This window comes from Azospira sp. APE16 (assembly GCF_047901315.1).
Classification (GTDB): Bacteria; Pseudomonadota; Gammaproteobacteria; order Burkholderiales; family Rhodocyclaceae; genus Azospira; species Azospira oryzae.
Window position 1 is genome coordinate 3,357,251 of the sequence record NZ_CP179682.1, and the last position, 225,852, is coordinate 3,583,102.

210 protein-coding genes, 2 tRNA genes and 3 pseudogenes (2 of these 215 only partly in view) are annotated in these 225,852 nt (G+C 64.3%); 72 read left to right on the top strand and 143 right to left on the bottom strand.

The annotated features are described in order from the left end of the window. On the top strand, positions 1–2,669 hold the 3' portion of the coding sequence (locus ACLSSQ_RS15975) for a M10 family metallopeptidase C-terminal domain-containing protein (RefSeq protein ID WP_416243224.1). 7,678 nt of this gene lie to the left of the window's left edge; 2,669 of the gene's 10,347 nt are visible here — the last part of the coding sequence; its start codon lies off the left edge, out of view; its stop codon occupies positions 2,667–2,669. Between the two features lie 51 nt (positions 2,670–2,720). On the opposite strand, the gene ACLSSQ_RS15980 is transcribed toward ACLSSQ_RS15975, so the two are convergent. From ACLSSQ_RS15980 to ACLSSQ_RS16045, 14 genes are all read right to left on the bottom strand, one after another. Beyond that, entirely contained in the window at positions 2,721–3,329 is a 609-nt protein-coding gene (locus tag ACLSSQ_RS15980) for a hypothetical protein (protein ID WP_416243225.1), read from the bottom strand. 7 nt (positions 3,330–3,336) lie between these two features. After that, on the bottom strand, positions 3,337–3,699 hold the full coding sequence (locus ACLSSQ_RS15985; RefSeq protein ID WP_130459397.1) for a response regulator: 363 nt from the start codon (positions 3,697–3,699) through the stop codon (positions 3,337–3,339). A 136-nt stretch (positions 3,700–3,835) separates the two neighbouring features. Further along, positions 3,836–4,222 carry a lactoylglutathione lyase gene (gene gloA, locus ACLSSQ_RS15990; RefSeq protein ID WP_416243226.1) on the bottom strand — a complete coding sequence of 129 codons (387 nt, stop codon included), beginning with the start codon at positions 4,220–4,222 and terminating at the stop codon, positions 3,836–3,838. 23 nt (positions 4,223–4,245) lie between these two features. Continuing rightward, on the bottom strand, positions 4,246–5,022 hold the full coding sequence (locus ACLSSQ_RS15995; protein ID WP_416243227.1) for a M48 family metallopeptidase: 777 nt from the start codon (positions 5,020–5,022) through the stop codon (positions 4,246–4,248). Next, a complete protein-coding gene (locus tag ACLSSQ_RS16000; RefSeq protein ID WP_416243228.1) occupies positions 5,000–5,743 on the bottom strand; it encodes a lysophospholipid acyltransferase family protein in 744 nt (247 codons plus the stop codon). The genes ACLSSQ_RS15995 and ACLSSQ_RS16000 overlap by 23 nt, the downstream gene beginning before the upstream one ends. Positions 5,744–5,747: 4 nt before the next feature. Beyond that, the gene (gmhB, locus tag ACLSSQ_RS16005) at positions 5,748–6,296 is read right to left on the bottom strand and encodes a D-glycero-beta-D-manno-heptose 1,7-bisphosphate 7-phosphatase (protein WP_014236303.1); all 549 of its coding nucleotides are present in this window, start codon (positions 6,294–6,296) and stop codon (positions 5,748–5,750) included. A 22-nt stretch (positions 6,297–6,318) separates the two neighbouring features. Then, positions 6,319–8,433 (bottom strand): glycine--tRNA ligase subunit beta, encoded by a 2,115-nt coding sequence (glyS, locus tag ACLSSQ_RS16010; protein ID WP_416243229.1) that lies wholly within the window; start codon positions 8,431–8,433, stop codon positions 6,319–6,321. A 2-nt stretch (positions 8,434–8,435) separates the two neighbouring features. After that, complete coding sequence (gene glyQ, locus ACLSSQ_RS16015) at positions 8,436–9,365, bottom strand: glycine--tRNA ligase subunit alpha (protein ID WP_152090430.1); 930 nt, start codon at positions 9,363–9,365, stop codon at positions 8,436–8,438. A 51-nt stretch (positions 9,366–9,416) separates the two neighbouring features. Beyond that, entirely contained in the window at positions 9,417–10,934 is a 1,518-nt protein-coding gene (gene lnt / locus ACLSSQ_RS16020; RefSeq protein ID WP_416243230.1) for an apolipoprotein N-acyltransferase, read from the bottom strand. 1 nt (position 10,935) lies between these two features. After that, positions 10,936–11,781 carry an HlyC/CorC family transporter gene (locus tag ACLSSQ_RS16025; protein ID WP_014236299.1) on the bottom strand — a complete coding sequence of 282 codons (846 nt, stop codon included), beginning with the start codon at positions 11,779–11,781 and terminating at the stop codon, positions 10,936–10,938. 59 nt (positions 11,782–11,840) lie between these two features. Beyond that, positions 11,841–12,299 carry an rRNA maturation RNase YbeY gene (gene ybeY, locus ACLSSQ_RS16030; protein WP_416243231.1) on the bottom strand — a complete coding sequence of 153 codons (459 nt, stop codon included), beginning with the start codon at positions 12,297–12,299 and terminating at the stop codon, positions 11,841–11,843. After that, entirely contained in the window at positions 12,296–13,270 is a 975-nt protein-coding gene (locus ACLSSQ_RS16035) for a PhoH family protein (protein ID WP_014236297.1), read from the bottom strand. Before ACLSSQ_RS16035 ends, ybeY begins: the two co-directional genes overlap by 4 nt. Beyond that, the gene (gene miaB / locus ACLSSQ_RS16040; protein ID WP_416244301.1) at positions 13,270–14,571 is read right to left on the bottom strand and encodes a tRNA (N6-isopentenyl adenosine(37)-C2)-methylthiotransferase MiaB; all 1,302 of its coding nucleotides are present in this window, start codon (positions 14,569–14,571) and stop codon (positions 13,270–13,272) included. Before miaB ends, ACLSSQ_RS16035 begins: the two co-directional genes overlap by 1 nt. Positions 14,572–14,657: 86 nt before the next feature. Further along, positions 14,658–15,116 (bottom strand): hypothetical protein, encoded by a 459-nt coding sequence (locus ACLSSQ_RS16045; RefSeq protein ID WP_416243232.1) that lies wholly within the window; start codon positions 15,114–15,116, stop codon positions 14,658–14,660. 103 nt (positions 15,117–15,219) lie between these two features. Between ACLSSQ_RS16045 and ACLSSQ_RS16050 the strand changes: the two genes are divergently transcribed. After that, positions 15,220–15,296: transfer RNA gene (locus ACLSSQ_RS16050), tRNA-Met, on the top strand. Positions 15,297–15,428: 132 nt separating this feature from the next. Here ACLSSQ_RS16050 and pilQ read toward each other — a convergent pair. The 5 genes from pilQ to ACLSSQ_RS16075 are packed head-to-tail and all read right to left on the bottom strand — an operon-like array spanning position 15,429 to position 20,452. After that, a complete protein-coding gene (gene pilQ / locus ACLSSQ_RS16055) occupies positions 15,429–17,603 on the bottom strand; it encodes a type IV pilus secretin PilQ (RefSeq protein WP_416243233.1) in 2,175 nt (724 codons plus the stop codon). Continuing rightward, positions 17,600–18,130, bottom strand: a complete 531-nt coding sequence (locus tag ACLSSQ_RS16060; RefSeq protein WP_130459407.1) for a pilus assembly protein PilP — start codon at positions 18,128–18,130, stop codon at positions 17,600–17,602. Before ACLSSQ_RS16060 ends, pilQ begins: the two co-directional genes overlap by 4 nt. Next, positions 18,127–18,810 (bottom strand): type 4a pilus biogenesis protein PilO, encoded by a 684-nt coding sequence (locus ACLSSQ_RS16065; RefSeq protein WP_014236292.1) that lies wholly within the window; start codon positions 18,808–18,810, stop codon positions 18,127–18,129. Before ACLSSQ_RS16065 ends, ACLSSQ_RS16060 begins: the two co-directional genes overlap by 4 nt. Beyond that, complete coding sequence (locus tag ACLSSQ_RS16070) at positions 18,807–19,376, bottom strand: PilN domain-containing protein (protein WP_014236291.1); 570 nt, start codon at positions 19,374–19,376, stop codon at positions 18,807–18,809. The genes ACLSSQ_RS16065 and ACLSSQ_RS16070 overlap by 4 nt, the downstream gene beginning before the upstream one ends. Further along, entirely contained in the window at positions 19,373–20,452 is a 1,080-nt protein-coding gene (locus ACLSSQ_RS16075) for a pilus assembly protein PilM (protein WP_014236290.1), read from the bottom strand. Before ACLSSQ_RS16075 ends, ACLSSQ_RS16070 begins: the two co-directional genes overlap by 4 nt. A gap of 162 nt (positions 20,453–20,614) precedes the next feature. Between ACLSSQ_RS16075 and ACLSSQ_RS16080 the strand changes: the two genes are divergently transcribed. Next, positions 20,615–22,930 (top strand): penicillin-binding protein 1A, encoded by a 2,316-nt coding sequence (locus ACLSSQ_RS16080; RefSeq protein ID WP_416243234.1) that lies wholly within the window; start codon positions 20,615–20,617, stop codon positions 22,928–22,930. Between the two features lie 12 nt (positions 22,931–22,942). Beyond that, complete coding sequence (locus ACLSSQ_RS16085) at positions 22,943–23,299, top strand: DsrE/DsrF/TusD sulfur relay family protein (RefSeq protein WP_416243235.1); 357 nt, start codon at positions 22,943–22,945, stop codon at positions 23,297–23,299. Between the two features lie 39 nt (positions 23,300–23,338). Here ACLSSQ_RS16085 and cyaY read toward each other — a convergent pair whose 3' ends face one another. Further along, complete coding sequence (cyaY, locus tag ACLSSQ_RS16090) at positions 23,339–23,656, bottom strand: iron donor protein CyaY (protein ID WP_416243236.1); 318 nt, start codon at positions 23,654–23,656, stop codon at positions 23,339–23,341. 120 nt (positions 23,657–23,776) lie between these two features. Between cyaY and lptM the strand changes: the two genes are divergently transcribed. The 5 genes from lptM (at position 23,777) to ACLSSQ_RS16115 (ending at position 27,979) form a co-directional block, all read left to right on the top strand. Then, positions 23,777–23,950 (top strand): LPS translocon maturation chaperone LptM, encoded by a 174-nt coding sequence (gene lptM, locus ACLSSQ_RS16095; protein WP_205230173.1) that lies wholly within the window; start codon positions 23,777–23,779, stop codon positions 23,948–23,950. Next, complete coding sequence (lysA, locus tag ACLSSQ_RS16100; RefSeq protein WP_416243237.1) at positions 23,947–25,203, top strand: diaminopimelate decarboxylase; 1,257 nt, start codon at positions 23,947–23,949, stop codon at positions 25,201–25,203. Before lptM ends, lysA begins: the two co-directional genes overlap by 4 nt. A gap of 81 nt (positions 25,204–25,284) precedes the next feature. Further along, positions 25,285–26,676: an ATP-binding protein gene (locus ACLSSQ_RS16105; RefSeq protein ID WP_416243238.1), complete on the top strand. Its 1,392-nt coding sequence runs from the start codon at positions 25,285–25,287 to the stop codon at positions 26,674–26,676. Beyond that, positions 26,673–27,254 carry a response regulator transcription factor gene (locus tag ACLSSQ_RS16110; protein WP_014236283.1) on the top strand — a complete coding sequence of 194 codons (582 nt, stop codon included), beginning with the start codon at positions 26,673–26,675 and terminating at the stop codon, positions 27,252–27,254. The genes ACLSSQ_RS16105 and ACLSSQ_RS16110 overlap by 4 nt, the downstream gene beginning before the upstream one ends. A 305-nt stretch (positions 27,255–27,559) precedes the next feature. Continuing rightward, positions 27,560–27,979 carry an RNA-binding S4 domain-containing protein gene (locus ACLSSQ_RS16115; RefSeq protein ID WP_416243239.1) on the top strand — a complete coding sequence of 140 codons (420 nt, stop codon included), beginning with the start codon at positions 27,560–27,562 and terminating at the stop codon, positions 27,977–27,979. Here ACLSSQ_RS16115 and napF read toward each other — a convergent pair. The 13 genes and pseudogenes from napF to ACLSSQ_RS16180 all read right to left on the bottom strand — a co-directional run bounded on the left by napF (position 27,976) and on the right by ACLSSQ_RS16180 (position 38,364). Continuing rightward, positions 27,976–28,476: a ferredoxin-type protein NapF gene (gene napF / locus ACLSSQ_RS16120; protein WP_416243240.1), complete on the bottom strand. Its 501-nt coding sequence runs from the start codon at positions 28,474–28,476 to the stop codon at positions 27,976–27,978. The two genes, ACLSSQ_RS16115 and napF, sit on opposite strands and share 4 nt — an antisense overlap. Positions 28,477–28,578: 102 nt before the next feature. Continuing rightward, entirely contained in the window at positions 28,579–29,448 is an 870-nt protein-coding gene (locus ACLSSQ_RS16125; RefSeq protein WP_014236280.1) for an ethylbenzene dehydrogenase-related protein, read from the bottom strand. Between the two features lie 109 nt (positions 29,449–29,557). Continuing rightward, the gene (locus ACLSSQ_RS16130; RefSeq protein WP_014236279.1) at positions 29,558–30,148 is read right to left on the bottom strand and encodes a NapC/NirT family cytochrome c; all 591 of its coding nucleotides are present in this window, start codon (positions 30,146–30,148) and stop codon (positions 29,558–29,560) included. A 283-nt stretch (positions 30,149–30,431) separates the two neighbouring features. Next, a complete protein-coding gene (ccmI, locus tag ACLSSQ_RS16135) occupies positions 30,432–31,295 on the bottom strand; it encodes a c-type cytochrome biogenesis protein CcmI (protein WP_416243241.1) in 864 nt (287 codons plus the stop codon). Beyond that, complete coding sequence (locus ACLSSQ_RS16140; RefSeq protein WP_130459416.1) at positions 31,292–31,807, bottom strand: cytochrome c-type biogenesis protein; 516 nt, start codon at positions 31,805–31,807, stop codon at positions 31,292–31,294. Before ACLSSQ_RS16140 ends, ccmI (ACLSSQ_RS16135) begins: the two co-directional genes overlap by 4 nt. Next, positions 31,804–32,388 (bottom strand): DsbE family thiol:disulfide interchange protein, encoded by a 585-nt coding sequence (locus ACLSSQ_RS16145; RefSeq protein ID WP_130459417.1) that lies wholly within the window; start codon positions 32,386–32,388, stop codon positions 31,804–31,806. Before ACLSSQ_RS16145 ends, ACLSSQ_RS16140 begins: the two co-directional genes overlap by 4 nt. Positions 32,389–32,405: 17 nt before the next feature. Beyond that, positions 32,406–34,397 carry a heme lyase CcmF/NrfE family subunit gene (locus ACLSSQ_RS16150; protein WP_416243242.1) on the bottom strand — a complete coding sequence of 664 codons (1,992 nt, stop codon included), beginning with the start codon at positions 34,395–34,397 and terminating at the stop codon, positions 32,406–32,408. A 100-nt stretch (positions 34,398–34,497) separates the two neighbouring features. Next, positions 34,498–34,926: pseudogene (gene ccmE / locus ACLSSQ_RS16155) on the bottom strand (cytochrome c maturation protein CcmE); the annotation flags it as partial. Next, positions 34,923–35,117 (bottom strand): heme exporter protein CcmD, encoded by a 195-nt coding sequence (gene ccmD, locus ACLSSQ_RS16160; protein WP_014236273.1) that lies wholly within the window; start codon positions 35,115–35,117, stop codon positions 34,923–34,925. The gene ccmD and the pseudogene ccmE, both read right to left, overlap by 4 nt. A gap of 1 nt (position 35,118) precedes the next feature. Beyond that, positions 35,119–35,871 carry a heme ABC transporter permease CcmC gene (gene ccmC / locus ACLSSQ_RS16165; protein ID WP_014236272.1) on the bottom strand — a complete coding sequence of 251 codons (753 nt, stop codon included), beginning with the start codon at positions 35,869–35,871 and terminating at the stop codon, positions 35,119–35,121. Next, positions 35,868–36,536 (bottom strand): heme exporter protein CcmB, encoded by a 669-nt coding sequence (ccmB, locus tag ACLSSQ_RS16170; protein ID WP_014236271.1) that lies wholly within the window; start codon positions 36,534–36,536, stop codon positions 35,868–35,870. Before ccmB ends, ccmC begins: the two co-directional genes overlap by 4 nt. Beyond that, positions 36,536–37,153: a cytochrome c biogenesis heme-transporting ATPase CcmA gene (ccmA, locus tag ACLSSQ_RS16175; protein WP_152090403.1), complete on the bottom strand. Its 618-nt coding sequence runs from the start codon at positions 37,151–37,153 to the stop codon at positions 36,536–36,538. The genes ccmB and ccmA overlap by 1 nt, the downstream gene beginning before the upstream one ends. A gap of 200 nt (positions 37,154–37,353) precedes the next feature. Further along, on the bottom strand, positions 37,354–38,364 hold the full coding sequence (locus ACLSSQ_RS16180) for a cytochrome-c peroxidase (RefSeq protein WP_014236269.1): 1,011 nt from the start codon (positions 38,362–38,364) through the stop codon (positions 37,354–37,356). 369 nt (positions 38,365–38,733) lie between these two features. On the opposite strand from ACLSSQ_RS16180, the gene ACLSSQ_RS16185 reads away from it, so the two are divergent. The 8 genes from ACLSSQ_RS16185 (at position 38,734) to hypE (ending at position 46,856) form a co-directional block, all read left to right on the top strand. Further along, positions 38,734–39,723 (top strand): nickel-dependent hydrogenase large subunit, encoded by a 990-nt coding sequence (locus ACLSSQ_RS16185; RefSeq protein ID WP_416243243.1) that lies wholly within the window; start codon positions 38,734–38,736, stop codon positions 39,721–39,723. Beyond that, the gene (gene hypA / locus ACLSSQ_RS16190) at positions 39,716–40,060 is read left to right on the top strand and encodes a hydrogenase maturation nickel metallochaperone HypA (protein WP_014236267.1); all 345 of its coding nucleotides are present in this window, start codon (positions 39,716–39,718) and stop codon (positions 40,058–40,060) included. Before ACLSSQ_RS16185 ends, hypA begins: the two co-directional genes overlap by 8 nt. 47 nt (positions 40,061–40,107) lie before the next feature. Beyond that, a complete protein-coding gene (gene hypB, locus ACLSSQ_RS16195) occupies positions 40,108–41,304 on the top strand; it encodes a hydrogenase nickel incorporation protein HypB (RefSeq protein ID WP_416243244.1) in 1,197 nt (398 codons plus the stop codon). A 39-nt stretch (positions 41,305–41,343) separates the two neighbouring features. Next, positions 41,344–43,683 carry a carbamoyltransferase HypF gene (gene hypF / locus ACLSSQ_RS16200; protein ID WP_416243245.1) on the top strand — a complete coding sequence of 780 codons (2,340 nt, stop codon included), beginning with the start codon at positions 41,344–41,346 and terminating at the stop codon, positions 43,681–43,683. 9 nt (positions 43,684–43,692) lie between these two features. Further along, a complete protein-coding gene (locus ACLSSQ_RS16205) occupies positions 43,693–44,337 on the top strand; it encodes a transglutaminase-like domain-containing protein (RefSeq protein ID WP_416243246.1) in 645 nt (214 codons plus the stop codon). Positions 44,338–44,339: 2 nt separating this feature from the next. After that, positions 44,340–44,585 carry a HypC/HybG/HupF family hydrogenase formation chaperone gene (locus ACLSSQ_RS16210; RefSeq protein WP_014236263.1) on the top strand — a complete coding sequence of 82 codons (246 nt, stop codon included), beginning with the start codon at positions 44,340–44,342 and terminating at the stop codon, positions 44,583–44,585. A 79-nt stretch (positions 44,586–44,664) separates the two neighbouring features. Then, the gene (hypD, locus tag ACLSSQ_RS16215) at positions 44,665–45,795 is read left to right on the top strand and encodes a hydrogenase formation protein HypD (protein ID WP_416243247.1); all 1,131 of its coding nucleotides are present in this window, start codon (positions 44,665–44,667) and stop codon (positions 45,793–45,795) included. A 14-nt stretch (positions 45,796–45,809) separates the two neighbouring features. Further along, positions 45,810–46,856: a hydrogenase expression/formation protein HypE gene (gene hypE, locus ACLSSQ_RS16220; protein WP_416243248.1), complete on the top strand. Its 1,047-nt coding sequence runs from the start codon at positions 45,810–45,812 to the stop codon at positions 46,854–46,856. A gap of 90 nt (positions 46,857–46,946) precedes the next feature. Here the strand turns inward: hypE and ACLSSQ_RS16225 are convergent, their stop codons facing one another. Then, positions 46,947–47,075 carry a hypothetical protein gene (locus tag ACLSSQ_RS16225; RefSeq protein ID WP_268907597.1) on the bottom strand — a complete coding sequence of 43 codons (129 nt, stop codon included), beginning with the start codon at positions 47,073–47,075 and terminating at the stop codon, positions 46,947–46,949. Positions 47,076–47,519: 444 nt separating this feature from the next. Here ACLSSQ_RS16225 and ACLSSQ_RS16230 point away from each other — a divergent pair, with 444 nt between their 5' ends. The 5 genes from ACLSSQ_RS16230 to ACLSSQ_RS16250 all read left to right on the top strand — a co-directional run bounded on the left by ACLSSQ_RS16230 (position 47,520) and on the right by ACLSSQ_RS16250 (position 54,293). Then, on the top strand, positions 47,520–48,425 hold the full coding sequence (locus tag ACLSSQ_RS16230; RefSeq protein WP_014236259.1) for a ZIP family metal transporter: 906 nt from the start codon (positions 47,520–47,522) through the stop codon (positions 48,423–48,425). Positions 48,426–48,476: 51 nt separating this feature from the next. Then, the gene (locus tag ACLSSQ_RS16235; protein WP_416243249.1) at positions 48,477–50,210 is read left to right on the top strand and encodes an enoyl-CoA hydratase-related protein; all 1,734 of its coding nucleotides are present in this window, start codon (positions 48,477–48,479) and stop codon (positions 50,208–50,210) included. 6 nt (positions 50,211–50,216) lie between these two features. Continuing rightward, positions 50,217–51,692: a sigma-54-dependent transcriptional regulator gene (locus ACLSSQ_RS16240; protein WP_416243250.1), complete on the top strand. Its 1,476-nt coding sequence runs from the start codon at positions 50,217–50,219 to the stop codon at positions 51,690–51,692. Positions 51,693–51,840: 148 nt separating this feature from the next. Beyond that, entirely contained in the window at positions 51,841–52,836 is a 996-nt protein-coding gene (locus ACLSSQ_RS16245) for a HupU protein (RefSeq protein WP_416243251.1), read from the top strand. After that, positions 52,833–54,293 (top strand): nickel-dependent hydrogenase large subunit, encoded by a 1,461-nt coding sequence (locus ACLSSQ_RS16250; protein WP_416243252.1) that lies wholly within the window; start codon positions 52,833–52,835, stop codon positions 54,291–54,293. The genes ACLSSQ_RS16245 and ACLSSQ_RS16250 overlap by 4 nt, the downstream gene beginning before the upstream one ends. Positions 54,294–54,372: 79 nt before the next feature. Here ACLSSQ_RS16250 and nhaR read toward each other — a convergent pair whose 3' ends face one another. Beyond that, complete coding sequence (nhaR, locus tag ACLSSQ_RS16255) at positions 54,373–55,293, bottom strand: transcriptional activator NhaR (RefSeq protein WP_416243253.1); 921 nt, start codon at positions 55,291–55,293, stop codon at positions 54,373–54,375. A 104-nt stretch (positions 55,294–55,397) separates the two neighbouring features. Between nhaR and ACLSSQ_RS16260 the strand changes: the two genes are divergently transcribed. The 6 genes from ACLSSQ_RS16260 to ACLSSQ_RS16285 all read left to right on the top strand — a co-directional run bounded on the left by ACLSSQ_RS16260 (position 55,398) and on the right by ACLSSQ_RS16285 (position 61,910). Continuing rightward, entirely contained in the window at positions 55,398–55,781 is a 384-nt protein-coding gene (locus ACLSSQ_RS16260) for an HPF/RaiA family ribosome-associated protein (RefSeq protein WP_014236253.1), read from the top strand. Positions 55,782–55,805: 24 nt separating this feature from the next. Continuing rightward, positions 55,806–56,687 (top strand): protease HtpX, encoded by an 882-nt coding sequence (gene htpX, locus ACLSSQ_RS16265; RefSeq protein ID WP_416243254.1) that lies wholly within the window; start codon positions 55,806–55,808, stop codon positions 56,685–56,687. A gap of 178 nt (positions 56,688–56,865) precedes the next feature. Next, the gene (gene nikR / locus ACLSSQ_RS16270; RefSeq protein ID WP_014236251.1) at positions 56,866–57,354 is read left to right on the top strand and encodes a nickel-responsive transcriptional regulator NikR; all 489 of its coding nucleotides are present in this window, start codon (positions 56,866–56,868) and stop codon (positions 57,352–57,354) included. Between the two features lie 10 nt (positions 57,355–57,364). After that, positions 57,365–58,738 carry a sensor histidine kinase gene (locus ACLSSQ_RS16275; protein WP_416243255.1) on the top strand — a complete coding sequence of 458 codons (1,374 nt, stop codon included), beginning with the start codon at positions 57,365–57,367 and terminating at the stop codon, positions 58,736–58,738. A 191-nt stretch (positions 58,739–58,929) separates the two neighbouring features. Then, a complete protein-coding gene (locus ACLSSQ_RS16280; protein WP_130459435.1) occupies positions 58,930–59,739 on the top strand; it encodes a nickel transporter in 810 nt (269 codons plus the stop codon). Between the two features lie 188 nt (positions 59,740–59,927). Beyond that, a complete protein-coding gene (locus ACLSSQ_RS16285) occupies positions 59,928–61,910 on the top strand; it encodes a TonB-dependent receptor (RefSeq protein ID WP_416243256.1) in 1,983 nt (660 codons plus the stop codon). Between the two features lie 277 nt (positions 61,911–62,187). On the opposite strand, the gene ACLSSQ_RS16290 is transcribed toward ACLSSQ_RS16285, so the two are convergent. The 4 genes from ACLSSQ_RS16290 to ACLSSQ_RS16305 form a co-directional block, all read right to left on the bottom strand. After that, entirely contained in the window at positions 62,188–62,430 is a 243-nt protein-coding gene (locus ACLSSQ_RS16290) for a hypothetical protein (RefSeq protein ID WP_416243257.1), read from the bottom strand. A 232-nt stretch (positions 62,431–62,662) separates the two neighbouring features. After that, on the bottom strand, positions 62,663–63,991 hold the full coding sequence (locus ACLSSQ_RS16295; RefSeq protein ID WP_416243258.1) for a malonyl-CoA decarboxylase: 1,329 nt from the start codon (positions 63,989–63,991) through the stop codon (positions 62,663–62,665). 61 nt (positions 63,992–64,052) lie between these two features. Beyond that, positions 64,053–64,838, bottom strand: coding sequence for a prolipoprotein diacylglyceryl transferase (lgt, locus tag ACLSSQ_RS16300; RefSeq protein ID WP_014236227.1), 786 nt, complete (start codon positions 64,836–64,838; stop codon positions 64,053–64,055). A 49-nt stretch (positions 64,839–64,887) separates the two neighbouring features. Continuing rightward, the gene (locus ACLSSQ_RS16305) at positions 64,888–66,501 is read right to left on the bottom strand and encodes a methyl-accepting chemotaxis protein (RefSeq protein ID WP_014236226.1); all 1,614 of its coding nucleotides are present in this window, start codon (positions 66,499–66,501) and stop codon (positions 64,888–64,890) included. Between the two features lie 150 nt (positions 66,502–66,651). Between ACLSSQ_RS16305 and ilvD the strand changes: the two genes are divergently transcribed. Together ilvD and rpoH are read left to right on the top strand one after the other, a co-directional pair. Then, the gene (gene ilvD / locus ACLSSQ_RS16310) at positions 66,652–68,511 is read left to right on the top strand and encodes a dihydroxy-acid dehydratase (protein ID WP_416243259.1); all 1,860 of its coding nucleotides are present in this window, start codon (positions 66,652–66,654) and stop codon (positions 68,509–68,511) included. 195 nt (positions 68,512–68,706) lie between these two features. After that, a complete protein-coding gene (rpoH, locus tag ACLSSQ_RS16315) occupies positions 68,707–69,564 on the top strand; it encodes an RNA polymerase sigma factor RpoH (RefSeq protein ID WP_416243260.1) in 858 nt (285 codons plus the stop codon). Positions 69,565–69,652: 88 nt separating this feature from the next. On the opposite strand, the gene ACLSSQ_RS16320 is transcribed toward rpoH, so the two are convergent. The 3 genes from ACLSSQ_RS16320 to ACLSSQ_RS16330 are packed head-to-tail and all read right to left on the bottom strand — an operon-like array spanning position 69,653 to position 71,666. Then, on the bottom strand, positions 69,653–70,237 hold the full coding sequence (locus ACLSSQ_RS16320; protein WP_416243261.1) for an SCO family protein: 585 nt from the start codon (positions 70,235–70,237) through the stop codon (positions 69,653–69,655). Continuing rightward, the gene (locus ACLSSQ_RS16325) at positions 70,234–70,722 is read right to left on the bottom strand and encodes a glutathione peroxidase (protein WP_152090006.1); all 489 of its coding nucleotides are present in this window, start codon (positions 70,720–70,722) and stop codon (positions 70,234–70,236) included. Before ACLSSQ_RS16325 ends, ACLSSQ_RS16320 begins: the two co-directional genes overlap by 4 nt. Before the next feature lie 47 nt (positions 70,723–70,769). After that, positions 70,770–71,666, bottom strand: coding sequence for an AEC family transporter (locus tag ACLSSQ_RS16330; protein ID WP_205231273.1), 897 nt, complete (start codon positions 71,664–71,666; stop codon positions 70,770–70,772). A 123-nt stretch (positions 71,667–71,789) separates the two neighbouring features. Here ACLSSQ_RS16330 and ACLSSQ_RS16335 point away from each other — a divergent pair, with 123 nt between their 5' ends. Then, complete coding sequence (locus ACLSSQ_RS16335) at positions 71,790–72,206, top strand: bacteriohemerythrin (RefSeq protein ID WP_014236220.1); 417 nt, start codon at positions 71,790–71,792, stop codon at positions 72,204–72,206. Between the two features lie 78 nt (positions 72,207–72,284). Here ACLSSQ_RS16335 and ACLSSQ_RS16340 read toward each other — a convergent pair whose 3' ends face one another. From ACLSSQ_RS16340 to ACLSSQ_RS16380, 9 genes are all read right to left on the bottom strand, one after another. Beyond that, on the bottom strand, positions 72,285–73,892 hold the full coding sequence (locus tag ACLSSQ_RS16340; protein WP_416243262.1) for a methyl-accepting chemotaxis protein: 1,608 nt from the start codon (positions 73,890–73,892) through the stop codon (positions 72,285–72,287). Between the two features lie 131 nt (positions 73,893–74,023). Continuing rightward, positions 74,024–75,190 carry a CaiB/BaiF CoA transferase family protein gene (locus tag ACLSSQ_RS16345; RefSeq protein ID WP_416243263.1) on the bottom strand — a complete coding sequence of 389 codons (1,167 nt, stop codon included), beginning with the start codon at positions 75,188–75,190 and terminating at the stop codon, positions 74,024–74,026. Between the two features lie 92 nt (positions 75,191–75,282). Beyond that, positions 75,283–76,515, bottom strand: a complete 1,233-nt coding sequence (locus tag ACLSSQ_RS16350; protein ID WP_014236217.1) for a phenylacetate--CoA ligase family protein — start codon at positions 76,513–76,515, stop codon at positions 75,283–75,285. A 162-nt stretch (positions 76,516–76,677) separates the two neighbouring features. Next, positions 76,678–77,514 carry an ABC transporter ATP-binding protein gene (locus ACLSSQ_RS16355; RefSeq protein WP_014236216.1) on the bottom strand — a complete coding sequence of 279 codons (837 nt, stop codon included), beginning with the start codon at positions 77,512–77,514 and terminating at the stop codon, positions 76,678–76,680. A 77-nt stretch (positions 77,515–77,591) separates the two neighbouring features. Continuing rightward, on the bottom strand, positions 77,592–78,920 hold the full coding sequence (locus ACLSSQ_RS16360) for an ABC transporter substrate-binding protein (RefSeq protein ID WP_130459445.1): 1,329 nt from the start codon (positions 78,918–78,920) through the stop codon (positions 77,592–77,594). Between the two features lie 55 nt (positions 78,921–78,975). After that, positions 78,976–80,043 (bottom strand): branched-chain amino acid ABC transporter permease, encoded by a 1,068-nt coding sequence (locus tag ACLSSQ_RS16365; RefSeq protein WP_416243264.1) that lies wholly within the window; start codon positions 80,041–80,043, stop codon positions 78,976–78,978. A gap of 15 nt (positions 80,044–80,058) precedes the next feature. Then, on the bottom strand, positions 80,059–80,952 hold the full coding sequence (locus ACLSSQ_RS16370) for a branched-chain amino acid ABC transporter permease (protein WP_014236213.1): 894 nt from the start codon (positions 80,950–80,952) through the stop codon (positions 80,059–80,061). A 15-nt stretch (positions 80,953–80,967) separates the two neighbouring features. Beyond that, entirely contained in the window at positions 80,968–81,768 is an 801-nt protein-coding gene (locus tag ACLSSQ_RS16375; RefSeq protein ID WP_416243265.1) for an ABC transporter ATP-binding protein, read from the bottom strand. A gap of 18 nt (positions 81,769–81,786) precedes the next feature. Further along, on the bottom strand, positions 81,787–83,766 hold the full coding sequence (locus ACLSSQ_RS16380; RefSeq protein ID WP_416243266.1) for an AMP-dependent synthetase/ligase: 1,980 nt from the start codon (positions 83,764–83,766) through the stop codon (positions 81,787–81,789). 254 nt (positions 83,767–84,020) lie between these two features. Between ACLSSQ_RS16380 and ACLSSQ_RS16385 the strand changes: the two genes are divergently transcribed. Beyond that, positions 84,021–84,695 carry a Crp/Fnr family transcriptional regulator gene (locus ACLSSQ_RS16385; RefSeq protein ID WP_014236210.1) on the top strand — a complete coding sequence of 225 codons (675 nt, stop codon included), beginning with the start codon at positions 84,021–84,023 and terminating at the stop codon, positions 84,693–84,695. A 38-nt stretch (positions 84,696–84,733) separates the two neighbouring features. Next, positions 84,734–85,426 carry a nitroreductase gene (locus ACLSSQ_RS16390; protein ID WP_416243267.1) on the top strand — a complete coding sequence of 231 codons (693 nt, stop codon included), beginning with the start codon at positions 84,734–84,736 and terminating at the stop codon, positions 85,424–85,426. Positions 85,427–85,783: 357 nt separating this feature from the next. Here ACLSSQ_RS16390 and icmF read toward each other — a convergent pair whose 3' ends face one another. Together icmF and ACLSSQ_RS16400 are read right to left on the bottom strand one after the other, a co-directional pair. After that, the gene (icmF, locus tag ACLSSQ_RS16395) at positions 85,784–89,065 is read right to left on the bottom strand and encodes a fused isobutyryl-CoA mutase/GTPase IcmF (RefSeq protein WP_205231264.1); all 3,282 of its coding nucleotides are present in this window, start codon (positions 89,063–89,065) and stop codon (positions 85,784–85,786) included. A 64-nt stretch (positions 89,066–89,129) separates the two neighbouring features. Beyond that, positions 89,130–89,591 (bottom strand): PaaI family thioesterase, encoded by a 462-nt coding sequence (locus tag ACLSSQ_RS16400; RefSeq protein ID WP_014236207.1) that lies wholly within the window; start codon positions 89,589–89,591, stop codon positions 89,130–89,132. Between the two features lie 146 nt (positions 89,592–89,737). Between ACLSSQ_RS16400 and ACLSSQ_RS16405 the strand changes: the two genes are divergently transcribed. Beyond that, a complete protein-coding gene (locus ACLSSQ_RS16405; protein ID WP_416243268.1) occupies positions 89,738–90,823 on the top strand; it encodes an AraC family transcriptional regulator in 1,086 nt (361 codons plus the stop codon). Here the strand turns inward: ACLSSQ_RS16405 and ACLSSQ_RS16410 are convergent. The 10 genes from ACLSSQ_RS16410 to ACLSSQ_RS16455 all read right to left on the bottom strand — a co-directional run bounded on the left by ACLSSQ_RS16410 (position 90,814) and on the right by ACLSSQ_RS16455 (position 104,712). Next, on the bottom strand, positions 90,814–91,815 hold the full coding sequence (locus tag ACLSSQ_RS16410) for a hypothetical protein (RefSeq protein WP_416243269.1): 1,002 nt from the start codon (positions 91,813–91,815) through the stop codon (positions 90,814–90,816). The two genes, ACLSSQ_RS16405 and ACLSSQ_RS16410, sit on opposite strands and share 10 nt — an antisense overlap. A gap of 81 nt (positions 91,816–91,896) precedes the next feature. Continuing rightward, complete coding sequence (gene glmS / locus ACLSSQ_RS16415) at positions 91,897–93,723, bottom strand: glutamine--fructose-6-phosphate transaminase (isomerizing) (RefSeq protein ID WP_416243270.1); 1,827 nt, start codon at positions 93,721–93,723, stop codon at positions 91,897–91,899. 3 nt (positions 93,724–93,726) lie between these two features. Beyond that, complete coding sequence (locus ACLSSQ_RS16420) at positions 93,727–94,035, bottom strand: hypothetical protein (protein WP_014236203.1); 309 nt, start codon at positions 94,033–94,035, stop codon at positions 93,727–93,729. A 9-nt stretch (positions 94,036–94,044) separates the two neighbouring features. Beyond that, positions 94,045–95,403 carry a bifunctional UDP-N-acetylglucosamine diphosphorylase/glucosamine-1-phosphate N-acetyltransferase GlmU gene (glmU, locus tag ACLSSQ_RS16425; RefSeq protein WP_416243271.1) on the bottom strand — a complete coding sequence of 453 codons (1,359 nt, stop codon included), beginning with the start codon at positions 95,401–95,403 and terminating at the stop codon, positions 94,045–94,047. A gap of 53 nt (positions 95,404–95,456) precedes the next feature. After that, positions 95,457–96,146 (bottom strand): YEATS-associated helix-containing protein, encoded by a 690-nt coding sequence (locus tag ACLSSQ_RS16430; RefSeq protein WP_416243272.1) that lies wholly within the window; start codon positions 96,144–96,146, stop codon positions 95,457–95,459. Between the two features lie 131 nt (positions 96,147–96,277). Then, positions 96,278–97,744, bottom strand: coding sequence for a glutamate synthase subunit beta (locus ACLSSQ_RS16435; protein ID WP_014236200.1), 1,467 nt, complete (start codon positions 97,742–97,744; stop codon positions 96,278–96,280). After that, positions 97,745–102,442 (bottom strand): glutamate synthase-related protein, encoded by a 4,698-nt coding sequence (locus tag ACLSSQ_RS16440; protein WP_130459456.1) that lies wholly within the window; start codon positions 102,440–102,442, stop codon positions 97,745–97,747. A gap of 265 nt (positions 102,443–102,707) precedes the next feature. Then, on the bottom strand, positions 102,708–103,802 hold the full coding sequence (gene aroB, locus ACLSSQ_RS16445; protein ID WP_416243273.1) for a 3-dehydroquinate synthase: 1,095 nt from the start codon (positions 103,800–103,802) through the stop codon (positions 102,708–102,710). Beyond that, positions 103,799–104,332, bottom strand: a complete 534-nt coding sequence (locus ACLSSQ_RS16450) for a shikimate kinase (RefSeq protein WP_050804348.1) — start codon at positions 104,330–104,332, stop codon at positions 103,799–103,801. The genes aroB and ACLSSQ_RS16450 overlap by 4 nt, the downstream gene beginning before the upstream one ends. Positions 104,333–104,367: 35 nt before the next feature. Next, complete coding sequence (locus ACLSSQ_RS16455; RefSeq protein WP_130459459.1) at positions 104,368–104,712, bottom strand: hypothetical protein; 345 nt, start codon at positions 104,710–104,712, stop codon at positions 104,368–104,370. A 115-nt stretch (positions 104,713–104,827) separates the two neighbouring features. Here ACLSSQ_RS16455 and ACLSSQ_RS16460 point away from each other — a divergent pair, with 115 nt between their 5' ends. Both ACLSSQ_RS16460 and ACLSSQ_RS16465 read left to right on the top strand, forming a co-directional pair. Continuing rightward, the gene (locus ACLSSQ_RS16460) at positions 104,828–105,985 is read left to right on the top strand and encodes a UbiH/UbiF family hydroxylase (RefSeq protein ID WP_416243274.1); all 1,158 of its coding nucleotides are present in this window, start codon (positions 104,828–104,830) and stop codon (positions 105,983–105,985) included. 22 nt (positions 105,986–106,007) lie between these two features. Continuing rightward, positions 106,008–106,721, top strand: coding sequence for a DsbC family protein (locus tag ACLSSQ_RS16465; protein ID WP_416243275.1), 714 nt, complete (start codon positions 106,008–106,010; stop codon positions 106,719–106,721). A gap of 67 nt (positions 106,722–106,788) precedes the next feature. Here the strand turns inward: ACLSSQ_RS16465 and ACLSSQ_RS16470 are convergent, their stop codons facing one another. The 7 genes and pseudogenes from ACLSSQ_RS16470 to ACLSSQ_RS16500 form a co-directional block, all read right to left on the bottom strand. Beyond that, complete coding sequence (locus tag ACLSSQ_RS16470) at positions 106,789–108,930, bottom strand: methyl-accepting chemotaxis protein (RefSeq protein WP_416243276.1); 2,142 nt, start codon at positions 108,928–108,930, stop codon at positions 106,789–106,791. Between the two features lie 353 nt (positions 108,931–109,283). Beyond that, the gene (locus ACLSSQ_RS16475) at positions 109,284–110,765 is read right to left on the bottom strand and encodes a TnsD family Tn7-like transposition protein (RefSeq protein ID WP_014236192.1); all 1,482 of its coding nucleotides are present in this window, start codon (positions 110,763–110,765) and stop codon (positions 109,284–109,286) included. Between the two features lie 24 nt (positions 110,766–110,789). Next, entirely contained in the window at positions 110,790–111,869 is a 1,080-nt protein-coding gene (locus ACLSSQ_RS16480; RefSeq protein ID WP_416244311.1) for a hypothetical protein, read from the bottom strand. A 252-nt stretch (positions 111,870–112,121) separates the two neighbouring features. Further along, positions 112,122–112,562 (bottom strand): annotated as a pseudogene (locus ACLSSQ_RS16485) (TniQ family protein); the annotation flags it as partial. 25 nt (positions 112,563–112,587) lie between these two features. Then, positions 112,588–114,087 carry an ATP-binding protein gene (locus ACLSSQ_RS16490; RefSeq protein ID WP_014236190.1) on the bottom strand — a complete coding sequence of 500 codons (1,500 nt, stop codon included), beginning with the start codon at positions 114,085–114,087 and terminating at the stop codon, positions 112,588–112,590. A gap of 3 nt (positions 114,088–114,090) precedes the next feature. After that, positions 114,091–116,130: a hypothetical protein gene (locus ACLSSQ_RS16495; RefSeq protein ID WP_157870588.1), complete on the bottom strand. Its 2,040-nt coding sequence runs from the start codon at positions 116,128–116,130 to the stop codon at positions 114,091–114,093. A gap of 329 nt (positions 116,131–116,459) precedes the next feature. Beyond that, complete coding sequence (locus tag ACLSSQ_RS16500; RefSeq protein ID WP_014236188.1) at positions 116,460–117,509, bottom strand: TnsA endonuclease N-terminal domain-containing protein; 1,050 nt, start codon at positions 117,507–117,509, stop codon at positions 116,460–116,462. Between the two features lie 268 nt (positions 117,510–117,777). Here ACLSSQ_RS16500 and ACLSSQ_RS16505 point away from each other — a divergent pair, with 268 nt between their 5' ends. Next, the gene (locus tag ACLSSQ_RS16505) at positions 117,778–118,071 is read left to right on the top strand and encodes a helix-turn-helix domain-containing protein (protein WP_043797791.1); all 294 of its coding nucleotides are present in this window, start codon (positions 117,778–117,780) and stop codon (positions 118,069–118,071) included. A gap of 50 nt (positions 118,072–118,121) precedes the next feature. Continuing rightward, complete coding sequence (locus tag ACLSSQ_RS16510; protein WP_014236187.1) at positions 118,122–118,871, top strand: phage Gp37/Gp68 family protein; 750 nt, start codon at positions 118,122–118,124, stop codon at positions 118,869–118,871. Here ACLSSQ_RS16510 and ACLSSQ_RS16515 read toward each other — a convergent pair. Further along, positions 118,868–119,689 carry a three-Cys-motif partner protein TcmP gene (locus ACLSSQ_RS16515; RefSeq protein ID WP_014236186.1) on the bottom strand — a complete coding sequence of 274 codons (822 nt, stop codon included), beginning with the start codon at positions 119,687–119,689 and terminating at the stop codon, positions 118,868–118,870. The genes ACLSSQ_RS16510 and ACLSSQ_RS16515 overlap by 4 nt on opposite strands. Positions 119,690–119,973: 284 nt before the next feature. Between ACLSSQ_RS16515 and ACLSSQ_RS16520 the strand changes: the two genes are divergently transcribed. After that, the gene (locus ACLSSQ_RS16520; protein ID WP_014236185.1) at positions 119,974–120,366 is read left to right on the top strand and encodes a CzcE family metal-binding protein; all 393 of its coding nucleotides are present in this window, start codon (positions 119,974–119,976) and stop codon (positions 120,364–120,366) included. A 104-nt stretch (positions 120,367–120,470) separates the two neighbouring features. After that, the gene (gene copK, locus ACLSSQ_RS16525) at positions 120,471–120,749 is read left to right on the top strand and encodes a periplasmic Cu(I)/Cu(II)-binding protein CopK (protein ID WP_014236184.1); all 279 of its coding nucleotides are present in this window, start codon (positions 120,471–120,473) and stop codon (positions 120,747–120,749) included. Positions 120,750–120,896: 147 nt separating this feature from the next. Here the strand turns inward: copK and flgB are convergent, their stop codons facing one another. The 13 genes from flgB to ACLSSQ_RS16590 all read right to left on the bottom strand — a co-directional run bounded on the left by flgB (position 120,897) and on the right by ACLSSQ_RS16590 (position 134,371). Further along, the gene (gene flgB / locus ACLSSQ_RS16530) at positions 120,897–121,412 is read right to left on the bottom strand and encodes a flagellar basal body rod protein FlgB (protein ID WP_232058775.1); all 516 of its coding nucleotides are present in this window, start codon (positions 121,410–121,412) and stop codon (positions 120,897–120,899) included. Between the two features lie 189 nt (positions 121,413–121,601). Further along, entirely contained in the window at positions 121,602–121,919 is a 318-nt protein-coding gene (locus tag ACLSSQ_RS16535; RefSeq protein WP_133247277.1) for a hypothetical protein, read from the bottom strand. Positions 121,920–122,065: 146 nt separating this feature from the next. Further along, complete coding sequence (locus ACLSSQ_RS16540) at positions 122,066–122,722, bottom strand: methyltransferase family protein (RefSeq protein WP_109040440.1); 657 nt, start codon at positions 122,720–122,722, stop codon at positions 122,066–122,068. After that, positions 122,719–122,985 (bottom strand): DUF2933 domain-containing protein, encoded by a 267-nt coding sequence (locus ACLSSQ_RS16545; protein WP_109040441.1) that lies wholly within the window; start codon positions 122,983–122,985, stop codon positions 122,719–122,721. The genes ACLSSQ_RS16540 and ACLSSQ_RS16545 overlap by 4 nt, the downstream gene beginning before the upstream one ends. A gap of 742 nt (positions 122,986–123,727) precedes the next feature. Further along, complete coding sequence (locus ACLSSQ_RS16550) at positions 123,728–123,982, bottom strand: hypothetical protein (protein ID WP_014236180.1); 255 nt, start codon at positions 123,980–123,982, stop codon at positions 123,728–123,730. A gap of 104 nt (positions 123,983–124,086) precedes the next feature. Then, positions 124,087–126,369 carry a heavy metal translocating P-type ATPase gene (locus ACLSSQ_RS16555; protein ID WP_109040442.1) on the bottom strand — a complete coding sequence of 761 codons (2,283 nt, stop codon included), beginning with the start codon at positions 126,367–126,369 and terminating at the stop codon, positions 124,087–124,089. 66 nt (positions 126,370–126,435) lie between these two features. Then, positions 126,436–126,837: a hypothetical protein gene (locus ACLSSQ_RS16560; protein WP_109040443.1), complete on the bottom strand. Its 402-nt coding sequence runs from the start codon at positions 126,835–126,837 to the stop codon at positions 126,436–126,438. 19 nt (positions 126,838–126,856) lie between these two features. Continuing rightward, entirely contained in the window at positions 126,857–129,991 is a 3,135-nt protein-coding gene (locus ACLSSQ_RS16565; RefSeq protein WP_014236177.1) for an efflux RND transporter permease subunit, read from the bottom strand. A 24-nt stretch (positions 129,992–130,015) separates the two neighbouring features. Then, positions 130,016–131,602: an efflux RND transporter periplasmic adaptor subunit gene (locus ACLSSQ_RS16570; protein ID WP_014236176.1), complete on the bottom strand. Its 1,587-nt coding sequence runs from the start codon at positions 131,600–131,602 to the stop codon at positions 130,016–130,018. Next, positions 131,599–132,870, bottom strand: a complete 1,272-nt coding sequence (locus ACLSSQ_RS16575) for a TolC family protein (RefSeq protein ID WP_014236175.1) — start codon at positions 132,868–132,870, stop codon at positions 131,599–131,601. Before ACLSSQ_RS16575 ends, ACLSSQ_RS16570 begins: the two co-directional genes overlap by 4 nt. Positions 132,871–132,922: 52 nt before the next feature. Then, positions 132,923–133,264, bottom strand: a complete 342-nt coding sequence (locus ACLSSQ_RS16580) for a copper-binding protein (protein ID WP_014236174.1) — start codon at positions 133,262–133,264, stop codon at positions 132,923–132,925. A 21-nt stretch (positions 133,265–133,285) separates the two neighbouring features. Beyond that, positions 133,286–133,732, bottom strand: coding sequence for a DUF411 domain-containing protein (locus ACLSSQ_RS16585; RefSeq protein WP_109040444.1), 447 nt, complete (start codon positions 133,730–133,732; stop codon positions 133,286–133,288). 84 nt (positions 133,733–133,816) lie between these two features. Continuing rightward, positions 133,817–134,371: a c-type cytochrome gene (locus ACLSSQ_RS16590; protein ID WP_235609702.1), complete on the bottom strand. Its 555-nt coding sequence runs from the start codon at positions 134,369–134,371 to the stop codon at positions 133,817–133,819. A gap of 218 nt (positions 134,372–134,589) precedes the next feature. Between ACLSSQ_RS16590 and ACLSSQ_RS16595 the strand changes: the two genes are divergently transcribed. Further along, on the top strand, positions 134,590–135,267 hold the full coding sequence (locus tag ACLSSQ_RS16595; RefSeq protein ID WP_014236171.1) for a heavy metal response regulator transcription factor: 678 nt from the start codon (positions 134,590–134,592) through the stop codon (positions 135,265–135,267). Continuing rightward, positions 135,264–136,631 (top strand): heavy metal sensor histidine kinase, encoded by a 1,368-nt coding sequence (locus ACLSSQ_RS16600; RefSeq protein WP_014236170.1) that lies wholly within the window; start codon positions 135,264–135,266, stop codon positions 136,629–136,631. Before ACLSSQ_RS16595 ends, ACLSSQ_RS16600 begins: the two co-directional genes overlap by 4 nt. Before the next feature lie 15 nt (positions 136,632–136,646). On the opposite strand, the gene ACLSSQ_RS16605 is transcribed toward ACLSSQ_RS16600, so the two are convergent. Then, positions 136,647–136,856: a heavy-metal-associated domain-containing protein gene (locus ACLSSQ_RS16605; protein ID WP_014236169.1), complete on the bottom strand. Its 210-nt coding sequence runs from the start codon at positions 136,854–136,856 to the stop codon at positions 136,647–136,649. A gap of 177 nt (positions 136,857–137,033) precedes the next feature. On the opposite strand from ACLSSQ_RS16605, the gene ACLSSQ_RS16610 reads away from it, so the two are divergent. Both ACLSSQ_RS16610 and cueR read left to right on the top strand, forming a co-directional pair. After that, the gene (locus ACLSSQ_RS16610) at positions 137,034–139,253 is read left to right on the top strand and encodes a heavy metal translocating P-type ATPase (protein WP_416243277.1); all 2,220 of its coding nucleotides are present in this window, start codon (positions 137,034–137,036) and stop codon (positions 139,251–139,253) included. Positions 139,254–139,272: 19 nt separating this feature from the next. After that, positions 139,273–139,701 (top strand): Cu(I)-responsive transcriptional regulator, encoded by a 429-nt coding sequence (cueR, locus tag ACLSSQ_RS16615; RefSeq protein ID WP_014236167.1) that lies wholly within the window; start codon positions 139,273–139,275, stop codon positions 139,699–139,701. A 282-nt stretch (positions 139,702–139,983) separates the two neighbouring features. Here cueR and istB read toward each other — a convergent pair whose 3' ends face one another. From istB to ACLSSQ_RS16630, 3 genes are all read right to left on the bottom strand, one after another. Next, positions 139,984–140,736: an IS21-like element helper ATPase IstB gene (istB, locus tag ACLSSQ_RS16620; RefSeq protein ID WP_416243278.1), complete on the bottom strand. Its 753-nt coding sequence runs from the start codon at positions 140,734–140,736 to the stop codon at positions 139,984–139,986. Further along, positions 140,733–142,274: an IS21 family transposase gene (istA, locus tag ACLSSQ_RS16625; protein WP_416243279.1), complete on the bottom strand. Its 1,542-nt coding sequence runs from the start codon at positions 142,272–142,274 to the stop codon at positions 140,733–140,735. Before istA ends, istB begins: the two co-directional genes overlap by 4 nt. Positions 142,275–142,485: 211 nt before the next feature. Beyond that, entirely contained in the window at positions 142,486–142,878 is a 393-nt protein-coding gene (locus ACLSSQ_RS16630; RefSeq protein ID WP_416243280.1) for a hypothetical protein, read from the bottom strand. Here ACLSSQ_RS16630 and ACLSSQ_RS16635 point away from each other — a divergent pair. Next, entirely contained in the window at positions 142,877–143,662 is a 786-nt protein-coding gene (locus tag ACLSSQ_RS16635; protein WP_416243281.1) for a hypothetical protein, read from the top strand. The two genes, ACLSSQ_RS16630 and ACLSSQ_RS16635, sit on opposite strands and share 2 nt — an antisense overlap. A gap of 287 nt (positions 143,663–143,949) precedes the next feature. Here the strand turns inward: ACLSSQ_RS16635 and ACLSSQ_RS16640 are convergent, their stop codons facing one another. The 4 genes from ACLSSQ_RS16640 to ACLSSQ_RS16655 all read right to left on the bottom strand — a co-directional run bounded on the left by ACLSSQ_RS16640 (position 143,950) and on the right by ACLSSQ_RS16655 (position 147,725). Next, on the bottom strand, positions 143,950–144,405 hold the full coding sequence (locus ACLSSQ_RS16640; RefSeq protein WP_416243282.1) for a protein-disulfide reductase DsbD N-terminal domain-containing protein: 456 nt from the start codon (positions 144,403–144,405) through the stop codon (positions 143,950–143,952). Between the two features lie 67 nt (positions 144,406–144,472). Then, the gene (gene lspA / locus ACLSSQ_RS16645) at positions 144,473–144,994 is read right to left on the bottom strand and encodes a signal peptidase II (protein WP_416243283.1); all 522 of its coding nucleotides are present in this window, start codon (positions 144,992–144,994) and stop codon (positions 144,473–144,475) included. Continuing rightward, entirely contained in the window at positions 144,991–145,605 is a 615-nt protein-coding gene (locus tag ACLSSQ_RS16650; protein WP_416243284.1) for a phosphatase PAP2 family protein, read from the bottom strand. The genes lspA and ACLSSQ_RS16650 overlap by 4 nt, the downstream gene beginning before the upstream one ends. Continuing rightward, entirely contained in the window at positions 145,602–147,725 is a 2,124-nt protein-coding gene (locus tag ACLSSQ_RS16655; RefSeq protein WP_416244302.1) for a heavy metal translocating P-type ATPase, read from the bottom strand. Before ACLSSQ_RS16655 ends, ACLSSQ_RS16650 begins: the two co-directional genes overlap by 4 nt. A 131-nt stretch (positions 147,726–147,856) precedes the next feature. Between ACLSSQ_RS16655 and cadR the strand changes: the two genes are divergently transcribed. Beyond that, positions 147,857–148,294, top strand: a complete 438-nt coding sequence (gene cadR, locus ACLSSQ_RS16660) for a Cd(II)/Pb(II)-responsive transcriptional regulator (RefSeq protein ID WP_416243285.1) — start codon at positions 147,857–147,859, stop codon at positions 148,292–148,294. A gap of 63 nt (positions 148,295–148,357) precedes the next feature. On the opposite strand, the gene ACLSSQ_RS16665 is transcribed toward cadR, so the two are convergent. The 6 genes and pseudogenes from ACLSSQ_RS16665 to merT form a co-directional block, all read right to left on the bottom strand. Then, positions 148,358–148,792 (bottom strand): DUF411 domain-containing protein, encoded by a 435-nt coding sequence (locus tag ACLSSQ_RS16665; RefSeq protein WP_416243286.1) that lies wholly within the window; start codon positions 148,790–148,792, stop codon positions 148,358–148,360. A 120-nt stretch (positions 148,793–148,912) separates the two neighbouring features. Beyond that, on the bottom strand, positions 148,913–149,107 hold the full coding sequence (locus tag ACLSSQ_RS16670) for a DUF302 domain-containing protein (protein WP_416243287.1): 195 nt from the start codon (positions 149,105–149,107) through the stop codon (positions 148,913–148,915). Positions 149,108–149,133: 26 nt separating this feature from the next. Beyond that, positions 149,134–149,280, bottom strand: a pseudogene (locus tag ACLSSQ_RS16675) (MerR family transcriptional regulator); the annotation flags it as partial. Positions 149,281–149,312: 32 nt separating this feature from the next. Continuing rightward, on the bottom strand, positions 149,313–151,004 hold the full coding sequence (merA, locus tag ACLSSQ_RS16680; protein ID WP_416244303.1) for a mercury(II) reductase: 1,692 nt from the start codon (positions 151,002–151,004) through the stop codon (positions 149,313–149,315). A 10-nt stretch (positions 151,005–151,014) separates the two neighbouring features. Then, on the bottom strand, positions 151,015–151,293 hold the full coding sequence (gene merP, locus ACLSSQ_RS16685; protein WP_416243288.1) for a mercury resistance system periplasmic binding protein MerP: 279 nt from the start codon (positions 151,291–151,293) through the stop codon (positions 151,015–151,017). A 12-nt stretch (positions 151,294–151,305) separates the two neighbouring features. Continuing rightward, positions 151,306–151,656: a mercuric ion transporter MerT gene (gene merT / locus ACLSSQ_RS16690; protein ID WP_416243289.1), complete on the bottom strand. Its 351-nt coding sequence runs from the start codon at positions 151,654–151,656 to the stop codon at positions 151,306–151,308. Between the two features lie 68 nt (positions 151,657–151,724). Here merT and merR point away from each other — a divergent pair, with 68 nt between their 5' ends. The 9 genes from merR to ACLSSQ_RS16735 all read left to right on the top strand — a co-directional run bounded on the left by merR (position 151,725) and on the right by ACLSSQ_RS16735 (position 160,997). Continuing rightward, positions 151,725–152,135, top strand: a complete 411-nt coding sequence (gene merR, locus ACLSSQ_RS16695; RefSeq protein ID WP_416243290.1) for an Hg(II)-responsive transcriptional regulator — start codon at positions 151,725–151,727, stop codon at positions 152,133–152,135. Between the two features lie 478 nt (positions 152,136–152,613). Then, positions 152,614–154,596: a heme lyase CcmF/NrfE family subunit gene (locus ACLSSQ_RS16700; RefSeq protein ID WP_416243291.1), complete on the top strand. Its 1,983-nt coding sequence runs from the start codon at positions 152,614–152,616 to the stop codon at positions 154,594–154,596. A gap of 27 nt (positions 154,597–154,623) precedes the next feature. Then, positions 154,624–155,151: a DsbE family thiol:disulfide interchange protein gene (locus ACLSSQ_RS16705; protein ID WP_416243292.1), complete on the top strand. Its 528-nt coding sequence runs from the start codon at positions 154,624–154,626 to the stop codon at positions 155,149–155,151. Between the two features lie 3 nt (positions 155,152–155,154). After that, on the top strand, positions 155,155–155,640 hold the full coding sequence (locus ACLSSQ_RS16710; protein ID WP_416243293.1) for a cytochrome c-type biogenesis protein CcmH: 486 nt from the start codon (positions 155,155–155,157) through the stop codon (positions 155,638–155,640). Further along, positions 155,637–156,542 (top strand): c-type cytochrome biogenesis protein CcmI, encoded by a 906-nt coding sequence (gene ccmI / locus ACLSSQ_RS16715; protein WP_416243294.1) that lies wholly within the window; start codon positions 155,637–155,639, stop codon positions 156,540–156,542. The genes ACLSSQ_RS16710 and ccmI (ACLSSQ_RS16715) overlap by 4 nt, the downstream gene beginning before the upstream one ends. A 126-nt stretch (positions 156,543–156,668) precedes the next feature. Further along, complete coding sequence (locus tag ACLSSQ_RS16720) at positions 156,669–157,118, top strand: disulfide bond formation protein B (protein WP_416243295.1); 450 nt, start codon at positions 156,669–156,671, stop codon at positions 157,116–157,118. Beyond that, positions 157,115–157,768 carry a DsbA family protein gene (locus tag ACLSSQ_RS16725; RefSeq protein ID WP_416243296.1) on the top strand — a complete coding sequence of 218 codons (654 nt, stop codon included), beginning with the start codon at positions 157,115–157,117 and terminating at the stop codon, positions 157,766–157,768. The genes ACLSSQ_RS16720 and ACLSSQ_RS16725 overlap by 4 nt, the downstream gene beginning before the upstream one ends. A gap of 132 nt (positions 157,769–157,900) precedes the next feature. Beyond that, on the top strand, positions 157,901–159,439 hold the full coding sequence (lnt, locus tag ACLSSQ_RS16730) for an apolipoprotein N-acyltransferase (RefSeq protein WP_416243297.1): 1,539 nt from the start codon (positions 157,901–157,903) through the stop codon (positions 159,437–159,439). A gap of 301 nt (positions 159,440–159,740) precedes the next feature. Continuing rightward, positions 159,741–160,997, top strand: coding sequence for a hypothetical protein (locus ACLSSQ_RS16735; RefSeq protein ID WP_014236166.1), 1,257 nt, complete (start codon positions 159,741–159,743; stop codon positions 160,995–160,997). 443 nt (positions 160,998–161,440) lie between these two features. Here the strand turns inward: ACLSSQ_RS16735 and ACLSSQ_RS16740 are convergent, their stop codons facing one another. Then, complete coding sequence (locus ACLSSQ_RS16740) at positions 161,441–162,646, bottom strand: ammonium transporter (protein WP_130459462.1); 1,206 nt, start codon at positions 162,644–162,646, stop codon at positions 161,441–161,443. Positions 162,647–162,828: 182 nt separating this feature from the next. Further along, complete coding sequence (locus ACLSSQ_RS16745) at positions 162,829–164,082, bottom strand: murein transglycosylase A (RefSeq protein WP_416243298.1); 1,254 nt, start codon at positions 164,080–164,082, stop codon at positions 162,829–162,831. 45 nt (positions 164,083–164,127) lie between these two features. Between ACLSSQ_RS16745 and ACLSSQ_RS16750 the strand changes: the two genes are divergently transcribed. Together ACLSSQ_RS16750 and ACLSSQ_RS16755 are read left to right on the top strand one after the other, a co-directional pair. Then, positions 164,128–165,051, top strand: coding sequence for an ATP-binding protein (locus tag ACLSSQ_RS16750; RefSeq protein WP_232058785.1), 924 nt, complete (start codon positions 164,128–164,130; stop codon positions 165,049–165,051). Beyond that, on the top strand, positions 165,048–165,995 hold the full coding sequence (locus tag ACLSSQ_RS16755) for a Nudix family hydrolase (RefSeq protein ID WP_416243299.1): 948 nt from the start codon (positions 165,048–165,050) through the stop codon (positions 165,993–165,995). Before ACLSSQ_RS16750 ends, ACLSSQ_RS16755 begins: the two co-directional genes overlap by 4 nt. A gap of 3 nt (positions 165,996–165,998) precedes the next feature. Here the strand turns inward: ACLSSQ_RS16755 and ACLSSQ_RS16760 are convergent, their stop codons facing one another. From ACLSSQ_RS16760 to glnA, 11 genes are all read right to left on the bottom strand, one after another. Beyond that, positions 165,999–166,208 (bottom strand): DNA gyrase inhibitor YacG, encoded by a 210-nt coding sequence (locus tag ACLSSQ_RS16760; RefSeq protein WP_416243300.1) that lies wholly within the window; start codon positions 166,206–166,208, stop codon positions 165,999–166,001. A gap of 214 nt (positions 166,209–166,422) precedes the next feature. Next, a complete protein-coding gene (gene zapD / locus ACLSSQ_RS16765) occupies positions 166,423–167,175 on the bottom strand; it encodes a cell division protein ZapD (RefSeq protein WP_014236160.1) in 753 nt (250 codons plus the stop codon). Positions 167,176–167,321: 146 nt separating this feature from the next. Continuing rightward, entirely contained in the window at positions 167,322–167,939 is a 618-nt protein-coding gene (coaE, locus tag ACLSSQ_RS16770; protein WP_416243301.1) for a dephospho-CoA kinase, read from the bottom strand. 1 nt (position 167,940) lies between these two features. Then, entirely contained in the window at positions 167,941–168,801 is an 861-nt protein-coding gene (locus tag ACLSSQ_RS16775; protein WP_416243302.1) for an SPOR domain-containing protein, read from the bottom strand. Positions 168,802–168,832: 31 nt separating this feature from the next. Further along, positions 168,833–170,197 carry a TrpB-like pyridoxal phosphate-dependent enzyme gene (locus tag ACLSSQ_RS16780; RefSeq protein ID WP_416243303.1) on the bottom strand — a complete coding sequence of 455 codons (1,365 nt, stop codon included), beginning with the start codon at positions 170,195–170,197 and terminating at the stop codon, positions 168,833–168,835. Between the two features lie 109 nt (positions 170,198–170,306). Next, entirely contained in the window at positions 170,307–171,065 is a 759-nt protein-coding gene (locus tag ACLSSQ_RS16785) for a type III pantothenate kinase (RefSeq protein WP_130459469.1), read from the bottom strand. Next, positions 171,062–171,865 carry a biotin--[acetyl-CoA-carboxylase] ligase gene (locus tag ACLSSQ_RS16790; RefSeq protein ID WP_416243304.1) on the bottom strand — a complete coding sequence of 268 codons (804 nt, stop codon included), beginning with the start codon at positions 171,863–171,865 and terminating at the stop codon, positions 171,062–171,064. The genes ACLSSQ_RS16785 and ACLSSQ_RS16790 overlap by 4 nt, the downstream gene beginning before the upstream one ends. Before the next feature lie 132 nt (positions 171,866–171,997). Next, positions 171,998–173,434, bottom strand: a complete 1,437-nt coding sequence (gene ntrC, locus ACLSSQ_RS16795) for a nitrogen regulation protein NR(I) (protein WP_416243305.1) — start codon at positions 173,432–173,434, stop codon at positions 171,998–172,000. An 80-nt stretch (positions 173,435–173,514) separates the two neighbouring features. Continuing rightward, positions 173,515–174,570 carry a nitrogen regulation protein NR(II) gene (gene glnL, locus ACLSSQ_RS16800; protein ID WP_416243306.1) on the bottom strand — a complete coding sequence of 352 codons (1,056 nt, stop codon included), beginning with the start codon at positions 174,568–174,570 and terminating at the stop codon, positions 173,515–173,517. Positions 174,571–174,608: 38 nt separating this feature from the next. Next, positions 174,609–175,109, bottom strand: a complete 501-nt coding sequence (locus tag ACLSSQ_RS16805; RefSeq protein ID WP_152090033.1) for a DUF4124 domain-containing protein — start codon at positions 175,107–175,109, stop codon at positions 174,609–174,611. 170 nt (positions 175,110–175,279) lie between these two features. Next, the gene (gene glnA, locus ACLSSQ_RS16810; RefSeq protein ID WP_014236151.1) at positions 175,280–176,692 is read right to left on the bottom strand and encodes a glutamate--ammonia ligase; all 1,413 of its coding nucleotides are present in this window, start codon (positions 176,690–176,692) and stop codon (positions 175,280–175,282) included. A 328-nt stretch (positions 176,693–177,020) separates the two neighbouring features. Here glnA and ACLSSQ_RS16815 point away from each other — a divergent pair, with 328 nt between their 5' ends. Continuing rightward, on the top strand, positions 177,021–177,473 hold the full coding sequence (locus ACLSSQ_RS16815) for a rhodanese-like domain-containing protein (protein WP_014236150.1): 453 nt from the start codon (positions 177,021–177,023) through the stop codon (positions 177,471–177,473). Positions 177,474–177,476: 3 nt separating this feature from the next. Here ACLSSQ_RS16815 and ACLSSQ_RS16820 read toward each other — a convergent pair whose 3' ends face one another. The 3 genes from ACLSSQ_RS16820 to ACLSSQ_RS16830 are packed head-to-tail and all read right to left on the bottom strand — an operon-like array spanning position 177,477 to position 181,849. Next, complete coding sequence (locus ACLSSQ_RS16820; protein WP_416243307.1) at positions 177,477–178,295, bottom strand: hypothetical protein; 819 nt, start codon at positions 178,293–178,295, stop codon at positions 177,477–177,479. Between the two features lie 4 nt (positions 178,296–178,299). Then, positions 178,300–178,737, bottom strand: coding sequence for a hypothetical protein (locus ACLSSQ_RS16825; protein WP_416243308.1), 438 nt, complete (start codon positions 178,735–178,737; stop codon positions 178,300–178,302). Positions 178,738–178,759: 22 nt separating this feature from the next. Next, complete coding sequence (locus tag ACLSSQ_RS16830) at positions 178,760–181,849, bottom strand: CHAT domain-containing protein (protein WP_416243309.1); 3,090 nt, start codon at positions 181,847–181,849, stop codon at positions 178,760–178,762. Positions 181,850–181,953: 104 nt separating this feature from the next. On the opposite strand from ACLSSQ_RS16830, the gene nadA reads away from it, so the two are divergent. Beyond that, a complete protein-coding gene (gene nadA, locus ACLSSQ_RS16835) occupies positions 181,954–183,051 on the top strand; it encodes a quinolinate synthase NadA (RefSeq protein WP_416243310.1) in 1,098 nt (365 codons plus the stop codon). A gap of 56 nt (positions 183,052–183,107) precedes the next feature. On the opposite strand, the gene ACLSSQ_RS16840 is transcribed toward nadA, so the two are convergent. Next, positions 183,108–184,535, bottom strand: a complete 1,428-nt coding sequence (locus ACLSSQ_RS16840; protein WP_416243311.1) for a methyl-accepting chemotaxis protein — start codon at positions 184,533–184,535, stop codon at positions 183,108–183,110. Next, positions 184,484–184,750 carry a hypothetical protein gene (locus tag ACLSSQ_RS16845; protein ID WP_416243312.1) on the bottom strand — a complete coding sequence of 89 codons (267 nt, stop codon included), beginning with the start codon at positions 184,748–184,750 and terminating at the stop codon, positions 184,484–184,486. Before ACLSSQ_RS16845 ends, ACLSSQ_RS16840 begins: the two co-directional genes overlap by 52 nt. A 132-nt stretch (positions 184,751–184,882) precedes the next feature. On the opposite strand from ACLSSQ_RS16845, the gene ACLSSQ_RS16850 reads away from it, so the two are divergent. Both ACLSSQ_RS16850 and clsB read left to right on the top strand, forming a co-directional pair. Then, positions 184,883–185,638, top strand: a complete 756-nt coding sequence (locus tag ACLSSQ_RS16850; protein ID WP_130459477.1) for an endonuclease/exonuclease/phosphatase family protein — start codon at positions 184,883–184,885, stop codon at positions 185,636–185,638. Between the two features lie 5 nt (positions 185,639–185,643). Further along, the gene (clsB, locus tag ACLSSQ_RS16855) at positions 185,644–186,804 is read left to right on the top strand and encodes a cardiolipin synthase ClsB (RefSeq protein ID WP_014236144.1); all 1,161 of its coding nucleotides are present in this window, start codon (positions 185,644–185,646) and stop codon (positions 186,802–186,804) included. 25 nt (positions 186,805–186,829) lie between these two features. Here clsB and gluQRS read toward each other — a convergent pair whose 3' ends face one another. The 9 genes from gluQRS to ACLSSQ_RS16900 all read right to left on the bottom strand — a co-directional run bounded on the left by gluQRS (position 186,830) and on the right by ACLSSQ_RS16900 (position 194,669). Next, positions 186,830–187,741, bottom strand: coding sequence for a tRNA glutamyl-Q(34) synthetase GluQRS (gene gluQRS, locus ACLSSQ_RS16860; RefSeq protein WP_416243313.1), 912 nt, complete (start codon positions 187,739–187,741; stop codon positions 186,830–186,832). 82 nt (positions 187,742–187,823) lie between these two features. Then, positions 187,824–188,915, bottom strand: coding sequence for a redox-regulated ATPase YchF (gene ychF / locus ACLSSQ_RS16865; protein WP_014236142.1), 1,092 nt, complete (start codon positions 188,913–188,915; stop codon positions 187,824–187,826). A gap of 13 nt (positions 188,916–188,928) precedes the next feature. After that, entirely contained in the window at positions 188,929–189,507 is a 579-nt protein-coding gene (gene pth / locus ACLSSQ_RS16870) for an aminoacyl-tRNA hydrolase (protein ID WP_014236141.1), read from the bottom strand. A gap of 75 nt (positions 189,508–189,582) precedes the next feature. After that, complete coding sequence (locus tag ACLSSQ_RS16875) at positions 189,583–190,185, bottom strand: 50S ribosomal protein L25/general stress protein Ctc (RefSeq protein WP_014236140.1); 603 nt, start codon at positions 190,183–190,185, stop codon at positions 189,583–189,585. A gap of 53 nt (positions 190,186–190,238) precedes the next feature. Further along, positions 190,239–191,192 (bottom strand): ribose-phosphate pyrophosphokinase, encoded by a 954-nt coding sequence (locus ACLSSQ_RS16880; protein ID WP_014236139.1) that lies wholly within the window; start codon positions 191,190–191,192, stop codon positions 190,239–190,241. Positions 191,193–191,253: 61 nt separating this feature from the next. Next, a tRNA-Gln gene (locus ACLSSQ_RS16885) sits at positions 191,254–191,330 on the bottom strand. 172 nt (positions 191,331–191,502) lie between these two features. Then, positions 191,503–192,354 carry a 4-(cytidine 5'-diphospho)-2-C-methyl-D-erythritol kinase gene (ispE, locus tag ACLSSQ_RS16890; RefSeq protein WP_416243314.1) on the bottom strand — a complete coding sequence of 284 codons (852 nt, stop codon included), beginning with the start codon at positions 192,352–192,354 and terminating at the stop codon, positions 191,503–191,505. After that, positions 192,351–192,926 carry a lipoprotein insertase outer membrane protein LolB gene (gene lolB, locus ACLSSQ_RS16895; protein ID WP_416243315.1) on the bottom strand — a complete coding sequence of 192 codons (576 nt, stop codon included), beginning with the start codon at positions 192,924–192,926 and terminating at the stop codon, positions 192,351–192,353. Before lolB ends, ispE begins: the two co-directional genes overlap by 4 nt. A 3-nt stretch (positions 192,927–192,929) precedes the next feature. Beyond that, entirely contained in the window at positions 192,930–194,669 is a 1,740-nt protein-coding gene (locus ACLSSQ_RS16900; RefSeq protein WP_416243316.1) for a tetratricopeptide repeat protein, read from the bottom strand. A 167-nt stretch (positions 194,670–194,836) separates the two neighbouring features. Between ACLSSQ_RS16900 and mutM the strand changes: the two genes are divergently transcribed. Next, a complete protein-coding gene (gene mutM, locus ACLSSQ_RS16905; protein ID WP_416243317.1) occupies positions 194,837–195,664 on the top strand; it encodes a bifunctional DNA-formamidopyrimidine glycosylase/DNA-(apurinic or apyrimidinic site) lyase in 828 nt (275 codons plus the stop codon). A 122-nt stretch (positions 195,665–195,786) separates the two neighbouring features. Continuing rightward, positions 195,787–197,742: a dynamin family protein gene (locus ACLSSQ_RS16910; protein ID WP_014236134.1), complete on the top strand. Its 1,956-nt coding sequence runs from the start codon at positions 195,787–195,789 to the stop codon at positions 197,740–197,742. A gap of 78 nt (positions 197,743–197,820) precedes the next feature. On the opposite strand, the gene ACLSSQ_RS16915 is transcribed toward ACLSSQ_RS16910, so the two are convergent. From ACLSSQ_RS16915 to ACLSSQ_RS16935, 5 genes are read right to left on the bottom strand one after another with little or no spacing between them, the layout of a single operon-like run. Then, a complete protein-coding gene (locus ACLSSQ_RS16915) occupies positions 197,821–198,078 on the bottom strand; it encodes a YfhL family 4Fe-4S dicluster ferredoxin (protein ID WP_014236133.1) in 258 nt (85 codons plus the stop codon). 16 nt (positions 198,079–198,094) lie between these two features. After that, positions 198,095–198,592, bottom strand: a complete 498-nt coding sequence (coaD, locus tag ACLSSQ_RS16920; protein WP_014236132.1) for a pantetheine-phosphate adenylyltransferase — start codon at positions 198,590–198,592, stop codon at positions 198,095–198,097. Next, complete coding sequence (gene rsmD, locus ACLSSQ_RS16925; RefSeq protein WP_416243318.1) at positions 198,582–199,190, bottom strand: 16S rRNA (guanine(966)-N(2))-methyltransferase RsmD; 609 nt, start codon at positions 199,188–199,190, stop codon at positions 198,582–198,584. Before rsmD ends, coaD begins: the two co-directional genes overlap by 11 nt. Further along, positions 199,190–200,485, bottom strand: a complete 1,296-nt coding sequence (locus ACLSSQ_RS16930) for a M16 family metallopeptidase (protein WP_416243319.1) — start codon at positions 200,483–200,485, stop codon at positions 199,190–199,192. Before ACLSSQ_RS16930 ends, rsmD begins: the two co-directional genes overlap by 1 nt. 11 nt (positions 200,486–200,496) lie before the next feature. Further along, positions 200,497–201,864 (bottom strand): M16 family metallopeptidase, encoded by a 1,368-nt coding sequence (locus tag ACLSSQ_RS16935; protein ID WP_416243320.1) that lies wholly within the window; start codon positions 201,862–201,864, stop codon positions 200,497–200,499. Positions 201,865–202,034: 170 nt separating this feature from the next. Between ACLSSQ_RS16935 and ftsY the strand changes: the two genes are divergently transcribed. The 4 genes from ftsY to ACLSSQ_RS16955 all read left to right on the top strand — a co-directional run bounded on the left by ftsY (position 202,035) and on the right by ACLSSQ_RS16955 (position 206,177). Continuing rightward, positions 202,035–203,039 carry a signal recognition particle-docking protein FtsY gene (gene ftsY, locus ACLSSQ_RS16940; protein ID WP_416243321.1) on the top strand — a complete coding sequence of 335 codons (1,005 nt, stop codon included), beginning with the start codon at positions 202,035–202,037 and terminating at the stop codon, positions 203,037–203,039. 12 nt (positions 203,040–203,051) lie between these two features. Further along, positions 203,052–203,732, top strand: coding sequence for a cell division ATP-binding protein FtsE (locus ACLSSQ_RS16945; protein ID WP_014236127.1), 681 nt, complete (start codon positions 203,052–203,054; stop codon positions 203,730–203,732). Beyond that, on the top strand, positions 203,729–204,634 hold the full coding sequence (gene ftsX / locus ACLSSQ_RS16950) for a permease-like cell division protein FtsX (RefSeq protein WP_014236126.1): 906 nt from the start codon (positions 203,729–203,731) through the stop codon (positions 204,632–204,634). Before ACLSSQ_RS16945 ends, ftsX begins: the two co-directional genes overlap by 4 nt. A gap of 208 nt (positions 204,635–204,842) precedes the next feature. Then, entirely contained in the window at positions 204,843–206,177 is a 1,335-nt protein-coding gene (locus ACLSSQ_RS16955) for an FAD-dependent oxidoreductase (RefSeq protein WP_416243322.1), read from the top strand. A gap of 86 nt (positions 206,178–206,263) precedes the next feature. On the opposite strand, the gene ACLSSQ_RS16960 is transcribed toward ACLSSQ_RS16955, so the two are convergent. The 11 genes from ACLSSQ_RS16960 to thiS form a co-directional block, all read right to left on the bottom strand. Beyond that, positions 206,264–206,776, bottom strand: a complete 513-nt coding sequence (locus ACLSSQ_RS16960; protein WP_416243323.1) for a hypothetical protein — start codon at positions 206,774–206,776, stop codon at positions 206,264–206,266. 70 nt (positions 206,777–206,846) lie between these two features. Then, positions 206,847–207,311 carry a hypothetical protein gene (locus ACLSSQ_RS16965; RefSeq protein WP_416243324.1) on the bottom strand — a complete coding sequence of 155 codons (465 nt, stop codon included), beginning with the start codon at positions 207,309–207,311 and terminating at the stop codon, positions 206,847–206,849. 192 nt (positions 207,312–207,503) lie between these two features. Continuing rightward, positions 207,504–207,848 (bottom strand): hypothetical protein, encoded by a 345-nt coding sequence (locus ACLSSQ_RS16970; protein WP_416243325.1) that lies wholly within the window; start codon positions 207,846–207,848, stop codon positions 207,504–207,506. A 120-nt stretch (positions 207,849–207,968) separates the two neighbouring features. Beyond that, the gene (locus ACLSSQ_RS16975; protein WP_416243326.1) at positions 207,969–208,280 is read right to left on the bottom strand and encodes a hypothetical protein; all 312 of its coding nucleotides are present in this window, start codon (positions 208,278–208,280) and stop codon (positions 207,969–207,971) included. 79 nt (positions 208,281–208,359) lie between these two features. Beyond that, positions 208,360–208,797, bottom strand: a complete 438-nt coding sequence (locus ACLSSQ_RS16980; protein ID WP_416243327.1) for a hypothetical protein — start codon at positions 208,795–208,797, stop codon at positions 208,360–208,362. A gap of 139 nt (positions 208,798–208,936) precedes the next feature. Continuing rightward, positions 208,937–209,374, bottom strand: coding sequence for a hypothetical protein (locus ACLSSQ_RS16985; RefSeq protein WP_416243328.1), 438 nt, complete (start codon positions 209,372–209,374; stop codon positions 208,937–208,939). 78 nt (positions 209,375–209,452) lie between these two features. Next, positions 209,453–209,719 (bottom strand): hypothetical protein, encoded by a 267-nt coding sequence (locus tag ACLSSQ_RS16990; RefSeq protein WP_416243329.1) that lies wholly within the window; start codon positions 209,717–209,719, stop codon positions 209,453–209,455. A 485-nt stretch (positions 209,720–210,204) separates the two neighbouring features. Then, positions 210,205–210,960, bottom strand: coding sequence for a tRNA (guanosine(46)-N7)-methyltransferase TrmB (gene trmB / locus ACLSSQ_RS16995; RefSeq protein WP_232058795.1), 756 nt, complete (start codon positions 210,958–210,960; stop codon positions 210,205–210,207). A 17-nt stretch (positions 210,961–210,977) separates the two neighbouring features. Continuing rightward, positions 210,978–212,237: a hypothetical protein gene (locus ACLSSQ_RS17000; RefSeq protein WP_416243330.1), complete on the bottom strand. Its 1,260-nt coding sequence runs from the start codon at positions 212,235–212,237 to the stop codon at positions 210,978–210,980. A gap of 2 nt (positions 212,238–212,239) precedes the next feature. Then, a complete protein-coding gene (locus ACLSSQ_RS17005; RefSeq protein WP_014236119.1) occupies positions 212,240–213,025 on the bottom strand; it encodes a thiazole synthase in 786 nt (261 codons plus the stop codon). Positions 213,026–213,094: 69 nt separating this feature from the next. Next, entirely contained in the window at positions 213,095–213,304 is a 210-nt protein-coding gene (gene thiS / locus ACLSSQ_RS17010; protein ID WP_014236118.1) for a sulfur carrier protein ThiS, read from the bottom strand. An 87-nt stretch (positions 213,305–213,391) separates the two neighbouring features. On the opposite strand from thiS, the gene ACLSSQ_RS17015 reads away from it, so the two are divergent. Further along, positions 213,392–214,561: an ABC transporter substrate-binding protein gene (locus ACLSSQ_RS17015; protein WP_416243331.1), complete on the top strand. Its 1,170-nt coding sequence runs from the start codon at positions 213,392–213,394 to the stop codon at positions 214,559–214,561. Positions 214,562–214,696: 135 nt separating this feature from the next. Next, complete coding sequence (locus ACLSSQ_RS17020) at positions 214,697–218,077, top strand: EAL domain-containing protein (protein WP_416243332.1); 3,381 nt, start codon at positions 214,697–214,699, stop codon at positions 218,075–218,077. Positions 218,078–218,083: 6 nt separating this feature from the next. Here the strand turns inward: ACLSSQ_RS17020 and ACLSSQ_RS17025 are convergent, their stop codons facing one another. Continuing rightward, the gene (locus tag ACLSSQ_RS17025) at positions 218,084–219,187 is read right to left on the bottom strand and encodes an ABC transporter substrate-binding protein (protein ID WP_416243333.1); all 1,104 of its coding nucleotides are present in this window, start codon (positions 219,185–219,187) and stop codon (positions 218,084–218,086) included. 141 nt (positions 219,188–219,328) lie between these two features. Here ACLSSQ_RS17025 and ACLSSQ_RS17030 point away from each other — a divergent pair, with 141 nt between their 5' ends. After that, positions 219,329–223,186: a PAS domain S-box protein gene (locus ACLSSQ_RS17030; protein ID WP_416243334.1), complete on the top strand. Its 3,858-nt coding sequence runs from the start codon at positions 219,329–219,331 to the stop codon at positions 223,184–223,186. A gap of 121 nt (positions 223,187–223,307) precedes the next feature. Beyond that, positions 223,308–223,835: a DUF2242 domain-containing protein gene (locus ACLSSQ_RS17035; protein WP_014236113.1), complete on the top strand. Its 528-nt coding sequence runs from the start codon at positions 223,308–223,310 to the stop codon at positions 223,833–223,835. A 63-nt stretch (positions 223,836–223,898) separates the two neighbouring features. On the opposite strand, the gene ACLSSQ_RS17040 is transcribed toward ACLSSQ_RS17035, so the two are convergent. Beyond that, positions 223,899–225,113, bottom strand: a complete 1,215-nt coding sequence (locus ACLSSQ_RS17040) for an MFS transporter (protein WP_416243335.1) — start codon at positions 225,111–225,113, stop codon at positions 223,899–223,901. A 113-nt stretch (positions 225,114–225,226) separates the two neighbouring features. On the opposite strand from ACLSSQ_RS17040, the gene ACLSSQ_RS17045 reads away from it, so the two are divergent. After that, positions 225,227–225,852 carry the 5' portion of a LysR family transcriptional regulator gene (locus ACLSSQ_RS17045; protein WP_416243336.1) on the top strand. It continues 295 nt past the right edge of the window, so only the first 626 of its 921 coding nucleotides appear in the window; its start codon is at positions 225,227–225,229; its stop codon lies beyond the right edge, outside the window.

Below are 225,852 nucleotides of genomic sequence, written 5' to 3' on the forward strand. Positions count from 1 at the left end.
ACGATATCTATGTGGTGGATGATCACGGGGATACCGTCACGGAAATCCTCAATGGCGGCATCGATACGGTGGAGTCCAGCGTCACCTTCTCGCTCGGCAGCCATCTGGAGAATCTCACCCTTACCGGCGCTGCCGACATCAACGGTACCGGCAATGAACTGGCCAATACCCTCATCGGCAACAGCGGGGCCAACACCCTGACCGGCGGCGCCGGCAACGACATCCTCGACGGCGGGGCCGGTGTGGACACCCTCGTCGGCGGCAACGGCAACGACACCTACTATGTCGATGAATCCCTGGATGTGATCGACGAACAGGGACCGGCAACCGACATCGATTCCGTCATCGCCACGGCCTCCTATACCCTCGGCGCCAACCTGGAGAACCTCACCCTCTCCGGCTCCGCCCACATCAATGGCACCGGTAACGCACTTAACAACACCATTATCGGCAACGACGGCAACAATGCCATCGACGGCGGGGCTGGTGTCGATATCCTCAAGGGCGGCAAGGGTGACGACACCTACACCGTGGACATCGTCAAGGTCGGCACCGGCAGCACTGCCACCGCCGCGTTCCAGGACAGCGTCACCGAAGTTGCCGGACAGGGTAACGACAGCCTTGTGCTACGGGGTGTGGTAGGCGATCTCAGCAATGCGACCACGATCAACCTGGATGTGAATATCGAGAATCTGGATGTCAGCGCTACAGGAATCACGAAGCTCAACCTGACCGGTAACGTGAGCGACAACATTCTTACCGGCAATAGCGGTGACAACATCATTAATGGGGGCGCCGGCAACGACCAGATGAGTGGCGGCGCCGGGAACGACACCTACGTCGTTGACAGCGCAGGCGATAGCGTCAGCGAATCTGCCGGACAAGGCACCGACACCGTACAGATCAACATTTCCACTGCCGGCGGTTCCTACACCCTCAGCGAAAATGTGGAGAACGGCACCCTGGGTAACAGCGTTGCCTTCGACCTCACCGGCAACGCACTGGACAACGTTCTGACCGGCAACGACAAGGCCAATCTGCTTACCGGCGGTGCCGGCGCCGACACCCTCAACGGCGGTGCCGGCAACGACACCCTCAACGGCGGCATCGGCAACGACACCCTCAACGGTGGCGCCGGGGCCGGAGATATTGCCGTGTTCAGCGGCAATCATGGCGACTACACCGTCAGCTACAACAACGGGATATTTACGGTTGCCGGTGCCGATGGCACCGATACCCTGCAAGGAGTTGAATTCCTCAAGTTTGACGACAGTATCGACGTCATCCCGATCCAGACCATGCTGGGTTCCGTTGCCACGGAGATCGACAGCACACCTCCCCAGCACGCCATCGATGCCCTCGATTCAGGTTACACCTGGCAACCGACCACCATCGGTCAACCTCTGGTCATCAGCTACAGTTTCATGACTGCCGTTCCGAGCTATTACCCCACCACTGGCCCGGATCAGATTTATTCATTCCAGGCGCTGGATGCCGCCCACCAGGCCGCCATCGAAAAGGCACTGGGTATCTACGCCAGCCTGCTCAACGTCACATTCCAGGAGGTGGCCAGCGGCGGCACCCTGCAGTTCGGCTCCAATTATCAAGGCTTCTACAATTCGGCCGGCTACGCCTACCTGCCCCACGGAACCGGTACCAACAACGGCACCGACATCGGTGGCGACGTCTGGCTGGCCAATGACCAAAGCACCTTCAACCAGCTTGCCGATGGGGAATACGGTCTGGCCACCATCATTCATGAAATCGGCCATGCCCTGGGCCTCAAGCATCCGGGCGACTACGGTGCCGGCGAACCGGGCCCCTTCCTGCCGACGGCGGAGGACAATTACCTTTACAGCATCATGTCCTACAACGCGGACAGCTATACCGTCTCCTACGATGGCACCTACATCTATCTGAATCCCCTGTCGCCGAGCACGCCCCAGGTATTCGACGTTGCTGCCCTGCAGGACATGTACGGCGCCAACACGGCGACCAACAACGGCAATACGACGTACACCTTCAGCAACGACCCGTTCATCAAGACGTTGTGGGATGGCGGAGGCAACGACACCATCAGCCTGGCCGGCCTGAGCCACGGCAGCGTGCTGGACCTGCATGCAGGCAGTTTCTCCGACATCAACTACGATGCGACGGGTGCGTCCGCCTTGCCAGACGGCTTCATCAAGTCCGACATCCCTGTCGGCTGGTGGAACTACCTTTACACCGGCGATGACAACTTCAACATCGCCTACGGCGTCACCATCGAGAATGCCATCGGCAGCTCCAACGCCGACACCATCATCGGCAACGAAACGGCCAACGTTCTCACTGGCGGCCTGGGTGCAGACAAGTTCGTGTTTGAGGACAATCCGGTCATGGGCGTCATCGACACCATTACGGACTTCGTCTCCGGCACGGACAAGCTGGTTTTCGAGAACAGCGTATTCACTGCCCTGGGCACGGCGACCGGCACGCTGGCGGCAACCATGTTCGCCAGCGGCGACAATCTGGCCGGAGGACTGGACGCAAGCGACCGCTTTGTCTTCGACTCCAGCGACGGCAGTCTCTACTACGACGTGGACGGTTCCGGTGGTGCCGATGCAATCCTCATTGCCCAGCTCACCGGCGTCACCAACCTGAAGGCCAGCGACATCCAGATCATCTGAGGCCTGGACAAAAAAAGGGGGCGCAGCCTTGCGGTTGCGCCCCCTTTGTATTCAGGCGGAGCGGATGTGCACCAGCGCCGGATCATCCCAGTGTTCCAGCAGGATGCGGCGCACCCGGTCCTGCCAGAGGTGGCGGAAATCACGGCCGTCCGCCTCGCTGGCTTCGCCGCTGAGCAGGGCCTGGAGCAGGCCGCCCATACGGGGATCGGGAGGGACGGAGGACAGGTCGAGACTCAGGGTGACGGCGCTGCCGTCGTCCAGGCGCCGGAAGGTGAACGTGCCGCCACCGCCCTGGCCGAAGGCCAGCAGGTTGCGGCGCGAGTGCTGGCCGGCCAAGCCCTTGAAACCGCCGCTGCCGGCGGCGCCGGTGAGCAGGGAAAGTACGCTGGCGATGACGCCGGTGACACCCTCGTCCAGGGAGTCGCCGCAACTGACGTGGAAATTGCCCCGCCGGGGCACTTCGCTTCCGTACAAGCGGCCCAGGGCGCGGCTGGCGAGCATGTAGGCGCCGGCCACCGTGGGGCAGGAATGGCCGGCCAGGCGCACGGCATCGGCGTAGCGATATTCGATGAGGCCACCTTCCGCCGCCCCCAGGAATTCGGCCAGGGAATCCCGCAGCAGGATCGGCGGCACCTGGGCGAAGAAGGCGGGGAAGGTCATGCTCCGCTCAGCCGCCGACGAGGGCCATGGCTTCGGCGACGGAAACCGGCGTCACCGGCTTGCGCACGAACTGCACCGCAAGGGCGGCCGCCTTGTCGCGAATGGCATCCTGGATATTGGCGGTCAGCAGGGCCAGCTGGGCCGTGCTGCCCTGGGCCCGGACCCGGGAGGCGAACTCCAGGCCGTCCATGCCGGGCATGTTGTAGTCGATGGTCATCAGGTCGAAAGCCTGCCCGTCGCACTTGGCCAGGGCCTCGTCGCCGGTGCCGGCCTCTTCCACCGTCCAGTCCGGATGCTTGTCCAGCATGATGGCGCGGATCATCATCCGGCTCACCCGGCTGTCGTCCACCACCAGAACGCGCTTGCTCATTTCCGTTGTCTCCACTGTCAGGGGCAGTCTAGCGGGGCACCTGGCCCTGCCGCCTTGATCCAAATCGGCTTTGAGGATCGCCCATAACCCCCGCCGTCGCCAAGGAGGAAAATCACACCCTCCCTGCCGCCCAGGGTTAGCTGTGCTTCTGGATCAGTTCGATCTTGTAGCCGTCCGGGTCTTCGACGAAGGCGATGACGGTGGTGCCGTGCTTCATCGGGCCGGCTTCCCGCACCACCTTGCCGCCCCGGGTCTTGATGGCGGCGCAGGCGGCGTAGGCATCGTCCACTTCTAGGGCGATGTGGCCGAAGCCGTTGCCCAGCTCGTAGGCGGGGGTGTCCCAGTTGTGGGTCAGTTCGATCACGGCGCCCTCGCTTTCCGGGCCGTAGCCGACAAAGGCCAGGGTGAAGCGGCCATCGGGGTAATCCTGGCGGCGCAGCTGCTGCATGCCGAGGACCTCGGTGTAGAAAGCCAGGGAACGGTCCAGGTCGCCGACCCGGAGCATGGTGTGCAATAGACGCATGAAAAACTCCTGCTGTTTAAGGATCACCAGCGCGGCAGGGTCTGGGCCAGACGCTTGAGCTCGGCCCGGGCCTGCTGGTAATCGGGATAAAGTCGCTCCACCACGGACCAGAAACGGGGCGAGTGGTTCATTTCCCGCAGGTGGGCCAGCTCGTGGGCCACCACGTAATCGACCACCGCCAGGGGAAAGTGGATGAGGCGCCAGTTGAGACGGATGCCGCTGACGCGGCTGCAGCTGCCCCAGCGGGTGCGGGCCGAACTGAGGGCCAGGGGCGGTGCGGCGACACCGAGCAGAGGGGCGTAATGATCCAGGCGCTCGGCGAACAGGGTACGGGCCCGCGCCTTCAGGGCCTTCTCCAGCAAGGGGCGCGGATCCTTGGCTTCAGGCAGGCATAGCTGGAGATGCCCGTCGATCCAGGAGATGCGGGCAGGGCCGGCCGTGATGCGCACCGATATTGCCTCTCCGAGCAGGGGCAGGGACATGCCGTCGCTCACGCTGACCGCCGTCTGGATCTGGCGCTGGCGCCATTCCTCCAGCTTGCCCAGGACCCAGTCCTGATGCTGGTGGATCAGCTTCTCCACCTCCCGCACGGAAGCGCGCAGGGGCGCACCGACCCGCAGGCCCCGGTGGTCGATGGTGAGGCCGATGGTGCGCCGGCGGCTGCGCCGCAACTCGTAGGGAATCAGTCGTTCGCCGAGCAGCACGGCGGCGCCCCGGGCGTCCGCCGGCGGCCGCTCTGCCGGATCGCGAAAGAGGGCCAGTTCGAGCTGGGGGGAATCAGGCTTGCTGGGACGACCCATCGCAATAACGGTGCGGGGAGATGCGGTGCATCTCGCCTTCGATCCAGGCTTCCACCTGGCGGTTCACTTCTTCCACCGTCAGGCCGCTGGCGTCGATAGCCGGACCGAAGCTGATGGTGACGGTGCCCGGCTGCTTGATGAAGGCATTGCGCCGCCACACCTCGCCGGCGTTGTGGGCCACCGGCACCACCTTGGCCTTGGCCTGCACCGCTAGGTGGGCGCCACCGGGCTTGTAGCGCTTCTTCTGGCCCGGAGCGACGCGGGTGCCCTCGGGGAAGATGATGACGCTGATGCCACGCCGCAGCAGGGCCGTGCCCTGTTCGGAAACCTGGGCCAGGGCATCCATGCCGGCCTTGCGGTCGATGGCGATCATGCCGATGGCCTTGAAGGCCCAGCCGAGAAAGGGCAGCAGCAGCAGTTCCTTCTTCAGCACGAAGACCATGCGCGGGAACCACTGCTGCAGGGCCACGGTTTCCCAGGCGGACTGGTGTTTGGAAAGCACCACCACGGCCTCGTCGGGAATGTTCTCGATGCCGACGACCCGGGTACGGATGCCCAGCACCCCGCGCACCAGAAGGCCGAGGAAGATGGAACGCCAGATGTCGATCAGGACGTAGGCGGTGTTCACATGGAACGGCGCGACGACACAGACCAGAGCGCCGAAGAAGGCAATCAGGGGGACCGACAACAGGGTGAACAACAGGGAGCGGATCAGGGCCATAGGGTCAGTTCTTGCCGTTGCCGAGCAGATGATCGACGGCGGCGGAGAGATCGGGGAAGACTTCGGTGGCGTAGGGCAGGTCGCCCTCTTCCTGGGTTTTCTCGCCCTTGCCGGTGAGCACCAGGATGGGGGAAGCGCCGGCCCGGGCGGCGGCCTGCAGGTCGCGCAGGGAATCGCCGATGGCCGGCACGCCCTTCAGTTCGGCGTTGTACACCGCGGCGATGCGCTGGAACATGCCGGGCTTGGGCTTGCGGCAGTCGCAGCCCGCATCGGCGGCGTGGGGGCAGTAGAAGATGGCGTCGATGCGCCCGCCCGCCGCCGCCACGGTCTTGTGCATCTTTTCGTGGATGGCGTTGAGGGTATCCATGTCGAACAGGCCGCGCCCGACGCCGGACTGGTTGGTCGCCACCACCACCCGGTAGCCCGCCTGGTTCAGCTTGGCGATGGCTTCCGGGCTGCCGGGAATGGGCTTCCACTCGGCCGGGCTCTTGATGAACTGGGCAGAGTCGAAGTTGATGACGCCGTCCCGGTCGAGGATGACAAGTTTCTTCATGGTTGCGTTCGCTCCGCGAAACTCAGGCCGACAGCTTGGAAATGTCCGCCACCTGGTTCATGGCCAGGTGCAGGGTGGCCAGCAGGCCGAGGCGGTTGGCCCGCAGGGCGGGATCTTCCGCATTGACCATGACGTCGTTGAAGAAGGTATCCACCGGCGCCTTGAGAGCCGCCAGGGACTGCAGGGAGGCGGCGTAGTCGCCCTTGGCGAAGGCCGCATCGGCAGCCGGCTTCACCTCGGCCAGGGCCTGGGCCAGGGCCACTTCGGCGGCTTCCTGGAGCAGGGCGCTGTCGATCTTGGCGGCGACGCCACCTTCCACCTTCTTCAGGATGTTGCCCACCCGCTTGTTGGCGGCGGCCAAGGCTTCGGCTTCCGGCAGGGCGGCAAAGGCGCGCACGGCGGCCAGGCGCTTGGGGATGTCGCCCAGACGCTGGGGCCGCTGGGAGACCACGGCATCCACTTCCTGGGCGCTGTAGCCCTGCTCCCGCAGGCTGCCGGCGAGGCGGTCGTAGATGAAATCGGCCAGGGCCTCGTTGGCGGCCTTGAAGCCTTCCACCTGGGCGAAGGTGGCGGCGGCACCGGCCAGCAAATCGGAGAGCGGCAGGGCAAGGTCGCCCTCGGCCAGCATGCGGATCACGCCCAGGGCGTGGCGGCGCAGGGCAAAGGGGTCCTTGTCGCCGGTGGGAATCTGGCCGATACCGAAGAGGCCCACCAGGGTTTCCAGCTTGTCGGCCAGGGCCACCACGGTGCCCACATTGCCCCGGGGCAGGCTGTCGCCGGCGAAGCGGGGCTTGTAGTGGTCCTCGATGGCGTCGGCGATATCGGCGGAGAGGCCGTCATGCAGCGCGTAGTAGCGGCCCATGATGCCCTGCAGTTCGGGGAACTCGCCCACCATGTCGGTGAGCAGGTCGGCCTTGGCCAGCAGGGCAGCCTGTTCGGCCTGCAGCGCCAGGGCGTCGCCGCCGAGCTGCTGGCCGATGGCCTTGGCGATGGCGCAGACCCGCTGCACCCGCTCGCCCTGGGTGCCCAGCTTGTTGTGATAGACCACCTTGGCCAGGCCGAGGACGCGGGATTCCAGGGTCTTCTTGCGGTCCTGGTCGAAGAAGAACTTGGCGTCGGCCAGACGGGGGCGCACCACCCGCTCGTTGCCGCCGATGACGGCGGAAGGATCGGCCGGGGCGATGTTGCTCACCACCAGGAACTGGTTGGTCAGCTTGCCGCTGGCGTCCAGCAGGGGGAAGTACTTCTGGTTGGCCTTCATGGTGAGGATCAGGCATTCCTGGGGCACGGCCAGGAATTCGGCTTCGAACTTGCCGATCAGCACATTGGGGCGCTCCACCAGGGCGGTGACCTCGTCCAGCAGGGCCTCGTCCTCGATGGGCTTCAGGTTGGGGCCGGCCTTGGCCGCCGCGGCTTCGAGCTGGCGCACGATCTCGGCGCGGCGCTCGGCAAAGCTGGCGATGACGGCGCCGTCCCGCTTCAGGGTATCGGCATAGCTGTCGGCGTCGGCGAAGGTCACCACTTCCTTGGCCGCTTCAAAACGGTGGCCCAGGGTGGTGTTGCCGGAGGTCAGGCCGAGGATGGCAAGGGGCACCACCTCGCTGCCGTGCAGGGCCACCAGGCGGTGGGCGGGACGCACGAAATTGACGCTGGTCCAGCCGTCCTGCAGCTGGTAGCTCATCACCTTGGGAATGGGCAGGGCGGCCAGGGCCGCTTCCAGGGCCTTCTGCAGGCCTTCGGCCAGGGCGGCACCCTTGGCCAGGCTGTCGTAGAACAGCACTTCGGCCTTGCCGTCGTTCTCGCGGCGCAGGCTGGGGACGACGGAGGCGTCAGCACCCAGGGCGGCAAGCTTCTTCAGCAGGGCCGGGGTGGCATTGCCGGCGGCGTCCAGGCCCACGGCCACGGGCATCAGCTTCTGCACCACGGGCTTGTCGGCGGCCACGGCCAGCACGTCGGTCATATGGGCGGCCAGACGGCGGGGCGAGGCGTAGGCGATGACGGCGGCGGCTTCGGGCGCCAGGCCCTGGGTCTTGAGGGACTGGGCCAGGGTCTGGGCGAAGACTTCGCCCAGCTTCTTCAGGGCCTTGGGCGGCAGTTCCTCGACGAACAGTTCAACGAGCAGATTCTTGGCGGACATGATCAGGCGACTTTCTTGGCGTTCTGTTCTTCAAGCTTGGCCAGCACTTCGGCGGACCATTCCTTGGGCGCCATGGGGAAGCCCAGGCGGGCGCGGGAATCCAGGTAGGACTGGGCGACGCTGCGGGCCAGGTTGCGGATGCGGCCGATGTAGGCGGCCCGCTCGGTGACGGAAATGGCGCCCCGGGCATCCAGCAGATTGAAGGTGTGGGCGGCCTTGAGCACCTGCTCGTAGGCCGGCAGGGCCAGCTGGGCCTGCATCAGGTGCTGGGCCTGCTTCTCGTGGGCACCGAAGGCGGTGAACAGGAAGTCGGCGTCGCTGTGCTCGAAGTTGTAGGTGGATTGCTCCACCTCGTTCTGGTGGTACACGTCGCCGTAGGTGAGGCCTTCGGTCCACTTCAGGTCATAGACGTTTTCCACGCCCTGCAGGTACATGGCCAGGCGCTCCAGGCCGTAGGTGATCTCGCCGGTGATGGGCTTGCAGTCGATGCCGCCGACCTGCTGGAAGTAGGTGAACTGGGTCACTTCCATGCCGTTCATCCACACTTCCCAGCCCAGGCCCCAGGCGCCCAGGGTGGGGTTTTCCCAGTCGTCCTCGACGAAGCGCACGTCGTTCTTCTTCAGGTCGAAGCCGAGGGCTTCCAGGGAGCCCAGGTACAGCTCCAGGATGTTGTCGGGAGCGGGCTTGAGCACCACCTGGAACTGGTAGTAGTGCTGCATGCGGTTGGGGTTTTCGCCGTAGCGGCCGTCCTTGGGCCGGCGGGAGGGCTGCACGTAGGCGGCCTTCCAGGGCTCGGGGCCGATGGCCCGCAGGAAGGTGGCGGTGTGGCTGGTGCCGGCGCCGACTTCCATGTCGTAGGGTTGCAGGAGGGCACAGCCCTGTTTGCTCCAGTAGTCCTGCAGACGCAGGATCACTTCCTGAAAGGTAGGCATGGGTATGGGGTTCGCCAAAAAGCGTTGGAAATTTGTCGGAAACGTTGGATTTTACTGGGTTTCCCGCCGCCGTGCCAAAGCACCTGCAGCCAGGAGAAGGGTCGCCAGAAACAGGGCCACCGTATTGCCGGTGCGGGCAAAGGGCGTCAGCCCCTGGTAACCCCGCACCTCGGCCACCAGGGCGCCTCGGGTGAAGGGCGGCAGCACGGCCTGGACCCGCCCATCCGGGGCCACCACGGCGGTCATGCCCGTGTTGGTGGCGCGCAGCATGGGTCGACCGGTCTCCAGGGCCCGCAGCTGGGCGATCTGCAGATGCTGGGGCTGGGCCAGGGAATGGCCGAACCAGGCGGTGTTGGAGAGATTGACCAGCAGGGTGGCCCGGGGCAGGGCATGGATGATCTCGCCGCCGAAGACGTCTTCGTAGCAGATGTTGGGAGCGATCTGCTGGCCGGCCAGGGCCAGGGTCGGCTGTTGGCCGCCGCCGGAGGAAAAGTCCGACATGGGCATGTGCATGAGATCGAGGAACCAGCGGAAGCCTGGCGGCACGAATTCGCCGAAGGGCACCAGGTGGGCCTTGCTGTAGGACTGCTGGGGACTGGCGCCGAAGCCGATGGCGCTGTTGTAGTAGCGCCGCTCACCGCTGCTCTCGTCGGCCACCGGCACCCCCAGCAACAGGTCGCCGCCGCGGCGGGCGGCCAGGGCCTTGAGGTCGGCGATGAACTCGGGGGGCAGCTGGTCGTAGAGGGCCGGCACGGCGGTTTCCGGCAGCACCGTCAGGTCCGCCGGATTGTCCCGGGCCAGGCCGACGTAGGTGGTGAGGGAATCGAGAAAGCGCTCCGGCTGCCATTTCAGATCCTGGGGAATGTTGCCCTGGAGCAGGGCCACCCGCAGCGGCTCGCCCACCGGCGCAGTCCATTGCACCAGCCCCAGCCCGGCGCCGAGGCCGAGCAGCAGCAAGACCAGCAGCCCAGGCAGACGCTGGCGCCCCACCACCGCCAGGGCGCCCCAGGCGCCCAGCAGGGCGGAGGCCAGGGACACGCCATACACGCCGAGCAGCGGCGCCAGGCCAGCCAGGGGCGACGGCGGCGACTGGGAGTAGCCCAGGGCCAGCCAGGGAAAACCGGTGAGCACCCAGCCGCGGGCCCACTCGGCCAGCACCCAGCTGGCAGCGAACAGGCATGCGCTTCTCCAGGATGCCTTGTCGGAGAAATCCAGCCGGCGGGCGCTCCAGGCCGCCGCCATCGGATAGAGGGCCATGTAGGCGCACAGGGCCAGGGTGGCCAGGGCGGCCACCGGCAGGGGCATGCCGCCGACGTCGTGGAGGCTGACATAAACCCAGGAGACGCCGCCGAGGAATTGGGCCAGGCCGAAGGCGAAACCGCGCCAGGCCGCCGCCCGGGGCGACGGCGCCCGGCTCACCAGGAGGAACAGGGCGCCCCAGCTGAGCCAGGCCAGCCAGAAGACAGCGAAGGGAGCGAAGGCGCCCACCCCCAGCAGGCCGGCGCCGGCCGCCAGCAGACGGGCCCGCCCGTCGCTGCGTACTACGGAGAGAAAAGCGGCGATTCCCACCTTATTCGGTATCGCCGATGGTGCGGGGCGTATCCACCAGCAGGGTATACAGGCGCCGGCTGTCGGCCCGCAGGACCTGGAAGCGGACGTGGCCCACCTCCACCACTTCGTTGCGCTTGGGCACCCGGCCCAGGTGGTGCAGCAGCATGCCGCCGACGGTGTCGAAATCGTCGTCGGGGAAAGTGGTGCCGAAGGCGTGGTTGAAGCTGGCGATCTCGGTCTGGGCCTTGACCCGGTAGCGGCCGGACTGGTCCAGCTGGATGTTATCCACCGTCTCGTCGAAGTCGTATTCGTCCTCGATTTCGCCGACGATCTGCTCCAGCACGTCCTCGATGGTCACCAGGCCGGCGACGCCGCCGAACTCGTCCACCACGATGGCCATGTGGTTGCGGCTGACGCGGAACTCCCGCAGCAGCACGTTGAGACGCTTGGATTCGGGGATGAAGACGGCGGGGCGCAGCCAGTTGCGCAGGCTGAAGTCCCGCTCGATGATGGAGCGCAGCAGGTCCTTGGCCAGGAGGATGCCCAGCACGTCGTCCTTGCTCTCGCCAACCACCGGGAAGCGGGAGTGGGCGGTCTCGATCACCGTGGGGATGAGCTGGTCCAGGGAGGAGTCGATGTCGATCACGTCCATCTGGGCCCGGGGCACCATGACGTCGCGGACGGAGGTTTCGGAGGCGGCCATGGCCCCTTCGATGATGGTCAGGGCGTCGGCGTCGAGCAGGTCGCGCTCGAAGGCGGAATGCAGCAGGGCGAGGAGTTGCTCCCGATCCTCGGGCTCGCGCAGGAGGAGGGAGGAAAGGCGTTCGAGCAGGGTCGGTTTGGGCGAACTAGGGGAAGGGTCCATGGGCGGGGTTAGGCAACGGAAATTGGGGATGGGGAACCTGGGCGTCCCACCGGTGCCGCTCAGGCGGCGTAGGGATCGGGGTAGCCGAGGCCGGCCAGGATGTCGCGTTCCCGGGCCTCCATGTGCTCGGCCGCCGCTTCTTCTTCGTGGTCGTAACCTTGCAGGTGCAGCATACCATGCACCACCAGGTGGGCGTAGTGAGCCGCCAGGGGCTTGCCCTGCTCGGCTGCTTCCCGGGCCACCACGGCATGGCAGATGACCAGGTCGCCCATGACGACGGGCTCGTATTCGTAGGGGAAGGAGAGGACGTTGGTGGCGTAGTCCTTGCCCCGGTAGTCCCGGTTCAGCTCCTGGCCTTCGTCGGCTTCCACCAGGCGGATGGTGACCTGGCCGCCCTTCATGCCGTCCACGCTGAGGGCGGCGCGGGCCCAGGCACGGAAATCGTCGCGGCAGGGTAGGCCTTCCCGGTTACAGGCGTATTGCACCGAGAGGTTGAGGCGGCGGCTGGGCTGGTTCATGGCTTGCGTCCGTGTTCTTCGTAGGCGGAGACGATGCGGGCCACCAGGGGGTGGCGCACCACGTCTTCCTTGAGGAATTCGGTGAAGGCGATGCCCCGCACTTCGCGCAGGATCTGGGCCGCTTCACGGAGACCGCTCTGGTGGCCCCGGGGCAGGTCCACCTGGGTCAGATCGCCGGTGACCACGGCCTTGGCGCCGATGCCGATGCGGGTGAGGAACATCTTCATCTGTTCCGGCGTGGTGTTCTGGGCCTCATCGAGGATGATGAAGGCGTGGTTGAGGGTGCGCCCGCGCATGAAGGCCAGGGGGGCGATCTCGATGGCGCCCTTTTCGTAGAGTTTGGTCACCTTGTCGAAGCCCATCAGGTCGTAGAGGGCATCGTAGAGGGGACGCAGGTAGGGATCCACCTTCTGGGCCAGGTCGCCGGGCAGGAAGCCGAGGCGCTCACCGGCCTCCACTGCCGGCCGGGTGAGGACGATGCGCTCCACCTGGTCCCGCTCGAAGGCATCCACGGCGCTGGCCACGGCCAGATAGGTCTTGCCGGTGCCGGCGGGGCCGATGCCGAAGGTAATGTCGTGATCCTGAATGTGCTTCAGGTATTCGATCTGGCGCGGCGTGCGGCCGTGCAGTTCGCTCTTGCGCGTGATCAGGGCCGGCGAGGTGGGGTCGATGCCGGCGGAACCGGCCCGGGCCGGCTGGTTCAGCAGTTCGATAAGCCCCAGCTGGATGTCGTCCACCGACAGGGGCTCCCTGGCCTTGGCGTAGAAGCGGCTGATGGCGTCGGAGGCACGGCGGGCCTGGGCGACGGAACCGTGGAAGGTGAAACGCTCGCCGCGGCGGGTGATGGTCACATCCAGGGCCGTCTCGATCTGCCGCAGGTTCTCGTCCAGGGCGCCGCACAGGTTGGCCAGGTACTGGTTGTCCACCGGGGACAGGAACAGCTCCAAGGGCCGGGTTTTGCTCGCACCCATCAGGCGACCACGCCTTCCCGGGTGACGATCTCACCCCGCAGGGAATGGGGCAGGGCCGAAGTGATGGTGACGTCCACGAAGTGGTTGATGAGGCGGGGATTGCCGACGAAATTGACCACCCGGTTGTTGTCCGTGCGGCCGGCCAGCTCGTTGGCATCCTTCTTCGACGTGCCTTCCACCAGCACCCGCTGCACCGTGCCGACCATGGCCTGGGAAATGGCCATGGCCTGCTCCTCGATGCGCTTTTGCAGACGAGCGAGGCGGGCCAGCTTCACATCCTGGGGCGTGTCATCTTCCAGTTCCACCGCCGGGGTCCCGGGGCGGGGGCTGTAGACGAAACTAAAGGAGGTGTCGAAGCCCACGTCCTCGATCAGTTTCATGGTCTTCTCGAAATCCTCCTCGGTCTCGCCGGGGAAGCCGACGATGAAGTCGGAGCTGAGGGAAATGTCGGGCCGCGCCACCCGCAGCTTGCGGATGATGCTCTTGTATTCGATGGCGGTATAACCGCGCTTCATCACCGCCAGCACCCGGTCGGCGCCGGCCTGCACCGGCAGGTGCAGATGGGAGACCAGCTTGGGCACCTTGGCGTAGGTGTCGATCAGACGCTGGGTCATTTCCCGCGGGTGCGAAGTGGTGTAGCGGATGCGTTCGATGCCGGGCATCTCGGCGATGTACTCGATGAGCATGGCCAGGTCGGCGACCTCGCCGCCGAACTCGCCCCGGTAGGCATTGACGTTCTGTCCCAGCAGGGTCACTTCCTTCACCCCTTGCTGGGCCAGGCCGGCCACTTCGGTGAGGATGTCCTCAAAGGGGCGGGACACCTCGGCGCCCCGGGTATAGGGGACGATGCAGAAGGTGCAGAACTTGGAACAGCCTTCCATGATGGAAACGAAGGCGGTGGCACCTTCCACCTTGGCCGGGGGCAGGGCGTCGAACTTCTCGATTTCCGGGAAGGACACATCCACCGCCGCCTTGCCCTGGCTCTTCCGCTCGGCAATCAGCTGGGGCAGGCGGTGCAGGGTCTGGGGACCGAAGACCACGTCCACATAAGGCGCCCGGGCCACAATGGCGGCACCTTCCTGGCTGGCCACACAGCCACCAACGCCGATCACCAGGTTGGGATTGAGCTTCTTCAGGTGCTTGACCCGGCCCAGGTCGTGGAAAACCTTCTCCTGGGCCTTTTCCCGCACGGAACAGGTGTTGAAGAGAATGATGTCAGCCTCTTCGGGGTTGTCGGTCTTTTCCAGGGGTTCGGACTGGTTCAGCACATCGGCCATCTTGTCCGAGTCGTACTCGTTCATCTGGCAGCCGAAGGTTTTGATGTAAAGCTTTTTGGACACGGGATCGCTACGTATAGGTGATGAAGGCCGGAAGGCCGGAAGCTGCATCAGTTGGAAGAGGCTGCCGCAGCGCCGGCAGTGCCCATGGCAGGCAAAGTGGGCAATGGCAGCGGTTGGGCCGGAATTTTCCGGGGATTCAGGTTCGCATATTCAGCCGCAGACAGGATCCAAACGCGGATCACATCGCCATTTACATCCACCTGATACCGCACGGGCACCCCACCGCTAACGGATGCCAGTACATCGGGCATCCGGATCAGATTGTCTGTTCCGCGAATCTGCGCCCCTGGCGCCAGCCGATACAGATAAGCGCCAATGGCAATCTGACCATTGCTCACTCCCTTGAGTTCGCCAAACGACGCCCCATCAGGAATGGCTCGCATGATTTCACCCTGCGCCTGCACCGCCATGGCGGACAGCAACGACAAGAGCAACAGAAATCTTCGTAAATTCATCGGATTATTATACAGCACGAAAACCACCCGCCTTGTCAGGCCGGAATCCAAACGCCCCCCAAAGCGGCACGACGCTGGATAGTTGACCTGGAGCGCCCTGAAAGATAGAATCGCGCACCTTGGATTGGGGTCGCACGCGGCCGCCAAACAATATGGTGATGTAGCTCAGACGGTTAGAGCGATGGATTCATAACCCATAGGTCGGCAGTTCGATTCTGCCCATCACCACCAAACACCAAAGAAAATGGCCCGCATTGCGGGCCATTTTCTTTTGCTCGTCCACTCAGCGCTCCCCTGCCCAGCAGGTTGCCATTTCAGCGCACCCCGAAGCGGCGGCCATCACCAGACGGCCGCCGACGAGCTTTAACGCAAAGCCAAGTCGCCAGAGACAATTTTCGGCGTGATGAAAATGAGCAACTCCACCTTGTCTCGATCCGTCCGAGTATTGCGGAACAGGAAGCCGACATAAGGCAGGTCACCCAGGAACGGGATACGACTGGTAGCCTGATTCTCGGTTTCTTCGTAAATACCACCGATCACAACCGTCCCGCCGTTCTCCACCAGGATGTCGGTCTTGATGTGCTTGGTCTTGATGGCGATCACATTGCTGGCAATGGTGGTATCGGGAACATCCTTGTTGATATCCAGAGACATGATGACCCGGCCATCAGGCGTAATCTGGGGCTTCACCTTCAGGGACAGATTCGCCTTCTTGAACATCACGGCGGTGGCCCCGGAACTGGTAGCCTGCTGGTAGGGAATTTCAATACCCTGCTCAATGATGGCCTCTGCCTGATCCGAGGTCATGACACGAGGGCTGGAAACCACCTTCCCTTTGCCATCCACTTCCAAGGCCGACAGCTCCAAGTTGAGGAAGCGGGTGGCACTAGGATTAAAAAGGACCAGCGAGAAAGCTCCGGCTTGGGAACCCTTGATCGCACTGGCAGGCAAATTAACGCTAGTCGCAGAATTATTGTAGGTGGCCGAATTATCCAGCATGACCTTCGCTGGCCGCGTGATCGTTTCAATACCCGTTGTCGCATCAATGGTACGGCTAATTACGTTCTGATAGGTCTCCCGCGCCTGATCCAGCATGCTGCCGCCAATCCGACTTTGCAGACGCCCCGTTCCATTGGCTGGATTGCTGATGTCATTAAAACCAAGTCGAACGCCGAGGTTCTTACTGAAGTTGTCTGTCGCCTCGACGATTCGGGCCTCGATCAAAACCTGCCGTACCGGCACGTCGGTTTTCGCAATGATTTTGCGCAGTTCCTCAAGCCGGGTGGGAGTGTCCTGAATGAACAAAGTATTGGTTCTTGGGTCCATCACCGCGCTACCGCGCTTGGATAGAATCCGTTGCTTTTCATCGGTCAGGACCTTATGGAAAGCCTCTGCCCGTTGATAGTTCAATTGAAAGGTTTCTGTCTTCAACGGCTCAACATCACTGATCTGCTGCTTGGCCTGAAGTTCCAGCTCTTCCTTCTTCAACAACTCGTCTTTCGGGGCAATGAGCAGAACAGTTCCCCGCCGACGCTTATCCAATCCACCTCGCTCCAGAATCAGGTCAAACGCCTGATCCCACGGAACATTTTGCAGGCGCAGGCTGATCGAGCCGGACACGGTATCCGACATCACGACGTTGTAGCCAAATTCCTCACCCAGCGTCTGCAGCAACTGTTTTACCGGGGTGTTCTGGATATTGAGGGATATCTTGTCACCACCATACTCATGCGGGCCGCCGGAACGGGCCAGTTTGTTCGGATCTTCAGAAACGGCCTTAACCTCAATGACAAACTGATTTTCAGCCTGGTAGGCCTGATGTTCCCAGAGCCCCTTCGCCGAAATTGCAACCCGAGCATTGCCGGCCTGCGGCATTGCCGTGACACTGGTTACAGGCGTGGAAAAATCGGTCACATCGATCTTCTGGGCCATGTGTGGCGGCAGAGTTGCCTTCTGGAACTCGACAATTACCTGCTCCCCTTGCTGGCGTACATCCACGCCAACATTGGCATCACTGAGATCAATGACCACCCGCCCTTCCCCGCCCGCCCCTCTCCTAAAATTAATCGAGCGGATTGCGTGGGTAGTCGCCGCGTACTTTGACTCGGCAAACTGACTGACCTTGTTGTCAGCCACAATCGCCCCGGTCACTTTCGTCAGCGTGACGTAAACCTGATTGCCTTCTAGGCGCGTTTCGTAGGCCATGGGCTGATTCAGGTTCAGAACCAACCGGGTCCGCTTATCGGACTGAACAACGTTATAGCCACGAATACCACCGCTGGACAACTGCTCGGCATTTTTACCGAGGCTGTTTTCCGTATCCGGGAAATCCAAAGCCACGCGCGCCGGGCTGGCAACACTGAAACTGGCAGGGATAGCAGCCAGCGGATTTTTTAAAGACACCTTGAGCGTTACGGAGTCGCCCTGGGTTGCTACATTAATCGCTTCAATCGCGTTGGATTGAGCCACCCCATAGGCGGAGAAGGATAGCAATCCCAGCAGGGATGCAACCTTCAGGATCTGTTTATAAAACTTCATTTTCCGTCCCCCGTTTCCTGGAGTTGTAGCGAGCTGACACGCTCCACCCAATCACCAGAACTTTCCTGAACCAACTCACGCAAAACAATCTGCGTTTCATCAATATTGGTAATAATCCCAAAGTTCTGGCCCATGTAATTCCCGATCTTTACCTGGTGCAGCGAACTGTCAGCCAGAACAATCCCATTTGCCAGCTTTCCCCGATAGAGGAAGCCCACATACTTCAGTGATTCAAGCGGATAAGCTTCCAAGGCCTCCTTCGGGCGATTGAAGTCCGGCAGCAGCCCACCTCCGCCCGCTTTGTTGGCCGGGTTCAGCTTGGCTGCCTTAAATGGATCAATATTGCCGGCGGCATCGTAAGCAACGGCTTCATAAGGCTTCATCTCAGGAAGAGGGGCCACTCGCCCTTTCAGATCCTTGGTGGATTCTTGCATCCACTGCTTCAAGTCCTCGTGCTCACCATCCCCGCATCCGCCAAGAGCCAAAACGAGCACACTTGCACCGATCGCTAGACGACGGTTACTCATTTTTTGCCTCCCGCAGCTTTCTTCGCAGCTTCTTGTGCCGCCTTCTTCTGCTTGGCGACCTCTTCTTCATCCAGATAACGGAAGGTTTTGGCAATAGCCTCCATGCTGAGGCTGCCATCTTTTTGAGGGGCGATTGCGATGTTGTTGAGCGTAACGATACGAGGCAACCTGCCAATATCCTCGGCAAAAGCACCCAAATCGTGGTAATTCCCGGTCAATTTTACGGAAACAGGAAGCTCCGCATAAAATTCCTTAAGCGCCTCCTGACCAGGCTTGAATAACTCAAAGGAAAGCCCCCGCCCCAAACCGGACTGATTGATTTCCACGAGAAGGGATTCAACTTCTGCCTTGTTTGGCAGTTGTTTCAGCAATGCGCCGAACGAGCGGTCAATTTCATTGAGCTGCTGCTCATAAAGGCTCAAGTTGATTGTCTGGCGCTTTTTGCTGACATATTCGTCCTTGAGCTTCAGCTCTTCCTCTCGCCGGCCATCGAGCACACCATACTGCTCACTCCAGACGACCACGTAACCTGCAACCAACAGGCCAACAAAAAGTCCAATCAGCACGGCAAACCTTGGGACAGCCGGCCAGGCTCCAATATCATTGGGGTTAAGGTTACGAAAATCCTGTGCGATTTTTTCAAAGTTCAGCGCTGGCAAAGAGATTTTTGGCTTATTCATTTTTTCTCCTTGGCCGTATCCGAAGACTCTCGCGTCAACGTCAAGGTCATGCTGAACTCGCTCAAACGCCGACGCGCCACATCTACCGACTTGATTTCAATCAGATTGGGCTTCTCCATCCATTGGGAAGCTTCCACGTTACGCATCAACGTCGAGACTCGAGCATTGGACTGGGCCAACCCAGTGAGGGTTACCTGCCCCCCCTCCTGCTTGATCGACTTCAGATAAACCCCCTCAGGTACCTGAATCGCCAACTCGGAAAGAAGCCGAACTGCCTCGGCACGATCGCGCTGCAGGGACTCGATAACCTGCTTGCGCGCCAGCAAGGCCTGGGTTTTCTCACGCAACCCCTTGATTAGATCAATATCCTTGTCCAGGCTGGCAATTTCCTTTTTCAGGAAGGCATTTTTTTCTTCTTGAACGCTGATATAACCACCAATCACGGTATAACCAAGGAAAATAATGAGACATGCCAAAACGGAGATTAGCCCCGCCAAAGCATAAAACTGCTGCCGCCGCGCCTTGCGCTTTTCCTCGCGGTGAGGAAGAAGATTTATTCGAATCATTCTTCAAACCTCCGCAAGGCCAAGCCACAAGCCACCATTAGCGAAGAGGCATCATTGACCAGGTTGCGCGGCCGGACGCGGTCCGAGACGGACATGCCGGCGAAGGGATTGGCGACCAGGCAATTGACCTGGGTCCGAGTGGCCACCACTTCGTCCAGCCCGGGAATGGCTGCACATCCACCAGCCAGGACCAGATGATTGACCTGATTGTACTGGGTGGAAGTAAAGAAGAACTGCAAGGCCCGGGAGACTTCCAGCGCCAGGCTTTCCATGAAGGGACGCAACAGTTCGGCTTCGTAGTTCTCCGGCAGGCCACCGTTGCGTTTGGCTGCATCGGCCTCTTCGAAGCTCATGCCGTACTGGCGGACGATGTCCTGGGTCAGCTGGGCGCCGCCGAAGGCCTGCTCCCGAGCATAGACCTGCTGGCCATTACGCATCACGGTCAGGTTGGTGACGTTGGCGCCGATATCCACAATCGCCACCACCTGGTTCTTTCCCTGGTCCGGCAACTGGCGCTCGATCAGTTCGAAGGCGGCGAGGGCAGCATAGGACTCCACGTCCATGACTGCCGCCTTGAGCCCGGCAGCTTCGGCCACGGCCACCCGGTCTTCCACCTTTTCCTTGCGGGAGGCGGCAATCAGCACTTCCACCTCATCCGGCGAGGACGGGGCGGGACCGATAACCTGGAAGTCCAGGTTCACTTCCTCCAGGGCGAAGGGGATGTACTGGTTGGCCTCGGATTCGACGAGTACTTCCAGTTCTTCTTCCCGCTGCCCGGCCGGAACGATGATCTTCTTGGTGATGACGGCCGCGGCCGGCAAGGCCATGGCTACCTGACGGGTGGAAGTACCCATGCGTTTCCACGCCCGCTTGACGGATTCCGCCGCGGCTTCCAGATTGACGATATTGCCATCCGCAATGACGTCCCGGGACAGCACTTCGATGGTATATCGCTCGACGCGGAAACCATCCTTGGCATTACCGGAAAGCTCGACCATCTTGACGGCGGACGAACTTATGTCCAGACCGATCAAGGGCTTGGCCTTCGGATTGAATATCGAGAGGTCGAGCTGCAAACCGGACTCCCCAAAAAAGTCCCTTTAAATATATATAGTTAGGGACAATACAGATAATTTACTTTAGATGCTAGCAGCAACTATAGAGCATGTAAAGCGAATTAACCCCGGCAAAAGGGCCGGCGTATAATCCGCGTTTCCCGTCGTTACAGGTCTGCCCCTTTGCCTGCCCTGCCCTCCCTCCCCCCGGCCCTGCGCTGGATTCTCTATCCCATCTTCATCGTCGCCGGACTCGCCGTCATCGGTGCCGCCCTGGCGGGTATGGTGCTGATCCTGGCCTATCCCAACCTGCCTTCCCTGGAAGTCCTCACCGATTACCGGCCGAAGATTCCCTTACGTGTTTACTCGAGTGACGGCGCCCTGATCGGCGAATTCGGCGAGGAGCGCCGGGCCCTGGTGCGCATCCAGGACGTGCCCTCGGTGATGAAGCACGCCATCCTGGCGGCCGAGGACGAGCGCTTCTACCAGCACGGTGGCGTGGACACCCTGGGGGTGTTGCGGGCGGCGGTGGCCAACCTTTCCGGCGGCGGCAAGCGCCAGGGGGCTTCCACCATCACCATGCAGGTGGCGCGCAACTTCTTCCTCTCCAGCGAGAAGACCCTGTCCCGCAAGTTCTATGAGGCCCTGCTCTCCTTCAAGATCGAGCACAACCTCAGCAAGGACGAGATCCTCCAGCTCTACATCAACCAGATTTACCTGGGCCAACGGGCCTACGGCTTTGCCGCCGCCGCCCAGATCTATTTCGGCAAGTCCCTCAACGACATCACCGTGGCCGAGGCGGCCATGCTGGCCGGCCTGCCCAAGGCCCCCTCCTCCTTCAACCCGGTGGTCAATCCCAAGCGGGCCCGCCTGCGCCAGCAATATGTATTGCGGCGCATGCACGAACTGCATTTCATCGACGACAAGCAGCACGAGGAAGCCCTGAAGCAGACCCTGGTGGTGAAGCGGGATGCCAACGAGTTCTCGGTGCACGCCGACTACGTGGCCGAAATGGCCCGCCAGATCGCCGCCGAACGCTTCCCCGACGACGTCTATACCCGCGGCCTGCGGGTGTACACCACCATCCTCAAGGCCGACCAGGAAGCCGCCTACCAGTCCCTGCGCAAGGGGGTCATGGACTACGACCGGCGCCACGGCTACCGGGGGGCGGAAGCCTACGCCGACATGAAGGAAGTGCAGACCGACCAGGATGAATACCTGGAAGACCTGCTCTCCGACCATAATGACGTGGGCGACCTGCAGGCCGCCATCGTGCTGCAGGCCGACACCAAGACCGTCAAGGCCTACAAGCGGGGAGGCGAGCTGGTGGTGCTCTCCGGCGACTCCCTCAAGTTCGCCGCCCGCATGCTGGATGACAAGGCGCCCCCCAACAAGCGCCTGAAGCGGGGCGCCATCATCCGCCTGCAGAAGGACGACAAGGGCAACTGGCAGATCAGCCAGCTGCCGGAAGTGGAATCGGCCTTCGTCGCCACCGACCCCCGGGACGGCGCCATCCGCGCCCTGGTGGGCGGCTTCGACTTCAGCCGCAACAAGTACAACCACGTCACCCAGGCCTGGCGCCAGCCCGGCTCCAGCTTCAAGCCCTTCATCTACTCGGCAGCCCTGGAGAAAGGCTACACCCCGGCCACCATTGTCCAGGATTCGCCCATCGTCATTCCCGCCAGCGCCACCGGCAGCACCCCGTGGGAGCCGCATAACTACGACGGCAAATATGAAGGCCCGATGAAGCTGCGCACGGCCCTGGCCAAGTCCAAGAACATGGTCTCCATCCGCGTGCTGCAGGCCATCGGCACCCAGTACGCCCAGGACTACGCCACCCGCTTCGGTTTCGACGCCGAGAAGCACCCGCCCTACCTGACCATGGCCCTGGGCGCCGGCTCCGTCACACCCTGGCAGATGGTCAGCGCCTACGCCGTCTTCGCCAATGGCGGCTACCGCATCCAGCCCTACGTGGTGCGGGACATCCGGGACGACAAGGGCAACATCCTGGCCCAGGCCCAGCCGGTGCCGGTGGGCGACGAAGGCAACCGGGCCATCGACCCGCGCAATGCCTACCTGATGGATTCCATGCTGCGCGACGTGGCCATCTTCGGCACCGCCGCCAAGGCCTCGGTGCAGCTCAAGCGCCGCGACCTGGCCGGCAAGACCGGCACCACCAACGACTACATTGACGCCTGGTTCTGCGGCTACCAGGCCACCGTGGTGGGCTGCGCCTGGGTCGGTTTCGACCAGCCGAAGAAGCTGGGCAGCGGCGAGACCGGCGGCCTGGTGTCCCTGCCCATCTGGATCAATTACATGCACACGGCCCTCAAGGACGTGCCGGAGAGCTTCCAGCCGGCGCCCGAAGGCCTGGTATCCGTGGATGTGCCGAGCGAACGCTCCAAGACCGGCACCGCCAAGGAGTTCTTCTATAGCGAAAACGTACCCGCCGAAGTGCCGCCCGAACCCAAGGATGACGGCAGCAAGCCGGTGGATTGAGCGGGAACCGCCATGCAGAACGTACTCATCATCGTGCACGCGCCGCCCTACGGCAGCGAGCGGGTGCTCTCCGCCCTGCGCCTGGCCACGGCCCTGGCCGGCAACGAAGCCCGGCCGGCGGTGCGTCTCTTTCTCATGTCCGATGCGGTGGTGGCCGGTCTGGCCAATCAGGTGGATGCGGCCGCCGGCGGCGGCCTGCGGGAGATGATCGAGGCCCTGGTGGCCCAGGGCGTGCCGGTGAAGCTGTGCCGGACCTGCGCCCAGGCCCGGGGCGTGCATGAACTGCCCCTGATCGCCGGCACCGCCATCGGCACCCTGCCGGAACTGGCCCAATGGACCCTGGAGGCGGACAAGGTCCTGACCTTCTGACGGGACGGGCCCCTCTCAGGCGGCCACGCCGCCTGGCGCTCAGCGCAGGGGTACCGGCTCCCCGGCCTGCTCGGCAAGCAGGCGTTCCAGCTTGGCAAAGAGTTCGCTCCCATCCCGGGTGTCGATCCAGCTGCCGTTGTCGGGGCGGAAGTGGAAGCCGCCGGAGCGGGCTGCCACCCAGATTTCCCGGGCGGCGCCATGACGGTTGATGATCATCTTGGAACCGTCGGCAAACTCCACTTCGAGCACGCCGCCGGCACCCAGTTCGAAATCCACGTCAGCCCCGCTGTTTTCCAGGCCGGCCTCGATGGCCGCCAGGGTTTTTTCCGCCAGGGCGTTGAATTCGCTTTCTTCCATTTCCGATCCATTCTGCTGTGAAGGCAAGGGTTTGGGCCCTGTGCTACCATGACCGGTCACGACAAGGGCGGCCTCCTGGGGTCCTCTCCTTGCGCCCGAATTCCAAGTGAGCCGTAAGCCATGCACCCACGTTATCTGATTGCCGGCCTGCTGGCCCTGACGCTGACCGCCTGCGGCAGCAAGGGCCCCCTGGTCTATCCGCCGTCTGCCGACGGGCAGGCCCGGCCGGCACCGAACACCGGCGCCAATCCTAACATGCAGTCCCCCTCCCCTTCCCAGATACAGCCGCAATGAACTTCTTCTCCCGCAAAAATGGCGTCCTGCACGCCGAAGCCGTTGCCCTGAGCAGCATCGCCGCCCAGTTCGGCACGCCCACCTACGTCTATTCCCGGGCCGCCCTGGAAGCCGCCTACGGCGAGTTCCGCGATGCCCTGGCCGCCCATCCCGCCGGTGCCGGCGGCCTGGTCTGCTACGCCGTCAAGGCCAACTCCAACCTGGGCATTCTCAGCCTCTTCGCCCGCCTTGGCGCCGGTTTCGACATCGTTTCCGGCGGCGAACTGGAACGGGTCCTGGCGGCCGGCGCCGAGGCCGGCAAGGTGGTCTTCTCCGGCGTCGGCAAGACCGAAGCGGAAATGGCCCGGGCCCTGGAAGTGGGCATCCGCTGCTTCAACGTCGAGTCCGTGCCCGAGCTGGACCGCCTCAACGCCGTCGCCGTGCGCCTGGGCAAGAAGGCCCCCCTGAGCCTGCGGGTCAATCCCAATGTGGATGCCAAGACCCACCCCTATATTTCCACCGGCCTCAAGCAGAACAAGTTCGGCGTCGCCTACGAGGATGCCCTGGCCCTCTACCGCCGCGCCGCCAGCCTGCCCGGCATCGAGGTCACCGGCATCGACTGCCACATCGGCTCCCAGCTGCTCGACGCCGCCCCCTTTGCCGAAGCCCTGGACAAGGTGCTGGCCCTGGTGGACCAGCTGGCCGCAGCCGGCATCCGCCTGCACCACATCGACCTGGGCGGCGGCCTCGGCATCCGTTACCTGGACGAAGCGCCGCCCCGGGTGGCCGATTACCTCACCCCCCTGCTGCAGAAGCTGGAAGGACGCGGCCTGCAGGTCATCCTGGAGCCGGGCCGCCGTCTGGTGGGTAATGCCGGCCTGCTGCTGACCAAGATCGAATACCTGAAGCCGGGCGAGGAAAAGAACTTCGCCATCGTGGATGCGGCCATGAACGACCTGATGCGCCCCGCCCTTTACGATGCCTACCACGACATCGTCGAAGTGGCTCCGGGCAATGCCGCCAAGGCCAGCTACTCCATCGTCGGCCCCATCTGCGAATCCGGCGACTTCCTCGGCCACGGGCGGGAACTGGCGGTGGTGCCGGGCGACCTGCTGGCGGTGATGTCCGCCGGCGCCTACGGTTTCTCCATGAGCTCCAACTACAACACCCGCCCCCGGGCGGCCGAGGTCATGGTGGACGGAGACCAGGTGCACCTGGTGCGCCGCCGCGAGACCGTGGCCGAGCTGTTCGCCCTGGAAAGCCCCCTGCCCTGACCCCCGCGGGTGCCGCGGCAAAATGTCGCAGCGGCACCCCACATCCCCTCGCCCCGCCCCGCGGGCGCTAGAATGGCGGCGATGCCTGCCGCCACCCCCTCCCTGCCCGCCACCCCATCCGTCGCCTCCGGCCAGCCCCTGGCCCGGCTGGTCATGCTGCGCCGGATCGAAGTCCTGGCCCAGGGCCTGGTCCTGGTGCTGGCTGCCGGCTGGCTGCGCATTCCCCTGGAAGTCCTGCCCATGGCGGCCGCCAGCATCGGCCTGGGCCTCTTCAATCTGTACACCCAGTGGCGCCTAGGCCGCCCCCGGCCCGTGGGCGACCGGGAATATTTCTGCCAGCTCCTGCCCGACGTGCTGGTGCTGACCCTGCTGCTCTATTACGCCGGCGGCTCGGCCAATCCCTTCGTCTCCCTGTTCCTGCTGCCCCTCACCATCGCCGCCGCCACCCTGCCCGGGCGCTACATCTGGGCCATGGCCGGCATCACCCTGGGGGCCTACACCTTCCTCATGTTCTTCAACCTGCCGCTGCCGCCGCCCCAGGGCGACCTGGCCCGGCTGGACGAAATCCTGGCCCGGGCCAGCGGCGTCACCCCGGAACACGCCGGCCACGGCGGCGGCTTTGCCCTGCACGTGCTGGGCATGTGGTTCAACTTTCTGGTGAGCGCCCTCATCGTTGCCTTCTTCCTTTCCCGCCTGGCCGCCACCCTGCGGGAGCGGGAACGGGAGCTGGGCGAGGCCCGCCAGCGGGAGCAGGAGCGGGCCCTGCGCCACGAGCAGATCCTGGCCCTGGGCACCCTGGCCGCCGGCGCCGCCCACAAGCTGGGCACGCCCCTGTCCACCATGGCCGTGGTGCTGCGGGAACTGGAGCTGGAGCACGGCCAGACCCCGGCCCTGGGAGAAGACCTGGCCCTGCTGCGGCAACAGGTGGACCTGTGCAAGCGCACCCTGACCCAGGTCCTGGCCTCCGCCGGCGCCGCCCGGGAAGGACAGGAAGCCGCCCCCGCCCAGCCCCTCGGCCAGTGGCTCAACGAACTGCTCGACGGCTGGCGCGTGCTGCGGCCCCGGGTGCGGGTGGACTACCAGTCGGCAGATGGTGACGCCGAGCCTCTGGTGCAGGCGGAGCCGAGCCTGGAGCAGGCCCTCATCAACATCCTGGACAACGCCGCCGACGCCTCCCCCGAAGGGGTCGAAGTGCGCAGCCGCTGCCAGGGCGAGGACTGCATCATCGAATTCCTCGACCGGGGCCCGGGCCTGGACCCGGCCCTGGCGCCGCGCCTGGGCCAGGCCTTCGTCAGCACCAAGGACGACCCGACCCAGGCCGGCGGCAGCGGCATCGGCCTGTTCCTCACCCGGGCCACCCTGGAACGCTTCGGAGGCCGCCTCGAACTGTGCAACCGGCCGGCCCCGGAAGGCTCCGGTGCCTGCTGCCGCATCACCCTTCCCCTCGCCGCACTGAACCGCCACAGGCCATGAACGACACCCTTCCCGCCAGCACCGACGCCCTCGATGGCCCGGACAACGACTGCCCCACCCTGCTCCTGGTGGACGACGACGAAGTCTTCCGCCGGGTCCTCACCCGGGCCCTGGAACGCCGCGGCTACCTGGTGACGCCGGCGGACAGCGCCGAGAGCGCCTACGCCCTGGCCAGCGCCAATCCGCCCGAGTACGCGGTGGTGGACCTGAAGATGCCCGGCGACTCGGGCCTGGTGCTGATCGAAAAGCTGGCCGCCCTGGAGGCGGGCACCCGCATCGTCATGCTCACCGGCTACGCCAGCATCGCCACGGCGGTGGAGGCCATCAAGCTGGGCGCCACCCACTACCTGGCCAAGCCGGCGGACGCCGACGAGATCGTCGCCGCCCTGCAGCGCACCGCCGGCGACGCCACCACGCCGGTGGCCGACTCGCCCCTGTCGGTGGACCGGCTCGAATGGGAACACATCCAGAAGGTGCTGGCGGAACACGGCGGCAACGTCTCCGCCACCGCCCGGGCCCTGAAAATGCACCGCCGCACCCTGCAGCGCAAACTGGGCAAGCGCCCGGTAAGGGAATAGGGGCCGCCCCCAGGCCATCACCAGGGGTACACCCCGCCCCTCCGAGAGGCAGAAGGGACGCCACTCTTCGGAATGCCATCCCGGAGATGCAAGCAGCACGGGCATTCCAGGCCAGGCATCCACAGCCGTCCACTCCCGACGGGACACTGGCCCCAACAGCCGGTGGGACGGCCTGCACCACGGCAGGATGGGCATAGACCGGGGAGCGCGCTAGACTGCGGCCGGCGGCTGGTGCCGCTTGCCTGGCGCCAGCCAGCATCCCCGAGCCGCGTTCTACCCCAACCCTTTCAGCCTCTCCACGCCCCATGGTCGACGACACCCCCCTGCCCTACATTCCCGGACTCAGCCGCGACGGCCGCCTGCGGCTGGACAAATGGCTGTGGGCCGCCCGCTTCTTCAAGACCCGGGCCCTGGCCCAGGACGCGGTGGAGGGCAACAAGGTCAAGCTCAACGGCCAGACGGTGAAGGCCTCCCGGGAGGTCAAGGCCGGCGACCGCCTCGACATCGGGACGGGTCAGGAACGCTGGGAAGTGACGGTGCTGGCGGTCAACGGCCAGCGGCGGCCGGCGCCGGAAGCCCGGCTGCTGTATGAGGAAAGTGCGGAATCCGTGGCGCGCCGCGCCACCGAGCAGGAACAACGGGCTCTGGCCCCCTCCCCCGGCCAGGACAGCCGGGGCCGCCCGACCAAGCGGGACCGGCGCCGCCTGGACCGCTTCGCCGGCTAATCCGGACGGCCGATGCTGATGGCCGCCGTCGGGCAGGGCGCCAGGCAAGCGCCGCAGCCGGTGCAGCGGTCTTCCAGCAATACCGGCAGGGCCGGGCCGCCGGCCCGGGCGGGAAAGCGCAGGGCGCCCTCGGGACAGAAATCGCCGCAGCTGCGGCACTCCACCTGCTGCCGGGCAAGACAGGCCTCGCCGGCGGCGGCCTTGTAGGACCAGGGTTGCCGGTCATCCTCCCGGCGCAGGGCCCGGGGCCGGCAGGCGCTGGCGCACTGGCCGCAGAAGGTGCATTCCCCCTGGCGGAAATCCACCACCGGCGGCTGGCCGGGGGCCAGCGCCGTCAGGATGCCGGTGGGACAGACCCGGATGCAGTCGCCGCAGCCGGTGCATTGCTGCAGGAAGGCCGCCTCGTCCACGGCCCAGGGCGGCCGCAGGGGCGCCGCCGGGGCGCTGCGGCCGCGGAAAAAGCCGCGCCGGGACAGGTTGGCAGGGGAATGGCTCAAGACGGCGTGCTCCGCGGCAGTAGCAAAGAAAAAGGCGGGGCAACTGCCCCGCCCCAATTGGCCGCAAAGCCAACTCGCGAAGATTTGCGGCCCGAGAGATCGTTACTGCTTGGCGGCGGTCACGTCGGCCTTGGCACCGACGCCCAGGCTGTAGCCGAAGGAAACGTGGTGGAAGCGGCCGCCGGCGTGGTCGTCGTGGATGGCGAAGCCGAAGGGCACGGTCTTGCCTTCGGCCAGGGCTACGTCGCCTTCGCCGCCGGTGAGCTTGCGGGTGAAGGTGACGGTCCAGGTGTCGCCCTTCTTCTCGCCCTTGGCATCCACCAGGGCCTTGCCGCCTTCCATGACGCGCTTGTCGGCGATGTAGCCGTCCACCGGCTTGGCGCCCTTGCCGCTCTTCCACTGGATCAGATCGTAGTAGACGCCGCCGGCCACATTGCCGTCCTTGACGTACTTGGTCTTCTTGTCGTCGGCGCCGGGCATGGTACGGGCGTCGGTGTGGCAGCTCTGCCAGCAGCCGACCTGGTCGGCCAGGGGCACCTTGTCGCCGGCCAGCAGCACGGTCAGCTTGACCTCGTTGTCCTTGTCCAGCTTCTCGCCGCCGCTGGCGGGCTGCTTCCAGGAGAAGCGGAAGTACACGTTGTCCTTGTCGTAGGCGGCCTGGACGTTGACCGGGATGGAGCCGGCCTTGCCCTTGGGCGGGTTCGGTTCCAGCTTCTCGCCGGAGACCACCTTCTTGCCGATGTCGGCGATTTCCTCTTCGTGGCAGCCGGTGCAGGCCTCGCCCTTGCGGATGCCCTTGGCGCCGCTGTGGTCGGTGCCCTTGGTGATCCACTCGATGCCGGAGGTGCCCGGGTAGAACACGGTGATCTTCTTGGCGGGGACCTTGGACCAGTCGGGAGCGGCGAAAGCGGCCTGGCTGCCCAGGGCCAGCATGAGGCCGACGGCGGAGGCGATGGCGGTTTGCTTGAACATGGTGTAACTCTCCATTCTTGATTTGGGCTCGGGGAGCCGGCTGCTTGGTTCAGGGGCGGGGCCTTGCTGCGCCCCGCCGGTTACGGCCTGCCGTGGGATTCGACGCAGATTACTCGTCGTCGTCCTCGGGCATGTTCTGGGGTTTGTGGTGGGCAATACCCTTGTGGCAGTCGATGCAGGTCTTGTTGTCCTTCTGGGCCAGCTCGTGCATCTTCTTGGCGCGGGGCTTCTGCTTGTCCGTGTTCATGCCGTCGAAGCTGTGGCAGTTGCGGCACTCGCGGGAATCGCTCTTCTTCATCCGCTCCCACTCGTGGGTCGCCAGTTCCAGGCGCTTGGCCTCGAACTTTTCCTTGGTGTCGATGGTGCCGGTGAGCTTGCCCCAGACTTCCTGGCTGGCCTGGATCTTCCGCTTCATCTTGTGCACCCAGTCCTTCGGCACGTGGCAGTCGGAGCAGACGGCACGCACGCCGGTGCGGTTGGAGTAATGGATGGTCTGCTTGTATTCCTGATACACGTTGTCCCGCATCTCGTGGCAGGAGATGCAGAACTCCAGGGTGTTGGTGGCTTCCATGGCGGTGTTGAAGCCGCCCCAGAAAATGATGCCGCTGACGAAGCCGACGGTGATCAGCGCAAACAAGGAATACTTGGCGCTGGGCTTCTTGAGGGTGGCCCAAAGGCCGGTTTTCTGATTCTCGGACATGATGCGCTTTCTCTCCCTGAGGCCGGCAGCAGGGCTGAAATGCCCGAACCGGACTTCTCTCTATCGTGGGAAGCAGTCTAGCCGAGGCGAAAAGCCCGGATATTTGATGCGGGTTAATTCCGCGCAAAAACGCGGAACGGCCCGTGCGGGCCGTCCGTAACGCGCGATAAACGCTGGAAAATCATGGGTTTCGCAAGCCCCTGCCGCCTCAGGCAGGGTGGGAGCGCTTCTCCGGCATGGGGCGCCTGAAAATGGCGCCCCGCCTGCCTTGCAGGCCGGCCGCCTACTTGCGGGCAGCCTTTTTCCCCGGCTGGGCGGCGGCCTTTTCCCGCAGGCGGTCCAGGGCTTCCTTGAGGGAGGTCTCCTCTTCCGAGCCTGGTTCCACCATGGGCAACAGCCGTTCCCAGTAGCCGATGGCGGCCTTGTAGTCCTCCCGCTCGCCGGCGGCGACGCCGGCCAGGATCAGGGCCTGGGGCTCTTCCGGATTGAGCTTGAGGGCCTGGTTGATGAGCTGGGTCGGCTTGCCGGCGAAACGGCCTTCGCTGAGGCTGGCCAGGGTTTCGGCGTAGTCGGTGAGCAGGGCGGCGTTTTCCTGCAGCAGCTTGCCGCCCTTGGCGTAGGCGTCGGCGGCCTCCTGCAGGCGGCCCAGGGTCTTGTAGGAGCGGGCCAGCATGATCCAGCCCTTTTCGTCGTCCGGATTGTCCTTCATGCGGGCGGCCAGCTTGCCCACCATGTCGTTGATCTGCTCCGCCGTCACCTGGGGCTGGGCCTGCAGGTTGCGCGGGTCCAGGGCCTTGGGGTTGCCCAGCAGGGTGTAGCCCAGCAGGGCGGCGGCGGGCAGCAGCAGGGCCAGGACGATGGCAGTGGGGCGGCTCGGCCCCTGGCGCGGCGCGACCGCCTCGGCAGCCACGTCCACCTCTTCCAGCAGGCGCCGCTGCAGTTCTTCCCGGGCCTGCTGGTAGTCGGCTTCGCCCAGGGTGCCGGCGGCCTTTTCCTTTTCCAGCTCGGCTTCCTGGTCGCGGAACACGGCCAGGTTGGCCTGACGGCGGTCGGCCCGGCTCACCGCCCGGCCCCTGAGCAGGGGCGGCAGCAACAACAGGACGACGAGGGCCACCAGGACGGCGGCGGCGATGGCAAAGGCGGTCATTGGGCGGAATCTTTCTTGTCGGAGGCGGCGGCTTCCTGCAGCAGGGTTTCGGCGCGGCGGCGCTCGGCCTCGGAAAGGCCGCCGCCGGCAGCGGCCGTGGCGGCCACGTTACGCCGGCGCAGGTAGCGCACCAGGGCCACCAGGCCGACCACCAGGATCAGCAGGGGACCGAACCACAGCAGGGCGGTGTTGTTCTGCACCGGCGGCCGGTAGAGGACGAAGTCGCCGTAGCGGGCCACCATGAAGTCGAGGATTTCCCGGTCGCTCTTGCCCTGCTGGATCATGCCGCGGATTTCCCGGCGCAGGTCCAGGGCCAGGTCGGCGTTGGAATCGGCAATGGTCTGGTTCTGGCAGACCAGGCAGCGCAGCTCGGCGGAAATTTCCATGAGACGCTTTTCCGCCACCGGGTCGGCGGCCAGGTCGGCCGCTTCCTTGGCCTGCAGGGAGGCGAAGGGGGCCAGGGCCGCCAGGGCCAGGCAGGCGGCCAGGAACAGTCGCTTGAAGGGGCTCATTTGTTCAGCTCCGCCACCAGGGGCAGGATTTTCTTTTCCAGCACCTCGGGGGTGATGGGGCCGATGTGCTTGAAGCGGATGACGCCGGCCTTGTCGATCAGGTAGGTCTCGGGAGCGCCATAGACGCCGTAGTCGATGGCGACGCGGCCGTCCAAGTCCATGATCACCGTCTGGTAGGGATTGCCTTTGGCCGCCAGGAGCTTGCCGGAGCGCTGGATGGCCAGGGCCATTTCCTTCTCCGGGGTGTCGGGCTTGCTGTCCAGGGCACCGTCGCCGCGCACTTCCTTCCAGTTGAAGCCGACGATGGGCAGGTAGTTGCGCTTGGACATTTCCACCAGCACCGGGTGCTCCTGCACGCAGGAGGGACACCAGGTGGCCCAGACGTTGAGCAGCCACACCTGGCCCTTCATCTCCTCGGGGGAGAAGGTCTTGGCCGGGTTATCCAGGCGCGGCAGGGCGAAGGCCGGGGCCGGCTTGCCCACCAGGGGCGAGGGCACTTCCCGGGGATTGAGGTTGAGGCCGATGGCCAGCAGCACCACCAGGACGATGAAACCGATGAGGGGCCAGAGGAACTTGTTCATGGTCGTGTCAGGCTCGTTCAGGCCGCGGCGGAAGAGGCGGCGGCGGTTGGCGTGGCGGCCCGGGCCTTGACCCGGTAGCGGCGGTCGGCGATGGCGATGAGGCCGCCCAGGGACATCAGCAGGCAGCCGCCCCAGATCCAGTCCACGAAGGGCTTGTAGTAGACCCGCACGGCCCAGGCGCCTTCCGGCTGGCTCTTGTTGATGGGCTCACCCAGGGAGACGTACACGTCCCGGGTCAGGCCGGCGTCGATGGCGGCCTCGGTCATGGGCATGGCGGAGGAGGCGTAGTTGCGCTTTTCCGGATGCAGCACCTTGTCCAGCTTGCCGTCCTTGAGCAGCTCCACCTCGCCGCGCAGGGCCAGGTAGTTGGGACCTTCCACCTGATGCACGCCGATGAAGCGGAATTCGTAGCCCACCAGATGGACGCTGTCGCCCGGCTCCATCTTCACGTCCTTCTCCACCTCGTAGTTCTTCACCAGGGTGACGCCGACGACGAACACGGCGACGCCGATGTGGGCCAGGTGCATGCCCCAGAAGCTGCGGGGCTGCTTGAACACGGCGGCGGCGAAGGAGAGGTCGCCCCGGGTGGCGCGCACCCGCTGCAGGAAGTTGAGCACCGCGGTGAGGGTGATCCAGGCGGCCACCAGGATGCCGACGGCCACGGCGGTATGCCAGGTGCCGTAGATGAAGGGCACGGTCACGCCCACCAGCACGGCGGCGGCGAAGGCCCAGCGCAGCAGGCGGGCGATCTCGGCCAGGCTGGCTTCCTTCCAGCGGGCGAAGGGGGCCACGCCCATGAGGAACAGCACCGGCACCATCAGGGGCGCGAAGACGGTGTTGAAGTAGGGCGGGCCGACGGAAATCTTGCCGGCGTTGAGGGCGTCGATCAGCAGCGGGTAGAGGGTGCCGAGGAAGACGGTGCCGCAGCCCACCACCAGCAGGACATTGTTGGTTAGCAGGAAGGATTCCCGGGACACCAGGCTGAAGCGGCCGCCCAGGCCCACCTTGGGGGCGCGCCAGGCGAACAGCACCAGGCTGGAGCCGATCACCACCACCAGGAAGGCGAGGATGAAGATGCCCCGGGTCGGGTCGGTGGCGAAGGCGTGCACCGAGGTCAGCACGCCGGAACGGACCAGGAAGGTGCCGAGCAGGGACAGGGAGAAGGCGCCGATGGCCAGCATCACCGTCCAGTTCTTGAAGCTGCCGCGCTTCTCGGTCACCGCCAGGGAGTGGATCAGGGCAGTGCCCACCAGCCAGGGCATGAAGGAGGCGTTTTCCACCGGGTCCCAGAACCACCAGCCGCCCCAGCCCAGCTCGTAATAGGCCCACCAGGAGCCGAGGGCGATGCCCAGGGTGAGGAAGATCCAGGCGGAAGTGGTCCATGGCCGGGACCAGCGTGCCCAGGCGGCGTCCAGCTGGCCGGAAAGGAGGGCGGCGACGGCGAAGGCGTAGGCCACGGAGAAGCCGACGTAGCCCATGTAGAGCATGGGCGGGTGGAAGACCAGGCCCGGGTCCTGCAGCAGGGGATTCAGGTCGCGGCCTTCCTGGGCTGCCGGCAGCAGGCGCTCGAAGGGGTTGGAGGTGACCAGGATGAAGAGCAGGAAGCCGGCCGCCACCAGACCGAGGACGCCCAGCACCCGGGCCACGATGGGCTCCGGCAGCTGGCGCGACAGGGCCGCCACGGCGAAGGTCCACAGGGACAGCATCAGGGCCCACAGCAGCAGGGAGCCTTCGTGGCCGCCCCATACGGCGGAGAACTTGTACAGGGTGGGCAGCAGGGTGTTGGAATGCTGGGCCACATAGACGACGGAGAAGTCGCTCTGCACGAAGGCCCAGGTCAGGCAGCCGAAGGCGAAGGCCACCAGCAGGGCCTGGGCCATGGCCGCCGGACGGGCGACGAGGACCCAGGGAGTACGGCCCTGATGGGCGCCCACCAGGGGCAGCACGCCCTGCACCAGGGCGACGCAGAAGGCCAGGATGAGGGCGAAGTGCCCGAGTTCGGGGATCATGGGGTCGCTCTCAATACTTCAGGGTTTTGGCCGCAGCCTTTTCGGCTGCCTCGACGGCCGCCTTCTTCTCGCCGGCTTCCGCCGCGGCCTTGTTCTCGCCGGCCTTGGCATGGGCGTCGGCAACGGCCTTCTGGGCTTCCGGCGGCATGTAGTTCTCGTCGTGCTTGGCCAGCACCTCGGTGGCGACGAAGAGGCCGGCATCATCCAGCTTGCCCTGGGCCACGACGCCCTTACCTTCCTTGAACAGGTCCGGCAGGATGCCCTTGTACTGCACCGGCAGGGTCTGGTCGGTGTCGGTCACGGCAAAGCGGACGCTAACGCCGTCGGCCAGGCGCTCGACGCTGCCTTCCTTGACCAGGCCGCCGATGCGGAAGGTCTTGCCCTTGGGCGCCTCACCGGCGAGGACCTGGGTGGGGGAGAAGAAGAACACCAGGTTGCTGTTGAAGGCGTTCAGCACCAGGGCCGTGCCGATGCCGAGAACCGCCAGACCGGCGACGATGAGGGCGATGCGCTTGTGACGGGCTTTCAACTTTCTTCACTCCTTTGGGCCAGATTCTCGGCAGTGATCTGCCGCTTCAGGCGGGACAACAGGTTCTTACGACGCCGGGCAACGATGATCGGTTCCACCGCCATGATGAGGGCGGTGACGCCGAAGGAACCCCAGACGTAAAAGGCGTAACCGCCCATGGCGAAAAACTCGGAGGCGCTGTTCCAGTGCATCTCAGGACTCCTTGCCGGCCAGCAGCTGGCGCACCCATTCGGTGTGCCGCTCCCGCTCCAGCATGATGTTGCGGGCCCGTCCCAGGGCCACGGCGATGGAATACATCCAGAAGCACAGGGCCACCAGCAGCATGGCCCAGAGCATGGTGGCGGCCATGGAGGGGGACTTGGTGAGGGAGACGGAAGCGCCCTGGTGCAGGGTGTTCCACCACTTCACGGAGAAATAGATGATGGGGATGTTCACCACCCCCACCAGGGCCAGCACGGCGCCGGCCTTGTCGGCCCGGCGCGGGTCGTCGATGGCGGACTGCAGGGCGATGAAGCCGATGTAGAGGAAGAGCAGGATCAGCTCGGAGGTCAGCCGCGCATCCCACACCCACCAGGTGCCCCACATGGGCTTGCCCCAGAGGGCACCGGTCCACAGGGAGAGGAAGGCCATCAGCGCCCCGGTGGGAGCCAGGGCGGTGGCCATCATGCCCGACAGGCGGGTGTTGAAGGCCAGGCCCAGGGCGGCCCAGAAGGCCATCACCAGGTAGATGAACATGCTCATCCAGGAGGCGGGCACGTGGATGAAGATGATGCGGTAGCCCTCGCCCTGCTGGAAGTCCGTGGGGGCCACGAACATGCCAAGGTAGAGGCCGGCCACGCCGAAGACGACGGAGAGGGCGACGAACCAGGGGATCATCTTGCCCGCCAGGGGGTAGAAGGTCGCCGGGGAGGCGAACTTGAACCAGTTGATCAGTCGATTGTTCATTCGAGAGATATCTTCAAGGCCGCCGCGGTCGCCCACGGCGCGAAAAACAGGCTGCCGGCCAGCAAGGCGCCGAGCAGGGACAGATGGGCTTCGAAGCCCAGGCCGGAAACGGCCGCATCGACGGCGCCGGCACCGAAAATCAGCACCGGAATATACAGGGGCAGCACCAGCAGGGAAACCAGCACGCCGCCGCCCCGCAGGCCCAGGGTCAGGGCGGCGCCGATGGCGCCGATGGCCGAGAGGGAGGGGGTGCCCACCAGCAGGGCCAGGGTCAGCACCAGGAGGCCGTCGGCGGACAGGTCGAACTGTAGGCCGAGAACCGGCGCCAGCAAAGTCAGGGGCAGCCCGGAGGTGAGCCAGTGGGCGGCCATCTTGCCGAGCACGGTGACCGGCAGGGGCTGGGGCGCCAGCACCAGCTGTTCCAGGGTGCCGTCCCGGTAGTCGTCGCCGAAGAGGCGCGGCAGGGTCAGCATGGTGGCCAGCAGGGCCGCCACCCACAGCACGCCGGGGGCCATCTTGCGCAGCATGTCCATCTCGGGGCCGACCCCCAGGGGAAAGAGGCTGACGACGATGATGAAGAAGAACAAGGCGGAAACCAGATCGGCCTGGCGGCGCAGGGCCAGCTTCAGGTCCCGGGCGATGACGGCGAAGAGCAGATCGAGCATCAGGCCCCCAGCCGGTATTCGCGGACGGCGCCGGCGGGAATGGTCACCGCCTGGTGCGTGGTCATCACTGCCAGGCCGCCCCGCTGCAGGTGGGCGCCGATGAGGCCGGCCACCATGTCCACGGCGGCCACGTCGAGGGCCACGAAGGGCTCGTCCAGCACCCACAGGGCGCGGCGCTCGTGGATCAGGCGGGCCAGGGCAACGCGGCGCTTCTGGCCCTGGGACAGGTATTTGGCCTGCAGGTCTTCCCGCCCGGCCAGGCCGACGGCGTAGAGGGCCTCCAGGGCCTGCTCCTCGGAGAGGGGCTCGCCGGCCAGACGGGCCGAGGCCAGCAGGTTCTCCAGGGGCGTCAGTTCTTCCTTGATGGCGTTGTGGTGGCCCATGTAGCACAGCTCGGCCCGGTAATCCTCGGCCAGCTTGCGGATCGGCTCGCCGCGCCAGGTGATCTCGCCCGCCACGGGCTGGGCCAGGCCCACCAGCATGCGCAGCAGGCTGGTCTTGCCGGCGCCGTTCTTGCCCTGCAGGTTGAGCAATTCTCCGCCTTCCAGGCGAAAGCTCACCCCGGCGAACAGGCGACGGTCACCGCGTACGCATTCCAGTTGGGAGGCTTCCAGCATTGATGAGGGCGTCCAGGCAATCTGGGCGGGATTATGGAGGCGAGAGTGTAGCGGCTCTTTGATGGGAAACAAAACCGGTGCAAATTATTCCCGGCAGCCCGGATTATGGGCTATCCGGCACCTGTTCCCAATAGCCGGAAGCATTTAGGTGCAGAAAAAAACGGGGGCCACGGCCCCCGTTCCAAGTCGAGAGGCGCTGCTTACTTCTTGCCGAAGGGCTGGGGACGCGGGGTGGCGTCGGCAGACGGCGGCAGGATCGGCAGCTTGAAGCTGGGCTGGTCGCCGGTCAGGGTCTTCAGGAAGGCCACGATCTTGGCGTTTTCCTCATCCGTGAACTTCTTGCCCAGCTGGATGCGGCCCATGGTGTCCACCGCTTCCTTCAGGGTGTTGGCGGCGCCGTCGTGGAAGTAGGGGTAGGTCATTTCCACGTTGCGCAGGGTCGGCACCTTGAAGTTGAAGCGGTCCGCATCCTTGCCGGTCACGGCGACCCGGCCTTCGGCGGCGCTGGAAGCCTTGTACGGTTCCACCACGCCCATCTTCTGGAAGGAGTTGCCGCCCACGGCCGGACCGTTGTGGCAGGCGACGCAGCCGCTGTCCTTGAACAGCTTGTAGCCTTCCAGCTCGTTCTTGCTTAGGGCCTTCTGGTCGCCCTTCAGCCACTTGTCGAAGCGGGAATTGGGGGTCACCAGGGTTTCCTCGAAGGCGGCGATGGCCTTGGTGATGCCGTCGATATCCACCTTGTCGGAGCCGAAGGCCTTCTTGAACTCGGCCACGTAGCCGGGAATGGACTTCACCACGTCCACCGCCAGGGTGTGGTTGGAGGCCATTTCACCCGGGTTGGCGATGGGGCCGCCGGCCTGGGCCTTGAGGTCGGCCGCACGGCCGTCCCAGAACTGGGCCACGTTGAGGCTGGAATTGAGCACGGTGGGCGCGTTGATGGGACCTTCGTTCCAGTTGTGGCCGATGGAGGTCTTGATGTTGTCCGTGCCGCCCATGGACAGGTTGTGGCAGGAATTGCAGGAAATGAAGCCGGACATGGACAGCCGGGGGTCGAAATACAGCTTCTTGCCCAGTTCCACCAGGGCGGGGTTGGCCACCTTGGCGGGCTTGATCGGCTGGATGGGCTCGTTGCCGGCGGCTTGCGCCAGGCCGGCAAGGCCCAGGGTGGCCGCCAGGACGATGGCGGTCGGCGTGATCTTGAGTTGGAACATGTGTCACTCCCTTCGGGTTATGGAAATATTGTGCCGCCATTGTCCATCCCACGAGTAGGGTCTTGTTGATGTAAGTCAATGTTTTTCAATGGTTTTTGGCTATACATCCTATAGCTTTCGCCTATACACCCTTACGGCAGCAGTCCCCGGACAACATCCGCCGCCGGCCTTCAACGCCTGTATTGGCCGGGGATTCCGGAGCAATCGGCGGCCCCGCCGCCGCCTCCCCGGGAAGCCGGCCCTCATCGCCACACCGGACGGGCCGTACGGTCCGCGCCCGCCCCTATCTCCCGCCCCCTTGACGGTAATCAAGGCGACGGCGGCCCCGATCCCCTAGGGTAGCGGCTTTTTTGCGGGAGGCAGGCCGGCATGGGCCAGCACGAGGGAAACGACGGCGCGCTGCAACTGGCCCTGGAATGGGACGGCCAGGGCATTGCCGCGGCCCGCGTCGCCAGCCCCCGCCCCCTGGCCGCCCGCCTGCTGCAGGGCCGTCCCGCCGCCGAGGCCGGCGAACTGGCGCCGCGCCTGTTCACCCTCTGTGCCGCCGCCCAGGGCAGCGCCGCCCGCCGGGCCCTGGCCGCTGCCGCCGGCACCCCGATGGCCGAGCCGGATGGGGCCGAACGGCAGCGCCTGAGCCGGGAGATGATCGGCGAACACCTGTGGCGCCTGGGCCTGGACTGGCCGCCCCTGCTGGGCCTGCCGCCGCGCAAGGAGGCCCTGGTGGCCTGGCGCAAGGGTCTGCCCGCCGCCGATCGGCCCCAATGGCGCAGCTTCGCCGCCCATGCCCTGGAACTGCCGCTGTGCGCGGCTCCCGGCACGGACCTGCTGGAACACCTGGATGCATCCGCCTGGTGGCAATCCCTCCCTGGAGAGCGGGACTGGGACTGCCTCGCCGCCCATGCCCTGGCCCCGACCCTGGCCGGCCAGCCCCGGGAAACCGGCGCCGCCGCCCGCTGCCGCCGTCAGCCCGAGGTGGCCGCCCTGTGGCAGGCCGGCCGCCGTGTCGCCGCCCGCCTCCAGGCCCGCTGCCTGGAGCTGGAAGCCCTGCTCGCCGGCCACTGGGACCCGGCCTGGGTGGATGCCTGCAGCCCAGCCCCCGGCATCGGCCTGGCGCGGGTGGAAACAGCCCGAGGGCCCTTGCTGCATCTGGTGGCGCTGGCTGCCGGCACGGTGCAGCGCTATGTTATTGTTGCCCCCACGGAATGGAACTTTCACCCGGCCGGTGCCTTCGTCCAAGACACCACCGGCCTGCCCGCCCCGACCCCGGAAGCCGCCCGGCACATGGCCCGCTGCATCGCCCTGTCCCTGGACCCCTGCGTCGCCGTGGGCATCACCCTGGATACGCATCACCATGCATGAGATGTCCCTGGCAGAGGGCGTGCTGCAAATCGTCGAAGACGCCGCCCAAGGCCCCCAGGGCTTTGCCCGGGTAAAGACCGTCTTCCTCGAAATCGGCCAGCTCTCCTCGGTGGAACCGGAAGCCATGGCCTTCTGTTTCGAGGCGGTGAGCAAGGGCACGGTGGCCGACGGCGCCAAGCTGGAAATCGTCAGCGTCCCCGGCGAGGGGCTGTGCCTCTCCTGCCAGAAGACCGTGCCCCTGGCCCAGGTGTACGACCCCTGCCCGGAATGCGGCGGCTACCCGGTACAGCCCACGGCCGGCACGGAAATGCGGGTGCGGGAACTGGAAGTCGATTGAGGGCCAGCCCTCACCACAGAATTCAGGAAATCGAAGGAGCATCGACCATGTGTACTACCTGCGGCTGCAGCGCCGGCGAAACCCGCATCGAGGGCGACGCCCTCCACGATCACGAACATGGTCACGAACACTGGCATGTGCATGAGGACGGCACCGCCCACAGCCATGGCCACGAGCACGGTCACGGCCACAGCCATGCCCACGACGAGCACCAGCACGAGCATGTGCACGCCGACGGCACCCGTCACAGCCACCCGCACCATCACGACGGCGAACATCATCACGATCACCAGGGCGTCGCGCCCCAGCCTGCCGCCCCGGCCCACGGCCACGTGCATACCCACGCCGACGGCACCAGCCACAGCCATCCCCATACCCACGAGGGCGAGCATCACCATGCACACGCCGAGGGGGACCAGGGCGACCACGGGCACGACCATCACCACCATCACGGCGATGGCAGCATCGACTACGGCAGCGGCCCCGCCGGCGCCCACGCCCCGGGCATGAGCCAGAAGCGCATGGTGCAGATCGAGCGGGACATCCTCTCCAAGAACGACGCCTACGCCGCCAAGAACCGCCAGGCCCTGGCCGAGAAGGGCGTGTTCGCCCTCAATCTGGTTTCCAGCCCCGGCTCCGGCAAGACCACCCTGCTCTGCCGCAGCATCGAGGAACTGAAGGCCAAATACCCGGTGGCCGTGATCGAGGGCGACCAGCAGACCAGCTTCGACGCCGAGCGCATCCGCGCCACCGGCGCCCCGGCCCTGCAGATCAACACCGGCAAGGGCTGCCACCTGGACGCCCACATGGTGGGCCACGCCCTGGAAAAGCTGGAGGTGCAGGACGACTCCCTGCTGCTGATCGAGAACGTCGGCAATCTGGTGTGCCCCGCCGCCTTCGACCTGGGCGAGGCCGGCAAGGTGGTGATCCTCTCCGTCACCGAAGGCGAGGACAAGCCGCTGAAGTACCCGGACATGTTCCGCGCCGCCCGCCTGATGCTGCTCTCCAAGGTGGACCTGCTGCCCCACCTGACTTTCGATGCGGATAAGGCGGTGGAATACGCCCGCCGGGTCAATCCGGCCCTGGAAGTGATCCGGCTCTCCACCACCAGCGGCGAAGGCTTCGCCGAGTGGCTGGCCTGGGTGGAAAAGGGCCTGGCCGCTGCCAAGGCGGCCCGCCAGGAAAACGTCGCCGCCCTGAAGGCCCGCATCGCCGAACTGGAAGGCCTGCTGGCCCGCCGCTGATCCCCTGGGCGGCTCTGCCGCCCCGGTTGCACCGCTGCCATGAACGACCTCACCCTTCCCCTGCTCTGCCGCCGGGTCCGCGTCCGCGGCCTGGTGCAGGGCGTCGGCTATCGTCCCTTCGTCTATCGCCTGGCCTTTGAGCTGGGCCTTGGCGGCTGGGTGCGCAACGACGCCGAAGGGGTGGATATCGAAGCCCGGGGCCCGGCCCCGCTGGTGGAGCGCTTCATCGCCAGGCTGCGGGCCGAGGCGCCGGAACTGGCCCGGGTCGAGGCAGTGGAAGTAAGGGAAGCGGAACCGGAGCGCAGCCTGCCCGGCTTTCTCATCGTCGAGAGCCGGGGCGGCCACGCCAGCACCGCCATCGGCCCCGACAGCGCCCTCTGCCACGACTGCCTGGAAGAACTGTTCGCGCCCCAGGACCGGCGCCACCGCTACGCCTTCACCCACTGCACCCACTGCGGCCCCCGCTATTCCATCACCCGGGAACTGCCCTACGACCGGGCCCGCACCAGCCTGGCGCCCTTCCCCCAGTGCCCGGCCTGCACCGCGGAATACGCCGATCCTCACAACCGGCGCTTCCACGCCGAGGCCAACTGCTGCCCGGACTGCGGGCCCCAATTGCGCCTGCTCGACGCCGCCGGCCAGCCCATTGCCGGTGACCCGGTGCGGGAGGCGGTGCGCCTGCTGCAGGCCGGCAAGATCGTCGCCCTCAAGGGCTACGGCGGCTTCCACCTGGCCTGCGACGCCCGCAATGGGGCCGCCGTGGCCGAACTGAGAAAACGCAAGCACCGGGAGGAAAAGCCCTTCGCCGTGATGGCCGCCAACGTGGCCTCGGCCAATGCCCTCTGCGCCCTGGGCGGCGACGAGGCGGGCCTGCTGGAACTGCCCGAGCGCAGCATCGTCCTGCTGCGCAAGCAGGACAATACCGACACCCAATTGCCCGGCGTCGCCCCCGGCCTGCAATGGCTGGGCCTGATGCTGCCCTACGCGCCCCTGCACTACCTGCTCTTCCATGCCGCCGCCGGCGAGCCAGAGGGCCTGGCCTGGCTGGCCCAAGCCCAGGATCTGGTACTGGTGATGACCAGCGCCAACCCGGGGGGCGAGCCCCTGGTCACCGACAACGCCGAGGCGGTGGAGCGCCTGGCCGGCATGGCCGACGCCTTCCTCTGCCATGACCGGGACATCGTCATCCGCAGCGACGACTCGGTGATCCGCTGCGACGAAGGCGGGGTCCAGTTCCTGCGCCGGGGCCGGGGCCAGACGCCGCGCCCCATCAAGCTCAAGGACGAGGGCCCGGCCGTCCTGGCCTTCGGCCCCTACCTGAAGAACACCCTGTGCGTGGTCAAGGGCCGGGAGGCCTATCTCTCCCAGCACATCGGCGACCTGGACAACGTGCCCACGGTGAATTTCCTGGAAGAGACGGCGGCCCACCTGCTGCACATCCTGGACGTGGAACCCCAGGTCATCGCCCACGATCTGCACCCGGACTTTCCCTCCACCCGGCTGGCCGCCGCCTTCGCCGCCGAGCGGGGCATTCCCGCCATCGCCGTGGCCCACCACCACGCCCACATCGCCGCCGTGCTGGCGGAAACCCGCTACCCCAAGCCGGTCATCGGCCTGGCCCTGGACGGCATCGGTCTCGGTGAAGACGGCGGCCTGTGGGGCGGCGAACTGCTGCGGGTGGACGGGGCCGACTGCCAACGCCTCGGCGGCCTTTTACCCCTGCAACTGCCCGGCGGCGACAGGGCGGCCCGGGAACCCTGGCGCCTGGCCGCCGCCGCCCTCCACGCCCTGGGCCGCAACGGCGACATCGAGGCCTTCGTCGCCCGCCGTTATCCTGATCAACAGGGCGCCGGAATGATCGCCGAGATGCTGCGCAAGCAGCTCAACTGCCCGCCCACCTCCAGCCTGGGCCGGCTGTTCGACTCAGCCGCAGGCCTCCTGGGCCTGCGCGCCAGCCAGCGCTTCGAGGCCCAGGCCGCCATGGAACTGGAAGGCCGGGCCCACGCCTGGGAAGAACGCCACGGCTCCGCCGCGCCCCTGGCCGATGGCTGGAACATCAACAACGACGGCCATCTCGACCTGCTGCCCCTGCTCGCCTGGCTGGGCGAATGCGATGACGCCGACCTGGGCGCCGCCCGCTTCCACGCCACCCTGGCCGCCGGCCTGGTGCACTGGGCCGCCGCGGCGGCCGAACAGGCCAACCTGTCCACCGTCGCCCTGGGCGGCGGCTGTCTGCTCAACCACCTGCTTTCCCGGGACCTGCGCAACGGCTTGCAGGCCAGAGGGCTGGCTGTGCTGGAAGCCCGCCAGGCCCCGCCCAACGACGGCGGCATCGCCCTGGGCCAGGCCTGGGTAGCCCGGCAGTCCCTGGCCCGCTAGGAGCGCGACGTGACGACCTATCCGCCCCAGTTCGCCCCCTACCTGGCCGCCAGCCCCATCGTCGCTGCCGACCATCCCGAGATTCGCCGCCTGGCCGCCGAACTGCAGGCCGCCGGCGACGGCAGTCCCACCGATACCGCCCGCCGCTGCTTCGAGTACGTGCGGGACCAGATCCGCCATAGCTGGGACTACCGGGCCGCTGCGCACAACCCCCTCACCTGTGCCGCGCCCCAGGTGCTGGCCGAACGCACCGGCTACTGCTACGCCAAGAGCCACCTGCTGGCGGCCCTGCTGCGGGCCAACGGCATTCCCGCCGCCCTCTGCTACCAGCGCCTGACCCTGGAACCCGGCGGCGAGCGCTACTGCCTGCACGGCCTCAACGCCGTGTACCTGCCCGGGCACGGCTGGTACCGCCTCGACCCCCGGGGCAACAAGCCCGGCGTGGAGGCCCGCTTCACTCCGCCCAACGAGCAATTGGCCTTCGCCCTGGACTACCCGGGCGAACTGGATTTCCCCGGCCTCTACCCGGAGCCGGTGGCGGCCATCCAGGACCTGCTGCGACGCTGCGCCAGCGTCCAGGAAGCCATGGACCAGCTGCCCGACGCCACCGCCCTGCCTCCCGCCCCCCTGAATCTGCCCTTGAAGGAGCGCTGACCATGTGTCTCGCCATCCCCGCGAAAATCGTTGAACTCCTGCCCGACGACCAGGCCCGCATCGACCTGGGGGGCGTGCGCAAGGAAGTCTCCCTGGCCCTGGTGGAAGACGTGGCCGTGGGCGACTACGTCATCATCCACGTCGGCTACGCCCTGACCAAGCTAGACCCGGAGGAAGCAGCCAAGACCCTGGCCCTCTTTGCCGAGCTGGACGACGAAGCCCGCGCCGCTGCCATGGCCCAGGCCTGATGTCCCCGCGCCAGCCAATGCCGCCCATGGCCCCCGCCCTCTGTGATCTCTGTGCCCGCTGTGGCAAAAGGTTTTACCCATGAAGTACGTCGACGAATACCGGGACGGCGAACTGGCCCAGGGCCTGGCCGCCGCCATCGCCAAGGAGGCCCGGCCCGACCGCCGCTACCACTTCATGGAATTCTGCGGCGGCCACACCCACGCCATTTCCCGCTACGGCGTCACCGACCTGCTGCCGGCCAATGTGCGCATGATCCACGGCCCCGGCTGCCCGGTCTGCGTGCTGCCGATCGGCCGGGTGGACCAGGCCATCCGCCTGGCCCTCAAGCACAACGTGATCCTGTGCACCTACGGCGACTGCCTGCGGGTGCCGGCATCCGACGGTCTTTCCCTGCTCAAGGCCAAGGCCCGGGGGGCGGACATCCGCATGGTCTATTCCAGCGCCGACGCCCTCAAGCTGGCCCAGGAGAACCCCGAAAAGCAGGTGGTGTTCTTCGCCATCGGCTTCGAGACCACCACCCCGCCCACCGCCGTGGCCATCAAGCAGGCCAAGGCGATGGGCCTGAAGAATTTCTCCGTGCTGTGCTGCCATGTGCTGACCCCTTCGGCCATCAGCAACATCCTGGAATCGCCGGAAGTGAGGAAGCTGGGCACCGTGCCCCTGGACGGCTTCATCGGCCCGGCCCACGTCTCCACCATCATCGGCAGCCGGCCCTACGAGTTCTTCGCCGAGGAATACCGCAAGCCCGTGGTCATCGCCGGCTTCGAGCCCCTGGACGTGATGCAGGCCATCCGCATGCTGGTGCGCCAGGTCAATGAGGGCCGGGCCGAGGTGGAAAACGAGTTTTCCCGGGCCGTCAGCCGGGAGGGCAACCTCAAGGCCCAGAACCTGGTGGCCGAGGTCTTTGAACTGCGCCGGGCCTTCGAGTGGCGCGGCCTGCACACCGTGCCCTATTCGGCCCTGCGCATCCGCGGCGGCTTCGCCGAGTTCGATGCGGAACAGCGCTTCGGTGAGGACTACGTCAGCGTGCCCGACCACAAGGCCTGCGAATGCGGCGCCATCCTGCGCGGCGTCAAGCGGCCCCAGGACTGCAAGCTGTTCGGCACCGTATGCACCCCGGAAAACCCGGTCGGCTCCTGCATGGTCAGTTCCGAAGGCGCCTGCGCCGCCCATTACACCTACGGCCGTTTCCGCGAACTGCCGGCCTGAGCGAAAGTCCCGCCATGAAACAGAACTACATCCGCCCCCTGGATCTCAAGCACGGCCGCGTGGACATGAGCCACGGCAGCGGCGGCCGGGCCATGGCCCAGCTCATCGACGAACTGTTCGCCCCCATGCTGGGCAACGACTACCTGGCCCAGGGCAACGACGGCTCGGTCATGCCCTTGCCGGACGGCCCGGGCCGGCTAGTGATGGCCACCGACGCCCACGTGGTGTCGCCCCTCTTCTTCCCCGGCGGCGACATCGGCTGCCTCTCGGTGCACGGCACCATCAACGACGTGGCGGTGATGGGCGCCAAGCCCCTCTATCTCTCGGCCAGCTTCATCCTGGAAGAGGGCTTCGCCCTGGCGGACCTCAAGCGCATCGTCGAATCCATGGCGGCGGCGGCCAGGGAAGCCGGCGTGCCGGTGGTCACCGGCGACACCAAGGTGGTGGAGCAGGGCAAGGGGGACGGGGTTTTCATCAGCACCACCGGCGTCGGCTGGCTGCCCGCCGGCATCGAGCTATCCGGCAACCGGGCAGCGGCGGGCGACGCCATCCTGGTCTCCGGCCCCATCGGCGACCACGGCATGGCCATCATGAGCCAGCGGGAAAGCCTGGCCTTCGAATCCCCCATCGTTTCCGACACCGCCGCCCTGCACGGCCTGGTGGCCGACCTGCTGGCCAGCGGCGTCCAGGTCAAGGTGCTGCGGGACCCCACCCGGGGCGGCCTGGGCACCACCCTCAATGAAATCGCCCGCCAGTCGGGCGTCGGCATGATGCTGCAGGAAGCCCGCATTCCGGTGCAGCCGGCGGTGGCCGCCGCCTGCGAATTCCTCGGCCTCGATCCCCTCTACTGCGCCTGCGAGGGCCGCCTCATCGCCATCGTCGCCGGTGAAGACAAGGACAAGGCCCTGGCCGCCCTGCAGGCCCATCCCCAGGGCACCGGCGCCGCCATCGTCGGCAGCGTGCATGAGGACCCCCACCACTTCGTGCAGATGACCACCGGCTTCGGCGGCAAGCGCATCGTGGACTGGCTCACCGGGGAACAGCTGCCGCGCATCTGCTGACGGCGGAACGACAGGAAGACGGACGCAAAAAAAAAAGCCGGCCGGGCCTTGTGGGCCCGGCCGGCTTTTTCTTTACCAGGCGGGAAGGGGTCAGTCCCGCACGACGATCATGGCGGCGGCCACGTTGCTCAATTCCTCGAGAATCATGCGACGTGCGTCGGCCACATCCTTGGCGTTGGAAACCTCGTAAACATTGCGGCTGCCGTCGAGAAAACGCACGGAGGCGAGAAACGGCGCGGCACGGCGCCTGGGGCGACGCGGTGACGCAGGGGCAGCAGGGGCGGCGGGCGAGCCGGATGAAGCAGAACGACTGTGGCGTTGCATACAGCGAACCTCCCAGGTGGCGGTCAATTTTTTGACAGTAACCGCTCGTTCCCGGCCGGGACGGCGGGAATCTGGAGCCATGCTAACCAAAGCTAACTCATTGAAAAATAATACGAAGGTGATACCGACATGCTTATCGCCTGAATTCCGCCGCTAAGCCCCTAAAAATGCTGGAAATTACTTTTTCGGGAACGACGAAAAAATCCTCATGGACTAAGGGAGGAGGATGACGATTTACCAAATCGTAATTGCCAATGACTATCGCAGTCTTTCAATCAATTCATTGGATCAATCTTTCCCGCTTTGCTTAAATGGCAGCAACAACACCGGGAGTCCACCATGTCCGCTTTCATCCATCAGCTTGACGACCATGTCCTGCACAGCCGCCATCCCTGGCGCCGCGGCGCCGGCCTGGCCATCGCCGTGGCCGGCACGGTGATCCTGGCGGCCCACGGTGTGGCCGCCCTGCTCGATGCCCTGGAAAGCAGCGGCATGACCGGCGCCCTCCTGGGGGGCATGGCCGGTGCGGCCGCCACCGCCGCCGGCGCCGTGGCCATGCTTTTTCTCGGCAAGCTCAACGGCCGCCGGGAAGACCAGCTGATGGCCTTCGCCGCCGGGGTGATGCTGGCCGCCGCCATCGTCTCCCTCTTCATTCCCGCCATCGAAGCCGCCGCGCCGGTCTTCGGCAATGCCTCGCCCCTGGCCGTGCTGCTGGCCCTGGGGGCCGGTGTCGGCCTGATGCTGGGCCTGGACAAGGCCCTGCCCCACGCCCACGCCGTCAGCGGTGTCCATGGCCCGGCCACCCATGCCTCCCGGGGCCTGCTGCTGGCCCTGGCCCTGTTCCTGCACAACTTCCCCGAAGGCATGGCGGTGGGCATCGCCGCCAGCGGCGGTGCAGGGGCCGTAGTGCCGGTGGCCCTGGCCATCGCCGTGCAGGATGTGCCCGAGGGCCTGCTGGTAGCCCTGGCCCTGGGCGCTGCCGGCATGAACCTGCAACGGGCCGTGCTGCTGGGCGCCGCCACCGGCCTGGCCGAGCCCGTGGGGGCCTGGATCGCCGCCACGGTCCTGGGCGACAACCCGGCCCTCTACCCGGTAGGCCTGGCCTTCGCCGCCGGCGCCATGGGCTTCGTGGTCTTCCACGAAATGCTGCCGGAACTGAAGAGCCGGGGCGGCCTGCCCCAGGTCTCCGGCGCCCTGGCCGGCGGCATCGCCCTGATGCTGGGGGTGGACCTCTTCCTCGGCTGATTGCGTTACATCAAGTCAAAAAAGCCCCGGGGCCGCTAGAATTGCGGCCCTATGGCTTCCCTGCGCATCCTCCTCCTCACCCACACCTTCAACAGCCTGACCCAGCGCCTCCACGCCGAACTGACGGCCCGGGGCCATGAGGTGTCGGTGGAGTTCGACATTGCCGATTCGGTCACCGCCGAGGCCGTCGCCCTCTTCCGCCCCGACCTGATCCTGGCCCCCTTCCTGAAGCGGGCCATCGCCGAGGAGCTGTGGTCCAAGCACCTGTGCCTGATCGTGCATCCGGGCATCGTCGGCGACCGGGGCCCCTCGGCCCTGGACTGGGCCATCCAGAACGGGGAGGAGACCTGGGGCGTCACCGTGCTGCAGGCCGAGGCGGAGATGGATGCCGGCCCGGTCTGGGCCAGCGCCGAATTCCCCCTGCGCGGCGGCAAGAAGGCCAGCGTGTACCGCCAGGAAGTGACGGAGGCCGCCTGCCGCGCCTCCCTGGAAGCCATCGAGCGTTTCCAGGCCGGCGGCTTCACGCCCCGCCGCCCCAACCCGGCCGATCCTGCGGTACGAGGCCGGGAGCGCCCCCTGATGCGGCAGACGGACCGGGCCATCGACTGGACCCGGGATGACACCGCCACGGTGCTGCGCAAGCTCAACGCCGCCGACGGCTTTCCCGGCGTGCTCGACGAACTCTTCGGCGAGCCCTGCCATCTCTACGATGCCTGGCGGGAAGCGCGGCTGCGGGGCACGCCCGGCGCCATCATCGCCCGTCGCGAGACCGCCCTGTGCCGGGCCACGGCGGACGGCGCCCTGTGGCTGGGCCATGTAAAGCGGGGCGCGCCCTACCCCCACGCCTTCAAGCTGCCCGCCACCACGGCCTTCGCCGAGCGGCTGGCCGAGATCCCGGAAGCGCCCCTGGACGGCTGGTTCGCCGCCGACCATGCCACCTGGCAGGACATCCGCTATGAGGAGGCCGGCGCCGTCGGTTTCCTCCATTTCGACTTCTACAACGGCGCCATGGGCACCGACCACTGCCAGCGCCTGCTGGCCGCCCTCCACTTCGCCCTGGAACGGCCAACGTCCGTGCTGGTGCTGATGGGCGGGCAGGACTTCTGGTCCAACGGCATCCACCTCAATCTGATCGAGGCCGCCGATTCCCCCGCTGACGAATCCTGGCGCAACATCAACGCCATGGACGACCTGGCCGAGGCCCTCATCCGCGCCACCGGCAAGCTCACCATCGCCGCCCTGGGCGGCAACGCCGGCGCCGGCGGCTGCTTCCTGGCCCGGGCCGCCGATCTGCTGTGGGCCCGCCAGGGCGTCATCCTCAACCCCCACTACAAGAACATGGGCAACCTCTACGGCTCCGAGTTCTGGACCTACCTGCTGCCGCCCCGGGTCGGCGCGGACGGGGCCCGGGCCATCATGCAGCACCGCCTGCCCATGACCGCCGACGAGGGCGTGGCCCTGGGCTTCCTCGACGCCGCCCTGGCCGGCACTCCGGAGGCCTTCCGCGTGGATGTAGCCCGCTGCGCCGCCGAGCTGGCCGCCGCGCCGGACCTGGCCCAGCGCCTGGCCGAGAAGGCCGCCCGGCGGGCCTCCGACGAGGCCGAGAAGCCGCTGTCCGCCTGGCGCGCCGAGGAGCTGGCCCACATGCAGCGCAACTTCTACGGCTTCGACCCCAGCTATCATGTGGCCCGTTACCACTTCGTGCACAAGTCGCCCCAGTCCTGGACGCCGCGCCACCTGGCGAAGCACCGGGACCTGGGCTGGAGCGTCCCCGAGACGAACTGAAGCGCCATGAAAAACGTCCCCGCCCTGCCTGCCGTCCTCGTGGTGGACGATGAAGTCCGCTCCCAGGAGGCCCTGCGCCGCACCCTGGAGGAAGACTTCACCGTCTTCACCGCCTCCGGCGCCGACGAGGCCATGGCCATCATGGAGCGGGAGCAGGGCGCCAGCGGCGGCAAGGGCGTGCAGGTGGTTCTGTGCGACCAGCGCATGCCCGGCACCTCCGGCGTCGCTTTCCTCACCGAGGTGCGCCAGCGCTGGCCCGACGTGGTGCGCATCGTCCTCTCCGGCTACACCGAGGCCGGCGACATCATTGCCGGCATCAACGAGGCCGGCATCTACCAGTACCTGCTCAAACCCTGGCAGCCGGAACAGCTGTTGCTGACCTTGAAGAGCGCCGCCAACGTCTGGCGCCTGCAGCAGGACAACCAGCGCCTCTCCCTGGAACTGCGCGCCGCCGAGCCGGTGCTGGAGAGCAAGGTGGAGATGAAGTACGAGCGGGTGAAGCGGGAGCTGGGCCTGGACGGCCTCACCCGCAGCGCCGGCAGCCCCATGAATCCGGTCTGCGACATGGTGCAGCGCATCGCCCCCTACGACCTCTCGGTGCTGCTCATGGGCGAATCGGGCACCGGCAAGGAAATGCTGGCCCGGGCCATCCACTACCAGAGCCGGCGGGACCGCCAGGCCTTCGTCGTAGAGAACTGCGGCGCCCTGCCGGACCAGCTGCTGGAAGCGGAACTGTTCGGCTACAAGCGGGGCGCCTTCACCGGCGCCTACGAGGACCGTATCGGCCTCTTCCAGCAGGCCGACGGCGGCACCATCTTCCTCGACGAAATCGGCGAGACCTCCCCGGCCTTCCAGGTGAAGCTCTTGCGGGTACTGCAGGAGGGCGAGTTCCGCCCCCTGGGCAGTCCCCGGCCGGTGAGCGTCAATGTGCGGGTCATCGCCGCCACCAACCGGGACCTGGAGGCCGAGGTGCGGGAAGGCCGCTTCCGCGAGGACCTCTACTACCGCCTGGCCACCGTCACCCTGCACGTGCCGCCCCTGCGGGAGCGGCCCATGGACATTCCCCTGCTGGCCCAGCGCCTGCTGGAAGCCTCCCAGAAAGCCCTGGGCAAGACCGTGCAGGGTTTCACCACCGAGACCCTGGCCTGCATCGCCGCCTACCGCTGGCCCGGCAACGTGCGGGAACTGCAGAACGAGATCCTGCGCATGCTGGCCCTGTGCGAAGGCAAGCAACTGGGTGCCGAGCTGCTTTCGCCCCGGGTGTTGCGGGCCCCGGTGGGGGTCCATGAGGATGCGGAACTATCCTTCCTCGCCGACCTTTCCGGCGGCCTCAAGGAGCGCATGGAGCAGCTGGAGGCCAAGGTGGTGAAGGAGGCCTTGATCCGCCACCGCTGGAACAAATCCAAGGCCGCCGCCGACCTGGGCCTCTCCCGCGTCGGCCTGCGCAACAAGCTGGTGCGCTACGGGCTGGAGAAGGGGTGATGCTTAAGATCGTTGCCACAGAGGGCACAGAGGACACAGAGTTTTTCCGAGCTGTGCAACGGTCGGCGCTTGCTTCAAGCGTGAGGAACGGCGAATTCCAGAGGACACCCTCTGTGCTCTCTGTGCCCTCTGTGGCAAAGGTTTTCCCGTGAACCTCCTCTGGCTCCAGGCCGGCGGTTGCGGCGGCTGCACCCTCTCCCTGCTCGGCGCCGACGCCCGGGATTTGCTGCGGCAGCTGGAGGACGTGGGCATCCGCGTGCTCTTCCACCCGGCCCTCTCCGAAGCCTCCGGCCCCGAGGCCCTGGCCATCCTCGAAGACGCCGCCAGCGGCAAGGTGCCGGTGGACATCCTCTGCGTCGAGGGCGCCGTGCTGCGGGGGCCCAATGGTAGCGGGCGCTTTCACATCCTCGCCGGCACCGGCATTCCCATGCTGGACTGGGTCCAGCGCCTGGCGAACCAGGCCCGCCACGTCTTCGCCATCGGCTCCTGTACCGCCTTCGGCGGCGTGCCGGCGGCGGGGGAGAACAGCACCGACGCCTGCGGCCTGCAGTTCGAGGGCGACGAAAAGGGCGGCATCCTGGGCGCCGAGTGGCAGAGCGCCGCCGGCCTGCCGGTGGTGAATGTGGCCGGCTGCCCGACCCACCCGGGCTGGGTGGTGGACAGCCTGATGGCCCTGGCCCTGGGCCAGTTGCAGGCCAGGGACCTGGACGCCCTGCAGCGCCCCCGTTTCTATTCGGACCAGCTGGTGCACCACGGCTGCCCGCGCAACGAGTTCTACGAATTCAAGGCCAGCGCCCACAAGCCCTCGGAGCTGGGCTGCCTCATGGAAAACCTGGGCTGCAAGGGCACCCAGGCCCACGCCGACTGCAACACCCGGGTGTGGAACGGCGTCGGCTCCTGCCTGCGCGGCGGCTACCCCTGCATCTCCTGCACCGAGCCGGGTTTCGAGGAGCCGGGCCATCCCTTCATGGAAACGCCCAAGGTGGCCGGCATTCCCATCGGCCTGCCTTCAGACATGCCCAAGGCCTGGTTCGTCGCCCTCGCCGCCCTGTCGAAATCGGCCACGCCGAAGCGGGTGCGGGAAAACGCCGCCGCCGACCATCCGGTGGTGATGCCGGCCATCCGCAAGACGGGGTTGAAATGAGCAAGCTGGTGTTGGGTCCCTTCAACCGGGTCGAAGGCGATCTTGAAGTGAGCCTGGAGGTAAGCGACGGCGCCGTGCACTCGGCCCGGGTGAACGCCCCCCTCTACCGCGGCTTCGAGCCCATGCTGCTGGGCAAGGCGCCCCTGGACGCCCTGGCCATCGTGCCGCGCATCTGCGGCATCTGCTCCGTGGCCCAGTCGGCCGCCGCCGCCAGCGCCCTGGCCGAGGCCATGGGCCTGACCCCGCCGCCCAACGGCCGCCTCGCCCGCAACCTGATCCAGGCCGGGGAAAACCTGGCGGACCACCTGACCCACTTCTACCTCTTTTTCATGCCGGACTTCGCCCGGGCCGCCTACGCCGCCAAGCCCTGGTTCGCCGAGACCGAAGGCCGCTTCAAGGCCCAGACGGGACGGGCCACGGCGGAGATGCTGCCCGCCCGGGCCGGTTTCATGCGCCTGCAGGGCTACCTGGCCGGCAAATGGCCCCACACCATGGCCCTGCAGCCCGGCGGCACCACCCGGGCGGTGCTGGCGGCGGAGAAGATCCGCCTCTACGCCGTGCTGCGGGAGTTCCGCGCCTGGCTGGAAAGCACCCTCTTCGGCGACGCCCTGGAAACTGTGGCCGCCCTGGATTCGGCCGACGCCTTGCGGGCCTGGGCCGCCGGGCGCCAGGCCGACTTTCCCCGCTTCCTGGCCCTGGCCGACGACCTGGGCCTGCAGCAGGTGGGCCGGGCCGGCAATCTCTTCCTGAGCGTCGGCGCCTATCCGGGCTCCGTCGGCAGCCTCTTCCCCGCCGGCGTCTGGGACGGCGCCAAGGGCCGCCGCGCCGAGCTGGACACCGCCCGCATCGTCGAGGACCTGAGCCACGCCTGGCTGGCCGGCGACGCCCCCCAGGCTCCCGCCCAGGGCCAGACCCGGCCCCTGCTGGAGAAGGAGGACGCCTACACCTGGTGCAAGGCCCCCCGCTACGGCGGCCAGGTGGCCGAGGTGGGCGCCCTGGCGCGGCAGCTGGTGGCCGGCCAGCCCCTGGCCCAGGACTTGGTGCGTAACGGGCAAGGGAAATCCGCCGGCGGCAATGTCACCGCCCGCATCGTCGCCCGCATGCTGGAAATCGCCGCCCTCATCCCGGCCATGGAAAGCTGGGTGCAGCAGCTGGCCCCCGGCGAACCTTTCTGCGCCCACGGCGAACTGCCGGATGCCGCCGTCGGCGTCGGCCTCACCGAAGCCGCCCGGGGCAGCCTGGGCCACTGGCTGACGGTGAAGCACGGCGCCATCGCCGGCTACCAGATCATCGCCCCCACCACCTGGAACTTCTCCCCCCGGGATGCCGCCGGCACCCCCGGCCCCCTGGAACAGGCCCTGGTGGGCCTGCCCATCCCCAAGGACGAAGCGGCGCCGGTGCTGGTGCAGCACGTGGTGCGCTCCTTCGATCCGTGCATGGTGTGCACGGTGCATTAGGCACCGGCTGGCGATCTAGAAAAGACGGGCATTTCAGGCAGGGGCTGGCTAGCAGCCCCGTCCCGCCTGCCTTCCAGCCCTATCCCAAAGGCAGCTTCTCCGCCCCCTGGCGGATGGCCTCCACCGCCGGGTGGCGGATCTTGCGCTCGTTGGAGATGGCGTAGAACTGCTCCCGCACGTCCTCCATGCCGCCCACCGGGCGGGCGCGGAACTGCTCCTCGAGGGCGTCGGCCAGCAGGGTCGGGGCCGGGAAGAGGCCCAGGCCGGAACGGCCGAAGGTCATCATCAGGGCGCTGTCCTCGAATTCCCCCACCACGTCGGGCCGCAGGTTGCGGGCCGAGAGCCAGGCATCGATGCGGCCGCGCAGGGCCGTGTCCCGGGTCGGCAGCAAGAGGGGGGCGCCGTTGAGGGAATCGGGAAAGCCGGGGCCGTAGCGGGCCGCCAGCTCCGCCGTGGCAAAAACGCCCATGCGGCACTCCCCCAGGGGATGGCTGTACACCCGCAGATTGGGACGGCTGCCGGCGGGACGGTCGGTGAGCACCACATCCAGCTTGTGCAGGGCCAGGTCGGCCAGCAGTTCGTCAAATTCCCCTTCATGGCAGACCAGGCGCACCGGCTGGGGCAGGTCGATGGCGGCCTGCAGCAGGCGGTAGGCGATGAGCTTGGGCAGGGCGTCGGAAATGCCCACGGTCAGCTTCAGGCTGGCGGCGGCGGTCTGGAGCTGCAGGGCCTCCTGCAGCTGCTCGCCGAGGAGGAAAATCTGGTCGGCGTAATGCAGGGCGGTGCGGCCCGCCTCGGTCAGCACCAGGCGCCGCCCTTCCTGGGTGAACAGGGCGGTACCGAGGGACTGTTCCAGTTCCTTCAGCTGGGCGCTGATGGTCTGCACCGCCACCCCCAGGCGCTCGGCGGCGCGACTGATGCCGCCTTCCTTGGCCACCACCCAGAAATAATGGAGATGGCGGTGGTTGAGACTGGCCGGGGAGGTGTTGGGGGCGCTCATGTTCAGTTTTTTACGAAGTAACGATTCGATTCTCTCTGCTTTTTCCTGACAACGAAAGACCCTAAGCTGCGTTCTCGATTCGCTTTCTGCCACAGGAGGACGCCATGCAACCCACCATCATCGCCCGTCGCATCGACATCGGTGCCGAGATCCGCAGCTACGTCGCCCATCGCCTCGGCTTCGCCCTGGACCGCAGCCGCCATCGCATCCGCGCCGTCACCGTGCGCCTGATGGACCGCAACGGCCACCGCGGCGGCGTGGACAAGCTGTGCCGCATCCAGGTGGAAGTGGACGGCCAGGCCCCGCTGGTGGTCAGCGACGTGGCCGGCGACCTGCGGGCCGCCATCGACGGCGCCGCCCACCGGGCTGCCCAGGCCCTGGCCCGGACCCTGCGGCGCAGCGTCGCCCCCCTGCGCCGCCAGGGCCGTCTGGCCCGCCGCCTACCCGCCGCCGAAGAGGCGGAGCTCAATCTGCAACCTGCCTTCTGATCCAGTCTTTACCGGAGCAATGCCATGAAACGCGTTCTGATCTTCCTTGCCACCAACCTGGCCATCATGGTGGTCCTGGGCCTGGTCATCAATCTGCTGGGCCTCAACCGCTTCCTCACCGCCAACGGCCTCAACCTGCCCATGCTGCTGGGGTTCGCCGCGGTGATGGGCTTCGGCGGCTCCTTCATTTCCCTGTGGCTGTCCAAGCCCATGGCCAAGTGGAGCACCGGCGCCCAGGTCATCGAGCAGCCGCGCAACCCCACCGAAGCCTGGCTGGTGGACACCGTCGCCCGCCTGGCCAAGAACGCCGGCCTGCCCATGCCGGAAGTGGCCATCTACGAGGGCGAGGCCAACGCCTTCGCCACCGGCCCCAGCCGCAACAACTCCCTGGTGGCCGTGTCCACCGGCCTGCTGCAATCCATGAGCAGGGAGGAAGTGGAGGCGGTGCTGGCCCACGAGGTGGCCCACGTGGCCAACGGCGACATGGTGACCCTGACCCTGATCCAGGGCGTGGTGAACACCTTCGTCTTCTTCCTGGCCCGGGTGGTCGGCTATCTGGTGGACAGCTTCCTGCGCAAGGACAACGAGGAATCCTCCGGCCCCGGGCTCGGCTACATGGTGACGGTGGTGGTGTGCGACATCGTCTTCGGCATCCTCGCCTCCATGATCGTCATGTACTTCTCCCGCCAGCGGGAATTCCGGGCCGATGCCGGCGCCGCCCGGCTCATGGGCAACAACCCGCGCCCCATGATGGCGGCCCTGCAGCGTCTCGGCGGCTTGTCCCCCGAACCCCTGCCCGCCAATATGGCGGCCTCCGGCATCGCCGGCGGCAAGGGCTGGATGAGCCTCTTCTCCAGCCACCCGCCCATCGAGGAGCGCATCACCGCCCTGCAGCAACGCGGCTGAGCATCGAGGCGCTGCCCATGGCGGCGCACCGCATCCCCAGGCCCGCTCCGGCGGGCCTTTTCTTTTGCGGCAAAGACCCCAGCGCCGCCGTGGAGCCCGGTGCCTTTTGGTAGACTGGCGGGCATTGCGCCGGCCTGCCGCATTCCGCGGCCTTCCGCCCGCCGGCGAGGGAGAACGCATGGAACGCATCACCATTTCCCTGGACGAGGACCTGGCCCGGGAATTCGACGCCCTCATCGCCGCCCGGGGCTACAGCAACCGCTCCGAAGCGGTGCGCGACATCCTCCGCTCCCAGCTGGAAACCTGGCGCCAGGCGCGCAAGGAATCGGACCACTGCGTGGCCAACCTCTCCTACGTCTACAACCACCACGAACGGGAGCTGGCGGAGCGCCTCACCTCCATCCAGCACGACCACCACGACCTCACCGTGTCCACCCTGCACGCCCACCTGGACCACGAGCACTGCATCGAGAGCACCATCCTCAAGGGCCCGACGGAGGACGTGCGGGCCTTCGCCCAGGCCCTCATGGCGGAGCGCGGCGTGCGCCACGGCCAGCTCAACCTGGTCACCGTGGAACTGGACGAGAGCCAGAAGCAGCACAGCCACAAGCACAGCCATGCCCACGGCCACGGCTATCGCCACCTGCACCTGAAGCCCAGCCGCTAGTCCCGCCGCCATGACCGCCAAGCGTCCCGCCCGCCCCCTGCTCGACGGCAGCCTGCTGCCGGAGCCGGCCCAGCTGCTGGAGGGGGTGAACGAGAAGGTGTGGATCGAGGTGATCCAGAAGATGGACGAGGTCTACAACGACCTGCTGCAGTACGAAGTGGCCCTGGAGCAGAACAACGCCGCCCTGGAGGAGTCCCACCGCTTCATCGCCAGCATCCTCGCCTCCATGTCCGACATCCTGGTGGTGTGCGACCGTCACGGCGCCATCGAGGAGGTGAACCCGGCCTTCCAGCGCTACACCGGACGGGACGAGCCGACCCTCAAGGGCACTTCCATCTTCGACCTCTTCGCCGACGACAAGGCCCGGGACAAGGCCCGCAGCTTCTTCGCCAGCCAGAGCCACGACGGCGCCCAGGACGTGGAGCTGCCCCTGCAGGCCGAGGATGGCGGCGCTGTGCCCGTTTCCTTCAACTGGACGCCCCGCCTCTCCGGCACCGGCAAGCTGATCGGCATGGTGGTCACCGGCCGCCCGGTGGGGGAACTGCGCCGGGCCTACCGGGAACTGCGGCAGACCCACGAGGACTTGAAGCGCACCCAGCAGCAGCTGCTGCACTCGGAGAAGATGGCCTCCCTCGGCCGCCTGGTGGCCGGGGTTGCCCACGAGCTGAACAACCCCATCAGCTTCGTGCTGGGCAATGTGCTGGCCCTGAAGCGCTACGCCGGACGCCTGGAAACCTATCTGGAAGCGGTACACAACCGGGGCTGCGACTGCATCCCGGAACTGGAGGAACTGCGCAGCGAACTGCGCATCGACCGCATCCTGGAAGACATGTCCCCCCTCATCGACGGCATGATCGAAGGCGCCGAGCGCACCCGGGACATCGTGGACGGCCTCAAGCGCTTTTCCGCCCTGGACCGTGAGGCGGCGGAACGTTTCAACCTGGCCGAGGTGGTGCAGCGGGCGGTGCGCTGGGTGGCCAAGAGCGCCCCGCCCAGCTTCACCGTGCGCACCGAGCTGCCGGCGGAGCTGCCCCTGCGGGGCTCCCCGGGGCAGCTGCAGCAGGTGGTGATGAACCTGGTGCAGAACGCCCTGCAGGCCACCGCCGCCCAGCCCGGGGGAGAGTTGCTGATCAGCGGCGAGCTGGGGGAAAGGGAACTGCGCCTGACCTTCCACGACAACGGCCCCGGCATTCCCGACGAAGCCCTGGGCCATCTCTTCGACCCCTTCTTCACCACCAAGCCGGTGGGGGAAGGCACGGGCCTGGGCCTTTCCATCTCCTACGGCATCGTCGAACGCCACGGCGGCCGCATCGTCGCCAGCAACCATCCCGAAGGCGGCGCCGTATTCCGCCTGACCCTGCCCCGGGACCTCCCCGCCGCCTGAAGCCCCCGGCGGCGCCCTGCCGCCGGTACACCTGCATGGCCCCAGTCCGGCCGGCCATGGAGCGGATTGAGTCCGTCGCCCCGGATTTCCCTGCCGCTTTCTGATCCAGGTCAACCCCGATCGTGTGACGGAAAGTTTATTCTTCACACTTTCTAACCTTCTGCCGCCCGCCGGCGGCCCCCTCACGGCCCGTGGATACCCTGCCCGACAACTGGCTCGCCCTCGCTTCCCTGGTGTTGATCCTGGGCATGAAGCACGGCTTCGACGCCGACCACCTAGCCACCATCGACGGCCTCACCCGCTTCAACAGCCGGCGCAACCCGGGCCTGGCGCGCTACTGCGGCACCCTCTTTTCCCTTGGCCACGGAGCCATCGTCGTCGCCATCGCCCTGGCGGTCGGCACCCTGGCGGACGTGTGGCAGGTGCCCGAATGGTTCGAATGGGTGGGCGGCCTCATCTCCATCGCCTTCCTCACCCTGCTCGGCGCCGTGAACCTGCGGGCCGTGCTGGCCGCCGCTCCGGGCGAGATGGTGCGCCCCGCCGGCATCAAGGGCCGCTTCCTCGGCCGCCTCACCGAAGCCGGCCACCCCCTGCTGGTGGCCGCCGTCGGCGCCCTCTTCGCCCTCTCCTTCGACACCCTGTCCCAGGCCGCCCTCTTCGCCTTCACCGCCACCCGCCACGGCGGCTGGGAGCACGCCCTGGGCCTTTCCCTGCTGTTCATGCTGGGCATGCTCATCACCGACGGCATCAACGGCCTGTGGATCTCCCGCCTCATCGCCCGGGCCGACACGGTGGCCCTGGTGGCCTCCCGGGTCATGGGCCTGGTGGTCTCCGCCGTCAGCCTGCTGGTGGCCGCCTTCGGCGCCGCCAAGATGCTCTCCCCCGCGGTGGAAGCCTGGAGCGACGGCAAGGAACTGGCCTTCGGCTTCGCCCTGGTGTGCATCATCGCCGCCAGCTTCCTGCTCGCCCTGCGCCTCGCCCGCCGGCCCCTGCCGGCCTGAACCACCCGCCCTATCCTGCGCTGTCATCCAACCACCTGCCACTGCTCTCGCCCCCGGATATGAAAAATAAAAATATCTTCACACCTGGCCAAAACCATCGCCTCCAGGCGGCAATAAGGACGGCCCTGCTGGCCGGCGCCCTGCCGGGAGCCGCATTGCTATTGCCGCTCCAGGCAGGGGCCGCAGGCATGCCGACTCTGGACGTGATCGAAGTGAAGGCCGGCGCCCAGGACCTGATCGGCGTCGCCGACGCCGCCAGTGTCGGCACGGTGACGGCGAAGCAGCTGGAGAACCGCCCCCTGCTGCGCCCGGCGGAAGTGCTGGAAACCGTGCCCGGCCTCATCGTCACCCAGCACGCCGGCGACGGCAAAGCCAACCAGTACTTCCTGCGCGGCTTCAACCTGGACCACGGCACCGACTTCTCCGTCGCCATCGACGGCATGCCCATCAACCTGCCGACCCACGCCCACGGCCACGGCTACCTGGACCTCAACTTCCTCATCCCCGAGCTGGTGGAGCGCATCCAGTACAAGAAGGGCCCCTACGCCGCCGAGGATGGCGACTTCTCCTCCGCCGGCAGCGCCCGCATCGACTACCGCCGCGCCCTGCCGGAGGACTACGTCAGCATCGGCCTCGGCAGCAACGGCTACCGCCGCCTGCTCACCGCCGCCGACAAGGAGACCGCCGGCGGCGGCCGCTGGCTGGGCGCCGTGGAGGTGTTCCACAACGACGGTCCCTGGGAAGTGCCGGAGCACTACAAGCGCCTCAACGGCGTGCTGCGCTATTCGGAAGGCACGCGCAACAACGGCCACTCGGTGGCCTTCATGGCCTACGACGGCGACTGGACCTCCACCGACCAGCTGGCGCGACGGGCCGTGGACCAGGGCCTGGTGAACCGCTACGGCAGCCTGGACCCCACCGCCGGCGGCAATACCCGGCGCCTCTCCCTCTCCGGCCAGTGGGCACGGCAGGACGGGGCGGTGCAGACCCGGGCCAACGCCTATCTGGTGGACTACCGGCTCAACCTCTTCTCCAACTTCACCTACGCCATGGACGATCCGGTCAACGGCGACCAGTTCGAGCAGGCCGACCGGCGCCGTTACGGCGGCTTCGGCTGGAGCCGCAGCCAGCCGGTGCAGTGGCTGGGCAAGGAAGGGGACTTCACCTGGGGCGTGCAGGGCCGCCAGGACGATATCGACAACGTGGGCCTGTACCGCACCGCCGCCCGCCAGCGCCTGTCCACCGTGCGCAGCGACAGCGTGAACCAGGGCAGCCTGGGCCTCTACGGCCAGTGGGGCGCCCAGTGGAGCGACTGGCTGCGCAGCGTCGCCGGCCTGCGCCACGACCGCTACCGCTTCAAGGTGGATTCCAGCCTGGCCGCCAATTCCGGCAAGGAAAACGACGGCATCACCAGCCCCAAGCTGTCCCTCATTTTCGGCCCCTTCGCCAACCAGGAGTTCTATTACAACTGGGGCCAGGGCTTCCACAGCAACGACGCCCGCGGCACCACCATCCGCGTCGATCCCTCCAACCCGGGCGACTCCATGTCCCGGGTGCCGGCCCTGGTCAAATCCCGGGGCCAGGAAGTGGGCTGGCGCAGCGCTCCGGCCCCCGGCTGGAATACCAGCGTCGCCCTGTGGCGCCTGGACCTGGATTCGGAACTGCTCTTCGTCGGCGACGCCGGCACCACCGAAGCCGGCCGCCCCAGCCACCGCCAGGGCGTGGAATGGTCCAACTACTGGACGCCCCGGGACTGGCTGACCCTGGATGCGGACATCGCCCTCTCCAAGGCCCGCTTCCGCGACGACGATGCCGCCGGCAAGTACATCCCCGGCGCCGTCGAACGCACCGCCTCGGTCGGTGTCGCCGTGCACGACCTGGGCCCCTGGCGCGGCGGCCTGCGCCTGCGCTACCTGGGCCCCCGGGCCCTGATCGAAGACAACTCGGTGCGTTCCGGCAGCTCGGTGATGGTCAATCTCAACGTGGGCTACAAGCTGGCCGCCAAGAGCCGACTGACCCTGGAAGTGCTCAACCTCTTCAACCGCAAGGCCAGCGACATCGACTACTACTACGAGTCGCGGCTACGCGGCGAAGCGGTGGCCGTGGCCGACGTGCACAGCCACCCGGCAGAACCCCGCATCTGGCGCCTGACCTATACCCAGGGTTTCTAAGCAGAGACCGCGGACCTCTGGCCTCGCTGCCTCGACCCGCCAGAAAACTACGGCGGCCATTTTGGTAACGGGCCGGGTGGCGGCCAAAGCGCCGCCCGCACCATCAGGCTCCCAGATCGGACGAAAGATCATCCTTGGAGCGTAGGGACCATCCTCGGCGGCGGCAGGCGGCGCCGGACACCCACTTCCTGCTGCCAAGTAAGACAAGAGACCGGCTAACGATGAGCGAAAAATCACCGGCTAGCCAGTACTTCACCTATAAGGCCTGGCAATACGCTTAGAAGTCCCCGGTAACACCGATTACTGCATGCTCTTTTGCCGCACAGGAACGACCCAATTTGAAGGAAGCGATACCATCTTCGCCCCTCACTTCTTCCGCCTCTACAACATCAACTTCAGTGATCATTAGTAAGCGGAGCAAATGTCCACTAGGACACAAACTCTCATCTTCAGTGCTACAGATCACATCCAACTCTCCATCAAGTTCTTGGAGTTTTTTAATTAAATCTTGCACTTTCATTGAAGGTCTCCAGAGTACGCACTTCTTCTAAAGCAAAGCCATCTGCAATCACAGATTGCTCGATGGAACATAGAGCTATACCTCGATCCTGATCTACACCCCATGGATAAGTCAGCAGCGAAGAAGCGATTTAGCCGAAGCTTCAGTTCTTGCTCTCTGCTGTATGGCAGATCAGAAGGTGCACTTTGGGGCATAACTAAATACTCCAACTACCGGGCAAAAAACCCCTCACCTACCCCTTCGCCGCATGCCTCACTGCCGCCACCGCCGCCAGGCGGCCTTCGCGGACGAAGGCGTCCACGTTGGCTTCCAGGTCGTCCGGTTCGTACAGGTAGTTGACCATCATGCCGTAGGACTGTTTGAAGCCCTTGGCGGCGGTGTCGGCGAGGAAGTTGAGGCGCTCCACCCGGGCGCCGTTGCCCAGGTGGAAGCGGGCCACCGGGTCGAAGGGCTTGTCGCCGGACTTGCCGGTGAGCAGGTAGCGGGCGGCCAGGCGCACCAGGCCCGGCTCGATGAGCCGCGCCAGACGGGCATCTGCAGCCCATTCGCCCTTGGGCAGCAGGGCCCGCAGGGCATCGGCATCGGGTTCGATGCCGGCCTGCTTGGCGATCTTGGCCAGATCGGGCGCGAAGCAGGCGGCGAACGCTTCCGGGTTGCGGTCGGCCCACAGGCGCAGGGAGGGCAGGGGTGAAAGGGTGGCGAAGGTCTTGAGGCGGGGGAAGTCCCGCTTGAGGTCGTCGATCACCCGCTTCAGCAGGAAGTTGCCGAAGGAGACGCCGCGCAGGCCCACCTGGGTGTTGGAGATGGAATAGAAAATGGCGGTGTCGGCCCGGTGCGGGTCGGCGGTGGGGGCATCCTCGTCCAGCAGGTGCTGCACCGAGTCGGAGAGCTTATTGACCAGGGCCACTTCGACGAAGATGAGGGGCTCCACCGGCATGCGCGGGTGGAAGAAGGCGTAGCAGCGCCGGTCCGAGTCGAGACGGTTTTTCAGGTCCTTCCAGGAACGGATCTCGTGCACCGCTTCGTACTGGATCAGCTTTTCCAGCAGGGCCGCCGGGGCCTGCCAGGTGAGGCGGGAAATTTCCAGGAAGCCGACGTCGAACCAGGAGGTGAGACGGTTCTCCAGCTCCCGGTCCAGGGCCTTCAGTTCCGGGTCCTTGTCGAGAAAGCGCAGCAGGTCGGCCCGCAGGTCCACCAGGAATTTCACGCCCTGGGGAATGGCATTGAACTGGGTCAGGATGCGGATGCGGGAAGAACGCATGGCAGCCCGCAAGGCGGCTTCCGCATCCCACTGGGCGGGGCTGCCGACGGCCTGCTGGTAGGCGCTGTGGGCGGAGGCGACGCGCTTGGGATCGGGGCCGAACTCCAGGGCGATGACACGCAGGAATTCGTGGCGGCCCCCATCGTCCAGACCGAGATAGGTTTCCGCCAATTGGGCGGCCCGGGCCCGGGCGGAGACTTCGCCGCCCAGGCTGGCGGCGCATTCCTTCAGTTGTTCGCGGATGCGGGCCAGCTGTTTGGCTGGCAGGGCGGCAGCGGTTTTGCTGGGGGCGGTGGCCATGGGGCTTCTCCTTGTTCTTCCGGCGGGGGTGTCCCCGATGGTAGAGAAGCCCCGCGGCAAGTCAAGGCTGGCGCCGGGCCCGCAGCAGGATGAAGACGCCGATGGCAACCATGGGCAGGGACAGCCACTGCCCCATGCTGATGGCGTAGCTGTGGCCGAAGATGCCGGCATCGGGCTCGCGGAAGTATTCGGCGATGAAGCGGAAGGCGCCGTAGCCGATGAGGAAGACGCCGGAGACGGCGCCTGTGGGCCGAGGCCTGGCGGAGTAGAGCCACAGCAGGACGAACAGGCACAGCCCTTCCAGCCCGGCCTGGTAGAGCTGGGAGGGATGGCGCGGCTGGCTGTCCACCTGGGGGAAGATCATGGCCCAGGGCAGGCTGGCGTCGGCCACCCGGCCCCACAGTTCGCCGTTGATGAAATTGCCGATGCGCCCGGCGGCAAGACCGAGGGGCACCAGGGGGGCGATGAAGTCGGTGACGGTGAAGAAGGACTTGCCGTGCTTGCGCCCCCACCAGGCCATGGCCACCAGCACGCCGAGGAAGCCGCCGTGGAAGGACATGCCGCCCTTCCACACCGCCAGGATTTCCGCCGGATTGGCGAAGTAGTAGCCCGGCTCGTAGAACAGCACCTGGCCCAGGCGCCCGCCCAGGACCACGCCGAGGACACCCCAGAAAAGCAGGTCGTCGAGCTGTTCCAGACTCCAGCCGCCGTCGGGCCGGCGCCGGATGCGCTGGCGCCCGAGGAAATAGAAGGCGGCGAAAGCCACCAGGTACATGAGACCGTACCAGCGCACGGCCAGGGGGCCGAGGGATACGGCGATGGGATCGAACTGGGGATGGATGAGCATGGAAAGACCGGGAGGCGAGGCGTAAGGCCGCAAGCCTAGCAGTATCGGCTCAAACCTTGAAGCGTTCCGCCGTCTGCCGCATCTCCTGGGCCAGGGCCGCCAGATTGCCGGACAGCTGGGCGGTGTTCTCCGCGCCCCGGTTGTTTTCCTCGCTCATCTGGGCGATCTGCTCCACGTGGCCGGCGATCTGGTTGCTGGCCTCCCCCTGCTCCCGCAGGGCGCCGGAGATGGCATTCACCTCCTGCTCCACCTCCGCCGCTCCGGCGGTGATGCGGGTCACCGCGCCCCCGGCCGTGTCGGCCAGGGTCACACCCTGCTCCACCAGGCCCACGGCCTGCTCCATGCCGGAGGAGGCATGGTCCACGCCGGACTGGATGGCGGCGATCTTGGCGGCGATGTCCTGGGTCGCCAGGGCGGTGCGCTCGGCCAGCTTGCGCACTTCGTCGGCCACCACGGCGAAACCCCGGCCCTGCTCACCGGCCCGGGCGGCTTCGATGGCGGCGTTGAGGGCCAGCAGATTGGTCTGGTCCGCCACCTCCTTGATCACCTGGACGATGCCGGAAATTTCCTGGGAGGCCACGCCCAGTTCCCGGATGGCGGCGGCCGTCTCCTCGATGCGGCGGGCGATGCCGCCCATGGAGTCCACCGCATTGGCGATGACGCCGCCTCCTTCCCGGGAGGCCTGGCCGGAGGCCTGGGCCAGCTCGAAGGCCCGGCTGGCGTTGTCCGCCACCTGGTTGATGCTCACCGTCAGCTGTTCCACCGTGGCCGCCATGGAGGATGCGGCCTCGGACTGGGCGCCGGAGCCGGCGGAAACCTGGCGCGAGGCCTCGGCCAGGCTGTCGGCGGCAGACGCCACCTGGGCAATGCCGGCCAGCATGGATTGCAGGGCGGCGCGCACCGAAGCGGTGAGGTGGTTCACCGACTGGGCCGTTTCGCCGATTTCATCGTGGCCATGGGCATCGAGCTGGCGGGTAAAGTCGGCGCTCTGTTCGATGCCCAGCACTTCCTCGCGGATTTTCTGCAGGGGCCGGACGATGGAACCGTAGAGCCAGAAAGCCAGCACCGCACCGAGGGCCAGGGCCACCAGATTGATGCCGATGATCCACATCTGGCCGACCCGGGAAATGGTGCGGGCCTCCTGCTGGGCCTTTTCGGCGCCCTTCACGGTGTAGTCCACGATGGCGTCGATGGTGGGCCGCAGGGCGCGGATGGCCTTGCGCGAATCGCCCTCGAAATAGGCGATGCTCTCGTCCCGCCGCCCTTCCCGGGCCAGGGCCACCATCCGTTCGTGGGTCGCCAGGTAGGCCTCCAGCTTCTCCCGGTAGGCAGCATAGAGGGCCTTTTCTTCGTCGCCATGGATCAGGGACTGGAATGCCTGGTCAAACTTGCGCAAGGCCTCGAGATTTTGGTTGCCGCGCTTTACCGCGTCGTCGATTTCCGCGCTGTTGCGGGCGATCAGCAGCTGGGTCTCCCGGTTGCGGAAGTCCAGGGACTCGGCATTGATGCCGGAAGCGGCCCGGATGCTGGGCTGCCAGACATCGGAAATCTCGGCCAGGGACTGCTCCAGCCGGTCAAAACGATTCAGGCCGACCACCCCGACCAGGGTGATCAGAACCTGCATGGCGACAAGGGAGAACACCAGTTTTCGGGAAATGCGCATGGCTTTTAACTCCGTCTTTTGCAGCAAAAACCGTGGAACGCCGCCGTTTTCGTCAAGCGGGCGTCCGATCATAACATGCTAGTATTTAGGCCCTGATTTTCAGCCGCCCGGACCGGTTCCGGGCAGCCTACGTTGTCTGGAGACCCGACTATGCCCGCCTATCGTTCCCGCACCTCCACCCACGGCCGCAACATGGCCGGCGCCCGCGCCCTGTGGCGCGCCACCGGCATGAAGGACGGCGATTTCGGCAAGCCCATCATTGCCGTGGTGAACTCCTTCACCCAGTTCGTGCCCGGCCACGTGCACCTGAAGGACCTGGGCCAGCTGGTGGCCCGGGAGATCGAGACGGCCGGCGGCATCGCCAAGGAATTCAACACCATCGCCATCGACGACGGCATCGCCATGGGCCACGACGGCATGCTCTACAGCCTGCCCTCCCGGGACCTGATCGCCGACTCCGTGGAATACATGGTGAACGCCCACTGCGCCGACGCCATGGTGTGCATCTCCAACTGCGACAAGATCACCCCGGGCATGCTGATGGCCGCCATGCGGGTCAATATTCCCACCATCTTCGTCTCCGGCGGCCCCATGGAAGCCGGCAAGGTGAAGTGGGAAGGCAAGACCATCGCCGTCGATCTGATCGACGCCATGATCAAGGCCGGCGACAGCAACTGCTCCGACGCGGAAGTCGAGGAGTTCGAGCGCTCCGCCTGCCCCACCTGCGGCTCCTGTTCCGGCATGTTCACCGCCAACTCCATGAACTGCCTGACCGAAGCCCTGGGCCTGTCCCTGCCCGGCAACGGCACCCTGGTGGCCACCCACGCCGACCGCAAGGGCCTCTTCCTCGAAGCCGGCCGCCGCATCGTGCGTCTGGCCCAGCGCTGGTACGAAGAGAACGACGCCTCCGTGCTGCCCCGCTCCATCGCCAACCAGAAGGCCTTCGAGAACGCCTTCGCCCTGGACGTGGCCATGGGCGGCTCCACCAACACCGTGCTGCACCTGCTGGCCACCGCCCAGGAAGCCGGCGTCACCTTCACCATGGCCGACATCGACGCCATCTCCCGCAAGGTGCCCTGCCTGTGCAAGGTGGCCCCGGCTACCCAGGACTACCACATTGAGGACGTGCACCGGGCCGGTGGCATCATGGCCATCCTGGGCGAACTGTCCCGCGGCGGCCTGATCCACCGCGACACCCCCACCGTGCACTGCCACACCCTGGGCGAAGCCATCGACACCTACGACGTGCAGCGCGCCGGCTCCCAGCGCACCCTGGAATTCTTCCGCGCCGCCCCCGGCGGCATCCCCACCCAGACCGCCTTCAGCCAGGACCGCCGCTACACCGAGCTGGACCAGGACCGCAGCAACGGCTGCATCCGCAACGTGGCCCACGCCTACAGCAAGGAAGGCGGCCTGGCCGTCCTGCACGGCAACATCGCCCTCGACGGCTGCATCGTGAAGACCGCCGGCGTCGATGAATCCATCTGGAAATTCACCGGCAAGGCCAAGGTCTATGAGAGCCAGGATTCCGCCGTCACCGCCATCCTGGGCGGCGAAGTGGTGGCCGGCGACGTGGTAGTGATCCGCTACGAAGGCCCCAAGGGCGGCCCCGGCATGCAGGAAATGCTCTACCCCACCAGCTATCTGAAGAGCCGCGGCCTGGGCAAGGAATGCGCCCTGCTCACCGACGGCCGCTTCTCCGGCGGCACCTCCGGCCTCTCCATCGGCCACGCTTCCCCGGAAGCGGCCGAGGGCGGCGCCATCGGCCTGGTGCGCACCGGCGACACCATCGAGATCGACATCCCCGGCCGCCGCATCCATCTGGCGGTCTCCGATGCGGAGCTGGAAAAGCGCCGCGCCGAGGAAAACGCCAAGGGCGACAAGGCCTGGAAGCCCACGGAAGAACGGGGCCGCGTCGTTTCCAAGGCCCTGCAGGCCTACGCCCTGATGGCCACCTCCGCCGACAAGGGCGCCGTGCGCGACCTGGGCCAGCTGACCAAGTCCAAGTAAGCCCGACCGCAGCGAGGCCACCGGAACCCGGCCCCAGGCACATGCCCGGGGCCGGGTTTTTCTTTGCCGGGCCCAGGCCGGCAAGACGCTCAACACCTTGATTCTTATAATGGATGACTGAACTTTTCGCCCTGTTAGCACTCTACTGACGTGAGTGCTAAACTGTGCACAAGAAGTTCAAGGAGGACCCACCCTATGACCCAAGCTTTGACCCTGTCTCATGGCCTGCCCTCTGCGGTAGGCAACCTGGATGCCTACATCCAGGCGGCTCGGCGCTTCCCGATGCTGAGCGAGGCTGAGGAATTCGCCCTGGCCCGCCGTCTCCGCGAGGAAGACGACGTGGATGCTGCACGTCAATTGGTGCTCTCCCATCTGCGTCTGGTCATCGCCATCGCCCGGGGCTACCTGGGTTACGGCCTGCCCCATGCGGACCTGATCCAGGAAGGCAACATCGGCCTGATGAAGGCGGTGAAGCGCTTCGACCCCAGCCGCGGCGTGCGCCTGGTGTCTTTCGCCATGCACTGGATCAAGGCTGAAATCCACGAATACATCCTGAAGAACTGGCGCCTGGTCAAAGTGGCCACCACCAAGGCCCAGCGCAAGCTGTTCTTCAACCTGCGCAGCCTCAAGGCCAGCAGCGACACCCTGACCCCGGCCGAAGTGGACGAGATCGCCTACAAGCTGGGGGTCAAGGCCGAGGAAGTGGTGGAAATGGAAACCCGCATGGGTGGCCGCGACCTGGCCCTGGACGGCACTCCGGAAGACGAGGACGACAACCGGGTGGCACCCATCGCCTACCTGGCCGACAGCGCCGCCGAGCCGACCCAGGTGCTGGAAGCCCGGGAATACGACCGGCTGCAAAGCGACGGCCTGCAACAGGCCCTGGCCGGCCTGGACGAGCGCAGCCGGCGCATTGTCGAAGCCCGCTGGCTGGACGAGGAAAACCCGGCCACCCTGCACGACCTGGCAGCCGAATTCGGCGTTTCCGCCGAGCGCATCCGCCAGATCGAGGTCAAGGCCCTGCAGAAGATGAAGGGGCTGCTGGCAGCCTGAACGCCCGGCATCCCGCGGCAAGAAGGCCGGTTCCCGTCAGGGGCCGGCCTTTTTCTTTGCCCGATCCTTTGTCCGATCCGGCGCCGGCTCAGTCCTCCCGCAGCAGCCGGCGCAGGTCCGCCACCACGGCGGGCACCTGGGCGTTATCCGGAATGAGGAGCCGCAGCCGTCCCTGGGGATCGTAGACGTAGGCGCCGGCCGTGTGATCCAGGGTGTAGCCCAGGCCGCCGCCCACCTCCTGGCGCACCGCAGTGATGCGGAACTCGGCCACGGTCCGGGCCAGGGTTTCCCGGTCACTCCACAGGCCGAGGAAGGACGGATCGAACCAGGTGACGTACTCGCCCAGGCGGGCCGGGCTGTCCCGCTCCGGATCCAGGGTGACGAACAGCACCTGCAGCCGCTGCCGCTCCTCCCCCAGGGCCTCCCGCACCGCGGCGAAGCGGGCCAGGGCGGTGGGGCAGATATCGGGGCAGGAGGTGTAGCCGAAGAAGAGGATCACCACCCGGCCGCGGAAGTCCGCCAGACGCCGGGGCTGGCCGCCCTGGTCCGCCAGGGCACGCGGGAACTCGGCGGCGAAGGTGGCACCGCTGAGATCGGTATGGTGAAAGGGCTGGGGCGGTGAGCAGGCTGTCAGGCCCCAGCACAGCGCCACCCAGAGGAGGAGGTGCTTCACGGCAGCGCCAGCCGGGCCTCAATGGCCCGGGCCAGGGCTTCCGGCTTGGTCATGGGCCCATAGCGCCCCACCGCCCGGCCCTGCCGGTCCACCAGGAACTTGGTGAAATTCCACTTGATCGCGGCCGTGCCGAGCCAGCCGGGCTGCTCCTGCTTGAGCCAGCGGAAGAGCGGATCGGCCTGGGGACCGTTGACCTCGAGACGGGCGAAGACGGGAAAGCTGACGTCGTAGTTGAGGGAGCAGAAACTGGCGATTTCCTCGGCGCTGCCCGGCTCCTGGGCGCCGAACTGGTTGCAGGGAAAGGCCAGCACCGTCAGGCCCTGCTCCCGGTAGCGCCGGTAAAGGGCCTCCAGGCCCGCGTACTGGGGCGTGAAGCCGCAACGGCTGGCCGTATTGACGATGAGCAGCACCTGCCCCCGGTAATCGGCCAGGGACTGCTGGCTGCCGTCGGCACGGCGGACGGAAAAATCGAAGACGGTCGTCATGGCGCAAACCCCGGTGGAGAAGCCGCCACTTTACCCCAGCCGCTGCATCAGCCCAGGAAGCGGCTCATCCAGAGGGGCATGGTCAGCATGGAGGCCAGGGTGGAGGCGGAGATGAGCCAGGCCACGCTCTGCCCGTCACCCCCCATGCGCATGGCCAGGATGTAGGCCGAGGAGGCCGTGGGCAGGGCGGCGAAAAGGATGGCCACGTGGTAGTAGAGGCCGGACAGCCCCAGCAGGGGACCGGCGAAGATGGCCACCAGGGGCAGCAGCAGGAGCTTTACCCCCAGGATGTAGAAGGAGGCGGAACGCACCTCGGCCTGGCCCCGCAGGCGCAGGGCCGCCCCCACGGCCAGCAGACCCAGGGCGATGGAAGCGTCTCCCAGGCGGGAGAGGAACATCTGCAGGGGCGCCGGCGGCACGAAGCCGGCCAGGTTGAGCAGGAAGCCGGAGGCGGTGGCCCAGATCAGGGGATTGCGGGCCACCTCCCGCAGGGCACCGGCCTCGCCGTGGCGGGCCAGCATCCACACCGCCGACAGGTTGGCCAGGGGCACGGCGGCGCCGACGATGAGGCCCATGGTGGCGATGCCCGGGGTGCCGAAGAGCAGGCCCGCCGCCGCCAGGGCGATGTAGGAATTGAAGCGGAAGCCGCACTGGAACAGGGAGGCCAGCACCAGGGGCTTGAGGCGGAAGCACTTGAGGCCGGCCCAGCTCAGCACCATGCCCGCGCCCATGGAGAGCAGGGCGGTGGCCAGCAGGGGCGCCGCCGCCGCCAGGTCCAGGCGGGTCTTCAGCACCGCATTGACCAGCAGGGCGGGGAAGAGGATGAAATAGACCAGCTTCTCGATGCCGGCCCAGAAATGATCCCCCAGATGCATGTAGCGGCGCAGCAGCAATCCCAGGAGGATCAGGCAGAAATCGGGCAGGAGCAGGAGGGCGGTGGTCATGGCGACATTCTACCGAGGCCGGCGAAAGCACCCCTTGGCCTTTGCCGCATAGTGAATTCGGTCACGCCGAAGGCTGCTGCCGCCGTGGGAGAATGGCGCCAAACAACATTCAGGGAATCGATCATGCGCGACAACGCCATTGTCCAGTTTGGCCCCCAGTACCACGTGGGCATCCCCCAGGTGGACCAGGAGCACCAGCAGCTGTTCGCCATCGTCGCCCGCATCCAGCAGGCCCTGGAGCAGGACGGCGACACGGCCCAGAACGAAGCCCGCCGGGCGGTGGCCGAACTGCTGGAATACACCCGCACCCACTTCGCCAGCGAGGAGGCCCTGATGGAGGCGGCCGCCTACCCGGCCCTGCCGGCCCACCGGGAACTGCACCGGGAACTGCTGCTGCAGGTGGGGGAAATGGAACTGCGGGTGGAAGTGGGCGAGCCTTCGGCCAGCCTGGATCTTTCCCGCTTCCTGGCCAAGTGGCTGATCAACCACATCCAGGTGGCCGACCAGCGCTTTGGCGCCTTTGTCGCAGAACGCAGCTAGGCCCCGGCCTGGCCGCTGTGGCGGCCACCCAGGAAAAAAGGCGCCCGCGGGCGCCTTTTTTGTCGCAGCAGTTCCGGCTTAGAGGCGGTACTGGGCCACCACCTGCTGCATCTCCTGGGCCAGGTGGGCCAGTTCGCCGGCGGTGTCGGAGGTGGATTGGGCCGCGGCGCTGTTCTCCTCGGACATCTGGGCGATCTTCTCCACCTGCTGGGCGATGGCGGTGCTGGCCATGCTCTGCTCCCGGATGGCATCGGAAATGTCGCCCACCATGTCCACCGTCTTGCGCGAACCTTCGCCGATTTCCTGGATCGCCTCGTTGGCCTGCTCGGCCCGGGAGACGCCCTCGTCCACCTTTTCCACCACGGCGTGGATGCCATGGACGGCAGCCTGGGCGCCGGCCTGCATTTCCAGGATGGTGCTGGCGATTTCCTGGGTGGACTGGGTGGTGCGCTCGGCCAGCTTGCGCACTTCGTCGGCCACCACGGCAAAGCCCCGGCCCTGCTCGCCGGCCCGGGCTGCCTCGATGGCGGCGTTGAGGGCCAGCAGGTTGGTCTGGTCGGCCACTTCCTTGATCACTGCCACCACGTTGTTGATGCGCTCGCTCTGCTGTTCCAGGCGGGCGATCTGCTCGGAGGCGTTGCGCACCGTTTCGGCAATGCCGTTGATGCCCTGCACCGTATCGCCGATGATGCCCTCGCCCTTGTGCGCCAGTGCGCCGGAAGCGGAGGAAAGCTGGTTGGCCTCGCCGGCCCGGTCGGCCACATGGGTGATGCTGACGGTCATCTCCTCCACCGTGGCGGCCATGCTGGAAGCGGCTTCGCTCTGGTGGCCGGAGGCGATGGACATCTGGTGGGAAGCGGTGGCCACCCGGTTGGCGGCATTGTTCACCGCATCGGTATGGCTGCTGATTTCCCGGAAGCTGGCCTGCAGACGGTCCAGCAGGCGGTTGAAGGCGGTGGAGGCCTGGGCCACTTCATCGGTGCCGCGGACCTCCAGGCGGCCGGTGAAATCCAGCTCCTTCTCGATGCGGGAGAACATGGAGACCATGTTGCCGAGGGAGCTGTCCACGTGGCGGTAGACCATGAAACCGAGCCCGGCGACGCCGGCGGTACACAGCAGGATCACCACGATGGATACCACCTTGCCGCTGCTGTAGGCCTCGCCGGCCTTGCGCACTTCCTCTTCGGCCAGATGCTCGTTGTACTTGCTGTGGGCTTCGACGTTCTCTGCCAGGCGCTTGGACACCTCGCCGGCCTGGCCCATACCGTTCTTGGCTTTTTCCCCATGTCCGGCCTTGGTATCGGCGATGGCCGGGTCGATCAGGGCGTAGTACTCCTTCACCAGGGCCTTGCTGGTTTCCAGGTACTGGCGATCCTTGTCGTCGCTGATCAGCTTCTCGTAATCCTGCAGGGCCTGGAGCAGATCCTTCTTGGCGCCTTCGATGCGCTGTTCCACCGCCGGCCGCTGCTCTTCCGTGCTGAGGAGAAACACCAGCATCTGGGTGCGCAGGCGCAGGAAATTGGATTCCATGCTGGCCACCTTGCGGATGCTGGGGATGGAGTTCTCGTGGGCATACTCCAGGTTGGCATTGATGGCCCCCATCTCTTTCAGGCCGAAACCGCCGACCACGATGAGGCCGGCCACCGCCAGCAGGATGAGGAGGGCGAGGCGTTTGGCGATCGTCATTTTTATCCCTTTTCCAATCAAACCATGCAATATGGCTATAACTTATCGCATATTACCTGCGATGAGGATAGGGATTATGTCCGCTTTTTGCCTGACCGCACCCTGACATTTCCTGTCATGCCGCCATCTCCTCAAACCACCCCCAGGTTCTGCAGGCGCTGCCATTCCTCCGCCGTCACCCCGAACTCGGCCAGGATGGCCTGGCCATGCTCCCCGGGCGCCGGTGCCGGCCGCACCGGCTCGGCCGGCATGTCGGAGAGGCGCACCGGCGGCCCGTACTGGGTGATGCCGTCAGCCTGGAAGCCCATGCCCCGGGCCTGGAAGTGGGGATGGGCCAGGGCCTCGGCCACGGTCAGCACCGGCGTGACGCAGCAATCGACCCGGGCGAACTTTTCCGTCCAGTAGGACTGGGGCTGGCTGACGAAAAGGGTCTCCAACTCTGCCCGCATGGCCCTGGCCTCGGCTCCGCTGGCGCCATGGCGGGCCTTCCACCGGGGCTTGCCGAGGGTGTCGCAGAAGAGGTCCCAGAACTTGCGCTCCAGGGGCGCCACCGCCATGTAGCGGCCATCCGCCGTGGCGTAGACGCCGTAGCCCGCATCGCCGCCGCTGAGCATGTCCCGGCCCCGCTCCGCAACGCCCGCCCCACCTTGCAGGGCGAACAGGGGAAAGAGGTTGTGGGCCAGGGCCGCGTCGCTCATGGAGACGTCCACGAAACGCCCCTGGCCGCTGCGCCGGGCATCGAAGAGGGCCGCCAGGGTACCCATCACGGCACTCATGGCGCCGCCCAGCAGATCGCCGATCTGCAGGTTGGGAATGGCCGGCTGGCCACCATCCACGCCGATCTGGTCGAGGATGCCGGCGTAGCCGATATAGTTGAGGTCATGGCCCGCCGCCAGGGCCAGGGGACCGCTCTGGCCGTAGCCCGTGATGGCGCAGAACACCAGGCGCGGATTGAGGCTGCGCAGGGCCTCGTAGCCCACGCCCAGCTTGTCCATGACGCCGGGGCGGAAGCTCTCGATGACCACATCGGCCTCCGCCGCCAGGCGCCGGAACAGGGCAGCCCCTTCGGGATTTTTCAGGTCCAGGCGCAGGCCCCGCTTGTTGCGGTTCACGGCCCGGTAGAAGACGCTGACCCCCTCGGGGCCGTCGCCCATGGTGCGGGCGTAATCGCCGGCGCCGTGGTCTTCGATCTTGATCACGTCGGCCCCCAGGTCGGCCAGATGCAGAGTGGCCACCGGGCCGGGCAGGAGGCGGGTCAGGTCGAGGATGCGGACACCTTGCAGGGGCTTGCTGGCCATGTTTGCTCGCTGGGATTGAAGACAATAAAACGGGGTGGCGCCGGTCGGACGCCACCCCGTCGTTTTCCCGTGGGGTCGGGGTGGGTTTGTATTTATTCGTAGGTGCGGATGTCCTCGATGACCTTGCCGTCGTTGGGCAGGTCGCCGGGACTGACGAATCTGACTTCACCGCGCAGCTTGGTGACGTCCCGGATGCTGGCGACCACCGCGTCGCCGAGCACGTCGTCGCCGCGCCCGCTCTCGCAGTGCAGGACCATGCGGTCCTGGCCGAGGGCATTGTCCACCACCAGGCGGGCCTTGCCGATTTCCGGATGGCGCTTGACCACCGCCGCCACCTGGTGCGGATGGACGAACATGCCTTTGACCTTGGTGGTCTGGTCGGCCCGTCCCAGCCAGCCCTTGATGCGCACGTTGGTGCGGCCGCAGGGGGAGATGCCGGGCAGCACGGCGGAGAGGTCGCCGGTAGCAAAGCGAAGCAGGGGATAGTCCAGGTTGAAGGTGGTGATGAGCACCTCCCCCACCTCGCCGTCGGCCACCGGATCGCCGGTACCGGGACGGACGATTTCCATCAGCACATCCTCGTCCAGGGTCAGCCCCTGCTGGGCTTCGGATTCGTAGGCGATCATGCCCAGGTCCGCCGTGGCGTAGCACTGGCGCACCGTGATGCCCCGGGCGTTGAGAGCCTGGCGCAGGGAAGGCGGCAGGGCCTCGCCGGAGACCAGGGCCTTGGTCAGGGACGTGGCATCGGCCTTCAGCTCGTCCGCCTTCTCCAGGATGATCTTGAGGAAGGAGGGCGTGCCGACGTAGGCCGCCGGCTTCAGGTCGTTGATGGCCTGCACCTGCATCTCGGTCTGGCCGATGCCGGCAGGGAACACCGGGCAGCCCAGTTTGTGGGCAGCCCCTTCCAGCATGAAGCCGGCCGGGGTGAAGTGGTAGGAGAAGGTGTTGTGGATCAGCTCTCCGGCGCGGAAGCCGGCGCCGTGCAGGGCCCGGGCGAAACGCCACCAGTCCTGGCCCCGCCCTTCCGGATCGTAGATGGGGCCGGGGGAGGCATAGACCCGGGAGAGCCCGGAGAGAGGCGTCGCATTGATGCCGCCGAAGGGCGCCTGCTCCCGCTGCAGATGCACCAGGTCGCTCTTGCGCGTCACCGGCAGGCGGGCCAGGGCGGCACGGTTGTGGATGTCGTTGGGATTGACCTCCGCCAGCAGCCGCGCAAAGTACGGCGAATGCAGCTTGGCGTGGGCCACCTGCCGCGGCAGCCGCTCCATCAGTGACCGCTCCCGTTCCTCAGGATCGCGGGTTTCCAGGGAGTCGTAGTATTTCATCTGGCGTTCCTTAATCGACGCTCATCAATTCTGTTTTTGTTCCGACGCGAGACAGGTCCTGAGACGGCCAAGTAGCGCTGCAAGACTAGGCGCGCATCCGCGCCGTGTGCACCGGGCACACAAGCGGATAAGCAACGACGTATTGCAGCGCGCACGGCCTTCTCACGAGAGCCAGCGTTTGCGGCGGCGGTAGTGCTTGACGTCCTTGAAGCTCTTGCGCCCCGCCGACGACAGCCCCAGGTAGAACTCCTTCACGTCCTCGTTGGAGGCCAGTTCCTTGGCGTCCCCTTCCATCACCACCCGGCCGTTTTCCAGGATGTAGCCCAGGTCGGCGTAGCGCAGGGCCACCATGGTGTTCTGCTCGGCCAGGAGGAAACTGACGTTCTCCCGGGAGTTGAGGTCCTTCACGATCTCGAAGATTTCCTCGACGATCTGGGGCGCCAGGCCCATGGAGGGCTCGTCCAGCAGGATCATTTCCGGCTTGGCCATGAGGGCGCGGCCGATGGCGCACATCTGCTGTTCGCCGCCGGAGGTGTAGCCGGCCTGGGAAGTGCGCCGGGTCTTCAGGCGCGGGAAGTAGTGGTACACCATCTCCAGGTTCTGCTTCAGCTCGGCCCGGGAGTTGCCCCGGGTGTAGGCACCGGTGAGCAGATTTTCCTCGATGGAGAGGTGGGCGAAGCAGTGGCGTCCTTCCATGACCTGGATGACACCCCGCTTGACGAGTTCGTTGGGGGTCAGCTGATCCACCCGGGTGCCCTTGAACTCCACGCTGCCCTTGGTGACGTCGCCCCGTTCGGCGTGCAGCAGGTTGGAGATGGCTTTCAGGGTGGTGCTCTTGCCGGCGCCGTTGGCGCCCAGCAGGGCCACGATCTTGCCCTTGGGCACCGTCAGGGAGACGCCCTTCAGCACCAGGATCACGTGGTCGTAGATGACCTCGATGTTGTTGATGCTGAGGTAGTTCTCCGGGGCGGCCGGGGTGGCTTGAGTGGTCGTGTTCATAGGCTTAGATTCCCTTCTCTTGGGGCGGGGGGACGGGGCCTGCCGGCCCCGTCCCGGGCTCAGGTCGCTAGGGCGCCTCAGCCTTCCTTGCTGCAGTCACGCGGGGTGATGCCCTTTTCCTTGGCGTACTTGCCGGCGGATTCCTCGATCATGGGACGGACCATGTCCTTATCCGCATCGACCCAGTCGGAAACCACCTTCCAGGCCTTGCCGTCCCACTGCTGGAACTTCACCTTGCCGGAACCTTCGTGGTCGGCGCAGGTGATGGCCAGATCAGGCATAAAGCCTTCGGCTCCCAGTTCCTTGAGGCGCTTGGCATCGATGTGCAGATGCTCGAAGCCCCAGCGGGCCTGCTCGGCGGTAAGGGGCTTGCCCTTGCCGAACTTCTCCTGGGCGACGCGGATGGCTTCCACGGTGATGATGCCGTGCACCACGCCCCGGTTGTAATAGACGGAGCCGACCCGGGACTTGTCTTCCATGTTGCCCTTGTTCTTCTTGTAGACGTTGTCCTGGATCGCCTTCACCACCGGGTAGTTGGTGCCGGCCACGTTGAAGCCGGCGGCGGTGAAGCCCTTGGCGGCATCGCCGGCGGGCACGGTGTCTTCCTCGGCACCGGACCACCACACGCCCACCATCTTCTCCCGCGGGAAGCCGGTCTTGGCGGCGGCCTTGAGGGCGGTCGGGTTCATCACGCCCCAGCCCCACAGGATCACCCAGTCGGGACGCTCCTGGCGGATGGTCAGCCACTGGGACTGCTGCTCGTTGCCGGGGTGGGCCACGGGGATGGTCTTCAGGTTGAAGCCGTGCTTGGCGGCCTGCTTTTCCAGCACCGGGATGCCTTCCTTGCCGAAGGCGGAGTCATGGTAGAGATAGACGATCTTCTTGCCCTTGAGCTTGTCCAGACCGCCTTCCTTCTGGCCAATGTACTTGACCATGCCGGTGGCCTGGGACCAGTAGGTGGTGATCATGGGGAAGACCCAGGGGAAGACCCGGCCGTCAGCCGCGTCGGTACGGCCGTAGCCGATGGTCACCATGGGAATCTTGTCCTGGGCCACCTTGTCCAGCACCGAGTAGGTGATGCCGGTGGACAGGGGCTGGAAGGTGGTGTTGCCGGTGGCGCCCTTCTTCTTCAGCCGCTCGTAGCACTCCACGCCGCGGGCGTTGTTGTACTCGGTCTCACATTCTTCCCAGGTCAGCTTGACGCCGTTGATTCCGCCGTCCCGCTCGTTGACCAGGGTCATGTAGTCGATCCAGCCGCCGTAGATACCGGAGCCGCCGGCCGCATAGGGGCCGACCCGGTAGGAAGGCAGGCCGATGAACTGTTCCTTGGCCTGGGCCAGGACGGAACCGGAAACCGCTGCGGAGGCTACCGCGGCAGCGAACAGGGCGATGGTTTTCACTTTCATTGTCTTGTCTCCTCTACTGATTATGTGGGTGCTGCTTTAACTTCCAATGCCTGGGTTAGTGGGGGAAAGGCCACAGACGCAGCTTTTCCTTGCCGATCTGCCACAGTCTCGCCAGGCCGTGGGGCTCGACGATGAGGAAGAAGATGATGAGCCCGCCGAAAACCATCAGCTGCAGGTTGGAGCTGATGCTGGGGGGCAGGAGGCCGGTGAGGAAATCCTGGATCAGCACGTCCAGGAAAATCGGCAGCAGCACGATGAAGGCCGCGCCGAGGAAGGAGCCCATGATGGAGCCCACCCCGCCGATGATGATCATGAACAGGATCTTGAAGGACAGGTCCAGGTTGAAGCCCTCCGGCTCCACCGTGCCCAGGTAGGCATAGGCGTAGAGGGCGCCGGCGACACCGCAGTAGAAGGAGCTGATGGCGAAGGCCAGAAGCTTGGTGTGCATGATGCGGATGCCGATCACCTCGGCCGCCACGTCCATGTCCCGCACCGCCATCCAGGCACGGCCGACGGAGCTGCGCACCATGTTCTTGGCCGCCAGTGCCATCACCGCCACGATGGTCAGCACCAGCAGGTAGAGGGAAATGGGCGTGTCGAAGCGGTAGCCGAAAATCTGGATCTCCTGGGCGGTGATGACGCCGGAGGAGGAATCCATGGAGAACCAGCCGAACTTGGTCAGGGCCCAGACGATGAAGAACTGGGCCGCCAGGGTCGCTACTGCCAGGTAGAAGCCCTTGATGCGCAGGGACGGCAGGCCGAAGAGAATGCCCACGGCTGCCGCCGAGAGGCCGCCGCCGACGAAGGCCAGCAGCACCGGCATGCCCTCGATGCGGCCCATGAAGTTGTAGGCGGCGAAGGCCCCCACCGCCATGAAGGCGGCGGAGCCCAGGGACAGCTGGCCGGCGTAGCCGGTGAGGATGTTGAGGCCCAGGGCCGCCAGGGAAAAGATGAGGAAGGGGATCAGGATGGCCTTGATCCAGTATTCGCTCGCCACCATGGGCACCACCAGGGCCGCCACCACCAGGATCAGGCCGATGGCGATACGGTCCTGGCGGATGGGAAAGATCTGCTGGTCGGCAGCGTAGCTGGTCTTGAATTGTCCGGCTTCACGGTAAAGCATGGTTTTGTCCTCTCCTTAAACCCGGTCGATGTGCTTCTCGCCGAACAGGCCTTCGGGCCGGATCAGCAGGAAGGCGAGGGCCATCACATAGGGGAACCAGGAGTCGATGCCGCCGCCCACATAGCCCCCCAGATACACTTCCGCCAGCTTCTCGGTGGAACCGATGATGAGGCCGCCGACGATGGCGCCGGGGACCGAGGTGAAGCCGCCGAGAATCAATACCGGCAAGGCTTTCAGGGCGGTGAAGGTGAGCGCGAACTGGACCCCGTTGCGGGCGCCCCAGAGCAGGCCCGCCACCAGGGCGACGAAGCCGGCCACGGCCCAGACGATGCGCCAGATGTTCTGCAGCGGGATGCCGATGGAGAGGGCCGCCTGGTGGTCGTCCGCCACGGCCCGCAGGGCGCGGCCCACCCGGGTGTATTGGAAGAACAGGGCCAGCAGGGTGACCAGGGCCGCGGCAACGCCGGCGGCGAAGAGGTCGAAGCTGGAAACCAGGATGCCCGCCTTGTCCATGATCCACTCGATGGGCTCGTCCTGGATGCCCAGGTCCAGGCCGCGCACGGTGGAGCCCCAGATGCCCTGGGCCAGGCCTTCGACGAAGAAGGTGAGGCCGATGGTGGCCATGAACAGGGTGATGTGGGGCTGGTTCACCAGGGGCCGCAGGACGATGCGCTCGGTGGCGATGCCCAGCAGCACCATGGCGCCGAAGGCCAGGATCAGGGCCAGCCAGAAGGGCGCCCCCATTTCCTGGAAGCCGACGAAAGTCAGGGCGGCGAAGAAGACCATGGCGCCCTGGGCGAAATTGAAGACGCCGGATGCCTTGTAGATCATGACGAAGCCCAGGGCCACGAAGGAGTACATCACCCCCGAGAGCAGGCCGCCGATCAGCACTTCGAAAAAGAATTGCATGTTCCGTTCCTCCTTTTAGTGGGCCACGCCCAGGTAGGCGGAAATCACCTCCTGGTTGTTGCGCACATCGTCAGGCGTGCCGTCGCCGATCTTCTTGCCGTAATCCAGGACCACCACCCGGTCGGAGATGTCCATCACCACGCCCATGTCGTGCTCGATGAGGACGATGGTGGTGCCGAACTGGTCGTTCACATCCAGGATGAAGCGGCACATGTCCTGTTTCTCTTCCACGTTCATGCCGGCCATGGGCTCGTCCAGCAGCAGCAGGGAAGGCTCGGCGGCCAGGGCCCGGCCCAGCTCCACCCGCTTCTGCAGGCCGTAGGGCAGGCGCCCCACCGGGGTCTTGCGGATGTACTGGATTTCCAGGAAGTCGATGACCTCCTCCACCTTCTCCCGGTGGGCCAGCTCTTCCTTCTGGGCCCGGCCCAGGTACAGGGCCTGCTCCAGAAAGCCGCACTTCATCTTGGTGATGCGCCCGGTCATGATGTTGTCGAGCACGCTCATGCCCTTGAACAGGGCGATGTTCTGGAAGGTGCGGGCGATGCCCTGGGTGGCCGCCATGTGGGGCTCCATCTTCTTGCGCTCTTCGCCGTGGAAGACGATGCGGCCTTCCTGGGGGTGGTACACCCCGTTGATGACGTTGAGCATGGAGCTCTTGCCGGCGCCGTTGGGGCCGATGATGGCGCGGATCTCGTGTTCCTTCACGTTGAAGGAAATGTCGGTGAGGGCCTTCACCCCGCCGAAGCGCAGGGAGATGTTCTGCAGGTCGAGGATCACCTCGCCGACCCGGCGCCCATTCTGGTTTTGTTCGCTCATGAAACGCTCCGTTCGGGATTAGGCGGCCTGGCGCACCACGGGGAAGGTCTTGGCATCGCGGATCACCAGATCCGCCGCCACCTTGCCGACGCGGCCGTCTTCGAATTTCACCTGGGTCTCGATGAACTGGGATGTCTTGCCTGCATAGAAGGCGTCGATCAGCACCGCGTACTTTTCCGAGACGAAGTTGCGTCGCACCTTGCGGGTCCGGGTCAGTTCGTCGTCGTCCGGGTCCAGTTCCTTGTGCAGGATGAGGAAGCGGTGGATCTGGGAGTCGGCCAGCATGCCGTCGTGCACCAGCTGGGCATTGACCTCCTCGACGCACTCCTGGATCAGGTTGTACACGTCGGGCTTGGCAGCCAGGTCGGTGTAGCCGGAGTAGGAGATGCCGCGGCGCTCGGCCCAGTTACCGACAGCGCCCATGTCGATGTTGATGAAGGCGCACACCTGCTCGCGGCCGTTGCCGAAGGCCACCGCCTCCTTCACGTACTGGAAGAACTTGAGCTTGTTCTCGATGTAGTTGGGGGCGAACATGGCGCCGTTGGCCATCTTGCCCACGTCCTTGGCCCGGTCGATGATCTTCAGGTGGCCGTCCTCGTCGAAGAAGCCCGCATCGCCGGTCATGAAGTAGCCCTCGCCGTTGATGGCCTCGGCGGTGGCATCGGGACGCTGGTAGTACTCCTTGAGCAGCATGGGCCCCTTGACCAGGATCTCGCCGTTGTCGGCGATCTTCACCTCCACCCCGGGAGCCGGCTTGCCGACGGAATCCAGCTTGATCTGGCCGTCGGGCTGCAGGCAGACGTAGGCGCAGGTCTCGGTCTGGCCGTAGAGCTGCTTCAGGTTCACGCCGATGGAGCGGTAGAAACGGAACAGGTCCGGACCGATGGCAGCGCCGGCGGTGTAGGCGACGCGGATGCGGCTCATGCCCAGGACGTTCTTGAGGGGCCCGATCACCAGCAGGTTGGCCACGGCGTAGGCCAGCCGGTCGCTGCCGGAAACGGGCTTGCCGTCCAGGATCTCGGCGCCGCAGCGCTTGGCCACGTCCATGGCCCAGGCGAACAGCTTGCGCTTGATGGCGCCGGCGTCCTCCATGCGGATCATCACCTGGGTCAGCAGGTTCTCGAACACCCGGGGCGGGGCGAAGTAGTAGGTGGGGCCGATCTCCCGCAGGTCGGTCATCACCGTGTCACCGGACTCGGGACAGTTGATGGTGAAGCCGGCCACCAGGGCCTGGGCGAAGGAGAACAGGTGGTCGCCGACCCAGGCCATGGGCAGGTAGGAGAGGATGTCCTCGTCCTGCGTCAGCTGGTCGAACTGGCAACCGCCCTTGGCGGCGGCAATGAAGGCTTCATGGGCCAGGCAGACGCCCTTGGGCTTGCCGGTGGTACCCGAGGTGTAGAGCATGACGCCGGTGTCGGTGGTGACGCCCTGCTCGATCTCTCCCTCGAGGAAATCGGGATGGTTCTGGTGGTGGATGCGGCCCATGGCCATGACGGCTTCGATGTCATGGATGAAGGGCTGGTTGTAGTGGCGCATACCCCGGGGATCGTCGTAGATGATGTGGTCCAGCTGGGGCAGCTGCTCCCGCACTTCGAGCAGCTTGTCCACCTGTTCCTGGTCCTCGACGATGGCGAAGCGGATGCCCGCATCCTGAAGCACGAACAGCATCTCGTTGGCCACCGCGTCCTGATACAGGGGCACCGGCACGCCGCCGAGGCTCTGCACCGCCGCCATGGTCATGTACAGGCGCGGACGGTTGTCGCCGATGATGGCCAGGTTGTCGCCGCGCTTGAAGCCCAGCTCGGCCAGGCCGCAGGCCAGGGCCCGGACGTTCTCGGCCACCTCGGCCCAGCTCCAGGTCTGCCAGATGCCGAGATGTTTCTCGCGCATGGCGGGGTGCTGGCCCCGCACCTGGGCATGGTGAAAGAGCAGGCGCGGGAAGGTCTCACCCGTCAGATTACGGGTGTGCGCCGCCTGGGAAGAAGCCACTTCCGGCATAACATCTCCTCCATTGTTATCCCCGCATAACCGATGCCGGCTTGCGGTTTTGTCCGGCCCTTCCCTAATGGGAAATTCCGGGTTCTGCTTCGGTGTTGGAACGGGGCTCCGGTCTTCCCGGTAACCCTGCTCCGGCTTGTCTCCTCCACCCTGGTCGAACACCTCATCGAGGAGGGTCGCCGGCTGGCATTTGGTCTCAATTTAGCGACGCGTCATGGCTATAATTGTCGTCGACCTGACAATTGGCTAAATAAATGCTGACGCTCTCCGAGTTGTTGCACAGCACCACCTGGGGCAGGGAACTGACTGGCGAGGAATTCGCCCGAATCGAGGCCGGCACTTTTGTGCGCCGCATTCCGGCGGGAGGATTCGTCTGTTACAAGGGTGAGCCCGTGGATTACTGGCTTGGGGTCATCGACGGCCTGGTGAAAATCGCCAGCCACGGGGTCACCGGCAAGACCGCCACCTTCACCGGGGTGCCCGCCGGCGGCTGGTTCGGCGAGGGCTCCATGCTCAAGAACGAGCCCCGCCGCTACGACGTGGTGGCCCTGCGCGACTCCCAGGTGGCCTGCATGAGCCGCACCACCTTCCAGTGGCTGCTGGACCACAGCATTCCCTTCAACCGCTTCCTGCTCAACCAGCTCAACGAGCGTCTCGGCCAATTCATCGGCCGGGTGGAAATGGACCGGCTGCTGGAAACCGACGCCCGCATCGCCCGCTGCGTCGCCTCCCTTTTCAATCCCGTGCTCTACCCGGGCATCGGGCCCCAGTTGCAGATTTCCCAGGAGGAAATCGGCTACCTGGCCGGGGTCTCCCGGCAGCGGGCCAACCAGGCCCTCAAGCTGCTGGAGGAGCACGGCCTGCTGCGGGTCGAGTATGGCGGCGTCACCGTCATCGACCTGGAAGGACTGCGCCGCTTCGGCGCCTGATTCGCTTCACCCCACACTGAGAAAGACAAGGAAGATTCATGACCACCGATCGCCAACGCCTCGTCGATGAAACCATCGATTCCCGTCGTTCCGTGCGGGCCTTCCTGCCCACGCCGGTGCCCCGGGAGACCCTGGAGGAGATACTGCGCATCGCCTCCCGCGCCCCTTCCGGCACCAATGTGCAGCCGTGGAAGGTGTACGTGCTGACCGGCAGCGCCAAGGAACAGCTGTCCCAGAAAATACTCGCCGCCTACAACGATCCGGAAGAGGCCCAGACCCATACCGAGGAATATCCCTACTACCCGGCCAAGTGGGTCTCCCCCTACATCGACCGCCGGCGCAAGGTGGGCCTGGATCTCTACGGCCTGCTCGACATCAAGAAGGGCGACGCCGCCCGCATGCACGCCCAGCACGGCCGCAACTACACCTTCTTCGATGCACCGGTGGGCCTCATCTTCACCATCGACCGCATCATGCAGCAGGGCAGCTGGTTCGATTACGGCATGTTCGTGCAGACCATCATGCTGGCCGCCCGGGCCCGGGGCCTGGACACCTGCCCCCAGGCCGCCTTCACCCAGTTCCACCGCATCATCGGCGAACAGCTGAACCTGCCGGAAAACGAGATGGTGGTGTGCGGCATGGCCCTGGGCTATGCGGACGAAAGCAAGCCGGAGAACAAACTGCGCACCGAGCGCGCGCCCCTGGAAGAGTGGGTGCGTTTCTGCGACTAAGGCAGAGCGCGGCGGCGGACTGACATCCCCGCCACAAGAAGGAAAGGACGCCGACCTGCAGGGCCCATTGCCCGGGGCCGGCGTTTTTGTTGCCACCTGGCAATGGCACCGCCATAGCCCAGTATCCGCCTGACTCTCAGGCCAGACAGGCTCAGAAATGCCGTCCCTTCTGCCTCCCGGCAGGGGCGAAAAAAAACCGGGCACCAGGCCCGGTTCGCAAACACAGCAGAGGTTCTTCTTGGAGCCGGCCTGCCCTGGGGCAATGCCGGCGCTGTCTCCTTTTTCTCCTTTGGTTTATTCCTTGGACGAGGCCGGTACAGGCGGCCCGCCCGGGCCGCGGCTGCCCCGGCCGGGGCCTTACATGCTGCGCCGGTACTGGCCGCCCACCTCGTAGAGGGCACCGGTGATCTGGCCCAGGGAGCAGACCCGCACCGCCTCCACCAGCACGGCGAAGACGTTGCCGTTCTCGATCACCGTCTGCTTCAGCTTGGCCAGCATGGCCGGCGCCTTGTCGGCATTGCGCTGGTGGAAGTCCTTGAGGCGGGCGATCTGGGACTGCTTCTCCTCTTCGGTGGAACGGGCCAGCTCGATCTCCACCTGGGCGCTGCCCTTGGGATTCAAGAAGGTGTTCACGCCGATGATGGGGTAGGAGCCGTCGTGCTTCTTGTGTTCGTAGTAGAGCGACTCTTCCTGGATCTTGCCGCGCTGGTAGCCGGTTTCCATGGCACCGAGGACGCCGCCGCGGGAGGCGATGGCCTCGAACTCCTTGAGCACGGCCTCTTCCACCAGGTCGGTCAGCTCGTCGATGATGAAGGCGCCCTGGTTGGGGTTCTCGTTCTTGGCCACGCCCCATTCCCGGTTGATGATGAGCTGGATGGCCATGGCGCGGCGCACCGACTCTTCGGTCGGGGTGGTGATGGCCTCGTCGTAGGCGTTGGTGTGCAGGGAGTTGCAGTTGTCGTAGATGGCGATGAGGGCCTGCAGCGTGGTGCGGATGTCGTTGAAGTCCATCTCCTGGGCGTGCAGGGAACGGCCGGACGTCTGGATGTGGTACTTCAGCTTCTGGCTGCGCTCGTTGGCGCCGTACTTGTTCTTCATGGCCACGGCCCAGATGCGGCGCGCCACCCGGCCGATGACGGAGTATTCCGGGTCCATGCCGTTGGAGAAGAAGAAGGACAGATTGGGCGCGAAGTCATCGATGTGCATGCCCCGGGCCAGGTAGGACTCTACGTAGGTGAAGCCGTTGGCCAGGGTGAAGGCCAGCTGGGAGATGGGGTTCGCGCCGGCTTCGGCGATGTGGTAGCCGGAGATGGAGACCGAGTAGAAGTTCTGCACCTGGTTGTGCACGAAGAACTCCTGGATGTCGCCCATCATCTTCAGGGCGAACTCGGTGGAAAAGATGCAGGTGTTCTGGCCCTGGTCTTCCTTGAGGATGTCGGCCTGCACCGTGCCGCGCACGGAGGACAGCACCCACTCGCGGATCTTCTCGGCTTCGTCTTCCGTGGGCTCGCGGCCGTTGTCGGCGCGGAACTTGTCCAGCTGCTGGTCGATGGCGGTGTTGAAGAAGCAGGCCAGGATGATCGGCGCCGGACCGTTGATGGTCATGGAGACGGAGGTGGTGGGGCAGACCAGGTCGAAGCCCGAGTACAGCACCTTCATGTCATCCAGGGTGGCGATGGAAACGCCGGAGTTGCCGATCTTGCCGTAGATGTCGGGACGCACATCCGGGTCGCAGCCGTACAGGGTGACGGAGTCGAAGGCGGTGGACAGGCGGTGGGCCGGCATGCCTTCGGAAACCTTCTTGAAGCGGCGGTTGGTGCGGAAGGCATCGCCCTCGCCGGCAAACATGCGGGTGGGGTCCTCACCCTCGCGCTTGAAGGCAAAGACGCCGGCGGTGTAGGGGAAGGAGCCGGGGACGTTTTCCTTCATCAGGAAACGCAGGGTCTCGCCATCGTCGGTGAAGCGGGGCAGCACCACCTTCTTGATCTTGGTGCCGGAGAGGGACTCGGAGACCAGCTTGGTGCGGATTTCCTTGTCGCGGATTTTCACCACGTACTCGTCTCCGGAGTAGGCCTTGACCGTGTCGGGCCACATGTCGAGCAGTTTCTTGGCCTTGGCGTCCAGCTCGCTTTCCTTGCAGGCGATGAGCTCGTCGAACTTGGGCAGGGCGGCCTTGGCAGCCTCGTCGTAGCTGTTGAAGAGGTCCTTGGAAATGCGCAGGGACTGGCGCTCCCGGGCGATCTTCACCTGCTCTTCGGTATGCTTGTGGTAGGCGCGCAGGGTATCGGCGATCTCGGCCAGGTAACGGGTGCGCTCCACCGGCACGATGGCGCGGCCGCGGGAGGATTCCTTGACCGTCACCACGGGCAGCTTGCCGGCCTTGGCCTTGAGGCCGAACTCCACCAGCTTGGGCAGGATGGCCTGGTACAGGGCGGTGACACCGTCGTCGTTGAAGCGGGCGGCCATGGTGCCGAACACTGGCATTTCGTCGGGGGACTGGGTGAACAGCTCCCGATTGCGCTGGTACTGCTTGCGCACGTCGCGCAGGGCATCTTCGGCGCCCTTGCGGTCGAACTTGTTGATGGCGACGAAGTCGGCGAAGTCCAGCATGTCGATCTTCTCGAGCTGGGAAGCGGCGCCGAACTCGGGGGTCATGACGTAGAGGGAAGCATCCACCAGGGGCACGATGGCGGCATCGCCCTGGCCGATGCCGGAGGTCTCGACGATGATCAGGTCGAAGCCGGAAAGTTTGCAGGCGGCGATGACCTCGGGCAGGGCGGCGGAAATCTCGGAACCGGTCTCCCGGGTGGCCAGGGAGCGCATGAAGATGTTGGGATGCTCGATGGCATTCATGCGGATGCGGTCGCCCAGCAGGGCGCCGCCGGTGCGCTTGCGCGAGGGGTCGATGGAGATGATGGCCAGCTTGAGGCCGTCTTCCTGGTCCAGGCGGAAGCGGCGCACCAGCTCGTCGGTGAGGGAGGACTTGCCGGCACCGCCGGTGCCGGTGATGCCCAGGGTCGGGGTGGTGGCCACCAGGGCGGCGGCTTCGACGATCTGCTTGCGCAGGCCTTCGGGGTAGGCGCCGTTCTCCAGGGCGGAGACGATGCGGGCCAGGGCGCGGCGGTTGCCGGACTGCAGGGCCGCCATGACTTCCTCGGGCTTCTGGGGCGCCAGGGTGGTGAGGTTGTAGTCGGACTGCTCCACCACGTCGTTGATCATGCCCTGCAGGCCCAGGTGCTGGCCGTCTTCCGGCGAATAGATGCGGGTCACGCCGTATTCGTGCAGTTCCTTGATCTCGGAGGGCACGATGACGCCGCCGCCGCCGCCGAAGACCTTGATGTTCTCGCCGCCGTTTTCCTTCAGCAGGTCGATCATGTACTTGAAGAACTCGACGTGGCCGCCCTGGTAGGAGGTGATGGCGATGCCCTGCACGTCTTCCTGCAGGGCCGCATTGACGATGTCGCCGACGGAACGGTTGTGGCCCAGGTGGATCACCTCGGAGCCGGTGGACTGCAGGATGCGCCGCATGATGTTGATGGAGGCGTCATGGCCGTCGAAGAGGGAGGCGGCGGTGATGAAGCGCACCTTGTTCTTCGGCTTGTAGGGGACGATTTTCTTGGCGATGGAGAGGTCGGTCATGATGTCGCTCCAATAGGCGGATGGGATGGAGCCGGCGTAACGGCCGGCGCAGGGTTCGGGAGTATCAGGCGCCGAAGTCGTCGGGCATCTGCAGGGCTACCACTTCGCCGCTGGCCGTGGCCACGCCTTCAGCATAGACGGTGGATTCGATCACCACCTTGCGGCCCTTGATTTCCTTGACGCGGCCGCGGATCTCCAGGGTCACGCCCAGGGGGGTGGGTTTCAGGTACTTGACCAGCAGGGAGCCGGTGACGAAGCGGAACGGGGGCAGGCTGTCCATTTCCCGGCCTTCGGCCCGGTACATGGCGGCCGCGGCGGTGCCGGTGCTGTGGCAGTCGATCAGGGAAGCCAGCAGGCCGCCATAGACGAAGCCGGGCACGGCGGTGTGGTAAGGCTCGGGGGTGTAGCGGGTGACGCTCTCCTCCCCTTCCCAGAAAGTCTTGATGCGGTGGCCGTGGTCGTTGCGGCTGCCACAGCCGTAGCAGTGGGCCACGCTCTCCGGGTAGTAATCCTGAAAGGCTTTCATGGGCAGACCGGCTTTCTCGACATTTTTCTAAGAATGGCGACATCTTAAAAAGTCCGCCGGCCCAGGGCCATTGCCCGCTATGCCGCAAATCGTGCAAAATCCGCCAATATGGAATTTCAACCAATTCACGGTGTTGCAGGGCAGCAATGAGCAACCCTGACAAAATCGCCAGTCCCCTGCCCCGCCCCCGGGCCACCGTGGCCATGGGCTTCGTCCAGGGCATGCTGGCCGGGGTCACGGCCCGCGGCGGCGATGCCGGCCCCCTGCTGGAGCGGGCCGGCATCGGCCGGGAGGTGCTGCACCGGCCGGATGTGCGGGTGCCGGTGGAGCGTTACGCCGCCCTCTACAACCTGCTCATCGCCGAACTCGGCGACGAGGGTTTTGCCCTTTTTTCCACGCCCTTGCCGCCGGGCACCTTCGAATTCCTCTGCCGCAGCGTCATCAGCGCACCGACCCTGGGCGAGGCCCTGCAACGCAGCACCCGCTTCCTGGGGCTGGTGCTGCATGATCTGTCGGTGCATCTGGAAAGCGGGAGCGCCGGTCAGGCCCTGCTGCGCATCCGGGAGGAGCGCCCCCTGGCTGTCGGCCGGGTCTTTGCCTTTGAATGGCTGCTGCGCCTGCTGCACGGCCTGGCCTCCTGGCTGGCGGGGCGCAGCATCGTCCTGGAGCGGGTCCAGTTCCCCTACCCGCGCCCGGCCCATGCGGACGACTATGCCCTGATCTACACCGCCCAGTCGGACTTTGCCGCCGATTCCCTGGCCGCCAGTTTCTCCGCCACCCTGCTGGACCTGCCCATCCGCCGCGACGAGGCGGCCCTGGCCAGCTTTCTTGAAGGCTCCCCGGGCAAGATCACCACCCTCTACCGGCGGGACCGGGAAATGGTGCTGCGGGTGCGCGACATCCTGCGCGCGGCCCTGCCGGAACTGCCCGATCTGGACGGCGTCGCCCGCCAGCTCAACCTGTCGCCCCGCACCCTGCACCGGCGCCTGGAGGAGGAGGGCTCCAGCTTCCGCGCCATCAAGGACGCCCTGCGCCGGGACCTGGCCCTGTCGCGCCTGACCAAGACCAGCCAGCCTCTGGGCCAGATTGCCGCCGACCTGGGCTTTGCCGACCCCTCGGCCTTCTTCCGCGCCTTCGTCTCCTGGACCGGCACCTCACCCAGCCAGTACCGCAAGCGCCTGCGGGCCCAGAAGGAGCGCCCCGGCAACGGCCAGGAACCGTCTCAGGCCTGAGTGTTCACTGTGGCGCCGGCCACGGCGGCAACTGCGGCACCGGTATCGCCCATGCCGCCCACGTCGATATAGACCTGGGGCACACTGGCGACGCCGTCGCCTCCCTGCCCCATCAACTGGTCCAGCTTGGCCATGCTTTCCTGGATGCTGCGCACATCCTTGTCCTGCTGTCCGAGTTTCTGCTTGAGCAGGGCGGCAACAGCCTTGAGCACCTTGCGCGCCTCTTCCAGGGCCTTGCGCAAAGCCTTGTCCGCATCGGACTGGCCGCCGCTCCTGACCCCCTCCGTGGCGCCCCGGCTTTCGCCGGCCCTCTTGTCTTCGGCCTTTTGCTCCGGATCGGCAGCTACCGCGGCTGCAGCTTCCGCTTCCGCACCGGCTCCGCTGGCTACCGCGGCCGACTCATCGGCCGCCCCTGCCTCTGCGCTGTCGGCCTCGTCACCGCCCGTATCGGCCTGGGCCTCTGCCGCAGTCGCCTGGGCCACGGCGCTCTGGGCCGGTCCATCTGCCGTCCCCTGGGCCGCATCGCTGCCGACACTGGTGGTTTGACTGGCGGAACTGTCCGAACTGCTCACGGACAGATTGGCCGACGCGCCCGAGCCGCCGCTGTTGCCGCCCAGATTGCCGGCCAGGGACGCCAGTTCCTTGGCGATGCTGCGGACCTGCCGGGCCAGCGCCTTGGCCTGCTCCGGCGTCGCCCCGGCCAGCATGGACTTGAGCATCTGCAGCCGCCTTTTCAGCATCTCGGCCTTGTCGGCCGCCGCCTGCTTGCGGGTCTCCTGGGCCGACGGCATGGAGCGCAGCTGTTGCAGCAAACTGCTCATCTGCCGCGCCCGCTCTGATTGTCGCTTGGCCTGCTCGTCTTCCTTGGGCGAGAGGATGGACTGGGCCAGGGCTTTGGCACTTTCCCTCGCCTCGTCCGCCCCTCCCTGTCGTTCGCTGCGCTTGGCGGAAGCGGTAGACGCGGTCGTCCAGCTAAGGGAAGTGATTTTCATGGGATATCGCCGGCGAAGAACACATGACTTGTTAACGGCAATATGCCGGCCGACTTGACCCAAGCCGGCCGGCGGTGGGAATTACTCCACCGTCACCGACTTGGCAAGGTTGCGCGGCTTGTCCACATCGGTGCCCTTGACCAGGGCTGCGTGGTAGGACAGCAGTTGCAGGGGAATGACGTGGAGGATGGGGGAGAGGCGGCCGTAGTGTTCCGGCAGGCGCAGGATATGCACCCCTTCCGACTCGGCGATTTCCGAATCCGCATCGGCGAAGACGTACAGCTCGCCGCCCCGGGCCTTCACTTCCTGCAGGTTGGACTTGAGCTTCTCCAGCAGCACGTCATTGGGCGCCACGGCGATGACCGGCATGTCCTTGTCCACCAGGGCCAGGGGCCCGTGCTTCAGTTCGCCGGCCGGATAGGCCTCGGCGTGGATGTAGGAAATTTCCTTGAGCTTGAGGGCCCCTTCCAGGGCGATGGGGTAATGGATGCCGCGACCGAGGAAAAGGGCATGCTGCTTCATGGCGAAGCGCTCGGCCCAGGCCTTGATCTGGGGCTCCAGCTCCAGGGCCCTGCCGATGGCGGCGGGCAGGTGGCGCAGGGCCTGCAGCTGGATAGCCTCCTCGGTATCGGAAAGACGCCCCTTGAGCTTGGCCAGCACCAGGGTCAGCAGGAACAGGGCTGCCAGCTGGGTGGTGAAGGCCTTGGTGGAGGCCACGCCGATTTCCGGGCCGGCCCGGGTGATGAAGCGCAGAGCACATTCGCGCACGATGGCCGACTCGGGCACGTTGCACAGGGCCAGTGTCCGGTGGTGGCCCAGGGCCTTGGCATGGCGCAGGGCGGCCAGGGTGTCCGCGGTCTCGCCGGACTGGGAAATGGCGATGACCAGCTGGTCCGCCTGGGGCACGGATTCCCGGTAGCGGTATTCGCTGGCCGTTTCCACGGTGCAGGGAATGCCGGCCACGGCTTCGAGCCAGTAGCGGGCGGCCATGCCGGCGTGGCTGGAAGTGCCGCAGGCCAGGATCAGCACCGAGCTGGCGCCGCCCAGCAGGGTTTCCGCTTCGGCCCCGAAGAGGCCGGCCTGCAGGCTCTTGGCGCCGCCCACCATTTCCAGGGTATTGGCCAGGGCGTCGGGCTGCTCGAAGATTTCCTTCTGCATGTAGTGGCGGAAGCGGCCCAGTTCCACCGCGTCCGCCGACAGGCTGGAGAGGGCCACCGGCCGCTCCACCGGCGTGCCGTCGGCCCGGGCGACGCGCCAGCTTTCGGGACGCAGTTCGGCCACGTCGCCGTTTTCCAGATAGACGATGCGACGGGTCACCTGCAGCAGGGCGGAGGCATCCGAGGCCGCATAGTTGCCCTGCTCGCCGACACCCAGGAGCAGGGGCGAACCTTCCCGGGCAACGATGACCCGGCCCGGTTCGTCTTCCTTGACCACGGCGATGGCGTAGGCGCCCTGGAGGCGCTGCACCGTGCGGCAGACGGCTCGGAACAAATCAGGCTCGCTCTTCAGGGTGTGGTGGATCAGGTGGGCGATGGTTTCCGTATCGGTCTCGGATGAGAAGCTATAGCCCAGAGCCGACAGTTCGGCCCGCAGGGACTCGTAGTTCTCGATGATGCCGTTGTGCACCACCGCCAGACCTTCGGAGATGTGGGGATGGGCGTTGCGCTCGGAAGGCACGCCATGGGTGGCCCAGCGGGTGTGGGCGATGCCGGTCTCGCTGGTGGCTCCGGTGCTGTCGGCCTGGGCCGCCAGTTCGGCCACCCGGCCGACGCTGCGCAGGCGTTGCAGGCCGCCGTTGAGGATGGCCAGGCCGGCAGAGTCGTAACCCCGGTACTCCAGCTTGCGCAGGCCTTCCAGGAGGACGGGGACGATATTGTTACGGGCTGCCGCCGCGACGATGCCGCACATGGCTCAGCTCCCCGCCATTTCCAGGGCCCGCTTGGCGAACCAGGGACCCAGGCCGTAGAGACCGCCCATGGCCAGGGCCATCAGCACGGTGCCGGCCACCAGTTGCTTGCCCGCCTTGGCGCAATCGGCCCAGTGCTTCCAGCAGAAATAGAGGGGCCCCAGCACCGGCACCAGCAGGGCACAGGCGCCCCAGCGCCAGCCGTGGGCGAAGGAGGCGGGAATGGTGTCGATGTAGCCCACTAGGAGCAGCATGCCGCCGCCGGCCACGGCCAGGGCGACGGTCAGTACGTAAAGGGTGAAATAGGCGTCCATGGAACTTCCTTACTTTTTGACTTTTTCGGGGCGCTTCCAGCCGGCCAGGCTGACCTGGCGGGCGCGGGAAACGGTGAGGGAATCGGCGGGGGCGTCCTTGGTCAGGGTGGTGCCGGCCCCCAGGGTGGCACCGCGGCCCACGGTGACCGGGGCCACCAGCTGGGAGTCGGAACCGATGAAGGCATCGTCCTCGATGACGGTGCGGTACTTGTTGGCGCCGTCGTAGTTGCAGGTGATGGTGCCGGCACCGATGTTGACCCGCTGGCCCACGGTGGCATCGCCCACGTAGGCCAGGTGGTTGGCCTTGGAACCGGGGCCAAGAATGCTGTTCTTCAGTTCGACGAAATTGCCCACATGGGCCTCGGCCCCCAGCTCGGTACCCGGCCGCAGGCGGGCGTAGGGACCAACGATGGCATCGGGTCCGACGACGGCCCCTTCCAGGTGGCTGAAGGCGGCAATGCGGGCGCCGGCCTTGACCGTGACATTTTTCAGGACGCAGCAGGGACCGATGTCCACGGCTTCCTCCAGCACCACCTCGCCTTCGAAGACGCAGCCCACGTCGATGGCCACGTCGCGGCCGCAGCGGAGCTGGCCGCGCACGTCGAGCCGGGCCGGGTCGGCCAGGCGCACACCCTGCTCCAGCAGGCCATGGGCCAGGCGCAACTGATAGACCCGCTCCAGCTCAGCCAACTGCACCTTGCTATTGACCCCGGCCACCTCCCATTCGCCTTCCGGCTGGGCCGTATGCACCGGCACCCCGTCCGCCACCGCCAGGGCCACCACGTCGGTTAGGTAGTACTCGCCCTGGGCATTGTCGTTGGAGAGGCGGGACAGCCAGTCCTGCAGGCGGGCCGTGGGCAAAGCCATGATGCCCGTGTTGGTTTCCCTTACCAGGCGCTCGGCCGGGGTAGCGTCCTTTTCCTCGACGATGCGCTGCACCCGGCCGGCGCTGTCGCGGATGATGCGCCCGTAGCCCTTGGGATTTTCCAGATCCACCGTCAATACCGCCAAGCCGTCGCCGGCGGCCTGCACCAGCCGCTGCAGGGTGGCGGCCTGGATCAGGGGCACATCGCCGTAAAGCACCAGGGTCATGCCCTCGCCATCCAGCAGGGGCAGGGCCTGCATCACCGCGTGGCCGGTGCCCAGTTGGGGTTCCTGCACGGCACAGGCCACATCGGCTGCAGCCAGGGCGCTGCGCACCACGTCGCCGCCGTGGCCCACTACCAGGCAGATACGGGACTGGCCCAGACGGCGGGCGGTATCCAGGACATGGGCAGCCAGGGCCTTGCCGGCAATGGGATGAAGCACCTTGGGCAGATGGGAATGCATACGCTTTCCCTGGCCGGCGGCGAGGATGACGATATTCATGGGATTTTTCCGTAATACAGAAGCGACATGGCCGCCGGGGCGGCTATGGGGGATCAGGCGCTCTTCTTCTCTTCCTGGCCGGAGAGGATGTCGCCGAGGAGCTGTTTGCCCTTGTTGGAAACAAACCAGTGCAGCACGTTCTTTTCGTTGATGCGGGTTTCGATGATGCCGAGGTTTTTCAGCACGGTCAGACGCTGGCTGATCAGTTCCCGGCCCAGACCGGTCTTCTCGGCCAGGCCGGCCAGATTGCCGTACACGTAGTTCTCTTCGGCAATGGCGCGCACCAGTTCGACGTCGTTGTAGGACAGGGCTTCCTTCGGCAGTTCCTTGACCACGGCCTCCTGGGCTTCCGGAACCGCCTCCGGCTTGCGCTCCTGCAACTGGCGCACGTCGTCCTTGACCAGATCGAGCTGGGACAGCAGCTTGTTGGCCATGTTTTCGAACAGACGGCGGGAAACCACCACATAGAGCAGGCAAAAGCCGGCCAGGACGAAGAAATCCACCGGACGGGTGCGGGCCCCCTCGAGCAGATTGCTGGAAATCATGTTGAGGAAAAGAGGCACGGTCAGGGCCGCCACCATGCCCAGCACCGGATACTTCAGCCACTCGCGCACCTCGGGCTTCACCTGGCGGTCGCGCAGGAAAAAGTTGGCGATGCCACCGAGAATGCCGGCGACGACGAGGATGCCGAGAATGATCAGGAGATGCCCGTCGAGGGCACCGAAAGTTTGGCTTACTTGCATCGCTTTTTGCAGTTCCATGTCCATGGGGCCTCCCGTCCCGCGCAGACCGTAATATGCCACAGGGGAAGACCCCTGCAAAACAAAACCCCGCCACGGGGCGGGGTTTTCTGTCGTGCCGTTTTCCGGATGCCTCAGCGGGGCAGTTCGGAAGCGCCGGTCAGGAAGGCATCGACCTCCCGCGCGGCCTGACGGCCTTCGCGGATGGCCCACACCACCAGGGACTGGCCGCGGCGCACGTCGCCGGCAGCGAAGACCTTGGGCACGTTGGTGGCGTAGCAGCCGGCACCGTCGGTGGTCGCCTTGGCGTTGCCGCGGGCATCCTTGTCCACACCGAAGGCTTCCAACAGGCCGGCCACCGGATTGGTGAAGCCCATGGCCAGCAGCACCAGGTCGGCGGGAATTTCGAACTCGGAACCGGCCACTTCCACCATCTTGCCGTCCTTCCATTCCACGCGCACGGCCTTCAGGGCCTTGACGTTGCCGTTGCCGTCACCAATCAGCTCCTTGGTGGACACGGCGAAGTCCCGGGTGCAGCCTTCGTCGTGGGAGGAGGAGGTACGCAGCTTGAGCGGCCAGTAGGGCCAGGTCAGGGCCTTGTTCTCTTCCACCGGGGGCTTGGGCATCACTTCGAACTGGGTGATGGAAGCCGCACCGTGGCGGTTGGAGGTACCGACGCAGTCGGAGCCGGTGTCGCCGCCACCGATGACGACGACGTGCTTGCCGTCGGCGCGGATGGGGTTCTTGCCGTCGCCGGCCACTTCCTTGTTCTGCGGGATGAGGAACTCCAGGGCGTAATGCACGCCCTTCAGTTCCCGGCCCGGCACGGGCAGGTCGCGGGGCACTTCGGAACCGCCGGTCAGCACCACGGCGTCGAATTCCTTGCTCAGCTGCTCGGCAGAAACCACGGTGGTGGCGTCATTGACGATGCCGGCCGGCAGGGTCTTGGTGCCGACGATGGTCTTGGTGCGGAAGGTCACACCCTCGGCCTGCATCTGTTCCATGCGGCGGTCGATCAGGCCCTTCTCCAGCTTGAAGTCGGGGATGCCGTAACGCAGCAGGCCGCCGACCCGGTCGTTCTTCTCGAACACGGTCACGTCGTGACCGGCACGGGCCAGTTGCTGGGCAGCAGCCAGGCCGGCGGGACCGCCGCCGACGATGGCAACCTTCTTGCCGGTCTTGACCTTGGCGGGCTGGGGCTTGACCCAACCGTTTTCCCAGGCCTTGTCGATGATGGCGTGCTCGATGGACTTGATGCCCACGGGCGCCTCGTTGATGCCCAGGGTGCAGGCAGCTTCGCAGGGCGCCGGGCAGATGCGGCCGGTGAACTCGGGGAAGTTGTTGGTCGAGTGCAGGACGGCGATGGCCTCTTCCCAGTTGCCGCGGTAAACCAGGTCATTCCAGTCGGGAATGATGTTGTTCACCGGGCAGCCGTTGTTGCAGAAGGGAATGCCGCAATCCATGCAGCGCGCCCCCTGGGTCTTGGCATCGGCGTCGGACAGGTGACCGACGAATTCCTTGTAGTGCTTGAGCCGCGCCTCGACAGGCTCGTAAGCCTCGGACAGACGCTGGAACTCCATGAAACCAGTAGGCTTGCCCATTTATGCGGCCTCCTTCTGCTTGCTGTTCTTGGCGGCGAGTTCCGCCAGAGCGCGGCGGTACTCGTTCGGCATGACCTTGACGAACTTGGCGCGGTAGGTGCTCCAGCCGTCCAGGATCTGCTTGGCCCGGGTGGAGCCGGTCATTTCCAGGTGGCGTTCGACCAGACCCTTGAGCAGGGCTTCGTCGGCCATGGCCAGATGGCGGATGTCCACCTTGCCGTGGCTGGTGACGTCGCCGAACTCACCCAGTTTCTCGGAGGCAGCTTCTTCTTCCGGCACCGGCTCCAGGGCGACCTGGGCCAGGTTGCAGCGGGATTCGAAAGTGCCGTCCTCGTCCAGGACGTAGGCCACGCCGCCGGACATGCCGGCAGCGAAGTTGCGGCCGGTCTGGCCCAGCACGACGACGGTGCCGCCGGTCATGTATTCGCAACCGTGGTCGCCCACGCCTTCCACCACCGCGGTGGCGCCGGAGTTGCGCACGCAGAAGCGTTCGCCGCCGACGCCGTTGAAGAACACTTCACCTTCGATGGCGCCGTACAGAACGGTGTTGCCGACGATGATGTTCTCGGCGGTGTTGCCGCGGAAGGCCTTGGGTGCCTTGATGACGATGCGGCCACCGGAGAGGCCCTTGCCCACGTAGTCGTTGCCTTCGCCAGTCAGCTCGAAGGTCACGCCCTTGGCCAGGAAGGCGCCAAAGCTCTGGCCGGCGGTACCGGTCAGGTTCACGTGAATGGTGTCATCCGGCAGACCGGCGTGACCGTAACGCTTGGCCACCTCACCGGCCAGCATGGCGCCGGCGGTGCGGTTCACGTTGATGATCTCGGTGTTGATCACCACCTTCTCGCCCTTTTCCAGGGCGGGCTTGGCCTGCTCGATCAGCTTGTGGTCGAGGGCCTTGCCCAGGTTGTGGTCCTGGGTCTCGCAGTGCAGACGGGCCACGTCGGCACCCACGGGCGGCATGTAGAAGATCTTGGAGTAGTCCAGGCCACGGGCCTTCCAGTGCTCCACACCGGCGCGCATGTCGAGCAGGTCGGCACGGCCGATCAGGTCGTCCAGCTTGCGGATGCCCATGGAGGCCATGATCTCGCGCACTTCTTCGGCAACGAAGAAGAAGTAGTTCACCACGTGCTCCGGCTGGCCGGAGAACTTGGCGCGCAGGGTCGGGTCCTGGGTGGCCACGCCCACCGGGCAGGTGTTGAGGTGGCACTTGCGCATCATGATGCAGCCTTCCACCACCAGGGGAGCGGTAGCGAAGCCGAACTCGTCGGCACCCAGCAGGGCGCCGATGACCACGTCGCGGCCGGTCTTCATCTGGCCGTCCACCTGGACGCGGATGCGGCCACGCAGACGGTTCAGCACCAGGGTCTGCTGGGTTTCGGCCAGGCCGAGTTCCCAGGGAGTGCCGGCGTGCTTGATGGAGGACAGGGGGGATGCACCGGTACCGCCGTCATGGCCGGCGATCACCAGGTGATCGGCCTTGGCCTTGGAGACGCCGGCAGCCACGGTACCCACGCCCACTTCGGACACCAGCTTCACCGAGATGGAGGACACCGGATTCACGTTCTTCAGATCGTGGATCAGCTGGGCCAAGTCTTCGATGGAGTAGATGTCGTGGTGCGGCGGGGGGGAAATCAGGCCGACGCCGGGCACGGAGTGACGCAGGGCACCGATGTACTCGGAAACCTTGTGGCCGGGCAGCTGGCCGCCTTCACCGGGCTTGGCGCCCTGGGCCATCTTGATCTGGATCTGGTCCGCATTGGCCAGGTACTCGGCGGTAACGCCGAAGCGGCCGGAAGCCACCTGTTTGATGGCTGAACGCAGGGAGTCGCCTTCCTTCAGTTCCAGATCGCGGGCGATACGGCCGGCACCGATGATCTCGGACAGCTTCTGGCCAGCCTTCACCGGCTTGAAGCGGTTGGCATCCTCGCCACCTTCACCGGTGTTGGACTTGCCGCCGATGCGGTTCATGGCCACGGAAAGGGTGGTGTGGGCCTCGGTGGAGATGGAGCCCAGGGACATGGCGCCAGTCGCGAAGCGCTTGACGATTTCCTTGGCGGGTTCCACTTCTTCCAGGGGCACCGGAGCGCCGGCCGACTTGATCTCGAACAGACCGCGCAGCGTCAGGTGACGCTTGGACTGGTCGTTGATGATCTTGGCGTACTCCTTGTAGGTGTCCATCTTGCCGGAGCGGGTGGAGTGCTGCAGCTTGGCGATGGCATCCGGGGTCCACATGTGGTCCTCACCGCGGATACGGAAGGCGTATTCGCCGCCGGTCTCCAGGCTCTCGGCCAGCACGGGGTCGCTGCTGAAAGCGGCGCGGTGCACACGCAGGGCCTCTTCGGCCACCTGCAGGATGCCGATACCTTCCACCTGGGTGGCGGTGCCGGCGAAGTACTTCTTCACCAGTTCGGAGGAAAGGCCGATGGCTTCGAAGATCTGGGCGCCACAGTAGGACTGGTAGGTGGAAATGCCCATCTTGGACATGACCTTGTTCAGCCCCTTGTTGACGGCCTTGATGAAGCGCTTCTGGGCGTCATAGGCGGTGACGTTGCCCGGCAGGTTGCCGGCGATCTCGGCCAGGGTGTCCATGGTCAGCCAGGGACAGACGGCTTCGGCGCCATAACCGGCGAGCAGGGCGAAGTGGTGGGTTTCCCGGGCGGAACCGGTATCCACCACCAGGCCGGTGGAAGTGCGCAGACCCTTCTTCACCAGGTGGTGATGCACGGCGGAAGTGGCCAGCAGGGCGGGGATCGGCGCCTTCTCGGCACAGACGCTGCGATCGGACAGGATCAGCACGTTGTAGCCGTCGGCCACGCTCTTCTCGGCGGCGGCGCAGACGGCCTCCAGGGCCTTCTCGCAACCGGCGGCGCCTTCGGCGGCAGGCCAGGTGATGTCCAGCACCAGGGACTTGTAACGGCCCGAGGTGGAACGGTCGATGGCGCGCAGCTTGGCCAGGTCGGCGTTGGTCAGCACCGGCTGGTGCACTTCCAGACGCAGGGGCGGATTGGTTTCATCCACGCCCAGCAGGTTCGGCTTGGGACCGATGAAGCTGGTCAGGGACATGACGATCTCTTCCCGGATGGGGTCGATCGGCGGGTTGGTCACCTGGGCGAACAGCTGCTTGAAGTAGTTGTAGAGCGGCTTTTCCTTGTTGGAAAGCACGGTCAGGGGGCTGTCGTTACCCATGGAGCCGGTGGCTTCCTCACCCTGGGCAGCCATGGGCTGCAGGATGAACTTCACGTCTTCCTGGGTAAAGCCGAAGGCCTGCTGCTGGTCGAGCAGGGGCACGTCGGCCTTGGGCGCCTCGCTGCCGGCTTCCGGCAGGTCGCCGAGGAAGTAGCGGGATTCTTCAATCCACTTGCGGTAAGGCTTGGCGCCGGAAAGGGACTTCTTCAGCTCGGAGTCGTCGATGATGCGGCCCTGTTCCATGTCGATCAGGAACATCTTGCCGGGCTGCAGGCGCCACTTCTTGACGATCTTCTCTTGCGGGAAGGTCAGCACGCCCATTTCGGAGGCCATCAGCACCAGGTCGTCCTCGGTCACCAGATAGCGAGCGGGACGCAGGCCGTTGCGATCCAGGGTGGCGCCAATCTGGCGGCCGTCGGTGAAGGCCACGGCGGCGGGGCCGTCCCACGGTTCCATCAGGGCAGCGTGGTACTCGTAGAAGGCGCGACGCTCTTCGTCCATGAGGGGATTGCCGGCCCAGGCTTCGGGGATCAGCATCATCATGGCCTGGGCCATGGAGTAACCACCCATGACCAGCAGTTCCAGCGCGTTGTCGAAACAGGCGGAGTCGGACTGGCCGTCCACGATCAGGGGCCACAGCTTGTCCAAGTCTTCCTTCAGCCACTTGGAGGACATGGCCTTCTGGCGGGCCTTCATCCAGTTCACGTTGCCGCGCACGGTGTTGATTTCACCGTTGTGGGCAATCATGCGGAAGGGGTGGGCCAGATCCCAGGTGGGGAAGGTGTTGGTGGAGAAGCGCTGGTGCACCAGGGCCAGGGCGGAGACGAGACGCTCGTCCTGCAGGTCCAGGTAGTACTCGCCCACCTGATGGGCCAGCAGCATGCCCTTGTAGTTGATGGTGCGGGAGGACAGGGACGGAATGTAGAACTGCTTGCCGTCGTCCAGCTTCAGCTTGCGCACGGCATGCTCGACCCGCTTGCGGATGACAAACAGCTTGCGTTCGAAGGCGTCCTGGTCGCCGACGTTCTCGCCCTTGGCGATGAACACCTGGCGCATGACCGGCTCGATCTCGCGGGCAGCGGCAGCCAGGCCGGCATTGTCCCGGGGCACGTCGCGCCAGCCGAGGAAGGTCTGGCCTTCTTCGTGCACGATGCGGGCCACGGCGGATTCGGCGGCGGCACGACCGTTGGAGGACTGGGGCAGGAACACGATACCGCAGGCGTACTCGCCTTCCTTGGGCAGGTTGATGCCCAGTTTGGCGGCTTCGGCACGCAGGAAGGCATCGGGCATCTGAATCAGGATGCCGGCGCCATCACCCAGCAGCGGGTCATAACCGGTAGCGCCGCGGTGGTCGAGGTTTTTCAGGATCAACAGACCCTGTTCAACGATACCGTGGCTCTTCTTGTTCTTGATATGGGCAACGAAACCGACGCCGCAGGCATCCTTTTCGTTGGCCGGGTCGTACAGGCCCTGCCGCCCGGGAACGGCCCCACCAGGGACAACACTATCCATCACGCTAGAGTCCTTTTTATGAATTAAGACTGCCGCCTGGATAAACCGAACGGCGTCAAAAAAGCCGGTGCGGACGGCACCGGCCTTTTCTGTGCAAAAAGCAACACTATAGTGTAGCCCGAAAACCGTGAGCCATCAAGGCTTTGCCCAACAATGCCCCGATCGCCCGCCAGTGCTCAAACCCGACCTGCACTCCTGGGAAGTCACACTAAAGTGATAGCCAGCTTTTGACCAACGCACCAAACCCCATTTGGTGCACCGGATTTCAGGCGGCAGACACCCGGGCGGCAATGGCGGCGGCTATCTGCTCGTCGCTGGCCACATCGCTCACCACCGCATCGCCGATGCCGCGGAACAGCACCAGGCGCAGCTTGCCCGCTTCCACCTTCTTGTCGTGGCGCATCAATTCCAGGTAACACTCCACCCCCAGGTCCGGACCGCTGACGGGCAAGCCGGCCAGACGGAAGACGGATTCCACCCGGGCCACCTCGGCCGGACCGATCCAGCCGAGACGGGCCGACAGTTCCGCCGCCATCACCGTACCGGCCGCCACGGCCTCGCCATGGAGCCAGACGCCGTAGCCCAGGCCGGTCTCGATGGCATGGCCGAAGGTATGCCCCAGATTGAGCAGGGCCCGCTCACCCGTTTCCCGCTCGTCCCGGGCCACCACCTCGGCCTTGTGGGCGCAGGAGCGATACACGGCCTCGGCCAGCAGGGCCTTGTCCCGTGCCAGCAGGCCGGGCAGGCTGGACTCGATCCAGCCCAGGAACTGGGGATCCCGGATCAAGCCGTACTTGATCACCTCGGCCAGGCCGGCCTTCAGTTCCCGTTCCGGCAGGGTGTCCAGGGTATCGATGTCGGCCAGCACCAGCTTGGGCTGGTAGAAGGCGCCGATCATGTTCTTGCCCAGGGGATGATTGATGGCCGTCTTGCCGCCCACCGAAGAGTCCACCTGGGACAGCAGGGTGGTGGGCACCTGGATGAAGGGCATGCCGCGCTGGTAGCAGGCGGCGGCAAAACCGGTGGTGTCGCCGATGACCCCGCCGCCCAGGGCAATCAGGGTGGTGGAACGTTCGGCCCGGCTTTCCAGCAGGGCGTCGAAAATCCGGTTGAGGGTCGGCCAGTCCTTGAACTCCTCCCCATCGGGCAGCACCACCTGGGAAACGGCCACGCCATTGGCCCGCAGCAGGGCCGCCAGGGGCTCCAGATAAAGGGGGGCCACGGTCTCGTTGCTGACGATGACCGCCTTCTTGCGCCCCAGGTGGGGCAGGATCAGGTCGGCGCGCTGCAGCAGGCCGCTGCCGATGTGGATGGGATAGGAGCGGTCGCCCAGGGCGACCTGCAGGGTTTGCTGAGTCATGGCGTGGAAGGCGTTGGCGGTGCGGGAGCCGGCTCGACGCCCACCAGGGGCGCCGACTGGGTGACGCGCAGCAGGAGCTGCACCGAGGCGTTGGCGGAGTGGGAAGAGGCGTCGATGACCATGTCCGCCACCTCCCGGTAGAGGGGGTCCCGTTGCACATAGAGCTGGCGCAGCCGCCCCAGGGGATCGGCCACCTGCAGCAGGGGACGGTTGCGGTCGTTGCGGGTGCGGGCGTAGAGCAGCTCGGGGGGGGCGCAGAGATAGACGACGAAGCCGCCGGCCTTGATGGCCTCCCGGTTCTCGGGGCTGAGCACGACGCCGCCGCCGGTGGCCATGACCAGGCCGCTTTCCCGGGACAGGTCCTCGATCACCATGGACTCCCGCTTGCGGAAGCCGGCCTCGCCCTCGATCTCGAAAATCACCGGAATGGAAACGCCGGTACGGCTTTCCACCTCATGGTCGGAGTCGACAAAACGCTTCCCCAGGCGCTTGGCCAGGAGACGTCCGATGGTGGTCTTGCCGGCCCCCATGAGGCCCACCAGAATTATGTTGTCTTGCTTGGTTTTCACCCGGCCATTGTACCAGCAGGCGCCCCGGCCCAAATGCCCACCAGGGCCCGCCGGCCGCGCTTGGCCAACTTGCCGGCCCGGCGCAGGGCTTCCTTCGGCTCCCGGCAGGATTGTTCGACAAAGGCATTGCAGGCAGCCCAGCGTCCCTCCGCCAGGGGCAGCACCGCCACCGCCCGGCCGCCATCCACCCAGGCCAGAAGACTTAGTTCCGGACGGCCCCAGGAGGCAGCCACCAGTTCCATGCACTCCTCCCGGGGCAGGCCCAGGGCCACCAGGGCATCGATGGGGGAATCGTGCTCGGAACGAAGCACGGCGGGGAAATACTGCAGTTCGCTATCCATGGGCCGCTTCTAACATGGGCCCGCCGCCCGTGGCAACGAGAGGACCGTAAGGGCAGCCGTTCTTGTGCTGCCCCGGTGGGGCAGGCACAATCCGGGGCTTCTGGAGTCTCGTCCCATGAAATACGACATCGTTATCGTCGGCGGCGGCCTGGCCGGCCTGGCCTTCGCCTGCGCCCTCAAGGAATCCCGCCTCAAGATCGCCCTGGTGGAAGGCCGCGCCCCGAGCCGGCCCGAAGGCTGGGATGCGCGCATCTACGCCATCAGCCCGGCCAATGCCCGCTTCCTCGCCGACATCGGCGTGTGGAAGCACCTGGACGCCGGCCGCATGGCGCCGGTGCGGGCCATGGAAGTTTATGGCGACGGTGACAGCCGCCTCGACTTCTCCGCCTACCAGAGCGGCGTGCCAGAACTGGCCTGGATTCTCGAGTCCTCCCTGATGGCCCAGGAGCTGTGGGAAAACGTCAAGCGCCAGGGCAATGTGGACATCCTCTGCCCGGCCACGCCCCGGGAACTGGAATTCCGCGCCGACGCCACCCTGCTGCACCTGGAAGACGGCAGCAGCCTCTCCGCCCGTCTGCTGGTGGGAGCCGACGGCCGCGAATCCTGGGTGCGCAACCGGGCCGGCCTCGCCGCCCACTACAGCCCCTACGGCGAAAAGGGCCTGGTGGCCAACTTCAGCACCGAAAAGCCCCACGGCGGCATCGCCTATCAGTGGTTCCGCGACGACGGCGTGCTGGCCTACCTGCCCCTGCCGGGCAACCGCATCTCCATCGTCTGGTCCACCCCGGACGCCCACGCCGACGCCCTCGCCGCCCTGCCTGCCGAGGAGCTGTGCGCCCGGGTGGCCGCCGCCGGCAACCACACCCTGGGCCAGCTGGAACTGCTGACGCCGGCCGCCGCCTTCGCCCTCAAGCTGATGCGGGTGCCCGAGCCGACGGCACCGCGCCTGGCCCTGATCGGCGACGCGGCCCACGGCATCCACCCCCTTTCCGGCCACGGCATCAACCTGGGCTACCGGGACGCCAAGACCCTGGCCGAGATCATTGCCGCCGCCGCGCCCTGGCAGGACATCGGCGACGCCCGCCTGCTGGCCCGCTACCGCCGCGCCCGCAAGGAGGAGGTGATGCTGCTGCAGACCACCACCGACGGCCTGCGCCGCCTCTTCCGCGAAGACCTGCCCGGCTTGAAGCCCCTGCGCAATCTGGGCCTCAACCTGGTGAACCGCCTCGGCCCCGTGAAAAGCGCCCTGGTGCGTTACGCCCTCGAATCCTGAAGTTTCCCCACCGGAGTCCTCCATGCGACAACTCAAATTCCTGGCCGCCCTGTTCTGCGCCGGCGCCCTCCTCTCCCTGCCGGCCGCCGCCGACGAAGCCTCGGTGAAAAAGGCCGTGGAAGACAAGATCAACGGCAAGGTGCAGAGCGTCACCAAGTCCGGCTACCTGGGCCTCTACGAGGTCTTCGCCGACGGCCAGGTGCTGTACACCGACGAGAAGGTCAGCGTGCTGCTGATCGGCACCCTGGTGGACGGCAAGACCATGCAGAACGTCACCGCCGAACGCCTGAAGAAGCTGACCGCCGTGAAGTTCTCCGAACTGCCCCTGGAGCTGGCGGTGAAGCAGGTCAAGGGCAACGGCAAGCGCACCCTGGTGACCTTCGAGGATCCCAACTGCGGCTACTGCAAGCGCCTCATCAAGGATCTGCAGAAGCTGGACAACATCACCATCTACACCTTCCTCTATCCCATCCTCTCGGCCGACTCCCTGGAGAAGTCCAAGCAGGTGTGGTGCGCCAGCGACCGGGCTGCCGCCTGGAGCACCATGATGACTTCCGCCAAGCCCTTCACCGGCCGCACCGACTGCGACACCGGCCCGGTGCAGAAGTCCTTTGAACTGGGTCGCCGCCTCAACATCACTGGCACCCCGACCCTGTTCTTCGCCGACGGCGAACGCATCCCCGGCGCCGTCCCCCTGGACGTCATCGAGAAAAAGCTGAGCAGCCTGGGCCACTGAGCCCCCGGCCGACGCTGGAAAGCACAAGGGCCGCTGATGCGGCCCTTGTCGTTTGCAGCCGCCGCCTTCAGGCGGCCGAGACCTTGAACTGGCCCACCAGCTGATCCAGGGTACGTACTGCACCGCTGGTGAGGGCGGTGCTGCGGCTGGATTCATCCACCGACTGGCGCACCGCCTCGGCCGCCACGGCGATGGTCTCGATGCGGCCGCCGGTGGCGCGGGTGGCCGCCTCCAGCTCGTCGATGGTGGCGAACAGGTGCTCCAGGATGTCCTGCACCTCCTGCTTTTCCGAGGCCGCATCCGCCGCCAGGCGCAGCCCCTCTTCCAGTTCGCTCATGCCGGTGTCCATGCTCACCACCGCATCCTCGGCCCGGGACTGGACGCCGCCGATCATGGCGGCGATCTCCTTGGTGGCGTCGGCGGTGCGCTCGGCCAGCTTGCGCACCTCGTCGGCCACCACGGCGAAGCCCCGGCCCGCCTCGCCGGCCCGGGCCGCCTCGATGGCGGCATTGAGAGCCAGCAGGTTGGTCTGGCTGGCGATCTCGTGGATCACCGTGCCGATGCGACCGATCTCCGCCGTGCTGCTTTCCAGGTCCCTAATGGTGCGGGTGGCACCGCCCACGGACTCCAGGATGCCGGCGCTGCGGGACTGCACCAGTTCCATCTGGCGCCGGGCCTCGGCCGTCACCTGGGCCACCGCCTCGCGCATGGCCTCCACCTTCTGGCTGGCGGCGTTGATGTCCTCCACCTGGCCCCGGATGGATTCCTCGGTTTCCCGCATTTCCGCCGCCATCTGGGCCGAGGCCAGGGCCATGGCCCGGCTCTTTTCCTGCAGGGTGCCGTTGGTGCCGTCGATCTCGCCGGAGGTCTGGATCACCCGGCGGATGATCTGTTCCAGGTTGTCGATGAAGCTGTTGATCCACTGGGACATGACCGTGGTTTCGTCGCTGCCTCCCTCACTGGTGGGCAGACGCTGGCTGAGGTCGCCGCCGCCCTCGGCGATGGAGCGCAGCACGCTGCTGCTCTTGCGCAGGCGCTGGCTCAGGGGCTTCATGCCGAACAGGTTGAAGAAGAAGCCGCCGCCGATGACCAGGCCCAGCTCCAGCAGGCGGGCAGGCAGGCCGGACAGGCCCAACAGCTCCTGCACCCCGACGCCCAGGCCCCAGGCCAGGATCACCACCAGCCAGTACAGCTTCTGCAGCTTGTAGGCGACGCTGCGGTAGCGATAGACCTCCTCCAGGTCGGCCTCGCACATCATGCCCCAGCGGTCCGGCGAGCCGGGCAGGCTGAAGGTGACGCCCTTGCCGATCACCGGCACGTGACGGTAGTCGGAATAGCCCGGATAGGTGACAAAGAGGTTCTGCCCCTTGCGGATGGTTTCCCGCACGCCGGGGTGCAGCTGGCCCGTGGCCGGGTCGTTGAACACCAGTTCCAGTTCCGTGTGCTCCCGCACCCGCACGGTGCCGTAGTCGGTGCGCACCCCCTGCTTCAGGTTGTCCCCCAGGGAGAAGGTGGCGTCCTCGAAACGGGAACGGGAGAGGGCCGTGCCCGGCTGGATGGACGGGTCGAACTCGGCCTTGACCATGAACAGGTAGTTGTCCCCCGAATCCCGGAAGATGTGCCCCGCCTCCCGCTGGATCAGGTCTCCCACCACGTCGTTGGGCACCCGGCCGCAGACCGCCCCGGCGAATTCCCCGGCCACGTTGATGGGCAGGTAGAACATCAGGGTCACCGCGTCGTGGAAACGGGAAGAGGACGGCCCCAGGACCTTGGTCACCGGGTCCACATAGGGGCCGTGCAGGAAGCGTCCCTGGAGGCCGGCGGCGACGGCCCGAGCGGGCAAGTCCCGGGCGCCGACCCGGCTGCCCTGGGTGGATTCCAGCACCACCCCGTTGCTGTCGATGAGGAACAGTTCGGAGAAGTCCCGGGCGAAGCTCTTCTTCTCCTGGAACAGGCTGCGGGGCCGCTGGGGATGCAGGGCCTGGAGGTCCCCGGCCAGGGTTTCCAGGTGGTGCCAGCACTGCTCGGCCCAGCTTTGCAGGATGCGCACCCGGGTCGAGGCGAAGCCCTCGAAGGCCTGTTCCAGCACGGGGTAGCGGTCCCGGTTGAGGTAGGTGGCCCAGCCCATGGCGATCTTGCCGGTCTTGCCACCCAGGGGCAGCCAGCCTTTCTCGCGGCTGGACAGGGACATGGAAGGACTCTGCAGCATCTGTTCTCTCCGCATTTTTGTGTATTAGTTCACATTCTTTAGCAAGGGCGATGCCAACCCCGTACGGCGGAACGGGAAAATTCCTACAGCCGCGTCCGCCGGTCCCCACAGGGGAAAAGGCCCCAAATGAAAAGGGGAGCCCGAGGCTCCCCTGCTGCACCGAATGTCACCGCACAATATTTTCTTGAAATCGCGAAAATTCATATGGTTGAGTCATGGTTTCAAGCAATTGACTCACAGCCCCTAGATTACTCGGCTCGACAAAAAGATGTAAGTGCCTAATTTGTTAGCCTTTCAAACAACTATTGTTTTGAGGATGGCTGCGGAGGCCCGCGCGACAATCTCGTTTCAAGTTACCAAAGAGAAGGAGCGACTTCTGCGAGCCATTCCCGATCATGACGCTCCAACCACGCCAATCCATTTCCCTCTATCGACTTCAATGCCTTGATGGAAACCCCGTGCTGGGAATTAAACAACTCCATGGCACGAGCTCGATGGCTAGCACGAAGGCGCTCAAATCGCTGCGCTCTCCAGGAGTTCCGTAAAGAAGGTTCTGAGCCTGCGAATGCCCGGACAAGACTCTTTTTCAACCCAGTTATTTCAGCAATCTGCCCGTAATCGTTACCTGCTTCCAGCAGACTTCTAAGTTGCACCTTCATCTGGTCGTTTAGCACACGAGGCCGATGTTCGAACGGCACACCAACCGAATCCAGCCACCGACATGCCTGGCACAATGGTATCCTCATTGCTTTTGCAGCACGGGTCACTGACCACTTGTCAAACTCGACCAGCTGCCGCAATCCTTCACGCCAGTCGCCCACCATGGCGTCAAGCTCATTAGATATCTCGGCTGACATAGCGCTTCGATACGCGTCGAAAAAGTGTTCCCCTGAGTCAAATAGGAATGCAATCAACACAGCATGCTTTAAAGGGTGGTGCAGTCCGGGGAAGCGCCTGGTCAACAAGCCGACGACTCCTGTGCCACTCGGATCGAGGTCGGTATCGGCAAGAAAGCCGAATCCAGGCACGTTTTCGAGATCACCGAACTCGACCTTTAAGTGCTGTCTGATCAGCAATGTACGAAGCGACCCATCAAATGAGACCCATCCGCGGTCTCGCGCTCCCTGCCGATACACAATTCTCAGGCGGTCGTCATCAAATATCACCGACATTTGGGCAATACTTGCGCTTATGTCAGCAATGCGCACCAACTTGGTGATTGACGCTCCATTAAGGTGCGGCAGACTTTCCCAATCGTTGCAGGAGTGATCCTCTGGCAAAGTCCAATCCCGAAGTCCCCGTCGCTGAGCGCTGCTTTTCAAGCGACGAAGCAGAATACCGTGATGGCGACATACCCAGACGGACGGCCACTGATGCTCAAGAATCCAGCGCGAAAACCCTAATTCACCTAGGTCGTGCTGTATGCACTCAGGGCAAGCCTTCAAAGGATGCGAAGCGCCCACCCGACTGGCCATCAACCCAAGCAGGTGTTTTGGCTCTGCCGCTCGCTGATTACAAACCGCTGCCAATGCCTGTTGGTAGCGTGGTGGTGAGATGAAATTAGCGTAGTACCCCAGCAGTGTCCTTTCCAACGCCAAGGTTTCCGAGGTGCCTAAGCAGTTGCCCGTTCTCTTGCTAAACTCCGACAGATTCTTCGGGAAATCATGCTTTAGCAAGAGACGAGAGGTCCCGAATAGCTGAACACAGGAATAGCTAGCATTTACATTGCCACTTAATCGGTGATACCGCGCGCACCAGGAGTACAAGGTCTCACCGTCGACCAGCGATGGCAGGTTGATTGGATATCCGTCGAATAGACCGATATCGGTACTCATGGACTTTTCCACCAAGGCTTCCGCTCATGTCTGCCCAGCGAATTCCGGTGGTACATAAGCGGTTATTGCGCCGGTCTTTTGATAGCCGCGCCCCGCCTTTCGATACTCTTTTCCCGGGCAGGGACCTGACCAATCAAGATGGATTCCTTTAGCCTCAAGCTGTTTCTTAAACGGAGCAACGGGAATGACTGCCAACGAAACAAGGTAATGATAAACATCGCTAGCGCGGTGATGTTCAAGCCCGGCATCTTCGGTGATGAGACTTCGAGCGACGACCTTTCCATGGTGGCGAGCCATCGCCCACAGTACGCGCCGCGCATAGAAATGCCATTGAGACTCCTGGAATTCAATACACGCTGCACGAGTTAGGGGGAAGCAGATCGCATCCGGCCAGGCAGCTGGCTTGAACTCGGTGTTTCTAACTAACGACCCCATTGAAACTCGCATCGGCCGGTCAGAATCATTAAGAAGGCGAACGGCAGTTTTTTTGATTTCCTCAGCCCAATCAGCATCTCTCGGATGCACCTTGGCCGATGATCGCACCAGCTTCTTAGCCGGCTTAGAACTTCGCCTCTCTATCACCTTCTTCAAGGCTTCAATTCCCGCTTTCGACCCGGCGATAGCGATTCGCTTCATGGCTCCATAGTGATCACGCCATAAATCGCTAATATCGAGATTTTGGTCTATTGCAATTTTTGCCAGTCGATCAACGAGAAGACTCACTCCATCGGCGGTACGATTAACCGGAGTGGGAGCGTATGCGTTATCGGGAGGTACCTCATGTGCGACTACATAGGGGCCTTGAGCCTCAATATCGGCCAGCCTCTCCAGAAATGTCTCAGCGTCCTGAAACAGATAGTTTGCGAGCAATAGGTTCCTATTTAATGGCCCTTCAATTGCCCCCTTCGTTAAGCCGAGAAAGTGAAACCAATTCTCCGTCTTCCCCTTCGCATACGCTCGATCCAGTCGGGCAAGGAGCTCCGGCGAGTAGTAGGATTCCATCGCAGCTTGAAGACTCAACCGGTCGACTTTCTCAGCGCCCCAGCGAAATCCTCGCTCGAGCGCCCTTTCGCGGAGAACCCTGGGCAGGTTCTCGGCCAGCATTCTTTTCGGCACATGGGCCAATACAAGGTTTGCAAACCTTGCAATGTCCTTCTCTATACTGGATGCCACGTAGGCGGACGACTCTACCTCCGCCAGCTCAAACTGATATCCGCAACAACACCCCTGCCAGGGGGCGAGAGTCAGGTCTTTTGGTGATTCGATAGGGCAGCCGCATTCTGGGCAATTGTCCAGCAACCTCCACCCGTGCCTCCAACAGGCTGTGACAGTCGGGATTTGATGTGACCTGTGAAGATACGCAGTATCGAACTGAGCCACGTCTTCCTTAATGCATTCGAGGCAAATTCGCGTTGCGCCAGATTCGCCAACGCTTCTGCGGACATAATCAGCCGATGCCCAAGTCGCTGTGCTGGTGGTAAAGAGCCGAGTTATCGGGAGTAAGGTGCCTTCATGAATTAGCTTCTCCACGTTCACATTGAGGTCACCGGGCATTCTTTTTGCCAGGGCTTCAATTCGCGGCATGAACAAGTTGGACATAGCAAATGGTGATGAGCCGAATAGCTCCCGATACGTCTCAAGAGTTTTGGTATTTCCGCGCTCAATGTGAAAGCGACTGACACGAGATGCCAACGACTCATCAGGTAGTGATGCAGGGAAAAACGGCAGAATCTGACTCCTCTCCAGAATTACCGTGGCAGCAGACGCTGATTGATTAGCACTGCAGGCTGACTGCATACAAAGTCCCTTCTATGTGGGTGACTCAGGCGACGTCTCGGAATGCATCAAAGCCCTTGATGAGAAATTTTTTCAACCCCTCATTGCGGAGGTCATCGCCGTCACACTGGGCTTTTCCCTCAGCTCGCTTCTTCTCGGCGTTAGCTCGTTTAGCAGCTGTCTGCTTTGCGGCGGTCATCTCTCGCTCATGGGGACTCTTCTTCCGGCCAGCGGATTCCGGTGGTGCCATCTCCGACTCGGTGGTCAGAGGCGATTTGCTCCCGTATTGCTCGGCCATTGGCTCTTTGGAATTGTCTTTCGTCTGGCTCAGCAAGCCCCATTTGTTGGCATAGTGCTCGCAGCGAACGTCTTCAAAATCCAGGAGGCGAATAGGGTCGCGATGGACGAATCCTTCGATGAGGTCCCGATCCTTCTGCGAGAAATCGACCCCCTCATAAGCCTGCTGAAGATGCTCCACAGTGAGTGCTCGTTCATTCAAATCAAGCGCCAGTCGTTGGGCTGAATGACATATCCGGCATGCGTAGTCGCGAAATCCGCCGCTATATTGGAATAGGATTTTTCCTCCCGGATCGCTGAATGTCATAGGTTCAGGAAGCACGTAGTAGCGCCAAACGCCTGGCGCAATGCATTTGTGCCAGTCGAAGTCATCTAAACTGATGGGCTCAAAATCGAACGATCCAGCCGAACTCGTGCGTCTAACATCTTGAGAATAGCGATCCAACGCTCCTAGACCGAACGGATTGCCCATGAGGACCATCGGTATCCCGAAGTTCAGCAGACGGAGAAAGAACAGCGCAGCCAGACCGCCATGCGCCTTTCCAGAAAAATTGCGCTGCTGAATTTCATCAATTACCAGGACACCGACTGCATGGATTCTAAGAATAATGCCGACATGGACAGCGAGCTTCTCGTTGCTCAAACGGATGAGAGACGGTTGCGTCGAATAGCTTGTCCCGACTGCTTCGTCGATAGCGCAAAGGATATTTAGTAAGAGCCCACCGAGGGTTCCATCATGCGACATGGGTACATATAGCCACACTAGTTGGACCTGGTGTGACCAGCCAGCCGCCTTGTTTTCTGAGTGCACGATGCACTGGGGCAGCAGTCGTAATGCATTCTTAATCTCGTAGCTTTTTCCTGTTCCGGTTTCTCCGGATACACGGATACATTGGGCGTAGGCTGAAGATGATGGGAGCTCAGAAAGCTTCTTGCCGCTACATGCTGCCAACGCCATCGTTTCCTTTCGTATGCTTAACTGCCTTGGATCTCTCGATAGGTACCCCCGACGAATCATGCGGAATAGCCGCGTCGCCAGCTCCAAGGTAGTCGTCGTCGGCTCAAACAGCCGCTCCTGCATCAGATCAAGCAAGACGTGACGCTCACTATTGCTCAGGCTTGCTACATCAACTCCATCTAGCGGCGAATACCGGATGCGGGGCAAGATATCGTCGACCTGTAAAGCAGTAGCCAAGGGAGACAAGAACGGATGGCTCTCATCAGTAAGTTGTCCGAGTTCTATCGACATAGGTCAGCGCCCCGTATCCTGAAACTTAGTCAGTCGCTCGGTGAGCGCACTTTTTAGTTTCGATGATGAACTGATTGAAACAACGTTACTGGCTGCCGGCCCAACGGGATCGGAATGACCCTTGCGCCATTCCGTGGCTGGGGAAGTATTCTGGTTAGCAACCCGCCTTGTTGCTTGATCGAGCTGAGCAGCCTTTTCCTGCCGCTGGTTTTCCCGCACACGTTCCCGCTTAACCTTGGCCTCAGTGCGACGGCCTTCAGCTTCGGCGCTTTTTCGGTTTTCGCGGGCGTCATCGACCTCGGCAAGCCTGGACATCCGTTGATCAGATACTGCTTGATGGTCCTCAGACTGGGTTTCAACCCGATTCAAACGATTCGCTTCGTTGCTCGCGATCAAGTCGGCGACGTAATACTCACGTACGACGATCACGTCTCGGGAGATATTCGAAATGGGATGAATCCCCTGAGCATCAACCAGAAGAATCTCGGAAAGATCATCTGGATCGACCTTCACCTCTACATGCCGTAGCTCGTTGTGCGCAAAGTTGTGATACAGACATGACTGCTCAATGTACTCACTATTGAAAAGCGCATCTTTGAGCAGTTCAACGCGGTTCCCGGTGTCAGGCCGGTGAAGTACCAGCCCGTTCCTCTGCACACTCGCCGTGTAGGTGGGTAGTAGATTCGAACGCAGATATAGTTCGTCCACCGGTCGCTTGCTGACGTACCCCTCTCTCTCTGCCCATCGATAGATTTCAATCCGGGTGGGGTTGTAAGACCGCCCGGCCATCGCACGCTTCATCTCGGTAGGTACTAGATGCGGTACTCGTTGTTTGGTGTTTGCCCAATGCATCCATTGCCACAACAAGCGTTCGTACCCAAACAAAGATAAGAGCGCATTGCGGATTGGCAACACCTCTCCGCGCTTCGGCTTCCTCCCGTAGGTTGTTCCGGGAAGTTTATGATCGATTCCCGCGTGCCGTGCGTGATGCCCGCCTTCTGACGGTGAGTTTCTGTCGGCTCGCCCGCTTTCGACAAACTCGATTGAGACTCGGACCTTCTTCGCGCATGCTTCCATACCAGCGATGGCGCGAAGCTCACCGTTGTCAGATAACAGGCGAGTAAATAGAAAACTCGAAAAATCATCGGGGGAAATGTCAGACAGACCAAGACGAGCCAGTACCTTCTCCTTGCCAAGGGCTGCCCGTAGGATCGTGAGATTGGCATCTGCAGTACTAGGCCCACCAATCACGTTATGTGCTCCACACCAAAGCCCCAGAAGGGCTTCTCTGACGAAGAGACCACGCGGCACACCGATTGGACTGGTACTGTCGAAGCATGCCACCAGGTTCACATCGATCGGCGAGGCATCGATCGATCCGACCTGCCCGATTGCATGAATTCCGTCCCGGGCCGATCCAACAAGCGGGCGGTAGTTCTTTGCCCACTCTCCCTCCCCCATAATCCGAACCAAAGCCGTCTCACGGTCTGAACTGTTCGGTCCATGGAAGAAGAACTCACGCTCGGTGGGACGCTGATTCGCCGGCAGGAGTAGCGGAAGCTGGCGGCCATTCTCGTTCTTGTAACCATCGCTGTAGAAGGTCGAACTGAAGGCAATGAACTGTTCCTTTTGTGACACTCCAGGCCGGGCGAACATGAAAAAGCCGTCACGTATGTTTTGACGATCCTGCTCATCACAGATCTTCCCTTCCAGCTCCTTATTGCCCACTTTTTTCGCCTGATTGGGAGCGCCTAATCGAATGCCGTTCCGTCCAAAGCGAACGCTCCCCTTCCCCCCTCTATTGGGCGTATTTGGCAGCAATGCATCCTTGTTCTGACCGAAGGCATAGTAGCGATGCAGTGCGTCATAAATCTGGTTGGCGCCAATCTTGGCTGCCTTTGCTCGAGCAGGAACCAACGCATCTAATTCCGCGATACTGGACACCAACTTGGCTTCTGCCATAACGATCAACGGTTCGATCAACCGCCATTTCGCCTCCCGCGCAACTACCTCGGGAGTGGCCCATTCTTCACCAATTTGCACCCACCGCTTTCGTGGACATGCAGCGAGTAGTTCCGCATCTGACTTTCCCCACCAGGGAGGAATGGGCAATGTCTCGGACTGGAGGGCTTTCCGTTCATCTAGCAACTCATGCAGCGTATCAAGGCGTACGTATCTGAACCCCTTAGCGTAGTAGCTTGGCTGCCTCTTACCAGTCTCCCTAGGTGGCGGGGGCTCCGGAATTTGTATTACGACGAGAGGATTGTCTAGTCCATCATTCGCCCCCAATTCATCCACGACACGATAGAGACCGCGGCAGACGGTACAGTTGTCCTCCTGCACTCTGAAAATGAAGCCAACCCCGACGTTCGTCATTTCGCACTCCCTTCAAATAGGGAGCCCCGTAATTTCTCCCTAAGGACGCGACCATTCCTACGCGCAGGATAGGAGGTTAGAAGCGGGACAGAAAGATCGATGTCAATCGCCTGAGTCCAGGCACAGTGACGAAAGACCATCCAGCCTTCCTCGAGAGACATCTTCTGGCTCTCGGACGCACGGGCCACCGCATCGGAGACGGACAGATGTGGCAGCGCTGCAAATTCGTATGAGAACTCATCAACGCATTCGGCGAGGTGCGGCACATCGCTCAGACTGGCACGCTCCATACACCATTCCAGCTGACCGGCCATCAAAATTGGGACGAACCGCGAACTCATGATGAGATACCGGATTCCCATGCGTTCTGCGTAGCGTCGCTCAAGTTCCAGGCGTTCTAGCGTTCGCCACTTCACCTCCTGATCCGGATCCTCAATCGGCTTACAGGAGATTGCTACCAGTTCGAACTCGTTACCGTTCCGTACGGTGACGAGAAAGTCGATGGTGGCAACATAGGGAATATCAGTACCAGGAAAGTAGCCGTGGTCGATCCCAGCTTCCGCTGCAATGTCAAAGAGGCCAGTACAGTAGCCTAGCTGCAGCCCATCAGTTCCCGGAGTTCCATACAGGGGATGAGGATGCGCAATTGGCCAAAGGGGGTACTGCTCCCGCAGATCATGAATCTGCAGCCATAGAAGCAAAAGTGCGATCTGGTACTCGCCGCGGGAAAAGAAATACCCAACTCGATGCAGCGGATGTAAGTGTGCTGCGACTTGATTGGACTCACGAGATGAGTTCTTCCGCCGGAGGGTAAGCCATGGCTGATAGTCAGCGCCGTGTCCCATCCCGTACCCCTGCTGGACGCGCTCATTGAGCTTGTCCCATGTCATTACGCGGCGACGCTTTTTTTGCGTCCCGGTTGGCGAATTGATGCTGGCCAGCCACCGCTGTAGCTTTTCATTCCTCGCAGGACTGTCGAGTTCAACATGCCGATGCTTATCGACCAACTCACCGATATCCCGCTGGATCTGCTCAGCAAGTTCCATTCGCACACCTCCGAACATCCGGTTCGTCTGCCCAGACTTTGTTCAACGTCTAAGTTCGGGCGTAACTAGGTCTTTACTTAGCCAAACAACTAGCGTCAAACGAGTCTGAGAACGAAATAGCGCTCCGACTTCGGCACCGCCCCCTCATGGGGCATCACACATTCCCCCCGAGGTCTTAGCAAGCACATGCAGGCAACTCCACTTAGGGCATTAATATGCGCCAAATGCATATATAATGCAAAACATACATTATTCGTCACACGCCTCAATGATCACCAACATTCCCGAGTTAATCCGAAAAGCCCGTGATCGCAGGAGTCAGGCTGAATTCGCCAAGTTTCTTGGCGTTTCTCAATCGACGCTCTGTCGCTACGAAAGCGGAGAGGTCAATCCCAGAGCCGAAGTCATTGAGCAATGTATGCACCTGGTGCATGGAAACGACGATGACCAGGGATCCTCCATTGAAGAACTCGTGGCCAAGGTCCGGGGACGGTTAGGGCGAGCGGATCAGGCGCCTTTACGGACGGCCCTCTCCAAACTGATCGACGGCCTTGCAGTCTGATTAACTGGCCTAGTGAGATTAAGGACTACTGCTTGTAGGAAGGAGCTGCTATGACAACTCAAACCAGTATCGAGTGGACTGAACAAACCTGGAATCCCACAACCGGGTGCACCAAAATATCTCCCGGATGCAAGCATTGCTACGCTGAAGTTATGGCTCGTCGGTTGCATGCCATGGGGGCGCCAGGCTATGAAAATGGCTTCAAGTTGGCCATCCTGCCGGAACGGCTGAAGCAACCGCTGCAACGGAAAAAGCCGACCGTCTACTTCGTCAATTCCATGAGCGACCTCTTCCACGAGGACATTCCGGATACGTTCCTAGACCAAGTCTTTGACGTCATCCGCAATACCCCTCAGCACACTTACCAGATTCTGACCAAGCGGGCTGAGCGCCTACCTCAGTACTTCAGGGAGCGGGGATGCCCGAGTAATGTGTGGCTTGGGGTTTCGGTGGAAGACCGGAAATATGGTGTTCCCCGTATCGATTACCTGCGGCAGGTAGAGGCAAGTATCCGCTTTTTGTCGGTGGAGCCTTTGCTGGAAGATATCGGCGAGATCGACCTGACAGGGATTCACTGGGTCATTGTTGGCGGTGAATCGGGGCATCATGCCCGGCCCATGCAAGAGGACTGGGTAACCAACGTCCAGGAACAGGCAGATGCCGCCGGTTCTGCCTTCTTCTTTAAACAGTGGGGAGGATGGGGCGCAGATGGCGTTAAGCGCCACAAGAAAGCAAATGGACGAGTCTTCAAGGGCCGTACCTGGGATGCTTACCCTTCGGCCCAGCAAGTGGCCTACTAGAAAAGTCGTCCTTGGCCCTCCACATTTGCTGCCGTCTCCCAGAATTTGTGCGGCAGTTCGTGCTTGGCGGCCATGAGGAGCCAGTAAAGCGGCTGGTTTTTCGTTCCGGTAATCAGTTTCATCTCCGTTGAAGGCCATACACCAAGATTGGCCACCAATTCTCTCCAGTAATCCACCACTTGTCGGCGAACCTCAAGTTGGGTGGTGGTAGTACACACTCCTTGGCGCCAGCCGGGTGCGAATGCATCAAAGGCAGAGTGTTCTGCAGATAGATTGATCGCCAGGTTGCGTTGAAGATCCATCGCACTTAAGTGGATCAGAAGATCAATCCGTTTGAGCCTCGACAGGGCCTGGATTACCCGAAAATCTAATGCCTCCAGATTGTAGGGGTCGATAAATGCAAAGTGGAGTGCATATCCGCTAACCGCCTTGACCATTAGGTCTGCTGCTTGTGCAGCACTAGCGTGTATCGGATGCACTGGAGCTCCGAGTGCTTTTAGGCGACTGGTGCAGGCCTTCAGCCGTTCTTCGTCTAAATCCGAGATATGGAGGGCAGTGAAGGGGGCGCCTCCCTCGACACTGGTCTTCCAGGCAGCCACGACACCGCCATCAATCCATTCACCGGTATCTCGAACTTTCGAGCGGCCCGTCCCGCAGAAAAGGTCGAAATAAACAGCACCTCCCTTTCGTTCGCCTATGTACTTCCGACGAGTGGCTCGGGAAATATCCAAGTATCGAGTAAGGTACTTGTGCTTGTCTTTGGCCCAGATCCCCACTTCGTCAGCAGGGAGTCCATCATCCCCAACAATCAGCCCCATAAGGCGCGCCTCAATTCATCCAAATATCATTATTGGAAACGATAGCGCCAATGACTTTAATAGGGCAATAGACCATGAATAAAACTTACACGCATATAAGAAGGCCTGGCTACTACTTCTATAGCCTTTAATGTTTATGGAAGCATTCCTGACAATTCTTATCAAAATGCTTTCATAAACGTAACGCCTGGGTCAGCGTTCTGTTGGTTTACGACTCCTAAGATGGCATCACGGTTGGACGCGATAGTCCGCCTCAATTAACTAGATGTCACAAGGAGAAAACCATGAAGACGAAGATTTCCCAACTGATGGCAATCGCTGCTATGAGTCTAGCGGCTGTCGGTACGACTTATGCCCACGAAGACTACTCCGAGGCAGGTGCCATTCATTGGCTTAGCCATGTTGCAGAAAGCACGGGAAGCCCGACGGCAAATCAGCAAGCAGCATTTGGATACGCCGCCACCAAAAGTGCCGATCGAGAAATCACTGTGGATAGCGGTACCAAGCACGTAAATGTCACTCGCCTGGAAACCGTCAAGATCAATGTCGGAGGCAAGACTGTTGTCTGGACCTTTGATACGTTGGGAACTGCCGCGTTTCCTCTTTCGAAAATCATGCCTGGCGCAGATGGCATTACGGTCTATGTAGCTGAAAATCCGAGCTATCAGGGGGGCTAATGCACTGACACCGGGGTGACACAATTGTCACCTTGGTGACGGCAGTTTGTCAGGATGAAACCCCTAATATCGGAACTGCAGTACACCTAAATGAGGAGATAAAAATGCTGAAGAAAGCACTAATCATTGCCGCCCTGAGTACCGCATGTGTATCCGCCTTCGCCGTCGACGCCTCTCAAGTTGAGAAATCGATCGAGTTGAAAGATGGCTCTACTCTCTACATCTTCAAAGATGGGAAAATGAGCATGGAGGACAAGTTCGGTCGTGCCACACGCATGAAGAAGGACACCGTAATGGAAACCAAAGACGGCCAGAAGATCATGATGCATGGTGACGAGGTCATGCGCCTTGATAATCTGTTGCACAGCGGGCATCGCGGTTAATCAATTTTGATGTCCATCTGAACGGCTCCCTTTGGGAGCCGTTTTCGTTTCATACATTCCTATAAATTCTGCCTAACATAGTTGCTCGGCAACTTAGGTCTTTATCGGATATATCCCGGCGTATTTAGGGATAAAAAGCCGAACGCTTCATTTCAAATTTTGCAGCATCTCCATCATGTGCTTGAAATGGCCGCTGACCCGATCCAAGGAGAATTCATACATCGTCGAATTCTCTGCAAACTTTGCTCGCTCAACATCCATCTCTACTGTATTCCCATCAGCTGCTGGTTGATAGGGAACATGATATTTGAGGGGAAAAGGAGGGGGCTGCTTGCTTCCAGATAAGTGACCTTGCACAGTATTTGCCAACGGGAGAGATGCTGAAGCTCCTCGGACGATCTCAGCAGCCTGCTCAATATCAATATCAACGGCCTTATAGCCAGGGGTGTCAGCATTCGCGATGTTCGACGCAATGAGTTGCTGCCGGTAAGCACGCACCCCTAGCATTTTTTGCTGAAAATCGTGACTGCCATGTCCCCCTTGTCCGATCGGGAAATGCGCGGAGTGCCCCGCAGCATTATTGGATAGCATTCCAGATGAGTGCCCAATTCCTTGGCTATTACCACTGGACCCAACTCCACCATGAGCAGCATGGGTGCTCATGGGACTACCTGCCTGTTGCGCAATCGCCTGGCTCAAATCCCCAGAAAAGGCTCCGCCTTCAGCATTCCCCCCCCCATTCCCATGCCCCTCATGTCCGCCTTGAGCCGAAGACATAGAGGCATTGGCCACAGGAGGAATTGACGATGCCCCAGCCATGAGAGTGATAGTTTGTCGGTATCAGGGGGTTATCTATCTTCCAGAATCTTCCTTCGCCGAATATGCGGTTAGAACCTGGGAAATCCGATACTGATATTCAAAGCAATCGATGGAATGCGTCTTCCAATAATCAATCGCAGAACAACTAAAACCCACTAGCCATTTCCCAGGCCGGTCATAGTCAAGAATAGCCAGCTCTGCTGGCTGGCGCAGAAATTCTTTGGCCGTAGAGAGATGATTTGAGAGTGCTTTGGCTGCGTACTCTAGATTTAAAATAGCCAGTTGACCGGCAAAATCCAGATGAGACTCAACCTGGGCTCTAGCGCTACTGAATGGGGTCACCTCAGACATGATTTCTCCCTCTAACATAAAGGCTCATTGCCTCATAGGGAGAGTTTGCCTGGGGTAACCTGTCCCCCCCATAACGGGGAAATTACAAACCGGTCACGTTTCGGTCAGATTCCATAGCAGTTGCCTAGACGGGAGAAGCCCCCCCTCTATGCGGAGTCACCAGTCTCTTCAACCCGGATTATGGGAATCCACCTTGGAGTGTGCTCAGCATAATCGCGCCATGCCTCACCAAACATAGCTTGGCCAACTTGCTCTTCCCGATGAGCTAGTTTGACGTAGGTCGTCACGAGAAGAGGGAACAATAGAAGGGTAATAATTGTTGGCCACTGCAACAGAAACCCAAACATGATCAGAATAAAGGCTAGGTATTGTGGGTGCCGAATCCGCCGATATGGTCCCTCCGTCGCCAGCGTACTGCTCCTTTGTGCTTTGTAGAGAACTGGCCAGGCATTCGCTAGCAGTAGGAAGCCCCCAAGAATGAATACGGTCGATAGCAAATGGAAGGGGCCAAAGTGCGGGTTATTTTTCCAACCGAACAGCATTTCCGGTAAATGACCTGCATCATGAGATAGCCAGTCGATCCCAGGGAAATACTTCGTCAACCATCCAGACAGCAGATAAATGGTCAGCGGAAATCCATACATCTCGGTAAAGAGCGCAACCAGAAAGGCTGAAAACATCCCAAGCGTCCGCCAATCCTGTTTCGTTTGAGGCTTAAAAAAGCTGGCAGCAAAAAAAATGAAGAAGGCGGAGTTCAGGAGTACGAGAGTCCAAAGTCCGTAACCGGATTCACCATGGTTCATAGCCCAGTCTCCTTCTTTTCATCTTGCTCGTTGTTGTGCCCGTCCTCCTGCGCATGGCGTTCGTGATGGCCATGGTGCATGAACAGATGCATAAAGGGACAAGCCAGCAACAGCAGGTAGGGTAGAACGCCGAATAAATGGGCTTGGTGTTCAGACAGCAGATAGAACAATCCAGCTGCAGCAAAGAACCACCATCCCCACCATATTTTTCGCCCATGTCGTGCATGAGCAGAGTCGTCCTTTGTCTTGCTTTCAGTTCGCATTTCGCGGCTCCTTATCCTGGCGCCTTAGCGGGTATGGGCCGGAGGATGGTTACAACATCCTCTACTAATTGGATGGGCCGCATTCTGAATTTCATTGTCTTCAGTAAAGCGCCATATTGCTCGCATCCAACCATGAAATCCGCTGCACAGAACGAGCCCAGTACCAGCGCAGGTTTTCTCCAGCTGGGCCAAGGTGACCCGGAACAGGTCATATTCGACCAACAGAGCATCTCCCTCCGGAATGGCTGACCTCACCCCTTCCATCCCAAGAAGAAAGCCGCAAACCATACGAATTGCCTCCGGAACAGGAGATATGAAATGCAGTCGGCGTTTCTTGAAGACAGGTGCCAAGCCGAGGCGGCTGTTGGCAGTACATTCACCATACGCCCTGTCAGAGGAAGACTGGGATGCAGTTCTCATCGTGGTACTCCTTATGGCGTTCCTCAACCAATCACTTACTCGTTATGAATGAGGATGGCCTTGATGGAATCCATTTCTCCAAAATTCTTCCAATGGGAACTCTTAGGATCTGCCGGCGGTTGCACCCTCGTACAGCCGTGGTTGCATTGGATCTGCCAGCGTCGCATCAAAACATTCCGACAGAAGCCAAAGCGTATTTCCTTGGGATCACTACCAACTGCATCAGCCAAAAGACGGCATGAACAGAGATTACCGTGTCCAGGGTTTTCATATGGCGACATAGGGATGACGAGCCGGGATACCCGGCCCATACCTTAGTGACTTACTTGCCGTCACGCGGATGAAAGTGCTGCTTCTTGGCAACCTTCTTCTGACCTTCAGCAGGAGTGGCTTCCTTTTGATCCTTTGCAGGAGCGGTAACGCCAGTCTTCTCCTCCATGTGGGAATGGGGCTTGGTCTTGGTAGCCGTTGCTTCGGGAGCCGTTACCTTGTCGGAGTCCGCAGCAGCAAAAGCGCCATTAGAAAACAGAGCAACAGCAGCAACCAGGGTCGCAGCAAGAGTAATTTTGGTTTTCATGACAATCTCCTTGAACAGTTGAGTTGGGATCACGTCCGGTTGCCCCCGGACGATTTCCATCTTGCACCGGAAAAACCGTCAAAACCATTACCGCATCATTATTTTTATGTAAGGTTTGCCGCCTTAATGCCACGTAGTCGTAAGGCATTACTCACCACGCTGAGAGATGAAAGACTCATGGCCGCCGCAGCGATAATCGGGGACAAGACCAAGCCGAATGCTGGATAGAGAATCCCTGCCGCTACCGGCACCCCCAAAGCGTTGTACAAGAAGGCAAAGGCAAGGTTTTGCCGCATATTACCCACCGTAGCAGCCGATAGCAGGCGGGCACGGGCGATACCACGCAAATCACCTTTTACAAGAGTCACCTGGGCGCTGTTCATTGCCACGTCCGTACCGGTTCCCATGGCAATCCCAACATCAGCCTTGGCCAGTGCAGGCGCATCGTTTATGCCGTCTCCGGCCATGGCGACTACCCTTCCTTCCCTCTGCAGGCGTTCAACCAAGGCCAACTTGTCTGCTGGCTTCACTTCTCCATGGACTTCACTGATCCCCAATCGTTGCCCAACAGCCCGGGCAGTGGTGTCACCGTCACCGGTTGCCATTACCACCCGGAGGCCCGCTTCCCTTAAGACCGCTAATGCTTCCGGAGTGCTGGCCTTGACCGGGTCAGATACCGCAAGGACTCCGAGCAAGCGGCCGTCAGCTGCCAGGTACATGACACTGGCCCCTCCTTGGCGTAGCGTCTCTGCTTGCCCTGCCATGGGGGCTACCTCCACACCATCCTGGGACATCAGGACCGTATTGCCCAAAGCCAGCTGCTTGCCGGCGAGCATACCTCTCACGCCAATGCCGCTGGCGGACTCGAAACCCTCAACCTTTTCCAGGTTGAGACTCTGATCCCGGGCTGCTTGAACAATCGCAACAGCCAAGGGATGTTCGCTCCCCTGGTCAAGACTGGCAGCTAAACGTAATACCTCCTGTTGATCGACACCGGGGGCACCAATGGCACACTCAAACGTAGGCTTGCCTTCTGTGAGAGTGCCGGTCTTGTCCACGATCAGCGTATCGATCTCCCGGAGCCGCTCAATAGCCGCGGCATCTCGAAACAATACCCCCTGGGTAGCGGCCTTACCCGTTGCCACCATGATGGACATGGGTGTCGCCAGCCCCAGGGCACAGGGGCAGGCAATAATCAGCACGGAGACACCATTGATTAGCCCAAAGAGCCAACCCTTCTCTCCGCCGAAGAAGCCCCACCCAAAGAAGCTCAGAAGGGCAATAGCGACAACAACAATTACGAAATAGCCAGCCACCACATCGGCCATGCGCTGCATTGGGGCCTTGGAACGCTGGGCCTGGGCAACCATCTGGACAATCTGGGCCAGCATTGTTTCGGAGCCGATCTTTTCGGAGCGAATAATGAGGCTGCCAGAGGTATTCATTGTGGCACCAATCACCTTGTCCCCAGGCCGCTTGGTCACCGGGATCGGCTCACCCGTCAGCATGGATTCATCCACCGCACTGGAGCCCTCGGTAACCTCACCATCCACCGGGACTTTTTCTCCCGGGCGAACTCGCAGAGTATCCCCCACGTGGACATAATTAAGGGGGATGTCCTCTTCAGTCCCGTCAGCATTGATCCGACGCGCCGTTTTGGGCGCCAGCCCCAGCAAGGACTTGATCGCTGCAGAGGTTTGGGAGCGGGCCCGTAATTCCAGCATTTGCCCCAACAGCGTCAGGGAAATAATCACCGCCGCCGCCTCGAAATACACCCCGATCCGGCCGTGAGCTTCAAACGAGGCCGGGAACAGTCCCGGGGCCAAGGCTGCCACCACGCTGTAGGAAAAGGCGGCGCCGGTACCGATTCCGATAAGCGTCCACATGTTGGGGGTCCGGTGGACCAGGGACTGCCAGCAACGGATGAAGAAAGGGGCTCCCGCCCAGAAAACGATGGGAACGGACAACACCATTTCCGCCCAGGTCCGTAGCTGTGGTGCCAGGAATTCGAGTTGATGCCCCGCCATCGCCAGCATTACTACCAAGAGCGTTAGCGGTAGGCTGCCCCAGAAGCGAAACCGGAAATCCCGATACTCCGAATTGCCTTCCTCTGCCTCCAGTTCCGGAATGATCGGCTCCAAAGCCATACCGCACTTGGGACAGGTTCCAGGCCCCAGCTGACGAACCTCCGGATGCATTGGGCAGGTGTACTCAGCACCGGTGGGCGCCTTTTCCTCCTGGCGGGGATGCAGATACTGCCGCGGATCAGCATCGAATTTTGCCTTGCACTTGCCGCTACAGAACCGGTAGTGCGTCCCCCCAAAATCAGACGCATGGGGGGAATCCGGCTTTACGGTCATTCCACATACGGGATCAATGTCACTCATTTCAGCTCCTCCCCACGGCTGCTAGTCGGGTATGCGCAACCTAAACAGTTCCTCTGCAGATAAAGATCAGTGCTTATCTGGCGCCATCATGCGCTTCATCATTTCCATATGATGCTCATGGTTACCGCCCGCAGGCAGGCCTCCCGACATTTCGTCCATCATCGAGCAGCCCTCCATTCCTCCAACCATACCTTCTGCCGTCTGCATGCTCTCGTGGAGGGTATGCATGTATTCAGTCAGCAGTCGCTTACGCTCCTGGTCGTCTTTGGCCTTTGCGATTTTCTGGACCTGCAAGCGGAGTCTGATGACATCAGACTTAAGCGTATTGATTCCCCCACTTTGCTGGAGGGGCGCCGGAGCTGAAGCTGGGGTTTGAGGCTTTTCCGGATGATGTTCGTCATTGGCAAAGGCTGCAGACGACAATCCCAGACACAGACAGAGGATCGGAAGGGATATCCTGGTTCTCATGATATTTCTCCTAATGCGCTTAACTCTCTTTCCCATTCTTCAACCGCCACTGCTTAATCAGGGCGTAGATCGCGGGAATCACTGCCAGAGTGAGGATTGTCGAGGAAATCATTCCACCAACCATGGGGGCTGCAATACGGCTCATGACTTCCGAGCCGGTACCGGTACCCCACATGATGGGCAGGAGGCCCGCCATGATGGCCACCACGGTCATCATCTTCGGACGGACTCGCTCTACTGCACCCTCCATAATCGCTTCGTACAAGTCGCCCAGGCTGGGCTCCTGGCCAGATGCCCGACGCTTGGTCTTGAGTTCTTCCCAGGCATGGTCGAGGTAGATCAACATGACTACCCCGGTCTCCGCAGCCACGCCGGCCAGTGCGATAAAGCCAACCGCCACTGCAACCGACAGGTTGTAGCCCAGCAGCCACATGAGCCAGACCCCTCCCACCAGGGCAAACGGGACTGACAGCATCACAATGAGCGTTTCGGTCAGACGTTTGAAATTGAGGTAGAGCAACAGGAAGATGATGAGCAGGGTGACAGGCACCACAACCTTCATCTTCTCGATAGCCCGTTCCATGGATTCAAATTGGCCGCTCCAGGTGGCGTAATAGCCGGGAGGGAACTTCACCTTTTCAGCAACGGCCTTCTTGGCATCTGCAACATAACCACCGATGTCCCGATCACGGATATCCACAAATATGTAAGCGGAAAGCAGTGCGTTTTCTGTTCGGATACCTGGCGTTCCCTTGGCTACTTGGACCTTGGCCAGTTGCCCAAGCGGAATCATGGCTCCATCCGCAGTTGGCACGAGTACCTGCTGGGCAATTTGCTGCGGATCGGAACGCAACTCCCGGGGATAGCGAACAGTCACACCGAAGCGCTCCCGTCCTTCAACGGTAGTGGTGACCATTTCACCGCCCAAGGCTTGGCCAATCACATCCTGCAATTCCCCAACAGCCAGCCCATACCGGGCAAGCTGGGTACGGTCGGGCTCGATGTTTAGGTAATAGCCGCCAGTGATTCGTTCCGCAAAGGCCGAGGTTGTCCCGGGAACTTCTTTCACAACAGTTTCGATTTCTCGGGCAAGGCTCTCCATCTCACTCAAATCTTTACCAAAGACCTTGATGCCGATGGGCGTACGGATCCCCGTAGAGAGCATGTCGATCCGAGCCTTGATCGGCATCGTCCAGGCATTAGATACACCAGGGAACTGCAGAGCCTTGTCCATTTCGGCTATGAGCTTGTCAGTTGTCATGCCCTGGCGCCATTCAGACTCCGGCTTAAGGTTGATTACGGTCTCAAACATCTCTGTCGGCGCCGGATCAGTCGCGGTATTGGCGCGACCAGCCTTGCCGTAGACCGAGGCAACTTCCGGGAAACTCTTAATGATTTTGTTCTGGGTTTGGAGAAGCTCTGCCGCCTTAGTAATGGACATCCCTGGCAGGGAAGCCGGCATGTAGAGCAAGGTCCCTTCGTTCAGTGTGGGCATGAACTCTGAGCCCAATTTGGAAGCGGGATAGATTGAGATCAGCATCGCCACAATCGCAGCGATGATGGTGGCAGTCTTCCGACGCATCACCCACGCAATAATCGGCCGGTATCCCCAGATGAGGAATCGATTCACCGGGTTTTTAGCTTCCGGCATGATCTTGCCGCGGATAAACAGCATCATCAGGACCGGAACTAACGTGACCGACAGGAGAGCAGCACCGGCCATGGAGAAGGTTTTGGTATAGGCAAGCGGGGAAAACAGCCGTCCTTCCTGGGCCTCCAGCGTGAATACAGGGAGGAAGGAGACAGTGATGATCAACAGCGAGAAGAACAACGCCGGCCCCACCTCCTTGCAAGCGGCAATCATTGCTTCCACCCGCTCAGAATGGCTGTGATTTTCGGGCAGCCGCTCAATGTGCTTATGAGCGTTCTCAATCATGACGATGGCGGCATCAATCATCGCCCCAATGGCGATGGCAATCCCCCCAAGACTCATGAGGTTGGAGTTCATCCCTAACAAACGCATGGAGATGAAGGAAATCAGGACGCCTACAGGCAGCATCAGAATTGCCACCAGGGCGCTACGTAGGTGCAGTAGAAACACAACACACACCAGAGCCACGATGACGCTTTCTTCCGCCAGGGTATGCTTTAGCGTGTCAATCGCCCGATGAATGAGTTCGGAGCGGTCATAGACCGTCTCAATGGTTACCCCCTCAGGAAGACCGGAGGAAATCTCGCCGATCTTCTCCTTGAGGTTATGGATGACCTCTAGGGCATTCTGGCCATAACGAGCCATTGCAATGCCGGAGACAACCTCTCCCTCTCCATTCAGCTCGGTCAACCCGCGACGCTCATCGGGCGCCAATTCGACTCGGGCAATGTCCCGAATCATGACGGGGGTTCCGCCTTGGGCCTTAACAACCAGATTCTCAATGTCTGCGGTGCCACGGAGATATCCTTTGCCGCGGACCATGTATTCGGTTTCAGCCATCTCAACGACACGCCCCCCCACATCGCGATTGGAATCCCGAATAACCTGGGAGACTTTGGACAGGGGGATGCCGTAAGACCGTAGCTTTACCGGATCTACGGTAACTTGGTAGGTCTGGACAAAGCCTCCGATGGAGGCAACCTCAGCCACACCATGCGCTTTGGTCAGCTGGTAGCGCAGGTACCAGTCCTGCAGGGTACGGAGTTCTGCCAGGGTCTTGTTCTTTGCCAAGACGGCATACTGATAAACCCAACCAACACCGGTGGCATCCGGACCAATTTGGGGCGTAACACCCTTGGGCATCCGGCCGGCGGCAAAGTTGAGATATTCCAGGACCCTGGACCGGGCCCAGTAGATATCCGTTCCGTCCTCAAAGATGATGTAAACAAAGGAGGCGCCAAAGAACGAGAAGCCTCTAACCACCTTGGACTTCGGTACAGAGAGCATTGCCGAAGTTAGCGGATAGGTAACCTGATCCTCCACCACCTGGGGAGCCTGCCCGGGATACTCGGTATAGACAATAACCTGTACATCCGACAGGTCAGGCAGGGCATCAAGCGGTGTCCGTACGACAGCAACGACACCGGCAACAATGATGAATAGCGTGGCTAACAAGACCAGGAAGCGATTCCGCCCTGACCATTCAATGATTTTTGCCAACATCGCGCTGGGCTCCTTTTATTTTTCTCAGTGACCAGCGTGAGGATTGGCCTGGACTGGGACAGCGGCAACGGGGCTAATGGTGGTTACAACCCATTCTCCCGGACTGCGCTCCACAAACTCAAATTTGATGGGGGTCCCAGGTTTGAGGTCTTTGAGCAGAGATTGATTGGCCACCTTGAACTCCATCGTCATGGCAGGCCACTTCAGGCTCGGGATTGCCCCGTGGGCAAGCATCACGGTCCCTGCTTTAGCATCAAGGTCTTCAACCTTGCCCTCTGCCTTGTAGCCAACGCCTACAGGCTTATCTTGGCCTGCACCAGGAGAGGAGCTGCCATGGCCGGAATGACCGAATCCACCGACTACAGCCTTGAGGTTACTTTCCGCATCAATGAGGAAGTTGGCTGCAACAACAACCTGCTCACCCTCCCGAACTCCTTCGATTACCTCCACCCGGTTCTCACTCCGGGCACCAAGCTTTACGTCACGCGGCTCAAATCGACCTTCCTTCGCCTGGATCAGAACAATTTGCCGGGTACCACTATCAATTACGGCCGAGTTCGGGATAGTGACTACAGCACCCTTGGCAATAGTGGGGAGTTCTACCTGGGCAAACATGCCGGGCTTCAGCAGATTGCCAGGGTTGGGGAGTTCGAGCCGAACCGGAATGGTCCGTGTATCTGCCTTCAAGGTCGGATACACATAGGAAACGGTCCCTTCGAAGGTCTTTTCAGGGTAAGCGTTGATTTTTACTTTCGCTTTGGCACCGGACTTCACCCATCCAATATCTTGCTCAAAGACATCAGCAATCACCCAGACGGTGCCCAAATCAGTAATTTGGTAGAGCACATCCCCTGGAGCAAAGCGCATTCCCTGAACCGCCTTCTTTTCAGCCACAATGCCATTAACAGGAGAACGAAAAATCAGCGTACGTTTGGCATCGCCAGATTTGGTCAAGGATTTGACTTGTTCCTCAGAAATATCCCAATTTCGCAAGCGAGTCAGACTGGAGTCGGCTAACTGACGCATGCCAGACTGGGCAGCGTCATCAGCAGATTTCATGCTCTCTAGCCCTTGGGAAGCAATTGCGTACTCCCGCTGTGCCGAGACCAGTTCAGGGCTATAGACCTCAAACAGTGGTTGTCCCTTGCCAACCGCCTGTCCGGTCGCATTCACATAGAGGCGTTCGACATAGCCTTCATATTTTGGAGAAATAGCGTAAGTGCGGCGTTCATCGGGTTCGATTCTGCCAGCAGCCCGAACCACCTTATCAAGACTCTCAAGGGTCGCCGCTTCGGTTCGAACACCCAGCTTCTGAATCTTTTCCGTGCTGATCTTGATCTGGTTTGCTGAGGCCGGCTCGTCGTCCTGCTCCCCCTCATATACCGGGATGTAGTCCATCCCCATGGGATCCTTTTTTGGTACCTGGGAGGTATCCGGCAAACCCATCGGATTGCGGTAATAGAGAATCTTCCGCTCTGCCTTCCCAGAGTCAGTGGGGCTAGCCACGGTGTCGTGGGCATGGGGAGCATTTCCACTATTCTGTCCTGCCCAATACCCACCACCTGCAGCCAGAACAGCAACTACGGCAACTGAAATGACTCCCTTGTTCATAGTTCTTCTCCGAGAATACGTTCTACCTCAGCCAGACGTACTTGAGCCTCGGCACGGGACTTAATCTGGTTGAGTTTGGCCTGTCTGATTTGGCGCTGGGCATCCAGCAACGTGGTGAAATCCACCTTGCCAGTCTCATAACCAGCGAGGGCGGCCTTAAATGTCAATTCAGCCTGTGGCAGTAGGTTGTCTGTCGACAAACGCTCCGTCCGTACCGCAGCCTCCAGCGCTGCCAAACTCTCAGAAAGATCCGAGAGCAGTTGGTTAGCAGTTGCTTCGCGTCGGGCACGACTAGCCGAAACCATTGCTTCTGCCTCACGCTCCTGGGCACGGCGGCTGGCTTGTTGTAATGGGATATTGATTTCGAACATCAAATCCCATTGCTTCACATCATTTCCCATCTGGTTGGGAACAAGACCCAGGGTGAAATCGGGATATCGATTTTTGTAAGCCAGATCTCGGCTCTTCTCGGCGGCTTTGATGCGATGCCCTTCAGCCGAGAGCATCGGGTTCTTGGCCTCGGCCCGCTCTACTAGACTGGCGTAATCCAATTTGGCCGGCGGAGGCAAAGGGCGCAGGATTTCGGGAGATGCCAGGGACGCCGATGCCGGCCGTCCGAGCAGAGCATTCATCCGGGTAGTAAGGTGGTGATGCTCAGTTTCCAGGGCAATGAGTTCATTGCGCATTGCAGTTTGCTCAACCTGAGCACGAATAACATCCTGCTGGGCAGCCAATCCGTTTGCGTAGCGAACTCGAGCTATGCGCTCCAAGCGAACCATAAGATCCAATATTTCTTGGGTCAGGGTTTCATTGCGAGCTAGATAGTACAGTTGGGCATAGGTCGTCTTGATTTTGGCAGAAACCTCGCTCCAGACCCCGTAAGCACGCCCTTTGGCCCCAGCAGCCTCTAGTTCTGCAATTTCACGTTTGAGATCGCGTTTGCCGAACCACGGAACATCCTGCATCAGGGTATAACGAGCCGTACCAACACGGTTGGGGGCAAGCGTTGGGCTCTGAGCCCCCCCCTTTGTGATATCCATCAACTCGGTACGCAGCCGGGGGTCGGGCAAGGCGCCTGCCGGAACTATCCGCTCTGCTGCGGCATCGGCTTCGTAGCGCATGCTGGCAAATTCAGGATTGTTCTCCCGAGCAATCGAGAGAAGGCTCTCCACCGTGCTGCCCGGTTGAACCTGGGCTCCGGCACTTATGCTCCAGGCTGCAATAAGCGCGGCGCACAGGATGTTGCGCGAGGTTTTTATTGATTTCATGTTTGGACCCTCGTGGAAGTTTCCGATTACACCGCGCTCAAACTAGAGTCACCTAGTTTTGGGGCTCCAGGCGAACGATGGTCATCGCACCATCAATGTTTTCTGAGGCAAAGCGGATTTTCTGCCCTTCCTTCACCTTGCCAAGCCAAGATGCATCTTTGACCAGGAACGCCATAGTCATAGGAGGCATTCCATTCGGCAAAGCACCATGCGATACCGTCAGTTTTCCACCTGCCTTATCCACCTTTTTGACGATGCCATCAATCAGGGCAGATTGAGTGGCTTCCATGTGCATTCCACCGTGGCTGCCATGATCATCATGGCCAGATGCTGCCATACCAATAGCGGGCCCCAGCAGAGCAACGGCAACAAACGGAACAATCATCTTTTTCATGTCAATCTCCTAATTATGAACTCAGTGCTTGGCAAAAACCTTGTAGCTACCGTCAGGCATGACGAGTAGGGTGTCATACGGCTGCGGGTGATTAGTCTCCATACCCGGAGAGCCTTGGGGCATCCCGGGGACAGCAAGGCCGATGGCTTTGGGCTTTTCTTTAAGAAGGCGCTGAACATCTGCAGCAGGAACATGGCCCTCAATGGCATAGCCGCCAACTTTGGCGGTATGACAGGACCCAAACTTTTCGGGCATTCCGGTTGCCTTGCGTGCAGCAGGAACGTCGGTCACATTCTGGGTTGTTACATCGAATCCTGCCTTACGCATGTGTTCAACCCACTCCTTGCAGCAACCGCAGTAAGGACTCTTGAAGACTTCGACATGAGTAGAGGTTTGCGCGTAAGCAGCACCGGAAGCCGCCACAGCGGCGACCATTAGCAACTGCCGAAATGTCATTTGTAGGGTCATAACTGTCTAGCTCCTGCGTTGTAAGTCCCCAGTTTGAGGACTCGTCCCCTACAGTTGGCTGACTCGCGGATTACATTTTTGTAATCAATGGCTATGTACGTGGCCTGGACTGTGTTCATCTACCGAATGGTGGCTGGGACCACCACTGGCACCATGGGCATCCGGAATTCCAGAATGAGAATGGCCGTTGCTGGCACTCACCAGTTGCTGGTAACTATCGGTAGATTGCGTGGGGAGGACATTCAGGAAAGCAACCAAATCCCAAATAGCTGCATCATCCATCCCTCCTTTTGCCCAGGCAGGCATGCCGGAGGCCTTGATGCCATGTTTGATGATCCAGAAGTCCCGGGCGTCAGAACTCGGGTCATGGGCGTTTTCTCGCACTACCGATAGATTGGGCGGAGTGGGATATAGCCCTTGGCGGATTTCGCTATTTCCAGCACTGGGGGATAGATGGCAGTCGACGCACATGGCCTCGTAATTCCCCGCACCACGGCGGACTCGTTCAGGAGAGCCTAGATCCGCAGGAACATCTACTCCTTTAACCTCTCGGCTTATGGAACGCTCTCTTGCATAAGTGATGAGAGATGTCACTAACTCAGAATGGGGCTCATCCGCGGCAAAGGAGGGAAACCCCATGCTGATGGATGCTCCGACCACGCTTACAAATACTGCAGCTACGCCTACGACGGTAAGAAAGGGCTTTTGCATTGGAATGCGGTTATTTAGGAGTAACCAGGATTCTGGTAGATGCCGCATAACGAGGGACTGACATCAACATTACATTTATGTAATGCGGATGCTTTCTGGGTGATTTCAGCCTCACAATGCACCTATTCGACCTTCAGGAGAGTGATGTGAAGATACTGGTCGTAGAAGACGAACCCAAAACAGGTGACTATCTGCATAAGGGGCTCTCAGAAGCCGGGTTTGTAGTGGACCTAGCTCGGGATGGGTTCGATGGACTACATCTGGCCCTAACTGAAGCCTATGACTTGGCCATTCTCGACGTAATGCTTCCCGGTATTGATGGATGGCAGGTATTGCAAGGAATCCGTAAGGCCGGCAAGGAAATCCCCGTACTTTTCCTTACTGCTCGCGACTCGGTGGATGACCGGGTCAAAGGCCTAGAACTGGGGGCGGATGATTACCTCGTAAAACCCTTCGCTTTTGCAGAACTGCTCGCAAGAGTTAGAACGCTTTTGCGCCGTGGTACAAAGGCCCGCGAGGATGATGTTTTGCGAATTGCAGATCTGGAACTGGATCTTCGCCGGCGTCGGGTCACTCGTGGAGGGAGAAAGATCGACCTGACATCCAAGGAATTTTCCTTACTGGAACTTTTGCTACGCCGACGTGGCGAGGTGCTGCCCCGATCCCTCATCGCATCCCAGGTCTGGGATATGAATTTCGACAGCGACACCAATATTATTGAGGTCGCCATTCGTCGCTTGCGGTCCAAAGTGGACGACGGATTCGAGCTAAAGCTGATCCGGACAGCACGAGGCATGGGGTATGTGCTGGAGGATGGGGAATGAAGCCCTTAGGCAAGAAGTCTATAACGCTTCGGCTAACACTACTTTTTACTGTTGTTTCCGCCCTGGTGCTGACAACACTTGGGCTAGCGGTTGGTGCTCTGGTTGAGCGCCACTTTGAAGAAATGGACACAGAACTGTTGGTGGGGAAGTTCGAGCTCGTCGGCCATGCTCTATGGGAGCACAGTCAGAGTGCCTTGAGTGACCGACTGGACGCAGCACTGGTTGGGCATCACGGACTGGCAGTAGCTATTTGGGATGCTTCCGGCAAGCCGATTTATTCCCATGGCAGTGTTGATTTTCCATCGATCATGAAGGTGCCAGGCACTGACCTTAGAACTCACCCTAAGCTCTGGCGAAATGAAGATGGGCAGCTTTTTCGAGGCATATCCGGCACTGTTACTGGAGGTGCCATCGTTGCAGTCTCCACTGAATTGCAAGTCCATGAACATTTCATGCACTCTTTCAATAAGACGTTCTGGGGTTTAGTCGCCTTGGCCGCGATAGCTAGTGGTCTATTCGGCTGGCTGGCTGCCAGAGGGGGGCTTTCCCCCTTACGGGAAATATGCCGCGATACTGCGGGGATTACGGCCGACCACTTAGACCGCCGGCTGACTGCAGAAGACTTCCCCATCGAACTTGCGGAAGTAGCTAGGACGCTAAATGAAATGCTCGGTCGCCTTGAGGCGTCCTTCCGTCGACTCTCCGAATTTTCCTCTGACCTTGCACACGAGTTGCGCACACCAGTTAGTAACCTCCTTACCCAGACACAAGTCACACTATCGAAAACTCGCACTGCCGAGGAATATCGAGAGGTATTGGTATCGAACTCCGAAGAATTCGAGCGGCTTTCCCGAACCATCGCAGATATGTTGTTTCTGGCTAAAGCTGAAAACGATCTAGTTGTGCCGGAACTTGGGCCGCTGAACTTGCGTGAGGAAACCGATGACTTACTGGAGTTTTATGAAGCTCTGGCGGATGAAAGGGGCGTAACCCTATCCATCAAAGGAGAGGCTTCCGTAGCAGGTGATAGGTTGATGCTCCGGCGAGCTATTGGCAACTTGCTATCCAATGCTTTCCGACACACCCCTAGGAGTGGCGTCATTGCCGTGTTGCTAACAAACGTCGATGGAATGGCAACTATCAGCATTAGCAATACAGGCCAAACTATCTCTCCGGAGCATCTTCCTCGATTATTTGACCGCTTTTATCGGGCCGATCCGTCAAGGCAACGGGACTCCGAAGGAGCGGGCTTAGGCCTCGCTATTACGCGATCTATCCTGCGCGCCCACGGAGGCAATGCGACGGTGCGCTCTGAGGATGGATTGACAACCTTTGAACTACGGCTGCCATCTATTCAGCAGTAAGCAGCCTGCCACTACTTAAGCATTCTCGACCCTGAGGGGCATATAGCCAGCTTCAGAAATTGCACCTTCCACCTCTTCAACACTAACGCTTACTGATTCAATAGATATCAGATGCTGTTCCAGAGTGATTGTGATCTTGGCATGTTTGTCCAGATCCCGAAGCGCCTGGGTGAGCTTGCTGACGCAATGGCCACAGGTCATGTCATCAACTTTGAAGGTAATCACGGTTTTCTCCTTTCATTTTTTGGGAAGTTACCCTGACCACTTTCTTCCTTCCTACAGGGGGAAGGTCAACTCCGTGATGTCGCTATTTGGATGAAGTCGATTTTTTTAGTTTGAACCGTTGACCTTCCCACCATGGGAATCTTCAGCATAGGCGCTATAACGCTTCTGGAGAGTTCCATGTCTGCCTTTACTTCAACTATTCGCACTACGAACCACACCCTTTTAGTCGACGGGATGAGTTGTGCCTCCTGTGTCGCCCGGGTGGAGAAAGCCCTTTTAAAGGTGCCTGGAGTGCAAGAGGCTTCAATAAATTTGGCCTCTGAAAAGGCGACGGTGATCACGTTGCCCGACGTATCGTTTGCCACGCTTGCCGCAGCCATTGGGAAAGCCGGGTATGCCGCCAGCCCCGAGACAGCTGGAGAAGTTCCCGCTGTGAAGCGACGTTTTCCGGAATGGTGGCCGGTCGCAGTTAGTATCGTCCTTACACTTCCGCTACTTGCACCGATGCTGCTTGAGCTCCTGGGGAAGGAATGGATGTTGGATGGCTGGTGGCAACTTGCCTTGGCAACCCCCGTTCAGTTCTGGCTGGGCTTACGGTTTTACCGGGCCGGGTGGAAGGCAGTTCGGGCCCGTGCCGGCAATATGGACCTATTGGTGGCCCTGGGAACTTCTGCTGCCTATGGCTTATCGGTGTATCTGCTTTGGAGAAATGCAGATACCAGAATGCCCCATCTTTATTTTGAGGCATCTGCGGCTGTCATCACTTTGGTGCTTCTGGGGAAATGGCTGGAAGCACGAGCCAAGCGACAAACTACCGACGCTATAAGGTCCCTTAACGCACTTCGCCCAACGGTGGCTCGCGTCCTGATAGAAGGGCAGGAAGTCTCTATTCCTGTCCAGCAAGTTGCAATCGGAGACAAGGTGGTGGTACGGCCAGGAGAGCGGATCCCAGTGGATGGGACTGTCATCAATGGACAAAGCCACGTCGATGAAGCTCTGATTACCGGAGAAAGCCTCCCTATCGCGAAGGCTCCTGGTGATCAGGTGACAGGCGGATCGGTGAATGGTGAAGGATTAATGGTTCTGCGAACCATCGCCATCGGTACAGAAACCACTCTAGCCCGCATCATCCGGATGGTGGAATCTGCGCAAGCAGCCAAAGCTCCGATTCAGCGTATCGTTGATCGAATCAGCGCTGTCTTCGTACCAGTAGTCCTTTCCATCGCCATACTGACATTTATCGTTTGGGTGCTACTCCTGGCGGACTGGGAGGTCGCATTGATCAATGCGGTAACAGTCTTAGTGATTGCCTGTCCATGCGCCCTTGGCCTTGCCACCCCTACCTCAATAATGGCGGGTACCGGTGTGGCGGCCCGACATGGCATCCTGATCAAAGACGCTGAAGCACTCGAAATTGCCCACTCGGTGACAGCCGTTGCTTTTGATAAGACGGGAACATTGACGGAGGGAAAGCCAATGCTGGTCGCTGTCGAGGCTGTTGAAGGCATGGACAAGAACAACATCCTTCAGTTGTCGGCTGCGCTGCAAAAGACCAGTGACCACCCCTTGGCCCATGCTGTCCTGGAAATGGCCAAATCACAACGACTAGCAGTACCCGACACGGTGAATGCCAAAGCCCTTCCTGGACGTGGAGTGCAAGGAGTAGTTGGTGGGGAAATCCTGATGCTGGGTAGCACCCGACTAATGTTGGAGTCTGGAACAGCCCCCGCTCGACTACTGGAACGTGCGGCTGCCCTTGAAAAGCAAGGGCGAACTATCTCCTGGCTACTTCGTAGCCGCGGAAATGAAACAGAGACATTGGGCCTTCTAGCTTTTGGTGATGCTGTGAAAGGTGCTTCTTACCAAGCGGTGGCCAACTTGCATAAGCTAGGCATCAAAACAGTGATGTTGACTGGGGATAATCAGGGAAGCGCCAACGCCGTTGCCGAGAATCTGGGTATTGATGAAGTCTGGGCTGGATTGTTGCCAGAGGATAAGGCCTCAATCATTCAGGACCTCCGTGACCGTGGATACGTTGTGGCAATGGTTGGAGATGGACTGAACGATGCTCCCAGTTTGGTCGCCGCTGATGTTGGGCTCAGCATGTCCACTGGGACCGATGTGGCGATGCAGGCAGCCGGAATCACCTTAATGCGAGGAGACCCCCGCCTGGTTGCCGATTCTCTCGATGTTTCTCGCCGCACTTACGGAAAAATCAAACAGGGTCTTTTTTGGGCTTTTGCTTACAACATCCTCGGTATTCCCCTCGCAGCTGCCGGAATGCTAAGTCCTGTTGTTGCAGGGGCAGCGATGGCATTCAGTAGTGTTAGCGTAGTAATGAATGCGCTATTACTTCGCCGCTGGCGTAGCGCCAGTGATATCAGACATCCTGATTGAATCTAGCCAGGGAGCTAAAATGAATATTGGAGAGGTAGCAAAGGCCGCCGGCATCTCGACCAAGATGATTCGTCATTATGAGAGTGTAGGGTTGTTGCCACCGGCCAGTAGGACTGCGGCGGGCTACCGCCAATACGGATTAGCTGACATCCGGACCCTGCAGTTTATTCGTCGATCTCGAGATCTCGGATTCTCCATTGATGAAATTCGGAATTTGCTAAGTCTTTGGCAGAACCGAGACCGTACCAGCCGCGAGGTAAAAGCCCTGGCCAAGGAGCATCTAGACGAGCTCGAAAATAAGCTCCAAGAGCTTCTTGCAATGAAAAAGGCGCTCCAGCATCTAGTCAGTTGTTGCCAAGGAAATCACCGGCCCGATTGCCCCATCCTGGAAGAACTGGCTGGCGATAGTAACCATCTTTCCATGACGGGTCTTAGTCTATCGCCGTAGCTTCAGAACGATTGAGGGAAATGCGCTGAGCCAAGGAATTGGTCAAATGCATGGAACTACGCCTAGGTAATTAGGGGAATGAGGCGTTCTGATTGCCTTTTGTACTAGCAAAAGTAATTCCGCCCTTTCATTGCGGATTCCGGCCACTCATGACCACTCGTTCCGATTGGACGTGATCACCGAGACCAGTTCGAGATGACCGAGTGGACCGGTGATCATGATGACCGGACCGGCGCCGTGACCGGCAATCGGGCGCCACGCTCACCGGTCCGGTCATCATGATCACTCCTTGCGCATACGCTGCTTCGCCTGGAACTTCCTCATCGACTCCCCCTTCAGTGAGATTCGGTGCGACTGATGCACTACCCGATCAAGAATCGCGTCGGCGACCGTGGGGTCGGGGAAGAAACCGTGCCACTGATCAGTCGGGTACTGGCTGGTGATCAAGAGCGAACTGCTACGCATCCGCCGGTCAACCACGTCGAGCAGCACCTGCGCCGCTTGCGGCGTAATGGTTCCGAGACCAAAGTCGTCGATGATCAGAAGGCTCGGCTTGATCAGGTTGGCCTTGAGTTTCGGTAGCGACCCGTCATGAGCCGCAACGGCGATGTCGCCATAAAGATCACTGGCCCGGTAGAAAGCCACCGGCAGCCGCAATCGGCACACTTGGGCACCAAAGGCACACGCCAGCCAGGTTTTCCCGACCCCGGTGGCGCCAATAATGATCAGGTTCAATTGCTGACGAACCCACTCGCAATTTGCCAGCGATGCGACCACTGACTTGTCGATTCCGCGCGCCGGGCGGTAATCCGCGTCCTCCAGAGATGTGGTTTCTGGGAACCCGGCGCCCTGCACCAAACGCTTCAGTTTCTTTGACTCGCGCTCGGATGCCTCGTGCTCCACCAGCAAGCCGAAACGGTCGTCAAAGCTCAATTGATGCAACTTTGGTTGCTGGAGTTGGCTGGAATAGGCTTCGGCCATCGAGGTCAGGCGAAGTTCGCGCAGCCGGGTAATCGTTTGCTGTACGCTGCTCATGCGCCTTCTCCGTAATACGCCGCACCGCGGACGTTGTCGTGTGACAGTCGACCGGCAACGTCCTCCACGGGCTTGCTCCGTTTGTCCGGGGACTGTTTGAGGATCGACTCCAGGCTGCGGAGCGCGGTGATATTGGGGGGCAAGGCATAGGCGCAGGCTTCGTCAAAGCGGGCATCGCCATGCAGCCGAGCCATTTCCCGCATGCGACGCGCGGCCTTCAGACCATTCACGGCATCCGACCGGTTTTCCAGGTGATGCCGGATCATCGCCGCCGCGTTCGGCCCCGCCGATTCGGCCCAAAGCGTGAGCGCTTTCGGCTCACCCTCCAGCACCCGAACATGCGCGACCGGCCGGTGCTCGGGAAGCGTCTTGACCTCCCCAGCGGCCTCGACCATCGTGTGGAGCGCTACTCGCCGTCCCCGGTGCATGACCTCCAGCATCGCCGCCGTGTAACGCAGGTCAACCCGCTGCCCCCGCAGTTCGGACGGCACCGAGTAGAAGCAGCGCTCGTGCTCGACGTGGTAGTCATCGCCCACCCGGACCCCATAGCGCCAGTCGCACAGCTCGAAAGGCATGGCCGGCAGCGGTTTGAGCGCGGCCTGCTCGGTGCTGTCGAAACGCTCCTGGCGTGTCCCCGGCATTTTTTTGAACGGGTGAGCGTTCATCTGCGCGGTCAGACGCCGAAGCTCGATATTCAAGTCTTCGAGACTGAAGAAGTCGTGATCGCGCAGGGCGAACAGCACCCAGCGCTGCGCGATCTGCACGCCGACTTCAGCCTTGGCCTTGTGCTTCGGTTTCCGGGCGCCGGTCGGCAGGGCTGCCGTATCGTAGTGACGCAGACACTCCCGGTAGGCCGGATTGATCACCACGCGATCTTTCTCGCGGCGCCACACTGCCGCTTTCAGGTTGTCGGGCACCACCCATTCCGGCGCGCCGCCCAGCGCGTTGAAGCAATCGACGTGGCACCTCACCCAGTCCGCCGTCGTTTGCGAGGCGACCGCCTGCAAATACGTTTGGTTCGAGTAGCCGAGCACCGCCACGAAGATTTGGGCGTAGGTCGAAGGACCGCCCTTGCGATCCTTGATTTCCATGGTCCGCCCGGCGAAGTCGACGAAGAGCTTTTCTCCCGGTCGGTGAACGCGACGCATCACGACGTGCAGACTTTTCGTCCAGCGCCGGTAGCGATCGGTGAACTGCGAGTAGCCAATGCCAGTCGGGCACTGGGCACGCCACTCCTGCCACAGTTGCTCCAAGGTTGCGTCTGGCCGTTGCATCTCGGCATGGACCGACGCCCAATCCGGCGACTCTTTGCGCTTGGCGATCGTGTGGTCGCCGGTCCCCAGGGCGGCACACCAAGCATCGTCGTCGAGAGACTGAAGATCGGCCCAAGGGGCGCGATGATTCTTCAGGGCATGGCGCATCGACCGAACGGTGTTGGCCGACAAACCAAGCGCACGACCGATCGCCCGGTTGGACTGGGACGTGTCGTAGTAATGCAGACGCGCAATTTCGCGCTGAAGGTGAACAGGTAAACGCATGGGTGAGACTCCTTACATGATGGCCCAGTGGATCTGTCTGGGCCGTACGAAGGCACCCCGCACGCTCCTGGTCGCCTCGGTTTAACCTTGACGAACGAGAACACGCAGCTCATACTTTCGGCAACAAGTCCCCACTTGACCGGCAGTACATGCTGGCGCAACGCCCGAGGCAGTCCCCTCGGGCGTTGGCGTTTCTGGGTGTCGAAATCGACTACGAGTGCTTGGCGCTCCTTTCATGCATAGATGCCTGCGCGCGCGTTTCTGCGAGCCAATCGGCCACATCCTGCGTCAGCGCGAACCATCCCCGACGGTTCGGAACCATAAAAAGCGGAACGGTAATTTGGCTGCGGCGGCGGGCTTGACGCAGCGACGCGACGCTGCGGTGCCCCAGCGCTGCGGCCAAATGCTCGCCACCCAGCAACGGTCCGTGCAGACGTAGCAGCGACTCACGCAACTGCGTTTTCAGGTCGGCCGGTGGTATTGAGGTCTCAGGCAGGGCGCTCATCGGTCTGATCAGTTGATTTGTCACGCAGTGTTCGCGACAGCCCACTTTTATTCCACCCGAAGCGATAATTGGATTTTCGTTACTCCAGAAAGTGATCATGCCAACCGTCGTGAAGCCGCGTGGTCGCGGACGCCCTCCGACCCATCCTGTCGATCGTGTCCGGACGAAATTGTGGTTCAACGCCGTCAAGCAATCCTCGGGAATGTCCTCGGCCTATGCGCTCGAAATGGCCTTCGATGGCGACCGCATCCGCAAGCGCGTTACAGATGTCGCTCGGCCGCGCAAGTGGGATGGCTACCAGAAGGGCGCGTCGGTGCCGAGCGACAAGCCAGGGCCGAGAAACGTGGTTGAACAGGCAGAAGCAATGTTCCCTGGCACAGCGCGCTGGTTCCGCAGCCCCCTGTGGGCCTCCTTGCGGGGCGAGGCATTCGATTCCCGGATGATCGAGGACGCCCTGCGCGGACTGGAACCGGAGGTCGTCTCGGTGCTGTTCGAAGCCGAGCCACGAGAACACGAGAAAGCGCCGAGGCAACGCCCCTTCGATGCGAACAGCGTCAAACAACTGTTGGACATCGGAAGCTTCGACGCGCTCGTGGCGGCCGTGCTGTTGGTCGGCCTCTCGGAGGCCATCGCCTCACCGGAACTGCGCGAACGCGCGCTTCACGTCTACGTGGAGATCCAGGCACCCTTGCGGCAGATGCCGGACATGGACGGGATTTATCCTGAACTCTTTTCACTGATCGACCACCGCTGCAAGCACTGGGTCTATACCTCGTCCAATCAGCGTATGGACGTGGTGATCTTCTGGCAGGGCGTGGCGAAAGAACACGCCAAACGACTTCGCGAACCAGACAATGCCACGCCGCCGAGCGGGGAAACCTGATGAGCGTCAGCATGCGATCACCATCTTGCTGTTAGAAACCACGCCGCCATGCGTTTCCTGCTCGCTTTCGTCCTCTCGGTGTGCTTGTCATTCAATGCCGCCTATGCGGCAGGGAGTGACGTGTGCGACACGCTTGAGGCGGGAACGAGCGGGAGGGCGGTTTCCCTGAATTCAGAGCACGAAGAGCATTTCGGTCATCACTTGCATGACCATCAATACACGCCGGATGCCCACGCCAAGTCGGCCCCGCCAAGACCCATAGCTGGCAAGGCATCGGAAGCAGTTGCTCAGCGCGTCAGCTTCACTTCGACCGCCTTTTCGATCGGCGGATAACAAAGTCCGATCTGCTCATTGCATCCCTGATAGGTTGCCTGCACCGTGAGCGCCTTTACGGTCGGAGCCCGGTCGAGCGTGATTTCGATACGGACCGGAGCCTTGTACACCTCGGTCAGGCCGAAGTACGGGTCGTTTTTCTGCTCGCCAACAGGGAGCGTGAGCTGCCTGATCGAAACACCGCTTGCATTGCGTAAGGCGATGCGCGTCTTGTCCTTGTAGAGGTAATGCCTCTTTGCCGGAATGATCTCGGCCACCAGAGTCGTGGGATTCTTCAACGAGACCTTGAACTTAAATGCTTCGTCGGGTGGGAGCGGCTGCGCGGAGGCATGGCCGAGACGCGACAGGCTCAGCAAGAAGAGCGTCGCGATTGCGATCCGAGGCAAGCTGTAGAAGCGTGGTTGCGTCACTGGAAACTCCTGGTGGATGAGTGGAATAATGTGCGATGGCAGACTTTTGGCCGCCCCGGTTAAGAGGCTACGTCTCGGCATGACGCCGCTGGTTTTTCGCCGAACCGTATAGAAGGAGCAGGACGCCCAGGACGATCGCCGAGTCGGCCAGGTTGAACGCCGGCCAATGCCATCCGGCCAGGTGGAAATCGAGGTAGTCGACGACGGCGCCGTGCAGCAAACGGTCCGTTGCGTTGCCCAGCGCTCCCCCCAGGACCAGGCTGTATCCGCCCGCCTCGAATCGTCGCAAGGTCTGGCGCAGGAGCAGGAAGGTCAAGAAGGCCGAAACGGCAAGGGCGAGCACCATGAAGAAATAACGCTGCCATCCACCGGCACCGGCCAAAAAACTGAACGCGGCGCCCGGGTTCAGAACATGGACGAGGTTGAAGAATGGCGTGAGCGGTTCGCTCGCACCGTAGGGGAGCGAAGCGACAATTTGCCGCTTGGCCACCTGGTCGGCGAGCATTACCCCGACGGCCAGCACAAGCCATCGCCATCGGTGGCCGAAGGCCCCTCTTCTCATTGACGTCCACAGGTAGCGCTCGCTCATTGCCGTTCTCCTTCTCCGGCGGCCGTGACCGCCTTGCGCGGGTCTTGCAAAATAGCCAGCGCGGCGCTCGCGAGGCCGACGGCGTAACCCGCGACTATGTCGGCGGGGAAATGCGCGCCGAGCCAGATTCGCGAAAGGCCAACGCCGAGTGCAAACAGCGCGGCCGTGAGCTGCCCCGGCAGACCGATCAGCGGCCACAGGCTCGCCGCCAGGAGCGCCGCGAACGCGGCGTGGCCACTGGGCAGGCTGTATTCCCGCTCTCCTGCCGCGACGACATCGACATGGATGGCGCTCGGCGCCAATACCGCTGCCGGCCGTGGGAAGTCCAGTGCCAGCTTGAGACCTGCCGTGAGCACGAACGCGATGGCCGCCCCGACGAGCAGCCGCTTGAGCTGCATCAGCACCTGCGCCGCCATGCTGCTGTTCGCCTGCCGCAGCAGCAAGGCGACCGCCAGCCAGCCGCCTGCGACCAAGGGCAGGTTCCAGTAACTGCCGATGCGCGAGAGCCATTCCATGAACTCATCCAGACGGCCGGGCGGATGCAGATTGATGGCCTGAAAAAGCCATACGTTGGCGCCGCCCCAGTCGTAGAGGAACTCCTTGGCGGTCACTTGCGCAGCAGCCTCAGCCCGTTGGCGACGACAATCAGGCTCGCCCCCATGTCGGCAAACACCGCCATCCACATTGTCGCGTGGCCGGTGAAGGTGAGCGCGAGGAACGCCGCCTTGATGCCCAGCGCGACGACGATGTTCTGCTTCAACACGCGTGCGGTAGCGCGGGACAAGCGCACGAAGGTCGGCAGCTTGCGCAAGTCGTCGTCCATCAAGGCGACATCGGCGGTTTCGATCGCGGCGTCGGCGCCGGCGGCGCCCATGGCGAAGCCGATGTCGGCCCGCGCCAGCGCCGGTGCATCGTTGATGCCGTCCCCCGCCATGCCGACGGTGTCACCCGACGACACAAGTTGTTCGATCTCCCGCATCTTGTCTTCCGGGAGCAGGCCGCCCAGGGCCCGATCGATGCCGACCTGGTCGGCAATCGCCTGGGCGGTGTGCTGGTTGTCGCCGGTCAGCATCACCGTCCTGACTCCCATCGCATGCAGGTCGGCGATCGCCTGCCGGCTGCTGCCCTTGACCGTGTCGGCGACGGCGAAGAGGGCCAGGACGCCGGTTTCGCCGACCAGCATGACGACAGTCTTGCCCTGACCTTCGAGCGCCGAAAGACGCGCTTCCAGCTCCGGCGAGCCGGCGCCCAAGTCCTGGACCAGGCGGTGGTTGCCCAAGTGGAAGACCGCGTCGTCGATGCGTCCGCGCACCCCGCGCCCGGGCAAGGCCGAGAACTCGTCGACCTCACGCAGCTTCACTCGGTCCGCTCGGGCGGCAAGGGCGAGGGCCTGCGAAACGGGGTGATCGGAGCGTGCCGCGAGGCTGGCGGCAAGCCCCTTCGAACGCACGCCGTCGGCGTCTTGCCATGGCTCGAAATCGGTCTGCCTCGGCTTGCCGTGCGTGAGGGTGCCGGTCTTGTCGAGGGCCAGCCAGGTGAGCTTGCGCCCCTTTTCCAGGTACACGCCGCCCTTGACGAGAATGCCGTGCCGGACGGCGGCCGCGAGGCCGCTGACGATGCTCACTGGAGTGGAGATGACCAGCGCGCAGGGGCAGGCGATCACGAGCAGAACCAGGGCCTTGTAGATCCAGTCGAGCCAGGCTCCGCCTTGCACGAGCGGGGGCAAGACCGCCACGGCCAGGGCGACGGCGAAGACGGCGGGGGTGTAGTAACGGGCGAACTGATCGACGAAGCGCTGCGTTGGCGCGCGACTACCCTGGGCCGCCTCCACCGCATGGATGATCCGCGCCAGCGTTGAATTGGTCGCCCCCGCCGTGACCTTGTATTCGAAGGACCCCGACTGGTTGATGGTGCCGGCGAAGACCGCGTCACCTGTCGCCTTCTCAACCGGGAGGCTCTCGCCGGTGATCGGAGCTTGATCGACCGTGGAACGGCCCTGCAGCACCTCGCCGTCCAGTGCAATGCGCTCGCCGGGCTTGACGCGGACGCGGCTGCCGACCTGCACCGCGCTGGCCGCCACTTCAGCCCAGCTTCCGTCGGGCTGCTGCACGGTGGCCTGCTCCGGCGCGAGTTCCAGCAGGCGATGGATCGCCTGCCGGGCCCGATCGAGCGACCGGGCCTCGATGACTTCGGCCAGTGCGAACAGCACCATGACCATCGCCGCTTCCGGCCAATGGCCGATCAGCATGGCGCCGGTGACCGCGATCGACATCAGGGCGTTCATGTTCAGATTGCGGTTCCTGAGCGCAATCCAGCCCTTCTTGTAAGTGGACAGCCCGCCGCTGAAGATCGCGAACAGGGCCAGCGCGAGGACGGCCCAGTGATCGCCGCCGATCAACCAGGAGGCCAACTCCGCAAGCGCTGCCGCCGCGCCGGATGCCACAAGCGGCCACCAGTTTGTGCGCGGCGCGACGGGCGCGCGCTGGCGTCCCGAAGCCGCTTCCATCACCTCGGCCTTGAATCCGATTGACCCAAGCGCAGCCATCATGGCAGGCAACGCCTCGGGCACGTGGCTGACCCGAAGCGTGCGCTGCATGAGATTGAAGTCCAGCCCGGAGACCGCGGGCAGGCCGGAAAGCTTGCCGCGAATCAGTGCCTCTTCCGTCGGGCAGTCCATGTTCTCGATCCGCAAGACCGTCTGCGATGCGCCCGGCTGGACTTTTTCTAGCATTGGTCGCTCGACCGGGGTGGCGACGCAACCGCATCCCTTCGAATTGCAAGCGCTCATGGCAACTCCTTCTTGATCCAAGTCATTGCCCATTAGGCACCCTGTAGTTACTATAGGGTCAAGAGGAGAACAGTATGGGCATCAAGATTGGCGACCTGGCCAGACTCACCGAATGCCAGGTCGAGACGATTCGTTACTATGAGAAAGAGGGGCTACTGCCTTCGCCGCCCCGTAGCGTGGGCAACTTCCGCCTCTATGGCGAGGCGCACGTGGAACGGTTGCAGTTCATCCGGCACTGCCGTTCGCTCGGCATGACGCTGGCCGACGTCCGGACATTACTGGGGTATCGCGACACTCCGAGCGAAGACTGTGGCGCAATCAACGCGCTTCTGGACCAACATATCCGGCAGGTTGAAGTCCGCGTCACCGAACTCATCCAGCTGAAAGGTCATTTGACGGCCTTGCGCGACAGCTGTGCCGGCGCCCGGCCAACCCCGGCATGCGGAATCCTGGAGGGGCTCGCGGATTGTTCGTCTCATCGAGGTGCCGGGCAAGCCACGCGACACGGCTGATACTTCAGGTCACTTGTTGTCGGCGACTGCGGCACGCGATGTTCGTCGCTTCGGACTGCCGTCTTATTCAACCGAGTAGATGCGCGACGGCTCACCTGCTTTGGGCAAGGTATACACCTTGAGCGTGCCGGCAACGTGCGGCCCCATGCCGGGAGCACTGGCCGGCATGCCCGGAATGGTCAGGCCGCGCACCGCAGGCTTCTCGGCCAGCAGCTTCTTGACCGCCGACGCCGGGACGTGGCCCTCCACGAGGTAACCGCCAACCTGCGCGGTATGGCAGCTCGCCAGGGTCGGCGGGACGCCGAGCCGCTCGCGTTCCCCGGGCAGATTCCGCGTATCGATCTGCCGTACTTTGAAACCGGCGTCCTGCAGGTGCTTGACCCATTCGGTGCAGCAGCCGCAATCGGGATCTTTGTAGACGGTTACTTCAGGCAGTTGTGCAGCAAGCGCACTCTGCAGCGCCAGGGCCGTAAGCAGGCCCGCAACCAGGGTTCGCATCAGGGATCTCCAAGAGGGCGCGATAATCGAACAGGAAGCAGAGTGTAGCGTTGCGCACTAGTTCTCGGCTTCGTCGTCTATTGAAAACCCTACAGCAGCCACAGAGTCAAGCGCTGCTTCTTACGGCAACGCCGCCATCACCCGCGAGAGCTTCTGCCGTACCTCGGCGGCCAACTGCGTTATCTCGGGCTTTCCAACCAGTTCAAGCACCGCGTTCGGGTCCATGAACTCCACGCGCACCCGGTTCGCTTCGTCCTCGCGCACGACGACGTTGCAGGGCAGCAGCAGGCTTTTTGAGCAGTGGCTGGCAAGCACGTTGCTCGCTGCCGGGTTCTATGGGGTCGCACGAAGCACAGCCGCTGCAAGGCTCCCGTGTCGAACACGCCATAGCCGCCTGCGGTGCGCGCGGACGGGCGCAGCAATCCGCGCAGCAGGTAGTCGCGCACGACATGCACGCTCACGCCGGCATCCTGAGCCAGGTGCGACACCGTCTAGGCGTTCATCGAACACCTCCTTTTCCTCAGCCGGCGCAGCAGGACAGTTGCTTCACGTCCTTGTTGAAGGTCTGCGCCGCGAGCTTGAGTCCCTCGACCATGGTCAGGTAGGGAAACAACTGGTCGGCCAGCGCCTGCACGGTCATCCGGTGGCGGATCGCCAGTGCGGCCGTCTGGATCAGTTCGCCCGCTTCCGGGGCCACCGCCTGGACGCCGATCAGCCGCCCCGTGCCGGCTTCCGCCACCAGCTTGATGAAGCCGCGCGTGTCGAAGTTGGCGAGCGCCCTCGGCACGTTGTCCAGCGTCAGCAGCCGGCTGTCGGTCTCGATGCCGTCGTGGTGCGCTTCGGCTTCGCTGTAGCCCACCGTCGCCACCTGCGGATCGGTGAACACCACCGCCGGCATCGCGGTCAGGTCCAGCGTCGCGTCACCGCTGGTCATGTTGATCGCGGCGCGGGTGCCAGCCGCCGCCGCCACATAGACGAACTGCGGCTGGTCGGTACAGTCGCCGGCAGCAAAGATGTGCGGCGCGCTCGTTCGCATGGCGCAGTCGATGACGATGGCCCCTTGCGGGTTGACCTGGATACTCGCCGCCGAGAGGTTCAGGCTGCGCGTGTTCGGCGCGCGGCCGGTGGCGACCAGTAGCCGGTCGGCACGCGGCTCGCCGTGCCCGGTGGTGAGCACAAATTCCCCGTCCGCATAGGCAACATGGCTCGCCTGGGTATGGTCCAGCACCTTGATGCCTTCGGCGCGGAAGGCGGCCGTGACGGCTTCGCCGATGGCCGGATCTTCGCGGAAGAACAGCGTATTGCGCGCCAGGATCGTGACCTGGCTGCCCAGCCGGGCGAAGGCTTGCGCCAGCTCGACAGCGACCACCGACGAGCCGATGACGGCCAGCCGCTCAGGGATCGTGTCGCTCGCCAGCGCCTCGGTGGAGGTCCAGTAGGGCGTGTCCGCAAGGCCCGGGATCGGCGGAATCGCTGGGCTCGCGCCGGTGGCAATCAGGCAGCGGTCGAAGTTCACCTCGTGCGTGCTGCCGTCAGCGGTCGCCACGGTCAGCGTGCGCGCGTCCTTGAACCGGGCCTCGCCGCGCAGCACGGTGATGGCCGGGGTGCTTGCCAGGATGCCTTCGTACTTGGCGTGGCGCAACTCCTCGACGCGGCCTTGTTGCTGGGCCAGCAACCGGTCGCGCAGCACGGTCGGCGCTGCGGCGGGCAGACCTTCATCGAACGGGCTTTCGCGGCGCAGATGGGCGATGTGCGCGGCGCGGATCATGATCTTGGAGGGCACGCAGCCGACATTGACGCAGGTGCCGCCAATGGTGCCCCGCTCGATCAGCGTCACGCGCGCGCCTTGCTCGACGGCTTTCAGCGCTGCGGCCATCGCCGCGCCGCCGCTGCCGATCACAGCCACGTGCAGCGCCTGCTCACCGTCACCACGCTTCGTATCGCCGCCCAGCCAACCCAGCGCCTTGCCCAACAGGCCGCCAGCGGGCTTGCCTGGCGTGTCGGAAACCCGTGCTCGGTAGCCGAGCGCGGCGACGGCTGCGACCAGCGGGTCCAAACCCACACCCGCGTCCACCTTGATCTCGGCCTGCCGCTGCGGATAGGACACCGAGGCCGCGCGCACGCCAGGTACATTCGTCAAAGCCTGCTGGACGTGCTCAGCGCACGACGTGCAGGTCATGCCGTCGATGTGAAGGGTGATCGCCTCGGCCATGATCACGCCCTCACTGCTTCACGGTGGCGGGGTAGCCCGCGTTTGCGGTGGCCTTGGTCAAGGCGTCGGCATTGGTCTTGGCGTCGTCGAAAGTCACGACGGCTTCCCGTTTCTCGAAGCTGACCTCGGCCTTCTCGACGCCGGCGACCTTGGACAGGGCCTTCTTGACCGTGATCGGGCACGCCTCGCAGGTCATGCCGGGTACGGACAGGGTGACGGTCTTGGTGGCGGCCCAGGCAGGCGCACTCAGGGTGGCGGCCAGGGAGATCAGGGCGGCAAGTTTCTTCATGGCAATCTCCTTTCAGTAGAACAGCGGCAGGACGTAGGGAAAAGCGAGGGCAACCAGGACTAGGGCGGCCACGATCCAGAAAACCACCTTGTAGGCCGTCCGCACTTGGGGCACGGCGCAAACATCGCCGGGCTTGCAGGCATGGGCTGGTCGGAAGATGCTGCGCCAGGCGAAGAACAGCGCGATGAGTGCCGCGCCGATGAAGAACGGTCGGTACGGTTCCAGCACAGTCAGGTTGCCGATCCACGCGCCCGATAAGCCGAGCGCGACCAGCACGAGGGGGCCGAGGCAACAGGCCGAGGCGAGGACGGCCGCGACGCCGCCGGTCGCCAGTGCGCCGCAGCCGTTCTTGGGTTCCGACATAAGGTTCTCCTTCCGGGACTTTGCTTAATGCTGTAACGTTACTTCCGTAGTCAACTACGGAGTCAAGCATGACGGAGAACGCTTTGGAGAACCTGACCATCGGGGCCTTCGCCAAGGCGGCCGGCGTCAACGTGGAGACCATCCGCTTCTATCAGCTCAAGGGCTTGCTGCCCCAGCCGGAGCGGCCGTATGGCCGCATCCGTCGCTATGGGCAGGCGGACGTGGCCCGGGTGAAATTCGTGAAGTCAGCCCAGCGCCTGGGGTTCAGCCTGGATGAAGTCGGCCAGCTCCTGAAACTTGAGGACGGCACCCATTGCAGCGAGGCGGCCGAGCTGGCCGCCCACCGGCTGGCGGATGTGCGCGCACGCATGGCGGACCTCACGCGGATGGAAGACGCGTTGTCGAAGCTGGTGAGCGAGTGCGACGCGCACCACGGCAATGTTTCCTGCCCGCTGATCGCAGCTTTGCACTGCTGCTAGGTCAAAGCCGTCGCGCGCCTTAGCGTACGATTTTTTCCGTTTTCTGCGATGACCCCTCTATGGCGGCTCGTGCATCGCCGTGGCCGTATTGGCAGTCATCACTGTCGCTTGGGTGTTCCTGTCACGGGAACGGTTACCGTGGGGCGAGGCCCCGGGTCCGAGTTCGCCTCGTTCTCTGTGGCTGCGGTGCCAACCGACTCCCACCGCTCCACCAATCTCCCCTTGACCCTGTAGTTACTGCAGGTTGTTTACTCGCAACCTTGATGATGAGGAAGCGAGGAATCGACGTGAGCACTACTGGGAAAAACAGGCGAGGTCCGCTCTACCTGTCGGCTGGCGGCTTCGACCACAGCGCAGCACACGGCCGTCGTGGTAGCCCCGCAGGAATCCTGGTGGGACTGATGCGCGCCGCCAGAAATCGATTGACGCGAAGGCCGCCTGGACCTGCGACTCGCGTCGCCACACGGGGAGTATTCGAATGATCCCGGAGATCGGGCACTTCGCCCTCATCCTGGCCCTTTGTGTCTCCGTCGTCCAAGGCACACTCCCCCTCATCGGTGCTGCGAAGAACAGCCCGGCATTGATGAGCGTGGCGCGGCCGGCCGCGCAGGCCCAGTTTGCGTTCATTGGCATTGCTTTCGCCTGCCTCGTCTACGCCTTCGTCGGCAACGACTTCTCGGTCATCAATGTGGCGAGGAACTCGAACAGCAACTTGCCGCTGTTCTATCTGATTGCCGCGTCCTGGGGCAGTCATGAAGGATCGATGCTGCTTTGGGTGACGATGCTCGCGGCGTGGGGGCTCGCCGTCAGCATTTTCAGTGCGCGCCTGCCCGATGAGATGGTTGCCCGCGTGCTCGGCGTGATGGGCTGCATCGCAGTCGGCTTCCACCTTTTCCTGCTGCTGACCTCCAATCCATTCGAGCGTCTCCTCCCGGCAGCGCCGGACGGCCGCGATCTCAATCCTCTCCTCCAGGATCCCGGGATGGTCTTCCACCCGCCGTTGCTTTACATGGGCTACGTCGGTTTCTCGGTCGCCTTCGCGTTCGCTATCGCGGCACTGCTTGGCGGCCGCCTCGACGCGGTTTGGGCGCGATGGTCACGCCCATGGACGACGGCGGCCTGGTGCTCGCTGACGCTGGGAATTGCGCTGGGCAGCTGGTGGGCCTATTACGAGCTGGGCTGGGGCGGCTGGTGGTTCTGGGACCCGGTCGAGAATGCCTCTTTCATGCCCTGGCTGGTTGGCACCGCGCTCATGCACTCGTTGGCGGTCACGGAGAAGCGGGGCAGCTTCAAGAGCTGGACCGTGCTGCTGGCGATCGTCGCCTTCGCTCTCTCGTTGCTCGGGACGTTTCTCGTGCGCTCCGGGATCCTGACCTCCGTGCATGCGTTCGCCACCGATCCCAAGCGCGGCATCTTCATTCTCGCTTTTCTGGTCATCGTGATCGGGCTGTCACTCACCGTCTATGCCTGGCGCGCACCCAAGGTCGGAACGGGAGGCGCGTTCGCGCTGGTTTCGCGCGAATCGTTGCTCCTCGTTAACAACGTATTGCTCGTCGTTGCAAGCGCATCGGTCTTGCTCGGCACCCTCTATCCCTTGTTTCTCGACGCCCTCGGACTGGGCAAGATCTCGGTCGGCCCACCTTACTTCGACGCGATCTTCGCTCCATTGATGGTTCCGGTCGTCCTGCTCATGGCCATCGCGCCCTTCGTGCGGTGGAAGCAGGCTGCATTGGGCGATATCGCGAAGGCACTCGGCGCCGCGTTCGTCGTCGCCCTGATCGTTGCCGTGGCGCTTCCGTTCCTGATGGGACGATGGTCGACCTTGACCGCGGTCGGCATTTTGATCGCCGTATGGCTCGCCCTCTCTTCGATCGTCGGTCTCTGGGACCGGATAAAGGGAGCGCAGTCGAGCGGAGATCTGTGGTCAAGGATCAGGTCGCTCCCCCGCGCCTTCTACGGAATGCACCTGGCGCACTTTGGCATCGCGGTCTTCATCTTCGCTGTTGCAATGGTGAAAACCTACGAGGAGAGCAAGGACGTCAAGATGAAAGTGGGAACGACCGTCTCGGTCGGCGGCTATCGCTTCGAGTTCGCGCAGACTAGCGAAATCAGGGGCCCCAACTATCGTGCGGTCCGCGCGACGATCAACGTCGCGAGAGACGGCGAGCAGGTCGGGACGATGTTCCCGGAGAAGCGGACATATGACGTGCAGCGGATGCCGATGACCGAGGCGGCGATCGACTACGGGCTCACCCGCGATCTGTACGTCGCGCTAGGCGAGCCGCTGGACGAGAACACTTGGGTCGTTCGCGTCCATCACAAGCCCTTCGTCAACTGGATCTGGATCGGCTGCATCTTCATGGCACTGGGCGGCGCCCTGGCCGCATCCGACCGCCGTTATCGTGCCGGTGCACGACGCGCGAGTCCGCAAGAAACCGCGACGGCCGCTGCCGCCGCCTGAAACCCGATTCGAACTGAGGACCTACGCATGGCCCGTTACCTGTTGCCCCTCTCGATATTCATCGTCCTGGCCGGCTTCCTCGGCTACGGATTGAAGCTCAATCCGCGTGAAGTGCCGTCGCCGCTGATCGACAAACCGGCCCCCGCCTTTCGCGTTCCCCAGTTGCACGCCGCCGACAAGACGATCACCCCGGAAGACATGCGGGGCAAGGTCTGGCTGCTCAATGTCTGGGCCTCCTGGTGTGCCGCCTGCCGACAGGAGCATCCGCTGCTGGTCGAATTCGCGCGCCGCAACGTGGTTCCGATCGTCGGGCTGAGCTACAAGGATCGGCGGGAGGACGGTCTTGCCTGGCTGAAGGAACTGGGCGATCCCTACGTGCTGTCCGCATTCGACCTCGATGGTCGAGTCGGCATCGATTACGGCGTGTACGGCGTCCCCGAGACGTTCCTGATCGACAAGGCCGGCATCATCCGGCACAAGCACATCGGCCCGCTGACGCCGGAGGCGCTCGAAAGAACGCTCCTGCCCAAGATCAGGGAACTGTCGGGAGCGTGACCCATGGCTAGACGATGGCTCTTCGCCTTGTTGCTCGCTGCGTCCACAACCGTGTTGGGAGCGGAAGCGCTACCCGTATCGCCGGATCCGGAATTGGAACGGCGCGTCATGGCGATCGCCGAGGAACTGCGCTGTCTGGTTTGTCAAAACCAGACGATTGCCGACTCCCACGCTGAACTCGCCACCGACCTCAAGAACCAAGTCAGGCAGATGCTCAAGAGCGGCAAGACCGACCGGGAAATCAAGGAATTCATGGTGCAGCGCTACGGCGACTTCGTCCTCTATCGGCCTCCGATGAAGACGACCACCTGGATGCTCTGGGTCGGCCCCTTCCTCCTCCTCTTGGGCGGCTTGGGAATCCTCCTCTTCAAGCTGCGGCTGCGGACCAAACGCGTCGTCGACGAGCCGATGGTCACCGAACAGCACGCGCGAGCCCGCGTGCTGCTTGCACCGGCGACCAACAATCAATCCACCACGGAGTCCATATGATTGCCTTCTCCATCGTCGCCGCCCTGATGGTGATCGGGGCCCTTTTGTTCCTCGTGCCCCCATTGCTCGGCAAGCGCAAGAAGGCCGCCGACGTTTCGCACGGCGAGGCCAACCTGTCGATCTACCGGGATCAGCTCAAGGAACTGGACGGCGACTTGGCCAATGGAGTGATCGACCGACTGCAGCACGACTCGGCGAAACGCGAACTCGAGCGCCGCGTCATCGAAGAGGTCGAGTTGGCCGCCGATCGGGCAGCAGGGGGCTCCGGCGTGAAGTGGGGCTGGGCTGGCGTTTTGTCGTTCACCATGCCTGTGGCCGCGTTCGGGACGTACCTGGCTTTGGGCACACCTGCCGCACTCGACGCAAGCCGAACTGCGGACCGACAGATCCAGCGGGACGCGCATGAACTCTCGCCGCAGCGGCTCGCCGCGATGGTCACCCAGCTCGGGGAGCGCCTGCAGGCAATGCCCGAAGACGCGGAAGGCTGGCTGATGCTTGCCCGGACGACGGGCGCCATGGCGCGATACGAGGACTCTGCAGACGCCTACCGGCAGGTGGTGCGGCTCGTCCCCAACGACGCGCAACTGTTCGCCGATTTTGCCGACACGCTCGCCATGGCACAGGGCCGGTCGCTGGCTGGCGAGCCTGAGCGCCTCATCGAACGCGCGCTCGCGGTCGATCCGCGCAACGTCAAGGCGCTCGCGCTGGGCGGCACGGCTGCCTTCGGTCGTGGCGATTACGCGCAGGCGTCAACGCTGTGGAAACGTGTGCTTGAAATCGTTCCGCCAGATTCCGAGATGACTCAACGGATTCAGGCGAGCCTTGCGCAGGCAGCGGATAGGTCAAATGCCGGGCTCGACGGGGACAGCAAACGACCCGGGCGATCTGCTGGGGCGATGTAGTCTCGTCGGGACAGGTTCACTTTTGAAATTTCACCACGTATCGGTACAGCCGGCGACCAGTCTTTGAACGACCGTTCGTCGCGCAATAGCGACACCATTCCCCCGACATTTGACAGGCATGAACGCATGAAGCAGTCACTCTGCAACAACCAAAGCGCTGATTCGCGGACTTGGCAGATGCTGTTCGGCGCCTGGCTGGTGGCCACAGTGTCGACGCTCGGCGCCTTGTTTCTCGGCGAGGTGATGGGCTACACGCCGTGCGTGCTGTGCTGGTATCAGAGGATCGCGATGTTTCCGCTGGTCCCCGTGCTCGCTGTCGGGCTGCTGTCGTTCGATCCGCGCGCCGTGCGCTACGCGTTGCCCCTGGCCGTCGCCGGCCTGGGCTTCGCCGTATTCCACCTGATGCTGGTCGCGGGCTGGATTCCGGAGAGCATCAAGCCCTGCCAGCAAGGCGTGCCGTGTTCGGACGTCCAGGTGGTCTGGCTGGGGTTTGTCACGATTCCGCTCCTCTCGGTAGCGGCGTTCTCAACCATCGTCGGCTTGTTGCTGGCGATTCATTTCAAGAGTTCACGATGAACAAGAAATTGCTTCTTGCCGGCTCGGCGATCGTAATGTTGGTGGCCTTTGGTGCCGCTGTTATGGCCTTCAAGCATCAGAGCGCACAGGAAGTCGACCGTCTGGCCGAGGCGAACCGCGCCTCGCTCCTTCGGATGCACTCGCCGACGCTGGGCCGGCAAGACGCCCCCGTCGTCATTGTCGAGTTTCTCGATCCGGCGTGCGAGACTTGTCGGGCGTTCTATCCGCTGGTCAAACAGATCATGGCCGCGCACCCGGACAAGATACGATTAGTGCTGCGCTATGCGCCTTTCCATAATGGTTCCGACAAAGTCGTCGCCGTCCTCGAAGCGGCGAGGCGTCAAGGCAAATTGTGGCCGGCACTGGAGGCATTGCTTGCGTCCCAGGAGGAGTGGTCGCCCCATCACACGCCGCAAGTCGCGCTCGTGTGGAAGCACCTTGAAGGCTTGGGACTCAACGTGGAGCAGATGGCATTTGACATGACCGCGCCCGAGATCGCGCGGATCGTCGAGCAAGATCTCGCTGACGCGAAAACGCTGAACGTGACAAAGACGCCGGAGTTCTTCGTCAACGGGAGGCCGATGCCAAGCTTTGGTGCCGACCAGCTCAAGGCACTGGTCAACGACGCGCTGGCTGTTGCTGCCAAGTAGAGATTGTCGTTGCGGCCCTCACTGAGTTGGCGCGGGGATGTCAGTCCGCAGCAGATCGATGGTTCGTTGGAAGGCATTCCCGCCCCTCTGCCCCGAGGAAGTGGGGCAAGATCAGAGCGCCATGTTCTCGTCGTGTTCCCCAGCCTGTTAGCGTTTGTCCTCGGCGCGGTTACCGCCACGGCATTTGCTCCTTTTGCTGCCTTCCCGTTGTCCTGGCTGACGACGGGAGGGCTCTTCCTTCTGCTTGTTCGTGCCCCTGATGTTCGATCCGCGTCGGCGTCGGGCTTCGCCTACGGTCTTGGACTCTTTCTTTTCGGAGTCTCCTGGGTATTCATCAGCCTCAACGACTTTGGTGGATTGGCCGCCCCGAAGGCGGCAGTGGCGACGCTGCTCTTTTGCGCGTTTCTGGCCATGTTCCCGGCTCTTGCAAGCGCGATATTCGTCCGCCTGCGAAGCGGGCAACCGCTTGCGGACGTGCTTGCTTTCTCCGGCTGCTGGTCCTTGTCCGAGTGGTTCCGGGGATGGCTTTTTACCGGTTTCCCCTGGCTGACCATCGGGTATTCTCAGTCCCCGCCTTCTCCGCTCGCGGGGTATGCGCCGCTCGTCGGCGTCTACGGCGTGTCGTTCTTCACCGTCGTCGTCGGCGCGTGCCTTATGGCCGACCTTGTCGCCGCTCACCGTCTTGCGCACCGGCCGGCATGCCCTTCAAGATTTGGCCTGGCGTTTGCGATTCCACCGCTCGTGGCCGGGCTCGTCGTGCTCGGAGGAGGACTCCTCGCGCAACAAGTCCAATGGACGTCGGCCGTCGGTCCGCCAATTCGGGTTGCGCTCCTGCAGGGAAATATCTCGCAGGAGGTGAAATGGCAGCCCGCGCGTTTCTCCCAAACCCTGGCGACGTACTACGCGCTGACAAAGGACCATCCCGCGCGCTTGACGATCCTGCCGGAGACCGCCATCCCGGCGTTCCTGCATCAGGTCCCCGAGGACTACCTTGCGAACTTGACGCGCGTCGTGCAAGGGCGAAACGGCAATCTCTTGCTCGGTACCGTCATTGGCGATGACGAGAACTACTCGAACGCAGTCGTTTCACTCGGCACGCAACCGCCGCAGATCTACAGCAAACGCCATTTGGTTCCCTTCGGCGAGTTCGTGCCGTCCGGTTTCGGCTGGTTCGTGGCGGCCATGAGCATTCCGATGTCGAGTTTTTCACGGGGAGCAGAGGATCAGCCGCCGTTCGCCGTTTCTGGCCAGCAGGTGGCAGTCAACGTCTGCTATGAGGATCTCTTCGGCGAGGAGATCATTCGCTCCGTGCCAAGCGCATCCATCCTGGCCAACGTCTCGAACACTGCGTGGTTCGGACGCCGGTCGCTGGCTCAGCCACAGCACCTGCAGATTGCCCAGATGCGGGCGCTCGAAACCGGGCGGCCGATGCTTCGCGCCACCAACACCGGCATGACCGCCGTGGTTCTGCCCAACGGTCGGGTCGACAAGGCGCTTCCGCCGTTCACCTTGGGCGCGCTTGTTGCCGACGTGCAGGGCTACGCCGGACTTACCCCATATGTCCGCTTTGGTAACGTCCTTGCGCTGGCACTTGCACTCGTTGGCCTGCTGCCTTGCATAGTCGCGAGGGTGAAATACCGGTTGACAGCCCCCGCGAGAGGCCAGATTTGACGTGGATCGGGAGTCGATGGGCGCCTTAAGTCAGTTCCGGGGTTAACCATGAAATCGAAGCCGACTTGGAGCAGTTGCACGAATTCGGTGTGCAGACGGAGCGTGTTTCTGGGACCTCCTCACATCGTTCCTGACGCGCTTCGCTTGTCTCCTGGCTTATTCGGCAAGCCGAACAAGCCCACGCTTCTTTTGGATTGAAAACCAATTTAAGAAAACTGTGTTCGTGACCACCACTCCATGTGATTGCGTCGGCGGACTGGTTGATCAGTTTCACTGGAATCCGCATTCATAATGCTTCGTCATGAAGCAACTTCTCCTGCCCATAGCGCAAGCCTATAAGGCTGACCCCGAGTCTGTTTACAACACTTGGTTTGTTAGTAGTGAAGATCGCCTCAAAGCGTTTCGAAGCATCCGGCGCGGTGTTGGTACGGTTGTCGAAGACATCAAGCAGAAGCGTTTCCCCAACGACTTCAAAGGATCATCGCTGGAATTTGTGCTGAGCTGTATTGCTGAGCAAAAGCAGGTGTTTGAAGGGGCGGCCCATCCCTTCTATTGGAAGCCTAAGCTTCGCATCCCGGATATCTACGAGAACGATGAAAATAAGGGGGCGTTCGGGGAATTTCTCTTCGCCTGCCTGGAAACCGCCGACATCCGGATTCTGGAAAGGGAAGTTTTGAAGCTTGCCGGCCGCAGCATCAAGGGCCTGGGGCCAGCGGTCGCCAATATCCTCTACTTTCTTCATCCCACACTGTTTCCGCCATTTAATACGGCGATGCTCAACGGTTTCAATGCCCTCTTTCAGGCCAAGAAGAAGTTAGGGTCTTGGGACAGCTACCTGGAAATGCGCGAGACGATCATCGAAGCCAATTCGACGCTTGGAACACTTTCCAAGGATCTTGGCGCGTTCAGTGGCATGTTGTTTGAGATCGGGGTAGGACGCTTGGCCCCCGATTCTAATGGCCAGCAGACTTTGGCTGCGGAGCAGGAAAAACTGGAGAAAAGTCGCCGCAAACGGCACGCACAGGTTGAACAGGATGTTGTGGAGGAACGGCTGCACACCAAGGTTCAGCACCAACTTTCTGAACTAGGGCGTACCCTGGGATATGACGTCTTGGTCGCACGCAATGACCGTAGTGCGCAATACCAAGGCCGCCCGCTGGGATTCCACTGCCTAGAGCACCTTCCAGACTTGGGATTGTCTCCGGAGGTGCACGCTACGGCGGAACTGATCGATGTCCTTTGGCTGTACAAGGGGAAGGCGCAGATTGCCGCCGCCTTTGAGGTTGAAAAAAGTACCTCCATCTATTCCGGAATATTGCGCCTCACCGATATGGCCCTTTCCATTCCGGGAAAGGAGGAACATCTTTATCTAGTGGCGCCAGCGGCCCGCGAGCGGGAGATTGTTGATCAACTGAAACGCCCGATGTTCCAGCGACCTGATGAGTTTTCCTTGGGATACATCCTTTTTGAAGAGCTCGATCGGCATTTTGAGTCCCTCTGCAAACTTGGCGATAACCATCATATCCTAGACAAGTTGGCCTGCCGCTGTTGCGTTTGAGCCGTCCAGTGGGGAATCCGGATACGCCTGACCAAGTGCAGTCTAGCCCCCAACATTCCACATCGTGGTCATCGGGCATACGTGCCAGTAAGCGAACGATCTCTCGACATAACTGCCACATGACCCCTTCCGGCTTTGTAGCCACATCATCGAAGCAATAATACACTCATCACACATAAAGCAGCCGGAGCTAGTGAAGTAACGCAACCATAGTAGCCACATTGAAGCCTTTCACTCGGGGCGATATCGATTGAGCTATGGCAACCAAATGAAAAAGAGGCCACGCAATTGCGGGGCCTCTTTTCCATTGTTGTCCGGCCGACTTTATTTACTACCATCAGCTCATTTTTGCAGCAAAACGGCTATCTCCTTGTTTTTATTTAGTTTCAAGATTCTCCATTTCATTTCAAGAAACTATTGTCCGGAAACACCGAAAGCGTGAATTACCAGAGGGTTTCCCGCTCGGCGGAGGCGGTGATCTTGTGGATGGAAAGGTCGGCGCCGTTGTATTCATCCTCCTGGTCCAGGCGGATGCCCACCAGCTGCTTGATGACGCCATAGACCAGGCCGCCGCCCACCAGGGCGATGACGATGGCCAGGCCGGTCATGAGCAGCTGGGACAGGAAGGACACGCCACCGGCGCCGCCCAGGGCCTCCAGCCCGAAGATGCCGGCGGCGATACCGCCCCAGGCGCCGCACAGGCCGTGCAGGGGCCAGACGCCGAGCACGTCGTCGATCTTCCAGCGGTTCTGGGTCAGGGTGAACATGACCACGAAAAGGGCACCGGCAACGCCGCCGGTGACCAGGGCACCAAGGGGGTGCATCAGGTCGGAGCCGGCGCAGACGGCCACCAGGCCGGCCAGGGGGCCGTTATGCACGAAGCCCGGGTCGTTCTTGCCCAGCACCAGAGCCGCCAGGGTGCCGCCCACCATGGCCATGAGGGAGTTGAGGGCCACCAGGCCGGAAATCTTGTCCAGGCTCTGGGCGCTCATGACGTTGAAGCCGAACCAGCCGACGATGAGGATCCAGGCGCCCAGGGCCAGGAAGGGAATGGAGGACGGCGGATGGGCGCCGGCGATGCCGCCATCCTTGTGGTAGCGGCCGCGGCGGGCGCCGAGCAAGAGCACGGCGGGCAGGGCGATCCAGCCGCCCATGGCATGCACCACCACGGAGCCGGCGAAATCGTGGAACTCGGCGCCGAAGGTGGCCAGCAGCCATTCCTGGATGCCGAAGGCGTGGTTCCAGGCGATGCCCTCGAAGAAGGGATAGACGAAGCCCACCAGGCAGAAGGTGGCGGCCAGCTGGGGATTGAAGCGGGCCCGCTCGGCGATGCCGCCGGAGATGATGGCCGGGATGGCGGCGGCGAAAGTGAGCAGGAAGAAGAACTTGGTCAGGTCGTGGCCGCTGTTCTGCATCAGCGCCTGGGCGTCCTGGAAGAAATGCACGCCGTAGGCGATGCCGTAGCCGACGAAGAAGTAGGCCAGGGTGGACACGGCGAAGTCGGAAAGGATCTTCACCAGGGCATTGACCTGGTTCTTGCGGCGCACGGTGCCCAGTTCGAGGAAGGCAAAACCGGCGTGCATGGCGAGCACCATAATGGCGCCCAAGAGAACGAAAAGGGTGTCCGAGGCGGACTTGTAAGCTTCCATGGTGCCTCCAGCAAAAAGTTGGCACCACAAAAGCAAGCCCCGTTCCAGGGGCTTAGCACTGTTAAATCATTACCTTAGCCATAGGCGCCCGGCAGGTACGCACCGGCATTGTGCGTATTGCACCGGACATGCTGCCTATTGGTGCATTTTGCACCGTGCCGGGGCGCCCGCCGTCCGGCCCCCTAGCGAGGTCCCAGACCGGGTGGCAGCAGCACCCACATCTGCCCCGTCTGCTTCATCCGCCCGGCCAGGGCGCCGGCCTCGGCGCCGTAGCCCCAGAAGTAGTCGGCCCGCACCACGCCCTTGATGGCGCCGCCCGTGTCCTGGGCCAGCACCAGGCGGCGCAGGGGTTTGCTGCTGTTGGGATGGCTCGCCGCCAGGAACACCGGTGCCCCCAGGGGCGTGCTGCGGGGATCGATGGCGATGCTGCGCTCCGGCGTCAGGGGCACGCCCAGGGCGCCGATGGGGCCTTCGCTGGCGGGCAGGTCCAGCTCCCGGAAAAAGACGTAGCTGGGATTGGCGTTGAGCAGGTCGTTGACCTTGGCCGGATTGGCCCGGGCCCAGGCCTGGATGCCCTGCATGGAAGCCTGCTCCGGCTTCAGTTCGCCCCGCTCGATCAGCACCCGGCCGATGGACTGGTAGGGGTGGCCGTTCTGGTCGGCGTAACCGAGGCGGACGATGCTGCCGTCGGGCAGCCGGACCCGACCGGAGCCCTGGATCTGCAGGAAGAACAGCTCGATGGGGTCGTCCACCCACAGCAGGGTGCGGGCCTTGAGGCTGTCCTCCCTGGCCATCAGCTCGGCCCGGGACCAGTAGGGCACCACCTTGTTGCCCAGCAGGCGGCCCCGCAGGCGGTAGTTCTTGAGGTCCGGATACAACTCGGAGAGGTCGATGGTGAGCAGGTCGTCCGGCACCCCCAGCACGGCATAGCGGCCGGGACCGGTGGGCTTGCGGCTGCCTTTGAGCAGGGGCTCGTAATAGCCGGTGATCATGCCCTCGACGGTGCCTTCCGGATTGGTCAGCAGATAGGGCTGGAAGCGGGATTCGAAGAAGCGCCGCAGGCTGCCATTGTCCGGCTTGCTCCCCAGGGTCTGGGCCTCATCGCAGGCAGGACGCCACAGGGGCCATTCCTTCTTGCCCACCAGGCCCTTGCAGGATTGCAGGAAGGCCGGCCAAGCAGCGCCCAGGTCGTCCTCGCCCCAGCCGGGCAGGTCTTCCCAGCGGGCCGGCTGCAGGGGCTTGGCGGCGGGAGGCGGCGGCAACTGGGCGCCGGCGGGCGGACACACCGGGGCGACGCCGGGTGCCGGGCAGACGGGACAGGCCGGGCAGGCGCCGGCGGTGGTGGCCGCCGGCCGGGGCGCCGTGGCGCAGCCGGCCAGGAGGGCCAGGCTGGCGGCAAGCAGGAGCAGGCGGCGGGGCATTTGGCTTATGGGCATGATTGGGCTAAGGTCCGGACTTTTCCCCAGTATACCGGTAGCCCCATGCCCTCACCTGCCAAGACGCCCCGTACGGCAGCCGCCGTGGCCGATCCCCTGGAACGCCTGGTGCGCTTCCTCGACACGGCCGAAGCCCTGCTCGCCCGCCTCGAGCCCCTGCTGCCCGAAGCCCTGCCCCAGCCCGACTGGAAAGCCCCGGCCTACCGCTGGCGGCGCAAGAACGGCCGCGGCTTCCTGCAGGCCGTGGCCAAGCCCCACCCGATCCGTCTCAAGGACCTGCAGGACATCGACGACCAGAAGCAGCGCATCGTCGCCAACACCCGCCAGTTCCTCGCCGGCCGCCCGGCCAACAACGTACTGCTGACCGGCACCCGGGGCTGCGGCAAGTCCTCCCTGGTGAAGGCCCTGCTCAACGAATACCAGAGGAAGGGGCTGCGCCTGATCGAGGTGGACAAGTCGGACCTGGTGGACCTGCCGGACATCGTGGATATGGTGGCGGGCCGCCCCGAGCATTTCATTATCTTCAGCGACGACCTCTCCTTCGAGGCCGGCGAGGACGGCTACAAGGCCCTGAAGTCGGTGCTGGACGGCTCCGTCACCAGCGTCCCGGACAACGTGCTGATCTACGCCACCTCCAACCGCCGCCACCTGATGCCCGAGTACCACGCGGAGAACCTGGAGACGAGCAAGGTGGGCGACGAAATCCACCCGGGGGAGGCCATCGAGGAAAAGATCTCCCTCTCCGAACGCTTCGGCCTGTGGATTTCCTTCTACCCCTTCAGCCAGGACGACTACCTCAACATCACCGCCCACTGGCTGGCCCACTTCGGCTGCGCCGCGGCGGCGCGCGAGAGCTGGGAGCGGGATGCCCTCAACTGGGCCCTGCAGCGCGGCTCCCGCAGCGGCCGGGTGGCCTGGCAGTTCGCCCGGGACTACGCCGGCAGCCATGCGCCGAAGGGTGGCAAATGAGCAAGGTGGTGGAAGTATCGGCGGCCGTCATTGAAAGGGATGGCGGCCAGGAATTTCTCCTCGCCTGCCGCCCCGAGGGCAAGGTCTACGCCGGCTACTGGGAGTTTCCCGGCGGCAAGGTGGAAGCCGGCGAGAGCCACCGCCAGGCCCTGGACCGGGAACTGCAGGAGGAGCTGGGCATCACCGTCACCGCCGCCACGCCCTGGATTTCCCGCCGCTTCGTCTATCCCCACGCCACGGTGCGCCTCAAGTTCTTCCGCGTCACCGCCTGGGAGGGGGAGATCGCCCCGATCGAGCACTCCGCTTTTGCCTGGGCCAGGATCGGCATGGATGCTGGCGTTGAGCCCATCCTGCCGGCCAACGGCCCCATTCTGCGGGCCCTGGCCCTGCCCCCCCTGTACGCCTTGACCCAGGCCGAGGAGCGGGGAGTGGAGGCTGAAATGGCACGTCTGGAGCGGGCCCTGGCCGGGGGGCTGAAGCTGGTGCAGGTCCGGGACAAGCAGCTGCCCCCTGCCGTACGCGCCGATTTCGCCGCCCGGGTGGTGGCCCTGGCCCACACCCACGGCGCCCGGGTCCTGCTCAACGCGCCGGACGAGGCCAGCGATACCCTCGCCCGCCGCCTCGGCGCCGACGGCATCCACCTGCCCGCCGCCCGCCTGCAGACCCTCACGGCCCGCCCCGATTTCCCCCTGGTGGCCGCCTCCTGCCACTCACCCCAGGAACTGGCCCTGGCCGACCGTCTGGAACTGGATTTCAGCGTCCTCGGCCCGGTCCGGCCCACCCCCAGCCATCCGGAGCAGGTCGGGCTGGGCTGGGACATTTTCGGCGAGTGGGTGTTCGATTGCGCCCAGCCGGTCTACGCCCTGGGAGGCATGACCACGACCGAACTGGAAACGGCCCGCCGCCACGGCGCCCAGGGCATCGCCCTGATGCGCGGCTGGTAGGCCTCAGGCCTTGGGGAAGAGGCTGTCGGCAACGGCCCCGTCTTCCCCCGGGCCGGCCTCTTCCTGCACCGGCACCCGGTAGGACTCGGAAGCCCAGGCGCCCAGGTCGATCAGCTTGCAGCGCTTGGAGCAGAAGGGACGATAGGGATTGTCGGGGGACCAGAGGGAGTCGCCGCCGCACTGGGGGCAACGGACTTTACGGGGTGCGCTCATGGGCGATGGCAGCCAGGGACGGAATGGGCGAAAGGGAAAAGGTACGGCGGCGGCAGGAGCAATCCCGCAGCGCCACGGGCCGCATTAAAGCAGAATTTCCAGGCCGCCGCAGTCTTCCCAGGCGCAGACGTGGAAGCCCGAGTCCGGAACGGGAAAAGAACATTCAGCAGCGGGATGGAAGGCGAAGCGGCGCGAGCGGCCGCCCCAATGACGCTCAGAGGTTGCAGAAGGTCATGTCGAAGGCGACCTCGCGGTCGCAGGCCCGGGGCTTGAGGTCGCCGTCCGGGCAGGTGAAGCGGATGTTCAGGGCGTACTTGTTGGCGCTGATTTCGGGAATGGCGGGGTCGCCGTCCCGCAGGGTGACCCGCACCATCTGGGCATTGCTGCCGCCGAGCATGAGCTGGAAACCGCCGGAGGGCGCCACCTGGGCCTTGGGCCGGCCGGAAGAGCGCAGCAGGCGCAGCACGATGGTGAGGCCGTCGCGCAGGGGCAGCAGGGGCTTGAGCCAGCCCATGAGGGCGGCCCGGCGCTGCTCGGCCGGGTGGTGCTGCCAGAAATGGTAGGAGGGCAGGTCGAATTCGCAGACGCCGCCGGGAATGGCGGCCCGGCTCTTGATGCTCATCAGCCACTCGTTGTCGCGCAGGTGCTGACCGATCTTGCCGGTCATGGCCAGCAGGGCGGCGGAGGCCTGCTCGATCTCGTAGAGGGCGCCGGAAAGGGCCTCTTCGGAAATGTCGGGGTTGTTGCGGAAGGCCAGCAGGGTCTGGCGCTGACGCTCCAGTTCCTGGATCAGGTCCATTTTCAGGTCGGCCCGGGAAACTTCCAGGATTTCGAACAGGGTCAGCAGGACGACATGGTGTTCCAGGTGGCCTTCGGCCTGGAGATAGTAGGCGGCCTTGTCGAACAAATCCTCCAGCCGCAGCAGGGTGCGGATGCGCTCATTGAAGGGATATTCGTAGGTGATCACGCCAGGTTTCGCCAGGGTTTGCCAGTCAGGGTCCGGTAAGTGCGCTTACGGCGGGCATTATGTCGTCAAAGTGCGAGGATTCTGAACCATTCAGCCATAAACCTCAACACTAATAAGCCTTTGGGCATAAATTTGAATAATATGCATCAAGTTGGTGCATAAATTCCGGAAGCGGCCGCCAGATACTGGCGGTGCAGGCGCTCCACCTGGGGAACCAGGGCGGTCGCATCGCCGCCGTTGTCCACCACGTCGTCGGCCACCGCCAGGCGCTGCTGGCGGCTGGCCTGGGCCGCCAGGATGGCCTGCACTTCGGCCTCGCCCAGGCCGTTGCGGGCCATCACCCGGGCCACCTGGACCGCCTCGGGGCAATCCACCACCAGCACCCGCTGCACCCGTTCCCGGTAGCTGCCCGATTCCACCAGCAGGGGTACCGCCAGGATGACGTAGGGCGCCCGGGCCGCCTGGCAGCGGCGGTCGCTCTCGGCGCGGATCAGGGGATGGAGAATGGCTTCCAGGCGCTGGCGCGCCGTGGCGTCGGCAAAGACCTGGCGGCGCATGGCGGCCCGGTCCAGGGCGCCCCGGGCGTCCACCACCGCCGGCCCGAAGGCCTCGGCGATGGCCGCCATGGCGGCGCCATGGGGCCCGGTCAGTTCGTAGGCGATGGCATCCGTATCCACCAGGGCGGCGCCCCGGGCGACGAAAAGGTCGGCCACGGTGCTCTTGCCGCTGCCGATTCCGCCGGTCAGCCCGACGACGTAGGGCATTTCAGGGCTTCTTCGCCGCCTTGGCCTCGCAGGCGGAGGGCGTGGCGGTGATGGCGGTGCCCGAATCCTTGAGGCCCTGAATCTGGGTCGGATCGCCCCGGGCTTCCACATGCACGGCGGTGGTCTTGCCGCCCCGCAGCCCCACCTTGGCCGAACGCACGCCCTTGGCCTTGAGGCTGTCCAGCTGGTCCTTGGCGCCCTGCTCGCTGGAGAAGATGCCGAGGGAAATGGCGTACTGGTTGGCGCCGGCTTCGGTGACGATGAAGAACTCGGTGACCCCCAGCTTCTTCAGCTCGCCGGCCTTGCGCTCGGCGTCGGCCTTGCTCGCCAGGGACGGAATGAACACCCAGTGGCTGCCGCCTTCGGCGGAGACCACGCTGCGGGAGAGGGTCAGGCTCGGGTAGCGCTTCTTGGCCAGGGCCACCAGGGCGTCGGCCTCGGCCGCCGGCAGGTCGGGCCAGGCCAGGCAGGCCTGGGCCTTCTTCTCCTCGGCTTTCTTCTCCTCGGCTTTCTTGTCCTCGGCCTTTTTCTCTTCCGGCTTCTTTTCCTCCGGCTTTTTCTCGTCGCCCTTCTTTTCGTCCGCCTTCTTGTCGGTCGCCTGGGAGGCAGCAGGGACGGGCGTCTCCGCCACCCCCTGGCTGGCAGGAGCGTCCTCCTTGGCTACGGGGGCAGGGGCCTCGGCAGCCGGCTTCTCAGCTGCCTCCGCCGCCGGCTCGCCCTTGCTGACGATGACGATGCGCTCCGGCTGCAGCTGCTGGTGCAGCCGCTCCCCATCCGGGTTGTCGCCGCCGCCCAGGTAGCCCCGGGCAAAGACGAAGAACAGCAGATTGGCCAGAACCAGCAGGAAGACCAGGACGCGCATGACGGAAATCTCCGGAAAAGGCCGGCTGGCCTCAGCCCACCTTGGGCAGGTGTTCCAGGGAACGGGCAACCGCCTCGGCCGGGTAGTCGTAGTCCTCCAGCTTGCCGCTGAAGAAGCGCTCGTAGGAAGACATGTCGAAGTGGCCGTGGCCGGTGAGGTTGAACAGGATCACCTTGGGCTCGCCGGTCACCTTGGCCTTCAGGGCCTCGTCGATGGCGGCGCGGATGGCGTGGCAGGATTCGGGGGCGGGAATGATGCCCTCGGCCCGGGCGAACTGCACGCCGGCCTCGAAGGTGGCCAGCTGGGAGACGGCCACCGGCTCCACCAGGCCCTCATGCACCACCTGGGAAACCAGGGGCGAGGCACCGTGGTAGCGCAGGCCGCCGGCGTGGATGCCGGGGGGCATGAAGTCGTGACCCAGGGTGTACATCTTCATCAGGGGCGTGAAGCCGGAGGCGTCGCCGAAGTCGTAGGCGTAGGCGCCCTTGGTCAGGGTCGGGCAGGAGGTGGGTTCCACCGCCAGGCAGCGCAGGTTTTCCGCCCGCTTGTCGCCGGCGGCCTTGTCGGCCAGGAAGGGGAAGGCGATGCCGCCGAAGGAGGAGCCGCCGCCGCAGGGCCCGATGACCACATCCGGGTATTCGCCGATCTTGTCGAACTGCTTCTTCGCTTCCAGGCCGACGATGGTCTGGTGCAGCAGCACGTGGTTGAGCACGGAGCCCAGGGTGTAGTTGGTGTCGGGGCGGGAGGCGGCCTCTTCCACCGCTTCGGAGATGGCCAGGCCCAGGGAGCCCTGGTTGTCAGGATTCTCCGCCAGGGCGGCACGGCCGGTCTGGGTCAGCTCGGAGGGGCTGGCGAAGACTTCGGCACCCCAGGTCTGCATCATCAGGCGGCGGTAGGGCTTCTGGTCGTAGCTGACCTTGACCATGTACACCCGCACCGGCAAGCCGAACATCTGGCCGGCGAAGGAGATGGAGGAGCCCCACTGGCCGGCGCCGGTTTCAGTGGTCAGGCGCTTGATGCCGGCCTGCTTGTTGTAGAAGGCCTGGGGCACGGCGGAGTTGGGCTTGTGGGAGCCGGCCGGGGAGACGCCTTCGTACTTGTAGTAAATCTTGGCGGTGGTGCCCAGGACCTGCTCCAGGCGCACGGCCCGGACCAGGGGCGCGGGGCGCCACAGGCGGTAGATTTCGCGCACTTCCTGGGGAATGGGAATCCAGCGCTGGTCCGACATTTCCTGTTCGAGGATGGCGCCGGGGAAGATGACGCCCATCTGCTCCGGCGTCGCCGGTTGGCCGTCCGGACCCAGGGGCGGGGCCGGCGGGGTCTTCAGGTCGGCCACGATGTTGTACCAGTGGGTCGGAATCTCGTTCTGCTCGAGCAGGATGCGGGTGTTCTCCATGATCTCCCTTTTGTCTTTTAACGGTTCTGGCCGGCAGCAAGGCCGGCAGGCGAAGTATAACGCGGCCCCGCCCCGGCTTTCCGGCCGGGCGGGGCCGCCGCAGCGGCCATCAGGCGACGGCCGGCAGATCGGCGACCCGGGCCAGTCCTTCCAGCACCAGGTAATCCACCCGGCGCACCGGCAGGGCCGGGTCCAGGCATTCGTCCAGCTGGGCGGCGCCGCCGCCGGAAAGCAGGCAGGGGGAGCCGGGCGGCAGCTGCCGGTAGAGCCGCTCCACGGCGCCGGCCTGGGCATGCAGGCAGCCGCTGACGATGGCCGCATCGGTGCTGCGCGGCAGCTCGGCGAAATCCCCCTCGGCCAGGGGCAGCTGGGCCGTGTGGCGGTTGAGGGCGCCCCGCATCAGGTCGAAGCCGGGCAGGATGCAGCCGCCGGCGAAATAGCCGTGACCGGGTCGCTCCGGGTCTTCCAGCAGCACATCGATGGTCAGGGCGGTGCCCGCATTGACCACCAGGCAGGGCCGTCGCTCCTGGTTCCAGGCGCCCACCAGGGCGGCCCAGCGGTCCGCCCCCAGCTGGGCCGGGCGGGCGTAGCCGTTGCGCACCCCGGCAGCTTCCGGCGTCGCCAGGAAATTCTCCAGCCCGGGGGACAGGGGCACCAGGGCCTGGGCCACGGCTGCCGCCACTTCTGGTCCGGCCACGTTGCAAAAGAGGATGCGCTGCAGCCCCTGCCCCGCCGGCAGGGCCTGGCGCAGGGCGTGGGGCAGGTCGCCGATGCGCTCCCGTTCCAGGGCGCCCCGGGCACGCCAGGCGCCGGCCTGGCGCAGGCCCCACTTGAGACGGGTGTTGCCGGCATCGAGCAGCAGGATCATAGGGGCCTCAGGGAAAGGTCGCCGGCCAGGTGGCGCAACACGCCGTCCGGGCCTTCCAGCAGCAGGGCACCGTCGCCGTCGGCGCCGCGGCACAGGCCGGAGGCTACCACCTTGCCTTCCTCCAGCAAATGCACCGGACAGTCCTGCCAGGCATGGCGCCGCTGCCAGTCGTCGGCGAGGGCGGCAAAGCCGCCGCGGCTGAAGCGGTCCAGCACCGCCACCAGTTCCCGCAGCAGGGCGGCCAGCAGGTCGTGGCGCTCCGGCACCGCGCCCATCAGGGTCGCCAGACCGGCCGGGGCCAGCCCGCCGGGCGCACTCACCGCCGGTGCCCGCAAATTAATACCGATGCCGATGATGGCCTCGGTGCCGCTGCGGCTGGACGACAGTTCCACCAGGATGCCGGCCAGCTTGCCGAGGCCGCCCGGCACCGGGGCCAGCACGTCGTTGGGCCATTTCAGAACCACACCGGCGGCGCCGAGGGATTCGCAGGCCCGGGCGACGGCCACGCCAACGGCCAAGGACAGGCCGGCCACCTTGTCGAAACCGCCGGCAAAGCGCCACAGCAGGGAAAAGGTGAGACTGTCTTCGGGGCTGGAAACCCAGTCCCGCCCCCGCCGCCCACGGCCGGCGCTCTGCCGATCGGCCACCACCACGCTGCCGGCCGGTGCCCCCCGGGCGGCCCGGCGCGACAGTTCGGAACTGGTGGAATCGCAGCTTTCCAGGCTGTCCACATCCACCCGGCCGACGATGGCGCCGAGGCGGGAAACGAGGAGGGCCGGGTCGATCAGGGATGCAGCCATGACAGCGCCAGAAGGAATGAAGGCGCCATTATCGGGGATAAGGCCGGGAAGGAAAAACTTCTCTGGCCCCATGCTCTGGCCTCATAGGCAGCAGCCGCCGGGAATCGAATCCCCCGGCGGGGCCGAAGCCGCTTATTCCGCCGCCGGTTCCTCGGCCGCAGCGGCGGCCTTGCCGCCCTCCAGACCCAGCTCCTGGATCTTGCGGGTGATGGTGTTGCGGCCGATACCCAGGGCCTGGGCCGCCTCGATGCGGCGGCCGCCGGTGTGGGCCAGGGCACGGGAGATGAGGATGCGCTCGAAGGTGTCGGAGAGCTTGCCGTGGATGTCCGGCACGCCCCGGGCCAGGAGCCGGTCGGCCTCGGCCGCCAGGGCTTCCTCCCAGCCGCCGATGACGCCGGCGCCGCTGGCGGGGGAGGTTTCCCGCAGTTCCGGCGGTAGGTCCCCCACTTCCACCAGCTGGCCGGGAGCCATGACGGTGAGCCAATGGCAGAGGTTTTCCAGCTGCCGCACGTTGCCCTGGAAGTCGAGGGAAACGAGGAACTTCACCGCCCCGTCGGACAGGCGCTTGGGCTCCACCCCCAGCTCCTGGGCGCTCTTGGCGAGGAAGTGGCGGGCCAGCAGGGGAATGTCCTCACGCCGCTCGCGCAGGGCCGGCAGGCGGATACGGATGACGTTGAGGCGGTGGAACAGATCCTCCCGGAAGAGACCGTCCTTGACCCGGGTTTCCAGGTTCTGGTGGGTGGCGGCGATGACCCGCACATTGGCCTTCAGCGGCTGGTGGCCGCCGACCCGGTAGTAGTGTCCGTCGGAGAGCACCCGCAGCAGGCGGGTCTGCAGTTCCGAGGGCATGTCGCCGATTTCGTCGAGGAACAGGGTGCCGCCCTCGGCCTGCTCGAAGCGGCCCCGGCGCTGGGTGGCGGCGCCGGTGAAGGCGCCCCGCTCATGGCCGAACAGTTCGGATTCGAGCAGGTCCTTGGGAATGGCCGCGGTGTTGATGGCGATGAAGGGCTTGTCCGCCCGGGGGCTGTGGCGATGCAGGGCCCGAGCCACCAGCTCCTTGCCGGAACCGGATTCGCCGGTGATGAGCACGGTGGCGTGGCTCATGGCCAGACGGCCGATGGCGCGGAAAACTTCCTGCATGGCCGGGGCCTGGCCGAGAATCTCCGGACTGATGCTGGTTTCCTCAACCGCACCATCCTGGTGCATCGACTCATCCAGGGCCCGGCGGATCAGTTCCAGGGCCTGGTCCACGTCGAAGGGTTTGGGCAGGTATTCGAAGGCCCCGCCCTGGAAGGCGGCGACGGCGCTCTCCAGGTCCGAGTAGGCGGTCATGATGATGACCGGCAGGGAGGGGATGTGGGACTTCACGTGCTGCAGCAGCTCCAGGCCGGACTGGCCGGGCATGCGGATGTCCGAAAGCAGGACCTGGGGCACCTCTCCGGCGGCCAGGGCGGCCAGGGCATCCACGGCGGAGGCGAAGCTCTTGTGGGCGATCTGTTCCCGGGCCAGGGCCTTTTCCAGGACCCAGCGGATGGAGCGGTCATCGTCGACAATCCAGACGGGTTTCATTGTGATCCCTTATTCGTTTTGCGCTGTGGCGAAATGGTCCACTGCACCGAGCAATTACTTTGCCAGCTTGGCTGCCGGCCTCAGGCGTGTTCCAGGGGCAGGCGCACGATGAAGCAGGTGCGGCCCGGGCGGCTCTCGCATTCCACCGTGCCCTGGTGCTGCTGCACGAAGCTCTGGGCCAGGGTCAGGCCCAGGCCGGAACCACCGTCCCGGCCCGAGACCAGGGGGTAGAACATGCGCTCCCGGATGTCTTCGGGAATACCGGGGCCGTTGTCGACCACCTGCAGTTCCAGGGCCAGGCGGAAGCGCTTCTTGGCCAGGGTCACCTGGCGCACGGCCCGGGTGCGCAGGACGATCTCGCCCTTGCCTTCCATGGCCTGGGCGGCGTTGCGGGCGATGTTGAGGATGGCCTGGATCAGCTGCTCCCGGTCGCCGATGAGGTCCGGCAGGCTGGTGTCGTAGTCGCGGCGGATCTTCAGCTGGCCGGGGAATTCGGCCAGCAGCAGGCTGCGCACCCGCTCCAGGATTTCGTGGATGTTCACCGGCCCGGGCTGCATCGGCCGGTGGGGCGAAAGCAGGCGCTGCATCAGGTCCTGCAGGCGGTCCGCTTCCTTGATGATGACCTGGGTGTATTCCCGCAGGCTGGGGTTGTTCAGTTCGAATTCCAGCAACTGGGCGGCGCCCCGGATGCCGCCGAGGGGATTCTTGATCTCGTGGGCCAGGTTGCGGATCAGTTCCCGGCTGGCCTGTTGCTGCTGCAGCAGGCGCTCTTCCCGGGAGGCGCGGATCTGCTGGTCGATGGGGCGCAGCTCCAGCAGCAGGCGGGCCTCCGGGGCATCCACCGGCGTCACGGTGCAGTTGATCTGCAGCACCTCGTCGTCTTCGCGGCGAATCTCGATGTTGTGGCCGGTATAGCTCCAGTCGTTGTCCAGAGCGCTGTCCAGGGCCTTCTGCAGGCCGGCCGAGGCCTGGATGATGTCCAGCAGGGAGCGTCCCACCACCACCCGGCCGCTGGTGGCCAGCAGGTTCTCCGCCGCCGGGTTCATGTGGCGGATGACAAGGCCGTCACCCAGAAGGATGACGGCAGACGAAAGCAGGTCGAGGCCGCTGAAGGGGCCGGGATTCAGATTAGGCATGGCTGGTTGGATAGCAGGAAGCGTACCAGCCGCGGCGCTCAACGCAGATTGCCGATTTCCTTGCGGATGGCTTCGATGTTGCGCTCATGCAGTTGCACCTTGTCCTTGTAGGGCTGCACCCGCTCGGCCACCTTGGCGCCGTTGATGCCGCCGCCGACATTGCGGTCGGTCGGCTGGATGTTGGCCTCCTGATTGGCCAGCTCCTTCTTGGCGGCCTCCAGGTTCTTCTGCTCCGCCGCCAGTTCCTGTTCCAGGATGGTGCGGCGGTCGTTGTCGCGGCTGCGCTGGGTTTCGCTGCCCACCTTGGGAAAGTCCGAAGGGGAAGGCGTGCTGACCTTGGCCGGGGCCCGACTGCCGCCGCTGGGGGCCGAGTTGGCGGGATCGGTGATGATGCGCTTGCAGCCCTTGCCGGGGGCATTGGCATAGGTGATGTGACCAGCGTCGTCGGTACATTTGAAGATGTCGGCCCGGACCGGGCCGACAAACCCCAGGGCCAGCAGGCTGGCCAGCAGGGAGGCACGGGAAAGCTTGGTATTCATTGCCGCTCCTTGAGTTCGGGGCAAGTGTATTGGATCGATAGGGCTTTTACAAATGCCTTTGCCATTGCTCCGGGCAAGCCCGGACACGGCGTCGGAGGCCACGCTCGGCGGCCTCGGGAGCAAAAAAAAGGGACGGCCGCGGCCGTCCCCTTTCTCGGTACTGCAGCCGCTTAGCAGCTGTAGTACAGGTCGAATTCCACCGGGTGGGTGGTCATGCGCAGCTTGTTCACTTCTTCCATCTTCAGGTCGATGAAGGAATCGATCCAGTCGTTGGAGAAGACGCCGCCGCGGGTCAGGAACTCGCGGTCCTTGTCCAGGTTGGCCAGGGCTTCGTCCAGGCTGGCGCAAACGGTCGGGATCTTGGCATCTTCTTCGGGCGGCAGGTCGTACAGATTCTTGTCGGCAGCGTCGCCGGGGTGAATCTTGTTCTGGATGCCGTCCAGGCCAGCCATCAGCAGTGCAGCGAAGCACAGGTAGGGGTTGGCGATGGGATCGGGGAAGCGGGTTTCGATACGGCGGGCCTTGGTGGATTGCACGAAGGGCACGCGGATGGAAGCGGAACGGTTCTTGGCGGAGTAGGCCAGCTTCACCGGAGCTTCGTAGTGGGGCACCAGACGCTTGTAGGAATTGGTACCGGGGTTGGTGATGGCGTTCAGGGCCTTGGCGTGCTTGATGATACCGCCGATGTAGTACAGGGCGGTTTCGGACAGGCCGGCGTAGCCGTTGCCGGCGAACAGGTTCTGGCCATCCTTCCAGATGGACTGGTGCACGTGCATGCCGGAACCGTTGTCGCCAACGATGGGCTTGGGCATGAAGGTGGCGGTCTTGCCGTACTGGTGAGCCACGTTGTGCACGATGTACTTCAGAATCTGGGTCTGGTCGGCGCGACGCACCAGGGTGTTGAAGACGGTGCCGATTTCGTTCTGGCCGGCGGTGGCGACTTCGTGGTGGTGCACTTCGACGGGCACGCCGCAGGCTTCCAGCAGCAGGCACATCTGGGCGCGCATGTCGTTGAAGGAATCAACGGGGGGCACGGGGAAGTAGCCGCCCTTGACCATGGGACGGTGGCCGGCGTTGCCGCCATCGAACTTCTCGGCGGTGGACCAGGCAGCCTCTTCGGAGAAGATCTTCACGTAGGTGCCGGACATGTCGGTCTTCCACTCCACGGAGTCGAAGATGAAGAATTCGGGTTCCGGACCGAAGAAGGCGGTGTCGCCGATGCCGGAGGACTTCAGGTAGGCTTCAGCGCGCTTGGCGATGGAGCGGGGGTCGCGGTCGTAGCCCTTGCCGTCGGCCGGTTCCACCACGTCACAGGTCAGGATCAGGGTGGTTTCGTCGAAGAAGGGGTCGATGTAGGCGGTGTTGGGGTCCGGCATCAGCAGCATGTCGGAGGCCTGGATACCCTTCCAGCCAGCGATGGAGGAACCGTCGAAAGCGTGGCCGGATTCGAACTTGTCTTCGTCGAAGGCGCTTACGGGCACGCCCACGTGTTGCTCTTTACCGCGGGTGTCGGTGAAACGGAAATCGACGAACTTGACGTCGTTTTCCTTGACCATCTTCATGATGTCTTGGGGGGTAGCCATACGCTAAGTCTCCTAACTGAACAGGTACCGGCCGGACCGGCAAAATCAAATAATTCGGTGCGCGACTTTCATAGCAGGTTCCATGCCAGCACTTCGCGCCGAGTAGGCCATTGTGCCATAAGCAAACTTCCCGACCGGGACTTTTTTGACGCACGCAAACGGTGCATTTTACAGGCTAACGCACCATTCTGGTGCGTTAGTGTATATCGGCGCCCCAAAGCCGCTCGTCCCCCTCGCGGCAACTCCGGCGCCAGGAAACCTGGACGGCTCCGCCGGCAGCGGCATCTGACTTATACTTTTCCCATCAACCAGCAGAAGGACAAGCGCCATGGGCAAGATTTCCGACATTCTGACCCTGGCCCAGGAACGGGCCCGGCAACTGGGCCTGCCCTATGGCGGCGCCCTGACGCCCCGGGAGGCCTACGAACTGCTGCAGTCAGCGCCGGGAGCCAAGCTGGTGGATGTACGCACCCACGCCGAGTGGGACTGGGTCGGCCGCATTCCCGGTGCCGTGGAAATCGAATGGATGCAGTATCCCGGCAACCAGCCCAATCCCCACTTCGCCGCCCAACTGGTGCATCAGGTGGATAAGGAGGCCCTGGTGATGTTCATCTGCCGCAGCGGCGCCCGCTCCCACAAGGCCGCCGAAACGGCGGTGCAGGCCGGTTACACCGAGGTATACAACGTCCTCGAAGGCTTCGAGGGCGACAAGGACGCCAATGGCCAGCGCAACAAGGTGGGCGGCTGGCGCCATGCCGGCCTGCCCTGGCAGCAGGGCTGAGGATCAGCCGAGCAGGTCCTTCAGCCCGGTGTAGATGGACAGCACCGTGGTGCCGATGGCCACCAGGGAGCTGGAAACCTCGTTGATGCGGGATACCGCCTTCTGCAGCTTTTCCATGCTGGGCGGGCCGCTCACCAGGCGCCGCGCCAGGGCCATCTTCCAGCCCCCCTGCCCTGCCGCCGACTCCGCCGCCATGTCCGCCGGCAGCGCGGAGACACGGCGGGCCAGCAGGCGCCCCAGCAGCATGCCGGTGAGGTAGCTGAAGCCGATGCTGGCGGCGTACTCGGCGAATTCACGCCACTCCACCGGCCCCTGGGGCAGCCAGGGCACCCCATCCACGTAGGCCACCAGACCACTCATGCCGAGCACCGCCAGGGCCGCCATGGCAAAGGCGGCAGCGCCGGCATGCCAGAGGGACCGCGGCCCCCGTTGCAGCAACAGAAAACCGAAGGGCAGGGGAATGAGCAGGGAAACGATGCGCAGATATAGCGTGTCGAGATCGAAGGCCAGCACGATGAGGCCGTGGGCCAGCAGCAACAACAGCAGGGGCAGCCCCCAGTACAGCAGCCAGCTGCCCCGCCCGCAGCCGGAACCGCCGGTCGCCGCGCCGGGCATGGTCCCGGTCGGGCTGCCGGCTTCCAGCAGGCGAATCCGCTCCTGCAGGGCCGACAGTTCCGGTACCGCCTCGCGGCTCTCCTGCAACTTGGCCTCCAGGTCCGCAATGCGGGCCAGGAGCGGCTTGAACAGGTAGAGGTCGCGGCGGCAAACGGGACACACCAGGGCTTCCCGGGAAATGTCGGAGGTGCAGTAGGGGCACTTCATGGGATCACTTCACCACATTGAGCTGCAGCACGGTGGAGGACTGACGCCCCTCGCTGTCCTGCACGGTGACGCGGATCTGGTGCTCCCCCGGCGGCACTTCAGCGCCCGCCAGCTCGATACCGCCCGCACTCAGACCGGCCTTGACCCGGGGCAGCAGGTCCACCGGGGTCGCCTTCAGATAGGTGACGGAGACGCTGGCCGGATCGATCCGGGCACCACCACGGGGTTCGAAACTGACCTTCAGGTTGAAGGGGGATTTGACCGCACCAGCGGCCGGGTCGGGGGAAAGCATCTTCACCCCCGGGCCCCGGGTGATGCCGCGGGTGACCAGCGCCCCCGCCGCTGCCGGCAGGCGGGCTTCCTCGTCCTTGATCAGGGTCACTGCCGCGGCCGGGCCGCTGAGCAGGCCGAGCAAGGCCATCGTCGCAAAAAAAATCGTCACTCGCTGCATCGTCGCTCTCCTCTCAATCGCCCACCACCACGAAGGGGGCCCAAAACAGGGGATGGGCATAGCTGAACGCAGCCTTGCCCGTTTTCGCATCCACGCTGCCCGGCCCGGACAGCAGGGCCAGCATGGACTGGCGCAGGGCCTCGGCCTTGGCCAGCCCCGGCGTCTGCACCTGGCGGCGGAACAGGTCCGTCATGATGAGACGAGCCGCCACGGTTTCCACCGGCCAGTTGGAAACCAGCAGGGCCCGGGCGCCGGCGTAGAAAAAGGCCCGCCCCAGGCCTGACACGGCTTCGGCGCCACTGCCCTCCCCCGCTGCCGTATTGCAGGCGGAGAGTACCACCCAATCCGCATTCAGCTTCAGGCCGAGAATCTCGTCCAGGGTCAGCAGGCCGTCGCCCTTGCCGCCGCTGAGCTGGGGCGCCGTGAGGGCCAGGGCCGGCTGGGTCAGGCCATCCAGGTCCCCGGGCACCAGGCCGTGGGTGGCGAACATCACCACCCGCCGGTTGCTCAGGTCCGTCTCCAGGACGGAGCGTTCGCTGGCCCGGGTCTGCAGGTAGATGTCGTCATCCCGTTCGGCCCCCAGGACCCGGGCGATTTCCCGGATTTCGCTGCCCGTGTCGGGCAGGCGCGGCAGCAGGGCCAGCTCGGCCGAATCGACGCCGCCGGTGCGGGGCACGCTGCGCAGGTGCAGGGGCGCCCCCCGGGTGGCCATGCCCTTGGGGGGCAGCGCCGCCAGCCGGGCCTGCTCCTCGCTGAACAGGGGATCGCCGAAACCGATGAAGGGACGACGCCCGGCGTCCCCCGGCTTGAGGGCCCGCAGGCTGCCCAGGGCCGTCACCGAGGGCAGCTGGGCGATGGCGACGCTGCGGGCCAGCCAGGGCACCTCCTTATAGGCGGCGAAAGGCAGCGGGCTGCGCCCCGGCGCCGGTACCGCTTCCGTCACCAGGACGGACAGGGGCAGCTGGCCCAGCTCGGCGTGTGGCACCGCCAGCAGGATTCGGGCGCCCTGCCAGGCCGGCAGCACGGGCTGCAGCAGTTGCACGTAGAGATCGTGGGCGGCGGCCACGTCGAAGGGGGGGATTTCCTCGATGCTGGTCACCCCCGGATCCAGGGCGCGACGCAGGCCGGCCACGGCCGCCGCCAGCCGGGCCCGGGACAGGGCTACGGGGGCCGAGCGGGCCTGACCCTGGGCCGGCACCGCCCATACCTGGCCGCCCTCCTCGCCGAAGTACCAGGCCACCAGCACCTCCCCCGGGTGCAGCCGGCGCCGGGCCTCCTCCAGGGTCACCGGCCGGGGATCCACCAGCTGGGCGTAATCGGGGAAACGGCGGGCGATGTCCTTGCGATAGACCTCACGTTGCTGGCGCAGGGCATCCACATCGCTGCGGATCTTCTGCTGCACCTGGGGCAGCTGCTGGTCCGCGGCAGCCGACAGCAGCTGGGTCAGCAGGGTGTTGAGGGAATTGATGCGGCGCTGGGCGTCCTGTTCCTTGCGCGCCAGCTCGGCCAGGGCCGGATCGTCGATGCGGGCCCGGGCGGCACTGGCGGTAAGGGCCCGCTGCACGCCACTGGAACGGGCAATGTCGGCCAGGCGGAAGGACTCGGCCACCACATCGAAGCCCTTGGGCAGGACCGGGCTGGAGGCGTCCAGGCGACCCAGCAGCTGCAGGTAGCTTTCCAGGATCAGCAGCAGGCGCTGCTGGCGTTTGCGGCTGCCAGTTTCAGCCTCGGCATCGTTGCGGGCCTGGTCCAGCAGGATCGGCACAGCCTGGGCAAAGGCCTGAAAGGCCTCCTCGGGGCGGCCGGCGGCACCCAGGGTCATGGCCAGGAAGCCCCGTACTTCGGCGCTGCGGGCGCTGCCCTCGCCGTAGCGCTGGCGGGCCCAGTCGTACATGGCCCGGGCCATCTGCTCGGCCCGCGTCACATTGCCGGTACGCAGCAGGGCCAGCACCCAATCCAGGTCGGCAGCACCGGTCTTGGCCAGCAGCTCGGGGGAAGCGGCGATGCCGGCCCGCAGTTCCTCGAATACCTGGAGGGCCTCGCCGTAACGGCGCTGGGCCACCAGCGCCGCCGCCAGGGCACGGCGGGCATCCGAAAGCAGGCGGGATTCGGGCACGGCGCCGGCCTCGAGGAAAGTGTCCAGGGCCGCCCGGGCCAGCAGGGAGGACTCCTCCAGGCGCCCCTCCTCGGCCAGGATGGAGGCCAGAATGCGCAGGCCCTGGCCCACATCGGTCGAATCCCGGCCGCCCCGCTCCAGGGAGTGGCGGATGGCCTGGCGGGCATAGATCTCGGCCTCCGCCGTCTTGCCCTGGGCCAGCAGGGTGGCCGCCAGACTCCGTTCCAGCACCTCGGTGAAACGGCGGCTGCCATCCACGCTGCCGCCGTCGATGTTCCGCTCCTGCAGCCGGGGCAGCAGCGCCAGGTAGGCGTCATTCTCCCGCAGGGCGCGGCGGTAGGCTGCTTCGGCTTCGATGAAGCGACCTTCGACGCGGAACAGTTCGCCCCGGGCCCGCTCGTAGTTGGCCACCCAGGAATGGCCGAAGTTGTCCCAGTTGCGGCTCTGCTTCATGCGGGTCAGGATGGCCTCCAGGTCCCGCAGCCGGGCCCGGGCGTTGTCGAAGTCGCCGATCAGGGTGTATTGGTAGGCAGCCAGCTGGTTGGTCCCCGTCAGCTGGCCCTGGGAATTGGCCGGAGTGGCGCGGATGGCCTCCTCGGCGTAACGCACTGCCGCCAGCAGGTTGCCGCCGGAGGTTTCGGCGGAGGCCAGTTCCCGCAGGGCGCGGGAATAGCGGGCCGAACCGGCTTCGCCCAGGAGCCGGGCCTGGCCCAGGTCGGCGATCTGCTGCCGGACCCGGCCGATGCGGCCGGCAGCCCGGGCCCGTTCCAGATAAAACTCGAACAGCACATTGCGGTCCGAGGTATCGGGTACCGGCTTTTCGGCTGCGGCGACGGCTTCGGCCGCCGCCTTGGGGTCCGGCTTGTACTGGGCCAGCAGGCGGGTTACGTCCTGGACGGTGCGGGGCGGCGGCGCCAGCAGTAACTCCTCCGGCTCCGGCAACGCTTCCTCGCCGAACACCGGTGCAGCGCCCCCCGCCAGCAGCAAGCAAAGCAGCGAAAGGGGCCGGCCCCAGCGATGATAGAATTTCCGCTTTCCCAACATTGCTCCTCGCCCCCGGGCTCCCATTCCGTACGGGAACATACTAGCAAATGCAAGCCACCATTCAATTCGACCGTTTCAACCAGATGGCCGACGCCGACTGCCAGGAGCGCATCCGCGCTGCCCGGGCCAAGCTGGGCAAGAAGGCCGTCCTGCTCTGCCACCACTACCAGCGGGCCGACGTGTACCAGCACGCCGACCTCACCGGCGACTCCCTCAAGCTGTCCCGCCTGGCCTCCCAGACCGACGCCGAATACATCGTCTTCTGCGGCGTGCATTTCATGGCCGAGGTGGCGGACATCATGTCCAAGCCGGAACAGATCGCCATCCTGCCGGACCTGGCGGCCGGCTGTTCCATGGCCGACATGGCCAACCTGGCCAAGGTGGAGCGCTGCTGGCGCGAACTGAACGAAGTGCTGGGCAATGCGGAAAGCCTGGTGACCCCGGTCACCTACATCAACTCCGCTGCCGACCTGAAAGCCTTCTGCGGCGAACGGGGCGGCATCGTGTGTACCTCCTCCAACGCCGGCACCATCGCCAAGTGGGCCTTCGCCCAGCGCGAAAAGGTGCTGTTCTTCCCCGACCAGCACCTGGGCCGCTGGACCGGGCACAACATGGGCATTCCCATGGAGCAGATGGTGGTGTGGGACCCGGACCAGGAATACGGCGGCCTCACCCCCCAGCAGATCAAGGAGGCCAAGATCCTGCTGTGGAAGGGCCACTGTTCGGTGCACCAGATGTTCCAGCCGGCCCACATCCAGCGCTTCCGCCAGGAGCATCCGGACGGCCTGGTGATCTCCCACCCGGAATGCTGCTTCGACGTCTGCAAGGCCTCCGATTACGTGGGCTCCACCGAGCTCATCGTCAAGACCATCAAGGAAGCCGCCCCCAACACCCGCTGGCTGGTGGGCACCGAGCTCAACCTGGTGAACCGCCTGGCAGAGGAAGTGAAGGCGGAAGGCAAGATCGTCCAGTTCATGGCCCCCACGGTGTGCATGTGTTCCACCATGCAGCGCATCGACCCCCAGCACCTGGCCTGGACCCTGGAAAACCTGGCCGAGGGCAACGTGGTGAACCGCATCAGCGTGCCCGCCCACGAAGCCCCCATGGCCAAGCTGGCCCTGGACCGGATGCTGGCCATTTCCTGAGCCATGGCAGAAAGAAAAAAGGGCGTCCTCGGACGCCCTTTTTTTGCCCCGCTGAATCAGAGACGGAAACGCGCCACGGCATCGTGCTGAGCCTCCGCCAACCGGGTCAGACTCACTGCCGTCTGGGCGACTTCCTGGATGGCCAGGTTGTTATCGCTGGAGACCCGGGCAATTTCGTCCACCTGATGAGTCACGTGGCGACTGTTTCCGGCCTGGGATCTGAGGGCTGATGAGATGGTCACGATCTCTTCGGTAATGGCCTCGGTGCCAGCCTTGATTTCCAGCATGGTGGCCGCTGCCTGTTGCACCAGGCCCACGCCGTCCTTGGCTTTCTCGGAGCCAAGCAGCATGGATTCCACCGCCCGGCTCGTGCCGGTCTGCACTGCGGTAATCATGGCCGTGATTTCGTGGGTGGATTGGCTGGTGCGCTCCGCCAGCTTTCGCACCTCATCGGCCACCACGGCAAAGCCCCGCCCCGTTTCCCCCGCCCGGGCCGCTTCAATCGCCGCGTTGAGCGCCAGCAGGTTGGTCTGGTCGGCAATTTCCTTGATTACATTGACGATGTCAGAGATGCGCCGGGACTGGTCGCCCAAGGACTGGATGGTGTCTGATGTTTCTCCCACCCGGCGCGCCACTTCCGCCACCTCTTCCGCGGTGCGGGTCACCGCGGCGCTGCCCTGCGCCGACGTATTGCCCGCCTCATGCACCATGGTTTCCGAACGATTGGCGCTCTCGGCCATGGCTGCGATCTGCTCGGTCAGGGCAGAAACTGCACCGGCAATGTTCTGGGCCGACTGGGACTGATCCTGGGTGCGGGCGGAAACCTGCTCCGCCGACACGGACAGTTGCTGGGATGCGCTGAAAATATGGTCGGCACTCTCGCCCAGATGGGCAATCAGTTCCCGCAACCGCAACTGCATGGTCTGTAGGGCCGACATCAACTCGCCGACCTCACCGCCCCCATCCACCGTGACCGGGGTACGCAAGTCGCCCTGGGCCACCCGGGTGGCCACCTCGGCAGCCTGGCGGATGCGCTTGATCAACCCCCTGCTGATGACCAAGGCCAGCGCCCCTCCGCCCAGCAAGGCCAGGCCAAGCACCAGGACCAGCCCGAAGCCGGCGCGGGAAATGGCCCGATCGGCCTGTTGCTCCTGGGTGGCATTGCTACGGTTGGCCATCTCCACCACCCGGTCCACGGCCTGCCGATGGGCCTCGTAACTCGTCCGCAAAGCTTTCAGGTCGCCGCGTAGTGCGGCATTGTCTCCCGCCTTCAAGTGGGGCAGGAAGCGCTCGCTCACTTGCTGATAGAACTGCTCCGCTGGCCGATGCGCTTGAGTCAGCAACTGTTCCCGGATATCGGAGGCCAGCGGTTCCCCCTGCCAGAAAGTGCGGCGGCTGGCGTACTCCTTTTCAAGGTTGTGGAGGCGGGCGATCAGGGACTCGCGCTCGGCAGCCTGTTCCGAATCGGCCAGCTGCAGCACCACCAGATAGGACTCGATAATGTAGCTGGGGGCGGCAGAACATCGGCCACAAGGTCCTTGCCGCGGACGATATCGCGGTAGATCGGGCCATTGACTTCCACCTGCCCTAGGGTACGGAAGGACCAGGCGCCGAAAACCAGCATGCCGAGCACCAGCACTCCCAGCATGATGGCAATCTGGGTGCGAACTCGAAAATGGGAGATATCCATGTTGAGCATCGGGTTTCTTTGATTGAGCGCGCATCTTACCGACCGGCCCAGGCCGCCAGAACTAGGGCGTTACCTAGTCCGTGCATAAGGGCGTGGTAACCTCCGACTATCGAAAATGGACGGGATCACCTCCCCATCGCCATGCCCGCGCCCACGTTGCATATCACCACCTACAACATCCACAAGGGCTTTTCCCAGTTCAACCGCCGCATGATGGTGCACGAGCTGCGGGAACGCCTGCGGGCCCTGGGCCCGGACCTGGTATTCCTGCAGGAGGTGCAGGGGCTGCACCTGGGCCATGCGGAACAGCACGAGCACTGGCCGGAGGAACCCCAGCACGAATTCCTCGCCGAGGACGTGTGGCCCGACGCCGCCTACGGCCGCAACATGGTCTATGACCACGGCCACCACGGCAACGCCATCCTCTCCCGCTTTCCCATCCTCTCCAGCCACAACCAGGACGTCACCCATCTGCGCTTCGAGCGCCGCGGCCTGCTCCATTGCGAAGTCCAGGTGCCGGGCTGGGAGCGCCACCTGCATTGCGTCTGCGTGCACCTGTCCCTGATCGGCCGCAGCCGGCGGCGGCAGATGGACGCCCTGGCCCAGCGCCTGGAGGGTCTGGTGCCCGAGGATGCGCCCCTCATCATCGCCGGCGATTTCAACGACTGGCGCAACCGGGCCGACGGCCTGCTGGCCGAGCGCCTGGGCCTGACCGAGGTCTTCCACGGCGCCCGGGGCCGCCCGGTGCGCAGCTATCCGGCCGGCCTGCCTTTGTTCCGCCTGGACCGCATCTACGCCCGGGGCTTTGCCGTCAGCGCCACCCAGGTCCATTTCGGCCGCCCCTGGTCGCGCATCTCGGACCATGCGGCCCTCTCCGCCCACCTCACCCCCGTCTAGGCACTATGGACGCGGCCTACCTGCCAGGCAACCGGGTCACCCTGCTCAACAGCGGCGACGAGTTCTTCCCCGCCCTGCTGGCCGCCATCGACGGGGCGGAGCGGGAGGTGCATCTGGAGACCTACATTTTCGAGGCCGACGAGACCGGCCAGGCCGTCGCCTCCGCCCTCTGCCGGGCCGCCCGGCGCGGCCTCAAGGTGCGGGTCCTGGCCGACGGCTTCGGCGCCCGGGACTTTCCCCGGACCCTGATGCCGGCCCTGGTGGCCGACGGCGTGCAGGTCCTCATCTACCGCCCGGAACTGCCCGACCTGGGCCTGCGACGGCATCGCCTGCGCCGCCTGCACCGCAAGATCACCGTGGTGGATGGCCGCCTGGCCTTCGTCGGCGGCATCAACATCATCGACGACCGCAACACGCCGCACCAGATTCCGCCCCGCTTCGATTACGCCGTCTGCGTCGAGGGCCCGTTGCTGGAACCGATCCAGCGCTCGGTGCGGCATGTCTGGGAAATCGTCGTCTGGGCCAGTTTCCGCCACCGCTTCCGCCTGCCGCCGCCGGCCCCGGCCTGTTGCCAGCCGGTCGGCAACCAGACGGCCGCCTTCGTGGTGCGGGACAACATCCGCCACCGGCGCGACATCGAGGATGCCTACCTGCAGGCCATCGCCTCAGCCCGGGAGGAGGTGATCCTGGCCAACGCCTATTTCCTGCCGGGGCGCCGCTTCAAGGAAGCCCTGCGGGAAGCCGCCGCCCGGGGCGTGCGCGTCACCATCCTGCTGCAGGGGCGGGTGGAATACCGGCTGCTGCACTACGCCAGCCAGGCCCTCTACGGGAGCCTGCTGGAGGCCGGCATCCGCATCGTCGAATACCACCGCAGCTTCCTCCACGCCAAGGTGGCGGTGGTGGACCGGGACTGGGCCACCGTGGGCTCCAGCAACATCGATCCCTTCTCCCTGCTGCTGGCCCGGGAGGCCAATGTGGTGGTGCGGGACGCCACCTTCACCGCCCAGTTGCGGAGCAGCCTGCAGCAGGCCATGGCCGAGGGCGGACGGGAGCTGCTGCCGGGACGCTGGCGCCGCATTCCCTGGCATTCCCGCTGGCTGCGGCGCCTGGCCTATTCCCTGGTGCGGCTGATGATCGGATTGGCGGGCTACGGCGCCAGGCACTGAGGGCCTGGGAGCCAACAGGCAAGCCCTATTCCAGGCTGACGGCCCGGCAACGGGGAACCAGCGCCAGGTTCCAGTGGGCTACCGCCCAGGCCCAGACCTCGTCCCGGCTGGCGGCGCGCAGGGCCGGAGGCGGCCGCTGGCCAAGGAACTTCAGGGCATCCACCAGGGCCGGCACCGGCCGGTCATCGTCCAGGGCCGGCGCCCGGGTCTGTTTGGACAGCTTCTCGCCCCGGGCATTGGTGGCCAGGGGCAGATGCACGTAGGCCGGCGTTGGCACGCCCAGGCACTGCTGCAGCCAGATCTGGCGCGGCGTCGAATCCAGCAGGTCGGCCCCGCGCACCACGTGGGTGACGCCCTGGAAGGCATCGTCCACCACCACCGCCAGCTGGTAGGCGTACTGGCCGTCGGCCCGCAGCAGGACGATGTCCCCCACGTCCCGCTCCAGGTTGTGCCCCACCCGGCCCAACAGGCCGTCCTCGAAGCTCACCTCCCGGTCCGGCAGACGCAGGCGCCAGGCCCGGGGCGACTGCCCGGGCTGCAAACCGCCGCGGCAGGTGCCGGCATAACGGGGGGCGCCGTCGATGGAGCGGCCGCCGTGGCCCTCGGCAATCTCCTTGCGCGAACAGGCGCAGGGATAGGCCTGCCCCGCCGCCTGCAGGCGGGCCAGGGCGGCGGCATAGGCCTCGTGGCGTTGGCTCTGCCACAGCACCGGGCCATCCCAGACGAAGCCGTAGGCTTCCAGGCTGCGCAGGATGGCATCCGCCGCGCCCGGCACCGTGCGCGGCCCATCCACGTCCTCCATGCGCACCAGCCACTCGCCCTGGCGGCAGCGGGCCTCCAGGCAACTGCCGAGGGCAGCCACCAGGGAACCGAAATGCAGGGGGCCGGAGGGCGAGGGGGCAAAGCGGCCGCGATAGGCCGAAGGGGAGCGGGTCATGGGCCGGAGTTTACCGGATCGGCACCAAGAAAAAGCCGGCCCGCTCTGACGAGGGGGCCGGCCGGCATGGGGCGGAAGGAAATCAGACGTTGAACAGGAAGTTCATGACGTCGCCGTCCTGCACCACGTATTCCTTGCCTTCGGAACGCATCTTGCCGGCTTCCTTGGCGCCCTGCTCGCCCTTGAAGGCGATGAAGTCGGCGTAGGCGATGGTCTGGGCCCGGATGAAGCCCTTCTCGAAGTCGGTGTGGATGACGCCGGCGGCCTGGGGGGCGGTGTCGCCCTTGTGGATGGTCCAGGCGCGCACTTCCTTGACCCCGGCAGTGAAGTAGGTCTGCAGACCGAGCAGGTCGTAGCCGGCGCGGATGAGACGGTTGAGGCCCGGCTCCTCCAGGCCCAGGTCGGCCAGGAAGGCCTGCTTGTCCTCGTCTTCCAGATCCGCCAGTTCTTCCTCGATCTTGGCGCACACGGCCACCACGGGAGCGCCTTCCTTGGCGGCATGTTCGCGCAGGCGGTCCAGGTGGGGATTGTTCTCGAAGCCGTCTTCCATGACGTTGCCCACGTACATGGCGGGCTTCACGGTGAGCAGACAGAGGGGCTTGACGATGAGCTTATCGTCGTCGGACAGGCCGGCGGTGCGGGCGGGCTTGCCTTCGTTGAGGTGGGGCAGCAGCTTTTCCAGCACGGCCACCAGCTTCTGGGCTTCCTTGTCGCCGGACTTGGCCTTCTTGCCGTCCCGGGCGATGGTACGCTCCACCACGGCCAGGTCGGCCAGGGCCAGCTCGGTGATGATGGTCTCGATGTCGGCGATGGGATCCACCTTGCCGGAGACGTGCACCACATTGGGGTCGTCGAAACAGCGCACCACGTTCACGATGGCATCGGTTTCCCGGATGTTGGCCAGGAACTGGTTGCCTAGGCCCTCGCCCTTGGAGGCGCCCGCCACCAGGCCGGCAATGTCCACGAACTCGACGATGGCCGGCTGCATGCGCTGGGGTTTGACGATCTCGGCCAGGGCCGCCATGCGGGGATCGGGCACTTCAACGATGCCCACATTGGGCTCGATGGTGCAGAAGGGGTAGTTGGCCGCTTCGATGCCCGCCTTGGTCAGGGCGTTGAAGAGGGTGGATTTGCCGACGTTGGGCAGACCAACGATGCCGCATTTCAAGCTCATGGTGTTTTCCTTGCTAAACGGTTTTGCCGTGTAACTGTTGTTGGGCGGCGGCGAAATCGCCGGCGGCGATGCGGGGCCAGGCCAGCAGGCAGCGGTCGATGGCCTTGTCGATTTCCGTCTGCTCCTCGGCCCGGGGGCGATGCAGGACGAAATCGACGACTTCCTGCTTCAGGTTGAGGCTGCGGGGGTGGCCGATCCCCAGGCGCAGGCGCCAGAAATTGGGACTGCCGAGCTGGGCCTGGATGTCCTTGAGGCCGTTGTGGCCGCCGTTGCCGCCGCCCTGCTTGAGGCGGATGGCACCGGGCATCAGGTCCAGTTCGTCATGCACCACCAGCACCTCTTCCGGTTCGATCTTGTAGAAGCGGGCCAGGGCCGCCACCGCATGGCCGGAACGGTTCATGAAGGTGGTGGGCTGCAGCAGCCAGGTATCACCGGCCCGGGCGGCCAGACCGAGGAACTTGCTCTGGGGCGCCAGGCTGACCTTGAGGTCCCGGGCCAGGCGGTCCACCAGCCAGAAGCCCGCATTGTGCCGGGTATCTTCGTATTCCGCGCCGGGGTTGCCCAGGCCAACGATGAGACGGGGAGCGTTCACTGGAAAGACTCAAAAAATAAAGCCGCCGCGAGGGCTGAGCCCGGCGGCGGCTTCTTGCACGGTCAGACCGGAAGATTAAGCAGCAGGAGCCGCTTCTTCGGCTGCGGCAGCGCCGCGCACGGTCATGATGGTGGCGACCACGGGGTTGTCCTGGCCGTGCTGCACCAGAGCCACGCCCTTGGGCAGCTTGACGTCGGCGATGTGGATGGAGTGGCCGGCAGCCAGGTCCTTCAGGTCCACTTCGATGAACTCGGGCAGGTCGGCAGCCAGGCAGGTCACTTCCACTTCGTTCAGCACGTGGGAGACGATGCCGCCGCCCAGCTTGACGCCGGGAGCGATATCAGCGTTCACGAAGTGCAGGGGCACCTTGGTGTGCAGCTTCTGGTTGGGATCGACGCGCTGGAAGTCCACGTGCAGCACGATGGCCTTGTAGGGGTGAGCCTGGTAGTCGCGCAGCAGAACGGATTCCTTCTTGCCGTCGATGTTCAGGTTGATCAGGGAAGAGTGGAAGGCTTCCTTGCGCAGAGCCAGGTAGATGGCGTTGTGGTCCACCTCGATGGAGATGGGGGCAGCGGTACCACCGTAGACGATGCCCGGGACCTTGCCGGCACGACGCAGGCGGCGGCTCGCTCCGGTGCCCTGGTCGTTGCGCTTATCGGCGTTGAATTCAAAGATCATGATGACTCCAAAGTAAAGACCCCGACCGCGACCAGCCGGGGGGTTGAGAAAACTTATTCGATGAACAGGGAGGACACGGAGTCCTCGTTGCTGATGCGCCGGATGGTCTCGGCCAGCAGTTCGGCCACTGACAGCTGGCGGATGCGGGAACAGGCCATGGCATCGTCGCGCAGCGGAATGGTGTCGGTCACCACCAGTTCGTCCAGGTCGGAGGAATTGACCCGCTCCACGGCGGCGCCGGACAGCACCGGGTGGGTACAGTAGGCCACCACCTTCTGGGCGCCGTTGGCCTTGAGGGCGGAGGCGGCCTTGCACAGGGTGCCGGCGGTGTCGACGATGTCGTCCATGATGATGCAGGTGCGGCCGTCCACTTCGCCGATGATGTTCATCACCTCGGAGACGTTGGCCTTGGGACGACGCTTGTCGATGATGGCCAGGTCGCACTCCAGGCGCTTGGCCAGGGAACGGGCGCGGACCACGCCGCCGTGGTCGGGGGAGACCACCAGCAGGTTTTCGTGGTTCTGCTTCTGGATGTCTTCCAGCAGGATCGGCAGGGCGTAGACGTTATCCACCGGGATATCGAAGAAGCCCTGGATCTGCTCGGCATGCAGGTCCATGGTGAGGACCCGGTCCACGCCGGCGGCGGTCAGCAGGTCGGCCACCAGCTTGGCGGCGATGGGCACCCGGGAAGAACGGGAACGGCGATCCTGGCGGGCGTAGCCGAAATAGGGGATGGCGGCGGTGATGCGACCGGCGGAGGCGCGCTTCAGCGCATCCACCATCACCAGCAGTTCCATCAGGGTATCGTTGGAGGGGGCGCAGGTGGACTGCAGGATGAAGACGTCGTGACCACGCACGTGCTCTTCGATTTCCACGCTCACTTCCCCGTCGGAGAAGCGGCCTACGCTGGCACGTCCCAGGGGACGGCGGCCCAGGCGGGAAACCACGTCGGCAGCCAACTTGGGATTAGCGTTGCCGGTAAAGACCATCAGGCTATTGAAAGCCATAGGGGCGCCCCCAGAAATGCAATACGGGCAGGTATGTACCTGCCCGTTGTCTCGGAATTATTGGCTGGGGAGGAAGGATTCGAACCTTCGCATGCCGGAATCAAAATCCGGTGCCTTAACCAACTTGGCGACTCCCCAGTAACCGGTTTGGCGCTGCCGGACATCAGAACTGCTGCCGCCAGCGACTGGAAATCTGTGCCTGTCCCGCAACCTGCGTTGCGCTGCGTGACTAGCGAGGCGCGGATATTACACAAAAAATTTCGGGCGGGCAAATCTTTTGCCAAAAAACTTCGCCACCCACCCGGCCACCCTAGGGCAACAGTCCGTACAGGGGGTGGCTGTCCAGCCCTGGCGCCACCCAGCCCCGCATGTCGGGCGGCAGCTGGGCCAGGGCCGCCTCGGCCCCGGCCTGGTCCGGGAATTCGGCAAAGACGCAGGCCCCGGAGCCGCTCATGCGGGCCCGGCCGAAATGCTGCAGCCATGCCAGGTGCCGCGCCACCTCGGGAAAGCGGGCGCAGGCCACCGGCTCCAGGTCGTTGCCGCCCAGGCCGGGCCGCCAATCGGCCGCCGCCATGACCGGCGTGTCCCGCTTCAGCTCGGGAGCCCGGAAGATGTCCACGGTGGGCACCGCCACCGGCGGCTGCAGCACCAGATACCAGGCCGGCGCCGCCGGCACGGCCTGCAGCGCCTCGCCCACGCCCTCGGCGAAGGCGGTGCGGCCGAAGATGAAGACCGGCACATCGGCCCCCAGGGTCAGGCCCAGGGCCTGCAACCGTTCCCGGGACAGGCCCAGTTGCCACAGGTGGTTGAGGGCCAGCAGCACGGTGGCGGCGTCGGAACTGCCGCCGCCCAGGCCGCCGCCCATGGGCAGCCGCTTCTCCAGGCGGATATCCGCCCCGCGGGTGCAGTTGGCCGCCTGCTGCAGGAGACGGGCGGCCCGCACGGTCAGGTCGCTCTCCTGCGGCACCCCGGGCAGGGGATTGAGCAGGCGCACCTGGCCGTCCTCCCGGGGTGCGAAGTGCAGGGTGTCGCCGTAATCGACGAAACGGAACAGGGTCTGCAGCAGGTGATAGCCGTCGGCACGGCGGCCCACCACGTGCAGGAAGAGATTGAGCTTGGCCGGCGCCGGGTAGGCGCTGTCCCAGGTCCAGGCCGGGTTCATTGGGCGCTCCAGTCGTCGATGCGCAACTTCAGCTCCAGGGCTTCGCCCCGGCGGGCCGTCAGCCGCACCGGCAGGGCCTGGGGACTGGGGTTGTCGCCATAGTCGTAGTCGATGCTCCAGCCCGCCTCCTGCAGGCGCAGCAGGCGGCCGGCGCCGTCGCGCTCCGCCACCCCTGCCGGGGTGGCGCGGGCCAGCAGCCATTCGCCCATGCCGGCCACCGGCAGCGGATAGCCCAGCACGTCTGCCACCAGCTGATCCGCATCGGCAGCCTGGAACTCCTTCTGATCGGCAGTCACCAGGCGGGCGGCACCGGGACGGCGGTTGATTTCCGCCGCTCCCTGGCCGAAGGGATTCATGAGGAAGATATCGTCGCCTTCAGGGGCGTGGCGCCAGGCGATCTTGCCGGAGTAGCTGGCCTGTTCGTAGCGCAGGGAAAAACGCCCCTCGATCTGGAAGGACTGCAAGGCCTCCCGCGCCACGGCAGGCACGGCATAGCGCTCCGGCACGGTGCTGCAGGCGGCGAGCAGGACCAGGAGGGCTGCGGCGCCAAAACGGAGAAATGCGGCGACCACGGATCAGGGCTGGAATTTCTTGACGGCGGCGGCCAGGGCTTCGTTGTCCGGGTCTTTCCTGGCGGCTTCGCGCAGCACGCGGCGGGCCTCGTCCTGGCGCCCCAGGCCCCACAGCACCTCGCCCATGTGGGCGGCGATTTCCGGGTCCTGGCGCAGGCCGTAGGCCTTCTGCAGCTGGATCAGGGCACCGGCCAGGTCGCCCTGGCGATAGAGCACCCAGCCCATGCTGTCGATGATGAAGGCGTCGTCCGGCAGCAGGGCCAGGGCCCGGGCCACCAGTTCCCGGGCTTCGTCCAGGCGCATGTTGCGCTCGGCGAAGGTGTAGCCCAGGGCGTTGTAGGCATGGGCGTTCTCGGGCTGCAAAGCAATCACCTGGCGCAGGCGCTCCTCCACCAGGGCCACCTTGTCGAGACGGTCGGCCACCAGGGCGGAGTCGTAGAGCAGTTCCGCATTGCCCGGGTTGCTCTTGAGCAGGCGCTCCAGCACATCCAGGGCCTCGGCGTAACGCTTGGCGTCGCGCAGCAACTGGGCTTCGGACTGGCCCAGGGCAACCCGCTCGGTGGGATGCATGGTGGCGGTCTGCTGCAGCACCTGCCGCGCCTCGTCCAGCTTGCCGGCCCGGGCCAGCAGCAGGGCCTGGCGGTTGCGGGCGTTGAGGAAGGGCTCGCTGAGGCCGACCTGGCCGTAGTAGTCGATGGCAGCGGCCTCGTTCTTGCGCGCCTCCATGACCTGGCCCAGGTAGTAATTGACCAGGTTGCGGTCGCCGAACTCCAGCTCCAGCAGGTGCTTGAGCTGGGTCTCGGCGGTGTCCAGGTCGTTCTGCTGCAGAGCCAGGATGGCCACCGGATAGACCACTTCGACGCTGTTGGGGAAGTCCCGCAGCAGGCGGCGGAACTCGGCGCTGGCATCGCTGAAGCGCTTGTCGCCCACATAGGCCCGGGCCAGGTGCAGGCGCACGTCCTTGGCGTTGGGATGGCGGCTCAGATAACGCTCCAGCAGGGGCACCACCTTGGCCGGCGCTTCGGCGGAGACGATCTGGGCCTCCAGCAGCACCGGCATTTCCCATTCGGGACGCAGCTCCTGGGCCCGGCGCACCGACTCCTGGGCCAGGGGACGGTCGCCTGCGGCCAGGGCGGCCTGGGCCACGGCAAAGTGGGCCTCGGCCACGCCCTGGTAGGGCTGGGTGACCCGCTGCACCAGACGCAGCACGGCGCTCTTGTCCGGCTGGCGGACCAGCATGCGGTTGAGGCGGCTGAGGTTGTCGCCCAGGTTGTCCTTGTCCTGCTCCAACAGCTTGCTCAAGTGGGGCACCAGGTCGTCCAGGCGGTTGAGGACGATCAGCACCCCCACCAGGGTCTGGCGGGCCGCCACCGACTCGGGTTCCGTTTCCACCCACAGCTGGGCCAGTTCATGGGCCAGGTCCATGCGCCGGGCAAAGCCCGCCACCTCTATGGCCCGGGCCAGCACCTGGGGGTCCCGGCTGCGCAGGGCCAGTTCCGCGTACACGGACAGGGCCAGGTCGCCGTAGCCCCGGCGCAGGGAGATTTCCGCCAGCAGCACCTGGTACGCCACCTGGCCGGCCGGAAGCTCGGCCGCAGAGGTGGGCACGGCCGCCGGAGCCCGGGGCGCCCGCTCGGCCTTGGCCGCCCGGGATTTGGCCACGGGGGCGGGGGCGGCATCGGCGGCAAGGACACCATTGGCGGCCAGGGCGGCGACCAGGACAGCGAGGGGGATCATTTTCATGGCAGTGTCAGTCACCGGGGAGGAGACCGCGTTAGAAGCTTTCGCTTAAGATTAGTGCCGCATGTTAGGCAGTTTTCCAGGGCGCCACAAGCGGGCGGCCGTGCCGCTTACATCCGCTCGCAACACTTTACCAATCCATACATCCGCTCATTCATCCACTTTTCGCCATGCCCGAACTCCCCGAAGTCGAAGTCAGCCGCCTCGGCCTCCTGCCCTACCTGCCCGGCCAGGTACTGCAGGGCGTCAGCCTGCGGGCTCCGCGCCTGCGTCACGAACTGTCGCCGACCCTGGTCGAACGCCCCGTGGGCCGCTGCCTGAAGCGGGTGGAGCGGCGCGGCAAGTACCTGCTCTTCGACTTCGAGAGCGATGGGGGCGGCGGCTGGATCATCCTGCACCTGGGCATGTCCGGCAGCCTGCGCCTGGTCCCGCCCGGCACGCCGCCGGGCAAGCACGATCACGTGGACCTGCATTTTCCCGGCCGCACCCTGCGCTACCGGGACCCGCGCCGCTTCGGCACCCTGCTGTGGGTGGACGGCCCCACCGTGCTCGACCACCCCCTGCTGGCGCCCCTGGGCGTCGAGCCGCTTAGCGACGCCTTCGACGGCGCCTGGCTGCACCAGGCCCTGCGGCGGCGCCAGGCCCCCATCAAGCAGGTGCTGATGGACGCCCACAGCATCGTCGGCGTCGGCAACATCTATGCGGCGGAAAGCCTCTTCCGGTCCCGCATTTCACCCCTGACGCCGGCCTGCCGCCTCAGCCGCCAGCGCTGCGACAGGCTGGCGGCCACGGTGCGGGAGGTGCTGGCGGAATCCATCGCCGCCGGCGGCAGCAGCGTGCGCGACTACGTGCATAGCGACGGCGGCGCCGGCAGCTTCCAGCTCATCGTCGCCGTCTACGACCGGGAAGGAGAACCCTGCCAGGTCTGCGGCGGCCCCATCCGCCGCATCACCCAGGGCGGACGCAGCACTTTCTACTGCCCCCGCTGCCAGCGCTGACGGCCCCGGCGACCGTCCGTCGCCCCATTTCAACCAGTGCTGGCACAAGCGGCGCCAGCGCGTTGATTCCATTTGGCATTGTGGGGTAGAGTAGCCTCTCCCTTTTTGTCGCCGGTGTCGCCATGCCGAATACCCTTGCCCAGAACTTCGCCGCCTACAGCCAATGGCGGACGCAGCTGTCGGAGTGCATCGAGCACTTCCGCGCCTGGCTGGCGGACAATGAACTGGGCGATGCCCAGAGCGACCTGCGCCTGACCCAGCTGCTCGAGCGCCTCAAGGAAGACCGCCTCAACGTGGCCTTCGTCGCCGAGTTCTCCCGGGGCAAGTCGGAACTGATCAACGCCATCTTCTTCGCCGACTACGGCAACCGCATGCTGCCCTCTTCCGCCGGCCGTACCACCATGTGCCCGACGGAGCTGCTGTTCGATGCCGACAAACCCTCCTGCATCGAGCTGCTGCCCATCCACACCCGGGCCACCAATGCCGGCATTTCCGAATACAAGCGCTTCCCCAACGAGTGGGAGACCGTGCCCCTCAACGTGGACTCCCCGGAAGCCATGCAGGACACCCTGCGCCACGTCAGCGAAGTGGTGCGGGTGGACCGGGACACGGCGGAGAAGCTGGGCTTTCCCGTCGGCGACGACGAGGCCGCCACCTACCGCATCGGCGAGGACGGCCTGGTGGAAATCCCCCGCTGGCGCCATGCCGTCATCAACTTCCCCCATCCCCTGCTGCAACAGGGCCTGGTGATCCTGGACACCCCGGGCCTCAATGCCATCGGCGCCGAGCCGGAACTGACCCTGTCCCTGCTGCCCAACGCCCACGCCGTGCTCTTCATCCTGGCCGCCGACACCGGCGTCACCCAGTCCGACCTGGCCATCTGGAAGGACAACATCGGCGCCGGCGGCAACCGCAAGCGGGGCCGCCTGGCGGTGCTCAACAAGATCGACGGCCTCTGGGACGAGCTCAAGAGCGAGGCCGAGATCCAGGCCGAAATCGCCCGCCAGGCCGACAGCTGCGCCTCCATCCTGGGCCTGCCCCAGGAGCAGGTGTTCCCCGTCTCCGCCCAAAAGGCCCTGGTGGCCAAGATCAACGGCGACGACGCCCTGCTGCAGCGCTCCCGCCTGCCGGAACTGGAACGGGCCCTCTCCGAGGAGCTGATCCCGGCCAAGCAGGACATCGTGCGCGACAACACCGAGGCCGAGTTCGGCGAACTGCACGCCCGCATGCGCGCCCTGCTGGACTCCCGCATGCGGGGCCTGAAGGAACAGCTGACCGAACTGACCGAGCTGAAGGGCAAGAACAAGGGCGTCGTGGAATACATGATGGCCAAGATCAAGACCGAGAAGGAAGAGTTCGAATCGGGCCTGCAGCGCTATTACGCCGTGCGCAGCGTCTTCTCCACCCTGACCAACAATCTCTTTGCCCATCTGGGCCTGGACGCCCTGCGCAGCCTCACCCACGAGACCCGGGACGCCATGCAGGCGGCCACCTTCTCCCGGGGCCTGTCCGCGGCCATGGACCGCTTCTTCCGCACCTCCAAGGAGAACGTGCAGAAGTCCGGCAAGGAGATCGGTGAAATCCTCTCCATGATGGAGGCCATCTACAAGAAGTTCAGCGTCGAGCACGGGCTCAAGCTGGGTTCGCCGACCCAGTTCAACCTGCTGCGCTACGAGAAGGAGCTGGAGCGCCTGGAACAGTGGTGCAACACCCACCTCAACACCATGTTCCAGCTGCTGACCCACGAGAAGGGCAACGTCACCCAGAAGTTCTTCGAGGAAGTGGCGGTGCAGGTGCGCCGCGCCTTCGAGCACGCCAACCGGGACGTGGAAATCTGGCTGAAGGCAGTCATGGCCCCCATGGAGACCCAGGTGCGGGAACACCAGATCCAGCTGAAGCGCCGTCTGGAGAGCATCAAGCGCATCCACCAGGCCACCGACACCCTGGAAGACCGCATCGGCGAACTGAACCACATGGAAGCCGCCCTGCTGGCCCAGATCGACACCCTGCAGACCCTTGGCAACGATCTCCAGGCCCTGCTGCACCCCCAGGGGGAAGGCCTCCAGGCCGCCGCCTGACGCACGCCGTGCGGACAATAAAAAAGCCACGGCATGCCGTGGCTTTTTTATTGGAGCCGTTGCCGGCCCGGAGAAGACTCAGGCGCGCTTGTTGCCGGTCAGCTTCTCGTACTTGCTCCACAGCTGGTCTTCGCTTTCGACCACGTCCGGGTTCTTGGGGATGCAATCCACCGGGCACACTTCAACGCACTGGGGGGTGTCGTAGTGGCCGACGCACTCGGTGCACTTGCTGGGGTCGATCTGATAGATCTCTTCGCCCTGGGAGATGGCCTCGTTGGGGCACTCCGGCTCGCACACGTCACAGTTGATGCATTCGTCGGTAATCATCAAAGCCATAGCTGCTTTCCTTCATTCAAGATAGTTCGGAGACTTTTTTCGCCGCCAGCCGCTTCTCCACGACCGGCTGGACGAACTTGCTGACATCCCCCCCCAACCGGGCGATCTCGCGCACCATGGTGGCGGAAATGAACATGTACTGCTCCCCAGGCGTCAGGAATACTGTTTCGACCTCGGGATACAGATTACGGTTCATCCCCGCCATCTGGAATTCGTATTCAAAGTCGGACACCGCCCGCAAACCGCGGATGATGACCTTGGCGCCTTGCTGGTGGAGGAAATCCATCAGCAGGCAGGAAAAACCTTTCACTTCCACGTTGCCATAGGGCGCCAGGATTTCCTGGGCCATGGCGACCCGGTCTTCCAGGCCGAAGAACGGGCGTTTGTTCGGGCTGTCGGCCACGGCCACGATGACCCGGTCGAACAGGCTGGAGGCACGCCGGACCAGATCCTCGTGCCCCTTGGTCAGGGGGTCGAAGGTTCCCGGGTAGATCGCCAGTCGGTTATTCAGCATCGGCATTGTTCCGCGCCATAAGGTGGTAGAAGACCTGCCCGGCCTTGCCGCGCTTCACTGTGGCCCAGTCGCCCAGGCTTTCCAGGGGCTTTTCCGCTTCGGCGTAAATCACGCCGTCTTCCTTCAGCACCCGGGACAGGAGGGGTTCCAGTTTTTCCAGCCAACCGAGATGGTAGGGCGGATCGAGGAACACCAGATCGAAACGCAGCTCCGTAGAGGCGACGAATTTTAGCGCATCTTCCCGGATTATCTGCAAATTTTCCCCTTGCAGCAGGGCAGCGTTGTCTTTCAGGGCGGCAAAGGCCTTGGGCGAGCGCTCCACCAGGACGGAGCGGGCGGCTCCGCGGGAGGCCGCCTCGAAACCCAGGGCGCCGCTGCCGGCAAAGAGATCCAGGCAGTTCCAGCCCGTCAGGTCCTGGCCCAGCCAGTTGAAGAGAGTTTCCCGCACCCGGTCCGGCGTCGGCCGCAGGCCTTCGCCGTCAGGGAAGGACAGCACCCGGCGGCGCCACTCGCCGCCGATGATGCGCACCACGTTGTTGCCCGCCCGGGACCGGGCGGCGCCGGCCCGGCCGGCCGGCTGCGGTCCGGGGCGGGCCATCAGTCGGCAGCCACCTTGACCGTCACCAGGTGCTGGGGCAGCACGTGGCGCTGGAAGGCGGCCTTGATGTCGGCGGCGCTGACCTTCTCCACCTTGGCGGCGTAGGTGTCCAGGTAGTCCAGGGGCAGGCCGTAGAAGCCGATCACCGCCACGTTGTCGAGCAGCTTGCGGTTGCTGTCCAGGCGCAGGGGGAAGCTGCCGACCATGTTGTCCTTGGCCGCCTTCAGCTCCTTCTCGGTGACGCCCTTGGCGAGGAAGTCCTGCAGCACCTCATTGACCACCTTGAGGGCGTCGCCGGCCTGGGCCCGCTTGGTCTGTAGGCCGATCTGGAAGGGACCCCGGGCCACCATGGGGGCGAAATAGCTGTAGGTGCTGTAGGCGTAGCCCCGGGCATCGCGTACCTCCTTGAGCAGGCGGGAAACGAAGCCGCCGCCGCCAAGGACGTAGTTGCCCACCTGCAGGGCGTAGAAGTCCGGATCGCCCCGGGGAATGGCGGGCAGGCCGAGCAGGAGATGGGACTGGGTGGCCGGATGGGGCACTGACACCACCCGCCCCTGGGGCAGGCTGGCCGCCGGGATGGGGGCAGCCGGGCCACCGGCGGGCAGACCGGCCGTCAGCTTCTCGGCAATGGCCTCGGCCTCGCTGCGGGAGAGGTCGCCCACCAGGGTGACGCTGGCCTTGGCGGCGTTGTAGTTGGCGCGCCAGAAGGCCTCCACATCGGCCCGGGTCAGGCTTTCCAGGGACTCGGGGGTGGATACCCGGCCATAGGGATGGTCCGGATAGAGGGCCTGCCAGAAGGTCCGGCTGGCCAGCACCTCGGGCTTGGTCAGGGCGTCCCGCAGGCCGGCCACGGCGCGCACCTGCTCCCGCTGCAGCACCGCCTCGGGGAAGCGGGGCTGCTGCAGCACCAGGCGCATGATCTCCAGGGCGTCATCCCGGGTTTCCCGGGCCGCCAGGGTGCGCAGGCTCAGGCTGGCCCGGTCCTGGTCGGCACCGCCGCCCAGGTTGGCGCCCAGGTCGGCCAGGCGGTTGGAAATGGCGGTCTCGTCCAGGTCGCCGGCACCGCCGTCGAGCAGGCCGTGGGTGAAGCCGGCCAGGCCCGACTTGCCGGCCGGGTCCCGGGAGCTGCCGGCGGCAAAGTCCACCTGCACGTCCACGATGGGCAGGGCATGGTTTTCGACGAAATAGACCCGGGCGCCGGAGGGGGCGGTCCAGTGCTCGATGGTGACCCCGGCCTGGGCGGCAGAGCCCAGCAGGGCGGCGGCAAAAAGCAGGAAATTAGGCAGTCGCATCATGGTCTCCTCGATCAGTGGCGCACGCCGGCGGGGGCGCGGCGGCGGGGAGCATCGGCCAGGGGCTGGGGTTCCAGCAGGCCCACGGTGAGGCTGTCGTCGTTGAAATACTGCTTCGCCACCCGCTGCACGTCGGCAGCGGTGACGGCCTGGAGCTTTTCGATCATGCGCTCCACGGACTTGTAGGAGAGGCCGACGATTTCCATCTGGCCGATCTCCATGGCCTGGGCGAACATGGAATCCCGCTTGTACACCTGGCTCGCCACCAGCTGGGCGCGGGCCCGCTTCAGTTCTTCCTCACTGACGCCGTCGGCGGCAATGCGCGCCACTTCGGCCTTGAGGGCGGCCTCCAGCTCGGCCGGGGTATGGCCCTCGGCGGGCGTGCCCAGCATGAGGAAGAGGGAGGGGCCGCGGCTGCTGTTGTCGTAACCCGAGCCCACGGACTGGGCCAGACGCTGGTCCTTCACCAGGTGCTGGGTGAGGCGGGCGCCGTCGTGGCCGTCCAGCACGGCACCGAGCATTTCCAGGGCGTAGGGGTCGCTGTCCTTGTTCACGTCGCGCAGGGTCGGCGCCTTCCAGGCCAGCAGCACCTGGGGCAGTTCCGCCGGGCCCTTCACGGTGACGCGGCGAATGCCCTTCTGGGGCGCCTCGGCAATGGGCTTGCGCGCCGGCAGGGCGCGGGGCTTGAGCTGGCCGTAGGTCTTTTCCGCCTGGCGGAAGACGGCCTCGTGGTCCACGTCGCCCACCACCACCAGGGTGGCGTTGTTGGGCACGTACCACTGCTGGTACCAGTGGCGCAGGTCGGCGGCGGTCATCTGCTCCAGGTCCGCCATCCAGCCGATCACCGGCCGGCGGTAGGGATGGGCCGAGTAGGCCACGGCATTGAGGGCCTCGAACAGCAGGGACTGGGGATTGTCGTCGGTGCGCATGCGCCGCTCTTCCATGATCACCTGGATTTCCTTGGCGAATTCCTTCGGGTCCAGGGTCAGGTGGCCCATGCGGTCCGCCTCCAGGGCCATCATCTCGGGCAGCTTCTGCTTGGGAATCTGCTGGAAGTAGGCGGTGTAGTCGTAGTTGGTGAAGGCGTTGTCGCGGCCGCCAGCGGCCGCCACCCGCTTGTTGAACTCGCCCGGGCCGACCTTGGGCGTGCCCTTGAACATCATGTGCTCCAGGGCATGGGCGACGCCGGAGGTGCCGTCCACCTCGTCCATGCTGCCCACCTTGTACCAGACCATGTGCACCGCCGTGGGGGCACGCCGGTCTTCCTTGACGATGACCTTGAGGCCGTTCTTCAGGGTGGTTTCATAGGGATTGGCCAGGACGGCGCCAATGGGGAGCAGGCCCAGCAGCAGGGCCAGGAGTCTCGATTTTCTGGGGATCATGGTTCGCTTCCGAAATGAAATGCCCCGCAGGGCCATGAACGGGCGAATTCGGCAACGTCCTCGGGGGACGCTTGGGCTAAAATTCGGATTTTCCTGCGGCGCATCTTACCGAGCCGCCCTCCCCCTGTCAGCCCTGACAGCCCGGGAACGAACTTAGAACGGAACCCCGCATGTTTGGTTTCTTGAAAAAATCCGACAAAGACCAGGACGCCACGCCCGCCACCGCAGCCGCCGTGGCGCCGGTGCCGGAGCCCCTGGACAAGCCGCTCTCCTGGCGCGAGCGCCTTTTCGCCGGCCTCTCCCGCACCCGCTCCCAGCTTGGCGGCAAGCTCAAGTCCGTCTTTGCCCGAGGCAAGGTGGACGACGAACTGCTGGAAGAACTGGAGACCCTGTTGCTGACCAGCGACGTGGGCATGGACGCCACCATGCACCTGCTCGACGAACTGAAGCGCCGCGCCAAGCAGGACAAGCTGGAAGGCGCCGCCGCCATCCAGCAGGCCCTGGCCGACACCCTGGCCCAGATGCTGGCGCCCCTGGAAGCGCCCCTGCAGGTGGATAGCCACAAGCCCTTCGTGATCATGATTGCCGGGGTCAACGGCGCCGGCAAGACCACCTCCATCGGCAAGCTGGCCAAGTACTTCCAGGGCCAGGGCAAGAGCGTGCTGCTGGCCGCCGGCGACACCTTCCGCGCCGCTGCCCGGGAACAGCTGATGACCTGGGGCGAGCGCAACAACGTCACGGTCATCGCCCAGGAATCCGGCGACCCGGCGGCCGTGGTCTTCGATGCCATCGCCGCCGCCAAGGCCCGGGGCATCGACGTGGTGCTGGCTGACACCGCCGGCCGCCTGCCCACCCAGCTGCACCTCATGGAAGAGATCGCCAAGGTGCGCCGGGTGATCCAGAAGGCCGACCCCACCGGCCCCCACGAGGTGATGCTGGTGCTGGATGCCAACATCGGCCAGAACGCCCTGGCCCAGGTGAAGGCCTTCGACAAGTCCATCAACGTCACCGGCCTGGTGCTGACCAAGCTGGACGGCACCGCCAAGGGCGGCGTCATCGCCGCCATCGCCCGCCAGTGTCCCAAGCCGGTGCGCTTCATCGGCGTCGGCGAAGGCATCGACGACCTGCGCCCCTTCGTCGCCCGGGACTTCGTGGACGCCCTCTTCGGCGACTAAACCAGGACCGTCATGATCTCCTTCTCCGCGGTACACAAGCGCTACCCCACCGGCTACGAAGCCCTGCGGGGTGTGAGTTTCGACATCGAGGCGGGGGAGCTGGTCTTCATCACCGGCCACTCCGGCGCCGGCAAGACCACCCTGTGCAAGCTGGCCGCCGCCATCGAGCGCCCCACCTCGGGCAGCGTGGTGGTGAACGGGCAGAACCTGGCGGCCCTGCGCAAGAGCGCCATTCCCTACGTGCGGCGCAACTTCGGCCTGGTCTTCCAGGACCAGAAGCTGCTCTTCGACCGCACCGTGCTCGACAACGTGCTGCTGCCCCTGGCCATCGTCGGCCTCTCCCCCAAGGAAGCCGGCAAGCGTGCCCGGGCGGCCCTGGACAAGGTGGGCCTGCTGGAACGGGAGAAGGCCAATCCCATCGCCCTCTCTGGCGGCGAGCAACAACGCCTGGCCATCGCCCGGGCGGTGGTGAACCGACCCGCCATCCTCCTTGCCGACGAGCCCACGGCCAACCTGGACACGGATTCCGCCGGCGAAGTGATGGAGCTGTTCAAGGCCTTCCACCAGGTCGGCGTCACCGTCATCCTCGCCACCCACGACACCCAGTGGGTGCGCCACCTGAATCCCCGGGTCCTGTGGGTCGAACACGGCCAGGTGCGGGCCCCCGGCGAACGCCCGGAAGGACAAGCATGAACGCCTGGCTCACCCAACACCTGTCGGCCCTCCAGGGCGCCTGGCAGCGGCTTGCCGCCTCGCCCCTCAACACCGTGCTGTCCCTGCTGGTGATCGGCATCGCCCTGACTCTGCCCGCCGCCGGCGTGGTGGTCCTGGACAACCTGCGCCAGGCCGCCGCCGGCGTCGCCAGCACCCAGCAGATCAGCGTCTTCCTCAGCCCCGAGGCCAGCCGCAAGGAGGCCACGGAGATGGAATCCCGCCTGCGCCAGGAGGTCTCCGGCAGCATCGTCTTCGTGCCCCGGGAAGACGCCCTGAAGCGCCTCCAGGGCACCGCCGGCATGGCCGAACTGGTGGCCAGCCTGCCGCGCAATCCCCTGCCCGACGCCTTCATCGTGGAACCGCGCAACGCTGCGCCGGAACAGCTGGAAGCCCTGGCCAAGACCCTCTCGGCCTGGCCAAAGGTGGCCCACGTGCAGCTGGATTCAGCCTGGATCAAGCGTTTCGACGCCTTCCTGCGCCTCGGCCGGCTGGCCGTGCTGCTGCTGGCCGCCGCCTTCGCCGCCGCCCTGGTGGCTGTCACCTTCAACACCATCCGCCTGCAAATCCTGGCCCAGGCCGACGAAATCGAAGTGGCCAAGCTGATCGGCGCCACCGACGGTTTCATCCGCCGCCCCTACTACTACTTCGGCGCCCTCCAGGGCATCCTCGGCGGTCTCATCGCCATGCTCCTGGTCAGCGCCGCCGTGGCCGTCCTCTCCGGGCCGGTCAGCCAGCTGGCCAGCCTCTACGCCACCGCCTTCCGCCTGCACGGCCTGGGCCTCGACCACTCCCTGCTGCTGCTCGGCGTCGGCGCCCTCCTCGGCTGGCTCGGCGCCCAGCTCTCGGTAGGCCTCTACCTGCGGCAGATCGAACCGAAGTAAGAGGCGGGAGGGCGCCGGCCACCGGCCGCCCTCCCCGCTTCGACCGCCGTCGGGCCAGCCCGTTTTCCCCTCCCCATTGCGACGCCGCCTCCCCGAGGCTATCCTCCGCCCCGGCGGTCGGTGTACCGCCACCATTTTTCAGCGGCCAGGCCGCTTTTAAGCTGCGGTGCCATCCCCATCGCGGCGGCTTTGTTTTGGGGAGTCTGTCATGTCCTTTTCCCGTCGTAACTTCCTGGCGACTGCCGGCGCCCTGGGCGCAGGTGTCGTCTCCCGGGCCCATGCCGGCAACCTGGTGTTGCCCTCCCTCGGCGCCGAACTGCTGCCGCCGCCCAAGGGCAAGCGCGTCGTCGTCTGCGGCGGCGGCTGGGGCGGCCTCACCGTGGCCCGCTACCTGCGCAAGCTGGACCCGTCCGTCGAAGTGGTGCTGATCGAACGCAACCCGGTGTTCTGGTCCTGTCCCATGAGCAACAAGTGGCTGGTGGACATCGTCGGCACCGACCTGCTGGTGCACGACTACCTGACCGTGGCGAAGAAATTCGGCTACCAGTTCCTGCAGTCCGAGATCGTCGGCATCGAGCGGGACAAGAAGAAGGTCATCACCGGCCAGGGCGCCATCGGCTACGACTACCTGGTGCTGGCCCCCGGCATCCGCTACCAGTACGAAGCCTGGTTCGGCGACGACCGCAAGACCATCAACTACACCAAGGCCAACTACCCGGCGGCCTACATCCCCAGCGCCGAGCACATCACCCTGAAGAAGAAGCTGCACAGCTTCAAGGGCGGCGACTTCGTCACCGTGCTGCCGCCCCCGCCCCACCGCTGCCCGCCCTCCCCCTACGAGCGGGTGTGCATGATGGCCTGGCACCTGAAGCAGCACAAGATTCCCGGCCGTATCGTCCTACTGGACCCCAAGCCCGCCCCCGCCCCCATCGGCATCGGCTTCAAGCAGGCCTTCGACGAGCTGTACAAGGACCAGGTGCTGTACGTGCCCAACGCCACGGTGAAGGAGGTGGACCCCTACAACAAGCAGGTGAAGACCGCCGCCGGCGACTTCAAGTTCGAGGACGCCATCCTCATGGCGCCTCACCGGGCCGGCGACCTGGTATGGATGGCCGACCTCATCGGCCAGGACGACAAGGGCCAGGCCACCGGCTGGGCCGACCAGCACAACGTGGGCCTGCACAGCGCCAAGGACCCCAATGTGTGGATCATCGGCGACGCCGTGGGCAAGGCCTCGGAACTGTTCGGCTGGTACCCCAAGAGCGGCCACGTGGCCAACCGCCTGGGCCGCATCGCCGCCCGCCAGATCGTGAACCGCATGCAGGGCAAGGACTTCGACAAGCTGCTGCCGGACAACCTGTGCTACATGTTCGTCAACGGCAACCCCATCGAGGCCATCCTGGTGGACTTCCAGTACAAGTTCAACGCCGAGGGCAAGATCGTGCAGACGGTGAAGGAATACCACGAGCACGACGTCAACCTGGCCAAGGAAGACTTCGTCTGGTTCGAAGGCATGGCGGAGGATTTCCTGGACCGGGGCTGACGCTCAGCATGTTCGCAGCAACAAAAAAGGCGCGGATATCCGCGCCTTTTTTGTTGGAGACTTTGGGCGTGTTCCAGTTGAGCACTCTAACGTGGAAGCGAACGGCCTGCGCGGCTTTTCGCGCAGGCCCGGTTGACCGCAGGGTTAGCCCTCACGAGCCAACGGTTAAGATAGAAGAGCGTAGCACCATGCAGCGCGCCGAGAACGCTGCCGATGCAGAGTGCAGGCACAAGCGTGACAGCAACGGCAAACCAAAACTCTGACTGAAGCGGATACAGGCCATCCAACACCCCACCCGCAGCAAACGCTGAACTGGCGTTGCCCCAAAGCCAAACGACGAACACAAAGGCAGCGCCCCAAGAGAAACCGTCAATCACCGCGCGCCGAAGCGAAGCGGTACCCGCCAGGATGAGCCGAGCAGAAACTGCACCGCGCCAGCCAACGAGAGCAGACGCGGGAACGAGCAGGAAAACAATGGCAGGAAGCGAGCCCCAGGGATGAGTAGCTGACAGAAGCCCAACGCATGACCAGATGGCGAAGAAGAGCGCCGCGTCAATGCGACCAACCTTTCGAGCGAGAGAGTCGGCGTGCTCGATCATGTGATGGCTAACGTGGAAGCTAACCGGCGCTGCGCGGCTTTATCGTGCAGCGTCCGTGTTGACCGCAGGGTTATGCCTCTGATAGCTGAAGCTCTCTGGTGCCACCTGCTGTGGTGTTGAAATGGGTAAAGCCGACTTCCTTGAGCAAATGAAACATGCCTTCGGATGGAGCGAAACAGCGGGCGTAGAGCTTCACGCTCTTTGGTGAGAAGGCCGTGAATAGTTGAACTATTCTTCTTCCGTGACCTTCTGTCCTGCGATCTGCTCTTACCCCGGCTTTGTACAGCTCGATATCGGTGGCGAAACTACCCGCAACTTTTTCTGAGACAAGCAGGTAACCAACTTGATCGTCTCCATCGCAGCCATATACCCAGAGTTTGGCGCTAATTTCTTCAACTCCACGATCTGACCAACGAACCATTACGGAATTGTGAATAACATTCCGCAGTTGGACTCGAAATCCACGGGCCTGATTTGGGTCCATGAGTGATGCGGCGTAGTGCCCCCGTTTAGCGCCCTTTACAACCTCTTCCATGATGAAGTCAAGGTCATGTTCCGTCGCTGGGCGCAGGCCATATCGCCTCAACCTACGGCGGCTTTTCCAGGTACGGAAACTGTCGGCGATTCGCTTAAGAGGCATAACGTTCAAAGTAAATGGCGTGCCGCTTGCGGCACATCCAAGCGCCTGCAAGGCGCGGTTTGACTGGGATGTTATGCGTCGGGTTACTCATTGAGCGGAGTTCTTTGGTGGATAGACTGTCCACATGGAAAGCAGATCGGGGTCTGTGACGATCTCGCCGGAACCTTTGAGTTTGTATTGACCTGGCGCGGCTGGTTCGAGGCGCGAAAGATCGGGGGGAACCCACCGTTCTTCGCCGGAGCCGCTTAAACGAACAATGATTCCTTCCTCTCGGCCGGCTCGGATGATTACGCCGTGAAATTGCTCAAGGCCGGTAACCTCGTCGTTGTGATTTTTATGTGTGACCCCGACTAGAAGGTGTTTGCCAATAATGGCTTTTGCCTCCGTTTCGTCGAAGTACGGTTCCCAGTGTGCTGAGGTGTTTTCAGTCATGACGCATAACGTTGCAGGTAAAGGGCGGCCCGCTTGCGGGACGTCCAGCGACCGGAGGGAGCGACTTTGACCGGAATGTTATGAGTCACCACGGTTGGGCGGAGCGAATTGAGCTGGGCGTTATGAGCGTTTGTGGAGACCATGACGCACTTTCTGAGCATAGCTAAAGAAGCGGTTCTTAATGTAACTGTCAATTTCGCAGATGACTTCAGTTAGATCGTATTCCTTGGTTCCCTTCTCATAACCATCGAATTCGCGGACTGCCATGTAACCCATATTTATTTCTTCAACCCTTTCAGAACCGACTTTGCCCTGAAGCAAGTCAGCACAGTATTGAAGTTGAATTGAAATCGACTCAAGCCACCCCTCGGAAGGGCTTGGCATCGACTTTGCTGCCCATTCAATTTTGGAAAGCGCTTCGGATTCAGTCATGACTCATAACGTGGAGCTAAGGGACAAGTCAAATGCGCAGCATTTGGCTTGTCCCGCTTGAGCGTCTTGTTCGACATCTTTATACCTGCTGAATGCGCCGTGCCTGTTGGCGCTCTACCTCTGCATTTACTGAGTTAACCCCATCGATGGTTAGTCGTGACCGTGTATTTCTATTTGATATTTCCTGCCCAGACGCAGCACAAAATGCGTCGGTAGGCCCAACGTAAATATTGGCACCATCATTTAAGTACTGATCAACATTTAGCCATTGGGGATGGGTTCCTGTTCTCCATTCGGACTTCAGAAGAAGGCGCTTTCTTTTCTTGGCAGTTGCTGGTTGGGTAGTTACTGGAGCCCACCATGATTCACCATTATCAACACGGAAGCACACGAATGGACCAGGACGTGGTTTGGTCTGTGGTGTTGTCGAGCGAATTCGGTTGTCTGAAAGTAATGCCTGATGGTCAAGAAAGGCAACCAACCCAGCCGTAACTTCATCTGGAACAATCGCTGACATTGTCACTCCTTGTGGTGGTACGCGCTTTAAACCCAACAAAGACACTATGGTTATCTAGCATGTCGAACGTTGGACGTAACCGGACGCCAAAAAGCGCAGCTTTTTGGCGGTCCGGTTGACGGAATTGTTGGGTGTCACGCTACCGGGAATAGTAGCCATTTGTGCCGACACCGATGGTGGAGAAGAACTGCCCTTCGATTGCAGGACGCCAAAGACTCAGTTCCAGCGAAGGGACTACGTAGCTAAAACCCAATTCCGGGTCAGTGGTGTCAAACGGAGCATGGTCCTGAAGAAGTGCAATAAGTTTTGAAGCAGGTGTAGAAAACACCGGCAAACCAAAACAGATTGCCTCAAGGCCGCAGCCACACGACAACTCGATGTACTCAGCGGAAGGTTGTTGACCGGAGTAATAGACCTGCAATCCGTTGTTGAACCAGCCATCACTTGGATGAACGGCCTGCGGAGTCCTCTTGGCGCTGGACGACCATGGACCAAGCAAACGAATGACTTCCTCGCGTGACGATCCAAACCGGACTTCGCCCACACCCTTGAGTGGTAGCACTTCGAAATTTCTCATGACGCCCAACGTTCAAGGTAAGGGGCGGCCCGCTTGCGGGACGTCCTAGCAGCCGTAGGCTGCGCCTTGACCGGGATGTTAGAGAATATTTTTCGCTCGATGCTCAAAATAGGCTTTCAGACCGGAAACGCACACCAAGAACCCACATAAGAAAACAACAAGTACAGCCCAACCCGGAGCCTTGAACCAATGGGCAACAAATGCCCCGTAAAACAGATATGGCCCGGAAACCAATTTTGGAACGTTGCTCCAAGGTAACCAGCGTTCCCAGGGCAGAAACCAAGTTGCCAACACTGGGCTCAGCGGCAGGATTGGGGCGAGGATGAGCCAATCGGTGGTGGTCATGTTCTCTAACTAGTAGTAGACGACAAGTACGTCCAATAAAACGTCGGGGTGTCCAATAAGCTGGAATACCGGACAGGCGGAAAGCCAATAACCATGCGGCACTCCATTCCCTTATTACTTATTCGCATAATTCTCCTCACGTACAAACCGGACATTCCTGACGACAAAATCATACGTCATGCTCCGGTCTTTCCCCAAGCCGCCCATGCTCCCCATTACCACCGCCGATAGGCAGCACCAGATCGGTGATCTCACTCCTGGAACAGATACAGAAGAGACCATGTGGAAAATCGGGGCGTGACTGCCCCGTTTCGCCGCCTGACAGGCGGCTGCGTCTAATAGACGAGCACGAGGAGAAATGCTGAGAGGAGGACTAGGGGAGCGAGAAGGAGACGGCGACACTGCCAAAACGGGGTTTGCCCAGGCACGTCGTCACGTGGTGCAGCTCCCGCCTGCCGAGGACCGGCAGGCGGAGAAGAACGGGCTTACTTCCTGCGGAAGATCACATCCCACACGCCATGACCGAGACGGATGCCGCGCTGTTCGAACTTGGTCAGGGGGCGGTAGTCGGGGCGGGGGGCGAAGCCGCCGTGGCTGTTGTCCACGGTGTTTTCGAGAAGGGGTTCGGCGGAGAGGACTTCCAGCATCTGCACGGCGTATTCCTCCCAGTCGGTGGCGCAGTGCAGGTAGCCGCCGGGGGCCAGGCGGGAGGCGAGCAGGGCGATCAGGGGCGGCTGCACCAGGCGACGCTTGTGGTGGCGCTTCTTCGGCCAGGGGTCGGGGAAGTAGATGTGGGCGCCGGCCAGGGAGTTCTCGGGGATCATGTCCCGCAGCACTTCCACGGCATCGTGCTGGATGATGCGGATGTTGCCGAGGTTGCCTTCGGCCACCAGCTTGCACAGGCTGCCGACGCCGGGGGTGTGCACTTCCACTTCGATGAAGTTGGTGTCGGGGCGCACGGCGGCGATCTTGGCCGAGGTCTCGCCCATGCCGAAGCCGATCTCGAACACGGTGGGGGCCTCGCGGCCGAAGGTGGCGGCGAAGTCGAGAAGCTGGGGACGATGCTCGATGCCGATCTTCGGCATCATGTCGTCCAGATAGCGCAGCTGGGCGCTGGAGACCCGGCCCTGGCGCAGGACGAAGCTGCGGATGTGGCGCTGGGCCAGGGGATTGTCCTGGTCCGCGGCGGAGTCGGCCGGGAGGTCAGCGCCGTCGATGGCGTCACGTTGCGGGTCTTGCATGGTCATCCTTCAGTGGATCATTCAGCGTCAAATGCGTGGTTCAGGGCGTGGACCTTGCCCGGCAGGGCATCGGCCAGGCCGGGGCAGGCCTCGGCGGCGCCGTAGGCGAGACGGCGGCCGACACCGCGGCGCAGCTCGTCCTGCCAGGTCTTCATCAGGGCTTCGCCGTCGGCGGGCTGGTCCGGCTGCTTGGGGTCCGGCAGGCTGGCCATGTCGGCCACCAGGCGCTGCCGGGCCTCGGCTTCGCTGGCGGCGTTGGCCTGTTCCCAGGCGGCGAGGGCGGCGTCGAGCCGTTCCACGGCCTCGGGGGCGGTCTGCTGGCGGCACTGGCTCACCAGTTCCCGGGTTTCCGTGGCCCGGCGCAGGCGCTCCACATCGCCCTTGAGCAGCCATTGGGCTTCCAGGTCGTAGCGGGGCTTGGCCAGGGCTTCGGGCAAGGTGGCGCAGGCGGCCTTCAGTTCGGGACCATCGGTGGACAGGCCCAGGTCGCTCTTCAGCTGCAGGGCCTGGATCAGGTCCAGGCGCCGCACTTCCTCGGCCGGCGGCGTGAAGTAGTAGCGGGCCAGCTCGTATTCGGCCTGCTCGATGCGCACCCGGTTCCTGGCTTCCCAGGCGCCGTAGGCTTCCCGGGCCAGTTCGCCCTCTTCCGGCAGCAGGGAACAGGCCCGGGCCAGCAGGGAAATGCCGTGGGAAAGGCCGAACAGGGTTTGCTGGGCCAGGATGCGGGGATGGCCGAAGGCATAGCCCTGGCGCTCCGGGCGGAAGCGGGGCACCGCCGGGGCAGCCACGACGGGGGCGGCCGGAGTCGCCGGGGCGGCGGCCTCGGCAGCGGCCTTGGCTGTGTCTTCCGGCGCCGCTACGGGCGCCGTGGGAACGGCCGACGGCGCGCTGGCGGCCGGAGCCGGCAGCGGTGCCAGGGGCTGCTCCCTGAAGTCCGGCTCGCCCAGGGGCTGAGCCACGGCCTCCTCGCCGGCAGCGGCTTCCGGCAGGGCGGGCGGCGGCGCGGCGGCAGCCTCTTCCTCCGCCGGTGTCACCTTCTGCACCGGGCGTGGCGGGATCACCACGCCCCGGGGCGTGGTCCAGGGGTTGGCCGCATCCAGGCCGCCATCCTCGCTCGGGGTGAACACCCGCTGCAGCAGCTCCAGCAGGGAAGGCTGGTTGGGGTCCGGCGGCGGCATGAGAATGCTGCTGCCTTCCTCGGCCCGGGCGGCCGGCAGGGCCAGCAGCAGGGCCAGGGAGAGCGCCGCGAGGCGGGGACGGACGGTAGCGGCGGCCATGTTCAGTTCTTGCCGATGAGCCCAGTGGTGGGGGAGCTGGGGTCGGCGGAGTAGAGCTTGCGCGGCATGCGGCCGGCGAGGAAGGCCTCGCGCCCGGCCTGCACCGCCTTGTTCATGGCGCTGGCCATGAGCACCGGATTGCCGGCGTGGGCGATGGCGGTGTTCATCAGCACCCCGTCGCAGCCCAGCTCCATGGCGATGGCGGCGTCGGAGGCGGTGCCCACGCCGGCATCCACGATCACCGGCACCTTGGCGTTGTCGATGATGAGGCGCAGGTTCCAGGGATTGAGGATGCCCATGCCGGAGCCGATGAGGGAGGCCAGGGGCATCACCGCGGCACAGCCGATCTCTTCCAGCATCTTGGCCTGGATGGGGTCGTCGGCGCAGTACACCATGACCTGGAAGCCTTCCTTGACCAGCACTTCGGCGGCCTTGAGGGTTTCCGGCATGTTGGGGAACAGGGTGGTGGGATCGCCCAGCACTTCCAGCTTGACCAGGGCGTGGCCGTCCAGCAGCTCCCGGGCCAGACGCAGGGTACGCACGGCTTCGTCGGCGGTATAGCAGCCGGCGGTGTTGGGCAGGATGGTGAACTGGCTGGGGGGCAGGGCATCCAGCAGGTTGGGCTGGTTCGGGTCCTGGCCGATGTTGGTGCGGCGGATGGCCACGGTCACCATTTCGGCGCCGGAGGCATCGATGGCCTGGCGGGTCTCGGCGAAATCCTTGTACTTGCCGGTGCCGACGATGAGGCGGGAGCGGTAGGTCTTGCCAGCGATGGTCAGTTGTTCCATGGGCTCGGTTCCAGGCGGGAAGGGGTTGGGCGAAGGAGGACGGCGGGCAGCGCCGGCGGCGCGGCGGGCTTAGCCGCCGCCGACGGCGACGACGATCTCGATGCGGTCGCCGCCGGCCAGGGCGGTCTCGCCGTGCTGGCTGCGGGGCACAATGTCGCCGTTGCGCTCCACGGCGATGCGCTTGCCGGCCAGGCCCAGTTCCGCCACCAGGGCGGCCACGGTGAAGGCGGCGTCGCGATCGGGAAATTGGCGGGTTTCGCCGTTGATGTGCAGTTCCATAAGGGGGCGGATTTTACCATGGCCGGCGGCCGCCTCCGGCACCGCTATAATCGGTCCTGCCACCCCATTTGCCCGGACCTGCCCGCCATGAAAGCCCGTCGCCCCGCCCCGTTCCGCCGCTTGCCGGCCGCCCTCCTGGCCGCCCTATCCCTGATCGCCGGCCCGGCCCTGGCCCAGGTGAGGATCGGCGTCATCGCCTCCTCCACCGGCGTCACCGCCCAGGTGGGCATTCCCCAGAAGAACAGCGTGGCCCTGCTGCCGGCGGAAATCGGCGGGCAGAAGGTGGAATACATCGTCCTCGACGACGCCTCCGACCCCACCAATGCGGTCACCGCGGTGAAGAAGCTGATCGGCGAACACAAGGTGGATGCCCTGATCGGCCCCACCACCAGCCCCGCCGCCCTGGCCATGCTCGATTTCGTCGCCGAAGCGAAAACGCCCCTGGTCACCACCGTGGGTTCCTCGGCCATCGTCCAGCCCATGGACGAGAAGAAGAAGTGGGTGTTCAAGACCACCCAGAACGACGACCTCATCGCCGAGGCGGTGATTGCCCACATGCAGGCCAGCGGCGTCAGGAGCGTGGGTTTCATCGGCTTCAACGACCCCTACGGCGAGAACTGGCACAAGGTCTTTGCCGCCCTGGCGGAGAAGGCGGGCATCCGTCTGGTGGCCAGCGAGCGCTTCGTGCGCACCGACCAGTCGGTGATCGGCCAGGCCTTGAAACTCATCAGCGCCAAACCGGACGCCATTTTCATCGCCGCCACCGGCGGCCCCGCCGTGCTGCCCCAGGCCACCCTGCTGGAGAAGGGCTACAAGGGCCGGCTCTACCAGACCCACGGCGTCGCCACCAACGACTTCATCAAGCTGGGCGGCAAGGCCGTGGAAGGCACTCTGATGGCCGGCGGTCCCCTGCTGGTGGCAGATGGTCTCAAGGACGGCAACCCGATCAAGGCCGTGGCCCAGGGCTACATCCGGGCCTACGAGGGCCGCTACGGCGCCGGCACCATGTCCACCTTCGGCGCCAATACCTACGATGCGGGCCTGCTGCTGCAGAAGGCCATTCCCCTGGCCCTGAAGAAGGGCCATCCGGGCACGGCGGAGTTCCGCAGCGCCCTGCGCGACGCCCTGGAACAGTCGAAGGAAGTGGTGGGCGCCCAGGGCGTCTTCAACATGACCCCGGCCAACCATAACGGCATGGACCAGCGGGCCCGGCTGATGATGACGGTACAGAACGGCCGCTGGGTACCCCTGCACTAGAGACCTGGGGTATTCCCGGGGGGCCGGGGTAAATGGGCTTATATGTGACGAAAGTCATATATTGCCTGTGTAATCAGCGCTATAAACCCAGCATCGGGCCCAGTCGGGCATCAACCAGGGTGGAAGGGATAGTCAATGGCGAAAGTGAAGACGGGCGCGGCGTTCGGCGCCTCCTTTCGCCTGCTGGGAGCGGGCAGCTATGCCCTGCTGGCGGCAGTGCTGCTGGTGGGCAGCATCCTGGCCCTGCTCCTCGGCCAACTGGAGGTGGACCGCCGCACCAGCGAGGCCCGCACCCAGGCCACCGCCGAACTGGCCGCCGTGCGGGCCCGGCTGGAAGGCCAGATCATGGCCACCTTCAGCATCACTGAAGGCATCGTGCACCTGCTGCGCCACGACGGCAGCATCTCCCCCGAGCGCTTCGCCGGCATGGCCTCCCAGGCCATCGCCGCCGTACCCCACATCCGCAACATCGCCCTGGCACCGGATGACGTCATCCGCCAGGTCTATCCCCTGGCCGGCAACGAGCGGGCCCTGGGCTTCGCCTACAGCACCCGGCCGGAGCAGTTCGCCACGGTGCGCCGTGCCCGGGAACTGGGCGGCCCCCTCCTGGCCGGCCCGGTGGATCTGGTCCAGGGCGACCACGCCCTGATCCACCGGCGGCCGGTGTTCATCACCGACAAGGCCGGCGGCAGCCGCTACTGGGGCGTGGCCTCCATAGTGGCCGACGTGGACCGCCTGCTCAGCGTCGGCGGCATCGGCCGGGAAAGCCCCCTCAACCTGGCCCTACGCGGCAAAGACGGAGAAGGCGCCGACGGCGGCATGATCTGGGGCGACAGTGCGGTATTCGCCCAGCAACCAGTGCTGATGAACGTCAGCGTACCCGGCGGCACCTGGCAGCTGGCGGGCCTGCCCAAGGCGGGCTGGCCCAGCACCAATCTGCTGCACTCGCCCCTGTTCCTGGTGGCCCTGGCCAACACCCTGCTGCTGCTCTATTTCGTCGCCCAGCTGATGGGGCGCAACAGCTTCATCCGCGAGCGCAATGCGGAACTGTCCCGGGAAATCGCCGAGCGCAAGGAAATCCAGGCCTCCCTGGCCCAGAGCGAGGGGCGCTTCCGCACCCTCTTCGAGCATTCCCCCGACCCCACCTGGATCGTCCGCCAGGGCTGCTTCTCCGAGGCCAATGCGGCGGCCCTGGAGATGTTCGGCTTCAAGGATTTTTCCCAGTTCCGGGGCATTTCCCCCATCGACCTGTCGCCGGCCCGGCAGCCCGACGGCCAGACCTCGGCGGAGAAGGCCAAGGCCATGATGGAAATCGCCGTGGCCCGGGGCCTGCACCGCTTCGAATGGACCCACCAGCGCTGCGACGGCAGCCTGTTCCCGGCGGAAGTGACCCTCAGCGCCATGCAGCTCAACGAGTTGCCGGTGCTCCATGCCGTGGTGCGCGACATCTCCGAGCGCAAGCAGGCCGAGGCGGAACTGGAGCGGCAGCGCAGCCTGCTCGGCGCCATCGTGGACCATGCCCCCTCCCTGATCTACATGTTCGACACGGAGGGCCGCCTGCGCCTGGGCAACCGCCTCTTCGAGAAGGTCATCGGCCGCCCCCGCGCCGCCGTGGAAGGACAGCTGCGGGAGAGCTTCATCTCCCCCGCCCTGGCCGTGCAGCACCGGCACAACGACGAACTGGTGATGCAGTCCGGCCAACCCATGCGCTTCGAAGAGCAGGCCTTCGACGGCGGCGTGCAACGCACCTACCTCACCACCAAATGCCCCCTACCGGGGCCGGACGGCAGCCTGCGGGGCGTCCTCGGCATTTCCACCGATATCACGGAAATCAAGCAGACCACGGAACAGCTGCGCCTGGCCGGAGTGGTCATGGAGAACACCGCCGACGGGGTCATGATCACCGACGCCCGGGGCGTCATCCTCTCGGTGAACAAGGCCTTCACCGACATCACCGGCTACACCGCCGCCGAAGCCCTGGGCCAGCTGCCCAGCCTGCTGCGTTCGGACCGCCAGGAACCGGAGTTCTACCGCCTGATGTGGGAGACCCTGGCCAGCACAGGCATCTGGCGCGGCGAGATCTGGAACCGGCGCAAGAACGGCGCCCTCTTCCCCGAGTGGCTGACCATCAATGCCGTGCTCGACCAGGAGGGCAAGCCGGTCAATTACGTCGGCGTCTTCTCCGACATTTCCGCCATCAAGCATTCCCAGGACGAACTGGAGCGGCTGGCCCATTTCGACCCCCTCACCGGCCTGCCCAACCGCACCCTCTTCCACGACCGCCTGCAGCACGCCCTGGAGCGGGCCCAGCGCTACGGCCAGGAACTGGCGGTGCTGCTGCTGGACCTGGACGGCTTCAAGACGGTAAACGATAGCCTGGGCCACCCCATCGGCGACCTGCTGCTGCAGCAGGCGGCCCACCGCTTCAAGGAATGCGTGCGGGTCGAGGACACGGTGTCCCGCTTGGGGGGCGACGAGTTCGCCATCATCCTCAACAACCTGGCCCAGGGTACCGACGCCATCAGTGTGGTGAAGAAGCTGCTGCAGGCCCTGCAGGAACCCTTCGACCTGGACGGCACCGCCGCCCTGGTCACCACCAGCATCGGCATCGCCATCTCCCCCCTCGACGGCGACACGCCGGAAGCCCTGGTGCGCAATGCCGACACCGCCATGTACGGGGCCAAGGAAGGGGGCCGCAACAGCTACCGCTTCTACCAGGCCGACATGACCCGCCGCGCCCAGGAACGGCTGACCCAGGAACGCTCCCTGCGCCGGGCCCTGGAAGAGGGCGAGTTCGAAGTCTGGTACCAGCCCAAGCTGGAACTGGCCGACGGCAGCCTGTGCGGCGCCGAGGCCCTGCTGCGCTGGCGCGACCCGGCCCGGGGCCTGGTGTCGCCGGCCGAGTTCATCCCCCTGGCCGAACGCACCGGACTGATCGTGCCCATCGGCGACCTGGTGCTCGACCAGGTCTGCCGCCAGGCCCGCCAGTGGGCGGACCGGGGCCTGCTGGCCGGGCGCATCGCCGTCAATGTGGCAGCCCTGCAGATCGAGCGCAGCGACTATGCGGCGACCCTGCGCCAGGCCCTGGAAAAGCACGGTCTGCCGGCCACGGCCCTGGAGGTGGAAGTGACCGAAAGCCTGATCATGGAAAGCCCGAACCATGCCCGGCAGGTGCTGTGCGACATCCAGACCCTGGGGGTGACCACGGCGGTGGACGACTTCGGCACCGGCTATTCCTCCCTGGCCTATCTCAAGGTGCTGCCCATCAACCACCTGAAGATCGACCGGGCCTTCGTCGCCGACCTGCCCCACAACGCCAACGACGTGGCCATCGCCCGCGCCATCATCGCCCTCGGCCACTCCCTGGGATTCCACATCACCGCCGAAGGCATCGAGACCCAGGAGCAGCTGGAATTCCTGCGCGGCGCCGGCTGCGACCAGGGCCAGGGCTACCTGTTCGGCCGGCCCATGCCGGCGGCGGACTTCACCGCCTGGATGCAGCAACGCCGCGCCTGAAGGGGATCAGCGCACCAGGACGAAGCGCCCCTGCTGGATCTCGGTGAAAAAGGCCTGCCGCGTGGTGTCGCCAAAGGCGTCGAAACTGATCTGCTGCTGCAGACCCTGGTAGGGGCCGTACTTGAGCACCGCCGCCTTGACGCTGTCGCCCCGCTGGCGCCGGCTGAGGGCGGTGAACAGCACCGTCGCCGCATCGTAGGCCGCCACCGCGCTGTAGCCCGGCAGGCGCTGGAAGCGCTGGGCAAAGGCGTCGCGGAAGGCCACGTAGCGGGGGGATTCGTCATAGCGGTTGTAGTTCTGCAGGATCAGCAGCCCTTCCACCAGGGAGCCCCCCAGTTCGGTCAGCTGCTCCGACGCCGCCCATTCCGAGGCGGCAATGGGCAGCCGGGGCGCCTGCCGGCGCGACTGCTGGGCCAGGCGGGCCACATCGATGGCGCCGGCGATATAGAGCAGGCCGTCCGGGTCGTTCCTGAGCAGGCGCCGCACCACCTGGGCGAAATCCGTGTCGGGCTGGGAGTCGTAGGCCGCTTCGGCGACGATGGCGCCGCCGCCGCTAGTGAAGGCGCGGCGGAACTCCTCCAGCCAGGATTCGGAAAAGACCCGGTTGCGGGTGTCGTAGGCCACGGCGACGCGGCGCTGGCCCCGCTGGTAAAGCATGCGGGCGTAGTCGCCGGCATTGTCCCGGGTGCTGCGGTTGATGCGCACCAGGTTGTCGTCCTTGGCGTAAAAGGCCATGGCGCTGAGGGTCGGACTGATCAGCTGGGTGTCGCTGCGGGCCAGCACCGGCAAGGCCGCTGCCGCCATGGCCGAGGTGAAGGGGCCGATCACCGCCTCCACCCGCGCCTGGCCCAGCTCCGCCGCCGCCCGGGCAGCAGTGTCGGCCTTCTGGGCATCGTCCCGGGCAATCAGCTCGATGGGGCGGCCCTGGATGCCGCCCTCCCGGTTCCACTGCTCGACCGCCAGGATGACGCCGTTGCGCCCGGCATCCCCCACATCCGTGTTGCGGTCGGAAAGACCACCGAGAAAGCCGATGCGCACCGGCTCCGGCTCGCCGCAGGCGGCCAGCAGCAGGGTACCGAGGAGGATCAGGGCAGCCAGGGGCTTGCGCATGGGAAAGCTCCGCTTTGGTGGTTGGGACCATGCACTAATTCCACCCATGGTCGCCGAAAGATTCTGATAATACTAAGATAATAGACGGCAGATCATTCACCTAACCCCGGCAGCCGCCCGGCCGTCGCCCCGGTGCCCATCATGGCCTTGCACCTACACTTCCTTTCACACTTCCTTTCCCGTTGGCAGCGGGCCTGGCGCCGCTCCCTGCACATCCGCCTGGTGGTGCTGGGCTTGGTGCCCATGCTCGTCACCCTGCCGGTGGTCATGGCCGTGCTGGTGGTGGGCGGCCAGCGTTTCGACGAGCTGCTGGAAGCCAATGCCCACGCCCATCTGGTGAGCACCCGCAACTACCTGGAACAGATCCGCAACCGCTCCGGCCAGCAGGTGCTGCAGCAGGCCCTCTCCGAACGCCTGCCCCAGTTGCTCAAGGCCCACCGCGGCAACGACCCGACCCTGGGCAAGGTGCTCGACGTGTGGGCCGAATCGGCGGGCCTGGACTATCTCATCGTCGCCACCGAGGACGGCCAGATCATCGCCGCCAGCACCGACGCCGTGCCCGGCACCCGCCTGCCCCGCTCCTTCGTCGTGCGCCAGGTGCTGACCGGCCTGCCGGTGTCGGCCTACGAGCGCTTCGATGCGGAGCAGCTGGCCCGCCTCGGTTCCGCCTTCCCCGCCCGGGCCCGGGTGCAACTGGCCGGAGCGGCGGCGAACGAGGTGGAAACCCGGGGCCTGCTCATCAACGCCGCCGCCCACCTGCCCCTCAGCGGCGATTACGGAGATGCCATCCTCTTCGGCGGCATCCTGCTCAACAACAACCTGGCCCTGATCGACAACATCCGGGAGGTGGTTTTCCCGGTGGGCACCCTGCCGGGCGGCGACAGCGGCACCGCCACCCTGTTCCTCGACGACATCCGCGTCGCCACCAACGTGCAGCTGGCCAACGGCCAGCGGGCCCTGGGCACCCGGGCCAGTGCCGAGGTCAATCAGGCGGTGCTGGAAGAAGGCGGCACCTGGGTGCGGCGGGCCCGGGTGGTGGACAGCTGGCAGATCGCCGGCTACCAGGCCCTGCTCGACGGCGAGGGGCGGCGCATCGGCATGATCTACTCCGGCTTTCCGGAAACCTACTACCAGAACGAGAAGCACCTGCTCCTGGGCGGCATTTCGCTGGTGCTGGGCCTGAGCATGCTGCTGCTCACCTATGTCTTCCTGAAGAAATCCCGCCGCCTCACCGACCGCCTGCAGCGCATCCGCGACGCCATGACCGACTTCGGCCAGGGCCACACCCTGGCCCGGGTCGGGCGCATGGAGGAAGAGGATGAGATCGGCCAGCTGGCCGGCCATTTCGACGCCCTGCTCGATGCCCTGGATGCCAAGGAGAAGGCCCGGGCCCATACCGAATGGGTGCTGCGCAAACGCATGCAGGAACTGGCCTGCCTCTACGAAATATCCCGGGTCACGGAAGACCCGGCCCTGGGCCTGGGGGAAATCCTGGAACGGGTGGTGGGCCTCATTCCGCCGGGCTGGCGCTGGCCCCGGCAGACCTTCGCCTGCATCGAGTTCGGCGGTGTCCGTTACGCCACCCCGGGCCACCCGGCCGCAACCGGCGGCCACCGGGTCACCTTCCGCACCCCGGGAGGCGACCAGGGCACCCTGACGGTGCTGTGCCAGCCCGACGGCGAGCACGACACGGCCCTGCTGCCGGAGGAGCGGACCCTGCAGGAAAGCATCGCCCAGCGCCTCGGCGATGCCATCGGCCGCCTGCAGACCCGCAGCGCCCTGCGCGAGCGGGAGGACATTTTCAGCGCCATCGCCGCCCAGGCGCCGGAGAGCATCTGCCTGATCGACGCCGAGAGCGGCCGCTTCATCGAATTCAACGACATGACCTGCGCCAGCCTGGGCTACACCCGGGAGGAACTGGCCGGACTCTCCATCGCCGACCTGGAGGCGGAGATGGACCCGCAGCAGGTCCGCCAGGCCCTGGCCGCCGTCATCCGGGACGGCCAGCACAGCACGGAAACCCGCCTGCGGCGCAAGGACGGCCAGGTGCGGGACTTCTGGGTCAGCAACCGGCGGGTGGAGATGGACGGGCGCCTCGGCTGCGCCTCCGTCTGGCGCGACATCACCGAGCGCAAGGAGCAGGCCCGGGCCATGGCCAGCGAGGTTTCCATGCGCCGGGCCCTGTTCGAGCACAGCCGGGACGGCCTGGTGCTGCTCACCGAGGACGGCGCCGTGGCCGAAGCCAATCCGGCCATGGCGGCCATGCTCGGCTACACGCCGGAGGAAATGGAACGGCTCCACGTGTGGGACTGGGACGCGGCGATTCCCCGGGAACAGATCACCGCCATGCTGCGGGCCCTGAGCAAGGGCGGCGAGTTCTTCCAGACCGTGCACCGCCACAAGGACGGCCGCACCTTCAACGTCGAAGTGAGCGCCAGCCGTGTCGAGTGGGAAGGCCAGGCCTATGTGCTGTGCCTGCACCGGGACATCACCTTCCGCCTGCGCCTGGAGCAGGAACTGGAACAGCACCGCCACCACCTGGAGGAGCTGGTGCACGCCCGCACCATGGAGCTGGCCGAAGCCCGGGACGAGGCGGAGAGCGCCAGCCGGGCCAAGAGCGCCTTCCTGGCCAACATGAGCCACGAGATCCGCACCCCCATGAACGCCATCCTCGGCCTCTCCCACCTGCTGGGGCGGGAGGTGGGCGACGCCCGGGCCCGGGAGCGGGTGGACAAGATCCACGGTGCCGCCACCCATCTGCTCAACATCATCAACGACATCCTGGACCTGTCCAAGATCGAGGCCGAGAAGCTGCATCTGGACGTGCATGACTTCCCCCTGGCTCGCCTCTTCGACAATGCGGAAAACCTGCTGCGGCCCCAGCTGGAAGCCAAGGGCCTGCGCCTGGAGCGACACATCGACCCGGCCCTGCCCCCCATCCTGCGGGGCGACGCCATGCGCCTGCAGCAGATCCTGGTGAATTTCCTCAGCAATGCGGTGAAGTTCTCCGACCAGGGCCACATCACCCTGGGCGCCCGCCTGCTCAGCCGCAGCCAGAGCCAGGTGGAGCTGCGCCTGGAGGTGGCGGACCAGGGCATCGGCATCGCCCCGGAGCAGCAGGCCGCCCTGTTCCAGGCCTTCGAGCAGGCCGACAACTCCACCACCCGCAAGTACGGCGGCACGGGCCTGGGCCTGGCCATCAGCAAGCGCCTCATCCGGCTCATGGGCGGCGACATCGGGGTGGACAGCACGCCGGGCCAGGGCAGCGTCTTCTGGATCAGCCTGCGCCTGGAGGTGGCGGACACCGCGGCCGGCACCACCGCCGCAACTGCGGAGCAGGAACTGCCGGCCCGCCTGCGCGCCCGCCACGGCGGCTGCCGCATCCTCCTGGCGGAAGACAACGCCCTCAACCAGGAGGTGGCCCAGGACCTGCTGCACGATGCCGGCCTGGCCGTCAGCGTGGCCGAGGACGGGCACCAGGCGGTGAGTCTGGCCCAGTCCGGCGGCTTCGACCTGGTGCTGATGGATGTGAACATGCCCCACCTGGACGGCCTGCAGGCCACCCGGGCCATCCGGGAACTGCCCGGCTGCGCCGACCTGCCCATCCTGGCCATGACCGCCGGCGCCTTCGCCGAAGACCGGGCGCGTTGCCTGGAAGCCGGCATGAACGACTTTGTGGCCAAGCCGGTGGTCCCCGAGGTGCTCTACCAGGCCCTGCTGCGCTGGCTGCCGGCCCGCACCCCGACGGCGGAGCCGACGCCCGGCAACGGCGCCAACGGGGAGCAGGCCCAGCGGCTCAACCGGCTGCACACGCTGCTGGCCGGGGACGACATGCAGGCCAGCCTGCTCTGGCAGCAGTCCGCACACCTGCTGCTGCCCCTGCTCGGCGCCTGGGGCCCCCAGATCGACCAGGCCATCGAGTACTTCGATTTCGACCGGGCCCTGAGCCTGCTCGAGGCGGCCACCCGGGAGGCGGTCCAGCCGGCCGGCGCAGGCTAGGCGGCCCCGGCGCCAAAACATGTAAAGGAAGTTGTCGCAACGCCCCGAAACGGCCCGGATGATCTAAGATTCTGCCTTCGGCAACCGTTTCAGCAACCGTCTTTCCCGGCACCAGAACCCCATGCGTTTTTCTTTCCGCCCCCTTGTCTTACTCACCCTGAGCGGATTGCTGCTGGCGGGCTGCGCCTCCCGCCCCACGCCGGCCTACAAGCACGAGTCTTTCGACAGCAATTCCCCCTTCGAATACTGGAGTACCCGGGTTCCCGCCAACGCCTGCGAACTGGGGCGCCGGGCCCTGCTCAGCCAGGGCTACCAGGTGGAGGAGACCAAGCCCGAAAGCATCCGCGGCGAGAAGCTGTTCCAGCCCGAGGCCGATTACGGCATGCGCCTTTCCATCAGCCTGGTATGCCTGCCCAGCAACGTCGGCACCGTCATCTACGCCAACGCCCGCCAGACCCGCTTCGCCCTCAAGGCCGGCAGCAGCAGCGCCGGCCTCAGCGTCACCGGCATCGGCTCCATCTCCCTTCCCTGGGTGGCGGACAAGGATTCCCTGGTCAAGGTGGGCGAGGAAACCATCGCCGACCCGGACTTCTACAAGCGCCTCTTCGCCCTCATCGACAGCCTGGACGGCGGCAGCAACAACAACTGAACGCGCCGCGCCAAAAACAAAGGCCAGCCTCCCGGGCTGGCCTTTTTGCTTTGCGGCGGCGCCTCAGGCCAGCTGGGCCACGGGCTGCACCGGCTTTTCCCGGATCGGCAGGTTCACCAGGGCGGCGGCCGCCGCCAGGGCGATGTCGGCGTACCACATCCAGCCGTAGTCGCCGAAGCGGGTCAGGGTCAGGCCCCCCAGGTAGGCGCCGAGAAAGCCGCCGATCTGGTGCGAGAGCAGGGTCAGGCCGAACAGGGTGCCCAGGTAGCGCACGCCGAAAAGCTTGCCGACGATGGCCGCCGTCGGCGGCACCGTGGCCAGCCAGGTGAAGCCGAGGCCGGCGGCAAACAGGTAGTAGGTCCATTCCGTGCGCGGCATCATCAGGTACCAGATGATGAGCAGGGCGCGGGAGGCGTACATGGCCGCCAGAATGTACTTGCTGCGGTAGCGGGCCACACAGGAGCCGGCGTAGAGGCTGCCGAAGATGTTGGCCAGGCCGATGATGGCCAGGGACCAGCTGGCCACCGAGGGCGGCAGTCCGCACAGGTTCACCTCGCCGGGCAGGTGGGTGACGAGGAAGGCGATGTGGAAGCCGCAGGTGAAAAAGCCGGCATGAAGCAGCAGGTAGCTGCGGTCGCCCATGGCCTCCTTCACCGCCTGGCCAAGACCGCCGCCAGTGGCCGCTGTCGGGGCATGGGCCGGCGGAGCCCCCGCCAGACGGCCCACCAGGGGCAGGGCCGCCAGGGTGGCAATGGCCATGGCCCACAGGGCGCCCATCCAGCCGACGCTCTGGATCAGGCGCTGCAGGATGGGGGCGAAGACGAACTGGCCGAAGGAGCCGCCGGCGTTGATGACCCCGGAAGCGGCGCCCCGGGCCTCCACCGGCAGGCGCTGGGCGGCGGCGCCGATGAGCACGGAAAAGCTGCCGGCGCCGGCGCCCATGGCCGACAGCAGGCCGATGGAAAAAATCAGGCCCAGGCCCGAATCCATGAAGGGCGTCAGGGCAGTGCCGAGGCACAGCACCAGCAGGCCGCCGATGAGCACCGCCCGGGCGCCGTAGCGGTCGGCCACGGCCCCTGCCACGGGCTGGATGGCGCCCCAGGTGAACTGGCCCACGGCCATGGCCAGGCTGATGCTGGCGATGCCCAGGCCGGTGTGGGTATTGAGGGGCGCGACGAAGAGGCCGAGGGACTGCCGGGCACCCATGGTCACCATGAGAATGCCGGCCGCCGCCAGGGTGGTCACCAGCACTTCCGGCCGGCTCAGGGTACGAAACATGGCAATCCTTCCCGGCCCGTACGGACCAAATCAATCGGATTCCACTCTAGTCAGCAAATCGGCGACGAAACAGCCCATAATCCCCGCATCAACGTCAACGGATCATTGACACCATGGCCTGGCTTCCCAGTTGGCACAGTTTCCTCAAGGTCGTCGAAAGCGGCAGCATGGCCGCCGCCGCCCGGCAGCTGGACTGCACCCGGGCCCAGGTGAGCAAGCAGATCGGCGACCTGGAACGATCCCTCGGCCAGCGCCTGTTCGAGCGGGCCACCCGCCGCCTCAGCCTGACCCCCGCCGGCGAAGTCTTCCTCCAGCACGCCCGCCGCGCCCTGGAAGCGGTGGACAGCGCCGAACTGGCCCTGCGCCACCTGGGCGAAACGCCCCAGGGCGTGCTGCGCATCAGCGCCACCCTGGCCTTCGGCCGCCGCTACATCGCCCCCCTGCTGCCGTCCATGGTCGAGAAATACCCAGGCCTGGAATGTGAGCTGGTACTCACCGACCAGCTGGTGGACCTGGTGGCCGACCGCATCGACCTGGCCCTGCGCCTGACCAAGGCCCCGCCCGAAGACGCCGTGGCCCGCCTCCTGCTGCAACTGGAGCGCCACCTCTGCGCCGCCCCCGCCTATCTGGCCGCCCACGGCACGCCCCAGGCGCCCCAGGACCTGCCCCTGCACCGCTGCTTCAGCTACCTGTTCACCGACGACGGCCACTGGCGCCTGACCGACCGGGAAGGAGCCGA

Bases quoted from the DNA above. Each gene is read 5' to 3' on its own strand.
- ACLSSQ_RS15980 (WP_416243225.1), bottom strand. From the start codon at position 3,329: ATGACCTTCCCCGCCTTCTTCGCCCAGGTGCCGCCGATCCTGCTGCGG.
- ACLSSQ_RS15985 (WP_130459397.1), bottom strand. From the start codon at position 3,699: ATGAGCAAGCGCGTTCTGGTGGTGGACGACAGCCGGGTGAGCCGGATG.
- gloA (WP_416243226.1), bottom strand. From the start codon at position 4,222: ATGCGTCTATTGCACACCATGCTCCGGGTCGGCGACCTGGACCGTTCC.
- ACLSSQ_RS15995 (WP_416243227.1), bottom strand. From the start codon at position 5,022: ATGGGTCGTCCCAGCAAGCCTGATTCCCCCCAGCTCGAACTGGCCCTC.
- ACLSSQ_RS16000 (WP_416243228.1), bottom strand. From the start codon at position 5,743: ATGGCCCTGATCCGCTCCCTGTTGTTCACCCTGTTGTCGGTCCCCCTG.
- gmhB (WP_014236303.1), bottom strand. From the start codon at position 6,296: ATGAAGAAACTTGTCATCCTCGACCGGGACGGCGTCATCAACTTCGAC.
- glyS (WP_416243229.1), bottom strand. From the start codon at position 8,433: ATGTCCGCCAAGAATCTGCTCGTTGAACTGTTCGTCGAGGAACTGCCG.
- glyQ (WP_152090430.1), bottom strand. From the start codon at position 9,365: ATGCCTACCTTTCAGGAAGTGATCCTGCGTCTGCAGGACTACTGGAGC.
- ACLSSQ_RS16025 (WP_014236299.1), bottom strand. From the start codon at position 11,781: ATGGACCCTTCCCCTAGTTCGCCCAAACCGACCCTGCTCGAACGCCTT.
- ybeY (WP_416243231.1), bottom strand. From the start codon at position 12,299: ATGAACCAGCCCAGCCGCCGCCTCAACCTCTCGGTGCAATACGCCTGT.
- ACLSSQ_RS16035 (WP_014236297.1), bottom strand. From the start codon at position 13,270: ATGGGTGCGAGCAAAACCCGGCCCTTGGAGCTGTTCCTGTCCCCGGTG.
- miaB (WP_416244301.1), bottom strand. From the start codon at position 14,571: ATGAACGAGTACGACTCGGACAAGATGGCCGATGTGCTGAACCAGTCC.
- pilQ (WP_416243233.1), bottom strand. From the start codon at position 17,603: ATGAAGTTTTATAAACAGATCCTGAAGGTTGCATCCCTGCTGGGATTG.
- ACLSSQ_RS16060 (WP_130459407.1), bottom strand. From the start codon at position 18,130: ATGAGTAACCGTCGTCTAGCGATCGGTGCAAGTGTGCTCGTTTTGGCT.
- ACLSSQ_RS16065 (WP_014236292.1), bottom strand. From the start codon at position 18,810: ATGAATAAGCCAAAAATCTCTTTGCCAGCGCTGAACTTTGAAAAAATC.
- ACLSSQ_RS16070 (WP_014236291.1), bottom strand. From the start codon at position 19,376: ATGATTCGAATAAATCTTCTTCCTCACCGCGAGGAAAAGCGCAAGGCG.
- ACLSSQ_RS16085 (WP_416243235.1), top strand. From the start codon at position 22,943: ATGCAGAACGTACTCATCATCGTGCACGCGCCGCCCTACGGCAGCGAG.
- cyaY (WP_416243236.1), bottom strand. From the start codon at position 23,656: ATGGAAGAAAGCGAATTCAACGCCCTGGCGGAAAAAACCCTGGCGGCC.
- lptM (WP_205230173.1), top strand. From the start codon at position 23,777: ATGCACCCACGTTATCTGATTGCCGGCCTGCTGGCCCTGACGCTGACC.
- lysA (WP_416243237.1), top strand. From the start codon at position 23,947: ATGAACTTCTTCTCCCGCAAAAATGGCGTCCTGCACGCCGAAGCCGTT.
- ACLSSQ_RS16105 (WP_416243238.1), top strand. From the start codon at position 25,285: ATGCCTGCCGCCACCCCCTCCCTGCCCGCCACCCCATCCGTCGCCTCC.
- ACLSSQ_RS16110 (WP_014236283.1), top strand. From the start codon at position 26,673: ATGAACGACACCCTTCCCGCCAGCACCGACGCCCTCGATGGCCCGGAC.
- ACLSSQ_RS16115 (WP_416243239.1), top strand. From the start codon at position 27,560: ATGGTCGACGACACCCCCCTGCCCTACATTCCCGGACTCAGCCGCGAC.
- ACLSSQ_RS16125 (WP_014236280.1), bottom strand. From the start codon at position 29,448: ATGTTCAAGCAAACCGCCATCGCCTCCGCCGTCGGCCTCATGCTGGCC.
- ACLSSQ_RS16130 (WP_014236279.1), bottom strand. From the start codon at position 30,148: ATGTCCGAGAATCAGAAAACCGGCCTTTGGGCCACCCTCAAGAAGCCC.
- ccmI (WP_416243241.1), bottom strand. From the start codon at position 31,295: ATGACCGCCTTTGCCATCGCCGCCGCCGTCCTGGTGGCCCTCGTCGTC.
- ACLSSQ_RS16140 (WP_130459416.1), bottom strand. From the start codon at position 31,807: ATGAGCCCCTTCAAGCGACTGTTCCTGGCCGCCTGCCTGGCCCTGGCG.
- ACLSSQ_RS16145 (WP_130459417.1), bottom strand. From the start codon at position 32,388: ATGAACAAGTTCCTCTGGCCCCTCATCGGTTTCATCGTCCTGGTGGTG.
- ACLSSQ_RS16150 (WP_416243242.1), bottom strand. From the start codon at position 34,397: ATGATCCCCGAACTCGGGCACTTCGCCCTCATCCTGGCCTTCTGCGTC.
- ccmD (WP_014236273.1), bottom strand. From the start codon at position 35,117: ATGCACTGGAACAGCGCCTCCGAGTTTTTCGCCATGGGCGGTTACGCC.
- ccmC (WP_014236272.1), bottom strand. From the start codon at position 35,871: ATGAACAATCGACTGATCAACTGGTTCAAGTTCGCCTCCCCGGCGACC.
- ccmB (WP_014236271.1), bottom strand. From the start codon at position 36,536: ATGCTCGATCTGCTCTTCGCCGTCATCGCCCGGGACCTGAAGCTGGCC.
- ccmA (WP_152090403.1), bottom strand. From the start codon at position 37,153: ATGCTGGAAGCCTCCCAACTGGAATGCGTACGCGGTGACCGTCGCCTG.
- ACLSSQ_RS16180 (WP_014236269.1), bottom strand. From the start codon at position 38,364: ATGTTCCAACTCAAGATCACGCCGACCGCCATCGTCCTGGCGGCCACC.
- ACLSSQ_RS16185 (WP_416243243.1), top strand. From the start codon at position 38,734: ATGGGCCAGCACGAGGGAAACGACGGCGCGCTGCAACTGGCCCTGGAA.
- hypA (WP_014236267.1), top strand. From the start codon at position 39,716: ATGCATGAGATGTCCCTGGCAGAGGGCGTGCTGCAAATCGTCGAAGAC.
- hypB (WP_416243244.1), top strand. From the start codon at position 40,108: ATGTGTACTACCTGCGGCTGCAGCGCCGGCGAAACCCGCATCGAGGGC.
- hypF (WP_416243245.1), top strand. From the start codon at position 41,344: ATGAACGACCTCACCCTTCCCCTGCTCTGCCGCCGGGTCCGCGTCCGC.
- ACLSSQ_RS16210 (WP_014236263.1), top strand. From the start codon at position 44,340: ATGTGTCTCGCCATCCCCGCGAAAATCGTTGAACTCCTGCCCGACGAC.
- hypD (WP_416243247.1), top strand. From the start codon at position 44,665: ATGAAGTACGTCGACGAATACCGGGACGGCGAACTGGCCCAGGGCCTG.
- hypE (WP_416243248.1), top strand. From the start codon at position 45,810: ATGAAACAGAACTACATCCGCCCCCTGGATCTCAAGCACGGCCGCGTG.
- ACLSSQ_RS16230 (WP_014236259.1), top strand. From the start codon at position 47,520: ATGTCCGCTTTCATCCATCAGCTTGACGACCATGTCCTGCACAGCCGC.
- ACLSSQ_RS16235 (WP_416243249.1), top strand. From the start codon at position 48,477: ATGGCTTCCCTGCGCATCCTCCTCCTCACCCACACCTTCAACAGCCTG.
- ACLSSQ_RS16240 (WP_416243250.1), top strand. From the start codon at position 50,217: ATGAAAAACGTCCCCGCCCTGCCTGCCGTCCTCGTGGTGGACGATGAA.
- ACLSSQ_RS16250 (WP_416243252.1), top strand. From the start codon at position 52,833: ATGAGCAAGCTGGTGTTGGGTCCCTTCAACCGGGTCGAAGGCGATCTT.
- nhaR (WP_416243253.1), bottom strand. From the start codon at position 55,293: ATGAGCGCCCCCAACACCTCCCCGGCCAGTCTCAACCACCGCCATCTC.
- ACLSSQ_RS16260 (WP_014236253.1), top strand. From the start codon at position 55,398: ATGCAACCCACCATCATCGCCCGTCGCATCGACATCGGTGCCGAGATC.
- htpX (WP_416243254.1), top strand. From the start codon at position 55,806: ATGAAACGCGTTCTGATCTTCCTTGCCACCAACCTGGCCATCATGGTG.
- nikR (WP_014236251.1), top strand. From the start codon at position 56,866: ATGGAACGCATCACCATTTCCCTGGACGAGGACCTGGCCCGGGAATTC.
- ACLSSQ_RS16275 (WP_416243255.1), top strand. From the start codon at position 57,365: ATGACCGCCAAGCGTCCCGCCCGCCCCCTGCTCGACGGCAGCCTGCTG.
- ACLSSQ_RS16285 (WP_416243256.1), top strand. From the start codon at position 59,928: ATGCCGACTCTGGACGTGATCGAAGTGAAGGCCGGCGCCCAGGACCTG.
- ACLSSQ_RS16290 (WP_416243257.1), bottom strand. From the start codon at position 62,430: ATGAAAGTGCAAGATTTAATTAAAAAACTCCAAGAACTTGATGGAGAG.
- ACLSSQ_RS16295 (WP_416243258.1), bottom strand. From the start codon at position 63,991: ATGGCCACCGCCCCCAGCAAAACCGCTGCCGCCCTGCCAGCCAAACAG.
- lgt (WP_014236227.1), bottom strand. From the start codon at position 64,838: ATGCTCATCCATCCCCAGTTCGATCCCATCGCCGTATCCCTCGGCCCC.
- ACLSSQ_RS16305 (WP_014236226.1), bottom strand. From the start codon at position 66,501: ATGCGCATTTCCCGAAAACTGGTGTTCTCCCTTGTCGCCATGCAGGTT.
- ilvD (WP_416243259.1), top strand. From the start codon at position 66,652: ATGCCCGCCTATCGTTCCCGCACCTCCACCCACGGCCGCAACATGGCC.
- rpoH (WP_416243260.1), top strand. From the start codon at position 68,707: ATGACCCAAGCTTTGACCCTGTCTCATGGCCTGCCCTCTGCGGTAGGC.
- ACLSSQ_RS16325 (WP_152090006.1), bottom strand. From the start codon at position 70,722: ATGACGACCGTCTTCGATTTTTCCGTCCGCCGTGCCGACGGCAGCCAG.
- ACLSSQ_RS16330 (WP_205231273.1), bottom strand. From the start codon at position 71,666: ATGACCACCGCCCTCCTGCTCCTGCCCGATTTCTGCCTGATCCTCCTG.
- ACLSSQ_RS16335 (WP_014236220.1), top strand. From the start codon at position 71,790: ATGCGCGACAACGCCATTGTCCAGTTTGGCCCCCAGTACCACGTGGGC.
- ACLSSQ_RS16340 (WP_416243262.1), bottom strand. From the start codon at position 73,892: ATGACGATCGCCAAACGCCTCGCCCTCCTCATCCTGCTGGCGGTGGCC.
- ACLSSQ_RS16345 (WP_416243263.1), bottom strand. From the start codon at position 75,190: ATGGCCAGCAAGCCCCTGCAAGGTGTCCGCATCCTCGACCTGACCCGC.
- ACLSSQ_RS16350 (WP_014236217.1), bottom strand. From the start codon at position 76,515: ATGAAATACTACGACTCCCTGGAAACCCGCGATCCTGAGGAACGGGAG.
- ACLSSQ_RS16355 (WP_014236216.1), bottom strand. From the start codon at position 77,514: ATGAACACGACCACTCAAGCCACCCCGGCCGCCCCGGAGAACTACCTC.
- ACLSSQ_RS16360 (WP_130459445.1), bottom strand. From the start codon at position 78,920: ATGAAAGTGAAAACCATCGCCCTGTTCGCTGCCGCGGTAGCCTCCGCA.
- ACLSSQ_RS16365 (WP_416243264.1), bottom strand. From the start codon at position 80,043: ATGCTTTACCGTGAAGCCGGACAATTCAAGACCAGCTACGCTGCCGAC.
- ACLSSQ_RS16370 (WP_014236213.1), bottom strand. From the start codon at position 80,952: ATGCAATTCTTTTTCGAAGTGCTGATCGGCGGCCTGCTCTCGGGGGTG.
- ACLSSQ_RS16375 (WP_416243265.1), bottom strand. From the start codon at position 81,768: ATGAGCGAACAAAACCAGAATGGGCGCCGGGTCGGCGAGGTGATCCTC.
- ACLSSQ_RS16380 (WP_416243266.1), bottom strand. From the start codon at position 83,766: ATGCCGGAAGTGGCTTCTTCCCAGGCGGCGCACACCCGTAATCTGACG.
- ACLSSQ_RS16385 (WP_014236210.1), top strand. From the start codon at position 84,021: ATGCTGACGCTCTCCGAGTTGTTGCACAGCACCACCTGGGGCAGGGAA.
- ACLSSQ_RS16390 (WP_416243267.1), top strand. From the start codon at position 84,734: ATGACCACCGATCGCCAACGCCTCGTCGATGAAACCATCGATTCCCGT.
- icmF (WP_205231264.1), bottom strand. From the start codon at position 89,065: ATGACCGACCTCTCCATCGCCAAGAAAATCGTCCCCTACAAGCCGAAG.
- ACLSSQ_RS16400 (WP_014236207.1), bottom strand. From the start codon at position 89,591: ATGAAAGCCTTTCAGGATTACTACCCGGAGAGCGTGGCCCACTGCTAC.
- ACLSSQ_RS16405 (WP_416243268.1), top strand. From the start codon at position 89,738: ATGAGCAACCCTGACAAAATCGCCAGTCCCCTGCCCCGCCCCCGGGCC.
- ACLSSQ_RS16410 (WP_416243269.1), bottom strand. From the start codon at position 91,815: ATGAAAATCACTTCCCTTAGCTGGACGACCGCGTCTACCGCTTCCGCC.
- glmS (WP_416243270.1), bottom strand. From the start codon at position 93,723: ATGTGCGGCATCGTCGCGGCGGCAGCCCGTAACAATATCGTCCCCGTC.
- ACLSSQ_RS16420 (WP_014236203.1), bottom strand. From the start codon at position 94,035: ATGGACGCCTATTTCACCCTTTACGTACTGACCGTCGCCCTGGCCGTG.
- glmU (WP_416243271.1), bottom strand. From the start codon at position 95,403: ATGAATATCGTCATCCTCGCCGCCGGCCAGGGAAAGCGTATGCATTCC.
- ACLSSQ_RS16430 (WP_416243272.1), bottom strand. From the start codon at position 96,146: ATGCAAGTAAGCCAAACTTTCGGTGCCCTCGACGGGCATCTCCTGATC.
- ACLSSQ_RS16435 (WP_014236200.1), bottom strand. From the start codon at position 97,744: ATGGGCAAGCCTACTGGTTTCATGGAGTTCCAGCGTCTGTCCGAGGCT.
- ACLSSQ_RS16440 (WP_130459456.1), bottom strand. From the start codon at position 102,442: ATGGATAGTGTTGTCCCTGGTGGGGCCGTTCCCGGGCGGCAGGGCCTG.
- aroB (WP_416243273.1), bottom strand. From the start codon at position 103,802: ATGACTCAGCAAACCCTGCAGGTCGCCCTGGGCGACCGCTCCTATCCC.
- ACLSSQ_RS16450 (WP_050804348.1), bottom strand. From the start codon at position 104,332: ATGGGGGCCGGCAAGACCACCATCGGACGTCTCCTGGCCAAGCGCCTG.
- ACLSSQ_RS16455 (WP_130459459.1), bottom strand. From the start codon at position 104,712: ATGGATAGCGAACTGCAGTATTTCCCCGCCGTGCTTCGTTCCGAGCAC.
- ACLSSQ_RS16460 (WP_416243274.1), top strand. From the start codon at position 104,828: ATGAAATACGACATCGTTATCGTCGGCGGCGGCCTGGCCGGCCTGGCC.
- ACLSSQ_RS16465 (WP_416243275.1), top strand. From the start codon at position 106,008: ATGCGACAACTCAAATTCCTGGCCGCCCTGTTCTGCGCCGGCGCCCTC.
- ACLSSQ_RS16470 (WP_416243276.1), bottom strand. From the start codon at position 108,930: ATGCTGCAGAGTCCTTCCATGTCCCTGTCCAGCCGCGAGAAAGGCTGG.
- ACLSSQ_RS16475 (WP_014236192.1), bottom strand. From the start codon at position 110,765: ATGAGTACCGATATCGGTCTATTCGACGGATATCCAATCAACCTGCCA.
- ACLSSQ_RS16480 (WP_416244311.1), bottom strand. From the start codon at position 111,869: ATGCTGGCCGAGAACCTGCCCAGGGTTCTCCGCGAAAGGGCGCTCGAG.
- ACLSSQ_RS16490 (WP_014236190.1), bottom strand. From the start codon at position 114,087: ATGTCGATAGAACTCGGACAACTTACTGATGAGAGCCATCCGTTCTTG.
- ACLSSQ_RS16500 (WP_014236188.1), bottom strand. From the start codon at position 117,509: ATGGAACTTGCTGAGCAGATCCAGCGGGATATCGGTGAGTTGGTCGAT.
- ACLSSQ_RS16505 (WP_043797791.1), top strand. From the start codon at position 117,778: ATGATCACCAACATTCCCGAGTTAATCCGAAAAGCCCGTGATCGCAGG.
- ACLSSQ_RS16510 (WP_014236187.1), top strand. From the start codon at position 118,122: ATGACAACTCAAACCAGTATCGAGTGGACTGAACAAACCTGGAATCCC.
- ACLSSQ_RS16515 (WP_014236186.1), bottom strand. From the start codon at position 119,689: ATGGGGCTGATTGTTGGGGATGATGGACTCCCTGCTGACGAAGTGGGG.
- ACLSSQ_RS16520 (WP_014236185.1), top strand. From the start codon at position 119,974: ATGAAGACGAAGATTTCCCAACTGATGGCAATCGCTGCTATGAGTCTA.
- copK (WP_014236184.1), top strand. From the start codon at position 120,471: ATGCTGAAGAAAGCACTAATCATTGCCGCCCTGAGTACCGCATGTGTA.
- flgB (WP_232058775.1), bottom strand. From the start codon at position 121,412: ATGAGCACCCATGCTGCTCATGGTGGAGTTGGGTCCAGTGGTAATAGC.
- ACLSSQ_RS16535 (WP_133247277.1), bottom strand. From the start codon at position 121,919: ATGTCTGAGGTGACCCCATTCAGTAGCGCTAGAGCCCAGGTTGAGTCT.
- ACLSSQ_RS16540 (WP_109040440.1), bottom strand. From the start codon at position 122,722: ATGAACCATGGTGAATCCGGTTACGGACTTTGGACTCTCGTACTCCTG.
- ACLSSQ_RS16545 (WP_109040441.1), bottom strand. From the start codon at position 122,985: ATGCGAACTGAAAGCAAGACAAAGGACGACTCTGCTCATGCACGACAT.
- ACLSSQ_RS16550 (WP_014236180.1), bottom strand. From the start codon at position 123,982: ATGAAAACCAAAATTACTCTTGCTGCGACCCTGGTTGCTGCTGTTGCT.
- ACLSSQ_RS16555 (WP_109040442.1), bottom strand. From the start codon at position 126,369: ATGAGTGACATTGATCCCGTATGTGGAATGACCGTAAAGCCGGATTCC.
- ACLSSQ_RS16560 (WP_109040443.1), bottom strand. From the start codon at position 126,837: ATGAGAACCAGGATATCCCTTCCGATCCTCTGTCTGTGTCTGGGATTG.
- ACLSSQ_RS16565 (WP_014236177.1), bottom strand. From the start codon at position 129,991: ATGTTGGCAAAAATCATTGAATGGTCAGGGCGGAATCGCTTCCTGGTC.
- ACLSSQ_RS16570 (WP_014236176.1), bottom strand. From the start codon at position 131,602: ATGAACAAGGGAGTCATTTCAGTTGCCGTAGTTGCTGTTCTGGCTGCA.
- ACLSSQ_RS16575 (WP_014236175.1), bottom strand. From the start codon at position 132,870: ATGAAATCAATAAAAACCTCGCGCAACATCCTGTGCGCCGCGCTTATT.
- ACLSSQ_RS16580 (WP_014236174.1), bottom strand. From the start codon at position 133,264: ATGAAAAAGATGATTGTTCCGTTTGTTGCCGTTGCTCTGCTGGGGCCC.
- ACLSSQ_RS16585 (WP_109040444.1), bottom strand. From the start codon at position 133,732: ATGACCCTACAAATGACATTTCGGCAGTTGCTAATGGTCGCCGCTGTG.
- ACLSSQ_RS16590 (WP_235609702.1), bottom strand. From the start codon at position 134,371: ATGGGGTTTCCCTCCTTTGCCGCGGATGAGCCCCATTCTGAGTTAGTG.
- ACLSSQ_RS16600 (WP_014236170.1), top strand. From the start codon at position 135,264: ATGAAGCCCTTAGGCAAGAAGTCTATAACGCTTCGGCTAACACTACTT.
- ACLSSQ_RS16610 (WP_416243277.1), top strand. From the start codon at position 137,034: ATGTCTGCCTTTACTTCAACTATTCGCACTACGAACCACACCCTTTTA.
- cueR (WP_014236167.1), top strand. From the start codon at position 139,273: ATGAATATTGGAGAGGTAGCAAAGGCCGCCGGCATCTCGACCAAGATG.
- istB (WP_416243278.1), bottom strand. From the start codon at position 140,736: ATGAGCAGCGTACAGCAAACGATTACCCGGCTGCGCGAACTTCGCCTG.
- istA (WP_416243279.1), bottom strand. From the start codon at position 142,274: ATGCGTTTACCTGTTCACCTTCAGCGCGAAATTGCGCGTCTGCATTAC.
- ACLSSQ_RS16635 (WP_416243281.1), top strand. From the start codon at position 142,877: ATGCCAACCGTCGTGAAGCCGCGTGGTCGCGGACGCCCTCCGACCCAT.
- ACLSSQ_RS16630 (WP_416243280.1), bottom strand. From the start codon at position 142,878: ATGATCACTTTCTGGAGTAACGAAAATCCAATTATCGCTTCGGGTGGA.
- lspA (WP_416243283.1), bottom strand. From the start codon at position 144,994: ATGAGCGAGCGCTACCTGTGGACGTCAATGAGAAGAGGGGCCTTCGGC.
- ACLSSQ_RS16655 (WP_416244302.1), bottom strand. From the start codon at position 147,725: ATGCTAGAAAAAGTCCAGCCGGGCGCATCGCAGACGGTCTTGCGGATC.
- cadR (WP_416243285.1), top strand. From the start codon at position 147,857: ATGGGCATCAAGATTGGCGACCTGGCCAGACTCACCGAATGCCAGGTC.
- ACLSSQ_RS16665 (WP_416243286.1), bottom strand. From the start codon at position 148,792: ATGCGAACCCTGGTTGCGGGCCTGCTTACGGCCCTGGCGCTGCAGAGT.
- merA (WP_416244303.1), bottom strand. From the start codon at position 151,004: ATGGCCGAGGCGATCACCCTTCACATCGACGGCATGACCTGCACGTCG.
- merP (WP_416243288.1), bottom strand. From the start codon at position 151,293: ATGAAGAAACTTGCCGCCCTGATCTCCCTGGCCGCCACCCTGAGTGCG.
- merT (WP_416243289.1), bottom strand. From the start codon at position 151,656: ATGTCGGAACCCAAGAACGGCTGCGGCGCACTGGCGACCGGCGGCGTC.
- merR (WP_416243290.1), top strand. From the start codon at position 151,725: ATGACGGAGAACGCTTTGGAGAACCTGACCATCGGGGCCTTCGCCAAG.
- ACLSSQ_RS16700 (WP_416243291.1), top strand. From the start codon at position 152,614: ATGATCCCGGAGATCGGGCACTTCGCCCTCATCCTGGCCCTTTGTGTC.
- ACLSSQ_RS16705 (WP_416243292.1), top strand. From the start codon at position 154,624: ATGGCCCGTTACCTGTTGCCCCTCTCGATATTCATCGTCCTGGCCGGC.
- ACLSSQ_RS16710 (WP_416243293.1), top strand. From the start codon at position 155,155: ATGGCTAGACGATGGCTCTTCGCCTTGTTGCTCGCTGCGTCCACAACC.
- ccmI (WP_416243294.1), top strand. From the start codon at position 155,637: ATGATTGCCTTCTCCATCGTCGCCGCCCTGATGGTGATCGGGGCCCTT.
- ACLSSQ_RS16720 (WP_416243295.1), top strand. From the start codon at position 156,669: ATGAAGCAGTCACTCTGCAACAACCAAAGCGCTGATTCGCGGACTTGG.
- ACLSSQ_RS16725 (WP_416243296.1), top strand. From the start codon at position 157,115: ATGAACAAGAAATTGCTTCTTGCCGGCTCGGCGATCGTAATGTTGGTG.
- ACLSSQ_RS16735 (WP_014236166.1), top strand. From the start codon at position 159,741: ATGAAGCAACTTCTCCTGCCCATAGCGCAAGCCTATAAGGCTGACCCC.
- ACLSSQ_RS16740 (WP_130459462.1), bottom strand. From the start codon at position 162,646: ATGGAAGCTTACAAGTCCGCCTCGGACACCCTTTTCGTTCTCTTGGGC.
- ACLSSQ_RS16745 (WP_416243298.1), bottom strand. From the start codon at position 164,082: ATGCCCATAAGCCAAATGCCCCGCCGCCTGCTCCTGCTTGCCGCCAGC.
- ACLSSQ_RS16750 (WP_232058785.1), top strand. From the start codon at position 164,128: ATGCCCTCACCTGCCAAGACGCCCCGTACGGCAGCCGCCGTGGCCGAT.
- ACLSSQ_RS16755 (WP_416243299.1), top strand. From the start codon at position 165,048: ATGAGCAAGGTGGTGGAAGTATCGGCGGCCGTCATTGAAAGGGATGGC.
- ACLSSQ_RS16760 (WP_416243300.1), bottom strand. From the start codon at position 166,208: ATGAGCGCACCCCGTAAAGTCCGTTGCCCCCAGTGCGGCGGCGACTCC.
- coaE (WP_416243301.1), bottom strand. From the start codon at position 167,939: ATGCCCTACGTCGTCGGGCTGACCGGCGGAATCGGCAGCGGCAAGAGC.
- ACLSSQ_RS16775 (WP_416243302.1), bottom strand. From the start codon at position 168,801: ATGCGCGTCCTGGTCTTCCTGCTGGTTCTGGCCAATCTGCTGTTCTTC.
- ACLSSQ_RS16780 (WP_416243303.1), bottom strand. From the start codon at position 170,197: ATGGAGAACACCCGCATCCTGCTCGAGCAGAACGAGATTCCGACCCAC.
- ACLSSQ_RS16785 (WP_130459469.1), bottom strand. From the start codon at position 171,065: ATGATCCTGCTGCTCGATGCCGGCAACACCCGTCTCAAGTGGGGCCTG.
- ACLSSQ_RS16790 (WP_416243304.1), bottom strand. From the start codon at position 171,865: ATGGCTGCATCCCTGATCGACCCGGCCCTCCTCGTTTCCCGCCTCGGC.
- ntrC (WP_416243305.1), bottom strand. From the start codon at position 173,434: ATGAAACCCGTCTGGATTGTCGACGATGACCGCTCCATCCGCTGGGTC.
- glnL (WP_416243306.1), bottom strand. From the start codon at position 174,570: ATGCCTAATCTGAATCCCGGCCCCTTCAGCGGCCTCGACCTGCTTTCG.
- ACLSSQ_RS16805 (WP_152090033.1), bottom strand. From the start codon at position 175,109: ATGAATACCAAGCTTTCCCGTGCCTCCCTGCTGGCCAGCCTGCTGGCC.
- glnA (WP_014236151.1), bottom strand. From the start codon at position 176,692: ATGGCTACCCCCCAAGACATCATGAAGATGGTCAAGGAAAACGACGTC.
- ACLSSQ_RS16815 (WP_014236150.1), top strand. From the start codon at position 177,021: ATGGGCAAGATTTCCGACATTCTGACCCTGGCCCAGGAACGGGCCCGG.
- ACLSSQ_RS16820 (WP_416243307.1), bottom strand. From the start codon at position 178,295: ATGAAGTGCCCCTACTGCACCTCCGACATTTCCCGGGAAGCCCTGGTG.
- nadA (WP_416243310.1), top strand. From the start codon at position 181,954: ATGCAAGCCACCATTCAATTCGACCGTTTCAACCAGATGGCCGACGCC.
- ACLSSQ_RS16845 (WP_416243312.1), bottom strand. From the start codon at position 184,750: ATGCTCAACATGGATATCTCCCATTTTCGAGTTCGCACCCAGATTGCC.
- ACLSSQ_RS16850 (WP_130459477.1), top strand. From the start codon at position 184,883: ATGCCCGCGCCCACGTTGCATATCACCACCTACAACATCCACAAGGGC.
- clsB (WP_014236144.1), top strand. From the start codon at position 185,644: ATGGACGCGGCCTACCTGCCAGGCAACCGGGTCACCCTGCTCAACAGC.
- gluQRS (WP_416243313.1), bottom strand. From the start codon at position 187,741: ATGACCCGCTCCCCTTCGGCCTATCGCGGCCGCTTTGCCCCCTCGCCC.
- ychF (WP_014236142.1), bottom strand. From the start codon at position 188,915: ATGAGCTTGAAATGCGGCATCGTTGGTCTGCCCAACGTCGGCAAATCC.
- ACLSSQ_RS16875 (WP_014236140.1), bottom strand. From the start codon at position 190,185: ATGATCTTTGAATTCAACGCCGATAAGCGCAACGACCAGGGCACCGGA.
- ACLSSQ_RS16880 (WP_014236139.1), bottom strand. From the start codon at position 191,192: ATGGCTTTCAATAGCCTGATGGTCTTTACCGGCAACGCTAATCCCAAG.
- ispE (WP_416243314.1), bottom strand. From the start codon at position 192,354: ATGAACCCGGCCTGGACCTGGGACAGCGCCTACCCGGCGCCGGCCAAG.
- ACLSSQ_RS16900 (WP_416243316.1), bottom strand. From the start codon at position 194,669: ATGAAAATGATCCCCCTCGCTGTCCTGGTCGCCGCCCTGGCCGCCAAT.
- mutM (WP_416243317.1), top strand. From the start codon at position 194,837: ATGCCCGAACTCCCCGAAGTCGAAGTCAGCCGCCTCGGCCTCCTGCCC.
- ACLSSQ_RS16910 (WP_014236134.1), top strand. From the start codon at position 195,787: ATGCCGAATACCCTTGCCCAGAACTTCGCCGCCTACAGCCAATGGCGG.
- ACLSSQ_RS16915 (WP_014236133.1), bottom strand. From the start codon at position 198,078: ATGGCTTTGATGATTACCGACGAATGCATCAACTGTGACGTGTGCGAG.
- coaD (WP_014236132.1), bottom strand. From the start codon at position 198,592: ATGCTGAATAACCGACTGGCGATCTACCCGGGAACCTTCGACCCCCTG.
- rsmD (WP_416243318.1), bottom strand. From the start codon at position 199,190: ATGGCCCGCCCCGGACCGCAGCCGGCCGGCCGGGCCGGCGCCGCCCGG.
- ACLSSQ_RS16930 (WP_416243319.1), bottom strand. From the start codon at position 200,485: ATGATGCGACTGCCTAATTTCCTGCTTTTTGCCGCCGCCCTGCTGGGC.
- ACLSSQ_RS16935 (WP_416243320.1), bottom strand. From the start codon at position 201,864: ATGATCCCCAGAAAATCGAGACTCCTGGCCCTGCTGCTGGGCCTGCTC.
- ftsY (WP_416243321.1), top strand. From the start codon at position 202,035: ATGTTTGGTTTCTTGAAAAAATCCGACAAAGACCAGGACGCCACGCCC.
- ACLSSQ_RS16945 (WP_014236127.1), top strand. From the start codon at position 203,052: ATGATCTCCTTCTCCGCGGTACACAAGCGCTACCCCACCGGCTACGAA.
- ftsX (WP_014236126.1), top strand. From the start codon at position 203,729: ATGAACGCCTGGCTCACCCAACACCTGTCGGCCCTCCAGGGCGCCTGG.
- ACLSSQ_RS16955 (WP_416243322.1), top strand. From the start codon at position 204,843: ATGTCCTTTTCCCGTCGTAACTTCCTGGCGACTGCCGGCGCCCTGGGC.
- ACLSSQ_RS16960 (WP_416243323.1), bottom strand. From the start codon at position 206,776: ATGATCGAGCACGCCGACTCTCTCGCTCGAAAGGTTGGTCGCATTGAC.
- ACLSSQ_RS16965 (WP_416243324.1), bottom strand. From the start codon at position 207,311: ATGGAAGAGGTTGTAAAGGGCGCTAAACGGGGGCACTACGCCGCATCA.
- ACLSSQ_RS16970 (WP_416243325.1), bottom strand. From the start codon at position 207,848: ATGACTGAAAACACCTCAGCACACTGGGAACCGTACTTCGACGAAACG.
- ACLSSQ_RS16975 (WP_416243326.1), bottom strand. From the start codon at position 208,280: ATGACTGAATCCGAAGCGCTTTCCAAAATTGAATGGGCAGCAAAGTCG.
- ACLSSQ_RS16980 (WP_416243327.1), bottom strand. From the start codon at position 208,797: ATGTCAGCGATTGTTCCAGATGAAGTTACGGCTGGGTTGGTTGCCTTT.
- ACLSSQ_RS16985 (WP_416243328.1), bottom strand. From the start codon at position 209,374: ATGAGAAATTTCGAAGTGCTACCACTCAAGGGTGTGGGCGAAGTCCGG.
- ACLSSQ_RS16990 (WP_416243329.1), bottom strand. From the start codon at position 209,719: ATGACCACCACCGATTGGCTCATCCTCGCCCCAATCCTGCCGCTGAGC.
- trmB (WP_232058795.1), bottom strand. From the start codon at position 210,960: ATGCAAGACCCGCAACGTGACGCCATCGACGGCGCTGACCTCCCGGCC.
- ACLSSQ_RS17000 (WP_416243330.1), bottom strand. From the start codon at position 212,237: ATGGCCGCCGCTACCGTCCGTCCCCGCCTCGCGGCGCTCTCCCTGGCC.
- ACLSSQ_RS17005 (WP_014236119.1), bottom strand. From the start codon at position 213,025: ATGGAACAACTGACCATCGCTGGCAAGACCTACCGCTCCCGCCTCATC.
- thiS (WP_014236118.1), bottom strand. From the start codon at position 213,304: ATGGAACTGCACATCAACGGCGAAACCCGCCAATTTCCCGATCGCGAC.
- ACLSSQ_RS17015 (WP_416243331.1), top strand. From the start codon at position 213,392: ATGAAAGCCCGTCGCCCCGCCCCGTTCCGCCGCTTGCCGGCCGCCCTC.
- ACLSSQ_RS17020 (WP_416243332.1), top strand. From the start codon at position 214,697: ATGGCGAAAGTGAAGACGGGCGCGGCGTTCGGCGCCTCCTTTCGCCTG.
- ACLSSQ_RS17025 (WP_416243333.1), bottom strand. From the start codon at position 219,187: ATGCGCAAGCCCCTGGCTGCCCTGATCCTCCTCGGTACCCTGCTGCTG.
- ACLSSQ_RS17030 (WP_416243334.1), top strand. From the start codon at position 219,329: ATGGCCTTGCACCTACACTTCCTTTCACACTTCCTTTCCCGTTGGCAG.
- ACLSSQ_RS17035 (WP_014236113.1), top strand. From the start codon at position 223,308: ATGCGTTTTTCTTTCCGCCCCCTTGTCTTACTCACCCTGAGCGGATTG.
- ACLSSQ_RS17040 (WP_416243335.1), bottom strand. From the start codon at position 225,113: ATGTTTCGTACCCTGAGCCGGCCGGAAGTGCTGGTGACCACCCTGGCG.